Here is a 230,686-nt window from a genome sequence, read left to right as displayed (position 1 = left end):
AGATAACAGAAGCCGCCAGGAATTTGGCCGCCAACTCAACGGTGCCGCTCAGCGCCAGGCCTATCGGGGCGACAATGCCCAGCGCACCCAGGCCCGTGAAAATGCCCGTAGCGCCATGGACAGGAGCGGTTTCGAGAGACCGGCCACCAGCAACCGACAAGCCCGTGATCAGGCACGCCAGGCGCAGTCGGGAGCCTCGGCAGGTAACCGAATGCAGCCAGGTGCAGACCGACCGAGAGTGGCTGACAGAAGCCAGGGCGATGGCAAAAACATTCGCGAGAACCAGCAGCCCGGAAGACAGGATGCTCAGGTGAGTCAGCGCAGGCAGGACCTCTCCCAGACGCGTCAGGGTACGCAAAATCGGCCGGCCGCCAGCCCCGGCAGTGCCCGCAACAATGCATTCGCCGGCGTGCGTTCACCCTCCCAGGCCAATGCGCAAGCCCTGCGTGGCCGGGCCAGCCAGGCTTCCGCTCAGCGTCCGAGCGCCATGCGTTCTGCCGGCCATCAGATCAGCCGGCCGTCCGCCCCAATGCGTTCGGGAGGGGGCCGTCGGTGAACAGCCAACGTCGAGTAACAACGCTCATCACCGCTCTGGCGATTACCACGGGCTTGGCGTGGTCGTGCATGGCGATGGCGCAGCAGGCATTCTCAACGCCGGAAAAGGCCGCTGAGGAGTTCGTCAAGGCGCTCGGCACGGAACACGCCGATCAGGCACGCCTCACAGAGTTGCTGGGAGAAGACTGGCGCAGCGTCATTCCCCGCGAAGGTGTGCAGCGCAGCGATGTGGATGCGTTTTTGCAGCAGTATCACGAGCAACATCAGATCGAAAAACTCAGTGATCGCAAGACCCTCCTGGCGGTCGGCAGTGACCACTGGACACTGCCTATCCCCATGGTTAAAGGAGCAAACGGTTGGCGGTTCGACATGAAGGCCGGCAGTGTTGAAATCCGCGCACGGCGAATCGGCCGCAACGAACTCTCCACGGTGCAATCCGTACTGACTTATCACGACGCCCAGATGGACTATGCGTCGGTGGACCGTGAAGGTGACGGCGCGCTCGAATACGCGCAGAACATCTTCAGTACACCCGGCACACACGACGGACTCTATTGGGCGGATGACGACAGCGGTCAAATAAGCCCGCTAGGTCCATTGTTCGGCAACACCACGGTCGGCGAGGACTGGCACGGTTACCACTTTCGCATTCTCAAGGGACAAGGTCCCTCGGCACCCGGCGGAGCTTACAGCTACTTGATCGGAGACAAGATGAGCCGCGGCTTCGCACTGATCGCCTGGCCGGCAAAATACGACGACACCGGGGTGATGAGCTTCATGATCAGCCATGAAGGACAAGTGTTCGAGAAAGACCTGGGCCCCCAAAGTGGCAAGCTCGCTCAGTCGATGAAGCTGTTTGATCCAGACAACAGCTGGAAGGAAGTGACGGTCGATCCAAAACCGGAATGATGCCGGTCCCAACTCTGCGCTACGGGTAGCATTCGCGAATTAGCGATATGCAGGGATAGTGACTACGCTTCTGATCGGGCGGCCTCTATGGAGCATGGCGTGACTATGAACGCTGTCAGACGGCTCTTCGTCTTACCGATCGTCACTCTGGCAGGGGGACTGGTCCTGCTTGCCGGCTGCGGTAAAGAGCCCGCCTCTCCCGCCCGCCAGCCTCCCGATGTGACGGTCATGACCGTCACTGCACGCAACACCCCAGTCACCTTTGAATTCGTCGCGCAAACCCAGAGCTCCCGCGAGGTCGAGATCCGCGCCCGGGTGGCCGGTTTCCTCGAGAAGCGGCTGTACACCGAAGGCGATTTGGTAAAGGCCGGGCAAACGCTGTTTCAGATGGACCGTAAACCCTTCGAAGCCGCGTTGCTGTCAGCCCAGGGACAACTGGCCCAGCAACAGGCGCGATGGGAAGTGGCCAAAGCCACCCTGGCGCGCGTGCGTCCCTTGGCGGCACAGAATGCGGTCAGCAAGATGGACCTGGACAACGCCGTCGGTGACGAGCGCCAAACCCGCGCCGCTGTACTGGCCGCCGAGGGCTCGGTTCGCACCGAGCAATTGAACCTGAGCTACACCACGATCAGCTCTCCCCTCACGGGCCTTTCAAGCTTTGCCAAAAAGCAGGAAGGGAGTTACGTCACTCCCGGTGAATCAGGCCTGCTGACCACCGTGTCGCAGATGGACCCGATCTACGTCAATTTCAGCCTTTCGGAAAACGAGACGCTCAAGTACCGCGACGAGATCGCGGCCGGACATCTCATCTTTCCGCCACGAAGCGAGTTTGTCGTGGAAGTGGTACTGGCCGACGGCACCGTGGTGCCCGAGCGCGGTCGCCTGAATTTTGCGGCGCCCTCCTACAGCCAGGACACCGGAACCTTTCTGGTCCGGGCCGTGGTGGCGAACCCGGCCAGCCTGTTGCGCCCCGGCCAGTTCGTGCGGGCGCGAGCCATCGGCGCTACCCGGCCGAACGCCATTGTGGTTCCACAAAAGGCGGTGCTGGAAGGCGCCAAAAGCCATTTCGTCTGGGTCGTCAACGCCGAGGGCAAACCCGAGCAGCGCGTTGTCGAGGTGGGTGACTGGCATGGTGACGACTGGTTCATTACCAAAGGCTTGCAGGCGGGTGAGCGCATCGTGGTCGACGGGGCAATCCGGGTCACCCCTGGCGGAGCGCTGAATATCATCTCCCCTACGCCACCGGCCCCGGACGTGGTGCCAGCGACGAAAGCGGCCGTGGCCGCGCAAAACAGTGGGCACAGCCCATGAGCATTTCCCACTATTGCATTGATCGCCCGATTTTCGCCTCGGTGATCTCGATCATCATCACCCTGGCTGGCGCGGTGGCAATGGTCCAACTGCCTGTCGCCCAATACCCTGACATCACACCCCCACAAATTACGGTGGCGGCGACCTACCCGGGCGCCGATGCACTGGTGGTGGCTAACAATGTGGCGGCGCCGATCGAGCAGCAGGTCAACGGCGCCGACAACATGATCTACATGAACTCGTCGAGCTCGGCGACGGGCAACATGACCCTCAACGTGTTCTTCGAAATCGGCACCGACCCTTCGCTGGCCCAGGTCGACGTGCAAAACCGGGTCAACCTGGCCCTGCCGCAACTGCCCTCCGCCGTGCAGAGCCAGGGCATCCAGGTACAGAAGAAATCATCGGCCTTCATGATGGTCCTGGCGGTTTACTCCGCCGGCGATCGCTACGACAGCACCTACGTCGCCAACTACGCCAACCTGTACATTCTGGACGCCATCAAGCGCATTCCCGGGGCCAACCAGGCGAGCATTTTCGGTACGCCGGACTACGCGATGCGGATCTGGCTCAAGCCCGACCGCATGGCGCAACTGGGCATCACCGCGGCGGATGTGCAGAAAGCCGTGGCCAATCAGAACCAGCAATTCGCAGTGGGCCGGGTCGGACAGTCCCCCACCGGACAGGCTGTGGAGCAGTCCTTTGCGGTAACCACCAAAGGGCGGCTGACTGAACCGGCCGAATTCGAGAACATTATTCTGCGTGCCAGCAACGACGGGGCCGCCATTGTTCGTCTCAAGGACATTGGCCGGGCCGAACTCGGGCAAAAAGACTACTCGTTGCGCAGCACTTACCAAGGAAAGCCGGCGACGCTGATTGCCGTGTATCAACAACCCGGCGCCAACGCCCTCGATGTGTCCGCCGCCGTCACCTCGACGCTGGCGCAGATGAAGACGACCTTTCCCGAGGGCATCGAATACAAGATCGTCATGGACACCACCGCGTTTACCCGGGCGTCGATTACCGAGGTGATCCACACCTTTTTCGAAGCGCTGGTGCTGGTGGTCGTGGTGGTGTTCATTTTCCTGCAGAGCCTGCGAGCCACGCTGATTCCGGTGCTGGCGGTGCCGGTGTCGATTGTCGGCACCTTTATCGGCATGTCGGCTCTGGGTTTTTCGGTGAACATGTTGACGCTGTTCGGCATGGTGCTGGCGATTGGCATCGTGGTGGACGACGCCATCGTGGTGATCGAAAACGTCGAACGCAACATGCAAGTCCACAAGATGTCGCCCAAGGACGCCGCCAAACGGGCCATGGATGAAGTGGCCGGTCCGGTGGTGGCCATTGTCCTGGTGCTGTGTGCGGTGTTCATCCCGGTGGCTTTCATGGGTGGCATCACCGGCCAACTGTACAAACAGTTCGCGATCACCATCGCCATTTCCGTGGTGATTTCCGGCCTGGTCGCCCTGACTCTTTCACCGGCCCTGGCCGCGCTGCTGCTCAAGCCGCAGCACGGTGATAAAAACGCATTCTTCCGCTGGTTCGAGCGCAGCTTCGAACGCATGACCGAAAGCTATTCGCGCTCGGTGGCGTTCATGATCAAACGCTTCGTACTGGCCTTGCTGCTCTTTGCCGGCATGATCGTATTGATCTTGTTGATGGCGCAGCGAATACCGAGTGCCTTCCTGCCGCCGGAAGACCAGGGCTACTTGCTGGGGGCCGTAATCATGCCCGACGCCGCCAGCCTCGATCGCACCGGCGAAGTCGGGAAAGTGGCCAGTGACTTCTTCATGAACGATGCCTCCGTCGAGGGCGTTGCCATCGTTAACGGCTACAGCCTGCTGGACGGCCAGAACAAGAACAATGCGGCAGCCTTTTTCGTCGGATTCAAGGATTTCGAGGGCCGTTACAAGGACTCGGACACGATCAAGGAGCAAAGCGCACCAGCGGTTATCCAGAAGGCTGCCCATGCTTTTTCTACGGTTCAGGGCGGGATCATCCTGCCGGTCAATCCGCCGTCCATTCCTGGCCTGGGCACCACCGGGGGCATGGAGGTGTGGGTGCAAAGCAAGGGCGACGCCAGTATCGGCCAACTGGCTGAGATGGTCGGCACGCTGGTTGCCAAGGCCAAACAGCGTCCCGAACTCGGCGCCATTACCTCCACGTTCAACGTGTTCTCGCGACAACTGCTGGTGGACGTCGACCGGGAAAAGGCCGAAACGCTGGGGGTGCCGGTAGAAGATGTCTACAGCACGATGCAAACCATGTTCGGCTCGCTCTACGTGTCTCAATTCAACAAATTCAGTCGCCTGTGGCAGGTTATTTTGCAAGCTGAGCCGATCTATCGCCTCAAGGCCGAGGACCTGCAGCAGATTTACGTGCGCAGCAAAAACCTTGAAATGGTGCCGCTCAAGGCCTTGCTGACCACCCGTTACGTCACCGGCCCCGACCTGCTGACGCGCTTCAACAACTTCCCGGCGGTCAAACTCACCGCCAACGCGGCCCCTGGCTACAGTTCCGGCCAGGCACTCAAGGCCCTGGAAGAAATCAGCGCCGAAATCATGACCAACGACTATGCGCTGGCCCTGAGCGGCGAAGCGTTCGAGGAGAAAAAAAGCGGCGGCGCTTCGTCCAAGGTGTTCATCTTTGGCCTGATCATGGTGTTCCTGATCCTGGCGGCACAGTACGAGAAATGGTCACTGCCGGTGGGTGTGTTGCTGGCGGTGCCTTTTGCCTTGTTCGGTGCGCTGCTCGCGGTGTTGATTCGAGGGTTGAGCAACGACGTCTACTTCCAGATCGGCCTGACCATGCTGGTCGCGCTGGCGGCCAAGAACGCCATTCTGATTTTCGAGTTTGCGGTGCTGAACCGCGAAAACGGCATGTCGGCCTACGATGCCGCCATGACCGCGGCGAAAGAGCGTCTGCGGCCCATCGTGATGACGTCACTGGCCTTTATCCTCGGGTGTGTGCCGCTGGCCATTGCTGTCGGCGCCTCGGAAAACAGTCGCCATTCCATCGGTACGGGGGTGATCGGCGGGATGCTCGCCGCCACCGTCATCGCCATCTTCTTCATCCCGCTGTTCTACTACCTGGTTGAACGCTTGACCGAGAAAAAAGGCGTGATCAAGCCACCCGCCCAGCTCACCTCGCCACTGTCCTCCGGGGAGCTTCCCAAGGGTGCTCCCCAACATCGACATGAGGGAGATTGAGATGCGCACCGCTCATCTCCCTTTCCTGCTGTGCCTGGGCCTGACCGGCTGCATGGTCGGCCCGGATTATCAGCGCCCCGCCACTGACGCCCCGGCCGCCTATCGCTATGCCGACAAGGAGGCTCACGAACTGTCGAACACCCTGTGGTGGGAGCAGTTCAAGGACCCGGTGCTCAATGAGCTGATTCGCAGTGCCTTGGCCGAGAACAAGGACATCAAGATCGCCGCCGCGCGGGTCGAGGAATTCCAGGGCCGATACGGTGTGGTGCGCTCGCAACTGTTTCCGCAGGTCGGACTGGGTGTGCAAGGCACTCGTAACCGCGCGCCCCGCGACAACGGCCCGGTACCGCTGGATTCCAGCATCGACCCGATATTCAACAACTACCAGGCTAATCTCAGTGCCAGTTGGGAACTGGATGTCTGGGGTCGCCTGCGGCGCCTCAACGAGTCCGCGCGTGCCGACTTGCTGGCCTCGGAGGAAGGCCGGCGTGCGGTTATTTTGAGCCTGGTGTCATCGGTGGCGTCCAGCTACATCACCCTGCGTGATCTTGATCAGGAACTGCAAATTGCCCGCACCACCGCCAAGGCCCGTGGCGACTCCTACGAAATCTTCAAACTGCGCTTTGGCGCCGGGACCATTTCCGAAATGGAACTGGCGCAGAACCTCTCCGAGTTTCAGCGCACCCAGGCCTCTGTCGCGCAATTCGAATCCCAGGTTGCCGTACAGGAAAACAATCTGGCCGTGCTGCTCGGACGCAACCCCGGGCCCATCATTCGGGGGCGTGACCTGGAGCAATTAACCCTGCCGTCAGTGCCGGCCGGTCTGCCCTCGGATTTGCTCGAGCGGCGTCCCGACCTGCGCCAGGCCGAGCTTGACTTGATTTCCGCCAACGCCCGCATCGGTGCTGCCAAGGCGTTGTATTTTCCGACGATCTCCCTGACCGGTCTGCTCGGTTCGGCCAGTAACCAACTCTCCAACCTGTTCACCGGTCCGGCCGCAACCTGGTCCTATGGGGTCGGGGCGAGCATGCCGATCTTCACCGCCGGCGGCATCGCCGGGCAGGTTCAACAGGCCGAGGCGTTTCAACAACAAGCGCTGTTGAGCTACCAGCAATCGATTCAATCGGCGTTCAGGGATGTCGAAAACGCGCTGGTCACCGCGAGCAAATCCCGCGAGCAGATGGCCTCCCAGGCTAACCAGGTCGAAGCGTTGCGCACCTACACAAAATTTGCGCGGCTTCGCTACGACAATGGCTACACCAGCTACATCGAAGTACTGGATGCGGAGCGGAGCCTGTTCGACGCCGAGTTGAGTTACACCCAGACCCGGGGCCTGGTGTTGAACGCCATGGTCGATGTTTACAAGGCAACCGGTGGCGGCTGGGTGACCGAAGCGGACACGTTCACAGTGGCTTCGCCGCGCTGAAGCGCTGTGCCGAATCGGCCAGCGCCTTTGCACTTCAGCCCGCTGCGCTTTCCCGAATCAGCTTTTTGTTGATCTTGCCGACGCTGGTTTTAGGAATCTCGGCGACAAACTTGAACTGTTTGGGGATCGCCCATTTGTTGATGCGGCCACTCTCGACGAACTGTTGCAGGTGCGTCTCGAGAACCCGTCGGTCGAGGAAGGTTCCCGGTTCGCAAATCACCAGCGCCATCGGCCGTTCGCCCCATTGCTCATCGGCAATGCCCACCACGGCGACGGACATCACGGCAGGATGTTGACTGAGCAGGTTTTCCAGCTCAAGGGAGCTGATCCACTCCCCGCCCGTCTTGATCACGTCCTTGATCCGGTCCTTGATTTCCACCCCGCCCATGGCATCGATAGAGGCCATGTCGCCGGTGTGCAGCCAGCCGCCCTGCCAAAGCTCCGCGCCCTTCTCGGGTTCCTTCAAATAACCTTGCGTCAACCACGGCGCGCGGACCACGATCTCGCCCAATGACTCGCCGTCATGGGCAACGGCTTTACCGCTGGCATCGACGATTTTCAGATCGACCATCGGCACCGGCGTGCCCGTCTTGATGCGCTTGGGCAACTGGGCTTGCCGGGATTTTTCGAGGTCTTCATCACGCAGGTAAGTGGTGCAGAGGATCGGGCAGGTTTCCGACATGCCGTAACCACTGTGCACTTGAATGCCTTTGGCGCTCGCTTCGCTGGCGATACCCAGGGTCAGTGCGCTGCCGCCCAGGAGCATTTTCCAGCCATCAAAACGGCTGTCTGCCGCCGCCTCGCAGCCGAGGATCATTTGCAGGATGGTCGGCACGCAATGGGAGAATGTCACGCGCTCTTCCCGGTACAACCTGACCAGGCTGTTGGGCTCGTAGCGTCCGGGGTAGACCTGTTTGAGCCCCATCAGGGTCGCGACATAGGGCACGCCCCACGCATGCACGTGAAACATCGGCGTGATGGGCATGTACACGTCATCGGAACGCAGCAGTGCTGCTCATACTCACCTACCACCGGCAGAGACGTTTCGCTTGCCATGTCGTCGGTCAACCGCACGTAGCCTTTGACGGTGCTGAGCTGACCCTGAATCGGCTCGATCAGGGGCAGGAAATCATCATGCACCAGCACCAGATCGTCTTCGGCGTGATTCATGGTGTAGAGCACCTGATCCGGCGACAGGCGAATGTTTACGGTGTGCAGCACCGCACCGATCATCGGTACGGCGAAAAAACATTCCAGGTAGCGATGACTGTCCCAATCGAGCAGCGCCACCGTGTCACCGGCCTTGACGCCGGCTGCCGTCAAGGCGTTGGCCAGCCGACGAACCCGCTGATTGAGGGTCTGGTAGCTGTAGCGCAGTTTGTCGGCATAGACGATTTCCCGGCCCGGCTCGTAGCGCACGCCGGACAGCAACAGCTGCTTGATCAGCAAGGGATAGGCATAGGCGCCGTCGGCGGGCGGAATTATTTTTGTCGCCATCATGGTTGTGGTTCCTGGTCCTTGTTTTGCGTGGGCTCGGCGATCAGAACTGCTCCGCATCCAGTTGGTAGAGGCAGTCGCTACCGGCCTTGGCTGAAGCGCTCAACGAGTGGATTCGCGGCAGCAGGCGGGCGAAGTAGAAGCGTGCGGTGGCCAGTTTGCTGACGTAGAAATCGTCCTTGGAAGGCGTGCTCATGGCGGCTTTGGCCATGCGCGCCCACATGTAGGCGTACGCGGTGTAGCCAAAGACGTGCAGGTACTCGACCGAGGCGGCGCCGATTTCATTCGGGTTGCTTTGGGCTCGATCCAGCAGCCACGCCGTCAGTTCATCGAGGGTGTCCACGGCGGCGTTCAACGGTCGGGTGAACTCGGCCAGGGTGTTGAGAAAACCGGTGTAGGTCACACGGTCGCCAACGGCCACATGAGTGACGCCCTCGCCCACAGCCTGCACCACCCCGGAGGCTTCGACGCCCATGCCGTTCGGCATCGGGATCGGATAGGTGCCATTGCGAAAGTAGGTGTCGGCATAGTTCAGGCCGACCGCCACGTGGCGCAGGCGAACCTGGCCCGGGCCGGGATCCCCGACCTCGACCTCTTCATAGCGAAGGACTTCGGGACCACCGGTTTCGTAGAAGCGGACGGCTTTGGCCATGTTTTCTTATTCTCCAATCTGCACTGTTGGCTATTTGCGTCGATATGCGCTGATTGGACTGTAGGACGGCGCCTGGTGAGCCGCTTCTCATCAGACGACAATGGCTTTTCATTTCATGACACGGCTTATCCGCCGAGTGCGATGATCGCGGTAATCAGCGCCGCACCGGTGATCGCCAGTGCCACCGCGCCTTGCCACGGTTTGGCACCGGCGTAGCGGGCGAGTATCCAGCCGGCAATGAACAGCACCCCGAGACCGATCAGGTTAGAGAGACGGACGGCGAGCGCGGTCTGGTCCAGCAACAGAAAAGGCACTACGAGCGGAAATGTCGAGGCCACGACCAACAGGAATACCCCGAGTGCGCCCTTGAAATCATCCAGGCCCAGGCGTGGCGCTGCCGGTAGGGCGGTGACCTCAAGCAGGCGTCGCCGCAGCGACTCCAGTTCATCCGGGCCGGCCGCTGCCGAGAGACGCGGCGGTAAGGCCTGCGCAATCAGCGCCTGCCCCGTCGCCGCGTCCGCCCCGCTGCGCAACGTGGCGAGTAGCGTGCGCTTGCGGGTGCGCTCGATCACCGTTCGCAACAGGTACATCACCGCATCTGCAAGCCCCCAGGCCAGGTTGCAACCCAACGCGGCGATCATCATCGTGCGTTCCGCCTCCTGGCCTGAGGTCGCCACGCTGATCGTTCCGGTGAAGGTCATCGCCATGAGCAGACCGAAGATCACTTCCGTGACACGGTCGACCGGGTCGAGCACCCGTGCGCGCTTTGGTACTCCAGTGTTTTGCATGCAGCCTGCCTTGCGGATACCTACCCGCTGATGCGAGGTTCATCGGTCAGTGCAGCTATTTTCAGGACCGGCTTTCAGCCCCCCTTCAGTGTAGTTTCAAAAAACCTTGTCACTTCCGTGATGGGCGAATATGCAAAATGCTCAACTCGCCCATTCGGGCGTCTATGCTCCCTGTGATCTTCCTGCACTGGAAAATGCGTAATGCATTCATCTACATCCGGCCGATTCCTGATGCTTGGCGCGCTTGCCCTCAGTGGCTGCGTGCGGCTGGGTCCGGATTTCCAACCGCCGGGTGAAGCCTGGGTCAAACATTGGGACACCCCTGCCCTCGAGCTATCCAGCCAACGTGGAATGAACCCGGACCTGCGCCAGTGGTGGCAGGTGTTCACCGATCCAGTGCTCGACCGTTTGATTGCCGAGTCGGATGCGCACAACGCCAGCCTCAAGATCGCCGGCCTGCGCGTCATGGAAGCACGCGCCCAGCTGGGCATTGCCCAAAGCGGGCTTTACCCGCAACTGCAACAGGCCAGCGCCGACAGTTTGTACTTCAATCGCAAGCAATCCGGCGGGATCAATCCACAGGACAGCCATTTCTGGCAATACAGCGCCGGGTTTGATGTCGGCTGGGAGCTGGATTTCTGGGGACGCTTCAGTCGTGCCATCGAGTCGTCCGACGCCAGCTACTTCGCCGCCCAGGCCAACTACGAAGACGTGCTTGTGCTGCTGCGGGCACAGGTGGCCGACACTTATTATTCATTGCGCACCACCGAGGCACGTTTGCGCGTCGCCCAGGAAAACGCCAAGCAACAACAGCGTAACTTCGAGATCACCGAGAAGCTGTTCAACAGTGGCCAGCAAGCCGAACTCGACCTGCAACAAGCCAAGACCCAATACCTGGGCACGTTGAGCACCATTCCCAACCTGGAAGATCAGCTACAGCGCACGCGCAACGCCTTGGCCGTGTTGATCGGCCAGCCGCCCGGCGGACTGCCGCAGTTGCTTGAGAATGAAGGATTGATCCCGCTGGTCGACCGCGCCGTGCTGCAAGATGTGCCGGCCAATCTGCTGCTGCGCCGCCCCGACGTGCGCGCCGCCGAGCTGAATGTCGCCGCTCAATCGGCGTTGATCGGTGTGGCCGAAAGCGATTTCTATCCGTCGCTGACCTTGCTCGGCAGCATCGTCTGGTCCGCTGACACGCTCAACGGTACGTCCCGGACGCTGGACTTGATCGGCGGCCCCAGCTTGCGCTGGAACCTGTTCGACCATGGCCAGATCAGCAACAACGTGCGAGTGCAGGATGCGCGTTTGCAGCAACTGATCGAGGCGTACCGCGACAAGGTTCGCCAGGCCGCACGCGAGGCGGACGACGCGGCGAACGGTCTGATCAAATCGCTGGAACGCGAACGCATCCTGCGCGAGGCCGAAGTCGCGGCCAAGCGCTCGCTGGTGCTGGCCAACACTCAGTACCGGGAAGGTTATTCGGATTTCCAGCGGGTGCTGGATGCACAGCGCGCGCTGCTCGAACAACAGGACAACTACCTGGTCGCCCGCAGTAATGCGGTGAGCAATGTGATTGCCTTGTACAAAGCCATGGGCGGTGGCTGGTACAGCGCCTTGCCGCGCGTCGATCCCGCCACCCGCCGGCAAATGGAAAAACGCACCGACTGGGGCAATCTGCTGAATGAACCCGCCGCTGCGCAGCCAGCCTTTCCTCTTCCAGACAAGGTAGACAACCATGAGTGAAGCCGCGCAGCCCTCCCCCGACGCGCCCTCCTCCAAGCCTCCGGCTCCGGCCGCCGACCCGGCGAAAAAAGGCATCAAGTGGGTGTTGCTGCTGATCGTGTTAAGTCTGGCCTGGTACCTGTTGGCTGACCGCTACACGCCGTATACGCAACAGGCGCGGGTGGGCGCCTTTGTCATTCCGGTGGCGTCAGAGGTGGCGGGCCGCGTCGTGCGCGTCAACGTGCGCAACAACCAGGACGTCAAGGCCGGCGATGTGCTGTTCGAGGTGGACCCGCAGCCGTATCAGATCGCCGTCGACCGTGCCCGCGCAGACCTTGAATCGACGCGCCGACAGATCGGTGCCAGCACCGCCGGGATCGCGTCGGCGCAAGCCAATTTACGCGCCGCCCAGGCCAACGAACTCAAGGCGAAGCAGGACAATCAACGTCTGGAAGGTTTGTATCGCGAAGACCCCGGCACCATTTCGGTGCGCCTGCTGGAAGTGTCACGCGCCAACCGCGAACAGGCGGTCAGTCAGGTTGCCCAGGCCCGCGCCGAGGTACAGCGGGCACGTGAGCAGGAAGGTGGCAGTCAGGAAGACAACGCCTTGCTGCGCAGCGCCGCCACGGCGTTGTCAAAAGCCGAGCTGGACCTGTCCAACACGCAGATACGCGCACGCTCGGCGGGGCTGATCACCGATCTGCGGACCGACGCCGGGCAGTTCGCCGCTGCCGGCAGCCCGGTCATGACGTTGATTGCCATCCACGATGTGTGGATCAGCGCGGATCTGACCGAGAACAACTTGGGTCTGGTCAAGCTTGAGACACCGGTTTCGATTGTTCTGGATTCACTGCCGGGCGAGGTGTTCGAAGGCCGCGTGCGCAGCATGGGCTATGGCGTCAGCGTCGGTCAGCCGCCCGCGCCGGGCACGTTGCCCAGTGTGCAGAACAGCCGCGACTGGCTGCGCCCGGCCCAGCGTTTTCCAGTGATTATCGAGTTTTCCGCGGAGTCCATGAAGGTGCTGCGCGACAGTGGCGCCATCCGTGCCGGTGGGCAGGCCGAAGTCATGGCGTTCCCGAGCCAGGGCAATCCGCTGAACCTGCTGGGCCGGGTGTTTCTCGGACTGATGAGCTGGCTCTCGTATGTTTATTAAAGGCACCGCCCGGGATCAGCGCGCGCTGCGGCTGGCCACTGGCACCGCACTGTGCCTCGCGGCCAGCTTCGGCCTGGCTTTGCCGCTGCCGTTTCTTGGGCCGGTGCTGTGCCTGATGCTGCTGGCCATGCTTAATCGGGCGCTGCCGTTCAAAACCAGTCTGGTGCTCGCACTGGTTGCGGCGCTGACCACGGGCGTCGGCCTGTTGCTGATCCCGATCCTGCGTTACTACCCCATCAGCGGCGTGCTGTTGATCGGCGTCTGTCTGTTCCTGGCCTTCCGTTTTGGCTTGAGTGGCGGCAATAACCTGGTCGTGACGTTTCTGGTGATTGGCCTGACCATGATTTCCTCGGCCGGTGTCGCCGAATTTGACCTGGCGGCGATGGTCATTGCTGCCCTGGTCAAGGGGTTGCTACTCGCCGTGACGGTGGTGGCCATCAGTCATTGGCTTTTCCCGGAACCGGCCAACGCCCCAACTCCTCCGCGCGCCGCGCCCCTGTCCGCCGACGCCACTGGCCGAGTGGCGCTACGTGCAACCTTGATCGTGTTGCCCACCTTCCTGTTGGCGCTGATCGATCCGGCCAGCTATCTGCCGATCATCCTCAAAGCGGTCAGCCTCGGGCAGCAAAGTGAAACGACCAGCGCGCGCAACGCCGGTCGCGAGCTGGTAGGCTCAACCCTGCTCGGCGGGGTGTTGGCGATCCTGTTCTGGTGCGCGCTCAGCCTGTTTGTGCACCTGTGGATGTTCTTTCTGTGGACGCTGCTGTTCGGCCTGATACTGGCGCGCAAGCTGTACGCCCTGAGCCCTACCCGGTTGAGCCCGGGATTCTGGCTCAATACGCTGATCACCATGATCATCCTGTTGGGCCAGTCGGTTCAGGACAGCGCAGCGGGCAAAGACGTCTACACCGCTTTCGCGGTGCGCATGGGGTTGTTCATCTTCGTCACGCTGTATGCCGTGCTGATGGTTCATCTGCTCGATCAGCGTACGGCTCAGAACCGCTTTTCGTAGGCGCGAGGCTTGCCTGCGAAGGCGATCTCTCGGACGCCTTCGCGGGCGAGCCTCGCTCCTACAGGTCCGGTGTGTCCGGGAGGGTTCAGGGGTTGACCTGATACCCCTTTCCTTGCAGGCAACTGGTATAGGCCGTTGACGTGGTTGCGGCGCTGGTTTTCTGCTGTGCGCGGCGCTCCTGACGCTGGCGTGAGCCGCCCACCACGGCGCCCGCCGCGGCGGTCTCTTTGGCGCGATTCTGGCGATAATCCTGCTTTACGTCATCATCGACGCGATCATAAAACTCGTCGTGCTGACGCCCGCGCACCTGAGCCCCCGCTGCACCGGCGGCAGCACCCACGGCGGCGCCCTTCAGTCTTCCACCAGAAGGCGACGCAGCCGTCGAAGCGCTCTGACTGGCCGCGATGTTGTGACAATCGGTAATGTCGGTTTGGGTTTGTTGCGAACTCTGCCCTTTCATCGGCACCACCGTTTCGGCCCAGCCCTGGACACTGAAAACCGACAATGCGACGCACAGACTGATGGGCGACAACCTTTTCATGATGACCTCCGGATGAGCCTGGTTCTCACCATCAAAGAGTGTAGATCACACCTCCATCACCAACTGGTCTTCGACCCAACGCACCGGCACCGGCTCCAGTTGCGCCCCCTTGCACGGCCCGTCGATGCAATGCCCGTCTTCGAACCGAAACATCGCGCTGTGATGAGCGCACATCAGGATCTTGCCGCGATAGGTGCAGAATTCTTGCGGGCGATAGTCCAGCGGCACCGAGAAATGCGGGCAGCGGTTGATGTACACCCAGACGTGCTCGCCTTGACGAACGGCAATCAGCCCGGCGGGATGCAGCTGCTGGTGCTCAGGCAGACCCAGGGCGCCGCCGTCGATAATGTCATCCCGTTGGCACAAGGTGATGGTGGTCATGGTCAGCCACGCAATTCCGGGTTGCCAAGGCTCCAGTGCCAAGGGCGGATCTGGATGCTGGCAAACAGCCCGGCCTGAACATACGGGTCGTCTTGGATAAATGCTTCCACCTCCGGCAGGCTACCCGCCTCAATCACCAGCAACGTGCCATTCATCGCCGCGCCCTCATGATCAAGGGTCGGACCGCCGAGGCGGACGATCACCCGATGCGTTTCGGTCCCGCGCAAGTGGGCTTGATGACTAGGTCGCAGACGCTGACGCAAGGCCAGCGAGTCCGGGTGGTCTGTAGCGAATACCGCAAAAAACTGTCCCATGATTCATTCGGTTTCCATGACGAATTCGTAACACGCACGCTTGAACGGCAGGTCGATACCCAGGTCGGCGGACAGATCATCGTGGGTGATCCGGTCTTCATAGATCACCTGCAACGACTGTTTGACGCCGAACACCGCATCGGACGCCAGGTACGGATCATCGTGATTGAACAGGTGCGTGACCAATTTGCGATAACCCGGCACGTCGATCATGAAATGCAGGTGCGCCGGCCGCCACGGGTGACGGTTGGCGGCATTGAGCATGCGCCCGACCGGGCCATCAGTGGGGATCGGGTAGCACACCGGGACGATCGTGCGAATCGCAAAATAGCCGTTGGCATCGGTGCGATAGCGGCCGCGCAGATTGCCGAACGGTTGTTCGGTGTCCTGGCCGGAATACATGCCGTTTTCGGCGGTTTGCCAGACGTCCAGCACCGCGCCGGCCAGCGGTTCGCCGTGGGTATCGACCACCCGTCCGCGCACCAGCGCCGTTTCGCCCGCCGTGAAGGCCATGTTTTCGCCGAACGCACGCTCCGGCATGCCTTCCTTCGCGAGCAAGCCCGCTCCCACAGTTGATTGCCGGTGAAGCGGGCATTTGTGGTGTGCGTGTCGGAAGTATTTTTCGCGCCTGCACACGCCATGGCCTAACCTGAATGGCTAAAGCCGCCGGGGCATACTTATGCGTCCTGCACTGAAATTACTCATGTTCATCGTGTTTGCGCTGTTGGCGGCGAACATCGGCGTGCTGTCGGCAGATGAACCGGCGAATACTTCAGAAGCCAGCACCATCACCACTGTGTCAAAGGGCGATCTGGAAACCCTGCAACTCAGGCTGGACAACCTTAAACAACAGGTGTCGTTGAGCAGTAACTACACGCAGTTGGTGGGTTTTCAGGACAGTGTTCAATTACTCCTCAGTGATACGAGCAAACTGGAGGCCGTGTTACTGCCCGAACAGGCGCAATTGCAAGCGCAGCTCAATGTGCTCGGGACGACCTCCGCGACCAGCCTGGCCATGGAAAAGGCCGATCTGGTGAAACAGCGCACCTACCTGACCGAACAAAAAGACAAGGTGGACGACGATCTCCAGATACTGCAGGCCATCAAACTCGGCGCAGCCAACCTCATCACGCAGATCGCCAGCATTCGCCGCACTCAACTGGAGACCGAGCTGGTCCAGCGCACCACCAGCCTGCTCAATCCTCGATTCTGGTTACCGCTGTTTTCTCCCATAGAAGAGGATAAAAACCGCCTGCGTTTTTTTAGCGACCAGTTCGACAGTGTCGTCGAGCCTGCCTGGCAACCCGGCGAGCGCGGTATCACGGTCATGTTGCTATTGCTGGCCCTGGCCTTCTGGTCGTTGGGGCGCAGGCTGGCTGAGCGCGGGCTGACCTGGATCTGCATCCACCACGTACCGGAAGGTCGTTTGCGCAGAAGCTCGTTGGCGATAGCGACGGTACTCGCCACCCTGTTGAGCGCTGGCTGTGCCATCCAACTGATCTTAATGGCTGCCACTCGGCTGAATCCACTGACGCAGCCGCTGCAAGGCTATTTCGAGGACATCGAGAAGCTCGCCTACACCTGCGCCATGATTACCGGCCTGAGTCGGGCCCTGCTGTCCAGGCGCAATCCCTCCTGGCGCCTGCCGGGGATCGCCGATGAAGTGGCGCTTGCGATGAGCCCCTATCCGGCCATGCTGGCCGGGTCGCTGCTGGTGCTGGTGTCGCTCGCGCAGATCCCCAATGCAATGGGCATGAGTTCGCAGGCGGTGATCTTCTGCCGGGGCATCGTCGCTCTGGTCGTTGCCCTGATTTTGGGGGCACTGTTGCTGCGCACCAATAAGACCCGCCGAGCGATGGTGATTGCCGGGGAAGCGCCGGAGGCCGGTACGACGCTGGCAGGCCTGATTTATTCCGGCATCAGCATTGGCGTATTGATTTCGCTGTTTGGCCTGTTGGTCGGTTACGTCTCCCTCGCCAGATTCATCACCTATGAAATCGTCTGGCTGTATATCGTGATTTCCAGTTTCTATTTGCTGACGCAGCTGTTCAGGGACTTGTGCGACTACCTGTTTTCGCCCAAAAATCCCAGTGGTAAGGCCATCAAACAATTGCTCGGTATCGGTGATGTAAGGCTTGAACAAATCGAAGTGGTCTTGTCGGGTCTCGGCCGAGCGACCTTGATCCTGATTGCGGTGATTACAACGTTTGTGGGGGGTGTTGGATCGACGTTCGGGCAGTTGACGGATCGGGTTACAGCGATACTCGGCGGCGATGGCCTGCGCAAGCTGAACATCATCCCGGAGAACCTGCTGAATGCGGTGCTGGCGCTGTTGATCGGCATCTACTTGATTCGATCCCTGCGCCGCTGGCTGGACAATGAGTTCCTGCCCAAAACCGATATGGACCCTGGCATGGGTGCGTCGCTGAGCACTTTGTTCAGCAACATCGGCTATGCGCTGGTGATTCTGCTGACGCTGTCTTCATTGGGCGTCAAGTGGACCAACCTGGCCTGGATTGTCAGCGCGTTGTCGGTGGGGATCGGCTTCGGTTTGCAGGAGATCGTCAAGAATTTCGTCTCCGGGTTGATCCTGCTCACCGAGCGCCCGGTGAAGGTCGGCGATCTGATCAGCATTAGCGGAGTCGAGGGTGATATCCGGAGGATTAACGTGCGGGCGACCGAGATTCAGCTCAGTGACCGCTCGATTGTGATCGTGCCTAACTCGCAGCTGATTTCACAAAATTTGCGCAACGTGACGATGGGCGGCAGTGCTCAAGGGGTGGCGATTCTTGAACTGGTGTTCCCGCTGGACATCGATCCCGAGCAGGTCAAGAACCTGTTGTATGAGACGTATTTTGAGCATGAAACCATTCTTGACCACCCTGCTCCCTCTGTGCGTTTCAGCAAGCTGACGCCGGAAGGGATTACGCTGACGATTACCGGGTACGTTAGCAGCCCGAGGATTGTGGCCAGTACCAAGAGTGACTTGTTGTTTGAGATTCTCAAGCGATTGGGGGCGGCGGGTATTGAGTTGGCGAAACCGGTGCCGGCGGTTTGAATGGGATGTGAGTACATATCCGTTTCTGCGGTAACGGCGGCTTATGGTTTCGCTCTTACAGCGAGTCCCTTTTTCAAACGCCAAAAAGGAACCAAAAGGCTTTGCCCCTCCATTCGGTGCCTCGCCTAGGCTCGGCATGCCCTCACTCCGGCATTGCTCCGGGGGCCCGCCGCCATCGGCCATCCATGGCCGGGGGCGGCTACCGCGGCATCCTTGCCGCGGTGCCCCCTACGCAACGCCTGCGTTCGGCCTCTGGGAAAGGGGCAACAGATCAAGATCAAAAGCCGAAGCAACGGCAACGGCAACGGCAAGATCAATAGCAGCGCGAGCAAACCAGTCCGCACATGATCGTTCCCACGCTCCGCGTGGGAATGCCGCCGGGGACGCTCCGCGTCCCGCTGTCGACGCATGACCTGAGCCCTGCGCACGGGTGACGCGGAGCGTCACGGGATGCAGACCAGAGCGTGGGAACGATCAGGTCACGGGTCACGGGGAGTGTGTGCGCAGAAATCAGGCCGGCCTGCAGGCCGCCGTGCTTTTGATTTTGACGCACCGCCCCTCGTAAGGCCGAGTGGAGGTTCTGCGCAGTGGGCAACCCGGCATGGATGCCGGGTTAGCCGCCCCCGGCCATGGATGGCCGATGGCGGCGGGCCCACGGAGCAGGACCGGAGCGAGGGCATGCCGAGCCTTAGCGAGGCACCGAACGAAAGGGCAGAAGCGCTTTGGTTACTTTCGCGCTTTTCGAAAGTGACTCGCTGTAAGAGCGAAACCAATATCAGCCGTCACCGAAGAAACGGATATACACCCAGCAGCTCCAGCCCAATCAGCCCCGCCCCACACGCTTCAACGTCTCACTCGGCAACTCCTTGAACAACGCCCGATAGCTGCTGGAAAACCGTCCCAGATGCCAGAACGACCAACGCATCGCCACCTCCGCCACCGTGGTTTCCATTGCCGAACGACTGAGCAACTCACGGTGCGCGCTGTTGAGCCGACGCAAGCGCAGCCAATGGGTTGGCGTCATGCCGGTATAGGCCTTGAACGCATGCTGCAACTGCCGCAATGAAACCCCGGCAATTTGTGAAAGCTCCAACAAGTTCAGGGTTTCTTCCGGCGCATCCGCCGCCCACTCACCGATGCGTTTCATCACCGCGCGTTCTTCGGCCCGGCGCTGCAAACCGCCGCGATCAAGACACACACAGGCGTTATCGAGGATGTACAAACAGTCCTCCAGCAACTGCTGGGTCAACGCCTCTTTGCTCGGCGGATCAAGCGTCTGCGTCAGCCGGGTCAGCGTCCCGCTCAACCAGCGACTGAACAGCGCGTTCTGCCCCGAATTCAGCGGCGCCATGAACAACCCTTCAAGCCGCGCGACATTCAACCCATGGCGCTGAACAAACTCCGGACCAAACACCACGGCGATTTCCTGGTAGTTCTCCGGGGTGATCCAGATGTTGCGGCTTTCTTCATTCAACACGTACAGCGCGTTGTCGCTGCGATCGAAACAGAACGCCAGCGAACCCTCGGGCGCGCTGAAATTCTGCTCGACCCGCGTGTTCATCTGCTCCTCGTAAATCTCCACGCCTTGCAGGTCCAGATAGCGCACCCGCCCGGCGAAATGCCCCGGTGACATCTGCTGATAATGCTGCACCCACCCCGGTGTGGCGCGGATTTGTTCGGCCACATCGGCGGTGTTGAACGCTTGGACTTGCAACGAGTTACAGGTTGTCATGGGAGACCTTGCGCACTCTTTTGGTGCGCTTTGTGCTGCTTAAAGTGGATAGATGGAACCGCAAGGCTCGCCCAAGATAGTCGTCAACGCGCTACAGGGGAAGTGTCCGAAAGATGAAATCGGCTTCTCCTGGCGTTAATAAAACCAATAACGAGGTCTTTATGAATGCCCCTTTCGATCAGCTGCTGACGTGGCTGAAAGATCACAAGATTACCGAAGTCGAGTGCGTCGTCAGTGACCTGACCGGCATTGCGCGCGGCAAAATTGCACCCACCAACAAGTTCCTGCATGAGCGAGGCATGCGCCTGCCGGAAAGTGTGCTTTTGCAAACGGTAACCGGGGACTTTGTCGACGACGACATCTACTACGACCTGCTCGACCCGGCCGATATCGACATGGTCTGCAAACCGGTGTCCGACGCGGTCTACGTGATTCCATGGGCCATCGAGCCGACGGCCATCGTGATTCACGACACCTTCGACAAGTTCGGCAACCCCATCGAACTGTCGCCGCGCAACGTGCTGAAAAAAGTCCTGCAGCTGTACACCGACAAAGGCTGGAGGCCGATTGTCGCGCCGGAAATGGAGTTTTACCTGACCCAGCGCTGCGAAGACCCGGACTTGCCGTTGAAGGCGCCGATGGGCCGTTCGGGCCGCGCGGAAAGTGGTCGTCAGTCGTTTTCCATCGACGCCGCCAACGAGTTCGATCCGCTGTTCGAAGACGTCTACGACTGGTGCGAATTGCAGGGCCTGGACCTCGACACGCTGATCCACGAAGACGGCCCGGCGCAGATGGAAATCAACTTCCGTCACGGCGACGCGCTGGACCTGGCGGACCAGATCACCGTGTTCAAACGCACGATGCGTGAGGCGGCGCTCAAGCACAACGTCGCGGCGACGTTCATGGCCAAGCCGATTGGCGATGAGCCCGGCAGCGCCATGCACATTCACCAGAGCGTGGTGGACATCGCCACCGGCCAGCCGATCTTCGCCAATGCCGACGGCACTATGAGTGAGCTGTTCCTGCACCATATCGGCGGCTTGCAAAAGTACATCCCGAAAGTGCTGCCGATGTTTGCACCCAACGTCAATTCGTTCCGCCGCTTCCTGCCGGACACCTCGGCGCCGGTGAACGTCGAATGGGGCGAAGAAAACCGTACCGTCGGCTTGCGTGTGCCGACCTCAAGCCCGGACGCGATGCGCGTGGAAAACCGTTTGCCGGGAGCGGATGCCAACCCGTATCTGGCCATCGCTGCGAGCTTGTTGTGCGGATATCTGGGGATGGTCGAGGGCGTCGAACCGAGCGCGGCGGTGCAAGGTCGGGCCTATGAGCGCCGTAACCTGCGCCTGCCGATCACCATCGAGGACGCGCTGACGCAGATGGAAGAGTGCGACACCGTTTCGCGTTATCTGGGCAGCAAATTCGTTCGCGGTTATGTCGCGGTCAAGCGCGCCGAGCACGAGAACTTCAAGCGTGTGATCAGCTCCTGGGAGCGTGAGTTCCTGCTGCTGAGTGTCTAAAAGCCTCGCTCCCCATGGCATCACACATCCCCTGTGGGAGCGGGCTTGCCCGCGAAGAGGCCGGCACATTCAACACCTCGGTGACTGACCGGCCGCCATCGCGGGCAAGCCCGCTCCCACAGGGATAGAGAACACCAAAGAAACGCCTGGAAAAACCCAATAATTCCAAGAGGTATCGATATGCGTCTATTGAAATCCATGGTCCCGGTCGCGCTGGCCGTTTTGTTCAGCGCCGTGGCACAGGCTCAGCCACAGGTCAGTGTCTACAACTGGACCGATTACATCGGCGAGACCACCCTCGTCGACTTCCAGGCAAAAACCGGGATCAAAGTGATCTACGACGTGTTCGACTCCAACGAAACCCTGGAGGGCAAATTGCTCGCCGGCCGTACCGGGTATGACGTGGTGGTGCCGTCCAACCACTTCCTCGCCCGCCAGGTGAAAGCCGGTGCGTTCCTCAAACTGGATCGTTCGCAACTGCCGAACTTCTCCAACCTCGACCCGAAACTGCTGGCGCTGCTGGAGAAAAACGATCCGCAAAACGCGCACTCGGTGCCTTACCTGTGGGGCACCAACGGTATTGGCTACAACGTCGACAAGGTCAAGCAAGTGCTCGGCATCGATCACATCGACTCCTGGGCGGTGCTGTTCGAACCGGAGAACATCAAGAAGCTCAGCCAGTGCGGCGTGTCGATGATGGACTCGGCCGACGAAGTGTTCCCGGCGATCCTCAATTACATGGGCATGGACCCACGCAGCGAAAACCCGGAAGACTTCAAGAAAGCCGAAGCCAAGCTGTTGAGCATTCGGCCGTACATCACGTATTTCCACTCCTCCAAGTACGTCTCGGACCTGGCCAACGGCGACATCTGCGTGGCCTTCGGTTATTCGGGCGACGTGTTCCAGGCGGCGAACCGGGCCAAGGAAGCGAAGAACGGCGTGAACATCGCGTACGCCATTCCCAAGGAAGGCAGTAATTTGTGGTTCGACTTGCTGGCTATTCCCGCCGACGCCGGCAATCCGAAAGAAGCCCACGCCTTCATCAATTACCTGCTCGACCCGCAAGTGATTGCCAAGGTCAGTGCCTCGGTCGGTTACGCCAACCCGAACCCGGCCGCCAAGCAATACATGGACGCCGAACTGGTGAACAACCCTGAGGTTTACCCGCCTCAGGCAGTCCTCGACAAGCTCTACATTTCGACCACCCCGCCCCAGCCGATCATGCGTCTGATGACCCGTTCCTGGAGCAAAGTGAAGTCCAACAAATGAATCAGTCCAGCAATGAACACACCCAGTCCTATTACGCCGCGTCGGCCAATGGAATGGCGCCCTACCCCGCACTGACGTCGGACCTTGAGGCCGATGTCTGCGTGATCGGCGGTGGTTTCACCGGCGTTAACACGGCGATCGAACTGGCTCAGCGCGGGCTCAAGGTGATCTTGCTGGAGGCCCGGCGGATTGGCTGGGGCGCCAGCGGACGCAACGGTGGCCAGCTGATTCGCGGTATCGGGCATGACGTTAGCGGTTTCGCCCGGCATGTCGGTGAAGAAGGCGTGCGCTATCTCGAGCGTGCCGGGATCGAGTCGGTGGCGCTGGTGGGTGACCGCATCCGTGAGCACGGCATCGATTGCGACCTGCGCTGGGGCTTCTGCGAACTGGCCAATACCAAGGCGCAGTTCGCGGCACTCAAGACCGAACAGGAAGGCCTTTCCGAGTCAGGTTATTCCCACGAAACCCGGCTGGTCGGCCCAGAGCAGATCCGTGAGCAGGTTGTGAACTCCGGCGTGTATGCCGGTGGTTTGATCGATAGGGGGTCGGGTCACTTGCACCCGCTCAATCTGGTCCTCGGCGAAGCGCGGCTGGCGCAATCACTTGGGGTGCAGATCTTCGAGCAGAGCCCGGTGCTGGAATTGATCCATGGCAGCACCGCGCAGGTTCGTTGTGCCGGTGGCACGGTGCGCGCCGGCAGTCTGGTGCTGGCCTGCAATGCGCACCTGGAAGAACTTGAACCGCACTTGAGCGGCAAGGTGCTGCCAGCGGGCAGTTACATCATTGCCACCGAACCCCTGGCGCCGGACGTAGCTGCGCAACTGATCCCGCACAACCTGGCGCTGTGCGACCAGAAAGTCGGCCTGGATTACTACCGGCTCTCGGCGGACCGGCGCTTGCTGTTCGGCGGTGCCTGCCACTATTCGGGACGTGATCCGGCGGACATTACGGCGTATATGCGCCCGCAAATGCTCAAGGTGTTCCCGCAGTTGGCGAATGTGCGCATCGACTATCAATGGGGCGGCAAGATCGGCATCTCGGCCAATCGCTTCCCGCAGGTCGGGCGCTTGAACCAGCATCCGAACGTGTTCTATGCGCAGGGCTATTCCGGCCATGGCCTGAACGTCACCCACTGGTGCGCAAAGTTGTTGGGCGAGGCGATCCATGCCGGGCACAGCCGGGGGTTTGATGTGTTCAGCGCGGTGCCGCACATGACCTTCCCCGGCGGCCCGCTGCTGCGTTCGCCACTGCTGGCACTTGGGATGTTCTGGTATCGCTTGCGCGAGATTCTGGGTTGATCAGGAAGCCTTTGGTTGCCTGATCGGTCGCCTTCGCGAGCAAGCCCGCTCCCACACTGGCTCTTCAGCGAACACAATGTTTGTGAACGACTGAGATCCAGTGTGGGAGCGGGCTTGCTCGCGAAGAACGATAACGTGGTCGATCAGTCGTTTGCGCCTTTCGATTTGCTCAATCGCGAGGCACTTCTATATTGAGGGAGTGCTCATCACTTTCTGCCTCCCGTCGAGCTTGGCCTATGGCAACGACTGACCAGCTGATCATCTGCGAGCACTGCGACTGCGTGTATGAAAAAGTCACGCTCGCCAAACATCAGAAAACCCTGTGTACGCGCTGCGGCGGCGTGCTTCAGCGCTATAACGGTCTGACGGTGCAACAGCGCCTGGCGTTGAGCTTTACCGCGTTGGTGCTGTGGATTTTCACCAATTTCTACCCGGTCATGAGCATCAGCCTCAAAGGCCTGAAAAACAGCGCCACGCTCTGGGATTCGGTATTGGCCCTCAGCCACGGCCCCATCACATTCATTGCAATGGTGGCGGCGATCGCAATGATCATCGCGCCGATTTTCCAGCTGGTGCTGCTGATCTGGGTCTTGAGCTTCGCCCTCGCGGATCAACGCTCCCCCGGTTTCAAGTTCTGCATGCGCTGGCTGGAAACCCTCCGGCCCTGGAGCATGCTGGAGGTGTGCCTGCTGGGCGCCATGGTCGCGGTGATCAAACTCGCCGGGTTGCTGGATGTGTTGCCCGGCATCGGTCTGTTTGCCCTGGCGATTCTCAGCCTGATGATGATCCGTATCGCCGGGCGCGACGTCCGTGACCTGTGGGACATCCTATGAACAGGCCTCCGGTGGCGAGCGAACTCAACCTGTGCCTGTGTCACAGCTGCGGGCTGGCCTGCGACATGACCCATGAGCCCCATGAGTGCGAACGCTGCGGTGCGCCGCTGCATCGGTACAAAACCAACTCGCTCGCCCGGACCTGGGCCTACATGTTCACCGCCCTGGCGTTTTACGTCCCGGCCAATCTGCTACCGGTAATGAACACCCAGATGGTCGGCAACGGTGCAGACAGCACGATCATGAGCGGTGTGCTGGAGTTCTGGCAGCACGGCGCCTGGGACATCGCCCTGATCATTTTTATCGCCAGCATCGCGGTACCGGGCATCAAGTTCGTCGCCCTGACGCTGTTGCTGATTACTGTTCAGCGCGGCAGTCATTGGGCGCGCAAGGAGCGGTCAAAAATGTACCGTTTCGTCGAGCTCATCGGTTACTGGTCAATGCTCGATGTGATCGTGGTGGCCCTGGTCGCCGCCCTGGTGAAGTTTCAAGCCCTGGCCGATATCGAACCGCGCCCGGGCATTCTGTTCTTTGGCCTGGTGGTGGTGTTCACCATGTTGTCGGCGATGAGTTTCGACCCGCGCCTGATCTGGCAAAAAGAGCAGGACAACCCACAAAACGAGGAGGTCATGGATGAAGTCGAAAGCCACTGACGGGCCGCAAGCGCCCGGCCAGGCACCTGTAAAGACCCGTCGTTTCAGCGTTTCGCTGGTATGGATCGTGCCAATCGTCGCGGTGCTGGTAGGGATCTCGCTGGTGGTGCACAGCATCCTGCAGGAAGGCCCGACCATCACCATCACCTTCAAGACCGGTAGCGGCTTGACCGCCAACAAAACCGAAGTCAAATACCGCAACGTGGTGATCGGGCAAGTCACCGATGTCGAGCTGAGCAACGACCAGAAAAGTGTCAACGCCACTGTCAAACTGGCCAAGCAGGCCGAAAGCTTTACCCGCGAAGACTCGCAGTTCTGGGTGGTGCGCCCGCGCATTGGCGCGGGCGGGGTATCGGGCATCGATACCCTGCTGTCCGGGGACTACATTGGCGCCGATATCGGCCAGTCCAATGCCCGATCGAAAAACTTCACCGGCCTGGAAAACCCGCCACCGATTACCTATGGCGAGCCGGGCAAGCGCTTCATGCTGCACACCGAAGACCTCGGCTCACTGGACATCGGCTCGCCCGTTTACTACCGCAAGATTCCTGTTGGCCAAGTGGTGGCCTATGCCCTGGATGCCGAAGGCAAAGGGGTGAACATCGAAGTCTTCATTCACGCGCCCAACGATGCCTACGTCACTAAAAACACCCGGTTCTGGAACGCCAGCGGCATTGACGTGAATGTTGGCGCCAACGGGTTTTCGGTAAAAACCGAGTCACTGTCCTCTATCCTGGTCGGCGGCATTGCCTTCCGGGCGCCAGAATACAGCCCCAACGATCAGCTGGCGGGGGAGGAAAAAACCTTCGAACTGTTCGAAGACCAGCAAACCGCCCTCGCCCCACCCAACGGCAAGGGGCAATACCTGGCGTTGCGTTTCGATCAAGCCTTGCGCGGACTCAAGGTCGGTGCACCGGTGGAATTCCTCGGCGTCGAGTTCGGCAAAGTCGTGGCAGTCAATCTGGATTTCGACGCGAAAAAACGCAGCTTCCCGATCAATGTCGGCATCGTGATCTACCCGCAGCGGCTCGGCCAGGCCCATATCAAAATGCTCGAGGCCTTGAAGCATGACCCCAATGACGAAGCCGCAGGCGTTCGGCTGATGGGCACCTTCATCGAGAACGGTCTGCGGGCCCAGGCCCGTAGCGGCAATCTGCTGACCGGCCAGCTCTACATTGCCCTCGATTTCTACCCCAAGGCAGACAAAGTCGTGTTCGATCCGAGCGCCCGCCCGGTGATGATTCCGACCGTTCCTGGCAGCCTCGAACAATTGCAGGAAAAACTCGAGGCCATGATCAACAAGATCAACAACCTGCCCGTGGAACGCATCGCCAGCAACCTCGACGGCAACCTCGTCGAACTGCGCAAAGGCCTGACCCAATTCAACGCCAAGACCCTGCCCGGCGTGCAATCCACCCTGGCGGACGTCAGCAAAACCCTGAATTCGGCCAGTTCGACGCTCGCCGAGGATTCACCGCAACGTGAGCAGTTGACCCAGACCCTGGACGAACTCGGACGCATGTCGCGCTCGTTGCGTGAGCTGTCGGATTACCTGGGACGGCATCCGGAATCGCTGATCCGTGGTCGCCCCAACAACGCCGCGCCAATGGATCTGCAAGCGCCACCGCGCAACTGACCACAGGAGCAACACACATGGCTTTTTCGTACAAGATCACCTTGGTCGCTGCGCTGTTGCTGCTCACCGCTTGCCGCAGTGATCCGATTCAGTTTCACACGTTGATCCCGACCCAACTGGCCGGCCACTCAAGGGCCGGCGTGGAGGATATCCAGATCGAAAGCCTCAGCGTGCCACCGCAGGTCGACCGTCCGCAGATTGTCGTTCGCCAAGGCAGCAGTGGCCTGGCGATCCTGGAAACCCAATGGTGGGCCGCGAGTCTGGTGGATGAGCTGCGCAGCGCCCTGGTGGAGCAACTGGTCAACAGCAACCCCCGGCGCAAAGTGTCGGTACGCCTGGATGTACAACGTTTCGACTCGATTCCGGGCCAATACGGCTTGATCGACGTCAAATGGCGCCTGCGCGACCTCGGGCAAACCGATGTTTCTCTGGTGACGTGCCGCAGCACGTTGCAGACGCCTTCCGGCCCGTCGATCGATGAGTTGGTGGCGGCTCAACAAACCAACGTCAAGCGCCTCGCGGCACTGATCAGTAAAGCCGCCAGCGGATCCCAACAAGGCTGCCCATCAACCTGAACCCGAATCCTTGTGCCGAACGCACACCGGATGCATTTCTGATGAAATTTTGACGTTTTTTTCTCAACTCAAGCTCTAAATTCGCCGCGCCTTAAACATGCAAATGATTCGTATTGATCTACACTGATCGACGACCCTTTCCGTCGATTCCGTCGAGTCTGTGCGCACGATTCTAAAAAAAACAGGAGCTGCCAACGCATGAATCCCCGTCCCCCTTCTTTCCTGAAAAAAGCACTGCTGGTCACCGCTCTGCTGAGCGCCGGCCACGTGTACGCAGCCGAGGCTGTTGGCATCGTGGTTTACAACGCGCAGCACGAAAGCCTGACCAAATCCTGGGCCGAGGGTTTCACCCAGGAAACCGGTATTCCGGTCACGCTGCGCAACGGTGATGACACCGAAATGGGCAACCAGATCGTGCAAGAAGGCGCTGCCTCCCCGGCTGACGTGTTCCTTACCGAAAACTCCCCGGCCATGGTGTTGGTCGACAACGCCGGGCTGTTTGCCCCGGTGGCCCCGACCACCCTGGAACAGGTGGGTGAAGCGTATCGTCCGGCCCATGGCAAATGGGTGGGGATCGCCGCGCGCTCCACGGTGTTTGTCTACAACCCGAGCAAACTGCCTGAAGCCCAATTGCCGAAGTCGCTGATGGACCTCGCCGGCCCGAACTGGAAAGGCCGCTGGGGCGCTTCGCCGGCCGGTGCCGACTTCCAGGCCATCGTCGCCGCGGTGCTGGCACTCAAGGGTGAAGCCGCCACGCTCGAATGGTTGAAAGGAATGAAAACCAACTTTACCGCCTATCGCGGCAACAGCGCCGTGCTCAAGGCGGTCAATGCCGGGCAGATCGACAGCGGTGTGATTTATCACTATTACAGTTTTGGCGATCAGGCCAAGACCGGTGAAAACAGCAAGAACACCGCCCTGCACTACTTCAAGCACAAGGATCCGGGTGCGTTTGTCAGTGTCTCGGGGGGCGGCGTCCTGGCGTCCAGCAAACACAAGGAACAAGCCCAGGCGTTCCTGAAATGGATCACCGGCAAAGACGGCCAGGCCATTCTCAAGACCGGTAAATCGTTTGAATACGCCGTGGGCAAGAACGCTGAATCCAACCCCAAACTGGTGCCTTTGCAGCAACTCGACGCGCCAACCGTCGACGCCTCAAAACTCGACAGTAAAAAAGCCGTGGATCTGATGACTCAGGCCGGACTGCTCTAATTGATGCCTGAAACCCTGCCGGCGGGTGTCGCTGAGGCGATACCCGCGAATTTGCGCCGACGCTCACGCGGTCTCCTTGCGGGCCGCGGTGGCGCGTGGGTGATTGGTTTGTCGGTGCTGGTGTCAATGTTGGCGCTGCTGCCGATTGCCTTCGTCATTGGCGTGTCTTTTGAGACGGGTTGGGCAACCCTGGTGCCGCTGGTATTTCGGCCTCGGGTCGGTGAGTTGTTGATCAACACCGTGTTGCTGGTGGTGATCACGATTCCCTTGTGCGTCACCCTCGGCGTGGCGCTGGCATGGCTGACTGAGCGCACCGATTTGCCCGGGCGACGCTGGTGGTCGTTGCTGGCGACCGCGCCATTGGCGGTGCCGGCCTTCGTCCACAGCTATGCCTGGGTCAGTCTGGTGCCACCGATTCATGGATTGTTTGCCGGGGTGCTGGTCTCAGTCATTGCCTACTTCCCGTTCCTTTACCTGCCGGTGGCGGCAACCCTGCGTCGGCTCGATCCGGCGATCGAAGACGTCGCCGAATCCCTGGGACTCAAGCCCTGGGCGGTATTTTTTCGCGTGGTACTGCCGCAATTGCGCCTGGCGATCTGCGGCGGCGCCTTGCTGGTGGGTCTGCATTTGCTGGCGGAATACGGCCTGTACGCGATGATCCGCTTCGACACCTTCACCACGGCGATCTTCGATCAGTTCAAATCCACCTTCAACGGGCCTGCGGCCAACATGCTGGCCGGTGTGCTCGCATTGTGCTGCCTGGTAATGCTGACGATTGAGTCGGCGGCTCGCGGCAACGCGCGTTACGCCCGGATCGGCTCCGGCAGTGCCCGGGACCAGCGGGTCGTGCACCTGAAGTCCGGGGCAACCGCCCTGGCGCTGGCCCTGCAAATCATCACCTGTGCACTGGCGCTCGGTGTGCCGTTGATGACCCTGGGCAAGTGGCTGATCGCCGGTGGCACCCAAGTCTGGCAAATGAGCGACCTGCTGCCGGCCCTGCAACAGACCCTGCAGTTCGGTGCCGCAGGTGCCGTGCTCACCACCTGCGCGGCCATCCCGATTGCCTGGCTGTCGATTCGCTCGCCGGGTCGTCTGCAACGGCTGCTGGAAAGCTGCAACTACATCACCAGCTCGTTGCCGGGAATTGTCGTGGCCCTGGCCTTGGTGACGATCACCATCCATTTTGCCCGGCCGATTTACCAGACCACGGTCACGGTGCTGCTGGCGTACCTGCTGATGTTCTTGCCCCGCGCCCTGGTGAGTTTGCGGGCCGGTATCGCCCAGGCACCGGTGGAGCTGGAAAACATCGCCCGCAGCCTCGGCCGCTCCCCTGTTCGGGCGTTGTGGCTGATCACCCTGCGCCTGGCTGCGCCCGGTGCCGCCGCCGGCGCCGCATTGGTATTTCTGGCGATCACCAATGAATTGACCGCCACGTTGCTCCTCGCGCCAAACGGCACCCGGACCCTGGCCACCGGGTTCTGGGCCCTGACCAGCGAAATCGATTACGCCGCCGCCGCGCCTTACGCCCTGCTGATGATTTTGCTGTCGCTTCCGTTGACCGGAATTCTCTACCACCAATCCAAACGAACGGCTGGCCGATGAACACTCTCGAACTGCACTCGATCTACAAGGCCTACGGTTCTCAGCGGGCCTTGGATAACATCAGCCTGTCGGTGCCCACCGGCAGCCGCACGGTGATCGTCGGCCCTTCGGGCTCCGGCAAGACCACCTTGCTGCGGATGATCGCCGGCTTCGAATTTCCCGATTCAGGCCGCCTGACGCTCAACGGTCAGACACTGGTCGACAGCACCCACGAGGTGCCGGCGCATCAGCGCTTGATTGGCTACGTGCCCCAGGACGGCGCCCTCTTCCCGCACATGACCGTGGCCGCCAATATTGGCTTCGGACTGTCGACCAAGGGCCTGGAAAAACAGGAGCGGATCGCTGAGCTGATGGACAGCGTGGCGCTGGATTCGAACATGGCCGAGCGCTGGCCCCACGAACTGTCTGGCGGCCAACAACAGCGCGTGGCGCTGGCGCGAGCCTTGGCGCAACAACCGCGATTGATGCTGCTGGACGAACCGTTTTCGGCACTCGATACCGGCCTGCGCGCCGCCATGCGCAAATTGGTCGCGCGGCTGCTGGCCGACGCGGGCGTCACCACCATTCTGGTCACCCATGACCAGAGCGAGGCGTTGTCGTTCGCTGATCAGCTGGCAGTGATGCGTCAAGGCCGGCTGGTGCAATCCGGCCATCCGTTGGACCTGTACCGCTATCCCGACGATGAGCAAACCGCACTGTTTCTCGGTGAAGCCGTGGTCATGCCCGCCAGAATCGAAGCGGGCTGGGCGCATTGCGACCTGGGGCGCATACCGGTCAACAACCACCGGAACAACCGCTCAGCGCAAATCATGCTGCGCCCCGAGCAACTTCAGGTGTGCAGCCCGATCACCGGCGAGGCCCATTCACAAGGGTGCAGAGGCGTGGTGACGGACCGCGATTTCGGCGGCAATACCTGCACCTTGACCGTGGAACTGCAGTCGTTGGCGAATGAAGACCAACCGGGCCGCTCGCTGCTGGTGCGCAGCTCCGGCATGCACGCGCCACCGGCGGGTAGCGCGGTGCATGTCTCGACCATTGGCCATGCCCATGTCCTCAGCGAATCCTGACACCATGCGTCACAAATCGAAGCGGTCAACCGCCCGCCGCCGCTCGTTGTCATCGCGCACGTCGTAGTTGGCGGTCGTCTGGATATTGCTGTGGTGCGCGAGTTTCTGCGCGATCGACAAGTCGTGCTCTTCGATCACCCGAGTGATGAACGAGCGGCGGAAATCATGCGGCATGATTTTCACCCCGACCTGCGCGCCTCGCTGCCGGGCGATGTAGTAGATCGCATGCTTGGTAATGCGCTCGCGGGTGATGTGGCTGCCCCGGCGAATACGGTTGAACAGGAACGGATCGTCCGTTTCACCTTCCTTCAGTTGCGAACGCCGCAGTTCCAGCCAGTCGTTGAGCTTGTCGAAGGCCCAGGCTGGCGCGTACTTGATCAGTTGCTTGTTGCCCTTGGCGGTGACCCGTAGGCTGCGCTCGGTGAAATCGAGCTGGTTGAGGTCGAGGTTTACCGACTCCGATTTGCGCATCCCCGAGCCGTACAGAATCCCGATGATCGCCGCGTCCCGCAGGCCTTGTGGCCTTGGATCGGCGGCGCAGACGGCCATCAATTCCTGGATCAGCGTGCGCCGCAGGTTGCGCCCCTGGGATAACCGCGTGCCGGCAATGCCCTTGACCGAGCGCATTTTCAACAAGTGTTCCTGACTGATCAGGCTCATGCGCCACGCTTCGTTCATCACCCCGCGCACCGCGTTGACGTACAACGAAGACGTATTTGGCGCGTAACCGTCGGTGCGCAAGGTCGCCACTAACGCAATCACGTTGTCAGGCTGAAGTTCATGCCACGGGATGTCCTCGATGTTCATGTCTTCAAAGCCCAGACGGTCGGCGGCGTCCTGCAAAACATAGCGCATGGTGAGTTGACTGGATGGCGCAAGGCGCGCCAGGTACACGGTCAACGGATTGGTCTTTGAAGTCATTGAATCGGTAATGGGTAAGTCAATCAAACGAAACGGCCTTGAGTAGAAACAGTTCATTAACACAACTAAGGATTGAAACATTCTTCCTATAAAGCGGGACACTTCTGTAGGACTTTTCTTTTAAAAATTTCGATGAACGGCAGAAGTCTGAACAATGGCTTAATAACTTCCAGATAAACGATTTGCCCACCGGTTTTTCATGTTCCTTTTACAAAATCGGGCCTAACCTCTGATCAACCTGGTGAGCGCCGATCCGCTCCCAACCTGCCGGCCACGGCCGCAAAAGTCAATTGCGCTGTGTGCCGGCAAGTCACTAGACCTATCAATTCAAGCTTCTTTCGGCCTTTTGCTGAAGGACGGCTTACGCCCCGAGGTTCTCTATGAGTGAGGCTTTTCTACCGTTCTCCCGCCCCAGTATCGGCGATGAAGAAATTGCCGCCGTAGAGCAAGTTTTACGCTCTGGCTGGATCACTACCGGGCCGAAAAACCAGGAATTGGAAGAGCAATTCGCCCACTACGTCGGGTGCCGGCATGCCGTGGCTTTGTCCTCGGCCACGGGTGCCCTGCATATCGCGTTACTGGCGTTGGGAATCGGTCCGGGGGACGAAGTGATTACACCGTCCCAGACGTGGGTGTCCACCGCCAACATGATCTGCCTGTTGGGCGCCACACCGGTGTTCGTCGATGTCGACCGCGACACGCTGATGAGTGACCTGGCCAGCATCGAAGCCGCGATCACGCCGCGTACCCGCGCCATTATTCCGGTGCATTACGCCGGCGCCGCGTTCGATCTCGATCCGCTGTATGCGCTGGCCGACCGACACGGCATCCCCATCATCGAAGATGCCGCCCACGCAGCAGGCACCTTCTACAAAGGTCGTCATGTCGGCGCGAAAGGCACGGCGATCTTCTCGTTCCACGCGATCAAGAACATGACCTGCGCCGAAGGCGCGATGTTCGTCAGCGATGACGAAGCCCTGGCCTCGCGGGTGCGCATGCTCAAGTTTCATGGCCTCGGCGTCGATGCCTACGACCGCCTGACCCACGGCCGCAAACCCCAGGCCCAGGTCATGGAACCCGGCTTCAAGTACAACCTGGCCGACATCAATGCCGCCATCGCCCTGGTGCAGCTCAAGCGACTGGACGAGATCAACGCCACGCGCACCGAGCTGGCCCACGCCTACCTGCAACGCTTCGAAGGCTCGAAGGTGCAACCGCTGGCCATTCCGGCGTACCCGCAGCAGCACGCCTGGCATTTGTTCATCCTGCGCATCGATCCCGAGCGCTGCGGACTGGATCGTGAAGCGTTCATGAAAGCCCTGCTGGAGCAGAACATCGGCACCGGCATTCACTTCATCGCCACGCACCTGCACACCTACTACCGCCAACGTTTCCCCCACGTTCACCTGCCCAACACCGAATGGAATTCGGCGCGGCTGTGTTCGATCCCGTTGTTCCCCGACATGACCGGCGATGACGTCGACCGCGTCGTCGGCGCCATTGAAAACATTATGGACAGAAGCCTGTGAAACCTTATCCGATCCGTTGCGTGTCGATCGTCATCCCGGTCTACAACGAGCAAGACAGCCTGCCCGAGTTGCTCAGGCGCACCGAAGCAGCGTGCCAGCAGCTGCACCATGACTACGAAATCGTGCTGGTCGATGACGGCAGCCGCGACCAGTCGGCGCAGATCCTCGAAGACGCCGCCAGTCGTGAGTGCAGCCCGGTGGTGGCGGTCATTCTCAACCGCAACTACGGCCAGCACGCGGCAATCATGGCCGGTTTTGAGCAGTGCAAAGGCGACGTCATCATCACCCTCGACGCCGACCTGCAAAACCCACCGGAAGAAATTCCCCGGCTGGTGGCCCAGGCCGAACTTGGCTATGACGTGGTCGCCACCGTGCGCAACAACCGTCAGGACTCGGCCTTGCGCCGTTGGCCGTCGAAGCTGATCAACCTCGCGGTGCAGCGTTCCACTGGCGTCGCGATGAGCGACTACGGCTGCATGCTGCGCGCCTACCGCCGCAGCATTGTCGACGCCATGCTCGCCTGCCGCGAACGCAGCACCTTCATCCCGATCCTGGCCAACAGCTTCGCCCGGCACACCACGGAAATCCCGGTGACCCACGCCGAGCGCGAACACGGCGAATCGAAGTACAGCCCGATGCGCCTGGTCAACCTGATGTTTGACCTGATCACCTGCATGACCACCACGCCCTTGCGCTTGCTGAGCATCGTCGGCTTCGGCATGGCGGCGCTGGGCCTGCTGTTCGCCACGGCGCTGATCGTCTTGCGCCTGGCCTTCGGCGCGAGTTGGGCCGGGGACGGTACGTTTGTGCTGTTCGCGGTGTTGTTCGTTTTCACCGGCGGGCAATTCATCGGCATGGGTCTGCTGGGCGAATACCTGGGCCGCATGTACAGCGACGTGCGCGCCCGTCCCCGGTTCTTTGTCGAAAAGGTCCTGCGCAGCCAGCCCGCCACGCCTGTTCCCGTTGTCACCGTTGACGGCCTCACTTCCACTTCTTCAGATCAGGTTCTCTCATGAGCGCAACAGCTGTTGTTTTCGCCTACCACGATATCGGCTGTGCCGGCATCGAAACCCTGCTCAGTTCCGGTTATGACATCGCCGCGGTGTTCACCCACGCCGATGATCCGAAGGAGAACGCGTTCTATCGCTCCGTTGCGCAACTGTGTGCCAGCAAGGGCATCGCGGTGCATGCCCCGGAAGATGCCAACCACCCGCTGTGGATCGAGCGCATCAGCAAGCTCAACCCGGATTACCTGTTCTCGTTCTACTACCGCAACCTGTTGAGCGAGCCGCTGCTGGCCACCGCCCGTCGAGGCGCATTCAACCTGCACGGCTCGTTGTTGCCGCGCTACCGTGGTCGCGCGCCGGCCAACTGGGTGCTGGTCAACGGCGAAACCGAAACCGGCGTCACCCTGCACCGCATGGTCAAGCGTGCCGATACCGGCGCCATCCTCGCCCAGCAAAAAGTTGCCATCGACCGCAGCGACACGGCGTTGTCCCTGCACGGTAAATTGCGCATGGCGGCCACCGACTTGCTGCGCGACACCTTGCCAGCGTTGCTTGCCGGTAGAGTCAGTGCAACGCCTCAAGACGAGTCCAACGCCACGGTATTTGGTCGCCGCACCCCGGCCGACGGCAAACTGGCCTGGCAACGCCCCGCCGAAGCACTGTTCAACCTGGTACGCGCGGTGACCCAACCGTACCCGGGCGCATTCTGCGCGGTGGGCGAGCACAAGCTGATTGTCTGGAGCGCCGAAGTCGCCCAGGGCAACGAAGGCCAGGCGCCGGGACGGGTGATCAGTGTCGACCCGTTGCGTATTGCCTGCGGCGAGGATTCTTTGATCATCAACGCTGGCCAGCGTAACGACAACGGCTTGTACCTCAGCGGCCCGCAACTGGCCAAAGAGCTGGGACTGGTCGACGGTTCCGTGTTGCGGGGCGCCGAGTCCGGTGGCGCGCCGCGTCGTACCCGCGTGCTGATCCTCGGCGTCAACGGCTTCATCGGTAATCACTTGTCCGAGCGCTTGCTGCGTGACGACAAATACGAAGTCTATGGCCTCGACATCGGCTCGGACGCCATCGACCGCTTGCGCAGCCACCCGAATTTCCACTTCGTTGAAGGCGACATCAGCATTCACTCCGAGTGGATCGAATACCACGTCAAGAAGTGCGACGTGATTCTGCCGCTGGTGGCGATTGCCACGCCGATCGAGTACACCCGCAACCCGCTGCGCGTCTTCGAACTGGACTTCGAAGAGAACCTGAAACTGGTGCGCTACTGCGTCAAATACAACAAGCGCGTGATTTTCCCGTCGACCTCGGAAGTCTACGGCATGTGCCAGGACCACACCTTCGACGAAGACACCTCCAACCTTGTCGTCGGTCCGATCAACAAGCAACGCTGGATCTACTCGATCTCCAAGCAATTGCTCGACCGCGTGATCTGGGCCTACGGCCAGAAAGGCCTGAACTTCACCTTGTTTCGTCCCTTCAACTGGATGGGCCCACGCCTCGACCGCCTGGATTCGGCGCGAATCGGCAGCTCCCGGGCGATTACCCAACTGATCCTCAACCTGGTCGAAGGCACGCCGATTCGCCTGTTTGATGGCGGTGAGCAAAAACGCTGCTTCACTGACATTGCCGACGGCGTCGAAGCGCTGGCACGGATCATCGACAACGAGAACAACGCCTGCAATGGCCAGATCATCAACATCGGCAACCCGGACAACGAAGCCAGTATTCGCCAGTTGGGCGAAGCGTTGCTGCGTCAGTTCGAAGCGCACCCGTTGCGCAACAACTTCCCGCCGTTTGCCGGGTTCCGCGATGTCGAAAGCAAAGCGTTTTACGGCAGCGGCTACCAGGACGTGTCCCACCGCAAGCCAAGCATCGCCAACGCCAAGCGCCTGCTGGACTGGACGCCGACCGTGGACATGAGTGAAACCATCGGCAATACGCTGGACTTCTTCTTGCGTGAAGCCATGCTCGAAATGGCGGACAAGCGTTAATGCTGGCGGGTCTTCGAATCGATGTCGACACCTACCGAGGCACCCGTGAGGGGGTGCCGCGGTTGCTGGAAATCCTCGATGAAGCGCAGGTCAAGGCGACGTTTTTCTTCAGTGTCGGGCCGGACAACATGGGCCGTCATTTGTGGCGCCTGATCCGCCCGCAGTTCCTTTGGAAAATGCTCCGCTCCAACGCTGCTGGCCTGTACGGCTGGGACATCTTGCTGGCCGGCACCGCGTGGCCAGGCAAACCGATTGGCCGCGACCTCGGGCACTTGATGCGCCAAGCCCGGGCTGCCGGGCATGAAGTCGGCTTGCATGCCTGGGATCACCACGGCTGGCAAGCCAATGCCGGGCGCTGGAGCGATGCGCAGCTGATCGAACAGATCCGCCAGGGCGTCGACACGCTCAGCGACATTCTCGGGCAAACCGTCGAGTGTTCCGCCGCAGCCGGTTGGCGCGCCGACGAGCGCGTGATCGAGGCCAAGCAGGCGTTCGGCTTTCGCTACAACAGCGATTGTCGCGGCCGAAACCTGTTCCAGCCCGCATTGGCCAAGGGTGGATTGGGTACGCCGCAGATTCCGGTGGACCTGCCGACCTTCGATGAAGTAGTTGGCCCCAGCGTGGCGGCCAAGGACTTCAACGCTTTCATTCTCGAGCGCTTCAGCGCCGAAAAACTCAACGTCTACACGATCCATGCCGAAGTAGAAGGGATTCTGATGGCCAACGATTTTCGCCAACTGCTGGCCGATGCGCGCCGGCGAGGCATCTGCTTTCAACCCTTGGGCAATCTGCTGCCTGAGGCGCCCAACACCTTGCCGATCGGTCGTGTCGTGCGCGGCACGCTCGAAGGCCGTGAAGGCTGGCTGGGGGTGCAAGGCCTATGAGCAAACCCTGGGCATTGCCGTTATTGCTGGTCATGTGTGCGCTGGCGTACCTGTTGCCGTTGGCCAGTCATGGCTTGTGGATTCCCGACGAAACCCGCTACGCCCAGATCAGCCAGGACATGCTCCTGAGCGGCAACTGGGTGTCGCCGCATTTCATGAGCTTGCGCTATTTCGAAAAACCGGCGGCCGGCTACTGGATGATCGCCGCCAGCCAGGCACTCTTTGGCCAGAACCTGTTCGGCGTGCGGTTTGCCTCCGCCTTGAGTACCGGGCTGAGTGTGTTGCTGTGCTTCCTGATCGCTCGGCGGATGTGGAACGATCCGCGCAAGAGTTTTGCCTGCGCGCTGCTGTACATGAGTCTTACGGTCATCGCCGGCGCGGCGGGCTACGCCAACCTCGATCCGCCATTCACCTTCTGGGTCAACCTGAGCCTGGTGGCCTTGTGGTTTGCGCTGGACAGCGTCAGCCGTGGCCAGCGGCTGATCGGTTGGGCGGGATTGGGCGTCGCCTGTGGCATGGGATTCCTGACCAAGGGCTTTCTGGCCTGGCTGCTGCCGGTACTGATCGCCCTGCCCTGGATGCTTTGGCAAAAACGCTGGCGTGAGCTGCTGGTCTACGGGCCGCTGGCGATTGTCGTGGCCCTCTTCGTCAGCTTGCCGTGGGCCTTGGCGGTGCATGCGCAGGAGCCCGATTACTGGCGGTTCTTCTTCTGGCATGAACACATTCGGCGCTTCGCCGGGGACGATGCCCAGCATGACGCGCCGTGGTGGTTCTATCTGCCGTTGCTGGTCGCGTTCAGTCTGCCGTGGGTGGCGTTGTTGCCGCCGGCGTTGCGCCAGGCGTGGCAAACGCGTCGTCAGGCGAATATCGCTTTCCTGTTGTCGTGGCTGTTGATGCCGCTGCTGTTTTTCAGCCTCAGCAAAGGCAAATTGCCGAGCTACATCCTGCCGTGTCTGTTGCCCCTGGCGTTGCTGCTGGGCCATGCGCTGGCGGACCGTTTGCAGCGGGAGCAAGGTCGGGTATTGGGCCTCAATGGCCTGCTGAACCTGGTGCTGGGCTTGCTCACCCTCTTCGCACTGGTTTACCTGCAACTGAAAAAGCCGCTGTACAACCATGAACTGCACAACCTGGTGCTGGTGTTCATCGGCCTGATCGGCTGGATCATGGCCAACCTGCTGCAAGCCTTCAGGCCTCTGCAATGCTGGGCCGCACCGGCCTTTGGCAGCCTGTTGCTGATCGGCTTGCTGCCGGCCGGGCTGCCCGATTCGGTGGTCGCCAACAAAACGCCCGACGCCTTCATCCTCAAACACGCACATGAACTCGGCCAGACCGGCCAGTTGCTGAGCAACGACCTGGGCGCCGCTGCGGCCCTGGCCTGGCGCCTGCATCGTCCGAACGTGGCGTTGTACAACACGATAGGCGAACTGAAATATGGCCTGGCCTATCCTGACGGCGTGCAGCAGCGAGTCGACCCAAAACAGGTGCAACAGTGGATGCGCGAAGCCCGTCGCAACGGCTCCGTCGGCGTGCTGATGCGGATCAAGGGGAACGACGAGCTGCGCGAAGTCGAATGGCTGCCAAAGGATGGCAAGCGATATGAACAAGGCAATCTCGTGATTTTGATATTTCCGCAGGCTGAATCATGAGCCTGCTGCTGTTATTGACCGCCTGCGTGCTGACTTGCCTGGGTCAGATCGCCCAGAAGTACGCCGTGGAAAGCTGGCGTGGCCAGTTGTCGGGCTGGGGCGAGAAACTGCGTTCGCCGTGGTTGTGGCTGGCGCTCGCCTCCCTGGGGTTGGGTTTGCTGGTCTGGCTGCTGGTGTTGCAGCGCCTCCAAGTCGGCATCGCCTACCCGATGCTGAGCCTGAATTTCGTACTGATCACCCTCGTCGCCCGTTTCGTGTTCCACGAGACCATCGACCGCCGTCACTGGCTGGGCGTGGCGCTGGTGATCGGCGGCGTAGTGCTGTTGGGGCAACAAGCGTGAACCTGCGGCGCGGAATCACCTTCGCCCTGGTCAGCGTATTGCTGGTCAGCGCTGCGCAGTTGGCCATGCGCTGGAGCATGAGTCGCTTGCCGACGCCGGAACACTGGCTCAGCGCGCCGATTGATCTGTCTGCCGTGGCCGTGGTGCTGGCCGCCATCCTCGCCTATGCGCTGTCGATGCTTTGCTGGCTGCTCGCCCTGCGGGATGTGCCGCTGGGCCGGGCGTATTCGCTACTGAGCATCAGCTATGCGCTGGTGTACCTGCTGGCGGCCAGCCTGCCGCTGTTCAACGAAGCGTTCAGCCTTTCCAAAAGCCTTGGCGTGGCCCTGGTCATCCTCGGCGTCATCACCATTAACTCTCGACCTGCCCGCGCGCCCGAACTCAGGAGTGCCTCATGAAAATCAGTGTATTTGGTAGCGGTTACGTTGGCCTGGTGCAGGCCGCCGTCCTGGCTGAAGTCGGCCACGACGTGGTCTGCATGGACATTGACGAGAAAAAAGTCGAGTTGCTGCAACAAGGCCACGTGAGCATTTTCGAACCGGGGCTGGCCAGCCTGGTGCGCGAAAGCCTGGAAGCCAAGCGGCTGCAATTCACCACCGACGAGAAGTTTGCGGTGCAACACGGGCAAGTGCTGTTCATCGCCGTGGGAACCCCGTCCCGGGACGATGGCTCGGCCGACTTGCGCTACGTGCTGTCGGTGGGCGAAGCCGTCGCCCGTCATCGTGAACAACCGGTGATTCTGGTGGAAAAATCCACCGTGCCCGTGGGCACTGGCGACACTTTGCGCGCGCACATCGACAAGTGCCTGATCAAGGTCGGCCGGCTGTTGCAGTTCGATATCGTCTCCAACCCGGAGTTTTTGAAAGAAGGCTCGGCCGTGGCTGATTGCCGGCGTCCGGACCGGATCGTCATCGGCTGTGAAAGCGATGAAGTGCGTGAGGTAATGCGCGACCTCTACGCGCCCTTCAACCGCAACCATGACCGGATCATGTTCATGGACCTGCGCAGCGCCGAGCTGACCAAGTACGCCGCCAATTGCATGCTGGCGACCAAGATCAGCTTCATCAACCAGATCGCCGAACTGGCCGAACACCTCGGCGCCGACATCGAATCGGTGCGCCTGGGCATCGGCGCCGACTCGCGCATCGGTTACCACTTCATCTATCCGGGCTGCGGGTATGGCGGCTCGTGTTTCCCCAAGGACATGCGTGCGCTGATCCACAGTGCCGAAGAGGCCCACTGTTCCAGCGATCTGCTGCAAGCGGTGGAAGCCATCAACCAGCGGCAAAAACACAAACTGTTCGAACGCATCAACGCGTTCTACAAGGGCGATTTGCGCGGCAGGACCTTTGCTGTGTGGGGCCTGGCGTTCAAACCGAACACCGACGACATGCGCGATGCGCCGAGCCGGGTGTTGCTGGAATCATTGTGGGCGGCCGGGGCCAATGTGCGGGCATTCGATCCGGAGGCCATGCAGGAAACCCAGCAGTTGTACCCGGACGAATCGAAACTGATGCTCATGGGCACCCCGGAGTCAGTCCTGGCGGGCGCCGATGCGTTGATCATCTGCACCGAGTGGCAGCAGTTCAAGGCACCTGATTTCGACCTGATCCAGCAGCGGCTCAACGCGCCGGTGATCTTCGACGGACGTAACCTGTATGACGCCGAGCGTCTGGCCCGCAGTGGTTTCCTGTACTTCCCGATGGGTCGCGGTGAATCGTGCAAGCTGCCGATTCCTCATCAGCAATGGCCGGTGGCTCAGGTCGTCGCTTGAGCATCCAGTCATCCTGTGTCCGCCGGCACTCCGTAGGCGTTGGGCTGCTGGCGCTGTTGCTGTTCAGCGCCGGGGTATATCAGCAGGCGGTGATCGGTTTCGATTCGCGGTTTGTGCTGTTCGCCCAGGAGATGCTGCGCCACGGACCGTCGGTGTTCCCGACCACATATGGCCAGCCTTACGCCGATTATTCGGCGCTTTCGACGCTGTTCATCTGGTGCCTGTCCCAGCCGTTCGGGCAGGTCAACAGCCTGAGTGCCTGGTTGCCGAGTGCAGTCGCCGGGGCCGTGATCGTGACGTTGATGTACCGGTTGCTGGCGCCCTACTCCCGGCGCTGGGCCTTGCTGAGCATCGCCCTGATGCTGATGACCAACACCTTTGTCACCGAAACCCGTGCCGTGTCCCAGGACCTGATGCTCGCCGCGGTGGCCTTTTCGGTGTTTTACCTCGGCTATGCCGCCGATCATTTCGAGGCGAAGCACCGCTGGTTGTTGATCTTTGCCCTGTTGCTGCTGGGCTTCGGCGTTCGCGGCCCGATTGGCCTGGTGATTCCCACCGGCATGCTGTGCAGCTACTTCGTGCTTAATCGGCAGTGGCAGCGCTTGTTCGGCTTCGGCCTGACAGCCGCGGTGTTGCTGGCCGTGTGCGTGGGCGCATTGTTGTGGCTGGCCGAAACCATTGGCGGCCCGGCCTTCATGCAGGACGTGGTGCGCATGCAGTTCATGGGACGCCTGGACGGCAGCGAAGGCGTCAGTGGCTCGCTGTATTACTTCACCAGCTCGGTGGGCAACTATGCGCTGGCTTATCCGCTGGCACTGCTGGTGCTGGCAGCGGTGTGGCTGACGAATCCAAGGCCGAGCGGACCGGCGCTGCGCCTGTTGCAATACTGCACGGCGGCGGCGTTGATCGTGATGGTCGGCTTATCGATTCCCCAGGCGAAAAAGGCTCGTTACCTGCTGCCGATGCTGCCCATGGTGTCGATCATTGCCGCGTACCCGTTTCAGGGGGTGCAGGGACGGGTGTTTGGCTGGTTGCGCGCATTGATGCAAGGGCTTTGGGTGTTGATGCCGGGGCTGTTGATGGTTGGATTGCTGGTCGCCCAACGGCGTTTGCCCGAGCAATGGGTCAACCTTGCGGTGACGTTGATACTTCTTGGCGTGCTGCAAGTGATCGGGTTGCTGGTTCTTTTCAGATCGCGTTGGCGGGAAGAGACGCTGGCTGTTTGCGCGGTGCTCGCGTTGTGGTCGGTCTACATTCTGGTGTTTGAGCCGGTCGAACGTCGGCTCTACGACACGCAAACCTTCAGCCGTGCGGCCTTTGCGAGGGTTCAAAAAGATCCGGCGCCGCTGGTCATGCACGCCATGGGCAAGGATGCCAAGGCCATCAAGTTCATGGTCAATATCGAGCAGGACTTGCAGCCGGTTTTCACTGAGTCCAGCCAAGAACTGGAAAACCTTCAGGGGCCGGCGTGGTTGATGATGGACCAGAGCGATTACCGGGCTTTGAAAGACACGCCTCTGGGCAACTTGCAACCCGTGTTGAGTGGGCGTTTTGATAAAAACGATTTTGTGTTGCTGCACCTCAATCCCTTTTAGGAGTTGGCTCGCCAGCGAAGGTTGCTAACGATGACGCGTTTTAACAGGATAAACGTGGTGTATTCGAATGCTTCGCTGGCAAGCCAGCGCCTACACGCAACAAGTTAATCTTCGTCGCACATGAACAGATCGATACGGACCACATGCTGAGTGCTACAAAAATCACAGCGGCGCCTTCAAATCGACCCCCAACGCCTGGGCAAACGCCTTGACCAGCGGACTGCGCACAGTGTTATGCCGCAAGATCAGATTGAACGGCGTAACGATGCTGATCAGGTCCGGACGCACCGCCCGAAACTGCCCCTGAGCAACCATCGCCGCCGCATAATGCTGAGGCAGGAAACCCACGAAACGGCCGGTCTTGATCAACAGCGCCACAGCCTCCACCTGAGTGGCCGAGGCAGAAAAACTGTCGTAGTGGGCAAAGTTCAACTTGTCGCGGTGGATCGCATAACGGTGGTTGATACATTCATAATTCTTGAGCACATCGCTGCCCATTTCCGCGTCCGCCATCGAGAACAACGGATGACCGACCGCGCAATAAACCTCCGAGCACTCCTCGTACAACGCGTAGTAATCAAACTCTTCTCTTTTTTGATAAGCCGGCACGATCCCCGCCACTAACCGCCCCTCTACCACGCCTCTTTCCACCTCATCCAGTTGCGACGCCTGAAGTTGGAACCTTACTTTCGGTGATTCTTCATTGATTCTTCTAAGCGCAGCAACTAACGGTGAATTAACGTCGGAAATCGTATTGTCAATCACGCCCACGCCAAGGTCGCCGATAAGTTCATTCTGTGCCGAACTAAGACGATCACGAAAGTTGTCGACCGAAGCAAACAAGTCGATGGACGCCTGATACACCAGGCTACCTTCTTCGGTCAGATGAAAACCCTCCCGCCCTCGAGTACACAAGCGCATGCCGATGCGAATCTCAAGGTCGGAAATCTGTTTGCTGATGGCTGCCAGCCCCACATTCAGCTCGTTTTGGGCCGCACTGAAGCCGCCGGCCTCGACCACCGCCTTGAACACTTTGAGCAGTTTGAAGTCCAGGCCGCTGAGGGCCAGCGGTGCTCGATGTGACGTTTTCGGTGGTGGGTTTCCGGAATTGGAAAGTGGGGTTTCCATAATGCTTATTTACCTCTGACGCCCTATTCAACACTCTGTGCTCAACAACAAAAACAGTGCTGGCCAATAATAATGAACACAGAAAACCAGGCTTGGCAACCGCTAATAAATTCCGCACATCAGTGCCAACTCACTGATTTCGAACTACTAAAAGCTGACACTTCGATCAGCTCTCGCCCTTTCGCAACTGCCCTCTTGAAAACTGCTCTGACCTGACCACGCCCCCACGATTTGCGGCGCGTGTTTCAGGCCCGGCACACCGACTTCTGTTCGCTCTACCGACGAGGAAAACAACAATGTCTCAAACCACCGACCGTCTCTGGGGTGCTCGCTTCAAAAGCGGCCCGTCCGAAGCCCTGGCGGCCCTGTCCCGTTGCCCTGAGCGCTACTTCCGCCTCACCCCGTACGACCTCGCCGGTTCCAAGGCCCATGCCCGTGAACTGCAGCGCGCCGGGCTGCTGGACGAGCAAGAAACCCAGACCATGCTCGACGCCCTTGAGCGTATCGGTGACGACTTCCGCGCCGGCAGCATCGCACCGACCCTTGACGACGAAGACGTCCACACCTTCATCGAACGCCTGCTGACCGAACGCCTCGGCGCCCTCGGCGGCAAGCTGCGCGCCGGCCGTTCCCGTAACGACCAGACCGCCAACGACTTGCGTCTGTTCCTGCGTGATCACGTGCGCACCCTGGCCGTTGAAGTGCTGGCCTTGCAGCAAGCGCTGGTGGATCAAGCCGAGCAACACATCGAGAGCATCTGCCCGGGCTTCACTCACCTGCAGCAGGCCCAACCCATCGTCTTCGCTCACCATTTGCTGGCCCACGCCCAATCGATGCTGCGTGACGTGCAGCGCCTGGTGGACTGGGACGTGCGCACTTCACTGTCGCCACTCGGCGCGGCAGCCATGGCCGGTTCCGCCATCGCGCGCCTGCCGCAGCAGTCGGCCAAGGAAATGGGCTACAGCGGCGTGTGTGAAAACTCCATCGACGCTGTCGCCAGCCGCGATCACGTCGCCGAATTCCTGTTTATCGCCAGCATGCTCGGGATCAACATTTCCCGCCTCGCCGAAGAGTTTTGCCTGTGGTCGTCGCGGCAATTTCGCTGGGTGGTACTGGACGATGCCTACGCCACCGGCAGCTCGATCATGCCGCAGAAGAAGAACCCGGACATCGCCGAGTTGGCTCGTGGCAAGGCAGGTCGCCTGATCGGCAACCTGACCGGTCTGCTGTCGATCCTCAAATCCCTGCCACTGTCGTACAACCGCGACTTGAGCGAAGACAAGAACGGCGTGCTCGACAGCGTCGACACCCTGCTGCTGGTGCTGCCGGCCATGGCCGGGATGGTCGCGACCATGAAGGTCAACGTCGAAGAACTGCGTCGCCAGGCTCCGATGGGGTTCACCCTTGCCACCGAAGTCGCCGACTGGCTGGCCATGCGCGGCGTGCCGTTCAAGGAAGCGCACGAAATCACCGGCGCATTGGTCCAGGCCTGTGAGAAACACGACATCGAACTGTGGGAAGCCTCGCCGGCGCTGCTGGCCGAGATCGATCCGCGCCTGACACCCGAAGTGCGTGAGGCCCTGACCCTCGAAGCCGCTATTGCCGCCCGCAGTGGCTGGGGCGGCACCGCGCCGCAACAGGTACGCGAGCAGATCGGGCGCTTGAAAACCGCCCTCGCCGCCCAGCAGCAATGGACCGAGAACTATCAGGGCTTTCGCCTCTGAGCAAAGACACAAAACCTGTGGGAGCGGGCTTGCCCGCGATGGCGGTTTCATATTCAACATCCATGTTGACTGACCCGCCGCAATCGCGGGCAAGCCCGCTCCCACAGGGGTTGCGCTTAACCCGAAAACCATACGCGCCGCCTGTAACGAGGGCGGTGTACGGAGAAACAACATGAGCCAGACTCAGGCAGAACGACTCCAGGCGGAGCGCAAACTGGCGGACAACCAGTTCGATATCACCCAGTACCACCACGTGCCTCGGCGTTACTACGGACGGATTTTCTTCGCCACCGTGATCGTCATCGCGATTCTCGGCCTGGTGCGGGCGTTCGCCGAAGGCAAGATCGAATGGTCGTACATCGGTCAGTTCCTTACGTCCCAGGCGATTATGTGGGGCTTGCTCAACACCATCATAATGGCGGTGCTGGCGATGGCCCTGGGGATCGTCTTCGGGGTGATCACGGCGGTCATGCGCATGTCGGCCAACCCGATCCTGCGCTACGTCGCGGTGACTTACACCTGGCTGTTTCGCGGTACGCCGCTGATCCTGCAACTGCTGTTGTGGTTCAACCTGGCACTGATCTTTCCCACCATCGGCATTCCCGGCCTGTTCGAAATGGACACCGTGACCCTGATGACGCCGTTCGTGGCTGCCCTCCTCGGTTTGAGCATCAACCAGGGCGCCTACACCGCCGAAGTGGTGCGCGCCGGCCTGCTGTCGGTGGACACCGGCCAGTACGAAGCCGCCAAGTCGATCGGCATGCCACGCCTGCAAGCGCTGCGCCGAATCATTCTGCCGCAGGCCATGCGGGTGATCATTCCGCCCGTGGGCAACGAGTTCATCGGCATGGTCAAAATGACCTCGCTGGCCAGCGTCATCCAATACTCGGAACTGCTCTACAACGCCCAGAACATCTACTACGCCAACGCCCGGGTGATGGAGCTACTGATTGTCGCCGGTATCTGGTACCTGGCCACGGTTACCGTCCTGTCCTTTGGTCAAAGCCGTCTGGAGCGTCGTTTCGCTCGCGGCGCCGGCAAGCGCTCTTGAGGAACCGCACATGAGAAGCATCGTCAAGGCCGTGAGCCTGAACAAATACTACGACCAGTTCCACGCCCTCAAGGACGTCAACATCGAAGTCGAGCAAGGCGAAGTGCTGTGCATCATCGGCCCGTCCGGCTCCGGCAAAAGTACCTTGCTGCGTTGCATCAACCAGTTGGAAAAGATCGACAAGGGCGGTCTCTGGGTCGACGGCGAGCTGGTCGGTTACCGCGTCGTCGGCAACAAACTGCACGAGCTCAACGAGTCGCAGATCGCCCGTCAACGCCTGTCCACCGGCATGGTGTTCCAGCGTTTCAACCTGTTCCCGCACATGACCGTGCTGCAAAACATCATCGAAGGGCCGTGCCAGGTGCTCAAGCGTTCGCCCAAAGAGGCGCACGAAGAAGCCGTGGAATTGCTCGCCCGCGTCGGCCTGGCCGACAAGCGCAACAGCTACCCGATCGAGCTGTCGGGTGGTCAGCAACAACGCGTCGCCATTGCTCGCGCTTTGGCCATGCGGCCCAAGCTGATGCTGTTCGATGAACCCACTTCGGCACTCGACCCGGAACTGGTCGGTGAGGTGCTGTCGGTGATGCGCGATCTGGCGCAGACCGGCATGACCATGATCGTCGTCACCCATGAACTGGGCTTCGCTCGCGAGGTTTCCAACCGCATGGTGTTCATGGACGGCGGGCAGATCGTGGAGGCAGGAAGCCCCGAAGAAATACTAATAAGTCCGCAAAACCCGCGCACCCAAAGCTTCATTTCTGCCGTTCGAACCTAAGCGTCCTTTGGCGCTCACAACACTCATAAGAGAACGACCATGAAGAACTTCGTTATTCCAGCAGTACTCGCAGGCGTTATGGCATCCGGCTTCACTTTCGCCGCCGAATTGCCGGCCAGCATCAAGGCCAAGGGCGAGGTCGTCGTAGCGATCATGCCGAACTACCCGCCGATGGATTTCAAGGACCCGGCCACCAACACGCTGACGGGGCTCGACTATGACCTGGGCAACGCCCTGGCCGAACGTCTGGGCGTAAAGATCAAATGGCAGGAAACCGGCTTCGAACAAATGATCAACGCATTGACCACCGACCGTGTGGACATGGTCATGTCGGGCATGACCGACACCGCCGAGCGTCAGGCCAGCGTGACCTTCGTCGACTACTTCACCAGCGGTCCGCAGTTCTACACCTTGCAGAAAAACAAGGACTTCAACGAGATCATTGATCTGTGCGGCAAGAAAGTCGGCACCAGCCGCCGCACCACCTTCCCGGCGGAAATCGCCGAGTGGAGCAAGGCCAATTGCGAAGCCGCCGGTAAGCCAGCGATCAACGTGATCGGCACTGAAGGCTCGGCCGATGCCCGTGCGCAACTGCGCCAGAGCCGTATCGATGCCGCCATGCAGGGCAGCGAAACCTTGTCGTACCTCAAAACCCAGGAAAAGGACATGTACAAGACCGTGGGCTTGCCGATTTCCGAGCAGTTCACCGGACTGGGCGTGAGCAAGAAAAAGCCTGAGTTGAGCGAAGCGTTGAAGGTTGCGTTGCAGAGCATGATCGACGATGGCACCTATCAGACCATCCTGAAGAAGTGGGACCTGGAGTTGGGGGCGATCAAGACCGTAACCATCAACGCCGGCAAGTAATCGCGCAGGCGACCCGAATCCAATGTGGGAGCGAGCCTGCTCGCTCCCACAGGGGTCGGGTGTTTACTTGAAGATAACTGGAGCACCACCGATGTCCTCCTCACCCCAACCCACCTGGCCCGGCCAGCACAAAGCCTGTCTGGCCCTGGCCTTCGACCTTGATGGGCCGACCGGCGATGCCATGCTCAACGGCTCGATCTGGCGCAAGCCCGAGTACTTCGGTTTCGGCGGTTATGGCCCTTACCGGGCGTTGCCGCGAATCCTCGATCTGCTCGACGAGTTCCGCATCCCGACCACGTTTTTCGTCCCGGCCTGGGTCGTGGAGAACTGGCCGAAACAGTGCCAGTCGATTGTCGAGCGCGGGCATGAAGTGGCGTACCACGGCTACAAACACGAATCCTTTTACGCCCTGACGCTGGAACAGCAAAAGGACGTAATGAATAAATCTCGCGAGGTGTTCTGGAACCACCTGAACATCCGCGCCGAAGGCTTTCGCACCCCGTCCGGCGACTGGCGCGCCGAAACCCCGGCGATGCTGGTGGAAGCCGGCGTCACCTATTCCAGCAGCATGCGCGGCGATGACCGGCCTTATCTGGTCAATGTCCCCGGCTTCGACACGCCGCTGGTGGAAATCCCCGGCCGCTGGGAAATGGACGACTACGCCTCCCTCGCCTACACCCGCGCACCGAACTTTCCTTCGGGGCTCGACCGCACCGCCAGCTACGAACTGACCCTCGACAACTGGTGCCGCGAATACGACGGCGCGATGAACGAAGGGCTGTGCCTGACCACCCTGTTCCACCCCAAGATCACCGGCAAACCGGGACGCATCCTGTTGCTGGAAAAACTCTTCGAACACATGCGCCAGCGTGATGACGTGTGGTTCGCCACTTGCCGCGATGTCGCCCAGTGGTGGCTCAAGGAGCATCACCATGGCTGATTCCACTGTCTGGCCCAAAGGCTACCGTTGCGCCGTGGTGCTGACCGTCGATTACAACGACATCCACGGCATTCTCACCCAGGCCCCGGAAGTGGCGGGACGCGACAAGACCCTGTCGGTCTGGCGCTATGGCAGCCAACGCGGCGTCGAGCGTTTGCTCGGTTTGTTCGCAGAACTGGGGGTTTGCAGCAGTTGGTGCATTCCCGGCATCGTCGCCGAAGAAAACCCGGAACACATCCGCGCAATCCAGGCCGGCGGGCACGAAATTGCCTGCGCAGGCTATCGCCATCAGAACTACGACACCCTCGACCTGGCCGCGCAGAGCGCCGACATCGCCAAGGGCTGCGAAGCCTTGACGGCGCTGACCGGCCAGCGTCCGACCGGGTTTCGCATCCCGGCCGGCAACGGTGCACCCGGTTTTATCGAGGCATTGAAGGATCACGGCATTCGCTGGTCGTCGTCCTGGCGCGGCGATGATTTGCCGTTCGCTCACCCGACCGCGCCCGAAGTGATCGAACTGCCGTTGCACTACGAACTGGAAGACGAACCCTACTTCGCCTTCAACCTCAGTCCCGCCGTGCCACCCGCGCAATCGCGGATCGCCTCTTACAGCCATACCTTGGGCAACCTGCAAATGGACTTCGCCGGGTTTCACCGGTTCGGGCTGTGTTATGTGCTGCGCCTGCACCCGGAAATCATTGCCACGCCGGGGCGCATTGGGGTGTTGCGCGAGTTGCTTGAGGGCATTCAACAGCACGATGACGTGTGGATCGCCACCGGGGCCGAAGTCGCGCAATGGTGGGCGGATTCGGCGGCAACCGTCACCGAGGATCATCCGGCGGCGGTGTATGAGCGGCATTATCGGGATTACAGCGTATGACTGAGCGGATGCAGCGACTGGCGCAGTTTTGCGTCGACTTGCGATTTGAAGACTTGCCACCGGCATTGGTGGCGCAAACCAAACGGCACATTCTCGACACCTTCGGCGCGACCTTGGCCGGGGCTGATAGCGAGGTGGCGAAACAGGCACGCCAAGTGTTCGACGGCGAAACCGGCAGCACGTTGGTCTGGGGCACTGATCTGCGCGTTGGTGCCGCCCAGGCTGCAATGCTCAACGGCGTCGCGGCGCATGCCCTGGAACTCGACGACACCGGTGGCTGCGATCATTCCGGCGCTGTGGTGCTGCCAGCGGTCATGGCCGCCGTATCGATGTCGACGAAACCGGTGGGCGGTCGTGAGTTCATCACGGCCGTGGTGATCGGCTACGAAGTCGGTCGCCGGGTGCTCGAAGCCTGCGGCGGTTACTCGGCGCACAACGGTGCCGGATGGCATTCCACGGCGACCTGCGGTGTGTTCGGTGCAGCGGCGGCGAGTGCGCGGATTCTCGGCTTGAATGCCGAACAAACGATGTCGGCGTTGGGCATCGCCGGCAGTTTTAGCGGCGGCTTGTGGGCCTTTATCCACGATGGCTCACAAAGCAAAAAACTGCACAGCGGTCGTGCGGCCGAAGGCGGATTGCTGGCGACGCGGTTTGCCCAGCGAGGCATCACCGGGCCGACGAAGTTGTTTGATGACGTCTGGGGCGGCTTTTTGAGAACCCTGGCCGGTGTGACGTCGCAACCGCAAGCGCTGGATGTCGACCTGGGCGTGGTGTGGAAACTTGCCCGCTGCTCGATCAAACCGTACGCCGCGTGCCGGGGGACTCATTCGGCGATCGACGCCTTGGGGCTGTTGCTTGATCAACTGAGCATCGACACGGACCAGGTCGAGGATGTTCAGGTGTCGTTGTGCGGGTTTCTGCAGGACATGTGCGGTGGCCGCGACGTGAGTACGCTGGCGGCGGCGCAGATGAGCCTGCCGTATGCCCTCGCGGCGCGGCTGGTCCATGGCCATTGCCGGTTGGAGGCTTATGACGAGGCGCAGCGCAGCGATCCGCGGATTGGCCAGTGGATGTCGCGCATTCGTCTTGATGTGGACTCGCAACTGTCAGAGGATGGCGAGCCGCTGGTGAGCGTGCGGACCGTGGACGGTCGGCAGGCGGGCCTGTGCGTCGATCCACCCTTGGGGGCTCCGGGGAATCCGCTGAGTGATGAGGCGCTCGAAGAGAAGTTTTTCAGTCTGGCGGTGCGGGTGATGCCGCGGTTGCAGGCGGAGGAATTGCTTGAACAGTTGTGGAAGCTGGAAGCGCTTGAATCGGTTGGCTCTCTCGATCGGTGGTTGACTTGAGTCTTGCATTGCCTGGACTGGCCTCTTCGCGAGCAACCCGGTACACCGTCGAACACCCAAAATAAGGACATTTGCCCCACCGTGGCCACTTACTCACTCGTTATCCGCCGCTTGATGATCGTTTCGCTGACCATCGTCGTCAGCCGTGCCATCACCAGCCCGTTGCTCACGCTGTTCCTGAGCAACAAACTCGGCCTCAACCAACAGGACGTTGGCTTGCTGTTGGGCATCGCGGTGTTCATCGCCACCCTGCTCGCCCTCTACGGCGGCTACATCATCGACCGCCTGGAAAAACGTCGGCTGCTGATCCTGGCCATGCTCTCCAGCGCCATCGGTTTCGTGTTGCTGACCTTCGCCTCGAACCTTTACCTGACCACCGCCACCCTGGTGATCACCGAAACCGCTTCGGCCTTGTTCCTGATCGGGTCAAAAGCGATCCTCAGCGAAAACCTGCCCATGGGCCAGCGCGCCAAGGCGTTTTCCCTGCGCTACACCCTGACCAACATCGGTTACGCCACCGGGCCGATGCTCGGCGTGGTGATTGCCGGCGTGTACCCGATTGCGCCGTTCCTGATTGCCGGCGGCATCGCGTTTTTCAGCATCTTCCTGATGATCGGGATTCCCAAAGACTCGGCCCAGACGCCCGTGGTCGGCCAGCCGCCAAGTTTCCTCAAGACCCTGGTGACCCTGAAAAACGACCGCACCCTGATCATGTTCACTTGCGGCTGTTTGCTCAGCACCGTGGTCCACGGGCGATTCACCCTGTACCTGTCGCAATACCTGCTGGTGACCCACGACTCCAAGCGCGCCCTGGAAACCATGGCCGCGCTGCTCGCCTGCAACGCCATCAGCGTGATCCTGCTGCAATACCAGATCGGCCGTTTCCTCAAGCGTGAGCAACTGCGCTACTGGATTGCCGGCGGCACCAGCCTGTTCATCGTCGGGCTGATCGGTTTCAGTCTGGCCGACAGCCTGGTGAGCTGGTGCGTGGCGATGTTCATCTTCACCCTCGGTGAAATGATCATTTACCCCGCCGAATTCCTCTTCGTCGATACCCTCGCCCCGGAAGAACTGCGCGGCAGCTATTACGGCGCGCAAAACCTCGCCGCACTCGGCGGCGCCCTGAGCCCGGTGATTTGCGGTTTCCTGTTGATGCACACCCCCGCGCCGACCATGTTTTATGCCTTGAGCGCGCTCACCGCCATGGGCGGTTTCCTGTGTTTCATGAGTGGCCGGCGGGTGGCGATGCAGCAAAAATAATGCATTGAAACTGCATTAATATGAATTTGTCAGCATCGAAATAGGACGGCACACTGTGGTTGTTCCTCCCCCAATAGTTGGAACACCTTCAAGGGCTTTCTGGGTATCCCCGGCAAGCCCTTTTTTTGCCTAGGTTTTTTTTATTAACGGATCGGTTTTTATCATGCTCGCTCGCTGGTTACCCGCCGCCATCAACACCCGCCCCTCGGAATGGAGCCGCGCGGCCATTGGCATGTCCCTGGGCACGCTGTTCAGCGTCTGGCTTTGCGCTCAGGTGTTTGGCATGGAAGTGGCCCAGCACCTGGTCGGCCCATTGGGGGCGTCGGCGGTGCTGTTGTTCGCCGTGTCGTCCGGCGCCCTCGCCCAGCCGTGGTCGATTCTGGGTGGCTACCTCTGCGCCGGGGTGGTTTCGCTGCTGGTGGCTCACGTGCTTGGGCGGACTTTGGGCAGCGCCTGCCTGGCGGCCGGCATGGCGCTGATTCTGATGTGCTGGCTGCGTTGCCTGCACCCGCCGGCCGGAGCATTGGCGTTGCTGCTGGTGTTGGCCGACCCGGCGACCATTGCCATGGACTGGAAAGCCCTCGGCCCGGTGATGCTCAGTGCATCGACCATGCTGCTCAGCGCCCTGGTCTTCAATAACCTGACGCGCATTCGTTACCCCAAGCGCGCCAGCGAAACGGTTGCCGTGATACCGGCCGATCATCCTCCCATCGACAGCCAGGCCATTACCGCCCAGGACTTGAAACTGGCGCTGGCGGACATGGAAGCGTTCTTCGATGTCACCCCCGAAGACCTGGAGCAACTGATCCACGCCAGTGAAATGCACGCCAAGCGGCGTAGCATCAGCGAAGTGCTCAGCAGCAGAACCTGAACGCGCCCACGCACCTGCTACGGGCTTGCTTTTGCGCCTTTCTTCGCCACGCGCACGCCCGGCATCGGCCATGCAAAAATGCATAGCCAAGCTGCACTTATCCGGGTTGTACATCACAAATTTGCACTGGTACGATCCCTCATCGCTCGCGCGCGAGCTTCTCTATAAAGAACAATAAAAGCAGGGAGTTAGTGATGGCTGCTCAGGTTTTATCGAAGGGGACTTCGTCCATGGATGCCACGCAAAACGAAGTGCTGGCCGAGGTTCGCAACCACATCGGTCACCTGACCCTCAATCGCCCCGCCGGCCTCAATGCCATTACCCTGGACATGGTGCGCAGCCTGCAACGTCAGCTCGATGCCTGGTCGCAGGATTCGCACGTGCATGCGGTGGTGTTACGCGGTGCCGGCGAGAAAGCCTTCTGTGCCGGTGGCGATATCCGCTCGCTGTATGACAGCTATAAAAGCGGCGACACGTTGCACCAGGATTTCTTCGTCGAGGAATACGCCCTCGACCTCGCGATCCACCATTACCGCAAACCGGTGCTGGCCTTGATGGACGGTTTTGTCCTCGGCGGCGGCATGGGCCTGGTGCAAGGCGCCGACCTGCGAGTGGTCACCGAGAAAAGCCGCCTGGCGATGCCGGAAGTCGGCATCGGTTATTTCCCGGACGTCGGTGGCAGCCACTTCCTGTCGCGCGTGCCTGGCGAACTGGGGATTTACCTCGGCGTCAGCGGCGTGCAGATTCGCGCCGCCGACGCGCTCTATTGCGGCCTGGCCGACTGGTACCTGGACAGCGCCAAACTGGGCATGCTGGACGAGCAACTCGACCAGTTGCAATGGCACGATTCGCCGCTCAAGGACCTTCAAGGCCTGCTGGCACAACTCGCCGTGCAACAGTTACCCGACGCTCCATTGATTGCGCTACGCCCGGCCATCGATCACTTCTTCGCCCTGCCCGACGTGCCGAGTATTGTTGAGCAACTGCGAGCCGTCACCGTCGCCGACAGCCATGAATGGGCGATCGCCACCGCCGACCTGCTGGAAAGCCGTTCGCCGCTGGCAATGGCCGTGACCCTGGAAATGCTGCGGCGCGGTCGGCACCTGGACCTGGAAAACTGCTTCGCCCTTGAGCTGCACCTGGACCGCCAGTGGTTCGAGCGCGGCGACCTGATCGAAGGCGTGCGTGCCTTGCTGATCGACAAAGACAAGAACCCGCGCTGGAACCCGCCGACCTTGCAGGCGCTGGATGCCGAGCACGTCGCGAGTTTCTTCACCGGGTTCAACCACAGCGGGAGCTGAGCCATGCACGATATCGAATTGAGCGAAGAGCAAGTGATGATCCGCGACATGGCCCGGGACTTTGCCCGTGGCGAAATCGCGCCCCACGCCCAGGCTTGGGAAAAGGCTGGCTGGATCGACGACGGCCTGGTGGCGAAGATGGGCGAACTGGGCCTGCTGGGCATGGTGGTGCCTGAAGAGTGGGGCGGCACCTATGTCGACTACGTCGCCTACGCTCTGGCGGTGGAAGAGATTTCGGCCGGTGACGGCGCCACCGGCGCACTGATGAGCATCCACAACTCGGTGGGTTGCGGGCCGGTGCTCAACTACGGCACTGACGAACAGAAACAGACCTGGTTGCCCGACCTGGCCAGCGGCCAGGCCATCGGCTGCTTCTGCCTGACCGAACCCCAGGCCGGTTCCGAAGCGCATAACCTGCGCACCCGCGCCGAACTGCGCGACGGTCAGTGGGTGATCAACGGCGCCAAGCAATTCGTCAGCAACGGCAAACGGGCGAAACTGGCGATCGTATTTGCCGTGACCGACCCGGACCTGGGCAAGCGTGGCATCTCGGCGTTTCTGGTGCCGACCGATACCGCAGGCTTCATCGTTGATCGCACCGAACACAAGATGGGCATCCGCGCATCTGACACCTGTGCAGTGACCCTGAGTAATTGCACGATTCCTGAAGCCAACCTGCTGGGTGAGCGCGGCAAGGGGCTGGCGATTGCCTTGTCGAACCTCGAAGGCGGCCGCATCGGCATCGCGGCACAGGCGCTCGGTATTGCCCGCGCGGCGTTCGAAGCAGCGCTGGCCTACTCGCGGGATCGGGTGCAGTTCGACAAGCCGATCATCGAGCACCAGAGCATTGCGAATATGCTGGCGGACATGCACACCCGGTTGAACGCGGCACGGCTACTGATCTTGCACGCGGCGCGGTTGCGCAGTGCCGGCAAGCCGTGTCTGTCCGAGGCTTCGCAGGCCAAGCTGTTTGCATCGGAAATGGCCGAGAAGGTCTGCTCGTCAGCGATGCAGATTCATGGCGGGTATGGGTATCTGGAGGATTACCCGGTCGAGCGTTACTACCGGGATGCGCGGATTACGCAGATTTATGAAGGGTCGAGCGAGATTCAGCGGATGGTGATCGCCCGTGAGTTGAAAAATTATCTGGTGTGATGCCTAAAAGCTTCGCGGGCAAGCCTCGCTCCTACAGGGGAATGCGTATCCTTGTAGGAGCGAGGCTTGCCCGCGAAGGCGTCAATCAAAACGCCGTATTACTTCCCGACGAACTCCGCCTCACGCTTGGCAATAAACGCCGCCATCCCTTCCTTCTGATCCTGTGTCGCAAACGCCGCATGGAACACCCGACGTTCAAAGCGCACGCCTTCCGACAGGCTCACTTCAAACGCACGGTTTACGCTTTCCTTGATCATCATCGCGATTGGCAACGACTTCTTGGCAATCAACGCCGCGACTTTCAGCGCCTCGTCCAGCAACTCATCCGCCGGCACGATCCGCGCGACAATCCCGCAGCGCTCCGCTTCCACCGCATCGATCAGTCGACCGCTCAGGCACATTTCCATGGCCTTGGCCTTGCCCACTGCGCGGGTCAGGCGCTGGGTGCCGCCCATGCCTGGCAGTACGCCGAGGTTGATTTCCGGCTGACCGAATTTGGCGTTGTCGCCGGCCAGAATGAAGTCGCACATCAGCGCCAGTTCACAACCACCGCCCAAGGCAAAACCGTTGACGGCCGCGATGATCGGCTTGCGCCGGTTGGCCACGCGATCGCTGTCGCTGAACAGGTCGTCGAGGTAGATCTGCGGATAGGTCAGCTCGGCCATTTCCTTGATGTCGGCGCCGGCGGCGAAGGCTTTTTTCGAGCCGGTCAGCACGATGCAGCCAATGTTCGAATCGGCTTCCAGGCCATCAAGGGCGTGGTTCAATTCGCTGACGATTTGCGCGTTCAACGCGTTCAAGGCTTGCGGACGGTTGAGGGTAATCAGGCCCACTCGACCGTGGGTTTCCAACAAAATCGTTTCGTAACTCACAGATGGACTCCTTCTCAAAGATTGCGCGAAATAACCATACGCTGAATATCGCTGGTGCCTTCGTAGATCTGGCAGACCCGGACGTCGCGGTAGATCCGCTCCAGTGGAAAATCGTTCAAGTAACCGTAACCGCCGAGGGTTTGCAACGCCGAGGAGCAGACTTTCTCAGCCATTTCCGAGGCGAACAGCTTGGCCATCGACGCTTCGACCAGCGCCGGTTTGCCGCTGTCTCTCAGCGCCGCCGCGTAATGCACCATCTGCCGGGCCACAGCGATCTGGGTCGCCATGTCCGCCAGACGGAATGCGACGGCCTGGTGTTCGATGATCGGCTTGCCGAAGCTTTCACGTTCGCGAGCGTAGTCGCGGGCAGCTTCGAACGCGGCGCGGGCCATGCCCACTGATTGCGAAGCGATGCCGACACGGCCGCCTTCGAGGTTGGCCAGGGCAATTCGATAACCTTCGCCCTCCTCGCCCAACCGGTTGGCCACCGGCACTTTCACGTCCTCGAACAGGATCTGGCAGGTGTCGGAGGCATGCTGGCCGAGTTTGTCTTCGACCCGCGCGACTTTGTAGCCGGGCGAATCGGTGGGCACGATCAGTGCGGTGATCCCGCGTTTACCGGCACTTGGGTCGGTCACGGCGAACACGATCACCACACCGGCATTCTGCCCGGAGGTGATGAACTGTTTGCAGCCGTTGAGCACGTAGTGATCGCCGTTCAACCTGGCGCGGGTCTTCAGGCCGCTGGCATCGGAGCCGGCCTGGGGTTCGGTCAACGCAAAGGCGCCGAGCATCGAACCGCTGGCCAATGGCTTGAGGAAGCGTTCTTTCTGTTCGTCGGTGCCGTACTTGAGGATCGGCACGCAACCCACCGAGTTGTGCACGCTCATGATGGTCGAGCAGGCGCCGTCACCGGCGGCGATTTCTTCCAGGGCCATGGCGTAGGCCAGGTAACCGGTGTTGCAACCGCCCCACTCTTCCGGCACCAACATGCCGAAGAAACCCAGTTCGGCCATCTCGCCGATGGCTTCCTTGGGGAAACGGTGTTCGCGGTCCCATTCAGCGGCGAACGGTTTCAGCCGTTCCTGAGCGAACTGCCGAGCCGCGTCGCTGATTTGCAGTTGTTCGTCATTGGGAATCATGGTGAATCCTTAAATCCAGTTACGACGCAAACCCTGTGGGAGCCAGCCTGCTGGCGATAGCGTCGTGTCAGTCAATGCCTGTTTTTATGACACACAGTCATCGCCAGCAGGCTGGCTCCCACAGGGGTGAGGTTGGCCTAGTACAGGCATTCCACGGCCATGGCCGTGGCTTCGCCGCCGCCGATACAGATCGCTGCAACGCCGCGTTTCAGGCCTTTCTGGCGCAGGGCCGAGAGCAAGGTCACGAGGATTCGCGCGCCGGACGCACCGATCGGGTGGCCCAGGGCGCAAGCGCCGCCGTGCACGTTGATCTTCTCGTGGGGGATTTCCAGTTTGGTCATGGTGACCAGGCTGACCACCGCGAACGCTTCGTTGACTTCGACCAGATCGACTTCGTCCAAAGACCAGCCGGTTTTCTTCAGCAGCTTCTTGATCGCGCCCACCGGGGCCACCGGAAACAGGCCCGGCGTGTCGGCAAACGCCGCATGGCCGTGAATCACTGCCAGTGGTTTCAGACCGCGTTTTTCCGCTTCGGAACGACGCATCAGCACCAGTGCCGCCGCGCCATCGGAGATCGAACTGGAGTTCGCCGCCGTGACAGTGCCGCCTTCGCGGAACGCCGGTTTCAGCGACGCGATCTTGTCCAGTTTGGCTTTCGGTGGCTGCTCGTCGTTGCTGATCAGCACCTGCTCTTTGCCGACGGTGACGGTGAGCGGGACGATTTCATCTTTGAAGCTGCCATCCTTGATCGCCTGCTGCGCGCGGGTGGTCGAAGCAATAGCAAATGCGTCCTGGGCCTCGCGAGTAAAGCCGTTGGTTTCGGCGCAATCTTCGGCGAAGGTGCCCATCAGGCGGCCCTTGTCGTAGGCGTCTTCCAGACCGTCGAGGAACATCGAATCAAGTACCCGGCCGTGGCCCATGCGGTAGCCGCTGCGGGCGCGGTCGAGCAAGTATGGCGCGTTGGACATGCTTTCCATGCCACCGGCGACCACCACGTCGGCACTGCCGGCAACCAGCATGTCGTGGGCGAGAATCGCCGCTTCCATGCCCGAACCGCACATCTTGTTCAGGGTGGTGCAGCGAGTCGATTTGTCCAGCCCGGCGCCCAACGCAGCCTGACGTGCAGGCGCCTGGCCGAGGCCGGCGGGCAGTACACAACCAAACAGCACCTCTTCAACCGCATCCGGCGCAATCCCGGCGCGTTCAACTGCAGCTTTGATCGCTGCCGCACCGAGTTGCGGTGCGGTCAGGCTTTTCAGTTCGCCCTGGAATCCACCCATCGGGGTACGGACGGCGCTGACGATAACGATTGGATCGTTGGCAATAGTCATGACAAATCCTCCTTATTTGGCGGCCATGCGCAAGGCGCCGTCGAGACGGATCACCTCGCCGTTGAGCATGCTGTTTTCAATGATATGCCTGACCAGCGCGGCATACTCGTCCGGTTTGCCCAGGCGCGGCGGAAATGGCACGCCAGCGGCCAGCGATGCGCGGACTTCCGGGGTCATGCCGGCCATCATCGGGGTTTCGAAAATGCCGGGAGCGATGGTCATCACACGGATGCCAAAGCGTGCCAGTTCGCGGGCGGCGGGCAACGTCAGGCTGACGATCGCGCCTTTGGAGGCCGCGTAGGCAGCCTGGCCGATCTGGCCGTCGTACGCCGCTGCCGAGGCGGTGTTGATGATCACACCGCGCTCTCCATCGGCATCGGCTTCGGTTTCGGCAATTGCTGCCGACGCCAGACGCAGCATGTTGAAGCTGCCGATCAGGTTGACGTTGATCACCTGGCTGAAGCTGGACAAGGCGTGCGGACCGTTTTTGCCGAGGATCTTCTCGCCACGCACGATGCCGGCGCAGTTGACGAGGCCGTTAAGGCCGCCAAAGGCTTTGACCGTGGCCTGCACCGCCGCTTCGGCCTCTGCTTCGTTGCTGATATCCGCCACCACGCTGTGCGCGCCGAGACGTTCAGCCTGGGCGGCAACCGCTTCGGCGTTCATGTCCACCAGCATCACTTTGGCGCCCGCCGCCACCAACATTTCAGCGGTGGCCGCGCCCAGGCCGGACGCGCCGCCGGTGACGAGAAAAACCTTGTTTTCGATCTGCATCATTGTTTCCTTGGATTCAAGCTGAAACGTTCTTCGCGGCGGCCTCTTGAGCCTTGGCGATTTCCTGGTTGCGCAAGATAAAGCGCTGCAATTTGCCGCTTGGGGTTTTCGGCAACTCGCTGACAAATTCGATTTCACGGGGGTACGAATGCGCCGCCAGACGTTTGCGCACGTGTTGGCGCAGTTCTTCGGCCAGTTCCGGTGTTGCGCGGTACTGCTCGCAAATCACCACGAACGCTTTGACCAGTTCGGTGCGCTCCGGATCTGGCTTGCCGACCACGGCGGCTTCGATCACGGCCGGGTGTTCGATCAACGCGCTTTCCACGTCGAACGGGCCGACGCGATAGCCAGAGGTGGTGATCACATCGTCACTGCGGCCGACGAAGCTGATGCTGCCGTCCGGGTTCCACTCAACGGTGTCGCCGCTCAGGTAATAGTTGCCGACGAAGGCCTTGGTGGGTGCGCCTTCGTAACCGGCGAACCAGCACATCGGCGACTGGGTGCGGTCGATGGCCAGAATGCCGGGCTCGCCGACGCCCAGTTCCTTGTACTCGTCGTCCAGCACCACAATACGGTGGCCCGGCGAGGCAAAACCGGCGGCGCCCATGTGGATCGGATGTTCGAGCGCGTGGTGATTGCACAGGACCATGCCCAGTTCGGTCTGGCCGTAGTGGTCGTGAATGACCACGCCGAGGTTGTCGGCGAACCAGCGGATCACTTCCGGGTTCAGCGGCTCGCCGGCGCTGCTGACGATGCGCAGCTTGCCCTTGATCGACTTGGCGAATTCATCGCCGCCCGCGATCAGCAAACGATAGGCCGTGGGTGAACCGGTGAGGTTGGTGATCCCGTACTTGTTGATCACCCGGCAGGTGCTTTCGAGGGTGAACGGGCCATCGTAGAAGGTGATCGGATGCCCCATCGACATCGGTCCGGTGACGCCGAAATAGATGCCGTAGGCCCAGCCTGGATCGGCGACGTTCCAGAACGCGTCTTCGGGGCGCAGGTCCACGGCGTCGCGGGTGTAACTCTGGAACGCGACGATGGCTTTCAGTGGTACGGACAAGGCTTTCGACGGTCCGGTGGTGCCCGAGGTGAACATCAGCAGGAACGGGTCTTCGCCGGTCAGCAGCACCGGTTCGCACGCGGGGGAATAATTGGCCAGTTCGGCCCAGAAACTGTAATCGCCGCGAACGATGCCCTGGCCTTTGGGGCCGGCGACGGTGACGATGGTTGGGCAGTCGGCGACTTCCGCGAGTTTGCTGCGATTGACGGCGTCGGTCACCACCACTTTGGCGCCGGAGCAGCCGAGGCGATGTTCGATGGCTTTCGGGCCGAAGGCGGTGAACAGCGGCTGATAGACCGCGCCGATGCGCCAGGTGGCGAACACGGTAATCAGTAGTTCGATGTTGCGTGGCAGCAGGCCGGCGACCTTGTCGCCTTTCTTCACGCCCTGGGCCAGGAGGAAATTGGCAAAACGTGCGGCTTTGTCCTGCAAGTCGCTGAAGGTGTACGTCGCACCGGTGCCGTCGCGGCCTTCCCAGAACAACGCAATGCGCCCCGGCAAGGCATGCCGGTCACAACACTCGACGCAGGCGTTGAGTGCGGTCAAATCGCCGGCCAGTGCAGCCTCGACGGTGTGCTGATAATTGAACTGTGATGTAGCAGACAAGTAATCGCGCATTGCCAGAATCCCTCTGTGTTTTTTATTAGGTGGGGGGAACCTTGATTTACAGGGAAATACTCGCTCTGCGCGGGGGGTGGGGCAATGGTCAAAGCTATCAAGTTGTTTGACTGGTTTGGCCAAGGTTGGAGAGGTGTGGTGCCTGGACGGCCGCCTTCGCGGGCAAGCCCGCTCCCACAGGTCATGTGTCAATTTTGAAAACGTACAAATCCTGTGGGAGCGGGCTTGCCCGCGATGTCGGCTCAGGCACTATAAAACCCGGATCAGTCAGCCTCGTTCAAAATCAAACTGCGGTAATGCCCCGGATTGGACCCCGACCATTTGCGAAACGCCTTGTAGAACGAACTCGTATCAGCAAACCCCAACCGCGTAGCAATGTCGGCAAAACTAATGGCAGGCTCGGCCAGCCACACGATGGCCAATTCCTTGCGCACACTGTCCTTGAGCCCTTGATACGTCTGCCCTTCCTCGGCCAGCCGCCGGCGCAGAGTTGACGCCGACATGCACAGCTTTTGCGCCAGGGCTTCGGTTTCCGGCCAGAGCTCGGCGCTCAGATGCCGCAAATCGTGCTTGATCCGGCTGGCCAGGCTCTCCGGGTCGCGGTATTTGACCAGAATGTTTGCCGGCGCATGGGCCAGGAAGCGCTTGAGTTCTTCCGGGCTGCGCTTGATCGGCAAGTCCAGGCATTCGGCGGAGAAAATCATCCGCGTGCGTGGCCGGTCGAAACGCAGGTTCTCGGAGAACATCACCTGATAGTCGTCGCAGAAATCCGGCTGCGCACAGCGCAATTCGATGGCCAGGATCGGTATCCGCCGCCCTGCCAGCCAGCAAGCGACGCCGTGAACGATCATCCAATAGGTGAAATAAGTGAAGGCCCGACGCGGGGCCTGGTCGTCCTCCAGCAAGACGATTTCCGCCAGGCTTTGCTGGCGAACCAGTTGTGCCGGCAGGTGTTCCAGCATCAATGACAGGAAGTTCAGGCCCGAAGTCAGACCGGCCGCCAGGCTCGGCTGGACCATGGAACAGCGGCAAAGGAATTCCAGGCTGCCGGATTTGAGCTTGCGCGAATCCATGCCGAAAAACTCATCGTCCCCACGCCGTGCCAGCAATCGCCACAGACGCGCATAAGCCGTGGCCGGGACGCGTGCATTGCTGCGTTCGAGCAGTGCCGGGTCGATGCCGACCTTGCTCAACACCTCTTCGGTGGCGGCTCCCGGGGCGCAGCTTTGCAACAGCGCTTCACGCACCAGTTGAATGGAGATGGTGTCTTTTTCCGACATTGCGCGAGGCAAACCCTGTTCTTGTTTGAGTGGGGGGCATATTAGCGCAGCCACCAGCCCGACGCAGAACCCTGTGGGCAGCGTTAATCCTTGTGGGATCGACGCACGATCATCTTCAGGTTTGTTCAGGCTAGGTTCAGGTAAATGTCAATGCCTGGCGTTTGAGAATGAGTGTCATTATGTTACAAATTAGCACCCTATCTAATGACCCTACGGTGCTGAATGCTGGTTCCTTTTCTGATCATGCTGCGCGAAGGCATTGAAGCCGCGCTGATCGTTGGCATCATCGCCAGCTACCTCCAGCAGACCGGCCGTGGCCAGTGGATGCCGGCCGTGTGGATCGGCGTGTTCCTTGCCGTCGCCCTGGCCCTGCTGGTGGGCGGTGGTCTGGAGCTGGTCAGCGCTGAATTCCCGCAGAAACAACAGGAACTCTTCGAAGGCGTGGTCGGCCTGGTGGCCGTCGGCATCCTCAGCTCCATGGTGTTCTGGATGCGCAAGGTCGCGCGTTCGATCAAGCATTCGCTGCACGTTTCCCTCGACCACGCGCTGACCGGTTCCAAACATCAAGTGACGGCGCTGATTGCCATGGTGTTTTTCGCCGTGGCCCGGGAAGGCCTGGAAACGGTGTTCTTTCTGCTCGCGGTGTTCCAGCAGAGCGAAGGCCCGGCGGCACCGATCGGCGCCCTGCTCGGCCTGATCCTGGCGATCATCGTCGGCTTCCTGATCTACACCGGCAGCATGCGCCTGAACCTCGGTGCGTTCTTCCGCTGGACCGGTTTGTTCATCCTGGTCGTCGCGGCCGGGATCCTCGCCAGTTCCGTGCAAGCACTGCATGAAGCCGGGGTCTGGAATCACCTGCAAACCGTGCTCTTCGACTTCAGCGCCGCGCTGCCAATGGACGGCCCGCTCGGCTCGGTGCTGGCCGGGATGTTCGGCTACCAGGACGCGCCAACCGTCAGCACCCTCGGGGCGTATCTGATTTATCTGCTGGTGGCGTTGGTGATGTTCTTTCTCCCCACTGCTGCACCTGCAAAGCAATCTACTTCAGCTTCCAGCCAGTAAGGGCATTCATGTCAACGCCTACCTCCCCAACGGCTCCCCCTCCCCGCGCCTTGCGCTGGGCGGTGGCCGGCTCGGTGATCGTGATGATCGCCGCCGGTGGCCTGTTCTGCTACGCCTCGAAAATGGCCGCGGCCAAGCGCCAGGCCCACCATGACGAAGTGACGGTGACCATTCACCCGCACAGCTGCGAACCGAATGCCCTGACGGTGCCCGCCGGCCGCGCCAGTTTCCGCATCGTCAACCGCTCGGACCGCGCCGTTGAATGGGAAATTCTCGACGGCGTGCTGGTGCTCGAAGAACGGGAAAACATTGCGCCCGGCTTGAGTCAGGTGATCAACGCCAACCTGTTGCCCGGCGACTACGCCATCACCTGCGGCCTGCTGAGCAACCCGCGCGGCACCTTGCAGGTGACGCCAACGGCGGCGTCTGATGCGGCGGCCAAGGCAAGGCCTTCGATGGTGGCGTTTATCGGCCCGCTGTCGGAGTTCCGCGTTTACCTCAGCACGCAGAGCACCGCGCTGATTAAAGCGGTAACCGCGCTGGAACAAGCCATCGAGGCCGGTGATCTGAACCAGGCCCAGGCGCTTTATGTGCCGGCCCGCGCCGCTTACCAACGCCTCGCGCCGGCCGCCCAGCGCCTGGCCGAACTGGACAACAGCATCAATGCCCGTGCCGATTACTTCGAGAAACGCGAGCAGGATCCGGACTTCGTCGGCTTCCACCGGATCGAATATGCGCTGTTCCAGCAGCGCAATCTCGACGGCCTGGCGCCAGTTGCCCAGCGCCTTGTCGCCGACGTCACCACGCTGAAGCAGCAGCTAATGGCCCAGTCCCTGCCGCCGGAGCAACTGGTGAGCATTCTGGTGCGCAACCTCAACACCCTCGCCGATGTCCGCGCCAGCAGCGGTGAAGAAGAACGCTACAGCCACACCGACCTGAATGGCTTCGCCGCCAACCTTTTCGCCGCCCGCAAAGTGGTTGATTTGTTGCGACCATTGCTGACCCAGTCCGCCGCCGATGTGCTCCCGACCATCGACAGCGCGATCGCCGCCCTTGACGCGCAACTCAACGGTTTCACCGTCAAGGATGGCTACGCCAGCTACGACACGCTCAGTGCCGATCAGCGCAAACAGATCGCCGACAAGGCCAGGGAGCTGGCCGACGCACTCGATGGAATCGATCCCGCCCTTGGCCTTTCCGGCCTGTAAGCAGAAGACCACTTTTACATGAACGACTCAGATCAGTTTTCAGCGCAACGCCGTCGCGTATTGATGGGCATGGGGGCCGCAGGCGTGGCTTTGGCCGGTTCGGCACTGAGCTGCCCGGCCATGGCCGCCAGCCCTGCGCAAGTGACCGAAGCACCTAGCAGCGAAAAAACCGGTGACCGTCACGCGTTCCACGGCAAACACCAGACCGGCATCGTCACGCCGCGACCGGCCTCGGGCATGCTGGTGTCCTTCGATGTCCTGGCCACTGATCGTGAGGACCTGGAGCGCTTGTTCCGCACGCTCAACGAGCGAATCGCGTTCCTGATGAAGGGCGGCCCGGTCGCTCAGGTCGACCCGAAACTGCCGCCGGTGGATTCGGGGATTCTTGGCCCGGTGGTGACGCCGGACAACCTGACCATCACCGTGTCGGTCGGCGAATCCTTGTTCGACGAGCGCTTCGGCCTGGCCGACGCCAAGCCCAAGCGCCTGATCCGCATGGTTGGCTTTCCCAACGACGCACTGGAAGCCGATTGCTGCCACGGCGACCTCAGTGTGCAGTTCTGCTCAAACACTACCGACACCAACATCCACGCTCTGCGCGACATCGTGAAAAACCTGCCGGACTTGCTGCTGGTGCGCTGGAAACAGGAAGGCAGCGTGCCGCCGCAGGCACCGGCGAAACCTGGGGTTCCGGCGCAGAGTGCGCGCAACTTCCTGGGCTTTCGCGACGGCTCGGCCAACCCCGATTCCAACGATGCCAAGAGCATGGACAGCCTCGTCTGGGTGCAGCCCGGCAGCGACGAACCGGCCTGGGCGGCCTATGGCAGCTATCAGGCGGTGCGGATCATCCGCAACTTCGTCGAGCGCTGGGACCGTACGCCGCTGCAAGAGCAGGAAAGCATTCTCGGCCGGGTCAAAAGCACCGGCGCGCCCATGGGCGGCGCGCATGAAACTCAGGTGCCGGATTACGCCAACGACCCGCAAGGCAAGGTGACCAAACTCGACGCGCACATCCGCCTGGCCAACCCGCGCACTGCCGCCACCCAGGCCAACCTCATCCTGCGTCGGCCGTTCAACTACTCCAACGGCGTGAACAAGAACGGTCAGTTGGACATGGGTTTGCTGTTCATCTGCTACCAGGCGGATCTGGAAAAAGGCTTCATCACCGTGCAAACCCGACTCAACGGCGAACCGCTTGAGGAATACCTCAAACCGGTCGGCGGCGGGTACTTCTTCACCCTGCCCGGGGTCACGGGCGACAAGGATTTCATCGGTCGCTCGCTGCTTGACGCGACACAACCGGCTGCTCAACCAAAAACAACTGCATAACCCCCCACACGGAACCGTCCCATGAAAAAGTCGCCACTCGCTTTACTGCTGACCCTTGGCTTGCTCAGCACCCCGTTTTCGGCGTTCGCGGCGACGGCGCCGCTTGATCTGGTGGGGCCGGTCTCGGACTACAAGATCTACGTCACCGAGCAGCTGGATGAACTGGCCAGCCACACCCAACAGTTCACCGACGCGGTGAAAAAAGGTGACCTGGCCACTGCGCAAAAGCTCTATGCACCGACCCGCGTCTACTATGAGTCGATCGAGCCGATTGCCGAGCTGTTCAGTGACCTCGACGCGTCCATTGACTCCCGTGTCGACGACCACGAAAAAGGTGTGAAAGCCGAAGACTTCACCGGTTTCCACCGCATCGAGTATTCATTGTTCTCGGAAAAAAGCACCCAGGGCCTGGGCGAACTGGCCGACGGCCTGGATAAAGACGTCAAAGACTTGCAAAGCCGCGTGGCCGGCCTGACCTTCCCACCGGAAAAAGTCGTCGGCGGTGCCGCTGCGCTGCTGGAAGAAGTCGCCGCGACCAAGATCTCCGGTGAAGAAGATCGCTACAGCCACACCGACCTGTATGACTTCCAGGGCAACATCGACGGCGCGAAGAAAATCGTCGACCTGTTCCGTCCGCAGATCCAGAAACAAGACGCGGCCTTCATCGCCAAAGTCGACAAGAACTTCGCTTCCGTGAACAAGATCCTGGCCAAGTACAAAACCAAGGATGGCGGTTTCGAGACCTACGACAAAGTGAAGGATAACGACCGCAAGGCGCTGGTCGGGCCGGTGAATACACTGGCTGAGGATTTGTCGACGTTGCGTGGGAAATTGGGTTTGAACTGAGGTTTGCAGCACCACCGGCCTGCGACTGGATTCAACATTCAGTCGCAGGCCTTCCAGGCTTCACGGATTGCGATAGCGTTGCGGATGGGCCCTTGTCAGTATTTTTCGATCGGTCCTAGGCCGTCAGCACTATGAAATTGTCGAGCGCCCGGCCAATCGGGTTACCGTTTTTATCCAGCGCGTACCATTTTCCATTATCTCGAATGGCCGTTATGTCGGTGCCGTCGACAGTGCCGGTGACGCGATGAGCAAACGTGTTCATCCGATTGGGTAGAGCGGTCCCAGCGGCTCCACTGGCAAACCCTCCAAAGTATCCCCGCAGACGATCCACGCTTGTCTGCAGATGTCCAATACCCGTTTTGGTGAAAGCGAATGCGCCACTCTTGAATAGCCTGGCGAAACCACCAAGGGTTCTTGCGCCCCCTGCGGCAACGCCTGACACCCCGTCCAGCGGGTTAACCAATGAAACCGTGGTCTGCCCGGCAAGTTTGAGGACTTCAAAGGCCTTGGCTCTGATAGGGGCGACGGACTTCAACGCATTAGAAAGCTTGCCCACACCACCCGCTACCGTGTTCAGGATGGATACCAGGTCTGTAAAACAACCGAAGGCGCCGTTAATGAAGCGCATTCGATCCCCTGATCTCAAATCTTGCGTACAACCAACGAAGGGAATCAGTTGCAACAGGAAATTCGTGACTTTTTCACGGTACGCACGATTGTCTTCTTCGCTGGTGGTGCCTTTGGCTTTTTCAAACAAAAAGTCCCGCTCTCCTTGAAGAAGATTGTCGTTAACGATTCTGTCGACAATATCCGAGGTCCTTTCTGAGAAGTAACTGTTCGGCACGGACGCACGGCCCTCTTGCTCTGCCCTGGCGGGAAGGCTTCCACCCAGTTTTTCGATAATAAGCTTTTGCGATTTAGCGCCAGCTATCGGCTCGGAACCTTTTGCATAGGCAGCAAAATCAAACGGTAATTCGGTTCCACGCTGTACATCAACGTTGACCGTCCCTTTGAGCCTGACCTGTTCGATTTTTTTTACGCCATCCAGTGGCAACTCATGAGGCAAATCCGTGCGTTTGATAATGGACATCCGCCCCGGAAATACTTCGAAATAGCTAACTTTGTTCTCCTCCCCGTCCTGGACCTCACAGCGCAACAGCGTCCCTTGGCGACCTTGGAATTTCGCCCGGTTCGATGGTGTTTCATCTTCTTTAGGCATCCCCGTCTCTTCGCGCAAAGTAAAAAATCTCACTTCCCCAAACTCAAGGCTCTGACGATCTTCCAGCGGCAACGTCGCAATCAGGGATTTGGTCGCGGTAACAAAACTTTGCTTTCGCGCATCAAAAAAACTGTCCACAGACGCAGAGAAGATCTTGTCCAGGTCGGGCAACTTGCTCCAGCCGTCGTCAAACTGCTGATCCGGCATCTGTACATCACACATTTCCCAACTTCGCGGAGAACCCTCTTTGTCCATATAAGCCTCGACGATCAATTTCGTCTTGCCCTTATATCGTGTGTCGAATTCTTCAATTTGCCGAGGCCCGATTATTATTTCCTCCATGGGTAACTGCTTTCTCTCCGTTGGGGGCTGCATTCGCGCCTCTGACTCCGTTAGTCGCTTGAGTGTTATTGGAAAGGCGATCCGAAGCTCTTTGGCTGCAAGTTCCCTTCGCGTATGCAGTTCGCGCTTGAATCCTTCCAGCGCGTTAGAAAGATCGTCTCTTTGGGTCGCGAACATTTGCGCGGCTGTCTTGTAGTCTTCGGAAGAGTAAGAGGAGTCTTCATGACGTTGTATAACGCCATTCATGACGGCCCATAAAATCGAAATATCGGCGGCAAGGTTCTTGAACAACAGTTCCTGCTCAGGTGTCGTGGGTTCAAGCAGAGCAAGCGTCATCAACTGGTCAGTGGTCATGATTCGCGAACACCCGGGGTCCAGAACCTCAGCAATTGCGCCACCCAGGCTCAGGGCCATCCAGGCCCCAGTGCCCACCTGAATGCCCTCACTGAGATCCTGCGCGAGAAATTCGGGCGCTACATCTGCCAAAAACAAATGCGCAATCAGTGGCGCCGCCTGCGCACTCACGCCCTTGTGTTCGATAAGGTGCTGTTCAATCTCTGTGCGCACGACCGTAAGATCGCGTCCCAGGTTCTTTGGTTGGTAGACGTCATAGCCCGCGATGATTCCGGACTTGGCGGAAAAGTCAGGATCGACTTCCAGTTTGATCGCTGCCAGCAACAGCGTCTCATAGTTCTCTGGCGACGCTGTTTGACACGCACCATACCAGTCCAGTGCCTGGAGCAATTGGTGGCCCAAGGCAACGAATTGGTCTTTTTCGAACATGTCGTTCAGCAACTCGTCGGCGTTGCTTCGCCTGTATTCATCGGATGTGTTGAGCAGCAAGTCAGCGCCTAACTCATCAATAATCGAACTGGCGCCGTTTGAAACCTCGTTCGCCAGCTTAATAACTGTCGCTCTTTCCGCTGCGGTCAACCGTACCGGTGACTGGCTGTCCCACAGCAGTTCAGCGCCGTAATCGCCCAGTGGGGTAGCCTTAGGTAGTGAAGTTTGTAGCCATCGAATGATGTTGCACACTTCACCCGTGTTTTTGGGATTGCCAAATCCGCTGAAAGACAGCTTCTGTTGCAAGTCAAAGGACAATGGAAAGTTCTGTGCGTTTTCCGAATCTTTCACGACATTTTCAAGCGTGTTGATCAACTGGGTGCGTACCTTCGCCTCTCTGATCAACGCCTTGACGGTATGACACTCGTTATCCAGTTCGACCTTTTCCCCTGGGGTAATCTCCGGCCATCCCTCGCGTTTCAGGCGATTGGCAAGTGCGTCAACCTCCTCGTCAGAAGTCGGCGGCACCACCCCATAAAAATCAATAATCACATTACACGGAATAAGTTTTCGATCATCGACATACGGTAAACCGAAATCACCAGGATCAAGTACTTGCCTCGCGGCGAGAACTTGCGCTGATACCTGCCACCATCCCGAGGCATCTGACACGGTAAACGTTTCGGTGCTGCTCACATCACTACCGGTGACATTTCCAGATATCGAGTGCTCTCGAATGATCAATGAATCCAGCGCCAAGCCCTTGGATTCTAACCAGGCAAGCACTTTGGGATCGTTCAAGGTTTGTTTATAAAGATCTACAGGCTCATCGATCAAACTGCCTCGCGGGACAGGCAGCGGAATATTTCGCCTGGATTGCAATTGCCCCAGCATGCTCGCTTGTAGATCTCGATCAGCTTGTACAGCTCTATCTGAATCACCTGCCTCGCCGAGCACCCTATCCTCGCCCCCTTCTGCATGTTCTCTGTGTTCGGGGCGTCGGGAATTTGCGGGAAAATCTTTGACCAGTTCCGCTGAGCTACTGCCGGTGTGTAATACCCGCTCGGCCAAGTGGGTCGGCGCGCGAGTCTCTAGAACGGGATGAGATAGGCCGGAACGGTCAGTGCTTGTTACGGCAGAGGTCGCGAGCATTTTTTCATATTCCTTTCACATGGGTGCATGGCCTCAGCCTAAAACGCACACGTGAAAGGAACTATAAAATTACGCTCTGCCGCTGATTACCCCTTTGCCTGGTTCTCTCGGGCCCCAACCCCGTATACGTTTACAAAATCCGATAGAGCAACCGTTCAATCCGCACCCGACTGACGCGCCGGAGAAACTTGGCCACCGCCGCCGGATAATCCAGGAGCGTTTCCAGGTCCTGATAGCGCTCGATACGGCTGGTGTGCTGGAAAATCTGAGCCAGTTCGGTCCGGCGCGGTTCCAGCAGTTCGCCTTTGGGGTCATCGAGCAGCAAGGCGTTTTCCAGGTCGAGACGAAAGGCCCGCGGATTGAGGTTGTTGCCGGTCAGCAAGGTGTAGCGCTGATCGATCCACATGCCCTTGAGGTGATAGGTGTTGTCGCCGTCTTTCCACAGGTGCAGGTTCAACTGCCCGCTTTCGATGCTGCGATGATGACGCTTGGCGAAGCGCCGCAAGCTGATCTCATAGAGATACGGCAGCGCCGCGATGACCTTGAACGGCTCGCTGGGTGGAATGTAGAAGTCGTTGGCGGTCTTGTCGCCGACGATGATGTCGATCTTCACGCCTCGCGCCAGCGCCCGGTTGATTTCCCGGGTTACCGCCAGCGGCAGGTTGAAGTACGGGGTGCAGATCGTCAGTTGATGCTGGGCACTGGCGATCAGTTCGCCTATCACCCGGCTCAACGGGTTGTTCTTGCACACGCCGATTAACGGGCTGACCGACAGACCACTCTTGTCCGTGGTGCCCGTCGTGGTGTCGTAGGCCGCGTACTTGAGGCGGCTACGCAGGTCGCCAATGTCGTTGCGCAGGCTGCGGGTGGTTGGCGGGTTCGGCAGGTCGAGGCGATGCACCGCCTTGGAGGTAATCAGGCCGTGCTTGACCAGGTGATGCATCGAATCGGCCAGCGCCTGGTTCTGCAGCACGTGATAACGGTCATAGCGGTACTTGTCGAACTTGTGCAGATAGACGTTGTTGAGGCTTGCGCCGCTGTAGATCACGCAGTCATCGATCACAAAGCCTTTGAGATGCAGCACGCCGAACAGCTCGCGGGTCTGCACCGGGACGCCGTACACCGGCACTTCGCTGGCATGCGTACGGGTCATTTCCTGATACCAGGCCGAGTTGCCCGGCTGCTTGCCGGCGCCGATCAAGCCGCGCTGGGCACGCAACCAGTCAACGATCACCACCACGTCCAGTTCAGGACGTGCCAGTTTGGCCGCGTGCAAGGCATCGAGAATTTCCTGGCCGGCCTCATCCTGTTGCAGATAGAGCGCAACGATGTAGATGCGCTGGGTTGCGCTGGCGATTTTTTCCAGCAGGCAACGGCGAAACTCGGCGGCACCGGACAGGATGGTGACGGCATCGGCGGTCAGCGGAAAACTGCGCAGTTTAGGCAGCAGAGGGCGTTTGAAAAGCGACGGCATAGGGCTCGCAATGGGTCGAATCCGAAGAACCCGAGAGCTTACACCATGGATCGGCTTGGGTCTTGTGGCTGTCCGTTCTGGCCTCTTCGCGGGCAAGCCTCGCTCCTACAGGGGAACGCATTCTTCTGTAGGAGCGAGGCTTGCCCGCGAAGGCAACTTCACAGGCGATAAAAATATCTACTTGACCAAGAAGAACGACCGTTCTACTGTAATCCGCATGAACGAAATCACAAGCAACGACACACGCGACATCATTCTGGATGTCACCGAAAAGTTGATCTACAAAAGTGGCATCGCGGCCACTGGCATGGATCTTCTGGTGAAGACCGCCGGCGTCTCCAGAAAGAGTATCTACCGCTACTTCACCAACAAGGAGGCGCTCACCGTCGCGGCCCTGCAACGCCGCGATGTGCGCTGGATGCACTGGTACAGAAGCGCCGTCGACCAGGCCGAAACCCCGGCCGAGCGGCTGCTCAACCTGTTTACCGTGCTCAAGGCCTGGTTCGCCTCCGAAGGCTTCCGTGGCTGCGCATTCATTAACACCAGCGGCGAAACCGGTGACCCGCAAGACCCGGTTCGCCTGGTGGCCAAAGAACATAAACAGAAGCTGCTCGACTACCTGCGCGAGCTCTGTACCGAATATGGCGCTGAAGACCCGGAGACGCTGGCCAAACAGCTGCTGATCCTGATCGACGGGGCCATCACCGTGGCGCTTGTCATGGGTGATCACAGTGCTGCCGATAATGCGCAATGCATGGCGCGAAAGTTATTGGACCTGTAATAACTTGACCAAGCCCGACAACTTGCTTGAACTATTACTTTAATAGGGAGACTGTACATGTCTAACGCTGAAGTTCGTCCGCCATTGCCGCCCTTTACCCGTGAGTCGGCCATCGAGAAAGTTCGCCTGGCTGAAGACGGCTGGAATTCGCGCGACCCGGAACGGGTGTCGCTGGCCTACACCCTGGACACCCAATGGCGTAACCGCGCGGAATTCGCCTACAACCGCGAAGAAGCCAAAGGCTTCCTCACCCGTAAATGGGCGAAAGAGCTGGACTACCGGTTGATCAAAGAACTCTGGGCGTTCACCGGTAACCGCATCGCCGTGCGTTATGCCTATGAATGGCACGACGATTCGGGTAACTGGTTCCGTTCCTACGGTAATGAGAACTGGGAATTTGACGAGAACGGTTTGATGGCCAACCGGTTTGCCTGCATCAACGATATGCCGATCAAGGAAAGCGAGCGCAAGTTCCACTGGCCGCTGGGTCGTCGCCCGGATGATCATCCGGGCCTGTCCGACCTGGGCCTGTAAACACTGATCCATTGTGGGAGCGAGCCTGCTCGCGATAGCGGTATATCAGTCAACGATGATGTTGCCTGTCACGCCGCCAACGCGGGCAAGCCTGCTCCCACAGGGATTTGTAGCGGTCAGGCGACCGCTGCAGTCTGTTTGAGTTGTGCTTTAGCTTCCAGCTCACGCACCAACGGCAACACCCGCTTGCCGAAGTACTCCACCTCTTCCTGAAAGTGCAGAAACCCCGCCAGCACCAGATCCACGCCCACCGCTTTGAGCGCCACAATCCTTTCGGCGATTTGCTGCGGCGTGCCAATCAGGTTGGTCTTGAAGCCGTCGTTGTACTGCACCAGATCCTCGAACGTCGACTTCGCCCAATTGCCCTCGCCTTCAGGCGACGCCCTGCCCGCCTGCTTCGCCGCATCGCCAAAGGCATTGACCGCTTCCGGATCGGCCTGATCGATGATCTGCGCCAGCACCGCGCGGGCTTCTTCTTCGGTGTCGCGAGCAATGACAAACGCATTCACGCCGACCTTCACCGAATGATTGTTCAACGCCGCCTTGGCGCGGATGTCATCGACCTGGGCCTTGATGCCTTCCGGGGTGTTGCCATTGGTGAAGTACCAGTCCGAGACCCGTGAGGCCATGTCCCGGGCCGCGCGGGAACTGCCGCCCTGGAAGATTTCCGGCTGGCCCAGCGGTTTCGGTTTGAGGCTGTAGTTGTCGAAGCGGTAGAAGTCACCGCGAAAGGTGAAGTTGTCCAGGGACCAGATGCCCTTCAATGAACGAATGAATTCTTCGGAGCGGCGATAGCGCTCGTCGTGCTCAAGCCAGTGTTCGCCGATGGCCTGGAACTCACCCTTGAACCAGCCGCTGACGATATTCACGGCCACCCGGCCGTTAGTCAGTTGATCGATGGTCGCCAATTGCTTGGCCGCCAACGCCGGTTGCCACGGGCCCGGCAGAATCGCGGCGATCACTTTCAATGTGGTGGTCGCGGCCAGTAGCGCATGGCTGAAGGCGACCGATTCATGCTGGTATTCGGCACCGTAACCGGCGGTGAAGCGGATCTGCGTCAGGGCGTATTCAAAGCCCGCCGCTTCGGCCAGTTGCGCCAGTTTGCGGTTGTAGTCGATGCCCCAGTGGGTGCGTTGCTCGATCTTGCTGACCACCAGCCCGCCGCTGACGTTCGGTACCCAGTAGGCAAATTTGACGGCTTGCTGACTCATAGGCGTGTCCTCTGGACGTATGGGAAGTCTTGGGACAAGAGCAGCAACCGTGCCACCGCTGAAACGGACGTGTGACACGAGAGTCGTAAACTGGGCAAGAACCCTGTGGGAGCGAGCCTGCTCGCGAAAGCGGAGTATCAGCCAGCAAAAATGTTGAATGTCCAACCGCATTCGCGAGCAGGCTCGCTCCCACACTGATCTGGGTGTGTCCGGGGCAATTTGCTGCTGCGCTGTTGTCGCAGCAACACTTGAAACCCTTCGAGGATCGCCATCCCCGCGTAAACCCTGAGCCCCCACTCCCGGCATGGACTGTGCAATCGCCCTTGGCACTCACTGCTGATCCAAGGAACTGTCCCATGACCGAACACCAGGTAATCAACCCGCTGTCCATTGGTACTGACTACGAGGCATTGGCCGGCAGGTTCCGGCCGATTTTCCAGCGCATCGCCGCCGGTGCGGTTGAACGCGAGCAAACCCGCAGCTTGCCGTTCGAGCCGATCCGGTGGCTCAAGGAGGCGGGGTTTGGCGCCGTGCGGGTGCCGCTTGAATACGGTGGCGGCGGTGCCTCGCTGCCTCAATTGTTTGAATTGCTGATCGAGCTGGCCGAAGCCGATTCCAACGTGCCTCAAGCCTTGCGCGGGCACTTCGCCTTCGCCGAGGATCGCTTGAACTCGCCACCGGGGCCGGCTCGGGATCTGTGGTTCAAACGCTTCGTCGACGGTGACCTCGTCGGCAACGCCTGGACCGAGATTGGCAGCGTGGCGATTGGCGATGTCATCACCAAGGTCTCGCCGCACGGTAATCAGTGGCGGCTCAACGGTGAGAAGTTCTACAGCACCGGCAGCCTGTTTTCCGACTGGATCGACGTCTATGCCCAACGCAGCGATACCGGTGGCGATGTGATTGCCGCCGTCCGCACTCGCCAGCCCGGGATCGTGCAAAGCGACGACTGGGACGGTTTCGGCCAGCGCACCACCGGCAGCGGCACTTCGCGGTTTACCGATGCCGAGGTGGAGGCCGAGAACGTCATCGACTTCGCGACCCGCTTCAAGTACCAGACGGCGTTTTATCAATTGGTGTTGCTGGCGACCCTGGCCGGGATCGGCCGTGCGGCATTGAGCGATGTGGCGCATCAGGTGCGTGAACGCAAACGCATCTACAGCCATGGCAATGCACAGCATGTCCGCCAGGACGCGCAAGTGCAGCAAGTGGTCGGCGACATTGCCGCGTTGGTGTATGCGGCCGAGGCCAGCGCATTGAAAGCCGCACAACCGGCGCAACGGGCGTATCTGGCACGGTTTTCGGGGGATGAAGAACTGGAGCGCGCGGCCAACGTCGCGGCGGAAATTGAATCGGCGAAGGCTCAGGTGGTGGTGTCGGAATTGATCCAGCGGGCGACGACCGAGTTGTTCAATGCGCTGGGGGCGTCGGACATTCGCGAAGGCAAGTCGCTGGATCGGCATTGGCGTAATGCGCGAACGGTGTCTTCGCATAATCCGCTGATCTACAAAGCGCGGATTGTCGGTGACTGGGTGATCAACGGGACTGAGCCGCCGTTTGTATGGCAGATCGGCAATGGGCCTGACCGAAAGTGATTTAGCGCCTGCAAGTCAGTCTTCGCGGGCAAGCCTCGCTCCTACAGAAGCAGCGCATAACCTGTAGGAGCGAGGCTTGCCCGCGAAGGCGTCAGACCAGTCGCCGCAGATGTTGGATATAGGTAAGATATCGGCCCTTCCCCGCAGCCCTTTCCTGCACCCCGCCGAAATAAGCCGATTCCATGCCTTTCGAACTCAGCGTTGACCTCACCACCCTGGCCATTCTGGCCTTTGTCGCTTTCATTGCCGGTTTCATCGACGCCATCGCCGGCGGTGGCGGTCTGTTGACCACACCGGCGCTGTTGACCGCCGGCCTGCCACCGCACCTGGTGTTGGGCACCAACAAACTCAGTTCGACCTTCGGTTCGGCCACAGCCAGTTTTACCTTCTACCGGCGCAAGTTGTTCCACCCCAGACAATGGGTACACGCCATCGTCGGCACGCTGGTCGGTGCACTCACCGGTGCCGTGGTTGCGCATTACCTGCCGGCGGAATGGTTGAACAAGATGCTCCCGGTGATCGTTTTCGCCTGCGGCGTCTACCTGTTGTTTGGTGGCACGCCGAAAGCGCCGCTGGACAGCGACGCACCGATCAAGAAAAAGTGGCAATCGACCCAAGGCTTCAGCCTCGGTTTTTATGACGGCGTGGCCGGCCCCGGCACGGGCGCGTTCTGGACCGTCAGCAGCCTGCTGATGTACCCCATCGACCTGGTCAAGGCCAGCGGCGTGGCGCGCAGCATGAACTTCGTCAGCAACATTGCGGCGCTGTCGGTGTTCGTGTTTTCCGGGCAAGTGGACTGGATCATCGGCCTGAGCATGGGCCTGTCGGTGATGGTCGGCGCCTTCTTCGGCGCGCGCACCGCCATCAGTGGCGGTGCGAAATTCATTCGTCCGGTGTTCATCACCGTGGTGCTGGGCTTGACCGTGCGGTTAGCCTGGCAGCACTGGTTCAGCGTGGCCTAAGCGCCGCGCCACGTAGACGTCGATCAGGTAACGGGCAATCGATTTTGACGCTGGCAACGGCGGCAGATCGTGCACGTTGAACCACTGGGCGTCTTCGATCTCGTCTTCCTGACAGACGATCTCGCCACCGGCGTATTCGGCATGAAAACCGAGCATCATCGAGTGCGGGAACGGCCAGCACTGGCTGCCCAGGTACTGGATGTTCTTGACCTCGATCTGCACTTCTTCGCGGACCTCGCGAATCAGGCATTGCTCAGCCGACTCGCCCGGCTCGGCGAACCCCGCCAGCGTGCTGTAGACCCCAGTGACAAAACGCGGTGAACGCGCCAGCAAAACTTCGTCGCCTCGGGTGATCAGCACGATCATGCTCGGCGAGATGCGCGGGTAATAACGCAACTCGCACGGCTCGCAGTACATCGCCCGCTCACGCGGTACCTGGTGGGTCGCTTGCCCGCAATTGCCGCAAAAGCGGTGCTCGCGCGCCCAGGTGCCGATCTGCGCGGCATACCCCAGCACTTTGTAAACCGTGTGATCGGCTTCAAGCATGAATGCGCGCAAGCCTTTCCAGTTGCAGCCCGGCACGTCGCTGTGGTTGCGCAGTTCCAGCAGGTACACCGGTTCGCCATCCAGATGACCGATGCCATGTTCGGAAATGACCGACAGGTCCTGGCGCTTGAGCCATTCGCGCGGAAACAGCGCGCCATTGTCATCGAACAGAAAACCCTCGGGGCTGCGCGCCACGGCCCAGCCGCCGGGTTGGTCGGTATCCAGTACTGCAGTGGTCCAGCGTGAAGTCATGTTTAATTCAATCCAGAAATTCGGGTTTCTGTTTGCTCATATGGGCGGCCATGGCCACGCGCAAATCGGTGGATTGCAGCATGGCGGCGTTCCAGGTGGCGACGTATTCGAGGCCGTCGTCGATGCGATGGTCGCGCATATAGCTGATCATCTCTTTGGTGCCGGTGACGGCAATCGGCGACTTGCTGGCGATTTCGCGGGCAATACCCATGACGCCGTCGAGCAGGCTGGTGGTGTCGCTGTAGACGCGATTGACCAGGCCCATGCCACGCGCTTCTTCGGCGCCGAAGGTGCGACCAGTGTAAGCCAGTTCACGCAGCATGCCGTCACCGATGATCCGCGGCAAGCGTTGCAAGGTGCCGACGTCGGCCGCCATGCCGATATCGATTTCCTTGATCGAAAATTGCGCGTCTTCGGCGGCATAGCGCATGTCGCACGCCGAGATCAAATCAATGGCGCCACCCAGGCAATAACCCTGAATCGCCGCCAGCACCGGCTTGCGGCAGTTGTCGACTGCATTGAAAGACGCCTGCAGGGCGAGGATCTTGCGACGCAGCAGGCGCGCGTTGCGCCCCACGTCCTTGCCCAGTTCATTGGCCACGCCGGCCAGCATCATCAGGTCGATGCCGGAAGAAAAATGTTTGCCCGCACCACTGAGGACCACCACCCGGACTTCGTCGGTGTCATCCACCCACTGGAAAATCTCGATGATTTCGTTCCAGAACGCGGCGTTCATGGCGTTGATCTTTTCTGGGCGATTGATCTGCACATGGGCGATTTTGTCGACGAGTTCGACGGTGAACGCGGTGTACTGAGGCATGGTAGTGATCCTTTACCGGGCAAAAATGAGGCCCGAACTATAACAAGGCAGCATGGCCAGCCGTAAGGCAGCGGTTCGGCCAAAAGCGGGACTTACCAATCGCGCACCACAACAGTGCGCGAGTGTTACGGTGCTTCGCACATTTATATGACGGCCTCACTACTTTTTGAGGCAAAAAGCCCAAAAAACCTGCACTTCGTCGGTGCGTTTCGCCCTCCAATCGGTACGTCCGTACCGCTATAAACCGATTGTCGAACAATTTTGCCATTTGGCCTTCCCCGCTCTAACTTCTGGCCTAGACTGATTTTCGCGAGTTGAAACCAGTCGGTCACAAAGTGGAAAAATAGTCTGAACGTTTGCCAGTCGTGAAGGGTCACCTAAAAGGAAGGTACGTTGCGACTGGTGCAATCCTTGCAATGGCTACTCCACCCCTACTGCTTCAGCGCATTGGGCAGCGCTTGCTCACCGATGCGTAGCGCGTTTGCGCCCGGCCACAGGAATTGGCCACGGAACACCGTTTGCCAGACCTAAGAATTAGATCAACAACACGGGAGATTCATATGATCAGTACGGCTTTAGATATTCAGGGAGAACGTGCTCATCAGCAGGTCGGCGAATCGAGCGCCGTGAGTGCTCCAAGTGCCCAATCGATTAGCGTCCCCAGCACCAAGACGCTGGCACCGGTCAAGAGTCAGAATCCTAACCGCAAGAAAGTATTGTTCGTGACCTCGGAAATCGCCGATCTGGTGAAGACCGGTGGTTTGGGCGACGTCTCGGCAGCGTTGCCACGGGCGATGGCGCATCTGCACGATGTGCGCGTGTTGATTCCCGGTTACCCGCAGGTGCTGCACAGCGAAAACCCGATTCATATCATTGGTGAACTCGGCGGTCATGCAGCGTTGCCGCCCTGCAAGATCGGGCGCATGGACATGCCCGACGGTCTGGTCATTTACGTGTTGATCTGCCCCGAACTCTACGAACGCGAAGGTTCGCCCTACGGCGCCAACAACGGTCGCGACTGGCCGGACAACCACATTCGTTTCGCCCGCCTGGGCCTGGCGGCTGCCGATATTGCCGCCAACCTCGCGCAAATCCACTGGTGCCCGGATCTGGTGCACGCCCACGACTGGCCTGCCGGTCTGGCACCCGCCTATATGCACTGGCGTGGTCAGCGCACCGCGACGCTGTTCACCATCCATAACCTGGCCTACCAAGGCGTCACCAGCCTGGGCTCTTGCCCGGAGCTGGGTATCCCGATGCACGCCCTGCAACAGGAAGGCATGGAGTTCTACGGCAAGATGTCGTTCCTCAAGGCCGGCATGGCCTATTCGAGCCACATCACCACGGTCAGCGCGACCTACGCCCAGGAAATCACCACCCCGGCCTTCGGCTGCGGCCTCGACGGTTTTCTCGCCGCCAAGACCCAGCAAGGCCTGCTCAGTGGTATTCCCAATGGCATCGATGAAAGCTGGGACGCGGCCACCGATCCGCACCTGTTCTGCCCGTTCAGCATCGGCGACTGGGAAGGCAAAGCGGTCAACGCTGCCCACGTGCGCGCCCTGTTCGGCCTGGACGATTCCGAAGGGCCGCTGTTCGCTGTCGTTTCACGCCTGGTCTATCAGAAGGGCCTGGACCTGACCGAAGCCGTTTCCGAATACATCGTCAAGTCGGGCGGTCAGATTGCGATCATCGGTCGTGGCGAGCCGGAAGAAGAACAAGCCATGCGTGAGCTGGCCCTGCGCTTCCCTGGCCAGATCGGCGTGCGCATCGGCTTCAACGAAACCGACGCCCGGCGCATGTTTGCCGGCAGCGATTTCCTGCTGATGCCTTCGCGTTACGAACCTTGCGGCCTGAGCCAGATGTATGCCCAGCGTTTCGGTTCATTGCCGGTGGCGCGCAATACTGGCGGCCTGGCCGACACCATTGAAAACGGCGTGACCGGTTTCCTGTTCGACGAATCCACGGCAGAAAGTTATCAAGAAGCCCTGAGCCGCGCGTTCAAGGTATTCGCCTACCCCGACCTGCTCAATGCCATGCGCTGCCGCGCCATGGCGGCACCGTTCAACTGGTGCAAGGCGGTCGAACCCTACGCCGAACTCTACGAGCAACTAGTGACTAAAGCCCTGGGTAAATCGGGCCATAAATAACAAGAGGTTTTCATCGATGCCGTTACGGACCCTTGAGACCTGGCCCCACGGCGCAATCATGCTGGACGCAGAGCACACGCGTTTTGCTTTGTGGGCGCCAGATGCGTTTTTCGTCAGTGTCGAACTGGACAATGGACAATCCTTGCCACTGCTGCCTCAGGCTGATGGCTGGTTCGTGATCAACACCCGCTGCCCCGCAGGCACGCGTTACCGCTACAACATCGACGGCGAGCTGGAGGTGCCCGACCCGGCCTCCCGCGCGCAGGCCGGTGATCTCGATCAGCACAGCGTAGTGGTCGATCCCCTCGCCTACCCGTGGCAACACAACACCTGGCTGGGTCGGCCATGGAACGAGGCGGTGATCTACGAATTGCATGTCGGTGTGCTCGGTGGCTTCAGTGCCGTCGAACAGCACTTGGCACGCCTCGTCGAGCTGGGCATCACCGCGATCGAACTGATGCCGCTGGCGCAGTTTCCCGGCGATCGCAATTGGGGTTACGACGGGGTGCTGCCTTACGCGCCCCAAGCCTCCTACGGGACGCCCGAGCAACTCAAGCACCTGATCGACACCGCCCACGGCCATGGCCTGGCGGTGATTCTCGACGTGGTCTACAACCATTTCGGCCCGGACGGCAATTACCTGCATCGCTACGCCAAGGGTTTCTTCCGCGAAGACAAGCACACCCCGTGGGGTGCGGCCATCGACTTCCGCCGGCGCGAGGTGCGCGACTTCTTTATCGAAAACGCGCTGATGTGGTTGCTGGAGTACCGCTTCGACGGCTTGCGCCTGGACGCGGTGCACGCGATCGAATCCCCGGACTTTCTTCAGGAACTGGCACAACGGGTGCGCCAGCAGACCGACCCGGCGCGGCATGTGTGGCTCAACGTCGAGAACGAGCACAACCAGGCCAGCCTGCTGGAAGAAGGTTTCGACGCGCAGTGGAACGACGACGGCCATAACGCCTTGCACGTGTTGTTGACCGGCGAGACCGACGCCTATTACGCCGACTATGCCGACAACCCCACCGAACAACTGGCTCGCTGCCTGAGCCAGGGTTTCGTGTTTCAAGGCCACATCAACCGCCATGGCGAAGCCCGTGGCGAGCCCAGCGGCCACCTGCCGCCCAGCGCCTTCGTGCTGTTTCTGCAAAACCATGATCAGATCGGCAATCGTGCGTTTGGCGAGCGCTTGCATCAACTGGCCAACCCCGCCGCGTTAAACGCCGCGACCGCGCTGTTGCTGCTGTCGCCGATGATTCCGCTGATGTTCATGGGCGACGAGTTTTCCGCCGAAGAACCCTTCCTGTTCTTCACCAGTCACCACGGTGAATTGGCGGAACTGGTGCGCGAAGGACGGCGAAACGAGTTTGCAGCGTTCAGCGCGTTTGCTGATCCGCACAAGCGTGAACAGATTCCCGATCCGAATGCGCCACAAACCTTTGAAGCGTCGCGGCCCAAGCTGACCGCCACCCGGCAATCGGCGATGCAAGGCCTGTATCACCAACTGCTGAAAATCCGTCATCGGCAGATTATTCCGCGCTTGCCCGGTGCGCAGGCCTTGGGCGCCGACGTGCTGGCCGAGGGCGCAGTGTCGGCGCGCTGGTTGCTGGGCGATGGCAGTCAACTGCGCATTGACCTGAACCTCAGCGACACGCCTGTGGTCCACTCCCCACAGGCCGACGCGTTGCTGTTGTTCGAAACTCCGTCACAGTCAGCTGGCCTGTTGGAACAGGGCACGCTTGCCCCGTATTGCGCGCTAGTCAGCCTCAAGGCCGCAGCCCCTTTGCTACCCCCGGATGGAGAGCGCCAATGAGCGATGCGCAACTGGAAACACTGGCTACCCGAGCAGGCCTGGCCGTCGACTGGATCGACGCCAATGGCCGCCCACAGAAAGTCGCTCCATCGGTATTACGCGCCGTGCTGACCGGCCTCGGCCACCCGGCCGGCAGCGCCCAGGAAATCGATGCCAGCCTGCAAGAGCTGCAACAGGTGCAAGAGACCCGGCACCTGCCGCCGCTGCTGACCGCGGACTTCGGTGTCGGTCTCAAACTGGCGCATTTTTTTGAGCCCGAAACGCCCTGCGAAATCCACCTCGAAGATGGCTCGCGGCTCAACCTGAAACTGGACGCCCAAGCGACGCTTCCCGGGTTGATCCCGGTCGGTTATCAGCACGTCAGCATCGACGGCCAGGAATTCACGCTGGCCGTCGCCCCTACTCGCTGCTACAGCGTTGGCGACGCCGTCGACAGCCCGATCCCGCGGACCTGGGGCCTGAGCGTGCAGTTGTACTCGCTGCGCCGTTCCGGCGATGGCGGTTTCGGCGATACCCAGGCGCTTGAAGACCTGGCCCGGGTGGCCGGTGAACGCGGCGCTGAAGCATTGGCGATCAGTCCGCTGCATGCCATGTTTGCCAGCGACACCCACCGGTACAGCCCTTATTCACCGTCCAGCCGTTTGTTCCTCAACAGCCTTTACGCCGCGCCGGGCGCCATTCTTGGCGAACGCGCGATGCGCACGGCGATTGATGCGACCGGCCTGGCCGTGGAGCTGAAACGCCTCGAAGAGCTGCCATTGATTGACTGGCCGGTCGCCGCCGAGGCCAAACACCGTCTGTTGCAGGCGTTGTACGAAGGCTTCGTTCAGGGTGAGCATCCGTTGCATGCCGACTTCAGCAGCTACCGCCACACCGCTGGCGAGGCCCTGGAAAATCATTGCCGCTTCGAAGCCATTCAGGAAGTCCGCGCCGCCAAAGGTGAAAGCCTCGACTGGCGCGAATGGCCCGAGCAATGGCGCGACCCGCGCAGCGCCGCGTTGGCCGAGTTCGCCGAAGAAAACGCCGGACGCATTGGCTTTTTCGCCTTCTGCCAATGGCTGATCACCCGCTGCCTGGAACGCGCGCAAACCGCCGCCCGCAGCAGCGGCATGCGCATTGGGCTGATCGCCGACCTGGCGGTGGGCGCCGACGGCGGCGGCAGCCAGGCCTGGAGTCGCCAGGACGAATTGCTCGCCTCGCTGACCGTGGGCGCCCCGCCGGACATCCTCAACCGCACCGGTCAGGGCTGGGGCATTTCCGCGTTCTCTCCGGAAGGCCTGGTGCGCCACGGTTTCCGCGCCTTCATTGAAATGCTCCGGGCCAATTTCGCCCACGCCGGTGGCCTGCGCATCGACCATGTCATGGGCCTGCAACGGCTGTGGGTGATCCCCAACGGCGCATCACCGGCCGACGGCGCCTACCTTTATTACCCGGTGGACGACCTGCTGCGCTTGCTGACCCTCGAATCCCATCGCCATCAGGCCATCGTCCTCGGCGAAGACCTGGGCACCGTGGCCGACGGCCTGCGGGAAAAACTCATCGCCCGCTCGATCCTCGGCATGCGCGTCTTGCTGTTCGAACAGGACAACGCACACTTCAAGCCGATTCTCGACTGGCCGGACAACGCCCTGGCGACCACCAGCACCCACGACTTGCCCACCCTCAATGGCTGGTGGCATGGCCACGATATCGACTGGAATTCGCGACTCGGCCTGGTCGACGCCACCGGCGAAATCGAATGGCGGCATCATCGTGAGCGGGAACGCGAAGGCCTGCGCCGGGTATTAACCGAAGACCCGCAAAACTTCCGCGAAGAGTCCCATGAAACCGATCAGGTGCTCGACGCCGCAATCCGTTTCCTCGGTCATACCCGCGCGCCACTGGTGTTGCTGCCGCTGGAAGATGCCTTGGGCATCGAACAGCAGGCCAACCTGCCCGGCACCACCGACACGCATCCCAACTGGTCGCGACGCTTGAACGGCAACAGCGCAGCCTTGCTCGATGACCCGGACGCCGCCCGGCGCCTGGAGCTGCTGGCCTGTGCGCGACTCCAGGCGGCCGAGCGTGACCAATGAATCAGGCGCTCATCCAACCGCTGCGGGCGACCCTGCGGCTGCAGTTTCATAAAGACTTCACGCTGGACGACGCGGTGCCGCTGGTGCCGTATTTCGCCAGCCTCGGCATCAGCCATGTCTACGCCTCGCCACTGCTGAGCGCCCGCGCCGGTTCGATGCACGGCTACGACGTAGTGGACCCGACCACGGTTAACCCGGAACTGGGCGGCGAAGCGGCGTTGCGCCGTTTGGTCAGTACCTTGCGCGAGCAAAAAATGGGGCTGATCCTCGACATCGTTTCCAACCACATGGCGGTGGGCGGTGGCGATAATCCATGGTGGCTGGACCTGCTGGAGTGGGGCCGCCTGAGTCCATACGGCGAGTTCTTCGACATCCAATGGCATTCGCCCGATCCATTGATGGAAGGTCAGTTGCTGTTGCCCTTTCTCGGCAGCGACTACGGCGTCGCCCTGCAAGACGGCACCCTGCCCTTGCGTTTCGATGCCGGGCGTGGCGCCTTTTATGTCGAGCACTATGACCATCATTTCCCGATCTGCCCGAGCAGCTACGGCGAACTGCTCAAGCCTGACGAGGAACTGAATGAGCAACAGGCCGAGCAGCTCAAGTTCCTGGCCGACCGTTTCAGTGCGTTGAGCTATCAGACCGACGCTCACAGCCTGGCCAAGCCGCTGCAAGCGGAGCTGCGTGAACGGGCGGCTGATCCGGCGACGCTTCAAGCCATCCAGCGCAACCTGCAAGCGTACGACTCGCTCACTGCGGAAGGCTTTCAGCGCCTGCACAACTTGCTGGAGCGCCAGAGCTATCGCCTGGCGAGCTGGCGCACCGCAGCGGACGACATCAATTGGCGGCGTTTTTTCGACGTTAACGAACTCGGCGGCCTGCGGGTCGAACGCCCGGCGGTGTTCGAAGCCACCCACGCAAAAATCTTCGAGCTGGTGGCAGAAGGTTTGGTCGACGGTCTGCGTATCGACCACATCGACGGTCTCGCCGACCCTCGGGGTTATTGCCGCAAACTGCGGCGTCGGGTCGATAGCCTGTCACCGGATCGGCACTTGCCAATCTACGTCGAGAAAATCCTCGGCGAAGGCGAAACCCTGCACCGCGACTGGTCGGTGGACGGCACCACCGGTTACGAATTCATGAATCAATTGTCGCTGCTGCAACACGCTCCCGAAGGTGCGCAGGTCTTGGGCGAACTCTGGAGTCGCTACAGCGAACGGCCTGCCGATTTCCGTCAGGAAGCCCAACTGGCGCGCCAGCAGATTCTCAACGGCTCGCTCGCCGGGGATTTCGAAAGCGTCGCCCAGGCCCTTTTGCAAGTGGCTCGTGACGACCTGATGACCCGCGACCTGACCCTCGGCGCGATTCGTCGGGCGTTGCAGGAACTGATCGTGCATTTCCCGGTGTACCGCACCTACATCAGCCCCCGTGGCCGCTCTGCCGAAGACGATGTGTTTTTCCAGCAAGCCATGGACGGCGCGCGGCAGACGCTCAGCGAGGCCGATTGGCCGGTGCTCGATTGCCTGGCCGGCTGGCTCGGTGGTGAACCGTGGCGCAAACGCCCGGTGGGTCGCCCGCGCAAGATGCTCAAGCATGCCTGCGTGCGCTTTCAGCAACTGACCTCGCCGGCAGCGGCCAAAGCCGTGGAAGACACCGCGTTCTATCGCTCGGCGGTGTTGCTGTCACGCAATGATGTCGGCTTTAGCACCGAGCAGTTCAGCGCGCCCGTGGCCGACTTCCATGCCGCGTGCCGCAATCGCCTCGAACAGTTCCCGGACAACTTGCTGGCCACCGCCACCCACGATCACAAACGCGGCGAAGACACCCGCGCGCGCCTGGCGGTATTGAGCGAGCGCGCCGCCTGGTTCGCCGAGCAGGTGCCGCTCTGGCGGACCCTCGCCCGGCCGCTGCGCAGCGACGACCAGATGCCCACGGCGGGCGATGAGTTGATTCTGTATCAAGCGCTGCTCGGCAGCTGGCCGCTCGACTTGCGCGGTGACGATCCAGCGGCGCTCGAGGACTACACTCAACGGGTGTGGCAGTGGCAACAAAAAGCCTTGCGCGAAGCCAAGTTGCAAAGCAGCTGGAGCGCGCCCAACGACGCTTACGAACAAGCGGCCCAGCGCTTCCTGCAACAGCTGTTGCTGAGCCCGGAAGGTGAACTGTTGCGCAGCGCCCTCGGCAAGGTCGCCAGGACCATCGCCATCCCCGGCGCGCTCAACGGTTTGGCGCAAACTTTGCTGCGAATGACGGTGCCGGGCGTGCCGGATCTTTATCAGGGCAACGACTACTGGGACTTTACGCTGGTCGATCCGGACAACCGCCGGCCAGTGGATTACGCCAATCGCCAGCAGGCCATGCAGCGGCCTTTGGACCTGCCTGATCTGTTGGCGAACTGGCGTGACGGGCGTATCAAGCAAACCCTGATTGCGCACACGTTGAACCTGCGTGCCGAGCATGCCGAACTGTTTCGGCGCGGCACGTACCAGGCGCTTGAAGTGGTCGGCAGCCAGGCACATTGCGTGCTCGGGTTTGTTCGCGAACATGAGGGAAAACGGGCCATCGTGATCGTACCGATACGTTGCGCACAGCTGCTGGAAAACAGTGCCGAGCCCAAGATCGGCGCGCTGCAGTGGGGCGATACACGCATCAAAATACCGTTCGCCGCCCCTGACGAAAATCTGAAGGGACTTTTTTCCAGCGTCGCAGTCACACATCACAAGGAACTGATGATCAGTGCCGCGCTGGGGGATTTCCCGGTCAATCTCTTTATCCAAACGACTAACACTTGAGTTCAGTTCAGGAGCATTGCGATGAGTACCGACGATAAACGCGTCCGCGAATTTGCCTATCAGATCTGGGAGTCGGAAGGAAAGCCCGAGGGCCAGGACGCTCGCCATTGGGAGATGGCGCGCAAGCTGGCAGAAGCCGAGGCCCTGGCACCGAGCAAGTCGCCAAAAGCGGCTGGCAGCAAAACCGCCGCCGCCAAGGCGCCTGTCAGCAAAACCGCGAATGGCAAGGCTGGCGAGCCCAAAACCAAAGCCAAGGCTAAACCTGCGGCGGCTTCAAAAGTGATCCCGCCGGGCGAAAAAGCCGCCGAGAAAAAGCCTCGAGCCGCGCGTAAACCGCCTGCTGTCTGACGCTACACCTGTTTGCCCTGATTCACTGCGTGGCGAGCCCTCTCGCCACCGAGGACTCGCTCGCCCTGAATTATTGATTGTGTAGGAGCCAGGCTTGCCGGCGAAAGCGCCCGCCAAAACGCCTTCGCTGGCCAGCTGGCTTCTACAGAAAGAAAGAACGACGCCACACCCGTACCCCTTTTTGCAGGAGCATCTATGACCAATCCAAAGAAAGCCGCGCCAGAACCTCAAGCCGAGGCCTCGCGAATCCGTGAAGGCTTGCCCTTCCCGCTGGGCGCGACCTGGGATGGCCTGGGGGTCAACTTCGCCTTGTTTTCCGCCAACGCCACCAAGGTCGAACTGTGCATCTTCGATGATGCCGGCGAAGTCGAACTTGAACGCATCGAGCTGCCGGAATACACCGACGAGATTTACCACGGCTACTTGCCCGACGCTCATCCCGGTTTGATTTACGGCTACCGAGTGTACGGCGCGTACGACCCGGCCAACGGTCATCGCTTCAACCACAACAAACTGCTGATCGACCCCTACGCCAAACAACTGGTCGGCAAGTTGAAATGGTCCGAGGCGCTGTTCGGCTACACCATCGGCCACCCCGACGCCGACCTCAGTTTCGATGAGCGAGACAGCGCGCCGTTCGTGCCCAAATGCAAAGTGATCGACCCGGCACACACCTGGGGCCACGACCATCGGGTCAGCGTGCCGTGGGACAAGACCATCATTTATGAAACCCACGTGCGCGGCATCAGCATGCGTCACCCTTCCGTCCCCGAAAACGTGCGTGGCACCTTCGCCGGGTTGATGGTCGATGACGTGCTCGAACACATCCGCAAGCTTGGCGTCTCGACCGTGGAATTGCTGCCGATCCACGCGTTCGTCAACGACCAGCATCTGCTGCACAAAGGCATGACCAATTACTGGGGCTATAACAGCATCGCGTTCTTCGCCCCGGACCCGCGCTACCTGGCCAGCGGCAAGATCGCCGAGTTCAAGGAAATGGTCGCGCACCTGCACGAAGCCAATCTGGAAGTGATCCTCGACGTGGTCTACAACCACACCGCCGAGGGCAACGAACAAGGCCCGACGCTGTCGATGCGCGGTATCGACAACGCCTCGTACTACCGCTTGATGCCTGACGACAAGCGTTTCTACATCAACGATTCCGGGACCGGCAACACCCTGGACTTGAGTCACCCATGCGTGTTGCAGATGGTCACCGACTCCTTGCGCTACTGGGCCACGGAAATGCACGTCGACGGTTTCCGTTTCGACCTGGCAACCATTCTCGGGCGTTATCACGACGGGTTCGATGAGCGTCACAGTTTCCTCGTGGCCTGCCGCCAGGATCCGGTGCTGCGCCAAGTGAAGATGATTGCCGAGCCATGGGATTGCGGTCCCGGCGGTTATCAGGTCGGTGGTTTCCCGCCCGGCTGGGTCGAGTGGAACGACAAGTACCGCGACACCGTGCGCGCGTTCTGGAAAGGCGATGATGGTCAGCTTGCAGACTTCGCGAGTCGCATGACCGCCTCGGGCGAGATGTTCAACCAGCGGGGTCGCAGACCCTACGCCTCGGTGAACTTCATCACCGCCCACGACGGTTTCACCCTCAATGACCTGGTGTCGTACAACGACAAGCACAACGAAGCCAACGACGAAAACAACCAGGACGGCAGCAACAACAACCTGTCCTGGAACCATGGCGTCGAAGGCCCGACCGATGATCCCGAGATCAACGAGCTGCGCCAGCGCCAGATGCGTAACTTCTTCGCCACGCTGCTGCTGTCCCAGGGCACGCCGATGCTGGTGGCCGGCGACGAGTTCGCCCGCACCCAGGAAGGCAACAACAACGCCTATTGCCAGGACAGCGACATCGGTTGGGTCAATTGGGACCTGAGCGACGACGGCAAGGCCCTGCTCAAGTTCGTCAAACGCCTGATCAAGCTGCGCCTGGCCTACCCGATCCTGCGTCGCGGACGCTTCCTGGTGGGCAATTACAACGAGGACATCGGCGTCAAGGATGTCACCTGGCTCGCGCCGGATGGCAGCGAAATGACCACCGAACAATGGCAGGAGGCCCATGGCCGCTGCCTCGGCATGCTGCTCGATGGCCGTGCTCAGGAAACCGGGATTCGTCGAAAAGGCGCCGATGCCACCGTGCTGTTGGTGGTCAACGCGCACCACGACATCGTCAATTTCCTGCTGCCGGAAGTCCCGGATGGCGGGTTCTGGACCTGCATGATCGACACCAATCAACCGTCGATTCGCGGCCAGGAACGCTTCGAGTTCGGCCATGAATATTCAGTCACCGGCCGTTCGCTGCTGCTGTTCGAATTGCAGCGTGAGGAAGAAGAGTGAAATGGACCTCCAGGGCTTTCTCCAGCATCAGTCAGCGGATGACGCCGACACTCAGGCGTTAGGCCGGTGCTTGCGGGCGATGGTGGAGGCCGGTCTCGATCGGCTTCCGCTGCCCGGCAGTGGCCAGACGCTGGAGCGGTTCCAGCGGCTGGCCGAGGTCGGTGGACATGACCTGGGGTTGTGCAAGTTGTACGAGGGGCACACCGATGCGCTGGCGATTATCCAGCAACTCGGTGGCGCGTCGATGCCCGCCAGCACGTGGGGCATGTGGGCCGCCGAACCGCCACAGGCGCGCGTGCGCGTCAGTGCGCAAGGCCAGCGGGTTGCGCTGAACGGGCGCAAGGCCTGGTGTTCGGGGGCGGCGGTGTTGAGCCATGCCTTGCTCACGGCATGGGATGACCAGGACCGTCAGCAACTGGTCGCGGTGGCACTGGATCAGCCCGGCGTGGTGATCACTGATCAAGGCTGGCACGCCGTGGGCATGGGTGCGACCGGCAGCGTCGAGGTGCTGTTCGACGGTGCCGAAGCGCAAGCGATTGGCAACCCCGGCGATTACTTGCAACGCCCAGGCTTTTGGCAAGGCGGGATTGGCATTGCCGCCTGCTGGTACGGTGCTGCGCACAGCATCGCCGAACGCCTGCGCCGGCACTGCGCACAACGTGAAGAACCCCACGCCCTCGCCCACCTCGGCGCCGTCGACAGCGCGCTGCATGGCGCCGCCGAGGTGTTGCGGGCCAGCGCGCTGACCATTGACGCCGCGCCTCTGGACGATGCCGAACTCCTTGCCCGTCGCGCTCGGGCGGTGGTTGAACACGCGGCCGAACAGGTCATCCAACACGTCGGCCACGCACTGGGTGCCGGTCCCTATTGTAGGGATCGGCAGTTCGCGCGGCTGATCGCCGACCTGCCGGTATTCCTGCGCCAAAGTCACGCCGAACGGGACCTTGCAGCCCTCGGCCAACAGGTCATCAACGGAACATGGACGTTATGAAAGCCAATCCTATTGTCGGTCAGGGCACGCCGCTGCAGGTGTGGCAAAGCTCCAGCCATCTGGCGCAGTTGCCGGTAATCGACATCCTCACGTTAGTCCCGGAAGGCGCACGCGCCGTGATCATCGCTCCGCATCCCGACGACGAAGTGCTGGGCTGCGGCGGCTTTCTGCAATTGCTGGCCGCGGCGGGCCGACCGTTGCAACTGATCTCGGTCACCGACGGCAGCGCCAGCCATCCCGGATCCGAACGTTGGCCGGTGGAACGCCTGAGCACGGTGCGCCCGCAGGAGTCGGCCGAAGCCCTGCGTCGTCTCGGCTTGCCGCTGCACAGCCTGAAATGGAAGCGCGGTGGTTTTGCCGACAGTCAGGTGGCGGCACGGGAAAGCGAACTGAGCGCGTTCATCGAGCGGCATTTGCGCCCCGGCGACGTGGTCTTCACCACGTGGCGCGAAGACGGCCATTGCGATCACGAAGCCGTGGGGCGTGCCAGTGCCGAGGCGGCGAAGCGCGTCGGTGCCACCCTGCATGAATTGCCCGTGTGGACCTGGCACTGGGCAACACCGGAAGACGGCCGGGTGCCTTGGCATCGCGCGCGCAAAATCCTCCTGACTCCGACACGGGTCGCGCGCAAGCGGCATGCGCTGCAGGCCTTTGCCAGTCAGTTGGAAGGCGACCCGCAGATCGGCTTGCCGCCCGTGTTGGCGCCTTATGTGCTGGAGCGTTTGCTGCAACCTTTTGAAGTGGTGTTTGTATGAGTGTCGAAGATCGCTATTTCGACGGATTGTTCGCCGGCAACGACGATCCCTGGGCGTTTCGTCAACGCTGGTACGAACGACGCAAACGCGCCATCACCCTGGCCGCGCTGCCCCGGCCGCACTACCGCGCGATCTTCGAACCGGGTTGCGCCAACGGTGAGCTCAGCGCTGAGCTCGCTACTCGCTGCGATCGCCTGTTGTGTTGCGACACCGCAGCCGCCGCCGTGGCGTTGGCGCGCACACGCCTGAGCCTGTTCGACCACGCCGAAGTTCGCCAAAGCCGCTTGCCGGGGGATTGGCCCAACGAGCAGTTCGACCTGATCGTGCTCAGCGAAGTCGGCTATTACCTGGATGCCGACGACCTCAAGCAACTGATCGAACACGCCGCACAGTCGCTGACCGCCGACGGCCAATTGCTGGCCTGCCATTGGCGCCCGGCCATCGACGGTTGTCCGCTGAACGCCCGACAGGTCCATGACCTGCTACACGAGCATTTACCCTTGCCGCGCCTGGTCCTGCATCAGGAAGCCGATTTCCTCTTGGAGCTCTGGAGCCGCGAACCGCGCTCCGTGGCGGCGCTGGAGGGTTTGCGATGATCGGCATCTTGATCCCGGCGCACAACGAAGAAGACTTGCTCGAAGAATGCATCCGCGCCGCCTTGCGCGCCGCGTGCCACGAACGGCTGGAGGGCGAAACGGTGCTGGTGCTGGTGGTGCTCGACAGCTGCACCGACCGATCTTCAGAGATCGTTGACCGTTACCCGGTGCACAGCCTGGCGATCGAGGCGCGTAACGTCGGCCAGGCACGCGCGGCGGGGGCACGGTTTCTGCTGGATCGCGGGGTGCGCTGGATTTCCTGCTCCGACGCCGACAGCCGGGTCGCCAAGGACTGGCTGGTGGCGCAACTGGCCCTCGGTGCCGACGCCGTGTGTGGCACGGTGACGGTCGATCAGTGGAACATTGCCTTCGACGAGTCGGCACAGATCCGCTATCACCAGCATTACCAGGCTCGCGATGGCCACCGGCATATCCACGGTGCCAACCTCGGTATCAGCGCCGAGGCGTATCAGCGGGCCGGCGGTTTCGAACCGCTGGCCTGTGATGAAGACGTGCAACTGGTGCGGCAACTCGAACGGTGCGGCGCTAACATCGCCTGGAGTCAACGCCCGCAGGTGCTCACCAGTGCCCGACTGGACAGCCGGGCCCGGGGTGGCTTTGGTGATTTTTTGCGGGACATGGCGCAGATCGGATAAAAAAACGGACCAGATGGAACATCAACGCGACGAATAACAGTACATGAGCAATACTCTGCACGCGGCAATCCAGGGTTTGGAGCGCTGCACACGCTATCAATGAGAACAAGGACGTAGCCATGACCCCGTTCAGCATCAGCGAAAGCAGCCTCCCAGCACAAATCTGGAACAGCGCCCCGCAACTCGACAACATCCCTGTCATCAGCACCCAGACCCTCGTCCCGACTGGCGCACGCGCCGTGGTGATTGCCCCGCACCCGGGCGATGAAGTGGTGACCTGCGGCGGCCTGCTGCAGTTGCTCAGCAGCCTCGGGCATCCGCTGCAATTGATCTCGATTACCGACGGCAGTGCCAGCCATCCCGGCTCGCACCAGTGGTCGGAGAAACGCCTGAGCGTGTTTCGCCCGCAGGAAAGCGTCGAAGCCCTGCGCCGGCTCGGGTTGCCGATGCACAGCCTGAAGTGGATTCGCGGCGGCTTCACCGACAACGCCCTGGCCGAACGCGAACTGCAACTGACCCAATTCATCGTGCGCTATTTGCGCCCCGGCGATGTGGTGTTCAGCACCTGGTGCCAGGACGGCAATATCGACCACGACGTCGTCGGGCGAGCCAGCGCCAGGGCGGCCGCCCTGGTGGGCGCGGCGTTCAACGAAGTACCGGTCTGGGCCTGGCACTGGCCGACTCGCGACCGAGGGTTGATCCCTTGGAACCGTGCGCGCAAGGTGCGCCTCGACACCTGGACCGTCGCCCGTAAAAGCCACGCCACCCACGCCTACGCCACCCAGCTCGACGGCGAACCCGCCATCGGCCTCGCCCCGCTCCTGCCGCCGGTGCTGCTGGAGCGAATGCGGTTGCCCTATGAAATCGTGTTCATCTGAAAGGGTGGGAGCGAGCCTGCTCGCGAAGGGGCCAGCACATTCAACAATGATGTTGTCAGCCAGTCCGCTATCGCGAGCAGGCTCGCTCCCATACTGGGTGGTGTTGTCTCTACACTTAGTCAAACTGAACTGCCCGTCCCCACATCAGTCGCATACATAGGCATCCCTGATTCAGAGGAGTGAACGTGACCAGCGATTCCAAGCAACAAGCCGTCGAATCGGTCCCCTTGAACACGCCCCCGGCGATTCATCGACTGAGAGTGTTGACGGTCAATACGCACAAGGGTTTTACCGCACTCAATCGACGCTTCATCCTTCCGGAACTGCGTGAGGCGGTCCGCAGTACCTCGGCGGACCTGGTGTTTTTGCAAGAAGTGATTGGCGTACACGAGCGCCACTCGTCCCGTTACAACGACTGGCCACAAACCTCGCAATACGAGTTCCTCGCCGACAGCATGTGGAGCGACTTCGCCTACGGCCGCAACGCGGTTTACCCGGACGGTCACCACGGCAACGCGCTGCTGTCGAAATACCCGATCCGCGAGTACCGCAACCTCGACGTTTCGATCACCGGCCCCGAACGCCGCGGGCTGTTGCATTGCGTGCTGGACGTGCCGGGCCACGCCGAAGTCCACGCGATCTGCGTTCACCTGAGCCTGCTCGAAAGCCACCGTCAATTGCAGTTGCAGCTACTCTGCCAACTGCTCGAATCCCTGCCCGATGCCGCCCCGGTGATCATCGCCGGCGACTTCAACGACTGGCAGCTCCAGGGCAACGCCGCCCTCGCCCGTCGCGACTACCTGCACGAAGCCTTCGAACGTCACCACGGCCGCCCGGCCAAAACCTACCCAGCACGGTTTCCGCTGCTGCGTCTGGACCGGATTTACCTGCGTAATGCCAGCAGCCATGAGCCGCGAATACTGGGGAGCAAGCCCTGGACGCACCTGTCGGATCATTTGCCGCTGGCGGTTGAGGTGCATCTCTGAGCGCCCGGAATGCGTTGTTTTACTGCCGTATTAAAGGCCAATCTACCCATCCGACCTGTTACTTCTGACAGTAGATACACCCCGAAACTATTGCTACGGTACGGACACGACCCACTGTAGCCGTGTTCCGTTACGGGTGATGGCTTTCCCGATGCTGTCTCGAAACTCGCGCTGCCGAGAGCGTCCGCTGCCTTGCCACTCATGAAAAGTGGCGGCCCGGGCGTCGATCCTTACGCGGGAGGCGCGTGTGAAACTTTCGACAATCTTGCCCCGGTACCGCTACGGCGCCTGCGCCATTTCCATCGGCTTATGCATTGGCTGGCCGCACACCAGCCAGGCGGCCTGCACCCTCATCCCCACCGCCGGTAACCACAACTTCGTCTGTGACAGTGGCAGCAACGGACCGCTGACCGACCTGTCGGGCAACAACACCCTGACCTTCCCCACCAATGGCACCGGCACGATTAACGGCAACGTGACCTTCGGTGCCGGGGCCGACACCGTCGACATGAACTCCGGCACCCTCGTTGGCACACTCACTCAGGGTGACGGTGCCGACACCTTCAACATCAGCGCCGGCCTGATCACCGGCGCCGTCAATCAGGGCAACGGCGTCGATACGTTCACCATGACTGGCGGGACTATCCAGTCTTTGGCCCAAGGCGACAGTCGCGATTTCTTCCTGATGACCGGCGGCAGGATCATGGGTGCTTTCGAGGACGGCGACACCGCCAGGATGACCGATGGCAGAATCGGTCGGGTCGACATGAAACTGGATAACAATCTCTTCGACATGTCGGGCGGACTGATCGATGGCAACCTGGTCACCGGGTTCGGCACCGACACCATCATCGTCTCCGGCGGCAGGATTGGCGGCAACATCAGTGTCAGCGGTGGCAACGACAGCATCACCGTGACCGGTGGCGAGATCCTCGGGGAGATCCGCGCCAGCACCGGCAACGACACGCTACTGTGGGACGGCGGCGGCATTGTCCGCTCGGCGATTCTGATGGAGGACGGCAACGACAGTGCGACCTTGCGCAATCTCGACGAAAGCACCCTCGCCCTGACCCCGAGCCTCAATGGCGGCAGTGGCACCGATCTGCTGACCTTCGATCACACCACATCAGCCGGCGCCGGTCGTTACCTCAACTGGGAAACGGTCACTCTGCGCAACGACTCGCAATTCGACCTCAGCGGTATTTTCGTCCTCGGCGACAACGGCACCGGCACCGGCGTGTTCAATATCGATGGCAGCAGCACAGTGACCTCGATCCAGGGTAGCTTCACGCCCTCCGCCACAGGTCAGCGCGTCACCTTGAACAACGCCGGTGTGATCGACCTGAGCAGTGGCAATACACGCACCAACGACACGTTGACCGTACAGGGAAATTACGCCGGCAGCGGCGGCCAGTTGTTGTTGCAAAGTGTCGTGGGTGACGACAATGCTCCCAGCGACAAACTGGTGGTCAACGATGGAAGCTTGACCGGCACTACCCTGATAACCGTTAACAACCTCGGCGGTCTCGGCGCACTGACCGCGCAAAACGGCATCCAGCTGGTGCAAGCCCAAGGCACTGCCGTGAGCGACAACGGGGCTTTTGCGCTCAATGGCGGCACGCTGTCGGCCGGCGCCTTCGATTACCGACTGTTCAAGGGCGGTGTCACCGCAGGCACAGAAAACAGCTGGTACCTGCGCTCGGCGGTTGTCGCGCCAGCCGTCACGACCCTTGCCAACCCCGACCCCACCTTGCCGCCGATCACGGTTCCCGTGGTTGCAATACCCGTCGCCGCGCTCGCGCCGTCCGGTAGCCCGGCACTGCCGGAACTCCCCGCCGCCGTGCCAGGGGCCGCACCGATTGCCCTTTATCGTCCGGAGGTCCCGACCTGGTCAGTGCTGCCACCAGCGGCGGCACAGCTGACGCTGACAGCCCTCGGTACTTTCCACGATCGCCAGGGCGATCAGCGCCTGCTCAGCGAAACCGGTGCCTTCGGCGCTGGCTGGGGCCGCGTCTATGGCAAAAACCTCGACCAGACCTGGGCCGGCACTGTGACGCCCCGCCTCGACGGCTCACTCAACGGCTTTCAGGTGGGGAACGACCTTTTCGGTTCTCAACTGGCGGGCGGACACATTCAGCGCGTGGGGTTTTTCGTCGGTCACAGCCGCTTGCAGGGCGACGTCGACGGTTTCAACCAGGGCTTCGAAGGCAAACGCGCCGGCAACGTCGAACTTGAGGGTGACAGCGTCGGACTCTACTGGACGCTGACCGGCCCTGAAGGCGGGTATGTCGACACGGTGGTGATGGGCACTCGGCTGGAGGGCGATAGCCACTCCGAACGCGGCCTCAAGCTCGACAACCGCGGCCATGCCCTGACCCTGTCGGCAGAGTCCGGGTATCCAATGGCCGTGGCGGGCAACTGGGTAATCGAACCCCAGGCGCAAGTGATCCATCAGAAAATCTCGCTGGACAGCCAGGACGACGGCGTTTCCCGCGTGTCTTTCGATTCCGACGGCAGCTGGACCGGACGCCTCGGCGCGCGCCTCAAGGGGCGTTATGAAGTCAGCGGTCGCCCCTTGGAGCCTTATCTTCGAGCCAATCTGTGGCACACGTTTTCAGGCACCGATACGGTCACATTTGACGGAGTCGATCAAATCGAAACCCAACAAAAGTCCTCTTCAGCCGATCTCGGCATCGGGATGGTGTTGAGCCTTGCGTCTTCCGTCAGCGTGTACGCAAGCGCCGACTACAGCAGCAATATCGACAGCAATCAGCTGCGAGGATTGTTTGGAAACGTCGGATTGCGAGTGAGCTGGTAAGCCGTTAGCCAGCTACCAAACCCCTCTAGCTCGCGGGTTTTTTGACGATTTTTCGAACAAACAAGAACTTAGATGTGCGGCGTAAATCAGTCACTTGAAGTCTCTAAAATACCTCTACCACTTATCGGCCATTTTCTTGACGCAGTGCCGGGGGTCTTCTTAGCTACACGTTACTACCCCCGGAATTACCATCAGGGGCAAACCCCGGATACCCGCGAAAACGGGCGGCCAGAGGCTTGCCTCAATACATTCGGTCGCCCCTCATTCGGGGTAGGAGAGACGCCAGAGCGAGATACCGCATGCGATTGCAAGGTAGACCTCCATGAAAAACTCACTCAACTCACAAGAGATCAAAGTCACTTTTTGCACTGTCTCGAGCTCCCTCCTGCTGTGCTCCACAATGGAAGTGCAAGCGTCACCTGTCGAGGAAGACACTACGCCCTGGTATAAACAGGACGTCCCGGTACTCACTTTGCCCGCACTCGCTACCACCTATCCTGGCCGTTTCAGTGCCAGCCCCGATTTGCGAAGTTCGCACCTGACGATTGAAGAAGTCGCGCCTTCGGCCTGGGATCAGCTCTATGGCCAGGCTTCGCGACAAGCACAAACCGATGTCATGGCGCAGGGTTATTCCGGCCCTGGCGCAACCGAATTCAAGGGCCCGGCGATCCTGACCCTGAAAAGCAACAGCGGCCATACGCAACAGGTGGGGCTGATCGGCGGCATCAATCAGATCCAGGGCAACAGTAACGGCCTGCTGACCAGTCGCGCCCTGTCTGCCCCCGGCACCGACACCCTCAACCTTGAAGGCCAAAGCCTTGGCGCCTACTGGAGCTTGACCGGGCCTAATGGCTGGCACGTGGATTTGACCGCCAGTGGCGGGCGAGTCAATGGCTACAGCCGCAATGACCAGGGCGCCCGACAAGCCACCGAGGGCAGCGCGGTCACGCTGTCGGTAGAAGGTGGTTTCCCCATCGGCATCAGCGAAAACTGGGTCGTTGAACCACAAGCGCAGTTGGTGAATCAACGCATTACCCTGGACACGCCGTATGCCGGCTCCGGCAATGCGTCGTCCACAGACGTGACGTCCTGGAGCGGTCGGGTCGGTGCACGGTTGAAAGGTAGTTACGACTTCAACGGCCTGGGGGTCGAACCTTATGTGCGGACCAACTTGTGGCACACGGTCTACACCGGCAACACCGTGACCCTCGATCAGGTCGACAAGATCAGCAGTAGCCGCAACTCATCGACGGTTGAGTTGGGTTTGGGACTGGTGGCCAGGGTGACGCCCGCCGTGAGTCTGTACGTCAGCGCCGATTACAGCAGCGACGTCGACGACAATGATTTGAACGGGGTGATTGGCAGTTTGGGTGTGCGGATGCGCTGGTGAGGGTCAGGCAGTAGAAGTGTTTTGTCTGGGCTGACGCCATCGCGAGCAGGCTCGCTCCCACAGTGGATTTGTCGTACACAAAACCAAATGTGGGAGCGAGCCTGCTCGCGATTGGACGCGACGCGGTGTTAGATCAACCCTCCGGCCGCAAGATCAACACCGCCAGCGGCGGCAAATTCAACACCAGTGACAGCGCCTGCCCATGGCTCGGCTCTTCCTCGGTGAACGCCCCGCCGCTGTTGCCGTAATTGGAACCGGCATACATCGCCGCATCGCTGTTGATCAACTCAGACCAACGCCCCGCGAACGGCACGCCCACGCGATAAGCCTCGCGCGGCACCGGCGTAAAGTTGGCCACCACCAACACCGGCCGACCTTCCTTGCTCCAGCGCATCCACGCGTAAACGCTGTTGGTCGCATCGTCGCCGATCAGCCACTGGAACCCTTGAGGTGCGTCATCCTGGTCATGCAACGCCGGCTCTTCGCGGTACAAGCGATTGAGGTCGCCCACCAGTTTCTGCACACCTTTGTGTTCCGAGTACTGCAGCAAGTACCAGTCCAGCTGCTGATCGTGGTTCCACTCCCGCCACTGGCCGAATTCGCAGCCCATGAACAGCAGCTTCTTGCCTGGATGCGCCCACATGAAGCTCAGGTAGGCCCGCAGGTTGGCAAACTTCTGCCAGCGATCGCCGGGCATTTTGTCGATCAGCGAATGCTTGCCGTGTACCACTTCATCGTGGGAGATCGGCAAGATGAAACGCTCGGACCAGGCGTACACCAGGCCGAAACTCAGTTCGTTGTGATGATGCGCGCGGTACACCGGATCCTGCTGGATGTAGTGCAGCGAATCGTGCATCCAGCCCATGTTCCACTTGTAGTCGAAGCCGAGCCCGCCCTGTTGCGTGCCCTGGCTGACACCGGGCCACGCCGTGGACTCTTCGGCAATCACCAGCGCGCCGGGCGCTTCGAGGTCGACCACATCATTGAGGTGGCGCAGGAAGTCGATGGCTTCGAGGTTCTCGCGACCGCCGTGACGGTTCGGCACCCATTCGCCCGCCTTGCGCGAATAGTCGCGATAGAGCATCGACGCCACGGCATCGACCCGCAGGCCGTCGACGTGGAAATGCTTGAGCCAGTGCAGCGCCGAAGCCAGCATGTAGCCATGCACTTCAGTGCGGCCGAGGTTGTAGATCAGCGTGTCCCAGTCCTGGTGGAAACCTTCCTGCGGGTTGCCGTATTCGTACAGCGCGGTGCCGTCGAACTGCGCGAGCCCGTGGGTATCGGTGGGAAAATGCGCCGGCACCCAATCGAGGATCACGCCGATGTCGGCCACGTGGCAGGCATTGACGAAAGCGGCGAAGTCATCGGGCGAGCCGTAACGGGCACTCGGGGCGAACTGCGAAAGCAACTGGTAACCCCAGGAACCGCCGAACGGGTGTTCCATGATCGGCATCAGTTCGATGTGGGTGAAGCCCAGTTCCTTCACATACGGAATCAGCCGTTCACCCAGCTCGTGCCAGGTGTACTGGCGAGCGACTTCGCCCAGATCGTCCAGCTCGCACTGCCAGGAGCCGGCGTGCAACTCGTAGATCGACAGCGGCGCACTCGGCCGATGCCGATCGCCACGCGATTGCATCCACGCCTGGTCCTGCCAGTCGATCTTCAGCGGCGAGGCGACCCTGGACGCGGTGTCTGGCGGCAGTGTGGTGGCCAACGCCATCGGATCCGCCTTGAGCGGCAGAATGCCGTGGGCACCGAGGATCTCGTACTTGTAGGCTTCCCCGGCCTGCATGCGCGGGATGAACAACTCCCAGACGCCAGTCGGATGGCGCAGGCGCATGGGATGGCGGCGACCGTCCCAGTTGTTGAAGTCACCGACCACCGAGACCCTTTTGGCATTCGGCGCCCACACGGCGAATCGCACGCCGTCGACACCCTCGACCGTCTTCAGCTGCGCGCCGAGGCAAGCGCTGAGGTCGCGGTGATTGCCCTCGGCGAACAGGTACAAGTCCATCTCGCCCAGCAACGGGCCAAAGCTGTAAGGGTCTTCGGACAGTTGCTCGCCGCCGGCCCAACGGGTCCGCAGCAAATACGCCTGGCCCTTGTCGAAGTGGCCAACGAACAGCCCCGGCGTCTGGGTGGCTTCAAGGTGGCCGAGTTCTTCCCCGGAGTCCTTCGCCACCACCTGCACGCTCAGGGCGTCCGGCAGATAAGCCCGAATGAATTGCCCGCCGGCACCATCGCCGTGAGGGCCGAGAATTGCAAAAGGGTCGTGATGTTCGGCACGTACCAGCGCATCGATATCCCGCGCCTTGGGCAGCAGCGCCTCTTTATGATGACCCTGTTCCTTGTTCGAGAAACTCATAACTACTCTCCACCAAGATCGGAAAAGGGTTTAAGCCCACTCAATAGTCCATACAAACCGTGCAATGGCACAGGCAACCAAGTGGGGCGATTTTCAGCCTCATACGCCACCTCATAGGCCGCCTTCTCCAGACCGAACAACGCCAACGCGGCGTCCTCGCCTTCCGGATCTTGCCACGCATGAGCAAGACTAGCTGCCGCCAGCCGATAAGCGTCGACAAATGCTTGTTTTGCATCATTTAGATAGCGATCGGCGACACGCTGACGAGCGGCCTGTGCATCGGCTGTGTTATCGACGTTGTGTACGTTGATCGCCATCGCCGCAGCGTAGTCGAAAGAACGCAATACGCCGCTGACGTCCTTGTACGGGCTGTGCTTGCCGCGGCGTTCGTACAGCGGCCGTGCCGGCTCGCCTTCGAAGTCGATCAGGTAAGCATCGCCCTTGATCACCAGCACCTGGCCCAGGTGCAAGTCGCCGTGAACGCGAATGCGCAGACCACCGACGGCTTTTTTGCCCAGCGCCTGAACATGGCTGAGGATGGCTTTTTTGTTGTCCAGTAAACGACTGACCAGGGCTTTGTCCGCCGGGTTCAATTCGCTTTGATGCTGCTTGAGCAATTTCAGCGCATGTTCCAGTTGCGCGGCGACATCCTTGGCCGACGCCAACGCATCCTTTTGCGTCGTGACTTGCGGCGCGAAGTCCGGATTGTCGGTCGGCGCAGCCAGCACCTGATGCATTTCGCCCAGGCGTTGACCGAGCATGCCGGCAAAGTCTCTCAGCTCGCCGAGGGCGTTGTAGTGCTGTTCCTGCTCGGACATGGCGTCGGCGAGTTCATCACGCAGCGCACGCTCGAGGTTGTTCTGCGTCCACTCCCAGGCGTCACCCTGATTGCTCAAGTAGCCTTGGGCGATCATCAACAGATTGTCCTCGCCCGCCGCATCGCGGCGAATCACCGAACCGAGCAGTGGCGAGATATTGGCGAAACCGGCGCGGGTCAGGTACGCGCTCATTTCCAGTTCCGGGTGTACGCCCGAGGCGACTTTGCGGATCAGTTTCAGCACCAGGCTTTTACCAATCACCACCGAACTGTTGGATTGCTCGGCCGACAGGTAACGCACTTCCGATTCAGCCGTCAGGCCCAGCTTGGCCAGCTCGGCGGTCGGTTCGAAACGGATCTCGCCGCCATCGGAAGGCAGCACGAGGTTGTTCTGCATGCCCTGTAACACCGTGCGGATAAAGTTCTCAAGGCTGAACGCATCGGTAATCAAACCGACCTGAGGCCCGCGCCTGACACGAGACAGCGCCAGTTGCTGGGGTAACGCAGGACCGACCTGATCATCGGCAATAAAACCGAACGGCAGTTGGTAACGGCTGGTCTGGCCGCCGCTGGTGACTTCAATTTCGCTCAACAGCACCGGATGCTGCGCATCGCCGAAGCGCACACCGTAGGCCAGGTTGACCTTTTCGATGGCCGCGTCCTTGCCGGCGAACCAGCGCCGATTCTGCAACCAGCTCGGCAAGATGCCCTGTTCCAGCGTGCCGCGCGAGGGCGCTTCGAGCAGTTCTTCCATGCGTTTTTTCAACACCAGCGTGGTGAAGTCCGGCAGGCTTTGCGCAGGTTCCACGTGCCAGCTCGGCATCTGATTCTCTGCCGCGAGGCCGAACCAGTAGAAGCCGTAAGGCGCCAGGGTCAGCAAAAAATTCAACTGGCCAATCGGCGGAAAGGCGTTACCGCCGAGCATTTCCACCGGCACCATGCCGGCATACGCCGATAAATCCAGCTCCGCCGCCTGCGCACTGCGCGAGACGTTGGCCACACACAGGATGATTTCGTACTTGCCATCCGGGCCGTAAAATTCACGGGTGTAGGCGAGAATCCGCCGGTTGCTTGGCGAGAGCATTTTCAGCGTGCCACGCCCGAAAGCCTTGGATTGCTTGCGCACGGCGAGCATGCGGCGGGTCCAGTTCAACAATGAATGCGGGTCACCGGCCTGGGTTTCGACGTTGACCGACAGGTAACCGTATTGCGGGTCCATGATCGGCGGCAGCACGAGGCTGGCCGGGTCGGCGCGGGAGAAGCCGCCGTTACGGTCGATCGACCATTGCATCGGCGTGCGCACGCCGTCGCGGTCGCCGAGGTAGATGTTGTCGCCCATGCCGATTTCATCGCCGTAATACAGAGTCGGCGTGCCGGGCATCGACAGCAACAGGCTGTTGAGCAATTCCACGCGACGACGATCACGCTCCATCAGTGGCGCAAGACGGCGGCGAATCCCCAGGTTGATCCGCGCCCGACGGTCGGCGGCGTAGTAATTCCACAGGTAATCGCGTTCCTTGTCGGTGACCATTTCCAGGGTCAGCTCATCGTGGTTGCGCAGGAAAATCGCCCACTGGCAGTTGGCCGGGATTTCCGGGGTCTGGCGCAGAATGTCGGTGATCGGGAAGCGGTCTTCCTGGGCCAGCGCCATGTACATGCGCGGCATCAACGGGAAGTGAAAAGCCATGTGGCATTCGTCGCCGTTCAGGCCTTTTTTATCGGTGTCGCCGAAGTACAGCTGAGTGTCTTCCGGCCATTGATTGGCCTCGGCCAGCAGCATGCGGTCCGGGTAGTTGGCGTCGATTTCGGCACGGATCTGCTTGAGGACGTCGTGGGTCTCGGGCAGGTTTTCGTTGTTGGTGCCGTCGCGCTCGATCAGGTACGGAATCGCGTCGAGTCGCAGGCCGTCGATGCCCATGTCCAGCCAGTAGCGCATCACCGACAACACGGCTTTCATGACTTGCGGGTTATCGAAATTCAGGTCTGGCTGGTGGGAATAGAAACGGTGCCAGAAGTATTGGCCGGCCACCGGGTCCCAGGTCCAGTTGGACTTTTCGGTGTCGAGGAAAATGACGCGGGTGCCGTCGTACTTTTGATCGTCATCCGACCAGACGTAGAAGTCCCGTGCCGCCGAGCCTTTCTTGGCCTTGCGCGCGCGCTGGAACCAGGCGTGCTGGTCCGAAGTGTGGTTGATGACCAGCTCGGTAATCACCCGCAACCCGCGCTTGTGCGCTTCGGAGATGAAACGCTTGGCATCGGCCAAAGTGCCGTAGTCGGGGTGCACTCCGCGGTATTCGGCGATGTCGTAGCCATCGTCACGGCGTGGCGAGGGGTAGAACGGCAACAGCCAGATGGTGTTGACGCCCAGATCGGCAATGTAATCGAGTTTGGCGATAAGACCGGGAAAGTCGCCGATCCCGTCATTGTTGGAGTCGAAAAAAGACTTAACGTGAACCTGGTAGATCACCGCATCCTTGTACCAGAGCGGGTCCTTGATGAAGGTGGCTGCCTTGGGTTTCTTCGCCATTTGTAACTCCTGTTGATGATCGTTCCCACGCTCTGCGTGGGAATGCAGCCATGGACGCGCTGGGGACGCGGAGCGTCCCGGGATGCATTCCCACGCAGAGCGTGGGAACGATCGTGTTAAACGGTGATCCGCCAAATGCCGAACGGCTGATGCGCCGGGTCAATGCGCATGAACTGGTACTTGCCGTGCCAGGTCCAGCGGTGCCCGCTCATCAGGTCTTCGCCCTGGGTGCTGGCGTCGTCGGGCAAACCCATCTCCCACAGCGGCAATTCGAAATTCGCCTCCTGCACGTTGTGCGGATCAAGGCTCACGGCCACCAGAATGAAATTGCTGCCATCCGCGCTGCGTTTGCCGAAGTACAGGATGTTGTCGTTCCAGGCGTTGTAGACCTTCAGGCCCAGATGGGTGTGCAGCGCCGGGTTCTGCCGGCGGATGCGGTTGAGCTGGGCGATCTCGGCAATGATGTTGCCCGGCGCGTTGAAATCCCTTGGGCGGATTTCGTACTTCTCGGAGTTGAGGTATTCCTCTTTCCCCGGCACCGGCGCCGATTCGCAGAGTTCGAAGCCCGAATACATGCCCCACAGACCGGAGCCCATGGTCGCCAGCGCCGCACGGATCAGGAAACCGGCACGCCCGGACTCATGGAGAAACGCCGGGTTGATGTCCGGGGTATTGACGAAGAAGTTCGGGCGATAGCATTCGCGCCACGGCGATTCGTTGAGCTCGGTGAAGTAAGTCGAGAGCTCGTATTTGGTGTTGCGCCACGTGAAGTAGGTGTAGCTCTGGGAGTAACCGACCTTGCCCAGCCGCGCCATCATCGCCGGGGTGGTAAAGGCTTCGGCGAGGAAGATCACTTCCGGGTACAACGCCCGCACATCGGCGATCAGCCACTGCCAGAACGGCAGCGGTTTGGTGTGAGGGTTGTCGACGCGAAAGATCTTCACGCCCTCCTCGACCCAGCCCACCACGATGTCGCGCAACTCGACCCACAGGCTTGGTATCGCGTCCGAGGCATAGAAGTCGACGTTGACGATGTCCTGGTATTTCTTCGGCGGGTTCTCGGCGTATTTGATCGTGCCGTCCGGCCGCCAGTTGAACCAGCCGGGATGCTGTTCCAGCCATGGGTGATCCTGGGAACACTGAATGGCGAAGTCGAGGGCGATTTCCAGGCCATGATCAGCGGCGGCCGCGACCAGCCGGCGGAAGTCTTCGCGGGTGCCCAGTTCCGAGTGAATCGCCTCATGCCCGCCTTCGGGGCTGCCGATCGCATACGGGCTGCCCGGATCATCCGGCCCGGCGGTCAGCGAGTTGTTCGGGCCTTTGCGGTAGCTGCGGCCAATCGGGTGGATCGGCGGGAAGTACAGCACGTCGAAGCCCATGTCCTGGATCATCGGCAGCCGCGAATGCACGTCGTTGAATGTGCCGTGACGGGCCGGATCGTCGGTGATCGAGCGCGGGAACAACTCATACCAACTGGCGAACTGCGCCAGTTCCCGTTCGACGTCCAGCGGGTATTCCGGGCTCAGGCTCAGGTAGGGGCGATGATCGGCCTCGGCCATCAAATCGGCGCTGCGCTGGTGCATAAACAGCGCGACTTGCTCGGTTTCGAGCAGGCCCGACAATTCATGGTGCAGCTGCGCCAGTTGCTCGCTCAGTTGTCCATCGGCGCGTTCGGCGGCTTGCTGAACCATCGTGCGCCCTTCCTGTAACTCCAGGCTGATCGGCACTCGGGCGGCGTGTTTTTTCTCCAGCTCATAACAGAAGCTGGCGAACTGATCGATCCAGGCTTCGATGCAAAACGCATAACGGCCCTGGCGCGCGACACGAAACTGGCCCTGCCAGCCGTTATTGCCCAGGTCGCTCATGGCATCGCTCTGCCAGGTCTCGTCGCCATCGGCGCGCCAGCGGATGCGCACGGCCAGTTTGTCATGACCGTCGGCAAACACTTTGCTGCTCACGACCACGTCCTGACCCACCACGGCTTTCACGGCAAACTGCCCGCCATCGAGGGTCGGCATGGTGTTTTCGATTGCGATGCGCGGCAGCAGTAACGCCTGCGACAGCGGCATATGAGGGTTGTAGTTAAGCTCTGTCGGTTTTTCGGCAGTCATCGAGCATCTCTCCTTTACGCCCCATGGACGCTCTTGTGTCTGATGTTCCCTGAATTAACTCACTTAGGTTCCGAGCGACGGGTGGCGGTAAAAGTTCACGGGGATTTGCCGCAGCCTTCGGGGAATCAATTCCACTGCGCGGTGGTCAATCAACTTAAGCACGACTTACGCCAAGTGCCACTGGAGGCTTCAACGATGAGTATTCCGATTCCTGCCGAAACGCCTGATCCGAACATCGACAGTCCAACCATCCCGCCGACCGAGCCGGAACCGGTGCCGGAGCAGGAGCCCCCGGGCACTACCCCGCCCCCACGGCAGGAACCCCCGGACACCATGCCGCCGGTGATCGTAAATCCTGAATGAAGACAATTGGTCGGGAACGATCTCAATCGTCGTTCTTGTCGAACATCTTCACGATCTTCGGCATCACGCTGAAAATCGCCAGCGCCAAAAACGTACTGAACACCGCTGTCGCTTCTCTCCCCAAGCCCGCTGAAACCCCAATGGCGGCGGTCATCCATAAACCGGCGGCGGTGGTCAGGCCTTTGACGTGGCCTTCGTCGCCTTCCTGATTTTTCAGGATGGTCCCGGCCCCGAGAAAGCCGATCCCGGCGATCACACCCTGCACCACCCGACTCATGGCATCGGCCTGGGAGCCGGACATCTGCGGCACCAGCACGAACAACGCCGCACCGAGCGCCACCAGCATGTGGGTGCGCACCCCGGCGGCCTTACCCTTTTGCTCGCGTTCGAAACCGAGAATCCCGCCCAGCACGGCGGCCATCAACAGGCGCACGGTAATGCGCGTCAGTTGCGAGGCGTCGCCAATGTCTGCGAACTCCGCTTGCAGGGTCACCCAAACCTCATGCCACCAAGCGTTCATGCTGTAATCCTTGAGAAGTGCCGAATAGAGGATGGACCGCGCCGACCATTAATCGGTTGCACCGAACGATGACCGCCGAGCGCGCCCTAACACTGTAGAACCCCGCAGAAAAAAGGACGCCTCCATGACCGTGCGCATCGAAAACCAAACCTGCTTTTTCACCACCGAAAACGGCGAAGAGATTCGTCTGTGTCCCGATGTCACCATCATCACCGACTCGGAAAAAGCCATGTCGGCGGTCGAACTCAACGGCCAGCGCATCTACATCACCGAAGCAGAAGCCGACGCATTGACCGTAGCAGGCGCCGTCGACGGTCGTAAGCATTTGAAGGCCACGGACAGTGATTCGGTGATTTGACTGACCCGGATCAATAACCCGCCCGGGCGCCTGATATAGGCGTCCGCGCCCCGTTATGGCGGGTGCATCAAGTTGTCGCAGGCAGCGGATCAGCGCCCATCTGATCCGCTTTTTATTGCGATAGCTGAGTCTGTTATGCAAACAGATCGCCGCTCATAGTGCTCAGGCCTGATGGAGGCTGATGAGCGAAAGACCATGAGCGATAGAATCCCCGTCCGAATAGTTGAGACCTTCGAGCCTTCGCGTCCCAAGATGAAGGCCAAGTCCAGTGACACCCTGATCCACACCCGCAGTTTCACCGGGCTGTTCCGTACCCTGCGCATGAGCGGCGCGGGGTTTCTGTTTCTGCTGTTCTTCGGCACGGTGTGGTTGAACTGGGGCGGCCGGCAAGCGGTGCTCTGGGACCTGTCCGAAAGCAAATTCCACATCTTCGGCGCGACCTTCTGGCCGCAGGATTTCATCCTGCTGTCGGCGTTGTTGATCATTGCTGCGTTCGGTCTGTTTGCGATCACCGTGTTTGCCGGTCGCGTCTGGTGCGGCTATACCTGCCCGCAGAGTTCCTGGACCTGGATCTTCATGTGGTGCGAGAAGATCACCGAGGGCGAGCGCAACCAGCGGATCAAGCTGCAAGCCGCGCCCTGGGGCGTGAACAAACTGATGCGTCGCTCGGCCAAGCACACCTTGTGGCTGGCGATCAGCCTGTTGACCGGCCTGACGTTCGTTGGTTACTTCACGCCGATCCGGCCACTGGCCGAAGAGTTGCTGACCTTGCAGATGGGCGGAGTCAGTCTGTTCTGGGTGTTGTTCTTTACCGGCGCCACGTACATCAACGCCGGCTGGCTGCGTGAAGCGGTGTGCATGCACATGTGCCCGTATGCACGGTTCCAGAGCGTGATGTTCGACAAGGACACCCTGACCATTTCCTACGACGTGGCCCGTGGTGAAAACCGTGGTCCGCGCAAGCGTGACGTGGCGCCGGCCGAGGTCGGACTCGGGGATTGCATCGACTGTCAGCTCTGCGTGCAGGTCTGCCCCACCGGCATCGACATCCGCGACGGCTTGCAGATGGAATGCATCGGCTGCGCGGCCTGCATCGACGCCTGTGATTCGATCATGGACAAAATGGGCTACGCCCGCGGCCTGATCAGCTATACCTCGGAGCACCAGTTGCAGGGTGGCAAGACTCACTTGCTGCGGCCTCGGTTGATCGGCTACACGGCGGTGCTGTTGCTGATGATCGGCGCCCTCGCCCTGGCCTTGGTCGAGCGGCCGATGGTCTCGCTGGACGTGAGCAAGGACCGTGGTTTGTTCCGTGAGAACAGTCAGGGGCAGATCGAAAACATCTACAGCCTCAAGGTCATCAACAAAACCCAGCAACGTCAGGACTATCGTCTGACGCTGGTCGATGGCGACGGCTTCCAGTTGCAAGGCAAGACTGAGCTGAGCCTGGCGGCCGGTGAGATTGTCGATGTGCCGGTGTCGGTGGCGATGACCACGGAGCGGCCGAGCAGCAGTTCGCAGAGCATCAGCTTCAAGGTGGTCGACAGTGATGAACCGGATATTTATAGCGTGGCGAAGAGTCGGTTTGTTGCGCCGATGAATCGTTGAGCCTTTAGACTGCGGGGCGCCCTTCGCGGGCAAGCCTCGCTCCTACGGTACGCTGGTGTCTGTAGGAGCGAGGCTTGCCCGCGAAGAAGTCACCTCGATTTTTTTGAATGAAAACAAACCGGGCACTCGATGAAACGCTACGAAAAATTCGCCGACGACATCGCTGAACTGATCCGCTCTGGCGTCCTCGGCCCCGGCCAGCGCGTGCCATCGGTGCGCTACGCCAGCCAGACTTACGGCGTCAGTCCGTCCACGGTGTTCCAGGCCTATTACCTGCTCGAACGTCGCGGTCTGATCCGCGCCCGCCCGCGTTCCGGTTACTTCGTCAACGCCCACGCGCCCAGCCCGTTTTCCGAGCCGGTAATCAGCAGCCAGGTCAACGAGTCCACGGAAGTCGACGTCAGCGAGTTGGTGTTCTCGGTCCTCGATTCAATCAAGGACCCCAACACCGTGCCCTTTGGCTCGGCGTTCCCCAGCCCGACCCTGTTTCCGTTGCAGCGGTTGTCCCGCTCGCTGGCCAGCGCTGCCCGCGAGATGGACCCGCGCATGGTCGTCACCGACATGTCGCCGGGCAACCCGCAGTTGCGCCGGCAAATCGCCCTGCGTTACATGGTCGGCGGGCTGATGCTGCCCATGGAAGAGCTGCTGATCACCAACGGCGCCCTCGAAGCGTTGAACCTGTGCCTGCAAGCCGTCACCGAGCCCGGTGACCTGGTGGCCATCGAAGCCCCGGCGTTCTACGCCTGCCTGCAAATACTCGAACGGTTGAAACTCAAGGCCGTGGAAATTCCGGTGCACCCGCGCGACGGCATCGACCTCGGCGTACTCGCGCAAACCCTGGAACGGCACCCGATCAAGGCCTGCTGGTGCATGACCAGCTTCCAGAACCCCATGGGCGCGACCATGCCCGAGGCGAAAAAGCAGGAACTGGTGGCGTTATTGCGCAGCCATCAAGTGCCGCTGATCGAAGACGATGTCTACGCCGAACTCTATTACGGCCAACAGGCGCCGAAACCGGCCAAGGCCTTCGACACTGAAGGATTGGTGATGCATTGCGGTTCCTTCGCCAAGAGCCTGGCCCCCGGCTACCGCATCGGCTGGGTCGCCGCCGGGCGCTATGCGCAGAAAATCGAACGCCTGAAACTCATGACCTCGCTCTGCGCCTCGATGCCGGCCCAGGCCGCCATTGCCGATTACTTGCAGCATGGCGGTTATGATCGGCACCTGCGCAAATTGCGCTATGCCCTGGAAGAGCAGCAAAGCGCGATGCTGGCGGCCATTGCACGGTACTTCCCGGCGCAGACTCGCGTCAGCCAACCGGCCGGCGGCTACTTTTTGTGGCTGGAACTGCCGGCGCAGATGGATTCGTTGAAGTTGTTTCAGATGGCACTGGCGCAAGGCATCAGCATCGCGCCGGGGCCGATTTTCTCGCCGACGCAGCGGTTCAGGAATTGTATTCGGCTGAATTACGGCAGCCCGTGGGATGAGGCTTGCGAGAAGGCGATGGAGACGTTGGGGCGAATTGTGCGGTCGTTAGTGTTGTGAATTGAGTAAGCCTCAGTACAAAAAAGCCCTGCTGGCAGAGGCCAGCAGGACTTGTTCGGCAAGAGCGATTACATCTCAATTAACCCTGAAAATATAATCGACGCTCATTCGCCAGTCATTGTTTAACGACTTTTAATCTTCATCCGATGTCGCTCAATTCCAGGACACCCGTCCCCCTGACGCTCACGGCAAACTGTACAGCCTGCGGATCCCATATTACCTGTGCACTCGGCAGAAACGTGTCAGAAAAATATAACTGCGCTTCGTTTTCAAGGCTTACTTTATTGGAATAGAGATACGTTGGGCCGTCTATCTTGTTTTGCACTGCCTGCAATACAGCAAAATGAACCGTCGCCTCCAACCCTTCTAGATCAACAACTGATTTTCTACCGACATTCAGCAAACGTCCTACACCCGGCGATACGTTCTCCAAGTAAAACCGGGTGGGGCTACCCTCTTTCAGCACTACAAGATTACGAATTGATTGCTTCTCGCCGTCAGTATTCTGTATATCCTCCATGCTCAGAAAATACCCATAGAACTTACCGGGCGTTGCAACCCGCAACGTATAACGGTCATCTTCCGAACGAAAGTGAATCAATAAAGGTTCATCCTTTTCGTTATCGGCAACTGTCAGGAACCCACCTTCACTCAGAAGCTGACGGTTGTATTCAAACCGTTGAGAGGGCGTCAGACGCGGTCGCTTCAGCCTGCTCTCCATGAGTTGATAGTTCAACACCAAGGGCTTTCCTTTAAGGAAAAGGTTGGCGATCATCGACTTGTTATCATCTTCAGCATTCATTTAAATATATCCCTATATAAAGCTGGCATCCTGCCGGCAGACCGCTTAGTTTGCAGCGGTATCAGGCACTTCAAGTACGTCACGCTTGCGCCGTTCCAAAATCATTTTATCAGCAAGATCGGCTACATTTGCGTATTCCTGAGCAGGCGTCATCGCGGAAAAATTACTATAAATATAATTCAGCACCACGCCGTCCCAAAAAGCAACTTCATCCTTATAAAGATCCATATCACATGCTCCATTATTTAATTTAAATTATTCGCTTCTTGCGAACAAACAAAAGAATAACCGCATCTTTTTTCAAGCTCAACACTTGCATCCTGACAACCCGATACAGAGCGTGTCAGAAACTAAAGACATTTCACAGCACACAAACAATAATGCGCCCTGAGATGCAAGGCGCGTCAACTTTTAAAACAGCAACTAATGACGGGATTACTTTATTGCTAACGTAGTGATTTATTTTCGAGTTTGATCGGCTCGATGATACTAAGCGAATGCCAAGTTCAGCGTCCGCCACCCAAATCAACAAAGGTCCCGGTCGCATACGACGCCTTGTCCGACAGCAACCAGACAATCGCCTCAGCCACTTCATCCGGCCGGCCACCGCGAGCCATCGGAATCGCCGACTCAAGCTTGCTGACCCGTTCCGGATCGCCGCTCAGCGCATGGAAATCGGTGTAGATAAAGCCCGGCCGCACAGCGTTGACACGAATCCCCTCGCCCGCCACTTCCTTGGACAACCCGATAGTAAAGCTGTCCAGCGCACCTTTCGATGCCGCGTAATCCACGTACTCGTTGGGCGAACCCAAACGCGAGGCCACCGAGGACACGTTGACGATGCTGCCGCCCTGCCCGCCATGCTTGGGTGACATGCGCAGGATCGCGTGCTTGGCACAGAGGATCGGTGCGAGCACGTTGGTCTTGAGGATTTTGAGAATGCGGAATTCGGACATTTCGTCGACCCGGGACTTTTGCCCCACGGTACCGGCGTTGTTCACCAGTGCCGTGACCCTGCCCAGCTCGGCGTCCACGCGATTGAACAGACCGATCACTTCGTCTTCGATGCTGACGTCGGCGCGTACCGCGATGGCTTGCGCACCCAGGGCGCGGACTTGCTCCAGCACTCGCTGCGCAGCCTCTTCGTCAGCCTGGTAGTTGATACAGATCCGATAGCCTTGTTCGGCGGCCAACAGGGCGGTGGCGGCACCGATGCCGCGGCTGCCTCCGGTGATGACGATGACTTTATCCATGTGAGTTTCCCCCAATCCAAGCGTAAGCGGTCGGGGCCAAGAATAACCGCCATTGGTGGTTTTTGCATGGGCTCTGGTTCTGTGGTGTCCAGGCCGACGCCATCGCGGGCAAGCCCAGCTCCCACAGGATATGCAAAACCTGTGGGAGCGTGGCTTGCCCGCGAATAACGATAACGCGGTGTGTCAGGCTGTTGCGAGTTGTTCTGCGCGATGAATGTCGATCATGAAGCGTTCGGCCGGCAGTGGGTGGCCGAGCAGGTAGCCCTGCAACGAATCGCACCCAAGTTGAGTCAGGAAGTCCTGCTGCGAGTCGGTTTCCACGCCTTCGGCGACGATTCGCAGCCCCAGGGCCTGACCGAGGGCGACGATGGCGGAAACGATCGCGGCGTCATCGCTGTCACGCTCCAGATCGCGAACGAAACCCCGGTCGATCTTCAGTTCGTTGGCCGGCAGGCGCTTGAGGTACATCAAGCTCGAATAGCCGGTGCCAAAGTCATCGATGGACAGGTCGACGCCCATTTCCGACAGCTCCTGAAGCACCGTCATGCTCGCGTCGGCATCGCTCATGGCGGTGGTTTCGGTGATTTCCAGGGTCAGGCTGTTGGCCGGTAAATGGTGCGTGGCCAGGGCCTTGGCGACGCTCTGCACCAGGCCGACGTGACAGAACTGCAAGGCCGAGAGATTCACTGCGATGCGCCAGTGGGTGTAACCGAGCACGTACCACTCGCGCATCTGGCGGCAGGCTTCGTTGAGCACCCAGTCGCCAATCGGAATGATCAGCCCGGTCTTCTCCGCCAGTTCGATGAATTTGTCCGGAAGCAGCATGCCCTGAGTCGGGTGCTCCCAGCGCAGCAGCGCCTCGGCACCGACCGGCCGACCATTGGCGGCGTCGAACTTGGGCTGGTAATAGAGGCTGAACTGTTGCTGTTCAACTGCGTTGCGCAGGTCTTGCAGCAGTTGCAGCTGTTTGCGCGCGTTGCTGTTCATTGAGACGTCGAAGAAGCTGTAACCGTTTTTCCCCGCGCCCTTGGCGTGATACATCGCCGCGTCGGCGTTCATCAACAATTCGTGGGCGGTTTGGCCATTGCCCGGATAGAGCGCGATACCGACGCTGGCGGATATCTGCAAGTCATGTTCGCCAACCCGGAATGAGCGCGCGATCAGCCCGACCTGGCGAGCCGCCAGGTTCAAGGCGTCATTCTGTTCTTCGAGTTGCACCAGCAACACGAACTCATCACCGCCGATCCGCGCCAGGGTATCCTGACTGCGCAGATCTTCACGCAGACGCAGGGCGACCTCGCGCAACAACTGATCACCCATGTGGTGGCCGAAGGCATCGTTGACCGGCTTGAAGCCGTCCAGATCGATGAACATCAGCGCAAAACAACCACCCTGCTCTTGCACTCGCGACATCGCTTGATCAATGCGATCAGCCAGCAATACCCGATTCGGCAGGCCGGTCAGGGTGTCGTGCAGGGCCAGTTGGGTGAGTTCGCGGTTGGCCTCGGTCAGCGAATGGGCCAGGCTGGCGGTGCGGGCTTCCAGGCGCGCATCGAGAATCGAGGTCAGCAAGGCAATGCTCAACACCGCCAGGGTGGTGATCAGCACCAGATTGTCCAGGCCTTTGCCGTTGAGGCCTGTGACGGCCGCGCCGCAGAAACTGCCGTCGGCGAAGCGCGCCGCCGCCATGGCGGTGTAGTGCATGCCGACAATGGCGATGCCCATGATCACCGCCGCGCCGCCACGAATAAGGCCGACATACGGGGTGTGCTGGCGCAGGCGAAAGGCAATCCACAACGCAGCGCCCGAGGCGCCGACGGCGATGAGCAGCGATGTGCCGAACAGTGTCGGGTCGTAATCGATCCCCGGTTGCATGCGCATCGCGGCCATGCCGGTGTAATGCATGGCACTGATGCCGGCCCCCATGACCAACGCGCCGAACGCCAGTTGCCAGGCTGGCAAACGTGGCTGGCTGACCAGCCACAGGGCGAAGCCGCAGGACAGGATCCCGATCAGCAGCGACAGAAAAGTAATGCCGACGTCGTAACCGAGGTCGATGGGCAGTGTGAACGCGAGCATGCCGATGAAATGCATCGACCACACGCCAATCCCCATGGCCAACGCGCCGCCGGCTGTCCATAGGTGCACCGCCCGGCCTTTGGCGGTGGCGATGCGTTCGGTCAGGTCAAGCGCGGTATAGGAAGCGAGAATCGCCACACAGAGCGAGATGATAACCAGCGTGGGGGAATAGCTACCGATGAGCATGGGTCTTCTCGCGCGACGCCCCTCCGTACTGCTTCCATTCTCGGAGGGGTAAATCGGGCGATTGTACTGATTGCGCAAAAGAACGCACTGACAAAATTAGCAAAAAGCCATCAAGCCGATGAAACGCTTGTTTGACACCTCTGAGCGACCGGCTCGGCAGCTGCTACAGGGTCCCTTTTTCGCTGACTTGCAACGCGCCATCCCAGCCACCGCCCAGCGCCGCGATCAGCTGCACGCTGGCAATCAGGCGGCTCTGCAACAAGTTCAGCACGTTGCGTTCATTGTTGAGCGCCGTGGCTTGTACCACGACCACATCGAGGTAAGCGATCAACCCGGCCTTGTACTGGTTCTGGATCAGGCGCAAGGACTCGCGCGCAGCGTCCAGCGCTTCCTGGCGCACGCCGGCTTCGTTTTCCAGGACCTTGAGCTGGACCATGTAGTTTTCCACCTCACGGAAGCCATCGAGCACGGTCTGGCGGTATTTGGCCACGGTTTCGTCGTAGGCGGCTTCGCTGCGGTCGACTTCCGCCGAACGCTGGCCGCCGTCGAACAAGGTCATGGCCAGTTGCGGCCCGACCGACCAGAAACGGTTGGGCAAGCTGATCCAGTTGGCGTAGGTGCTGCTGCTATAGCCACCGTTCAGGCTCAACGTCAGGTCCGGGTAGTAGGCAGCCTTGGCCACGCCGATGTTGGCGTTGGCGGCGATTACCGAACGCTCGGCAGAGGCAATGTCCGGGCGGCGCTCCAGCAACTGCGAAGGCAAGCCCAGCGGCACCTCGGGCAATACCGGGATGTCCTTGGTTTCCGCCAGGCTGAACTCGGCTGGCGCCAACCCGATGAGCACGGCAATGGCGTTTTCGAACTGGGCACGCTGCCAGATCAGATCGACCAGGTCCGCCTCGGTGCTCTTGAGTTGGGTCTGTGCCTGAGCCACCGCGTCCTTGCCGGAGACACCGGCGCGGTATTGGTTTTGGGTCATTGTCAGCGAACGCCGGTAGGCCTCGACCGTCGCTTCCAGCAAGCGCTTCTGCTCATCGATCACGCGCAATTGCAGGTAGTTCTGCACCAGCTCCGACTGCTGGCTCAGGCGCATAGCCGCCAGATCGGCAAAGCTTGCCTCGGCGTTCGCGGTGTCGGCTTGCAACCCACGGCGCAGCTTGCCCCAGATATCGGCTTCCCAGCTGACCCCGGCCTGGGCGGTATAGGTGTCGCGAATCCCGCTGGAAGAACTGGTCAGGCTCGAACTGCTACTACCGGTGCCCTGGCTGGAGCGGTTCTTCCCGACCGTCAGGTCCACCGTCGGAAAAAACGCCCCCCGGGCACTTTTTACCAAGGCCTGCGCCTGACGGTATTGGGCTTCGGACTGGGCGACCGTCTGGTTGGAACTGTTGAGTTTTTCGATCAGGCCATTGAGCTGTTGATCGCCATACAACTCCCACCAGGCACCGCGCGCCAGTGAATCGCTCGGCCTGGCCTGACGCCAACCGGCCGCTTCCTTGTATTGCACCGGCTCGGCGGTTGGCGGGCGCTGGTAATCCGGGCCGATGGCGCAGGCGCTGAGCAGTGCGACACACAGCGACAGGCTCAACAACCGCGAGCCTCGGGCCGTGATCAGCGGTGCAGTCAGGTTGATAAGCGAACGGTCAGTCATAGCGGAGTTTCCAGAGCAGCATCGGTACGCACCCCACGCCAGTGGTTGAAGCGATGGCGCAGTTTGTCGAGATAGAGGTAAACCACCGGGGTGGTGTAAAGGGTCAGCACCTGGCTGAAGATCAGCCCGCCGATGATGGTCAGGCCCAGTGGCTGACGCATTTCCGCACCTTCGGCACGGCTCAGCAGCAACGGCAAGGCACCGAGAATCGCCGCCAGCGTGGTCATCAGAATCGGCCGCAGACGTTGCAGGCAGGCGCTGCGAATCGACTCCAGCGGCGCCAGGCCTTGATGGCGTTCAAGCTGCAAGGCCAGGTCGATCATCAGAATCGCGTTTTTCTTCACCACGCCGATCAGCAGGAACAAGCCGAGCAACGAGATCAGGCTGAACTCACCGCCCAGTGCATAGATCGACAGCAGCGCACCGACCCCGGCCGACGGCAAGGTCGAGAGAATGGTCAGCGGATGGATGTAGCTTTCATACAGCACACCCAGCACCAGATACACCGCCACCAGCGCGCCGAGAATCATCCACGGCTGGCTCTTCTGCGTCGCGGCAAAGGCGTCGGCAGTGCCGGCCATTTTCGCGATGACGTCTTCCGGCAAGCCGACCTTGGCAATCGCCCGCTCGATGGCCGCGCTGCCCTGCTCCACCGTCACGCCTTCAGCCATGTCGAACGAAATGCTTTCCGAGGCGAACTGGCCTTCGTGGCTGACGCGATCGTCTTCCAGGCTGTTTTCGTAATGGGCGATGGTCGACAGCGGGATCCGCGCGCCGTCAGCCGTGATCACCTGAACCTGTTTCAGGGTGATCGGGTCCTGGGCGTATTTCGGATTGACCTCCATCACCACCTGATACTGGTTGAGGCTGTCGTAAATCGTCGAAATCTGCCGCTGGCTGTAGGCGTTGTTCAGCACCGAGGTGACCATGTCCATGTCGACCCCCAGGCGTTTGGCCTGATCGCGATCGACAATCAGCGTCACTTGCTGCGCACCACGGCCTTCACGGGCGTCAATGGCCGTCAGTTCCGGCAAGGCTTTCAACGCCGTGACGACTTTTGGATACCACTCGCGCAACGCCCCCAGATCACCGCTTTGCAGGATGTAGGAATACTGCGCAGTGGTTTGTTCACGACCACCACCAAATTGCAGGTCCTGATCCGCCATCAGCATCAGCTGCGCGCCAGCGACCTTGGGCATTTCCTTGCGCAGGCGCTCGATGACTTTCTGCGCGGAAATGTTGCGTTCCTTGATCGGCTTCAGACGTACCAGCATGAAGGCGTTGTTGGTGCCGTTAGTGCCGCCGATGAAGCCGGCGACGCTTTGCACCGCGTCGTCCTTGAGCACGGCACGGCGGAAGGTTTCCATTTTCGGCTGCATCACGCTGAAAGACAGGCCATCGTCGCCGCGCACGAAACCGATCAGCTGACCGGTGTCCTGCTGAGGTAAAAATGTTTTAGGAACAACTACATACAGCGCAATGTTAACGCCAATAGTCAGAAACAAACTAAGCAGAGTCAGCCGGCGATGGCGCAGTACCCAGTCGAGGCTGGTTGCGTATTTGCCGACCATCCACTCGTTGGCCCGCTGACTCCAGCGTTGCAAGCGGTTTTCCTGGCCCGGCGTGTGCGGCTTGAGCCACCGCGCGCAGAGCATCGGCGTCAGCGTCAGCGAAACCACCAGCGACACCACGATGGACGCCGCCAGGGTGATGGAAAACTCGCGGAACAGGCTTTCGATGATCCCGCCCATGAACAGGATCGACAGGAACACCGCCACCAGCGAGACGTTCATCGAGAGCAAGGTGAAACCGACTTCCTGCGCCCCCAGGTAGGCGGCCTTCATTGGCGGCACCCCTTTGTCGATGTGCCGGGAAATGTTCTCCAGCACCACGATGGCATCGTCCACCACCAACCCGGTGGCCAGAATCAGCGCCATCAGCGACAGGTTGTTCAGCGAGAACCCATAGAGGTACATCACCGCGAACGTGCCCACCAACGACACCGGCACCGCCAACGTCGGAATCAACGAAGCGCGGAAGTTACCGAGGAACAGGAACACCACCAGAATCACCAGCGCCACGGCAATCAGCAGGGTCATTTCCGCTTCGTGCAAGGTCGCCTTGATCACCGGCGAGCGGTCCATGGCCAGATTCAGTTTGACGCTGGCCGGCAGAACGGCCTGCAACGCCGGCAGCTGGGCCTTGATCTCGTTGACCGTCTCGATGATGTTGGCGCCGGCCTGCCGGTTGATCACCAGCAACACCGCCGCGTCATCGTTGAAGAAGCCGCTGTTGTAGCGGTCCTCGACGCCGTCGCTGACCTTGGCCACATCCTTCAGGCGCAGAGCCGCGCCGCCGTTGTAGTGGATGATCAGCGACTCGTAATCCTTGGCTTTCTCCAACTGATCGTTGGCCTGGACTTGCCACAAACGCTGGCCGTCTTCGACCGAACCCTTGGGCCGGCGCACGTTGGCGTTGGCGATGGTGTTGCGCACATCGTCCAGGGCCACACCGTACTGGTTCAGCGCCTGGGGTTCGAGTTCGATACGCACCGCCGGCAGTGAACTGCCGCCGATCTGCACTTCCCCGACGCCCTGCACCTGGGACAGGCTCTGGGACAGGATCGTCGAGGCCAAATCGTAGAGCTGACCCTTTTCCAGCACATCGGAGGTCAGCGACAGCACCATGATCGGTGCCTGGGACGGGTTGACCTTTTTATAGGTCGGCATGCTGCGCATTCCGCTAGGCAGCAGGTTGCGCGAGGCGTTGATCGCCGCTTGCACTTCCCGCGCCGCACCGTTGATGTCGCGGTCGAGGTCAAATTGCAGGATGACCCGGGTCGAGCCTTGGCTGGAACGGCTGCTCATGGTGTTGACCCCGGCGATGGCGCCGAAGGAGCGTTCCAGCGGCGTGGCCACCGTCGACGCCATCACCTCCGGACTCGCACCGGGAAGACTGGCCTGGACCACGATCACCGGGAAGTCCATTTGCGGCAGCGGCGACACTGGCAACAACCCGAAGCTCACCCCGCCCAGCAGTATGATCGCCAGGCTCAGCAGCATGGTCGCTACCGGGCGCTTGATGAAAGGTCCGGAGAGGTTCATGGCTGCTCAACCGCTTCCACGGATTGAGAACTGCGGCCCCAGCGCCGACCGAGACGATCGAAGTACAGGTAGATCACCGGCGTGGTGAACAACGTCAGCACCTGACTCACCAGCAAACCACCGACCATCACCAGACCCAACGGCTGCCGCAACTCAGCGCCGGAGCCGGTGGCCAGCATCAACGGCACCGCGCCGAACAAGGCCGCCAGGGTGGTCATCAGGATCGGCCGGAAGCGCAGCAGCGCAGCCTGATAGATCGCTGTTTCCGGGTCCAGGCCCTGATTGCGTTCAGCGTCGAGGGCGAAGTCGATCATCATGATCGCGTTCTTTTTCACGATACCGATCAGCAGGATGATGCCGATGATCGCGATCATCCCCAGGTCATTGCCGCTCAACAGCAGCGCCAACAAGGCGCCGACCGCCGCCGAGGGCAAGGTCGAGAGAATGGTGATCGGGTGGATGTAGCTCTCGTACAGCACGCCCAGCACGATGTACATGGTTACCACCGCCGCGAGGATCAGCAGCAAGGTGCTCGACAGCGAGGCCTGGAACGCTTCGGCCGCGCCCTGGAACTGGGTTTGCACGCCAATCGGCATGCCGATGTCTTTCTGCACCTGGTCGATGATGTCCACCGCATGCCCCAACGCCACGCCCGGCGCGAGGTTGAACGACATCATCACCGCCGGGAACTGGCCGATGTGGGTGATCGCCAGTTGCGCCTGACGCTCCTCCATGTGGGCCAGGCTGGACAGGCGAACCTGGCCGCCATCGGTGGTTTTCACGTGAATCTGATTCAGCGCGTCCGGGCCGATCTTCTCGCCGGACTGCGACTGCAGCACCACGCGGTACTGGCTGGCCTGGGTGTAGATGGTGGAAATCTGCCGCTGACCGAAGGCGTCGTACAGCGCATCGGTGATGTTCGACACCGAGACACCGACTCGCGATGCCGCATCGCGGTCGATCACCAGATAAACCTGCAAACCCTTGTCCTGCAAATCGCTGGCAACGTCAGTCAGTTCGGGCCGCTGGGCCAGGGCTTCGACCAGGCGGCCACTCCACAGGCTCAGCAACTCGGAATCCGGCGATGACATGCTGAATTGGTATTGCGTGCGGCTGACCCGATCTTCGATGGTCAAGTCCTGCACCGGCTGCATGAACAGGCGAATGCCGATCAGCTTGTCCACTTCCGGTTGCAGGCGGGCAATGATTTTGGTGGCGCTGAGGTCCCGCGCACTGTGAGGCTTGAGGTTGATCAGCATGCGACCGCTGTTGAGCGTCGAGTTGTCACCGTCCACACCAATGTAGGACGAAAGACTCTCTACGGCCGGATCGGCCAGGATCACTTTAGCCAATTCCTGCTGCCGTTCGCTCATCGCCGCGAAGGAAATCGACTGCGGCGCCTCGGAAATCCCCTGAATCACCCCGGTGTCCTGCACCGGGAAGAAGCCCTTGGGCACGACCATGTAAAGGAACACCGTCAGCGCCAAGGTGCCGATGGCCACCAGCAACGTCAGCGGTTGGTGCTTGAGAACCCACTTTAACTTACGTCCGTAAGCCGCGATCATCCAATCAATTGTTGCGCCGCTGGCCCGATAGAAACGGCCCTGCTCTTCTTCCTTGGGTTCGCGCTTGAGCAACCGCGCGCACATCATTGGCGTCAGGGTCAGCGACACCACCAGCGAGATAAGGATCGCCACGGCCAGCGTGATCGCAAATTCGCGGAACAACCGGCCCACCACGTCCGCCATGAACAGCAGCGGAATCAGCACCGCGATCAGCGACAGGGTCAGGGAAATCAGGGTAAAGCCGATTTGCTTGGCGCCCTTGAGCGCTGCATTCAAGGGACTGTCGCCCTCTTCGATAAATCGGGAAATATTCTCCAGCATGACGATCGCATCGTCCACCACAAAACCGGTGGCGATGGTCAGGGCCATCAGGGTCAGGTTATTGACCGAGAAACCTGCGAGGTACATCACGCCGAAGGTGCCGATCAGCGACAAAGGCACGGCGACCGACGGAATGATCGTGGCGCTGGCGCGACGCAGGAACAGGAACGTCACCATGACGACCAGCGCGATGGCGATCAGCAGCTCGTGTTGCACGTCTGTGACGGAAGCGCGGATGGTTTGTGTGCGGTCGGTCAGGACCGTGACTTCGAGGCCGGCCGGCAGGTTGTCGGTGATGCTCGGCAGCAAGGCCTTGATCCGGTCGACCACTTCGATGACGTTGGCGCCGGGCTGACGCTGGATATTCAGCAACACCGCCTGGTTTTCGTTGGCCCACGCTGCCAGACGCTCGTTCTCGGCACCGTCGACGATTTCTGCCACGTCCTTGAGCCGCAACGGCGCGCCGTTGGCATAGGCCAGGATCAGGTTGGCGTAATCCTTGGGCGAGGTCAGCTGGTCGTTGGCATCGAGCATCGACACCCGTGTCGGACCGTCGAAGTTACCCTTGGGCTGGTTGACGTTGGACGCGCCGATCAGCGTGCGCACGTCCGACAGGTTCAAGCCGTTGGCCGCCAAGGCTTCGGGGTTGACCTTGATCCGCACCGCCTGACGCTGGCCGCCGGCAATGCTGACCATGCCGACGCCGCTGATCTGGGCGATTTTCTGCGCCATGCGGGTGTCGACCAAGTCATTGAGCTTGGGCAGCAGCATGGTCTTGGAAGTAATGGCCAGGGTCAGGACCGGGGTGTCCGCCGGGTTGACCTTGTTGTACACCGGCGGTGCCGGCAGGTCCTTGGGCAGCAAATTGGTCGCGGCGTTGATTGCCGCCTGCACCTGCTGCTCGGCGACGTCCATGTTGATGTCGAGGCTGAAACGCAAGGTCAGCACCGAGGCGCCGCCCGAACTGGTCGAGGCCATTTGGGTCAGGCCCGGCATCTGCCCGAACTGACGTTCAAGGGGAGCCGTCACCGCGCTGGTCATGACATCCGGGCTGGCGCCGGGGTACAGCGTCATGACGCGAATGGTCGGATAATCGACCTGAGGCAACGCCGACACCGGCAGCAGACGATAGGCGATCACGCCGGCCAGGATAATCGCCAGCATGCTCAGTGTGGTGGCTACCGGGCGAAGGATGAACAGCCGCGAGATGTTCATGCGCCGCCCTTTTTCGCCTTGTCGACGGGTGCCGGCTCAGTCGCGTTGGCCGCCGATTTGCCTTGCAGGTGCCCGGTCGGGGTGGTCGGTACATCCTTGGTGTCGTTGACGACCTCGACATCGCTGCCGTCCTTCAGGCGATCGGTGCCCTCCAGGACGACGCGGTCACCGGCGGCGAGGCCTTCGGTGATGACGGTGTTGTCACCGTCACTGGCGCCGACTTTCAACTGACGGATCTTGACCTTCTTGTCGCCGTCCATCGCGTAGACGAACGTGCCGTTGGTGCCGAACTGGATCGCCGCCGAGGGCGCGAGCACCACGTCTTTAAGTGTGTCGGCCAGCAAGTGGACATTGACGAACTGGTTGGGGAACAGCGATTGATCGCGGTTCTCGTAGCGCGCCTTGAATTTCAGAGTGCCGGTAGTGACGTCGATCTGGTTATCCAGGCTCTGCAATACGCCGGTGGCCTGCAATTTGGTGTCGCCGCGGTCCCAGGCTTCGGCGGGCAGTTTGGCGCCGGTGCGGTAGCGGGCCAGCACCACGTCAAGGCTGTTTTCCGGCAAGGTGAAAGCTACGCTGATCGGTTGAGTCTGGGTGATGATCGCCAGCGCCGTGGTGTCGTTGGCCGCGACGAGGTTGCCGACGTCCAGCTGGCGCAGGCCGACGCGGCCGGTAATCGGGGCGCGGATCCTGGTGAATTCGAGATTGAGCTTGGCGTCGTTGACTGCCGCCTGATTGGTCTTGACCGTGCCCTGGTACTGGCCGACCAATGCTTCGGCGGTGTCCAGGGTTTGCTTGGCGATGCTGTCTTCGCGGTACAGGCCGCGGTAGCGCTCGACGTCGACCTGGGCGTTTTTCAGTTGTGCCTGATTCTGCAGCAACGTGCCTTCGGCCTGCAGCAAGGCGTTCTGGTACGGACGCGGGTCGATTTCAGCCAGCAGATCGCCCGCCTTGACCATTTGCCCTTCTTCGAACGAAATCTTGATCAATTCGCCGCCGACTCGGCTGCGCACATTGATCGTATTCAACGCGGTCACTGTACCGAGGGCCTTGTAGTACAACGGGAAGTCGCCCTTCACCGCTGGCGCCACACGTACCGGAACCGGACCGGACGCCCCACCGAAACCCGGGCGCATTCCCCCTGAACGGCCGGTGTGCCCGGCCACGGCTTTTTGCCCCGCGCCTTCTTTTGGCGTAGCGCTGCCGGGCCAGAATTTCCAGCACAGGCCAGCGATGACCAACAGGACAAGCAGGCCAAACAGCCAGCGGCGAGGACTACGGGAAGCGGAGGATTGCATTGAATGATCAACCATTGGGCGCGTGGGCTTTTTCTACTGGAGGCTGAACGATAAGCACTGGCGGGTATTAAGCAAAGCGCCTTTACCGGCAATTTACCTTCGGCTTACGTAACAGGATGTTTGGCTAAGACACTGAAGCACAAATGAAAACGGCCTGGACAGGGCCAGGCCGTTAACAATTTGTGAAGCCGCGCTTATTTCAATACAGCAAGTGCCGCTTCGTAGTTCGGTTCTTGACCGATTTCGCTGACCAGTTCGCTGTGCAGCACGTTGTCGTTCTCGTCCAGCACCACGACGGCACGGGCGGTCAGGCCTTTGAGTGGGCCGTCAGCGATGGCAACGCCGTAGTTCTCGATGAACTCGGTGCCGCGCAGGGTCGACAGGTTCTGTACGTTTTCCAGACCTTCGGCGCCGCAGAAACGGGCTTGGGCGAACGGCAGATCGGCGGAGATGCACAGCACCACGGTGTTGGCGACGTCGTTGGCCTGGGCGTTGAACTTGCGAACCGAGGTGGCGCAGGTCGGGGTGTCGACGCTTGGGAAGATGTTCAGCACTTTGCGCTTGCCGGCGAAGTTCGCCAGGGTCACGTCGGACAGATTGCCGGCAACCAGGGAAAAGGCTGGCGCCTTGGAACCGGCTTGTGGCAGTTGGCCGTTGACTTGAACCGGGTTGCCTTTAAGAGTGACTTGAGCCATGAACGGAGTCCTTCTGTCGTTGTTGTGGAGAATTTTGAAGAGGCGGAAGTTAACCACGAAATTGCCCGACGACCTATGGGCGGATACAAATTGTGATATGTCGTCGCACAAACTGGATACAACCCAAAACCCTGTAGGAGCGAGGCTTGCCCGCGAAGAACGATAACGCAGTCTGCCTGTGGCACCGCGGCGCCCCATTCGCGGGCAAGCCTCGCTCCTACAGGGTCAATCGATACAAAGCGTACCGCTGTTGCCCATCGCCACTCGGTGTTCGTGACGAAAGGCAGGCCTGTCCGCGATTTTTATTGAAGCCCTGTCGATTTGGCACTCCGCCGCACGACTATGAAGTGACTCATTCAAATCCAGTGGAGAGACCACCATGCGATTCATGATCATTATCAAGGCCAGCCAGGATTCCGAAGCCGGCGTGATGCCCAGCGAAGAACTGCTCACCGCGATGGGCAATTACAACGAAGAACTGGCCAAGGCCGGCATCCTCCTCGCGGGCGAAGGCCTGCACCCCAGCAGCAAAGGCGCCCGCGTGCGTTTCTCGGGCGACAAACGCACGGTGATCGACGGCCCCTTCGCCGAAACCAAGGAACTGATCGCCGGCTTCTGGTTGTGGCAGGTGAAATCAAAAGAAGAAGCGATCGACTGGGTCAAGCGCTGCCCCAACCCGATGCCGGGCACCGACGCCGAGATTGAAATTCGTCAGGTGTTTGAGATGGAGGATTTTGGGGAGGAGTTCACGCCGGAGTTGCGCGAGCAGGAAGAGCGGGCGTTTGGGAAAGGGAATAAACGCTGAATATTTCAGTAGCCAATCAGCACCACCGCGTCATCGTTCTTCGCGAGCAAGCCCGCTCCCACATTTGATCATGAGCGAACACAAAACCCGTGTACGCCAGCAACCACATGGGAGCAAGCCTGCTCACGAAGGCGGCACATCAGACAACCTCTCTATCGAATTAACAGCAACTATCACCCCCAACCCAATGATTTGTATCAACTTCTTAGTACGCGAATTTGTGCAAAATCCGAAAAAATCACCTCCCCTGACTGGCCAACCGACGGTTAGCTGCTAACTTGAATGGACGTGTCCTACGGCTTGATAGGAAAAAGCTTACGCAGTAACGGCCGAGAAGTGCCGAGTCGTCCAATGAGCCACCAAGGAACCGGGGAATCATGTCGATTAGATTGGGAACAGACGCCTCGCTGTTGGCGGCATCATTTGCGCCTGTCTTTTATGCCTTCGCGGACAACGCTGACACCGCCAACAAAAGTCACAACCCGCTGAACCTGGCGCCCGGCGCCAACCTTCATAACCTGGCCAAAGGCTGGTACCTGCGCTCGACCGGCACTTGGACCTTCGACCTGAAGAACGACACCCAATACATCCCACTCGGTTTGGGTGGCGGCAAAGTGTGGAAATCCGGTTCCAATATCCTCAACGCCTTCATCGAACCGCAATGGACCGTAGAGCGCAAAGGCGATGGCCTGCAGCAGCTCACGCTGTTCGCCGGGATCAACGTCACGTTCGGTCAATAAGGAATTCACTATGCACGTTGCCATCCGCGCAGCCGGTTTCAGCCTGATGACCATGTTCGTCAGCTGTGGCGTGGGCGCTCTGGATCTCGACACCCCGATAGGTAAAATCGCGATGGACGGCGAACTGCCGGCCCATGAGTCCATTGCCAAACTGTACGCCGAACTGGATTTCCAGCAGGCGACCCAGAGTTATCTGTGGGCGTTGCCGCTGGTTTCCTATGCGCAATGGCAGGAAGAATTCCGCGACAAACTGGGCGCCCACAGCGGTGACCTGATGGTGCTCAACAGTTACGAAGACAAACTCGGCGTGATCACCGCCAACGCCACCACGCCCTACATCCTCGGCTTCGTCGACCTCAATGAAACCGGCCCGATGGTGATCGAACTGCCACCCGGCCCGACGGCGGGCGGCGTCGGTGATTTCTGGCAGCGGGCGATCATCGACATGGGCCAGACCGGCCCGGACAAAGGCAAGGGCGGCAAGTACCTGGTGCTGCCACCGGGCGCCGAACCACCGGCCGATGCCGGCAAGTATTACCTGGCTAAATCGGAAACCATGAACGTACTGGTCGGTTTTCGTGTGCTCGATCCGGACCCGGCCAAGGGCAAGGCGCTGGTCGAGCAATTCAAGATGTACCCGTACGCCAAGCGCGCCGAACCCGGCAAGACCCAACTGCTTTCCCCCGGCGGCAAAGCCTGGTCGGGCACCCAGCCACGAGGCCTGGCGTACTGGGAACGGTTGCATCAGATCATTCAGAAAGAACCGGTCAACGAGCGTGACCGCTTTTACATGGCGATGCTTGCCAGTCTGGGTATCGAGAAGGACAAACCCTTCAACCCCAACGACAACCAACGCAAGGCACTGGAACAAGGCGCACAGGTCGGCGAGCTGATCGCCAAGGCCAACACCTTCGCCAAGCGTTTCTCTGATTCGCAGTACTGGCCGGACCGCCAGTGGGACACCGTGCTGAACATCGCCGAACCGTCGCAGCGCGTGGCCTATTACGACCAGTTATGGGAACGCAGCGCCTGGTTCTACGAAGCGGTGACCAACACCAAAGGCATGGTTTCCAAGACTCCGGGCCTGGGCCAGACCTACCTCGGCGCCTACACCGATGCCAAGGGCAACTGGCTCGACGGTGGCAAGAATTATCGCCTGCACGTCGGCGCCAATCCGCCGGCCAAGCAGTTCTGGTCGATGACCGTGTACGACATCGACAGCCGTTGCCTGATCGACAATCCGCAGCGCAAGGCTGACTTGTCTTCCCGTCAGGACCTGAAAAAGAACGCGGATGGTTCGGTGGACTTGTACTTCGGCCCGACCGCGCCGGCAGGTTTCGAAAACAACTGGGTACAAACCGTACCGGGCAAACACTGGTTCAGCTATTTCCGCCTGTACGCCCCGACCGAAGCCTACTTCGACAAAAGCTGGAAACTCGACGACATCACCGCTGTGGAATGACGCCCAAGGGTTCAATAAGGAATGTTATGAATAACCGCTTGTTGCTCACCGCACTTTCTCTCACCCTGAGCACCAGCGCCTGGGCCGACTTCACTGCCACGCCGGAAGAGGCCCGAGGCATCGCCAAGGAAGCCTATTTGTATGGCTTCCCGGTGGTGGAAATGTACAAGACCCTCTACACCCAGGCCGTGGACAAGAGCAGCCCGAACTTCAAGGCGCCGTTCAACCAGATCGGCAACACCGCCAAGGCGTTTACCGCCAAGGACACCGCGTTCGTCACGCCGAATGCCGACACGCCCTACTCCTTTGTCTGGATGGACCTGCGCGCCGAACCCTTGGTGCTGACCCTGCCGCCCATCGAAGAGCACCGTTACTATTCCGTGCAACTGATCGATGCCTACACGCAGAACTTCGCGTACCTGGGCACCCGCAGCACCGGCAACAAGGGCGGCAATTTCATGATCGCCGGGCCGGACTGGCAAGGTCAGCAACCGGTGAAAATCGACCGGTTGCTGCGCAGCGAAAGCAACATCGCCTATGCGCTGTACCGCACCCAGTTGTTCGATGACAAAGACCTGGGCAAGGTCAAGGACATCCAGAAGGGCTACAAGGTCGAGCCGCTGAGCCGCTATGTCGGGCACAAGGCCCCGGCTGCCGCACCGACGATCGACTGGCCAAAACCCTTGCCGGGCATGAGCGACACGCCCGACCTGTTCCGCTACCTGAACTTCATGCTGGCGTTCGCTCCGGCGCAGGACGTGGAAAAAGACCTGCTTGGGCGCTTCAAGACAATCGGCATCGAAGCCGGCAAACCTTTCAATCTGACCACGCTCACGGGCGATCAACGTAAGGCGCTGGAGGACGGCATCGCCGACGCCAAGGCCGCGTTCGAACAGTTCAAAAAAGATCATGTCGATACCCACCAAGTCAGCAGTGGCGACTTGTTCGGCACCCGCGATCACCTCAAGGGCAACTACCTGTACCGCTACGCCGGCGCCAACATGGGGATCTTCGGCAACTCCGCCGAAGAGGCGAATTACATCGGCTATTTCGTCGACAAGAATGGCCAGCCGGTCGATGCCTCGAAGCACGATTACACCCTGCATTTTGACAAGGGTGCCCTGCCCCCGGCCGACGCGTTCTGGTCCCTGACGATGTACAACGGCAGAAACAAATTGCTCGTGGCCAACCCGCTGAATCGCTACCTGATCAACTCGCGCATGCTGCCGGACCTCAAGCTCGACAGCGACGGCGGGCTGACCCTTTACCTGCAAAACAAGCCACCGGCCCAAGCGCTGCAAAGCAACTGGCTGCCAGCGCCGGACGGGCCGTTCTACGGCGTATTGCGCCTGTACCTGCCGAAACCGGAAGTCGCCAGTGGCCAATGGAAAATGCCGATACTGATTCCGAGTGCCCCCTAAGCCATGAACCTCTACCCCGTATCCCGCAGGAGCACCGTGATGGGCCCCGAAGACGATTAAAAAAGCCGCATTGTCGGCCCTCACCCTGAGCATGGCACCGCTGCTGAGCCAGGCAGACAACGCTCGCGACTGACAAAACCTGCCGACCGACCTGAACATGGTGTTCGGCTATTACAACCGTATCGATACCAACACTTCGATCGACACCGCGTTGCCCATCGATGGTTTATCACTCAACGCCGACCTGTACATCGCGCGTTTCGCCCGCTCGTTTGCGATTGACGGACGCAATAGCGCGATCCAGATCCTGCAACCCTACGCCGACATCACCGCGTCATTCGACAACGCGCAGTTTTTTGACGGCACCCAGCACAATGGCGGCATGGCCGACACCCAGTTCGTGCTGGTGCACAACCTGTTTGGCGGCCCGGCGCTGACCAAGGAAGCGTTCGCCAACTGGACCCCGGAGACTTTCCTTACCGGCGCCCTCTGGATCACCGCCCCAACCGGCGACTATGACAAGGACCGGGTAATCAACATCGGTTCCAACCGGTGGGCGACTGCTGCGCAACCCACAGCGTTATGACTTGATCACCCTGGAACCACCACCGCCCTCCGCCGCTGGCGTGGTGAATCTGTATTCCCGCGACTTCTACCAATTGGCCGCCAGTCGCCTGGAGAACAAAGGCCTGGTCGCTCAGTGGCTGCCGTTGCCGACCCAAAACATCGACGACTCGCGCGCACTGGTGCGCAGGCATCGGTTCAGCGGCGGCGTTGTTGGCAACCTGGGTGACCGATCGCGCAGGGCTGGAACGTTTCGCCGCTGACGCGCAACCGGTCACCGATGATCAGCCGCGTATCGAATATGCGCCGTGGGTGCGGGCCAAGGAGATCAGCCGCGTGTTGCCGGCCCTGCTGGACCTGCATATCGCGCCTCCATTGGTGAACGCCGAGGCGGGTTTCAACGAGCGGATGAATGCGCACCAGCAACGCCTGATGCAGTTCTATCGGGCGAGCCTGCATGCGTATGACGGCGACCGTGATGCCTGGGCCAGGGATATTCGCGAGGTGATGCGCGGGGATGGCGGGAATCCGTATTACCGGTGGTTTGTCGGGGAGTGATGTGGTGCCTGATAGACCGCCTTCGCGAGCAAGTCGAATCGTCGCACCGCTCGCTCCTACAGGTTTACGCGGTCCCCTGTAGGAGCGAGCGGTGCGACGATTCGACTTGCCCGCGAAGAGGCCATCAGCCCCGGTACATTAATTGGATTTGAGCTTCAAATACGACTGATGCAAATCCGCCGCCCAACCATCGATCACGCCTTTGACGTCATCGGCCTTCATCACCTGAGCGTCGTTTTCCAACGGTTTGCCGGTGCCCTTGCGCACGACCTGGGCCAGCACATGATTATTGCCGCCGTCGAGAAACACCGCTTCCGTCGACAGGTCGGTTTCCTGATCGCGAATACCGCTGGCCGTGCTGACCGCCGCTGCCACTAGGGCGATCGGGATCACTTCATAAGGCTTGAGCCCTTCGGTCTTGCTGCTGACCGCGGTGATCGCCGCACGCACCACGATCACACCGGGGCCAGGACCTGCGGCCAGTGGCAGGGATTTACCGATTTCACGCTTGAGCGCCTGATCGTAGTAACCGGTGATGCCATTGAGGGTGGCCTGAGGAATTTTCACCGTCGGTTGAGGCTTGGGATAGAGCTGGGTCGGTTCGACGTAGACGCTGGTGAATTTGCTGATATCGACCTTGGGATCGACCCAGCGCATCACCGTGGCACCCGAGGGCGACTTGGCTTCCTTGAGCTGGCTGTAGTCCTTGAGAAAACCGGAATACTGATCCGGCTCAACGACTTTGCTGGCACAGCCGACCAATCCGATCGAGGCCATGCACACAGTGCTCATCATTAACGCTAGCTTCATGCTGTAACTCCTGTAAGTAGATCGGTAACGGTATAAGCAAGGGTGGTACAGGTATAGCCAATGCAGCGCTTTTTGTTTTGGAAAATCACACTATTCAGCTAACGCTACACACAGAGCACGACCGTTATTTGACAGACGCCGGCCATCCGGCAAAGCTGCATCTCGCTTGAACGCGCGCCTGACGGCAAACGCACCTGGACTACGGAAGTCGCAATGCCGAAACATAACAATAAAGCTGTAAACCCCAACCCTGGTTCGCCACCGACCTTGATTAATCGTTACCTTTTTCCCGTCATCATTGGCGTTTTGCTGGTGGCCGTCGTGGGCATTGGCTGGTTTCTGCTCAGCAGCAATCCGGCCCCCGTGGCCTATGCACCGGTGAGCGCGCCCGTGGCTCAGCCAGCCAAACCGCAACCGGTTGCCGCGCAGCCTGCGAAGATGGTCGATGAGCAGCAATGCCAGGGCTGCCACAGCGAACAGGTCAAGGATTGGCAAGGTTCGCATCATCAATTGGCGATGCAGCAAGCCAGCGCCGAAACCATGCTCGGCGACTTCAACAACGTCACCTTCAAAGCGGAAAACGAGACCACACGATTCTCGCGCAAGGACGACGGGTTCTGGGTCAACACCCCCGGCATTGACGGCAAGAACGCAGATTTCAAAGTGGCCTACACCTTCGGCATCGCGCCGTTGCAGCAATACCTGATCGAGGTCGGCGAAGGTCGGCTGCAAGCCCTGGGCGTGGCCTGGGATACCGAGAAGCAGCGCTGGTTTCACCTCTATCCGGGCCAGGGCGTGAACTTCAAGGACCCGCTGCACTGGAGCAAGCCGAGCCAGAACGCCAACTTCATGTGCGTCGAGTGCCACACCACCGGTTTCAAACGCAATTTCGATGCGGCCAAAAACACCTTCGACAGTCAGTGGAACAGTCTCGGCGTCGGCTGTCAGGCCTGTCACGGCCCAGCGTCCAATCACCTGGAATGGACGGCGAAAAAGACTGACTTGATCCACGCCGGTTTTGTCGTCGACCTCAAGGACAAGAACGCCACCGTCGAAATCGAAACCTGCGCCCGCTGCCACTCCCGCCGCGCGCCACTGGGCGATGGTTTTACCGCTGGCAAACGCCTGATGGATGACTACCTGCCGAGCGCCCTGACCCGCGAGTTGTATGCACTGAACGGCAAGATCAAGGATGAAGTGTTCGAACACGGCTCCTTCGCCCAGAGCAAAATGTTCGACAAGGGCGTGCGCTGCAGCAACTGCCACAACCCGCACAGCACCGAGCTCAAGGCGCCGGGAAATGGCGTCTGCCTGCAATGCCACAACACCGCCGGCAAAACCGCCGTCGAAGGCGTCGATGGCAAGGGCCTGCAAGCGAAAAATTACGATTCCATCGAACACACCCGCCACGCCATGGGCCAGCCAGGCTCGCAGTGCGTGGATTGCCACATGCCCGGCAAGTTCTACATGGGCAATGACTTCCGTCATGACCACAGTTTCAGCATTCCCAACCCCGAACGGGCGACAAAACTCGGTACGCCGGACGCCTGCCTGACCTGTCACCAGGGCAAGGCCGGTGACAAGGTCACCGAGCAATTCAAACGGTGGAATACCGCCAATACCAATGCCGCACAGGCGCCGCGCTATGACGAAAGCCTGTGGCTGATTCGCAACGGTCAGCCCGGCGCCGCACAAGCCCTGTACGAGCAGCTGCAACGCAGCAACCTGCCGGCGATTCAACGGGCAACGCTGCTGGTGGAACTGGCGATGTACCCAAGCGAACAGGCGCTGAAACTGGCCACCAAGGACTTGAGCCACCCGGCACCGCAAGTGCGTGAAAGCGCCGTTCGGGCAATCAGCGCGTTCCTGCCACCCCCGGAGCGTGCGTCGTTGTTGACGCCGTTGCTGAGCGATCCGGTGAAGGCCGTGCGCATCGCCGCCGCCCGGGATTTGTTGAGCGTGGCGCGCACCGGCTTGGGCGCCGCACAGGACAACTGGAATGCGGCCATTGCCGAATACGAAGCCGTGCAGAAGAGCCTGGCCGAACGCGCCGAAGCCAATCTCAACTTGGCCATGCTTTACCAGGCCAGCGGTCGCAGCAGTGAAGTCGAAGCACTGCTGCGCACCGCCCTTAAGCGCGACCCGGATTTCTACCCGGCGCTGGTGACCCTGGTGCAATGGCTGGAAGCCAGCGGACGCGGCCAGGAAGCTCAAACGCTGCTGGCGCAGAGCCTCAAGGAACACCCGAACGCCGCGCTGCTGCAACATACCCAAGGCTTGTCGCTGGTGCGTGCGGGCAAATCGGACCAAGCCATGTCGGCCCTGCGCAAAGCCGCGCAACTGGAACCGCAGAACGCCCAATACGGCTACGTCCTGGCCGTGGCGCTGCACGACAGCGGCAAAATCGACCAAGCCTGCGAAGAGCTCGAACGGTTGTTGAAGATACAACCGGCCAATCGCAATGCGCGGCTGTCGCTGATCCAGTACTACCTGGACAACGGGCAGGAACCCAAAGCCCAGGTGCTGCTGCAAGGCTGGAAGAAAATGAACATGGGCGATCCGGCGTTGAAATAATCCTTAAGCGCCTCTATCCGTAGCAGCCGCCGAACGCAGCCTCGCGCTGCTCGACAGCTGCGACGGTTTTTTTTGATTGTTCAGTTGGACGCGTATTTGTTCTGCAGCGCCAGCAGGCGCTCGCTCTGCTGCGGGGTCAGGCCGCTGGCATCGAATAGCACGGCGCCGTCGGCACCAGTGAGTTTGATGATTTCCAGGCTGAACAGCGCCTCAGGCGGCGCATCCAGCTTGCCCCAATCGCTGAACATGTTCGGCGTGATCTCCCAGGTCGGCGACTCGCCCGGCTCGATGCCGCCGGGAATCGGCAACTCGACAGTGCCGACGAACCATGGCGTGGCGCGCCCCGGGCTGGCCACGGTGCCTTTGAAAGCAACACGAGCCACCGAATACACCGTGCCGTTCTTGACCTTGGCAACCACCACCGGTTGACCGTGAGGTGCCGCGACGTTTTTATTCTTCTCGGTGAAGTAGAACTCTGATTTGAGAATCTGGAACTTGGCCATCTCGACCTTGGCTTTTTCCGCAGCCTGCTGAATGTCTTGCAGTTGCTTGATCTCGGCCAGGGCTTGCTGTTTTTCCTTGAGCTCACGCTCGGCACGAAGGGCGGCAGCGATCACTGCAACCTCTTGCGCGGTTTTGCCATTGAGCGTTGTGCGCACGTTCGATTTCGCTTGCTCGGCTGAAATCTGGCCACTCAACGCCTGGCCTATATTGCTGAAGGTGATGAGTTTCAAGTCTTCCAGTAGCTGGGCTTTCTTGTCCTGAGGCATGTCCGCCGTGACTTTTTCCAGTGAGGTAGTCAGGCTCTCATCGGTCGTGCCGTCCAACTTTGGAGCACCACACCCCGCCAACATCAAGGCCACCAAGCCAACAGCAAAAATCCTGCGCATAACCCACTCCTTTTTGAGAATGCGCGGACTTTATCAAAATGCCATCACTGCCCCAAGCGGAAATTCCTTGCCTTGCATGCCCGCCGCCCGTGCAAGTGATTGAGATGAATTCATTCTAATTTTTGCATGATATCACCGAGCCACTAGTGATAAAGTCGCCGCCGCGTAAATAACCCCTGAATAACATTTCGAGGCTACATGAAGCACGCCTCGGCCAATGACGGCAAAGCCCTGTCTCAAGGAAAAACAATGGAAGCTCTCCGCAAGCTGTTTACCGTTACCGCCCTGACCACCACACTCCTGACTTCGGGCTGCGCGAGCATCGTCGGGAACAGCAAGTACCCGGTAAACGTATCGAGCACCCCAAGCGGTGCCAACTTCACTATCACGAACAAGGCCGGTGTGGTCGTGCATAACGGCTCCACACCCAATACCGTGACGTTGCCTTCCGGTCGTGGCTACTTCAAGGGCGAGGCCTACACCATTACCTTCAAGAAAGAGGGGTATGGCGATGCAAGCACCACACTGGAAACCAGCATGAGTGGCTGGTACTGGGGCAACATTCTGATCGGTGGCCTGATTGGCTTGCTGGTTGTCGATCCGTTGACTGGCGCGATGTACAAACTGCCCGAGGGTGCCGCGGGCAACCTTGGCAATCCATTGCCCGGTGAAGCACCAAAAGAGCTGACGCTGCTGGAAATCGATCAGCTGTCACCAGACGCAAAAGCAGCCCTGGTTCGCATCAACTGACCAGCGCCTGGCGCATCCTGCCGTAACAGATGCGCCCTCTTCGCCGATGGTTTACCCCCGTCGGCGAAACAATGGCCTCGACTCAATCACCGAACGTCCGTACAACACACTCATCCCCGCCAATCCTTTAAGCGCGTCCTCCGCAGATTTGTCTTCGCGCACCGCGAAGCTATCAAAACCGCACTGACGCATATGGCTGAGCTGATCACGCAACACATCGCCCACCGCACGCAACTCGCCGGTCCAGCCCAATCGCGTGCGCAGCAAGTACGCCTGGCTGTAGGCACGGCCGTCACGGAAACTCGGAAAATCCAGGGCAATCAGCGGCAAGTGTGCAAACCACGGTTTGAGGCTTTCCACCTCGTCGTCCGGCCCCAGCCACACGCCCTTTTGCGGCGGGCCTTCAAGCCAACGGGCCAACGGCAGAATCACTGCACCGGCCGGCCATTCCTCGTTGACCTCCCGCACCAGCGTCCATGGATCGTCGGCGTCAATCCGTGCCACGCCTTCCTCCAATCGCAGCAGATTGTTCATGCCGACACCTCCAGCAGTTTCGGATAAACCTCCTCTTTGAACGGCTCCAGCCCGATGCGCTGCAAGGTGTCGACGAACAACTCCTCGCTCTCGCGGTAACGCACGAACGTGGCGATGATCCGCTCGATCACGTCGGGCACTTCAGCCGCGCTGAACGAGGGGCCGATGACTTTGCCCAGTGCACTGTTCTTGCCCTGGGAGCCGCCGAGGGTGATCTGGTACCACTCACTGCCGTTCTTATCGACCCCCAGAATGCCGATATTGCCGATGTGGTGGTGGCCGCAAGCGTTCATGCAACCGGAGATGTTGAGGCTGATGTCGCCCAGGTCATGCAGGTAATCAAGGTCTTCGAAACGCCCCTGGATCCCTTGGGCGATCGGGATCGACTTGGCATTGGCCAGCGCACAGAAGTCACCGCCGGGGCAGGCGATGATGTCGGTCAGCAAACCGACATTGGCGCAGCCCAGGCCTTGCTCGCAAGCCAGGCTCCAGAGCGCGAACGAATCCGCCTTTGGCACATCCGGCAAGACAATGTTCTGCTCATGAGCGATACGGATCTCACCGAAACCGAATTGCTCGGACCAGGCGGCCACGGCGTCCATTTGTTCGCCAGTGACATCACCCGGCGGCGAAGCGATGCCCGGTTTGGTCGACAGCACCACGCTGACGTAACCCGGCACTTTGTGCGGCTGGACATTGCGCGTGACCCAACGGGCGAAGACCGGGTTTTCAGCCAGGCGTGTGCCGAACTCCAGGTCGGTGTCGGACAGCGCGCGGTAATCAGGCGCGACGAAGGCACTGGCGACGCGCTCATATTCGATGTCGGTCAACTGTGCCGGACCGTCCTTGAGGTACTGCCACTCCTCCTCCACTTCTTTGGCGAAGGCCTCGATGCCCAGCGCCTTGACCAGAATCTTGATGCGCGCCTTGTACTTGTTGTCCCGCCGGCCATGACGGTTGTAGACCCGCAGCACCGCCTCGACGTAGGACAGCAGGTGCTGCCACGGCAAGCCTTCGCGGATCTGCAGACCGAGGATCGGCGTACGCCCCAGCCCTCCACCGACGATCACCCGCAGGAGCATTTGCCCGTCCGCGCCCGGATAAAGGTAGAGGCCGATGTCGTGCATCATGATCGCGGCGCGGTCCTGCTCCGCCGAGCAGATGGCGATCTTGAACTTGCGTGGCAGGAACAGGAATTCCGGGTTGATGGTCGACCATTGCCGAAGGATTTCCGCCAGCGGTCGCGGGTCGATCATCTCGTCCGCCGCAACCCCGGCGAAGGCTTCGGTGGTGATGTTGCGCACGCAGTTGCCAGAGGTCTGGATCGCGTGCATTTCGACCTGGGCCAGGCGTTCGAGGATGTCCGGCACCTGGGCCAGTTCGATCCAGTTGAACTGCATGTTCTGCCGGGTGGTGAAGTGGCCGTAGCCGCGATCGTAATCACGGGCGATGCTCGCCAGCGTGCGCATCTGGTTGGCGCTCAGGGTTCCGTAAGGAATCGCCACGCGCAGCATGTAGGCGTGCTTTTGCATGTACAGGCCGTTCTGCAAGCGCAACGGCAGGAACTCTTCCTCGCTCAACTCACCCGCCATGAAGCGTTCGACCTGATCGCGAAACTGCGCAACCCGCTCGAACACCAGCGCCCGGTCATAGTCATCGTACTGATACATGTGGCTACCTCATCAGGATTGATCGGGCTCTGCGGCTAATGCCAGTCAGTCAAGACGCAAAAACCTGTGGGAGCGGGCTTGCCCGCGATAGCGGTAGGTAAGTCGACATCTTTATCGAATTTGACTCAGCCATCGCGGGCGAGCCCGCTCCCACAAGGGTTGCGGCGTTCAACTCTTCAACTGTTCGGCACCAGACTTGCGGCTCGTTTTTGAGGTGATGACTATGCACCTGCGGCGCAGGACGTTACAGATTCACCTGATTGCAAAAAAACCATATCAGCCAGCGGCAAATGGCCGCAGGCATGGGCAACATCTGATCCGCATAAATGAAGTTTTCCTGAGTCTGTTTTGTTTCCGGCAGGGTTTCTACAGTGCATCACAGGCCAGGCCGGGTGGTCTGGCAAGCCTTTGCAACCGTGGAAGCATTGACCATGAGCACAGCAACAATCGGACAGGCCTATAACTACAAGGTCGTCCGCCAATTCGTCGTGGCGACCATCGTCTGGGGCGTCGTGGGGATGGCGATGGGGGTGTGGATCGCCTCGCAACTGGTGTGGCCCGAGATGAACCTAGACCTGCCGTGGACCACCTTCGGCCGCTTGCGACCGCTGCACACCAGCCTGGTGATTTTCGGTTTCGCCGGCAGTGCGCAATTCGCTGCCAGTTATTACGCGGTACAACGTACCTGCCAGGTGCGGCTGTTTTCCGACAAGCTCGCCGCGTTCACCTTTTGGGGCTGGCAGTCGGTCATCGTGGTGATGCTGGTCACCTTGCCGCTGGGCTACACCACCACCAAGGAATACGCCGAGATCGAGTTCTCCGGCGCGGTGTGGATGACTGTCGTGTGGGTCGCTTACGCCATCGTATTCTTCACCACCGTGGTGCAGCGCAAGACCAAGCATATCTACGTCGGCAACTGGTTCTTTGGCGCGTTCATCGTGGTGATTGCGATGCTGCACGTGGTCAACCACCTGGCGATTCCGGTGGACTGGTTCAAGTCCTATCCGGTGTATTCCGGGGCCACCGACGCCATGGTCCAGTGGTGGTACGGGCACAACGCCGTGGGGTTTTTCCTGACCACCGGTTTCCTCGGGATGATGTATTACTTCGTGCCAAAACAGGTCGGACGGCCGGTGTATTCCTATCGGTTGTCGATCGTGCACTTCTGGGCGCTGATCACCCTGTACATCTGGGCCGGCCCGCACCATTTGCACTACACGGCTTTGCCGGACTGGGCACAGTCGCTCGGCATGGCGATGTCGTTGATCCTGCTGGCGCCGAGTTGGGGCGGGATGATCAACGGCATGATGACGCTGTCCGGCGCCTGGCATAAATTGCGCACCGACCCGATCCTGCGCTTCCTGGTGTTGTCCCTGGCCTTCTACGGCATGTCGACCTTCGAAGGGCCGATGATGGCGATCAAAACCGTGAACGCCCTCTCCCACTACACCGACTGGACCATCGGCCACGTGCATGCCGGCGCACTCGGTTGGGTGGCGATGATTACCTTCGGTTCGCTGTACCACATGATCCCGAAAGTCTTTGGCCGAGAGCAGATGCACAGCACACCGCTGATCAACCTGCACTTTTGGCTCGCGACCATCGGCACGGTGTTGTACATCGCCTCGATGTGGGTCAATGGCATCACCCAAGGCTTGATGTGGCGTGCGATCAACGACGACGGCACGCTCACCTATTCCTTCGTCGAAGCCTTGCAGGCCAGCCATCCGGGCTTCGTGGTGCGCTTTGTCGGCGGGGTGTTTTTCCTCAGCGGGATGCTGCTGATGGCCTACAACGTTTGGCGCACGGTGCGGGTAGCCGACGTGTCGATGGCCGAGCGTGAAGCGCAGATTGCCTGAGGCAAGGAGCTTGAGATGATTGAAGTCGTGCTGAATGTGTTGGGCGTGGTCGGGCTTTGGCTGGCGGTCGAATACTGCTTGAAGCACGAGACGGCAGACAGCCTGGAGGATGCGAGTTTGATTCCGTTTGCCGATGACCCGGAGGTAGCGCGGCGGGTGGAATTGGCGACGGGGAAGACGGTGAAGGCGGTGGCGCCTGAATCGCTGAAGCCGGGTTGGGGCAACCTCGAAATTTGAGACAACGCCGATCATTGTGGGAGCGAGCCTGCTCGCGAAAGCGGTGTGTCAGGCAACATCAGGGTTGACTGTGCCGCTTTCGCGAGCAAGCTCGCTCCTACAGGGGTCTGTGTTAGCTGCGTTCTCGGGGGATCAGGCTCTGCAGCTGCTGCGCCAGGAAGTTCGCGTCAAACGCGAAGGTGTCCGGGTCTTTCAGGCCATTGGTCTTGCGCCACTGCCAGTTGCTGGACGGCGGCAGGCACACCAGCGAAATGCTGCCATAACGCGCGGCGGTCAGGCCCATCACGGCCAGTGAGATCTGCCCGCCCGCGCCCATCACATCCGGCACGAACTCCACCGGTTTGCCGGCGATCACAATGGACAGCTTCTCGGTCTTGAAGGTCGACGTCTCGACCGGCACGCTCGGCCCCGAGGCGACATACGCTTCGCGGCTCACTTCCAGCAGGTTCGGCGCCTGGACCGGTTCCAGCCATTGCTGGATCTGATCGAACAGCTCACCAATGCGCGTCGCCCACACGGCCGATTGCGACTCAAACAGTTGTTTCTTGTGCGCTTCGCTTTCTGCGTAGTGGCGAAGCATCTCACCCAGTTGCTGTACGTCGTCCATTGCAGTGTTCCTTTGGTTGAAGCGGTGCTGCGGACTTTGAGCATGGCAGATGCGCGCAACGGGCGTACGACTAAAAGTGTGAGCGGTAGTGGCTGGGGGTCATGGCCAGGTATTTGCGGAAGGCGCTGCCCATGTGCGACTGATGGGCGAAACCGCTGTCGAGGGCGATGCTGGCCAGTGACAGGTCAGTGGTTTCGATCATCCGACGGGCCGCTTGAAGCCGTACTTCCACAATGTAAGCGTGGGGCGTCAGGCCGATCGCCCGGGTGAAGTCGCGCAGAAAGCGCAGTTCGTTTTGCCCGTAGGTGGCGGCCAGTTGTTCCAGCGTCAGTGGCTGATGGAACTGCTCGGCGATCTGATCCAGTACACGGGTGAAGGCCTTGGGCATGGCGCGGTGGGTGGTTTCGCTGTGCCGTTGAGCAAGCCTGATGAAACCCAATGCACATTGCTCCAGTGCCAGGGTGTCGGGTTGAGGTGCAAGCAATAGCCGCCTCACTTCCCTGGCCAGACTCAGCGCCTGTCGATTGCCTGCGGACTGCACACGGTGGCCAACGACGGGCAAATACTCGTTTGCCAATTGATCGCCCAGGCGCATCAGCAGGTATTCGCCACCGCTGGCCGACTCGGAAAACACTTCCACGCCAACCGGGGTGTAGGCCAGCACGCCAGGCAGTGTGTCGAAATCGACCCGCTGATCCGAATCGATCGCATGCACGCCTTGCTGACGCTCCAGCGTCACGCCCAGGGTTTGCCACTGCGCGGGATCCCGCGCGCTATACGCCGCGCGAGGCAACAGTTGCAGGCAGAGTCTGCCGCCCAGCAAGTCCTGGCTCAGCACTGAAGGCATGTGAAATTTCCTGATAGATCGAAACCCGGATTCACGGGAGACTCTCAAGCAAAGGGTTGCCAACAACAGGAGCACAGCATGCGCACCATCGGCCTTATCGGCGGCATGAGCTGGGAGTCCAGCGCCGAGTATTACCGCCTCATCAACCAACAGGTGCGCGACCGGCTCGGGCCGTTGCGTTCGGCCAAATTGCTAATGTACAGCGTCGACTTCGGGCCTGTCGAACAGGCGCAACATGCCGGGCGCTGGGACGATGCGGCGCTGATCCTGGTGGATGCGGCGCGACGGCTGGAGGCTGGTGGCGCCGATTGCGTGGTGCTGTGCACCAACACCATGCACAAAGTGGCCGCACAGATTCAGGCGGCGATCAGCATTCCGTTCCTGCACATTGCCGACCCGGCCGGTCAGGCAGCGGTCGAGGCCGGTGCGTTGAAGGTCGGTTTGCTGGGCACGGCGTTCACCATGGAGCAGGACTTCCTGAAGGAGCGCCTCGCCGCGCAAGGCTTGACCGTGCTGGTGCCGGAGGCCGATGAACGTCAGGCCGTGCACCGGATCATTTATGACGAATTGTGCGTCGGGGTGATCAGCGAAACGTCGCGCCAGGTCTATCAGCGGGTCATCGAATCGCTGACCCGGCGCGGCGCCCAGGCCATCATCCTCGGCTGCACCGAAATCGGCCTGCTGATCAAACCCGAACACAGCGCCCTGCCCCTGCTCGACACCACCGAACTGCATGCGCAGGCGGCGGTGGCGTTTGCACTGGAAGACTGACCTAAGAGGATTTGGGCATGGAACGCAGGCGCGCCATGCTCAAGGTATCGACGAATACACCGTCACGCACCGCGTAGTCGCGAAACACGCCTTCGTTTTCGAAGCCGAACTTGCGGTACAAGGCGATGGCGGCTTCGTTGTCGGTGTAGACCGAAAGCTCGACCCGGCGCAGGTTCATCCAGTTGTCGGCGATGTCCAGCGCCGCCGCGAGCAGTTTCGAACCGACGCCCTTGCCCTGCCAGGCCTGCGCGACGCCCATGCCAAAGCTGCCGGCATGACTGCGACGGATGCGCGGAAACTGTTCCAGGGTAATGCTGCCGATCACCGCCCCTTGATGCAGTGCCACCAGTTGCACCACCCGTTCATTGTCCGACACCAGGCGTTTGCGCCAGGTCTCGGTGGACGGAAACGGAATTTGTAGGGTTTGGCGAGCGATTGAGGGTTCGTGGTAAAGCGCAGCGATGCCCTCGATGTGGGATTCGTTGAGGCGTTCGAGGGTAATGACAGACTCGGTGGCGGTCATGGGTGATTCATCCTTGAGGCAGACATGGCCGTTCACTCTACAACGCCCTCTTCCTGAATGGCGAGAACCGATGCGGGCGCGGTGTCAGATGCGTAGATGTCGACTGACACGCCTTCTTCGCGAGCAAGCCCGCTCCCACATTTTTGAACCGGGATCAGCCTTCGAACCATTCCCTGCGTTCGTTGAAGGTGTTGTGGATCAGCTCGACAATCATCTGCACCCCATCCTCATCCTGAGAATCGGTATTGACCGCCATCCACACCTGACGCTGCATCGGCTGGCTAAACAGCCCCGGCAAGGCAATCAGCCCCCGGTCGAACTGGCTCATGTAATGCGGCAGCAGGCCAATGCACGCGCTGCACCGGATCATCTCGAGCATCAATTCGTACGAATGCAACTGCACCACCCCGGCCAGACGCTGATCCACCACACTGTTCCACGGCAAGAAATCCTCGACCTGATGGTCATGCTGCCATTGCACCAGCATGAAATCGGCCAGGTCATCCACGCAGTCCGGGCGCGACGCCACCCGCGAATATCGCTTGGCGATGTGCGGCGAGTAATCCAGCCGCGCCAGACGCTGCGGCTCACTGACGGTAAAACTCGGGCCTGGCAACGGCGAGTCTGTACCGGCCAGCCACACCACCACATCGGCACTGACCGCTTGCAAGGAAAGCTCACTGTCCAGGGTGATGATGTCCAGGCGCACGCTGGCGTTGCGACGCAGCAAGGCCACCAGATCGCGACCGAGAATGTCATGCAGGATGGTTTCGGCGACCGCCAGACGAATCAGCGGCTGTTCGATCACCGGCAACTTGCGCTCATGCACCAACGCAATCAACTGCGCCTGCAACTGCTGCCCGTCGCGGCTCAACGTCAGTTCACTGCCCTGGAATCGGAACAGCGTGCGCTGCAGCTGATCTTCGAGCAGCGCCAGGTGCTTGCGCAGCAGGCTTGGCTTGATATTGAGGCTGCGTGCGGCCTGCATGAAACATCCACAACGGGCGCTGACCATAAAACATTGCGCCACCTCAGCATCGATCCCGGTCGCCAGCTCCAGCCAGGATGACGACTTTATTTCGAAGGACCGGTAACCGGTAACACCCTGACGCCATGTGGGTTCTATCAAAGACATCGATGACTCCCTGTCGATCTTTGTTGTTGGTTTGCTTGCGGTGCTACAGAAGCTCACGGCCCCTCTGTAGGAGCGAGCTTGCTCGCGATGGTGGTGAATCAGTCACTGTAAATCCTGGATATAAAACCATCATCGCGAGCAAACACGCTCCTACAGTGAGTTAAAGCGTCTCCTCCAACACCTTGTTCAACACCGCGCCGTCGATACTCAACGTCGCGGTATTGAGCATGCCGTCCAGATAAGCCTTGGCGATCTGCTCCTGACGCTGGGCGCGCAACGCCTGGGTCAAGCGCTCGCGCAGTTCGTCCAGGGTTGCCAGCCGTGCCGGTTGCGACTCGGTGAGTTTGATCACATGAAACCCCGCCGTGCTTTGCACCGGCTCCGACACGCCACCCACTTTGAGTCGCGCCACCACGCCGCGTACTTCGGGTACCAGTTGCTGTAGCGGTTGCATCCCGGTATCGCCGCCGCGTTCAGCGCTGGCGCGATCTTGCGAGTACTGACTTGCCAGCGCGGCAAACTCCGCTGGCGTCGCCTGGGCTTTCTTGCTCAGTTCAGCCGCTTGCTTGCGCACGGTTTCGAGCGTTTGCGGATCGGCAGCGCCGAGGAAAATCTGGCTGACGCGGTACATCGGCGGCGTCATCCAGCCAGACTTGCCCGCTTCATAAGCCTGCTGCAATTCGGCGGCATCGGGGTAGTCGGGTGGCACCTGGCTGACCGACTGCAAGTAATCGCGAAAGACGATCTGCTCGGTGGCCGCACGGGTTTGCTGCTCGACTTCCGGACGCTGACGCCAGCCTTGGGCATCGGCCTGTTCGAGCACTGTTTTCTCGGCCAACCGTGAGCGAATCCAGCTTTCCAGTGCCCCGCGATTAGCCCGCAATTGTTCGCGTGACTCGGGCGGCAACGTTGCCAACAACGCTTTGAGTTCATCAGGGCCCACCTGCTGATTGCCCAGCCGCGCAATCGCCGGCTCACTGGTTTTCAATACCGCGGGCGCAGATTGCTGAGCCGCGACCGGGTCATTACCCGGACGCAATCCCAACCCGACGGCGACCACCACGGCCAACGCGCCTGCGCTGGCGACTACTGTGCGCTTCTTCACAGGGCTGGCACCTCTTGCACCGGGGCCTCGACGGTTCCGGCCTGGGCCTGCAACTGCGCAGCGTTCTGGCTGTATTCACGTAGGTAAACGATGAATTCCTGAAGCAAGCGATCCCACAGTTCAAGGTTGCCTCGCAGGTGTTCGTCGCTCACACCGGCGGCGACGACCACGTCCATTTCCATCACCAGAAACTCGCCCTGCACCGACAACCGGGCAAACCGTCGCGAAGCGTTCCACAGTTCCGCCAGCCCGGCCGGCAACTCGCCCTGGACCCGCAAAGCGCAGCTGAACGTGAAGTCGACATAGCGGCCCTGCTCGGCAGCCGGATTGCCAAAACGCACCGCATAACCAATGCCCTGGCTGGCACTCAGCAGCTGGACGATGCCGTTCTGTTCGGTCTGGTTGACCCGGTAACCGGCGGCTTGCAGGACATCGGTGAGGGACTGAGGCGAAACGTGGCTGATCAATTGAGTCATGTGCTGTTCTTCCCTGTTTTTCAGTGAGCGATCGCGGCTTGCGGCGCGTCGAATTGCGTCTTGTAGAGTGCGTCGCCAAAGCCTTGGGCCAGTTCTTCGAACTTGACCCGGGCAGCCCCGGCGAACGGTTGGCGAATCTTCATCACCTCGGCGACGTCGATTTTTTCGTAAGCCGTGAGAATGTCCTTGGCCACGCCATACATCTGTTGATTCTTGACCGAACATTGCTGCATTTGTGTGTCACGTTCGGCCAATTGCGCCGCCAACCTGGAACGTTCGGCTTCTTTGCCCCGCGCCATTACCAACAGTTCCTCGTAGGCGTTCTTGAACTTGCCGATCTGCTCGCTGCTGGCCTGAGCTTGCGCTTGAGCCTGGCTGCGCAGGCTGTCGTGCTGCCCGGCCAGTTGTTCGGCAACGCCGTTGGCCTTGGCCAGCGCCGCGGTCAATTGCTTGATTTGCGCCTGAGCAGCCTTGGCCTGGTTTTCGGCGGCCACTTGCGCGGCGCTGGCCTGGGCCTGTTGGCTTTGCAGCGCCTGCAATTGCTGGGTGGTGCTGCGCAGTTGCGTGCGCAGGCGTTCCTCCATGCCTTCGGCGCTGGCCCCTTGAGTCACCAGTACACCCAAGGCCAACAGCAGGATTTTTGTGTTCATGAAGCTCTCCCGGCGCCTTAGAAGCGCGTGTTGATTTCAAGCTGCAAGACGTCGATGTCGAACGGCGCGCCGTACACCGCCTCGGAATTCAACCAGCGACCGGTGGCGACGACGTTCTTCGCCAGACCGTAGTTGCCGCCCAGGAAATAGCCTTTGGCGTTGGTGCCGCCGAGGTGAAACGACGAATCGTTGAAGCCGTCAGGCAAGGCGTCCGGCTGGATGTATTTGTAGCCCGCGAAGACGTTCCAGGCGCCCTGCTTCTTCAACTCCAGTTCGCTGCCGAGGGTGAACTGAACCATCCACGCATTCGCCCCGCTTTCGATGTTGCCGTCGCTGTCGAGGTTGTTGACGATCTGTCCGGCCGAACGCTTGCGCATGTCGCCTTCGTCGTAACCGAGGTTGTGCACGTAGTTGGCTTGGCTGCGCAGTTTGAAGTTTTCCGGCAGATCGGCGTCCCACACGAAGTTCAAGTCCAGCAGATTGAATTCCGAGGCCAGGCCGACGAATTGCGGTTGCGGTGTGGCGGCCGGGTTGAGCGGGTTCGGCGTGATGTCGCGCAACAGGAACACGGTGTTGCCCTTCTGCATGAACGCCGAGCGACTGCCATCGGTGTCGCAACCCGGCTCGCCGGACCACGGTTCGCAGGGGCTGGAGCGCTGGCCTTCGATGTCGTCGAAACGGTAATAGGCCAGCGCACCCTTGACGCGGTTGCTGGAGTTGATCGCCCAATTGGCGCCGATCTGTGCGCCGTAGAGCCACTTGTTGTCGCTGTCTTCCTTGTCGAAGCCGTTGCTGCTGGTGGTGTCGTTGGTGTACTCGACCGGGAACGCACCGACGGTGCCGAACAGGCCCCAATCGCGGTTGAGCTTGTGGTCGAAAATTGCTGCCACGCCATCGAAATTCAGGTCATTGGAATAGAGCATGTCGGTGGACATGAACGGGTTGGCGATACGCCCGCCGGTCAGGGTCAACTGATCGGACGGTCTCCAGGTCAGGTAGCCCTGATCGAGCCAGATGTCTTTCTTGCCGAAACCACCGCCGAGGGTTTGCGTGGTCGACACCGGGTTGTTGTCCGAACCGGTGCCAATACGGATGCCGGCGGTCCATTCCGGGCTGATCACTGCTTTCATGCCCAGGCGTGCCCGCAGGCGGAACAGGTTTTCGCGGTCTTCGCGGGTGTTGAGCAACGGCGGCAGGCTGGTGCTGCTGTTGGGGTTCACGTCGAACGGGCCGTTGTTGTTGAGCTTGGCGAAGTCGACGATTTCGTTGCTGTTGGTGCCCGAGTAATAGCGCGACTCGTCACGCAGGCGAATGTCGCCGTCGAAGCTGATGCGCGACACCCAGTCCGGAAAGGTATTGGGTTGAGCCCAGTTTTCCTGCTTGGCGGTGGCCATGACTTCAGCCTTGACCTGGTCGCGGATCTGATCGCGAACCGCCGCCGGCACATACTGCACCCGCACATCGCCGGGGACGGCGGCCGGACCTGCGGCGACTGCGGTTGGAGCACTCGCGGCCTGACGGGCCTGCGTCGCTTCGTTCTGGGCCTGGGCAATCAGCGCTTCGGCCTTGTCCTGTTTCAACACGCCTTGCTCGACCAGCAAGCGGATCAGATTGATCGTGGCGTTTTCCGAGGGCGCAGGCGCTGCCGCCGCGTGCCCGACCAGGGTCGCAATGACCATGCCGACCGCCAGGGACAATCGATTCACGTTGGAAATCATCTGCACACAACTCCTTTTGGCAAAACTCTGAATATTCGGTTAACCCGGACGCCGCCCTTGCAGGGACAGGCGCACGGGTAAAGTCAGGGAGGCCGGTGGCCGTTCCGTTAAGTGCGGCGCATTGCGCAACGCGGCGAGTACCTGGGTGTCGACTTGCGGGTTGCCGCTGGACTTCACCAATTCCACCCGGGTGATCTCGCCGACGCTGCTCAGCCAGACGTCGGCCTGCAGCGCAAAGGCGAGGTTGCGCAGCTCCGGGTTTTCGCGCAGCAAGCGCTGGAAAGTGAACGCCAGGAACTGGCTGTAAGTGCCATTGCCCACGCGCCCGCCTCCACCGGCCATACCACCACCCTTGCCGGCGCCGATGTTGAACGCGTCGTTGCCGGACTGGGCGTCGCCGTCCATTTGCATCGGGTTGGCCAGATCGTCCGCCGGGCTCGGCGGCGCCTCTTCCTCAGGCTTGACCTCTTCGGGTTCGGGCGTCGGCTCGGGCTCGACCATTTTTTCTTCCACGGGTGTCTGCGGTTCCGGAGGCTTTTCCGGCGGCGGAGGTGGCGGCGGCGGCAACGGAATAATCGTCGGCACCTTCGGCGCTTCCCGGCGCACGCCGCTCATGTCGTTGGCCCATTGCCAGAGAAACCACGCGGCCACGCCAGCGATCAGCACCCCGGCGCCCCACTTCACAAAGCGCACGGGCGACGGTTTCAGCGGCAGCGGCTTGAAGGGTTGTTGTGCGGTCATGGTCAGCCCTGGCTCGGTTTGCCGGTGACGAGACCGACCTGGGACAACTCAAGACGGCGCAACAGGTCCAGCACCTCGATGACTTTCTGGTACTGGACCAGGGCGTCGCCGCGCACGATCACCGGGAAGTCGGGGTTCTGGGCCTTCTCGATGCGCAGGCGATCTTCAAGTTCTGCCAGCGTCACCGGGTACGCATCGAGGAACACCTGACCGCCGTCGTTGACCGAAATCGCCTTGGTCTTGGCTTCGGACAGCGACACCGAGGCACTGGCCTTGGGCAGGTTGATCTGGATGCCGGAGACCTGTGCGGTGGCGGTGAGGATGAACATCACCAGCACCACCATCAGCACGTCCACCAAGGGCGTGATGTTGATGCTGTCCACCGGGGCATCATCGTCATCGTCGTGGGAGGCATTTACGGAAGCCATGTCGGTGCTCCTCAGGCCGGTACGGACGGATGGGTGTGGTTGCCACGGCGATGGGCCGCTTCACTGAACTGGCTCTCACCGTGCATCTCGGCCAGACGGGTGATGAACTCATCGACGAACACGCGCATGTCGGCGCTGACTTCCTTGTTGCGGGTGATCAGTCGGTTGTAGCCAAACAGCGCCGGAATCGCGACGAAAAGGCCCATGGCCGTGGCCAGCAACGCAGCAGCCATACCGGGCGCAATGGCGTTGATGTTGACGTCACCGGCCATCGCCGTGCCGAGGAACACCACCATGATCCCCAGCACCGTGCCAAGCAGGCCGATGTACGGGCCGCCGGCAATGGCGTTGGAAAGGGTCGAGAGTTTTGAACTGAGCGCTTGGTTTTCGCGGGTGCGCACACCGTCCATGGAGCAGCGAATGGCTTCGATGGTCGCGGCCGAGACCGACGAGGTGTCGGCGCCCTGATCGCGGCGGGTGCGGATTTCCTTGACCGCGACCTGATACAAACGCCAGAGCGAGGAATACTGCAGACGCTGAGCCAGGTCCTGATCGTCGGCGAACATTTCCAGACGCGTGCCAACGTTGGCGAACTGCTCGCGGAAGGCTTCGTTGGAGGCGCTGACCCGGCTGACCATGCGGTTCTTGCGAATCATGATGACCCACGACTGGAACATCATCAGCACCAGCACCGCGATGATCACCCAGGCGTCCATCGGCACCGCGTTCAGCAGGAAACCGAGGCTGCCGAAGCCGTAGCCCGACTGCTCTTCGTCGACACCGTAAGCCACCAGTTTCGACTCGGCGCCCTGGGCATTCGCATCGGCCAGCAGTTGCGCGGCAGGTCGGGCGATCTTGGACAGGCGCAGCTCATCCATCGCACCGCTGAAGGGCAGATAAACGCTGGCGGTTTCGCTCGGCAGATCGGCGCCGATGGCCATGATTGAGTTGAAGGCCGGCATGGCCACGGCGAGGCTCGCGGTTTCACGACCGTTGACGTACAGCGAGACCTTGCTGCCTTCGGCGGTCAGCGCCAGGTGCTGCCATTGGCCGGGGTTCAGCGGTTGGGTCGACACGGCGCGCTGACCGTCAATTTCCACGAACGGCAGGCCCTGGTTCAAGCCCAGCAACAGGCTGTTGGTGCCTTCGCGGCGGCTCAGCAGCAACTGCTCGCCATTGGCCTGATCCAGACGCAGCCAGGCACTGAAGGTGAACGCACTGCCAGCGGTGTGTTGCAGCGATGGGCTGGCCGGTAACAACAACGGTTGACCGGTCCATTGCAACGCCCGCCCGATCACGCCATCGATGCTGGTGCCGGTCGCGCTTTGCGCGGTGTTGCCGTAAGCCGTTGTGTCTTTGGCTGGCGTGCCGTTGGCACCGTCGAAATGGTAAAGCGCGGTGTAGTTTGGATCGAACGTGAGCTGACCGTTGCCGGTAGCCGGGGCTTTCTGGTTGCCGTAATACATCCAGATGTCCTGACGCTGGCCACCCTCGACTTTCGGTACATCGACCCAGATCAGCGCCATGCCCATGAGTGGGTCGAAGCTTTCGATCTGGTGGTTGAGCACCGTCTTGTCATCGGCAGCGACAAAGCGCAGGTCCGAACCGTCTTCCTTGACGCCGTCGAAGGTGAAGTTGCCGGTGTGCAGGCGCACTAGCAACGCCGTGCGGCCCAAGGCCTCGTTGATGCCCGCGCCCTGCGGCGTGGTGTCGACCGAAATCTGTTTGCGGTAATGCCAGTCGTCCTGCCACCAGGCCTGGGCGGTGGCCGGGAGCACGAAGCCCAGGCAGATCAGGAAAGCGATGAATAAGCGCTGCATGAAAAATTACTCCGTAGGTTCAGAATGTCGCTTGCAGGTTGAAATGCAGGCGCGATTCCTGTTTCGAGGTGTTCGGCCCTTCGAGCAACGGGTAGCCCCAATCGAGGCTGCCGGAAAGCCACTTGCTCAAGCTCGCGCGGGTGCCCAGGCCAACACTGGCGAGGGCGTAATCCGCGTCCTGATCGGGGAGCTCGTCACGCAGGTACAACTGGGCGCCTTCGGCGAAGGCATAGAAGCGCCATTCCTGGACGTAACTGCCCAGGTACTTGGCGAGGGACGGCGTGCGCAATTCCTGGGAGAGCAAGTAACCGTCGTCACCGGTGCGCTCGGCGGCCAGGTAGCCGCGCACCGAAGTGGCACCGCCGGCCGAGAATTGTTCGTTGGAAACCAACGGCCCGGAGGCCAGCTGGAACGCGGCTTTGCTCGCGGCCTGCCAGTCACTGTCGAAGGTGTAGGTGAAATGGGTGTCGCCCTTGAGCACGGCAAAACTGGGGCTGGCGCGATAGCGTTTGTAGTCGAAGTCTTCGTCGGAGCTGCCGTACCCCAAGAAGCTGCGCGTGCCGGCCACCAGGCTCAGGCCCAAGCCCAGCTGCGAGCTTTCGGTGTAGCGAAAGCCGTTGTAGGCGAAGGTGAACGGCGCGTATTTGAGCGGCACCTTGTCGCTGTCACCGCCGAGTTCGAGTTGCTCGTCGAAGTCCTTGAAGTCGATCCCGGCCGACAGTGAGTTGGACCAGTTGCCACTGGACGGCAGCGTGTAGATCGCCGACACGCCGTAGGAATGGCCCTTGCCCAAGACGTTGCTGCCGCCGATGGTCGCCACGTTGCTGTCCGACTGATAACCGGAGAACTGCACACTCCAGCGCTCGCTCAGCGGCGCGGTGTAGGAACCGGACCAGACCTTGGCGTTGGACGTGTCTTGCGGTGCGGTAAAGAAAGTCAGCGAAACGCTGTGCCCCAACTGCCACAGGTTGTCGTAGCCGAGGCTGGCGACGCTGCGCAGCTTCTCGGTATCGGCGCTGTAATCGTTGTTCAGGCCCAGGCTGGCGTGCCACGGATTCTGGTCTTCGACCTGCAAGTCGACGTCCATGGTGCCGGGCCGCTGTCCCTCGTGTACCAGTGGCATGACCTGGCGGCCCGGGGTCTTGTTGAGCTGCGCCAGTTCGGTCTGGACCTTGGCGAAGTCCGGCACTTCGCCTTCCTTCAGCGCCGGTACGTCATCGCGGATTTCCACTGGCGAATAGTGCTTGGCGCCAACCACCCGCACCCGGCCGACCTTGGTTTCGCTGACGTGCAGATAGACGATGCCGTCGTCGACTTTCTGTTCCGGCAACTCGACGTACACCGACTGATAGCCGCGTGCCTGATAAACCTTCTGCAAGGCATCACGGGCGCCTTCGATATCGGTGAGCGCCTTCTGTGGGCCGAGAAACGGATACACCGCTTCTTCGATCGCCCGGGCATCGAGCACCGTGTTGCCGCGCACGAAGTACTCGTTGACATCAACCAGTTTCGCCGGCGCTGGCACTTCTTCGGCGAAAGCCGGTTGCGTGCCAGCCGCCACCAGCAGCCAGCCCCACAGCGCCAGCCGTGACTTGAAAAAATGCTCCACACCACCCCCTGAATTCGAAATAACCTTCGCTGTTTGCCGCCTGACTCCCGGCGCTCGCCGCAGCAGCAAAAGCGGCCATGCGGCCCCCTAAAGCGCGTTACATAGGCATGACCGGACTGGCGGTGGGTTACCGAACTTTTGTCATAAAAGCTTCATTCCAGGGGGGCAATGACTGGGCTGTACGCTCCTACAGTTGGTCGGGTTGTATGCAGGCGGTGCTCGGCAAAAAAAAGGCGACCCGAAGGTCGCCCGAAAATTACAACGAGAGTTCTATAGCGTGAGATTGCCGCGCTCCTCCTCGGTCAAGCGCTGGCGTGCCGACTCATCCAGTGCTCCGGCACCCAGCACCTGCACCGGGCTGTCCGGGTTGTAGGTCGGCGTCTGTGCCCGGCTCGCACCGTCGCGGGTCGGTGCCAGTTGCTCGGAACCGAAACTCAGTACTTGCACGGTGAACACCGAGGCCTGGTTTTTGCGCGCTGCGGCTTGTTGTTGGCGTGACATGTCCTCTGCCGCCTGCGTGGCAGACGTCGCAGCGGAACTGGCCGATGTGATCGCGCCCGTATTCACCGATGCCGTCACCGGGATTCCCGACGATTTGCCCTGCACCTGGATGTTCGCCGCGTTGACCACTCGCAAGGCGATGATGTTGATGTTGCCCGATACCCGGATCCCCGCCTCACCCGCATCAATGGTCCCCAACGGCGCGATCAGGTCGATGTCCCCTGGCGGCACCTCGGCAATCGGGTTGAGCGTGGCGATACCGGCACCGGTGCTCGGTACCGTTGGCGACAAGGTCACGTTGCCCCAGGTGTCGTAGACACGCTTGGGCGGTGTGAACACCACGGTGGTTTTCGACCCTCGGCCGGCGTTGATGTCGCCTTCGGCCGACCAGCCAAGAATATTGCCGCCGAAGGTGGTCATGATCCGGCTCTGCCCCAGCAGGATACTGCCCTGGGAATACAGCTGAATGTTGCCCTGGCCCTGGGTGACGATGCCTGCCGTGGAGGGCGGCGCCGCGCCTTCGACACCGAACACCTGTCCGCCACCGGGCGTGAGCATCTGGATATCGCCACCGAACAGCGTCTTGATGCCCGCGCCGCCGTACAAAGTGATGTCGCCGTCGTAACGAATCGGATTGCCGGCCACGTCCGTGGTCGGGAACAGCGCCGCAATCGCATTACGTCCGCGCAGGTAGCTGCCCTGACGCGGACCGTCCTGATCGCTGTATTCCAGGCCACCGGCACGCAGTTCAGCGAAGTACACCTGCCGAGCGAATATCGCTTGCTGGATGCCCGGCAGTGCAGCGTAGAACGCCCGCGCCTGTTCTTCGTTACCGCTGAATCCGTAGCCCAGGGTCAGCCAGGCTTGCAGTTCTTCACCGTAGGTCCTGACCACCTTGCCCGGTTGAGCACTCAGAGGCACACCGTTGACAGCCAGGTTATTCGGGTCCAGATAGCGGGCGATGAAGTGGCCGTAATCCGGGCCTTGCGCGCCCGCGCCGGCCTGCAACACCACGCTCGCGCCTGGGCGATCATCCCCTGCCCTGACCGCCCCGATGCTGGAAATCGAGGCCTGGTTCTCCATCAGGATGCTGCGCCCGGCATTGATGTCCAGGGTCCCGGGGCCACCGACATCAAAGCTGCTGTAGAGGATGTCGCGGCCGGCGGACACCCGCGATACCTCGTTTGAGTCGTTGTTGATGAACAGGTTACCGGCCGAGAAAATAGAGTCGCTGCTCCTGCCCATTTCAGAGGTCGGTACAAAAGTCGGCTGACCCAGGGTCGTACCGGATGCGACGATATCGCGACCGGCAAGCATCCAGACCGGTCCCGCGGCTTCGTACCAGGTACGCAGTGTTTGGGTGAACGTCAGCGTTTCACCGCTGCGAACACCGACCAGATCACCGGTCAACGCATAGATCCGTGCTGGTCCCTGCACGCCACTGAGTCCCGAGTAGCTATTGGCCCCGAACGCGAACAACGGGTAGCGACGGTTGGTGTCCGGTAAAACACCATCACTGCCGCTGTTCGACATGATGATCCTGTCCGAGTTGTAACGGCCATAGCCGTTGAAGGCCGGTGCAAAAGGTGTGGTGATCGCCAGCGGGCTCGCGCCGGATTGATTGATCGCGTAGCCACCGGCGTAGATCGAGTCACCCGCCAGTAGCTCAAGTTGCCCCGCTGTCGAAGGCGCCAGCAGCAAGGAGTAGCCCACCATGGGCGCCTCTTTCCCGGGGCCGAAGCTTGCCGATGGTCCGGCAAAAATAGAGCCTTGCGCAGCCACTGCGCGCAGGATCGACGGATAGACGAATCGGCCATCCGTGGGTGAGGTGTTTTTCCCCGAAGCGGGTGAAGCGGAATCCACATCCGCCAATTGCGTACTCGGCGTGAGGTTACCGCCGGCGGAAAACAGATCAATGGCCGTGTGGTCGGTCCACAACGAGAAACCGGTCAAACCACCGCCGGCATGCACCACACCGTCAGGCGTGGTGAACGGCGTGGAGTTCTGCAGTCGCACGCGTCCCGGGTCCGCCGCGCCACCGAGCACCAGATCGCCGCGGGTGCTGATACGCATGCCCGAATCGCCGGGAATCAGCACCAGGCCGCCGGTTGCGCTACTGGTTGTGGCGTTGAATGGATCATAGGCGCGGGTTTCACGCAGGTCCTGCTGAAAGTTGAAGGTGCCGTATTGCAGGTTGATTCCACCCACGGCGCCGCCCGTCAGCTGCGAAGAACCCCGCAAGTTGATCAGCGCGCCTTGCAAGTCGTGGTCGGGATTGTCTGTGCCGGTCTGCCCGGCACGAGCCCGCAGCGAAGGGTTGAGCGTACCGCCAATGCGGATATCCAGGTCCCCGCCACCCGTCAACGTGAGACTGCCGTCACTGCCGACACGGCCGGTACTGGCGACGGCCACAATGAGGCCCTGGCCACGAGGGTATCGATTGGTCTTTTCATCCCCCATGACTTTGAGCATGCCGGCGTCCGTCCCGGCGCGCAGGCTGACATTGCCACCGCCCAACGTACCAAACCCTGTGAAACCGACCAGATACGGCCCGTTATCACGCTGTTGGTCCGGTAAAGGCTGTGTTGCATAGCTGCCAAAGTTGACCCACCAGGCCGTCGGTACGTCGTCGTTGCCGGTACCTTGTCGCCAGAGCCAGTTGCCCACGGCGACGCTCGGGACTTGTTCGCGTGTTGTCGGCCCGTTGATCGATCGACGTCCGACCGTATCGCCTGAAACAGCGCCCCCGGCGTTAATCGTCAGGTTGCCACCCAGCTGCGGGAACCAGGCCTGGTAGAGGCTATCGCTGCCGCCATCGACCCATTGCTCGTAGTCCTTGCCGGCACTGCCCAGCACTGAACCATCGTCCGACAGTCGACCACGGGGCAGGTTGTAACGCTGATCGACGTCGCTGGACTGGGTGCCGGCCGTGTACACTCCGAAGGGTGAATCCATGCTCAGGTTACCCGAGGCCATCACCTCCAGGTCGCCCGTACCGGTGCGCAGCACGCTGAACATCTGGCTGTGCGTCTTGGCCATTTGACCCGCTTTGCTCTCGACACAAAGCTCGGGAATGATGACGCAGTACTCCACCATATCGTCGGTGACAGGGTTGTAGTCAGGCATACCCAACCAGTTGCCGGGCGCCCAGGTCCAGTGGGCCATGGGGGCGCACGCGGCAGGATCCTCAGCGCATTTGGCCAGCTGGTCTTCGGAGACCGGTTCAAAGGCTGGCATGCCAAATTTGTTGCCTTCGGTCCATACCAGTGGTGCGCCGCTCGATACCTTCATGCCGAAGTGGGTATCGGCAAGCCGCAAGTGACCTTCCGTGCCCAGTGGCTTTATCGCCCGGCTGTCAGCGGCTTGGGTATCAGCGCCCGCCACGATTCGCATCGACCATGACACACTGCCGGAAGGCAACATGCTCGCCAACGCCCAGTTACGACCTTGTTGAGTGCCATTCAACGGACGCAATTCGATCATGTCGGTCCCTTCGGCCAGTACCACGTCGGTCATGGACGGGATCAGCGAACCACGGAGCAAATCCAGCGAACCCGCCAGTTTTACACCGGTAGTCGTTTGCATGTCCGGGTCGAAACTGCCCGGCAGCGGCACGCCTTTGGGCCAGAGCATGCCTTGCATCGCGGTGAGTTTGTTCAACCGGATGCCTGCCCCCAGGCGACTGCCGGCCGGTAGCGTCAGGCCGTCTTTGAGTAAGGTACCCGCGGCGTACAGCAGATACCCCTCGCTGTCATGCACCGCAGCCGCCAGCACGGTGCCGGCGCCGAATGTGTAGGGTTCTGCCAGAATTCCCTGGGTGGCCAATAGTGTGCCGCTGGAAAGGTTCAGCCCCTGGATAGGCAGGTCATAGTTGAGCACGGCGCCTACCGGGAATTGCGTCCCTTCAGCCAGCGTTGCCCCAGCGACCGGCACAACGAGGTCACCACCAAACGGCTGCACGCCCGGCAGCAGTTTCCAGCCGTTGTCGTCCACGGTTTGCGGTGGCGGAGCAAAGCCATCGTTGATGCTGCCAAAAATATCGAGGTTGCCCCCGGCGCGAATCACCAGGCTACCGGCCTCTCCGGAGCCGTAAACCGATGCCTTGGGTGTGTGCGGGTTGAGGCTAACGTAGCGGTAACCGGACAAGTCCAGATCACCCTGTACCACCAAGTCGCCATCGGTGGTTTTGCTGGCGATTTCCACCCCGGGGCGCAGGTGGAAGGCATCGGTAAATGCGGCATTGTTCAAGCCGGCCAATTTGCGCTGCAGCAAGTCGGGGTTGGCCAGGGCCGCGTTGATGAAGGCGGTGCTGTCCATGTGAATGTTGTCCAGGTACGCCTGGTCGATGATCTGATACGGACGGCCGCTGGTCGTCGGGTCGACACCGTCCACGGCATCGATGTAGCGACGTGTGGCATTCAGGCCGATGGATCGCGCGCCCTGAATGTTCAGGGCACCGCTGGCGTCAATGGCGATGTCGCCCGCCCCCAGGCGCGGCGCATTGAGCTCCAGGGTGCCGCGCAGTTGACCATCATGTTGGCCGGGTAGATTGCCGGGGACGGCGTCGGTGCCGTGGCGCAGATCGATGCGCGCACCGGAGGTCAGGGTCATCTGACCGTCACCGGAATTGAGTTCGACCATGGCGCGGTTCGGTGCGTCGATGATCTTGCCGTAGCTGTCGACCCGCAGCTGTCTGCCATGGGCATCGAGTACCGCACTCCCGGCCAGGATCAGGCCGTTCTTGCCCGACAAGCGAATACTGCCGACGCGCTCACCACTGGCATCGATCAAACCGACAACCGTGAGGCTGCCGTTATCCACCGAGACGTTGACCTCGCTGGCCTTGAGCCCGTCACCGATCACCAGGTTGCCTTGCTTGAGCTGGAAGCTGCGGCTGCCGAACACCTGTCCGGCGTTCAGGCGCTGGTTGAGTGCGGCGAATTCCTGATTCAACTCGCCGCTGCTGCCCAACTGCCGGGCACGAATATCCACGCCGCCCGCCTTGTACGGAACCCAGGTGCCGCCTGCGTCGAAGTAGCCGCTGCTGGCGCCAAGGATTTCCCCCTGCAAATCGACCAAACCCGCACCGGACGCCAATGCCACGGCACTGAGGTTGCCACCCTGATTGTTGCTCGCCGACAGGTCAATGCGCGAGCCGGCAGCCTGGCGAATGTTGCCGTTGCTGCTGTAGAGCGCCACGTCACCGCCCCAACTGTATTTCTTCACATCGTTGAAGGGCAATGTGCGCCCGGCCATATCCAGATAAGCGCCACTGTTCAAGGTCAGGTCGTCTTCGGCCTTGACCGTAAGCTTGCCGCTAGCCAGGGCGATGCGACCGTCGAGCAGGACGTTGCGCGCTTGCAGGTTCAATTCCGCGCCCAAGGCATCCGCCACGGCGGTATCGACGCCATGTGGCGAGATCAGGCTCAGGCCATTACCGGCCTTGAGCAGGTTGACCGATCCCGCTTCCCCGGTGAGTAACGGCGTGCGCAGGTTCAGGTTGCCGCCGCTGTAGGCATATCCCGTGACCGGATTGTAAGCGCCCTGCTGTTCATAAATGGCGAGGCTGCCCTTATGGTTGGCGGTGATGCGCTCACTGGCGTTCAAGTTGACGTTGGCAAAGCCCAGCGCCAGGCGATCATTGTGATCCAGACCATTGGGCTGCGGGTTCGGGCCATAGCCGAACTCGATGCGGTTGGCCTGGATATCCAGCGTGCCGTGACCTGATCCCGCGCCGCCGCTGACCATGGCACCTGGTTGCTGAGGCGAGCCGTTCCAGATCAAATTGGCGGTACGGACGTTGGCCACATCGTTGCTGTCGCCCAAGCCATAAATGGCTGGGGTGACCAGTACCAGATTGTCCAGCCGGCTCTTGCCGGTCTGCGGGTCCAGGGTGTCGAGGGTGACGCTGCCGAAGAAGTTGAACGACTCTCGGGTCGTCAGGCCAAGGGTTTCCAGGGCCGGTGCGCCAAATTGGGTGTCGCCACGCAACAGGCGATCGAGGACGCTCTGGTTCAACGTCATGCCGACCGGCAACCGATCCCCCACCGCCGCCAGCGCCTGGGCGCTACCGGCATTGACAGCGCCCACCGCCAGACCGAGATGGCGGGTACCGAAGCGAACGGCCTCGTCCATTTCAAATTGATTGTCCGTGGAGGCGATGATGCTGCCATTGGAATAGAGCAACGCCGGGTTGCTGCACGCCTGGGAAGCACAGGTGCCGATACGAATGCTGCCGGCGCCATCCAGCCCCGTAGCCGCCTCAGGCGCCAGGACGCTGGTCCAGCCGTTGGACACTACCAGCAAGCCTGCCTTGCCGGTTTGATAGACGTAGCCTTGCATTGAATCAAAGAGTACGTCGCCCGCCCCCAGCGTGTTGATACCCGCACCCGCCTCGATGGTGATCCCGCCAGCGGTGGATTGCGTCCTGAGCACCACCTCCGGCGCCGACAGCATCGCACCCTCGCGCAAGATGATGTTTTTTGTGTTGCCTCTGAAATCTACGATGTTGCCTGCCGTGCCGTAGAACACGACGGGTGAGGAGCCGATAACCAGGCGCCCGGCTGTCAGGCCGTTGAGGGCATCGGCGTACACCGAAACACCCTCAAAACCCGGGGTTCGGGAATGGCCCGTGCCGAGCACTTCAATGGATGCTCCGGAATTTGCCCGCACCACGGTCGTGCCGGTCATACCACCCTGGGCTGGAGTGGCCAACACCTGGCCATTGAACGCGAGGGCAATGTCTTGATCCCCCCCGACACTCATCATCAGTTGCAGGGTCTTGGCGTCCATCGGCGCCCTGGCGCGCGGGATGCCCCGACGTGCGGCGTCACTCTGTATAAACTGCGTGAAACTGGTTTCGTTGTATTGGGAATAACGGCGCAACACGTCGGCCGAAGTCAGGATCACCTGGCTGGGGACGCTGTCGCGCAGCCCGGTATTGGCGATCGACATTTGCCCGTTGCTGGTCCACGAACCGTTGCGCATTTTCAACGCGCCGCTGCTGGCGCCCGGTGTTGCCTGGCCGTTGACCTCGACCCGGAAGGCACCGGGCAACAGGGCAAAGGTCGACGGCAACAAGGTATAGGTGCCGGCAGCCAGGCCCGGTACACCGGCGCCAATAGTGATTTGTTGGCCAATACGCGGGTCGACGGCGCCCGCCTCCGCCAGCATCGGCGCATAGACGCTCTGATTGCCCGGAACGATGGCATACACCGGGTTGCTGCCCAGGCCTGGCAAACTGAAGGTGCCATCGCTCGCATTACGCACCAATGGATTGAAACGCGCATCAGTGGAGCCGCCACGCCCGGAGACGAACCCGGCCCCGCGCAAATCGCCGCCGCCGGAGAGGTCAATCAGCGCACCGTTCTGCACATCCAGGGTTTGGGCGTTAAGGTTCACCCCGTCCAACTCGGTGACAATGCCGTTCAGTACCACGGAATTGCCGTTGTACTGGTAATCGATGCCATCGGTGGTGCCACCGTACGGCATGACCAATCCGGAACCGCTGACCGACGTCACACTGCCAGGCAACAAGTGGACTTGCTGGCTCGGGACAAAGGCATCAGCGCCCAGGGTGATCGACCCCAAAGGTGCGCGGATGACGCCACCTTGTTCAATGAACCCGGCCCCCAGAATCAGTTTGCCAAAAACCGAGTACGGCAACTGCATCGGTGCCGCCCCATGGCTGCTGATACGCAAGGTACGCGCGTTCTCCGGCACCGGCACGGGGGCCTGATAACCGACCAGCACCTCGGCCGTTGCACCGCTGGCCGGGTAGATTTGCCCGGCACGCAGGTTCATGTCCCCGCCCGTCCACAGACGGGACCTGCCGTTTTCATCGGTTGCGTTCAGGAAACGCATGTCGCCGCTGCTGTCGAGCGTCACCAGGTCAAAGCCACGGCGACTGACTGCCAGCACCGGGCCGGTGAATTGCCTGATTGTGCCTTCGTTGCCGAACGACAGCGTGTTGCCGAGGTCCAGCAGGTTCGCATTGGCGCTGAATTGCGCGGCCGACAATTTTGCAGTCGGATTGCTCAGCAACCTGGGACGCAAACCCGATTGGACGTAGTACTTGCCCACGCCGGACAGACGCATATAAGGCGCGGACAGGTTGATACGCGCGGTATCTTTCGACGTTTCGGCCAACGACAGTGAGTCTGCAAACAGGCTCAAGCTCTGGTTCATGTGCAAGTCGACATCGCCGTCAAACGTCATCAAGCCGTTGCTGAACAGGCTCAGGTTGTCGAAGCCACCGGCCATCAGCGTGTCGGCACTCAGTCGCGCAGGGCCATAACGCAACGTTTCTGTCGCCTCGCCAGGGCGCAGATCGCCCGGCAGTAGTTTGTCTACCGGCCGTTGGGAAATGATCATTTCTCGGGGCACGCGAACCGCGTTGACGGCCTGGAAGTCGTTGTAGACCGGCGTATCGATGGCAATCTCCAGACGCCCGCCCGCAGCGCCCGCGCCACCGGCAGCCGCGTGCAGATTGCCTTCGATGAACAGACCGTTGTAGGAGCTCAAGGCAATACGCCCGCCATCCGTCGCGACACGGGTCGGTCCTTGAACGGCGATATCCAGCAGGGCTTCGGCACCGGAGGCTTCCAGTCGCGCACCCTTGCGCACGATCACATAAGCGTCAGCTGACAGGGCGGTCGCCTTTTTCGAATCGATTTCACCGCCGACGATGATGCTGCCACCCTTGCCGACCTGACCGTAGACCCGGCCCAAGGCATCAACCGCGGTGGTCGCGCGTCCGGCAACATCCAGCACGGCGTGCTCGCCTATCCAGATTGAGCGGTTGTGCGGATTTCCATCCGCCGCCAGATAGGACGTGGCCACATCGATATCCGTATAGCGTTGCTGGCGGATATCAAGGGTGCCGCCCCAGGCATTGAGTTCACCTTCGAGGGTGATTTGCCCGTTACTGCGCAGCTCGATGCGTTGCCCTGGGTCGACGCTGATCCGCGAGCCCAGGCCGAGCGTCAATGTGCTGTTGTCCGGGTCATACAGCCTGTCCTGGCTGGCGCCGGCCCGCAGTGAAAGGCTCGCCCCACCGCGCTGGGCCAGCACGCCCTTGGTCGGATTTTCCTGGAACAGGGCCGGCGTCCAGAGTTCCAGCGCCGCAAGTGGGTCGACACCGCCGGGCTGGTTCGGCACCGAATCGGTGAAGCGCAAAACCGGCATCGACACGTCGACAATGGCATCGTCGGCCACCGCCATATCCGTCAGGCCAATGAGTTTGTAGGCCGAGAATCCTTTACTGAACAGGTCCGGCGCCAGTTGCAGCGTGTTATCGGCAACAGGACTGTCGGACTGGCCGATCAGAATCTTGTTGGCCTGGATCGTCAGCGTTCCGCCACCTGTCACGCCATAACCCCGCACGTCGCCGTCGATCAGCATTTGCGACTGGCCTGGCGCGGTGTCTGCGCTGGACTCAAGTATAACGTCGCCGCCCTTGCCGCCACGGGTCTTGCCATTGGCCAACACCGCGCCGCCGGACGACACGTCGACCACGCTGCCCTTGGCCAGATTAATGTCGCCCGTGCTTCGGATCGACACCCGCCCGCCATTGATGTAGGCCAGGTTGTTGATGTCGGTCGCGTCGTTGCGCACGTTGCTCCACAGACCGCGGGTGTCCAGATGCACACCCTCGGCAACGGTCGTGAGAGTCGGTTTTGCTGTTTCTGTCAGGGCGCTACCCAGGCGCAGGCTACCGGAACGTGCGGTCAGGTCAGCGTTGACCTGTACCTGCTGCCCGTACAGCGTGATGTCGCCACCGCTCTCCACGGCCACGGCATCATTGACCTCAACCTTATCCTTGACGGCGATCTTCAGGGCCCCAAGTCGCAAACCATTGAGCAAGTCGGTATCGAGAAAGAGCTTGCCTTTGCGCGCATCGGACACCACGCCAGTCAGGCCCGGATCGGCACCGTCAGCCGGCCGCTCGCCGCCAATCCGCACCGCATCCAGCACACCCGAGTGCAAATAAACCAGGCCGCCAGTGGTGGCCGACCAGCTCGGTTCGTATTCGCCGATGATCAACTGCGCCCGGCGCGCCACGGCGGTTTGCGCCTGGGTGTAGCCGTCAAGTCCGGCGCGCGGGGCCTGGTTCTGGCGCTCCCCCTGGAACACCTCGCCCGACAACTGGCCATCGAGCACCGCGTTCTTGCTTGAAACCACCAGTTGCCCGGCATCGCGACCGATCGAGTAACCCGTCTCAAAACGTCGGGTCGGTGCAATCAGCGGGCTGTAGTAGTAGTCGGTCTGGCCCCAGCGTTCGCTGTGTTCTTCATAACCTTTGTAGAGACCGGTGTAGAGAATGTCCCCCGGCGCCCGCGACACGTCATACAAACGCCCGTCCGCGCCACGTAACCAACTCTGGCGGATGAAACCGCTCTGCACATCCAGGGTGCCGCCAGACAGGTTGATCCGCGAACCCTTCTCGGTTACCACATCGTTGCCGCTGAAACTCACTGTGCCGCCCTGGGCCATCCATTCGCCAATGCTGTGGCCCTGTGTGCCGAGGTAACCACCAACTTCCAGCAAACCACCGGCGGTGTACCACCGATCAGAGGCATATCCGTTGGTGCCGGCGGGTACGTACACCAGTTCGCGCACGTCGACCCACACATCGTTACTGTTAAGCGCTCCGCTCTCGCGGTTGGCCGACGCATCGCGCTGCTCGTTGCCCTGGACGTTGACCTTGATGTTGTTGGCGTCCATCGCCACTTTGACGCCAATTGCACCGGAGACGTCGATCACTGCACCGTCACGCACCACGCTGCGGTGCCCGGCCGCAACAGCGACCTGGCCGCCCGTGGCCAACGTGATCGAACCGTTCTGGAACTCGATGCTGCCGCCACTGCCGATCTCGACACGCGACTGGTCGCTGCGAATGCGGTTATTGGCATTGACCGCCATCAACGCCGCATCGCGCTGACTGTTCAGGGCCGTGAGGTCGCTACTGTCGAGCATGATCGCGCTGACGCTGCCCTGGCCCAAAGTCACGCTGCCGCTGGTGTCAGTAGTCGGGTTGAGCAAGTGCAGAGTGCCGCGGGTAGACACCGAGGTACTCGCCAATAACACGCCGTTTTGCACGACCTCATGGCCGGTCATCGTAATGTCGCCAGTCGAAGCCTGGATCAGCCCGCTGTTGCTGGCCTTACCCGAGCCACTGACCTTGAAACCGGGGACGACTTCGCTGCCGGATGTGGTGGAAAGGCCGTTGCCTTCGGTGCCCGATCCTTTGCGGATGTAAAAGCGATCACCGGCACCGAGCACGCTCTGGCCCTTGGCGGTGCTGATGGTACCTGCGTTCTCCACTTCATTGCCCAGCAGCAGGGCATAACCACCGGAGTCAGTGGAAAGCATCGGCTTGTGGGTTTCAATCCGCGCGCCCTGTTCCACCAGCACTTTGCCAGCGGCATCGGTAAAGGTGGGCTGGGTGCCGCTGGTGTCCACGTACAGGCCATTCTTGCTGAACTGGTCATCGCTGATGGTCGCGGCGGCGGCCACCAGGTTGCGCACGTTGACCTGGCTGCTGCCGCTGAACACGATGCCGTTGCGGTTGACCAGCATCACCGTACCCGGTGCGTTGATCTGACCGGCAATCACACTGGCGCGGGCATTCGGGTCGTTGACCCGGTTGAGCACCGCCCAGTTCGCCTGCTGGCCGAACTCGACGGTGGTATCGCGCCCGACGTTGAAGGTTTCCCAGTTGAGAATCGCCTTGTCGGCGGTCTGCTCGATGCGCACGGTGGTCTTGCCGTCGGCCTGAGTCTGACGTGGCCCGGTGGCGTTGCTCCAGCCACGGGTCAGCGGATTTTCATCGACCTTCAGCCCGCCCTCGCCCAAGCCATTGGGCACACTCTGCGGCTGACCCAGGGCAAATTGACGCCCGGCCGCTTGGGCCGCCTGTTGCGCGGCAATCGCGGCCACGGTGTTGTTCAAGTTGTTGATCGAGCGCTGTAACTGCTGATTGATCCGTTGCTGTTGCGCCAGCGGTGGCGGCCCGCCAGGCACCTGGCCACCGGGCCGTGCGGCACCACTGGCCTGGGCGGCGCCCTTGGCGGCGAACCAACTCGAACTAAACGCCGTGGCCGCGTCGGCACTGCCGGTGATCATCAGCAACGCGATGGCCTGGGCCAAGGGTTTCAAGCGCAACAGCGGGAGCTCCATCGAGCGCACAGGGACATCCAGATCAGGCGTGGTTTTACCGCGAGGCATCACTCTCTTCCTTTTACAGTTGCGGAAACAGGCTGCGGCAACGGCTGGCGTTGCTGATATGGGATAAGGCAGTTGGCGCTGCCTGGGACCGAACGCTTGTCATGCAAAGTTCATATAGGTCCGGTAAGGCCGATACGCGCAGGCAAAAAAAATCGGCAGCGCCCTGTGGGGCGCTGCCGATTGTTATGGCGACCGCGTTATCGTACTTCGCGGGCTTGCTCGCGAAGGCGCCAGTCCAGACAACCCATCGTTCAGGTCTGCGCCTAGCTGAGCACCACCACCCCACCCGGCAACTCAGTGCATTTGGCCCCATACGCATCGCGGATCAACAACGCCACTCCCGCCAGTTGATCCAGGCTGAACCGCGCCTGCACCTTGCGCTTGCCCAACTCGCTGTTGAGCAGCAGCAACAGACCCGGCCGGTAGCGATTGATCTCGTCAATCACCGTCTCCAGCGTGGCATCGTTGAACACCAGCACCTGTTGACGCCAGGCGATCACCGCCGAGGTGTCGACCGCTTGCGGTGTGCCCACTTGCCCAACGTCATAGGTCAATTGCTGGCCTGACTCCAGACGTAAGCTGCGACCTTGAACGTCTACCTGAAACGCACCCTCCAGACAGGTAACACACACGCTCTGGTCGGTGTTGCGCAGATTGAACCGGGCCTGACGGGCACTCAACCACCCCGCTCCGGCCTGAACCTTGAGCGGTTCCTGAGCGCGCGTCAGCACTTCGACTTCGCCGCTGAGTAGCTCCAGCGTCTGGGTGCCATCGACACTGTCACGGCGATTGATACGCGTCTGAGTATTGAGCTCCAGACTCAGTCCGTCCCCCAGATCCACCCGCCGCTGCTCGCCGACTTCCGTAATGTAATCGGCGCCTAGCCCCGAAAAGCCTCCCGGGACGGTGCCGCGAATCAGCAAAAACGCTGCCGACGCCGCAATGGCGCCGCCGAGGAACGCCCGACGACCCATATGACGTGGCGCCTGCAAACGTTCGGCGGCAGGCTGCAACTGTTGCCATAGCCGCTTGTTTTGTTCAAATGCACGCGCATGCTCGGGGCTTTGCTCGCACCACTGGCGCAACGCCCTGGCGTCGGCGACCGTCGCCCGGCCTGAGGTCAAAAGGATCAACCAGTCCTGGGCTTCGCTCTGTAGCCGGTCCTGAGGTTTCGCCTCAGGCGATGAAATACGGAAGATGTTCAAGCGCGGCGATACTCACGGATTAATCTGGACTCTTCTATCAAGACGGTTTTCCCGCGCCGGGACCGAACCGCTGAATGACTTTTCTTTCAAGGCGCGCGGCACAATGGGCCAGAGCGGCTTTGATTTCCTTCTCGACCATCCGTGTCGAAATGCCAAAACGCCGGGAAATTTCCAAATGCGGAGCCTCTTCCAGGCGGGCGGCGACAAAGATCTTGCGCCGACGCTCCGGGAGTTCGTACAGCGCTTTGAGCAGCCTCTGTATTTCCTTCTGCCCGCCCACCACCCGCGCCGGGTCGAGCGCCTCGTCGGAGACTTGCAACAGCTCTTCCACTTCGCTGCCGGTCAGCAGACGGGCATCCGATTGACGCCGATCCGCCGCGATGTTCAGGGCCATGCGATAGAGGTACGCAGTGGGCTGGGCAATGTTCGGTGGCGCTTCCATGCGGTCGACCCGCAGGTAAGTCTCGTGCAGGACGTCGTTTGCCAAATCCTCCGAACCGAGACGACGGCGCAAGCGCGCCTTGAAATCGTCGTAGGACGTCAAGAACAGACTGACCATCGAACTTTGTCCGGTGTCTTTCATCCCCCGGAAACTCCTTCCCATTGTGTGCATTCCATGCGCTTTCCTGACGATTCCGGTAGCAAAAGCAGCGTAACCGGCTGGCCTAGCGAACTGGGCGCCGGACGTTCGATATTGAGGTTGCGTAAACTGTCCACCAGCGCCGAGTCGCGCTGCGCATCACCTGTCGAACTGACCAGACGACTGTGCTGCACCACCCCGTCGCGGCCGATCCACAGTTGCAGTAATGCCCGAAAAGTGCCTGGACGGATCGACGGCGAGCGGCACAGACGGCGCTCGATTGCCGATTGAATCGCCGTCGCGTAACTGCTGCCCGACAGCGGCGTAGCGTTTGCGACCAAACCTTGCGTCGATGGCACCTCGGCGACCTGCGCCACTTGCAACGTGAAAGCATCCGCCCGGGCATACCGCGCCATAAGTCCACTGCCGTCGAGCATCTGACTCAAGGCATCGGCAGCACTCAGACGCCCTTTCACAGCGATCGAGCGACGACCGCGGGTCAACTGGCGATCCACCAACACGGCCATGCCAGTGCCACGACTGAACCGTTCAAGTGCACTAGCCAACTCCTGGGCCGGGATGTCCAGGTCCAACGGTGCACGTAAATCGACCGGGTCGGCCACCGCCGCCGATGACACCAACCAAAACAGCAACGCCAGGCAAGCCTGGTGAACAAAAGTCGATGAAATCTGGCGCGCGTCCCTGGCTCTGCCTCGCTGCACGGCTGACGTATCCCTGAAAACCGTCATCCTGAGGACTGTTTATGACTCTGGTGTGACGGGTGGTGCAAAAAAACCATCACGAGACGTTAAACCGCTTTGCTCTAGACTCACGCCATAGCGCGGCCCGTTCGGGCCGGCCAGGAGGCCTTCAATGAACAATCGGTGGAGTGTTGCAACCGGCGTGCTGCTGTTGAGCGGTCTGACCGCGGTCCAGGCCGCAGAACCGCAGGGTTGCGTCGACGTCACGGTCGGGGGTTACATGGCGCCGGATTACCACTGCTTGAGCCAGCAGATGGGCAGTAGCCCCAAAGGCGCGGCCGCTGCGCAGAAAAATCAACAAGCGATGAACGTGCCGGTGAACAAACGGCCACCCAATCAAGTCGGCCTGGCAACCCCGGCCGCAACCAGCACGCGCATGGGCAATACCTTCGGTACGTCGGTGAAACCCCAGCGACCCGCACCGGCGACCGGGACAACGCCACTGCTCATCCCGAAATGACCCCCTTGTAGGAGCTGGCTTGCCAGCGAAGTACCCCAGCGCACAGCGGCTTTTATGTTGGAACACGTCATCGTTAACGACCTTCGCTGGCAAATCAGCTCCTACAGGGGCCGCGTAGGCAATGTGGCGGGATCACGCACTCGGGGTTTGGCGGAAACTGACCGCCAGGCGGTTCCAGCTGTTGATGGTGGTGACGGCGATGGTCAGGTCGACCATCTCGCCTTCGTTGAACTGTTCCCGGGCCAGCGCGTAGACGTCGTCCGGTACATGGTTTTCAGAGAGCAAGGTGACCGCTTCGGTCCACGCCAGCGCCGCGCGTTCCCGAGGGTTGAAGAAGCCGCTGTCGCGCCAGACCACAATCGAATACAACCGACGGTCCGTCTCGCCGAGTCGCCTCGCATCCACCGAGTGCATGTCGGTGCAAAAAGCGCAGCCATTGAGCTGCGAGGCACGGATCTTGATCAGGTGCAGCAACGCTGGCTCGATGCTGAGATTGCTGGTCAAGGCCTCCATGGCAATCATGGCTTTCATCGCCTTGGGCGATGCGCTGTAGTAATCCAGACGGGGGTTCATGGGGCAACCTGATTGATCGGACGTGTACGTCCAAGGTAGACGCTGATGCACGGGCGTTACAGATCCAATTCAGCGAAAAACCGCTGCACCATTCAGGCAGCAGACCAATCCTCGGTTTTTCGCCCACGCAACTATTGCGCAGCAACTCATGCGGGTAATCTGGCGCGACGCACACGCGCCCAATTGCCCCAGGAGCCACGCCGGTATGGAACTTCATGTTGTCATCAACGGCCGCAAGGACCTGGCAGGCCAGTTGTACAACCAACTGCGCAGTGCCATCGAATCCGGCCGACTGGCAGCCGGGACGCAATTGCCGCCCAGTCGTCTGCTGGCGGAACAACTAGGCATTTCGCGCAAGACCATTTCCGACACCTATGCCCAACTGACCTACGAGAACTTCCTCACCGGGGTGATCGGCAAAGGCACCTTCGTTAACGCCCGGGCGGCGAAAATCACCTGCAAACAGAGCCATTCCGAGCTGGCGAGTTTTGACGTCATCGAGTCATGGCGCACCCTGCCGGTGTTCCTTCGTCATCCGACCCTGGAAGGCTCGTTGCGGTATGACTTCATTGGCGGCGCCACCAGCAAGGGCCAGTTTCCCCAGGATGACTGGCGGCGCTGCACCTCGCACGCGTTGCGCCAGATCGCCGGTTCCAAGGGCTTCTACAGCTTGCCGGAGGGCCTGCCGGCATTGCGCAATGCGATCGCCCGGCATATCGCGTTTTCACGCGGGGTCAATTGCCAGGACGAAGACGTGGTGGTGTGCAACGGCGCCCAGCAGGCGCTGGACCTGATCTCCCGGGTGCTGACCCGACCGGGCAGCCTCGTCGCCATGGAAGACCCCGGTTACCCGCCGGCACGCTTGTTGTTCGGCAGCCACGGCGCCACAGTGATCGGGGTGCCGGTGGATGCCGAGGGCATTCAGGTGGACAAGATCCCCAATGGCACGCGGCTGATTTACGTCACCCCGTCCCACCAGTTTCCGCTGGGCATGCCGATGAGCCAGGAACGTCGGGTTGCGCTGCTCGCCAGGGCCCATGAACTGGGCGCGATCATCATCGAGGATGATTACGACAGCGAATTCCGCTACGAAGGCCGGCCCACCGATTCGCTGCAAAGCATGGACGAACGCGGGATCGTCGCCTACGTCGGGACCTTCTCGAAAACCCTGCTGCCGGAACTGCGACTCGGCTATGCGATCCTGCCGCCGGCGATTCTCGAAGCGGTGATCCGCGCCAAGCAGCTCACCGACCTGCACACCTCTACCCTGCCCCAATGGGCGCTGGCCAAGTTCATCGCCGAAGGCTGCCTGCTCAAGCACATCCGGCGCTGCCACACGATCTATGCCGGGCGCCGGGAGCGAATTCTGGCACGTATGGCGGGCGATCTTTCACCGTGGCTTGAAGCCGTGCCCACCACGGCCGGATTCCACATGGTGGTTATGTGCAAAATGCCTATCGATATTCCATTGGTGATCGAACTGGCGAAAAAGGTCGAAGTCGGGGTCTATTCCATCGACAGTTTTTTCTACCAGCAAGCGCCAAGGGACGGGCTTTTCCTCGGTTTTGGCGCCATCGAAACCCTCGACATCGACATTGCCCTGGATCGCCTGCGGGACATTTTGCAGCAGGTGGCGTGAGGATTGGTCTGCTTTTTTATCCTCTGATTGGCTATTGGCGGTCCACAGGTGCAGGCCTATCCTGCATAGGCGTAATCCCTCAATGAGCAGGATTCGTCCAGCCTGATTCAGGAGTGTGAGCAATGTCCAACGAAGTGATCAATACCGTAAAGGTGCAGGCCGCCGCCGGCCGCTCGGATGAGCTGGGTAAGCAACTGCAAAAGATTGTCGAAACCCTGCGCGAACTACCGGGCTGCGATTCCTATATGGTCGACCGCTGCCCCGAGGACGGCAACCGCTGGACAGTCAGCGCCCGCTGGCAATCGGAAGCGGCCATGCAGATGCATTTCAATTGCCCTGAAGTCCAAGGCTTCATTGGCCTGATCGACAGTCGGCTGGCCAACAGCGTCGACTTCAACAGCTTTCCTATCGTTTAAGATTAGGTCGCAGTCTTCGGCTACTCCTACAGGGCAATGGGTACCCCTGTAGAAGGCGTCGGAGGCTGCGATCTTCTGCATTCAAAGCACCTGATTGGTCACCTCGGCTTCTCGAAAATTGGAGGTTTGCCCAGCCACCGGCGCGAACTATCGTGGTCCCTGACGACTAATCCACGCAGGTGATGAACCATGAACCCAGTCCGTTTGTTTGCAGCCCCGCTCGCCGCCCTGGCCTTGACCGTTTCCGCCTCGGCATTTGCCCATGAAACCGGTGCCCCTTCGGAAAAAGTCACGGTGTTGCAGGACCAGATGCTGAAAAACGCGCCCGGTAAAAAAGCGCTGATGATCGAAGTCGATTACAAACCCGGCCAGTCGTCCATCGCGCACAAGCACGAAGGCACGGCCATGGCCTACGTCCTTTCGGGATCGATCATTTCTCAAGTGAAGGGTGAAAAGGCGATCACCTACAAGACGGGTGAATACTGGTACGAGCCTGCGGGATCGGAGCATCTGGTGTCGAAAAACGCCAGCGCTACCCAACCGGCCAAGTTGCTGGTGTTCATGGTGTTGTCGCCGGATGAAAAAGTGTTGATCCCCTTGGAAAACTGATGGCTGTTACGCCAGCTATAAATAATCAGGCTCGAATCATCGATTCGGGCCTTTTTATGTCTCAGGGCAATTAGCCAAAGTTGTTTAAACCAAACAAAACTATTGGTCACCTGATAAGGGCGGACATTGGCTGTTTCATTAAGCCGTTCCCGGTTTAGTCTGGAGTAACTGCCGTCACACTGGCGGCCACCCAAACTTCAAACTTAATGTTGTTTCACGGGAGAAACACCATGAAACTTGCGCTTGTCAGTACGTTAACGTTGGCTGCTCTTTTAACCGGCTGTTCGGTTCCTACGGCACCTTCAGCGGTCTCTTCGCTGGACGGTATCTTTACCCAACCGGTGGGACGCAGCAGTGCCACGAGCGTCTCCAACGGCAGCACTGTTTCACTGGGCATCGTCTACAGCCGCAACACCCAGACCAACCGCGCCTACCTTCAGGATTACCAGGCCAACGCCGGCACCGGTTTCGGCCAGAGCCTGCTGGTGCAATCGATCCACGATGCCTACGTAGCCACCTCCAAACCCGATTTGGCAGTGGACTGGGTCAAGGCTTCGTTGCAACGCCAATTTGGCTCGGTGACGGTGTATCCGGACATGCAAAGCCTTCGGGCGGCAAAACCGGACGTGGTGGCAATCGTCGACAGCCGCAGTCAATTGATGACATCACGCAGTTCGGACATTAAGGCTGATGTCAGTGCGGGCTTTTATGATTCGAACTTGAACTACATCGGCACCGCACAAGGGCGTGATACGAAGGCGCTGAGTCCTGTATGGGCCGACTATAAGCGCACTGAAGAGATCGTCGCGGATATTAACGAACAACAGAATGTGCAAGTCAGGGCGCTGCAGAAGTTTGACCAGTCGCTCAGTAATTTATTGACTAGGCCGACAGATAAAGTGTCGATGATAGATAGTAATACTGGGCGGGAGTTGTATTGATTGTAATGACCCCTTCGCGGGCAAGCCTCGCTCCTACAGAGGTTGTGTTGGTCATAAAACATGCACACGACACAAAACCTGCAGGAGCGAGGCTTGTCCGCGAAGACATCCGACCAAACACCACAAAACCGCCAGGCAAAAAAAACCCCGCATCTCTCAATGCGGGGCTTTTTCATTCAACAGTTGATCAGGCAGCCGGTTCCAGCTCGGCGCTGACTGTCGGCGTGACAGGCACTATCGCTTGCCCGCTCAACGCCAGGTCCAGCAGTTCACGGTTGGCCACTGCATACATGGCGTAGTCCGTACCGCTGGCGGCACGGATTTCCACCAGCATCGCGCGCCAGCGTTCGATCATGCCGTCGTGCTGCGCCATCCACAGCGCCAGGCGTGTTTCCACGTCCTGAGTGCCGTCGCCCTGTTGCAGGACGGAGATGGTGATCGCACGTTGCTGCCAGTCGACGTCATCACGGAACGCTTCACGAGCCAAGGCTTGCCAGTTGTTTTCAACCGGCAGAGCGCTGATCTGTTGCAGGTACCAGGTGATGTCCAGCGCGCTGCCCACGGCGAAGTAGGCCTTGGCCACATCCGCAGGGTCCTGGCCGGTCACGTCGGCAGCCTCGATGATCGGCAGCAGGGTGTACAGGTGCGTCGTGCCAGCCACCATGCGCGCGAGCAACTCTGGCACACCGGCGGCGACGTACGCCTGATAGCGCGACTGCCAGTTCTCGCGGATCTCGCCACTGAGCAGTTCGTCGAGCTTGAGGCCCAACTCCTTCAGGTGCGGACCGAAGTGTGCGACGTCACGGGCAGCGTTCTGCTCGTTGCGGCGGGCACGCAGGAACCAGCGTGTCGCGCGACGACCCAAGCGCATCAGCTCGTCCATCAGCTCCAGTTGCACGTCAGCGGACACCTGGTAATCCAAGGTTTCAATCTGACGGAACCAATGCGGGAGATGGAAGATGTCACGCACGATCACGTAGGCGCCTGCCACGTTCGCCGGGCTCATGCCGGTCGACTCTTTGAGTCGTTGAACGAAGGTGATGCCCATGTGGTTGACCAGGTCGTTGGCGATCTGGGTGCTGACGATCTCGCGCTTCAGACGGTGACGGCGCATGGCGTCGGAGAACTTGCTCACCAGGCTCGGTGGGAAAGCGGTTTCCATGTCGCGGGTCAGGTAGTCGTCGTCCGGCACCAGGGAGTTGAGCAGCGCTTCCTTGAGGTCGATCTTGCTGTAGGAGATCAGCACCGACAGCTCGGCACGGGTCAGGCCATGGCCTTCCGCGATTCGCTCGTTGATCGCTTCTTCCGACGGCAGGAACTCGATGGCGCGATCCAGCTTGCCGCGGCCTTCCAGATCGTTCATCAGACGCTTGTATTCGGCAATCCGCGGCAAGGCACGACGAGCGGCCAGGGACAATGCCTGAGTCTGCTTGTAGTTGTTGCCCAGCACCAGACCACCGACTTCGTCGGTCATGCTCGCCAGCAACTGATTGCGTTGCTTGTCGGTCATGTCACCGGCCTGAACCACTTCGTTCAGCAGGATCTTGATGTTCACTTCGTGGTCGGAGCAGTCCACGCCACCGGCGTTGTCGATGAAGTCGGTGTTGGAACCGCCGCCATTGAGACCGAATTCGACACGACCCAATTGGGTCATGCCGAGGTTACCGCCCTCGCCCACGACTTTGCAGCGCAGTTCGTTACCGTTGACGCGCAGTGCATCGTTGGCCTTGTCGCCGACATCGGCGTGGCTTTCGGTGCTGGCCTTGACGTACGTACCGATACCGCCGTTCCACAACAGGTCTACCGGGGCCTTGAGCAAGGCATTGAGCAGTTCGGTCGGGGTCAGCTTGTCGGCCGTGATGTCGAAGCGCGCTTGCATCTGCGGGGAAATCGCGATGCTTTTCGCGCTACGGGAGAAGATCCCGCCACCTTCGGACATGATGCTGGTGTCGTAATCCGACCAGGCCGAACGCGGCAGGTCGAACAGTCGCTGACGCTCGGCGAAGCTGTTGGCCGGCTCCGGGTTCGGGTCGATGAAGATGTGCAGGTGGTTGAACGCGGCGACCAGTTGCAGTTTGTCGGACATCAACAAACCGTTACCGAACACGTCACCGGCCATGTCGCCGACGCCCACTACAGTGATGCTGTCTTCCTGGACATTGATGCCGCGTTCGCGGAAGTGACGTTGTACGCCGACCCACGCGCCCTTGGCGGTAATGCCCATTTTCTTGTGGTCGTAACCGGCCGAGCCACCGGAGGCGAATGCGTCGCCGAGCCAGAAGCCGTAGTCGATGGCGATACCGTTGGCGATGTCGGAGAAGGTCGCAGTGCCTTTATCCGCTGCAACGACCAGGTACGGGTCATCGTCGTCATGACGCACGACGTTGGTCGGTGGAACCAGCGCACCGTCTTTCAGGTTGTCGGTGATGTCCAACAGGCCGGAGATGAAGATGCGGTAGCAGGCGATGCCCTCAGCCGCGATCTCGTCACGGCTGCCGCCCAGTGGCAAGCGACGTGGCAGGAAACCGCCCTTGGCGCCGACCGGTACGATGACCGAGTTCTTCACTTGCTGGGCTTTAACCAGGCCCAGGACTTCGGTGCGGTAGTCTTCTTCACGGTCGGACCAGCGCAGACCGCCACGAGCGACGTTGCCGAAGCGCAGGTGCACGCCTTCGACGCGCGGCGAGTAAACGAAGATTTCGAACTTCGGTACGGGCTTCGGCAGCTCTGGAATCTGGTGCGGGTTGAACTTGAAGCTGAAGTAGGACTTGTTCTGACCGTTGGCGTCGGTCTGGTAGAAGTTGGTCCGCAGGGTCGCTTTGATCAGGTCGAGGTAGCGACGCAAGATACGGTCTTCGTTGAGCACCTGGACGTCGTCCAGAGCGTTCAGAATCGCGTGTTCCAGACGCTGCTCAAGGTCGTCGCTGCTTAGCTTGCGCGCCAGGTAGAAACGGGTTTTGAACAACCGGGTCAACTCGCGAGCGATGTCGGTGTGGTTGTTCAGGGTGCTGGCGATGTAACCGAGGTCGAAGCCCAGGCGGATCTGCTTCATGTAGCGAGCGTAAGCACGCAGCAGCGCTACGTCGCGCCATGGCAGGCCGGCGGTCAGCACCAGACGGTTGAACGCATCGTTCTCGGCATCGCCGCGCACGATGTGGACGAACGCGTCCTGCAAGGTGTCGTTGAGCTGCTGGATGTCGAGTTCCAGGCCTTCGGCAGCGGTGAACGCAAAGTCGTGAATCCAGAACTCGCGGCCTTTGTTGTGACGCAGGCGATACGGGAACTCACCCAGCACGCGCAGGCCGAGGTTTTCCAGGATCGGCAGCACGTCGGACAACGCCAGCGGCGTATCGGCGTGGTACAGCTTGCAGTGCAGTTCGCGCTGGCCGGAAACCTGACCCAATGGCTGATAGAAGCTCATCACCAGTGGATTTTTTTCGTTCAGGCTCAGCAGGTGCTGCATGTCGACCACAGCCGAATGGGCTGCGAAACGCTCGCGGTACCCGGCCGGGAAGCCTTTCGGGAAGTCGGCCAGCACGTTGGTGCCGTGGGCTTCGCCGAAGCTTTCAACCACCAGGCTCGCGTAATCGTCCTGCCAACTGCGGCAGGCTTGCACCACTTCTTTTTCCAGCAGAACCGGGTCGATATCGAGTCGGTTCTTCGGATCGACGCGCAGAATCAGTTGCACGCGGGCCAGCACGGACTCGGAGAAGAAGGTCCAGAACTCGCAGTCCGAGGCTTTCAGGCGATCCATCAGCACTTGCTGGATCTTCTGGCGCACTTCGGTGGAGTAGATGTCGCGCGGCACGTAGGCCAGGCAATAGCAGAAACGGCCGTACGGGTCTTTGCGCAGGAACACGCGAATCTTGTTGCGTTCCTGGATCTGCACGATCGACATCACGGTGCTGAACAGTTCGTCGACCGGGGTCTGGAACAGGTCATCGCGCGGCAGCACTTCGACCACCTGCGCCAATTCCTTGCCCAGGTGAGCCTTGGCCTGGAAGCCGGAACGGCGTTCGATTTCCTCGACCTTGCGACGGATGTACGGGATGACCCGCACGCTCTCGCCATACACCGAGGAGGTGTACAGGCCCATGAAACGGCATTCCTTGATGACGTTGCCGTCGGCATCGATTTCACGGATCGACACGTAGTCCGGGTAAGCCGGACGGTGTACACGGCTTGGGTGCGCCGCCTTGGCGAACGACAACAGGGTCGGTTCGCGCAGGTAGTTCACGGCGTAGTCTTCGATGCGCAGGTCATCGTAAGTCAGGCCGGTACGCAGCAATTTGGTCAGGCCGAGGAACGAGTTCTGGTCATAGACGATGTGACCGCCGTCAGCTTCATCGCGGACCACGAATTCTTCATAGCCGAGGAAGGTGAAGTGGTTGCCCACCAGCCATTCCAGGAAGCTTTTGATTTCGGCTTTTTCTTCTGGATCAACCTTGAACTGGCTGTTGTCCAGGCCGGTCAGGAGTTCCTGGACCTTGGCTTTCATCGGCTCGAAATCGGCAACCGCGACGCGGACTTCACCGAGAACCTGCTCCAGCTCTTTGCTCAGCACGTTCAATTCGGCCGAATTGGCGCAACGGTCGATTTCCAGGTACATCAACGATTCTTGCAGAACGTCGTCGCCCTGGGTGCCTTTCGGCAGGATTTCCAGCAGCTCGCCCTTGCTGCCGCGACGCACGCTCAGCACAGTGGTTTGCAGGGTATGAATGCTGTAGCCGCGACGGTTCAGCTCGGTACGCACCGAGTCCACCAGGAACGGCAGGTCGTGGTGCAATACTTCGACCGCGGTGTGGGTCGACTGCCAGCCGTGACGTTCGTAATCGGGGTTGTAGACGCGCACTTGCGGTTGCGCGTGATCGAAGCGCTCAAGCAGGCGCCACGCAGAAAGGGTGCAGCCGGCGAGGTCGGACAACCGACGCTGGGTCAGCTCGTCCAGGGAAATGATGCCGAAAAATTGTTCAGCGAACAGCGCCACTTGTGGCAGTGCCTGTTCACTGATGTGCTGCGCCAGTGCCGCTTGCAGTTGGTGCTGGAAGTCGGCTTTGCTGGCTGCGGTGAAGAACGCCATCTGTGGTACTCCGCTTGGGCTTGTTATTGATGGAAGCGTCGCGTGCAAAACCCCTTTCGGGGCGTTCCGTCACCCAGTTCCTGATTCTCGGGCAGAGGAAACAGGGTGACAGGTGGGTGAAGCTGGACGAGACACTCAGGTCACATTCACCTTCCATGAATGGGCATCTGCAAAAACGACTCTGCGATCAATTGCACAATGTCTTTACAGGTATCCATTCGATGCGCAGCTTAACCAGTGCGGCAAGGCCCGTGCTTGCGGTGCTGCGACATATTCGGTCATCGGTACGCAGCTCTCGGCCAATGCCTCGAACAACACTAGCAGCCGTACAGGAAATCGGGCGTTTTATGCCCGGATTTACGGCACATTCGTACCAGAAGTGACCAGTAACACTCCCAGTGTTCACGACACATCCTCTGACACTCAGCCAAGCAGAAATTCCCGAGGACTGGCAGAATTGGCCTTTGTTCGTCTTCACAACGCTCGCCGAGCCAGGAATTCCCCATGCAAATGACCACCTCCCTCTTGATCGTCAACCCGTGCGACGACGAAGAAGACAACATGGCAATGCTCGCCTGCCACAGCGACCAGGGCGATATGTTCCTGATGACTCGCTATCCCGACGAAGACGAACTGGAAATCACCCTAGACGGCGAGCCTTCGACGCTGGACGGAGTGAAAGTCACCCTCAGCCCTACCCGCTTGCTGATCGAAATCGCGGCTGCCGATGCTGATGCACTGAATGGGGATGATTCGCTGGAAATCATTCACAGCACCGATGAAAGCGATCTGGCCGAGGTGGAAGAGACGTTGCAGAACATTCTCAAGGGGACCGGGACCTATATCAGCGAGCTTTGATGGTGTCTGGGCCGGCCTCTTCGCGGGCAAGCCCGCTCCCACAGGGTTCTGCTGCGTTGCTCAGATTGCAAGCCCGGCTCCGATACTGTGGGAGCGGGCTTGCCCGCGATGGCGCCCGCAAGAACACCACCCACCTGCCTCCCTGCAAATTTAAGGCTGTTTCGCCAATCGATTCCCGCACTTTGCACAAAATGCCGTTAGTCGCCGCCCCCCGCGATAGATTAAAGTAACGCCCCCAGCCCTGGCGTTATTCGAACGTCTTCGGTCACCCTTTCCAGGAACAGTCATCGATGGAACATCGTGAAGCGCTGCTAGCGCTGCGAACCTTTCTTTCAACGCAGATTCTCGGCCAGGAAAAACTCATCGAGCGCTTGCTCATCGCCCTGCTTGCCGACGGCCACATGTTGGTCGAGGGCGCTCCCGGCCTGGCCAAGACCAAGGCCATCAAAGAACTCGCCGAAGGCATCGAAGCCCAGTTCCACCGTATCCAGTTCACCCCTGACCTGCTGCCGGCCGACATCACCGGCACCGAGATCTATCGCCCGGAAACCGGCAGTTTCGTGTTCCAGCAAGGTCCGATCTTCCACAACCTGGTGCTGGCGGACGAAATCAACCGCGCCCCGGCCAAGGTGCAGTCGGCGCTGCTTGAAGCCATGGGCGAGCGTCAGGTCAGTGTCGGACGCAGCACCTATGAGCTGTCGCCGTTGTTCCTGGTGATGGCCACGCAAAACCCGATCGAGCAGGAAGGCACTTACCCGCTGCCCGAAGCGCAGCTCGACCGCTTCCTGATGCACGTAAAAATCGGGTTCCCGGACGCCGCTGTCGAGCGCCGCATCCTGCAACAGGCCCGTGGCGAAGCCTTGAACGGCGAAACCAAGCCCGAGCGCCGCGTCAGCCAGCAGGCTATTTTCGCTGCGCGCAAGGAAATCCTCGGTCTGTATATGGCCGACGCCGTGGAGGAATACCTCGTGCAACTGGTCATGGCCACGCGCACTCCGGCCAAGTTCGACCCGGAGATGGCCGAGTGGATCGCCTACGGCGCCAGCCCGCGTGGTTCGATTGCCCTCGACCGCTGCGCCCGCGCCCACGCCTGGCTCGCCGGTCGCGACTTCGTCAGCCCGGAAGATATTCAAGCCGTGCTGTTCGACGTCCTGCGTCACCGCATCATTCTTTCCTTTGAAGCCGAAGCCGCCGGGATTGACCAGGACCGGGTGGTCCAGCGGATTCTCGACGTCGTAGCCGTCGCTTGACCCCGATGAACGCCATACTGCCACCGGAACCGGGCATCCGTGTCAGCCTCGCCGAGCTGATCGAGATGCGCCATCGCGTGCGTGAAGTGCAGCTGTTCTCCACGCCGAGCCAGCGCAGCCCGCTGATCGGCCTGCACCACTCCAAGCTGCGTGGCCGTGGCGTCGACTTCGATCAGGTGCGGGTCTATCAGGCTGGCGATGACGTGCGAAGTATCGACTGGCGCGTCACCGCCCGCACCCAGGAGCCTCACACCAAGCTGTTCCACGAAGAACGCGAGCGACCGATTTTTATCATGGTCGAGCAAAGCCGTCGGCTGTTTTTCGGCTCGGGGCTGATGTTCAAATCGGTGCTCGCCGCCCAGGCCGCGAGCCTGATCGGCTGGGCCGCCCTGGGCCATAACGACCGGGTTGGCGGGCTGGTGTTCGGCGATAATGAGCACTACGAAATCAAACCCCGACGCAGCAAACAGAGCCTGTTGCAACTGCTCAACCGACTGGTGCGGGTCAATCAGTCGCTGCACACCGAAAGCGAAACGGATCGCGATGCCTTCAACATTGCCCTGCGCCGCGCCCGTGAAGTGCTGCGTCCCGGCAGTCTGGTGATCATCATCTGCGACGAACGCGCGCTGACCGAAGGCGCCGAACAACAGCTGAGCCTGTTGTCGCGACATTGCGATCTGTTGCTGTTGCCGGTCTCCGATCCGCTCGATCACGCCCTGCCCGCCGCTGGCCTGCTGCGATTTGCCGAACGCGGTGCGCAACTGGAACTCGACACGCTGAATTACGACCTGCGCCAGACCTACCGCGCCCAGGCCGAAGCCCGGATCGCCCACTGGGAATTGCTCGCGCAAAAGCTGCGCGTTTTGCTGATGCCCTTGAGCACCCAGAGTGAAATGGTCGAGCAACTGCGCGAGTACCTGAACCCACAGAAACCGGGGAAAGCTCGATGAGCAGCCTCGATCAACTGCAGCCGTTGATTTCCCCGCCGCCCATCGAGTTTTGGCCGCCGGCACCGGGCTGGTGGCTGTTGCTGTTATTGCTGCCGCTGATCGGTTTCGGCCTGTGGCATTTACGCCGTTTCCTGCCGAGCAAACGCCCCATCGTACGCGCCGAACAACCCTTGGACCCGGTGCGCGTCGCCGCGCTGGCCGAACTGGCGTTGATGCCCAAACCCTACGACGGCGCGCCGGCCGGTGCCTGGTTGCAGCAACTCAACGGTTTGCTCAAGCGCCTGTGCCGCAACCATTATCCCTACAGCCAGAGCCACACCCTCAACGGGCGCAAATGGCTGGCGTTCCTCGATAACCGCTGCCCGGCCGCCGGCCTGACGCGCTGGATGGTGCTGGTCGAAGGCGCCTACAAACCCGAATGCAAACTCGACGACAAGGCCATCGCCGGCCTGACCCAAGCCGTCGACACCTGGATTCGCAAACATGTTTGAGCTCGCCTGGCCGTGGATCTTCGCCCTGCTGCCGCTGCCGTGGCTGCTGCGTATCGTGCTGCCGGTCGCCGACAGTGGCGAGCCGGCGCTTAAAGTCAGCTTCCTCAGCGACCTCGAAGGCCTGGCCCGCCGCCGTGCCCGCGCCAACCTGCCGGCCTGGCGCCAACAAGCGCCGTTCATTCTGCTGTGGTTGTTGTTGCTGATGGCTGCGGCACGCCCGCAATGGCTCGGCGAACCGCTGCCGATTGCTGCCAGTGGCCGCGATCTGCTAGTGGCGGTCGACGTCTCCGGCTCCATGGATTTCCCCGACATGCAGTGGCAGGACGAAGACGTCAGCCGGCTTTCGCTGGTCCAGCATTTGCTCGGCGATTTTCTCGAAAGCCGCGAAGGCGATCGGGTCGGCCTGATCCTGTTCGGCAGCCAGGCCTATCTGCAAGCGCCGTTGACGTTTGATCGGCGCACCGTGCGCGTGTGGCTCGACGAAGCGCGGATCGGCATCGCCGGCAAGAACACCGCCATCGGCGATGCCATTGGCCTGGCGCTAAAGCGCCTGCGCATGCGTCCGGCACAGAGCCGCGTACTGATTCTGGTCACCGACGGCGCCAACAACGGTGGCGAAATCGACCCGCTCACGGCGGCGCGACTGGCAGCCACTGAAGGGGTGAAAATCTACCCGATCGGTATCGGCGCCGATCCGGAGCAAAGCGGCACCCTGGGATTCCTCGGTGTCAATCCGAGCCTGGACCTCGATGAGGACTCTTTGAAGGCCATCGCCCAAGCCACCGGCGGCCAGTACTTCCGCGCCCACGACGGCAAAGAACTACAGACGATCAAGGCCACCCTCGACCAACTGGAACCGGTAACCCAGCAACCGACGCAGGCTCGCCCGGCGCAAGCGTTGTATCACTGGCCTTTGGCGATGGCGTTGCTGTTGAGCATGCTGTTGGTGGTCCGTGAACGCTGGCCGGACAACCCGTTGCAACGCCTGTTCACCAAGGAGCTGTATCTGCAATCGCCACTGCCTGACTGGCGCCAACGGCTCAAACGCCTGCGTCTGCGGAGGCGCCGATGAGTGCGCTCTGGCCTTACTGGTTCCGCCCCTGGTGGCTGCTGCTGTTGCCGGTGCTCGGCTGGTTGCTCTGGCAACTCTGGCATCGGCAAAAACGCGCCGGGCGCTGGCAGATGATTCTGCCGCCGGCCTTCCACGCCGCATTGCTCAGTGGCGGCAGCGGTCGCGACAGCAAATTGCCGTGGGTCGCCCTGGGCGTCGCCTGGGTACTGACCCTTCTGGCGTTGCTGGGGCCGAGTTGGGAGCGTGTCGAGCAAACCAGCCAGAAACCTGCCGATCCGCTGGTGGTGATCCTGGAGCTGACCCCGGAAATGCTCGCCACCGACGTGGCGCCGAACCGCCTGGAACAGGCCCGACGCAAGCTGTTCGACCTGCTGCAAAATCGCAGCGACGCCCAGACTGCCATCGTGGTCTACGCCGGCAGCGCGCACACGCTGGTGCCGCTGTCCGATGACCTGTCCACCAGCGGCAACCTGCTGGATGCGCTGAAGCCGTCGCTGATGCCGCAGGCCGGTCATCGCGCCGATCTGGCCGTGACCAAGGCCCTCGCGCTATTGGAGCAAGGCGCCCTCGGCGATGGTCGGATTCTGCTGATTGGCTCGACCCTGACCGAAGAGGAACGCCAAGGCATTCGCCGGGCGCTGGACGGCAAGGCGACGCAGTTTTTGATGCTCGGTATCGGCACCGCCGAAGGTGCGCCCATTACGCGCGAGGACGGCAGTTTCCTCAAGGACGAACAAGGCGCGATTCTGGTGCCGCACCTGGACGAGCCCAGCCTGAAAGCCTTCGTCAATGGCCTGGACGGACGCTATCGCCATGCGCGCCTGGGCGATGCCGACTTGCGTGCCCTCGGCCTGCTCGATGGCCCGCGCAACGTGCGCCACGACGGCCAGATCCTGCGCCTCGACACCTGGGCCGACCAGGGTTACTGGCTGTTGCTGCCGCTATTACTGCTGGCGGCCTGCGCTGGCCGGCGCGGCTGGTTGTTCTGCCTGCCGCTGCTGTTCCTGCTGCCACAACCAAGCTACGCCTTCGACTTCGAAGACCTGTGGTTGCGGCCCGATCAGCAGGGCCTGCACTTGCTCAAGCAAAAACGCCCGGCCGAGGCCGCCGAGCATTTCGACGATCACCAATGGCAAGGCGTGGCGCTCTATGAAGCCGGCGACTACAGTGGCGCCGCCCAGCGGTTCGCCGAAAGCAATGACGCCCACGCCCACTACAATCGTGGCAACGCCTTGGCCAAAAGCGGTGAACTGGACGCCGCGCTGGATGCTTACGATCAGGCCCTGGAACTTCAGCCGGATTTGCGCCCGGCCTTGACCAACAAAGCGCTGGTGGAAAACCTGATCAAGCAGAAAAACACGCCGCCGCCCGTTGAACCGGACAAAAACACCGGTGAGGAAAACCAGGCCACCGCGCAGGAACCACTACCCGGTGCAGCCTCCCAACCGGGCGAACCGAAAACCGACGCCGAGCAAACCACACCGGACGCCGAGCAACAGTCCACTGCACCGCCGAAACCGGGTGCCAACGAAGTCCCCGGCAGCGAACTGGGGGACGAGCAGCACACCACGCCACCCTTGCGCCCGGCCAGCAGCAGCATCGACGGCGAACAGCGTCAGGCGCTGGAGCAATGGTTGCGCAAGATCCCGGATGATCCGGGTGAATTGCTCAGACGCAAATTCTGGTACGAACAGCAACAACATCAGGATCAGGGAAAAACTCGATGAACCGCTTCACCGCCTTCTTGCTCGCGCTGCTGCTCTGGACTGTTCAGGCCCAGGCTACGGGGCTGCTCGCCAGTGTCGATCGCAGTCGCCTGAACTCCGGCGAAACGGTCGAACTGACGCTGGAATCCAACGACGTGACGCAGTTTGGCAAACCTGACCTGACGCCACTGGAGCCGCTGTTCGAAGTACGCGGCACGCGCCAGGTCAACCAGTTGACCACCCTCAACGGCGACAGCCGTGCCACCACTCGCTGGATCATCACCCTGCTGCCGAAGCAGAATGGCAGCGTGGAGATTCCGTCGCTGCAATTGGGCGATGTGCAGAGCCAGCCCATCACCGTGCAAGTGATCGAGAGCGAAACCCAGGACACCGCGAGCAAACTCGCGCCGGTGTTCATCGATGCCAGCCTCGACCAAAACAGCGTGTATGTGCAGGCCCAGGCTGTCCTGACCTTGCGCATCTACCATTCGGTCTCGCTGTACGACGACAGCAGCCTGCCGCCCTTGCAGATCCCCGATGCACGCATCGAACAGTTGGGCGAGTCGCGTACCTACGAGAAAGCCATCAATGGCTTGCGCCATGGCGTGATCGAAATGCGTTATGCGATTTATCCGCAACACAGCGGCGTGTTGACCATTCCGGCGCAGATATTCAATGCCGCGCTGGTCGAGGCGCAGCCCGCTCAGGACAACGCCACCCAAGCGCCGAAATCGGGCAAATTGATGCGCGTCAGCTCCTCAGAACTCCTGCTGACGGTCAAGGCTAAACCCGCCAGCTATCCCGCCGACCTCCCATGGCTGCCAGCCCGCAGCCTGAGCCTGAGCGAAAGCTGGAACCCGGAACCGGATCACGTCCAGGTCGGTGATTCACTGACCCGCAGCCTGACCTTGAGAGCCGAAGGCCTGGCCAGTTCGCAATTGCCGCCGTTGCCGGCCACCGACGTCAATGGCCTGCGGCGCTACCCGGATCAACCGGTGCTGGGCAACCAGAACACCGAGCGCGGTTTAATTGGCAGTCGCGAGGACAGGGAAGCGCTGGTGCCGACGCGTAGCGGCGACATCGAATTGCCGGCGGTGGACGTGGTGTGGTGGAACACCTTCGAGGATCATCTGGAACACAGCAGCCTGCCGGCCCGAACCCTGCCCGTGGCAACCAATCCAAGCCTGATGATCGACACCCCGGCCAGCGCGCCCCAAGCCACCGCCGCCGCGATCAACGAAGCCCTCTGGTGGTGGAAGCTCAGCACGCTGATCCTGGCATGCACCACCCTGCTGGGCTTCGGCCTCTGGTGGCGCGCTCGCTGGCAACCGGCGATCTTGCGGGCGACGCAGACCGGCCCGAGCCCGCGCACCGTGCTCGACGACCTCAAGCGTGCCTGCCAGGCCAATGATTCCCACGCCACCCGCCAGGCCCTCGACGCCTGGGCAAGGCAGCAACCGGAAACCCTGGCCGACATGGCCGCCCGCTTCGTCCCACTGTCCGACGCCCTCGACGGCCTGAACGGCGCGCTCTACAGCGAAACCGGCCAGCATTGGCAAGGCGAGGAACTGTGGCGAGCGATCAAGGCGATCCCGATTGCCGAACGGGTTCAGGACCCGGTGGGCGACAGCGGCCTTCCGCCGCTTTACCCCAAATAGACCCAATCCCTGTAGCAGCTTGGCGAAGCCTGCGTCCGGCTGCGCAGCAGTCGTAAAATCAGCACACGCGGTGTATCACATAAACCGTGCAGGCTGGATTTACGACTGCTGCGCAGCCGAACGCAGGCTTCGCCAGCTACTACGCGGGTTGTGGTGTTGCTGACCACATGTAGCCCGTTTGCCAGTAAACTCTCTCCCCTTTCGCCGCCATCATTTCCCACGCGGCCATCACCTTATTTCCTACGGAGTTTGCCTTGCGTCTGTTTCACACCTCCGACTGGCACCTTGGGCAGAATCTGCATGGCCAGGAACGCGATTTCGAGCACGGCTGTTTTCTCGACTGGCTGCTGCGTCAGCTGAAGCTGGACCAGCCCGACGTGTTGCTGATTGCCGGCGATATCTTTGACACGGTCAATCCACCGGTCAAAGCCCAGGAACGCCTTTACGACTTCATCGTCAGCGCTCACGAGCAGCAACCGTTGCTGACGATCGTGATGATCGCCGGCAACCATGATTCCGGCTCGCGCATCGAACTGCCCGCACCGTTGATGCGCCGTTTGCGTACTCACGCATTGGGCCGTGTGCTGTGGCTGGATGACGGACAACTGGACGCCGAGCGCCTGTTGCTGCCACTGCCGGACGCCAGCGGCGAAATCGCCGGTTGGTGCCTGGCGCTGCCGTTCCTGAGGCCGGCCGAAGTGACCGGCGCGCACCTGGGCGACAACTACCTGCGCGGTATCGGTCAGGTTCACGAATGGCTGATCGAAGCGGCGAACGCCAAACGCAAACCAGGCCAGGCGCTGATTGCCATCAGTCACGCGCACATGGCCGGCGGTTCGGTGTCCGAAGACTCCGAGCGCAGCCTGATCATCGGCAACGCCGAAGCCTTGCCCGCCAGCCTGTTCGGGCCGAGCATCAGCTACGTGGCCCTCGGGCATTTGCACAAGCCACAGAAGGTCAACGGTGAGGAGCGTATCCGATACAGCGGCTCGCCGATTCCGTTGTCGTTCTCCGAGATCGGCTATCAGCATCAGATTCTCGACATCACACTCGAAGGCGAAACCCTGGTCAGCGTCGAACCGAAACTGATCCCGCGCGCGGTGAACCTGCAGCGGATCGGCCCCGCGCCGCTGGCGGAAATCCTCTTGCAACTGGCGGACCTGCCGAACATCGATTTGCTCGCCGACCTGCAGCGTCAACCCTGGCTGGAAGTCCGTGTGCGTCTCGATGAGCCGCAACCGGACCTGCGTCACCAAGTGGAAACCGCGCTGCAAGGCAAAGCCGTACGGCTGGTGCGAATTGCCGCCGAGTACGCAGGCAATGGCAGCCGCGACGGCGTCGATGAGGGCGCGACCTTGATTGAACTGGATCAGCTATCGCCCCAGGAACTGTTCAGCCGGGCCTGGCAGGACAACTACGGCAGCGAGGTCGACGAGCAAACCCTCAAGGACTTTGCCGAGCTGTTGCAGGACGTGCAGATGGAGAGCGAACAACCATGAAGATCCTCGCGATCCGCCTGAAAAACCTTGCCTCGCTGGCCGGGCCTTTTGATATCGACTTCACCGCTGAACCCCTGGCGAGTGCCGGCCTGTTTGCGATCACCGGGCCCACCGGCGCCGGTAAAAGCACCTTGCTCGACGCCTTGTGCCTGGCGCTGTTCGGTGCCGTGCCGCGACTGAGCAACGCTCAAGTGTCGGCCAAAGCACCGGATGCCGATGGCGAAATCAGCACGGGTGACCCTCGTACTCTGCTGCGTCGCGGCACAGGCGAAGGCTATGCCGAAGTGGATTTCGTGGGCATCGATGGCCGTCGCTATCGCGCTCGTTGGGAAGCCAATCGTGCCCGCGAGAAGGCTGGCGGCAAGCTGCAAGCCAGCCGTCAAAGTTTACGTGACATCGATCTGGATCAATTGCTGGCCAGTCAGAAAGTCGAATTCAAAACCCAGCTCGAATCCGTCCTGGGCCTGAACTTCGAACAGTTCACCCGCGCCGTACTGCTCGCCCAGAGCGAGTTCAGCGCCTTTCTCAAGGCCAACGATAACGAGCGCAGCGAGCTGCTGGAAAAGCTCACCGACACGGCGCTCTACACCCGTCTCGGTCGGCGTGCCTTCGACAAGACCAAAGAGGCGCGCGAAACCCACAAGCTGTTGCAGGATCAGGCCACCGGCGTCACGCCGCTGTCGCCAGAAGCCCGCACAGAACTGGATGAGCGCTTCAACGACGCCCAGCAGCAACTCAAGACCCAACAGGTGCAGCTCAAGCAGCTTGAGCTGCAACACACCTGGCTCAAGGAGTTGCGGCAGTTGCAGGACGCGCAACTCAGCGCCACTGAACAACTGACCAGCGCTCAGTTGCATTGGGAAAGCCTCACCGGCGAACGCTTGAAGCTGACCCGGCTGGAGCAACTGGCGCCGCAACGGCACCAGTTCGCCCGCAAGACTGAACTCGTCGCCCAGCTCACGCCTTTGGCGGCGCAGATTCAGTTGCACAGCCAACAGCAAAGCGAACTGCAAGCGCGTCAGGCGCAGCTTGAACACAGCCTGAGCGCGGCGCAGACCGCTCTCGTCGAAGCGCAAAGCCAACACAGTACAAGCGCGCCGCTGCTGCGTCAGGCTTTCGAAGAGCAAAGCACCCTCGCCCGCCTGGTCAAAGACGCGGCGCTCAGTACCGAGCGCAAACAGCAGGCAGAACTGGCCTGCACCCAGGGCCAAACCACGATTCAAGGCTTGCTCGAGCAACAAAAACGGGTCGCCGAACGCTTGCAACGGATTGCCGGGGAGCTTGAACAAAGTAGCCATCTGGCGCCATTGAGCGACGCCTGGAACGCCTACCGTCACCGCCTGCAACAACTGATGCTGGTGGGCAATCGACTGAACAAGGGCCAGGCCGAACTGGCCACTTTGGAGCAAAGCGCCAGCCACGCCGCCGAGGCGCTGGCCACCCAGCGCCAGAGCCTTGAAGTGCTGTACAAAGAGGCCGGTGCCGAACCGGAAGCAGTGGCCGAGCAGGTGCAGATTCTTGGCAGTCTGTTGCAGGACAACCGCAAACAATTGCGCGCCTTTGAAGAACTGACGCGGCTGTGGGCCAGTCATCAAGAGCTGGACAGACGCGCCACCGAACTCCAGCAGCGTCAGTTCGTTGCGCAGCAAGAACGGGATCGCCTGACCCAGGACGGGGTGAAAACCAAAAGCGAACTGACCGTCGCCGAGCAGACCCTGACCGTCACCCGCGAATTGCTGGAACGCCAGCGCCTGGCGCGCAGTGCCAGCGTCGAAGAACTGCGCGCGCAGTTGCAGGACGATCAACCGTGCCCGGTCTGCGGCAGCCCGGACCATCCTTATCATCAACCCGAAGCGCTGCTGCAAAGCCTCGGTCGGCATGATGAAAGCGAACAGGCCAACGCCCAGAAAGCCGTCGACCTGCTGAAAGAAAAACTCACCGACCTGCGTGCCGAAGTCGGTGGCTTGATTGCGCAGCAAAAGGAGTTGCTGCAACAACAGGAACAACTCGCGGCTCAGCAGCACAGTCTGGCACCGAGCCTCGAAGCACATCCGCTGTCGACGCAACTGCTGGCCCAGGACGCGAGCAAACGCGACAGCTGGCTCGCGCAACAAAACAGCCAACTGAACCAAAGCATCACCCAGGACGAACAACGCCAAACCGCCCTGCTCACCCTGCAACAGGATGCCGCGCGGCTTCAACAGCAACTGCGCAGCGCCGAAGCGGCCAGCCAGCAAGCGGCTCAGCACCTGGCCAACCAGCAACGGGAGTTGAGCAGTGATCGCCAGCGCCTGGACGAAGAGCTGACAGCGTTCAGCAGCCTGCTCCCGGCCGACACCCTGCAAGCTTTGCGCAACGAACCTGCGGCGACTTTCACCCAGCTCGACGGGCAGATCGCCCAGCGGCTGGAGCAGCTCGACCAGCAACGCGATGAGCTCAGCGAACAGCTAAAACGCCAGCAGACACTGGAAAAAGAACAGGATCGCCAGCAGACCCGCGCCCAGCAACTCGAAGCCGCTCAGCAGCAGTTCACCGCCCTTGCCGAGCAGCAACACGCTTGTCAGCAGAAGCTCACGCAATTGCTCGGCGTACACAGCAGCGCCGAGCAGTGGCAACAGCAACTGGACCAAGCCGTCGAACAGGCGCGCGCTGCCGAAGCAGCGGCCAATCAGGAACTGCAAACCGTGCGCACGCGGCTGGTGCAACTGGCGGCGGAACTGAAAGCGCAGCAAGAACGCCTGATTGCGCTGGAAGCTGAAGATCGCGAGTTGAGCGGCAAGATCGCCGACTGGCGCGCCTTGCATCCAGAACTGGATGACGGCGGCCTGGAAGACCTGCTGAGCGTCGACGACCAACAGGTCAGTGAACTCAGGCAACGCTTGCAGCACAGCGAAAAAGCCATCGAGCAGGCCAAGGTCCTGTTGCAGGAGCGCGATAAGGTCCTGCTCAATCATCAGGCCCAGCACAACGGCCATCTCGACGCCGAGCAATTGGCGACGGCGCTGGCAGACCTGCAAACCCAGGCCGCCGCCAGCGAACACCGCTGCGCCGAATTGCGTGCCGAGCAGGCCGAGGATCAGCGCCGGCAAAATGCCAATCAGGCCTTGGCGCAACAGATCGCCAGCGCCTACACCGAGTACCAGCGCTGGGCGCGTTTGAATGCGCTGATCGGTTCGGCCACCGGCGACACGTTCCGCAAGATCGCCCAGGCCTACAACCTCGACCTGCTGGTGCATCACGCCAACGTACAGTTGCGGCAACTGGTGCGGCGCTATCGCCTGAAACGCGGCGGCAGCATGCTCGGGTTGCTGGTGATGGACACCGAGATGGGCGACGAGCTGCGGTCGGTGCATTCGTTGTCCGGTGGCGAGACGTTCCTGGTGTCTCTGGCGCTGGCCTTGGGCCTGGCGTCAATGGCGTCGAGCACACTGAAAATCGAATCGCTGTTCATCGACGAAGGCTTCGGCAGTCTCGATCCGGAATCCCTGCAACTGGCCATGGACGCCCTCGACGGCTTGCAAGCCCAGGGCCGTAAGGTCGCAGTGATTTCCCACGTACAGGAAATGCACGAACGGATTCCGGTGCAGATTCAGGTCCGCCGTCAGGGCAACGGCCTGAGTACCCTGGAGGTGAAATGATCACGCTGTATTCCTTCCGCCGCTGCCCGTACGCCATGCGGGCGCGCATGGCCCTGCGTTACGCCGGGGTTGCGCTGGACATTGTCGAAGTCAGCCTGAAGGCCAAACCCGCCGAGATGCTCGCACTGTCGAGCAAAGGCACGGTGCCGGTGTTGAGTGTCGATGGTCAGGTGATCGATGAGAGTCTGGAGATCATGCGCTGGGCTTTGGCGCAGAATGATCCGCAGGACTGGTTGCTCACAGGTGATCCGCAGGGACAGGCATCCATCGCCGCGCTGATCGAAGAGAACGATCAAGCGTTCAAGGTGCATCTGAATCACTACAAGTACGCCGAGCGTTATCCCGAGCAGCCGATGGCGTTCTATCGCGCCGAGGGCGAGGTGTTTTTGCGCAAACTCGATGAGTTGCTGGAGGGCCGCGACTACTTGCTGGCGGCGCATCCGAGCCTGGCGGATGTGGCGTTGATGCCGTTCATACGGCAATTCGCCCATGTCGATCGCGAGTGGTTCGCCCAGACGCGTTACGTGCGGTTGCAGGCGTGGCTACAGCGATTCCTCGACTCAGACCTCTTCACCGGCATCATGCAAAAATAACCACTTCCTGTAGGAGCGAGGCTTGCCCGCGAAGGCGTCATCAAGGCCGCTAAAAGCTTCGCGGGCAAGCCTCGCTCCTACAGGGGTGTTCGATCGGTCAGGCCAGTACGTTGCACATTTCCAGCGCCGAGCAATCGACCTGGAACGGGCCGAAGTAATCGTCCTGGCGTTTGACCGGCGGATTGCCTGCCAACAGACCCAAGGCCTTGGCGGTTTCAATATTACGTGCAAGGTTGTGATTGGCTTCGATGGACCGGGCCACGGAACCTGCCGAGCCCTGCCCTATCCCCAACAGTGAAGCGCCATTGGTCATGAACGCCAGGAAGGCGATGACCCAGAGTTTGCCTCCTTTCATGCCCCTGCCACTCCTGCCACGTCTGCCTGATCGATCACTGCGTTTTGGACGCGGTGATCGAACTGGATGCCAGGATGAGCGACTTGAATCGGCGCTTCGAAAGACTGTTGCGATTGCGGCGAAAGGCTGACAACCAACACCAGGGCCACGTAAAGAGCGATAGCCAGGTAGGCGCCATGTTTGGCATAAGTGATGATTGCGCTGGCCATGGTGTTCTCCGTAGGCATGTTTCGATGCCCACAGAATCGATCAAAAAAGCCGTAACAACCACTCAGGGTTATCCATAGTAACCATCAGCTTCGTTGATCATTAATCCAGTCTATTTCAGTCTTCAATAAAACTCATCAAGCGCTCGCGGGCCGCATCCGGCTCGTCTGGAACGGGCTGGGCAGCCGAAAGAATGGGGGTGGAATAGAGAAACAGAAGAACCACGGCCAGTCGCATCGCCATGCGGTCGATCCTTGTGATAAGAGAAGGAGTCAGAAAATCAGCGTCAAATTTAAACTCATGGCCATGTGATATCAAGCAGTACCTTGATATCAATATGATGCTGTCGGAAACGCGTTATGCAGGAGCGACATCACTCAGGTTTCTCGAGGCTTTTCAGCCCGATCGACACAAGTGACTTCGCTCCTGCATAAAAGGTGCAGGGCTTGAATTTCAGGCTTGGGTTTTGTGATCCAGCGCCGCGTAGAAGTTGGCACTTTGTTGCAGGTATTTCTGGGTGTAGCTCTGGGCGTGGGATTTTTTGTCGCTGATTTCAACGTTGGCGCTGGCTGGCAGAGCAACGGTTGCAGAGATAGCGGAGGCGGCGATTACGGAGAAGAGATTGAAGTTCATGGCGGTGTTCCTCGAAGTCAGTTGGCTTGCTTGCCCGGTGGGGCCGTGAAGCCAACTTAACCGCGGGGATTCACGCGCTGAAATGCTTTGTAGCATTACTAAACATCAGCGTCATTGATAGAAGGACGCAGGCCCCACCAACCGGGGCCTGCGGCCTATTGACGCACCAGGAACTTGAGATCGCTCGGGGCATCCATCGGCAGTTTTTGCACGGTTTTACCCAGCAAACCGGTCTTGGTATCGCGCTCGACCACCACAATCTGGTTGCTTTTCTGGTTGGCAATCAACAAGAACTTGCCGCTTGGATCGAGGCTGAACTCGCGCGGATGATCACCCTCCACCGCTCTGCGCTGCAGCTCTTTGAGGTGGCCGCTCGCCGGGTCGATGGCGAACACCAGCAGTTGATTGGCGGTGCCACGGTTGCTGACATAGAGGAACTTGCCATCGGCCGACGCATGCAGGGCCGCAGCGGCTTTGTCCGAAGCGGGCTGCCCCGCCGCCAGATCAATCATCTGCGTTTGCTCGAGTTTGCCGTCCTGGTAGTCGAACACCGCCACCTGCGCACTCATTTCCATGGTCAGCCACGCGTGCTTGCCATCGGCGCTGAACAGCAAATGCCGAGGCCCGCTGCCGGGCGGCAATTGGACTGACGCCGGTGTCGCGGCGGCCAGCGGCAAGTCTGGATTGGCCTTGGGATCGAAGCGGTAGACAAAAATCTTGTCGGCCCCCAGATCATTCGAAAAGACAAATTTGCCATCCGGCGACGAGACCGTCGAATGCACATGGGCCGACATCTGCCGCTCGGGGTTGACCCGGCTCGACGGATGGCTGCTCATTTGCACCACGTGTTTGAGCTTGCCGTGGCCACCTACCGGTATCACCGCCAAGGTACCGCCCGGATCTTCAGCCACCGAGTAGTTGCTGACAAACAGGTGACTGGCGTCAACACTGAGGCTCGAATGCGTCGGCTCGTTGCCCAGGCTCTGAACCTGATTGATCAGGCTCAGCGCATGGGTTTTGGAATCGATCGCGTAACTGCTGACGCGCCCTACCGGATCAGCCTGCCCCGGACCGTTTTCGTTGACCACGTACAGGTGGCGCTGATCCTTGGACACGGTCAGCCAGGACGGGTTTTCACTCTCGACCACTTGCAGCGGCTTGGCGTCGATCTGCCCGGTGGCGGCGTCGAAGTTCAGGCGATAAATCCCCTGGCTCTGGCCGGCCGTGTAGGAGCCGACCAGCAACTGATAGTCGTCGGCCGACGCTACCTGAAAACCCATCGCGCCGACGCTGCCAGCCATCAGTAACGGCCAGAGTTTACGCATCCTCATTCACTTCGTCCTCGTCGTCATCACCGCGAATCGCGGTCATGCACACCAACCGGTGTTCGCCGGAAGCACCGGTGATCAGCCAGCTTTGCAAGGTCGGATCGAAGGTCGCGGCCCCGACCTCGTCCGGGGTGAATTCCCAGTGCTTGGACACGCGGCCGTCTATGCATTCGATGTGCAGGTTGTCGTCTTCATCGAGGGAGAATTCGAAGGCGTGCAGCCCGTCGATCTCCACCATGTCGCAGTGTTCGAGGGTGTGGAGCAAGGTGTCGGTTGCGGCAGTCATGGCAGTCAATCTTTGAATGGGAAAAACGCAATGATAGCTCATCACACCCGATTGATCGTTTCACACTAACGTGTGGGAGCGGGCTTGCCCGCGATGACGGTCATTCAGACAACGATGAAGGTGCCTGACACTGCGCTATCGCGGGCAAGCCCGCTCCCACAGGGATTGCGTTCGACCGTTAGCGGGCGTTGCGGGAACGCTGGCCGCCGATGAAGTTGTGCCCCAGGATGCGGGTCAGGGGCATCCCCTTAAAGTGTGCCGACAGTGCCAGGTTCAAACGCCGCGCCCACAGGCTCGATGCCGTTGATCAATGGCGCGCCGAACTCGGCCTGGCTGATCTCGAACACGTCACCCGGTCGGGTGCGGATGCCGTCGGCAAAGGACAGGGTCGCGGTGCCGAAGAAGTGAATGTGCACGTCGCCCGGACGCAGGAACTGGCTGTACTTGAAATGGTGGTATTCGAGGTTCGCCAGGCTGTGGCACATGTTGGCTTCGCCACTGAGAAATTCGTTCTGCCACAGCACTTCGCCATCGCGCAGAATGCGGCTGGTGCCGGCCAGGTGCTGCGGCAATTCGCCGACCCGAAGTTCCGGGCCATAGCTGCAACTACGCAATTTCGAATGCGCCAGGTACAGGTAGTTTTTGCGCTCCATCACATGATCGGAGAACTCGTTGCCCACGGCGAACCCGAGGCGATACGGCTTGCCGTCGTGGCCGATGACGTAGAGGCCGCTGAGCTCGGGTTCTTCACCGGCGTCTTCGGCAAACGGTGGCAGCGGGAACGGTTGGCCCGGGCGCACGACAATGCTGCCGTCGCCCTTGTAGAACCATTCCGGTTGCACGCCGGCCTGCCCCGCTGCCGGTTTTCCGCCCTCCACGCCCCATTTGAAAATACGCATGGTGTCAGTCATCGCGGCTTCATCGCCGGCCTGCTGATGCATTTTGTCCCGCGCCGAGGCGCTGCCCAAATGGGTCAGGCCGGTGCCGCTGACCAGCATGTGCGCCGGGTCCGGGTGATCCAGCGGCGGCAGGATTCGCAGCTTGGACAGCAACTCGGCGTAGTCGTGACTGATGCCCAGGCCCAGAGTTTGCACCTGCTGCTCAAGATTGCTCCCCGCCTCGATCGCCGCCAGCGCCAGGTCGCGCACCGTGCGCGCCTCCAGCACTTCACGCACCAGACCGCCCTCGACCACGCCGACACGGCGCTCACCGTTACTCAATTCGAACTGAACCAAACGCATGATTTTCTCCTTCGAACACACGACTTCAAAACAACGCAGCCCCCTGTGGGAGCGAGCCTGCTCGCGATAGCGGTGCATCAGTCGACATCCATGTCGGATGTGATGACCTCATCGCGAGCAGGCTCGCTCCCACAGTTGATCGGGGCTGATTTCAGAATTCAGGTACGGGTTGCACCACGGGCGCTGGCCGCAAACTGATCAGCCGGCAGCACATGCTTGCGCTCCAGCAAGCGATAAACCACGCCCGTCAGCAGCAGCCCGAACAGCATCACGCCAGCGAGGAAATACAACCCCGACGCGAGGTTGCCGGTGTACTCCTTCAGCGCACCGATCACGAACGGACCGATGTAGCCGCCGAGATTGCCCACCGAGTTGATCAAGGCGATCCCGGCCGCCGCACTGGCGCCGGCAAAGAACCGGCCCGGCAAGGTCCAGAACACCGCCGTGCAGGAAAACAGCGAGAAGGCCACCAGGCACAGCGCCGCCAGTTGCAACACCGGCACCGTCAGCCAGGCACTGAGGAACAGGCCGATAGCCCCCAACACGTAAAGCACCGCCAAGTGGCCGTAGCGATCATTCAAACGATCGGAACTGCGCGGGATGATCAGCAAACCGATGATCCCGAAGATGTACGGCACCGACGACACGAAGCCGGTCACCAGATCAGTGCCACCAAACTGTTTGATCAGCGTCGGCAGCCACAGGCCCAGGCCATAAATGCTCAGGGTCACCGGCAGGTAAAACAGCGCCAGCAGCAACACGCGTTTGTCTTTGAGCGCATGCAGCGGATTGCCGTGACGGGTCTGGCCGTATGCGTCCAGGTCCTTTTTCAGCTCACCGGTCAGCCAATCCTTCTCGGCCTGGTCCATCCATTTCACCTGCTGCGGGCCATCCGGCAGGTAACGCAGCACCGGCCAGGTCAGCAGGATCGCCGGGGTGCCGATGACGATGAACAGCCACTGCCAGCCGTGCAGCCCGAGGGTGCCGTCCATGCCGAGCAAGCCGCCGGACACCGGGCCGGTGATCATCATCGCAATGGGTTGGGAAAGGATGAACAGCCCGAGGATCTTGCCGCGATGGCGCACCGGGAACCATTGGGTGATGTAGTAGAGAACGCCCGGAAAGAACCCGGCTTCCGCCGCACCGAGCAGAAAACGCATCAGGTAAAAGCTGTTCGGCCCCTGGACGAAAGCCATGCCGATGGTGATGGCGCCCCAGGAGAGCATGATCCGCGCAAACCAGCGCCGCGCGCCGAAGCGATCGAGCATCAGGTTGCTGGGGATTTCCAACAGGAAGTAGCCAATGAAAAACAGCCCGGCGCCCAGGCCATAGGCCGCATCCCCGAGGCCGATGTCGGCGCCCATGTGCAGTTTGGCGAAGCCCACGGCGGAGCGATCCACATAGGCGATCAGGTACAGCAGGATCAGGAAGGGAATCAGTTTCAGCGTGATGCGACGAATAAGCCGCAGTTCCTGGCTCATGAGATCGGTCTCCGATTGTTGTTGTTATGGAACCTCGGGGGACGCCTCTCGCACAAAATGGCCAGGGCCATCCCTCCGTTGAAAACGACTATATAGTAATACTAATTACCCAACAACACTTCCAAACAGGCCAATTTGCGCTTATGTTACGCCGTAGCTAGAACAATATAGTCATACAATAAGAGAGCCGATCATGTCTGATAAGAAACCCACCCTGCGCTCCGCCCAATGGTTTGGCACCGCCGACAAAAACGGTTTCATGTACCGCAGCTGGATGAAGAATCAGGGCATCGCCGATCACCAGTTTCACGGCAAGCCAATCATCGGCATCTGCAATACCTGGTCCGAACTGACCCCGTGCAACGCGCATTTCCGCCAGATTGCCGAGCACGTCAAACGTGGGGTGATCGAGGCTGGTGGCTGGCCGGTGGAATTTCCGGTGTTCTCCAACGGCGAATCCAACCTGCGTCCGACCGCGATGTTCACCCGCAACCTGACGAGCATGGACGTTGAAGAAGCGATTCGCGGCAACCCGATTGACGGCGTCGTCCTGCTGACCGGTTGTGACAAAACCACCCCGGCATTGCTGATGGGCGCGGCCAGTTGTGACGTGCCGGCGATCGTCGTCACCGGTGGGCCGATGCTCAACGGTAAGCACAAGGGCCAGGACATTGGCTCGGGCACTGTGGTCTGGCAGCTCAGCGAGCAGGTCAAGGCCGGTACCATCACCCTCGACGATTTCCTCGCGGCCGAGGGCGGCATGTCCCGTTCGGCGGGCACCTGCAACACCATGGGCACCGCGTCGACCATGGCCTGCATGGCCGAAGCACTCGGTACGTCCCTACCCCATAACGCAGCGATTCCGGCGGTGGATGCGCGGCGTTATGTACTGGCGCATATGTCCGGCATGCGCGCAGTGGAGATGGTTCGCGAAGACTTGAAGCTGTCGAAGATCCTGACCAAGGAAGCCTTCGAAAACGCCATCCGGGTGAACGCGGCCATCGGCGGTTCGACCAACGCGGTGATTCACTTGAAAGCCATCGCCGGACGCATTGGCGTGGACCTGGAACTGGATGACTGGACCCGCATCGGGCGCGGCATGCCGACCATCGTCGACCTGCAACCGTCCGGACGCTTCCTGATGGAAGAGTTCTACTACGCCGGTGGTTTGCCCGCGGTATTGCGTCGCCTCGGTGAGGCCAACCTGATTCCGCACCCGAACGCCTTGACCGTCAACGGCAAGACCCTCGGCGAGAACACCAAGGACGCACCGATCTACGGCCAGGACGAAGTGATCCGCACCCTCGACAACCCGATCCGCGCCGATGGCGGCATCTGCGTGTTGCGCGGCAACCTGGCGCCACTGGGTGCAGTGCTCAAACCCTCTGCCGCCACCGCCGAGTTGATGCAGCATCGTGGCCGCGCCGTGGTGTTCGAGAGCTTTGACATGTACAAGGCGCGAATCAATGATCCGGAGCTGGACGTCGATGCCCACTCGATTCTGGTGATGAAGAACTGCGGGCCGAAGGGTTATCCGGGCATGGCCGAAGTCGGCAACATGGGCTTGCCGGCCAAACTGCTGGCCCAGGGCGTGACTGACATGGTGCGGATTTCCGATGCGCGCATGAGCGGTACGGCGTACGGCACCGTGGTGTTGCATGTGGCCCCGGAAGCAGCGGCCGGCGGACCTTTGGCGACGGTGAAGGAAGGTGACTGGATCGAGCTCGATTGCGCCAACGGGCGTCTACACCTGGACATTCCGGACGCCGAACTGGCCGCGCGCATGGCGGATCTGCAACCGCCGCAAAACCTGATCGTGGGCGGTTATCGTCAGCTCTACATCGACCACGTGCTGCAGGCAGACCAGGGTTGCGACTTCGACTTCCTGGTCGGTTGCCGCGGGGCCGAAGTGCCACGCCACTCCCACTGACAAAAACAATCCTGTGTGGGAGCTAGCCTGCTAGCGATTACGGTCTGTCAGTTGACATCATGTTAACTGGCACACCGCAATCGCTAGCAGGCTAGCTCCCACATTTGATTGTGCCGCCTCAAGATTGCGCCGTGCCTGTTATCATGCGCGACACCCCACCGCACAGGATCGCGCCGTTCCCCATGGATTACCGCAAACCCTCCGACCGCAAAAGCATGCACTCGCGCATCGTCCAGGAACTGGGCATGCAGATCGTTTCCGGGCGGTTCAAACCGGATGACAAACTGCCCGCCGAAGCCCTGCTGTGCGAAGAGTACGCGGTCAGCCGGCCGGTGCTGCGTGAAGCCACCCGGGTATTGGTCGCCAAGGGCCTGGTGTATTCCCGTCCTCGGGTGGGCACTGTGGTCAAACCGCGTCGGGAATGGCACATGCTCGACCCGGACGTGCTGCACTGGCTGATGCAAAGCAGCCCGCAGAACGAGTTTTTCAGTCTGCTGACCAGCGTGCGCAGCATCATCGAACCGGCGGCGGCCGCCCTCGCTGCGCAGTTCGCCACCGACGAGGACATCGCTTCCATCGGTGAAGCCTATCAACGCATGGAAGCCGCTCCGACCCCGGAAGCGTTGCTGCAACCGGACCTGGACTTTCACAGCCGGATCGCCGATGCGACCCACAACGATTTGCTGGCGAATCTTTGCAACATGCTGTCGGTGGCGATTGCCGAAGCGTTGAAGCATTCCAACCAGCGGCCGAACCTGCATGAACTGGCGCTGCCACGGCACAAGGCGATCCTCACTGCGATCGAAAACCGTGATGCGCTGGGTGCGCGGCATGCGACCCTCGTACAGCTTGATGATGCGCGCAGCGCGCTGAACGTCGTGCTGGGCACCGATCCCTCCTAACACCACAACTCCAATGTGGGAGCGAGCCTGCTCGCGATGGCAATTTCACATTCAACATTGATGTTGGCTGGTAGACCGCCATCGCGAGCAGGCTCGCTCCCACAGGGACCGGCGTGAATCTTCAGATGAAAAAAAGCCGCAACCAGGGTTGCGGCTTTTTTGTTTCAGCCAGGGATCAGTGAGCGAACAACGAGTTGCCCTTCTGCCCCGCCAGTTTTTCCGGTTTGATCAGGAACCGCGCCAGCGCTGGCAGCAGCCACAGTGCGCCGAACATGTTCCAGAGCAGCATGAAGGTCAGCATCAGGCCCATGTCGGCCTGGAACTTGATGGCCGAGAAGATCCAGGTGCACACGCCGATCGCCAGGCACAGGCCGGTGAACAGCACGGCCTTACCGGTGGATTTCAGTGTCTGGTAATAGGCTTCTTGCAGCGGCAGGCCGGCACGCAGGAAGCTTTCCAGGCGGCTATAGATGTAGATCCCGTAGTCCACGCCAATCCCCACCCCGAGCGCCACTACCGGCAAGGTCGCGACTTTCACGCCGATGCCCATGAAGGCCATCAGGGCGTTACCGAGTACCGAGGTCAGTACCAGCGGCAGCACGATGCACAAAGTCGCCGCCCAGGAACGGAAGGTGATCATGCACATGGTCGCGACGCAGATGTACACCAGCACCAGGATGGTCAGCTCGGATTCCTTGATCACCTCGTTGGTGGCCGCTTCGATGCCGGCGTTACCGGCGGCGAGGATGAACTCCAGACCGTCCTTGTTGTTCTCCTTGGCGAACTCCTGCACCGCATGCACCGCGCGGTCCAGCGTTGCGGCCTTGTGGTCATTGAGAAACACCAGCACCGGCGCCAGGGAGCAGCTGTTGTTGTACAAGCCATCGGCACGGGCGATGGAGTTGTTCAGGACGTCAGGGTTGCGCGACAGGGTTTCCCATTTCAGGTTGCCCTCGTTCATGCCCTTGATCATCTGCTTGGACACGGTGACCAGGGAAATCGCCGACTGCACGCCCTCGGTGTTCTGCATCTTCCACATCAGTTCGTCGATCGGCGCCATGGCTTCGTAGCGAGAGCAGCCTTCGGACTTGGTCTTGACCATCACCACCAACACGTCGGAACTGGTGGAGTAGTTACTGATGATGAAGTTGTTGTCCTTGTTGTAGCGCGAGTCCGGACGCAGTTCCGGGGCACCCTGATCGAGGTCACCGATTTTCAGGTTCTGGCTGTACCAGAGGCCGCCACCGAAGGCCAGCAAGGCCAGGACGATCGACACCGGCGCGACTTTCGGGCTGGCGAAGTTCGACAGCAGGCGCCAGAACGGGTGTTCGCGGTGCGCGTCTTTCTTGCTGCGTTCGACGGCGCGTTTGCTGATGCCGACGTAGGAAATCGCTACCGGCAGCAGAATCAGGTTGGTGAACACGATCACCGCCACGCCGATGGACGCGCCGATAGCCAGTTCACGAATCACACCGATGTCGATGATCAGCAGCGTAATGAAACCCACCGCATCGGCGAGGATCGCAATCATCCCCGGCAGGAACAGCTGACGGAACGTCCGGCGAGCTGCGGTCAATGCGTTGTCCGCTTCACTGGACTGCAACGCGATGCCGTTGATCTTCTGTACGCCGTGGGAAATACCGATGGCGAAGATCAGAAACGGTACCAGCATCGAATACGGATCAAGCCCGAAGCCGAAGAAGTGCATCAAGCCGAGCTGCCAGACCACCGCCACCAGCGTCGTACTCAACACCGCCACGGTGCTGCGCATGCAGTTGGTGAACCAGTAGAGCAGGATCAGGGTGATGATGAAGGCAACGCCAAAGAACATCACCACCATCACCAGGCCATCGATCAGATCGCCGACCTTCTTGGCGAAACCGACGATGTGGATCTGCACGTTCGGGTTCTGTGCTTCAAACTTGTCGCGAATCTTTTCTTCGAGTTCGTGGGAGAACTTCCGATAATCCAGCGCCAGCAGCTTGCCCTGATCCTGCGGGTCCGGATAGGACTCCAGCAGTGGGATATCGACGATGCTCGATTTGAAATCGTTGGACACCAGTCGCCCGACCTGACCGGACTTGAGCACGTTGTTGCGCAGCAGGTCGAGGCTTTGCTGGGAGCCGTTATAGCTCTGGGGAATCACTTCACCACCGGCGAAGCCCTCCTCCGTCACCTCGGTCCAGCGCACGCTCGGGCTCCACAACGACTTGAGGCCGGAACGGTCGACACCGGAAATGTAGAACACCTCGTCGTTGATCTGACGCAGGGTCTCCATGTATTCCTTGGAGAAGATGTCGCCGTCGGTGGCTTCAACGGAAATCCGCACCGTGTTGCCCAGGTTCGCCAGATCGTTGCGGTGCTCCATCATCTTTTGAATGAACGGATGCTCGAGCGGGATCATTTTTTCGAAGCTGGTGGACGGCCGGATCAGCGTTGCCTGCCAGAACAGGAAAATACTGACCAGCAGGCAGATGACGATCACTGCCGGGCGGTTGTTGAAAATCAGGCGCTCGAGAAACGTCGCCTTGTCTTGGTGATGACTGCTTAGGGATGTCATAGACCCGCCTTCTTATTATTTGCCCGGCTCATTTGGCCAGCTCAGCGCCGGTTGGCGAAGTAGCGCGAACGCCGCCCTGTCCTGCCAGAATCAGATTGCCATTGCCCGCCGCGGTGACTGCCGAAACGGAGATGCGATCGGGGCGATTGAACACGCTGAAGGATTCGCCGTTGTCGTTGCTGCGGATCACTGAGCCACCGTTGCCGACGATCACGATGGAACCGTCGTCAAGCAGCGTGGCGCCGGACAGGCCGAATTCCAGTGCACCGCGAGCCGCCTTCAACTCGACCGGTTCCCAGGTGGTGCCGAAGTCGGTCGAGCGAAACAGATTGCCCCGCAGTCCGTAGGCCAGCAGCGTATTGGCCTGAGCGGTGCCGATCACGCCGAACAGCGAGCCTTGGTACGGGCCTTCAAGTTTCTCCCAGGTCTGGCCGCCGTCGGCGGAGCGGTACATGCTGCCCTGCTCGCCGACGATGAACAGCCCGGCGTCCTTGACGGCGGCGATACCGTTGAGGTGGTACTGGTCTTCGTTATCGAGGCGGTCGCTGACGTTTTCCCAGTTTTTGCCACCGTCGGTGGTTGCCATCAGCGAGCCGTAGGCGCCCACGGCAAAGCCGTTGCTGGCGTCCTGGAACCAGACGTCGAGCAGCGGCGATTCGCGTGTCAGGTCTTCAAATTGCTTGGTCCAGGTGACGCCGCCGTCCTCGCTGGCGAGGATCTGTGCGTCATGGCCGACGGCCCAGCCGTGTTTGTCATCGACAAAAAATACCGACGTGAGCATTTGCCGGGTCGGTACTTTGGCCTGGGTCCAGGTCGCGCCCTGGTCATCGGAATACAGAATGTGCCCGCGGTCCCCGACCGCCACCAGGCGCTTGCCGGCATGCACGACGTCGAGCATCAGGCTTTTGCTGGCCTTGGCGGATTCAACGGAATAAACAACATCGGATGCCGGCGCGGCAGCGGCCAGCACAGGCGCCGACAACGCGGCACAGCCCAACAGCGAGAGCGCTGTAGCCAGCAACGCGAATTTGCGTAGTGCCGGCGGGCGGCAGATACCCACACCCATGACAGGCTCACTCATAGACCTTCCCCCATTATTATTGTTAGGTCGTTCAACCTTTCAGGGCGCCGTAAGGGGTGTTCATTGCGATTGACCTTTCTGGAGCATAGTCCTGAAACGCGCAATCTAGAGCCCCTTCGGAAGCTGGCTTATCCTATCGGGGTTTTCAAAGGTCTGACAATCGACGCCACGTTATGTTTTGTTAACCCGGCGGGGTTGGGGGGTGGGTGAATGATTGGGTATCAGGTGGGGTGATTGGGGTTTGGGGTTTGGGGTTTGGGTGCATATCCGTTTTTGGGTTATGGCCGCTATTGGTTTCGCCCTTACGGCGAGTCACTTGGAAGAGCCCCAAGTAACCAAGGGCTCTTGCCCCTTTCGTTCGGTGCCTCGCTAAGGCTCGGCATGCCCTCGCTCCGGTCCTGCTCAGTGGGCCCGCCGCCATCGGCCATCCCTGGCCGGGGGCGGCTAACCCGGCATCCCTGCCGGGTTGCCCACTGCGCAGAACCTCCACTCGGCCTCTCGATGGGGCGCTCAGATCAAGATCAAAAGCCAAGGCGAGCTAACGCTCGGCCTGATGAGTGGTGAGAAGCCAAAGCTGTACGCCGATTCATTGTGGGAGCTGGCTTGAACTGGTCAAGTAATCTTGGACACCGATTAAGGTTTCACGCCGCCAACTTCTCCCTGGCGACTGGTGACCGATAGTCGTTGTAGCTATGCGGCCTGGTGATGTTGTAGCGCGATACATAGCGCTGCACATCCGCTCGGGCCTCATGTTCCGATCCGTAGCCTGCTTCTGGCACCCACTCTGATTTCAAACTTCCAAAGAAACGCTCCATCGGAGCGTTGTCCCAGCATTCGCCTTTACGGCTCATGCTCTGCCGGAGTCCATGTTCCAGCAGTTCATTTCTAAATTTATGGCTGGTGTACTGGCAACCCTGGTCGGAGTGAAACAGTACGTCTTTTGGGCGACCGCGTAGTTCAATCGCCATCCGCAGGGCTTCGCAGGTCAGCGTGGCATCGGAGATCATCGAAAATGACCAGCCCACGATCCGGCGAGCGAACAAGTCCAGAACTGCCGCGAAATACAGCCAGCGCTTGCCGACTTTGATGTACGTCACGTCCCCACACCACACCTGATTGACCGCCGTAACATCAAACTTGCGTTTGAGCATATGCGGTGCCACCAAAGCTTCCACGCCGGGTGACTTGTACTTATGGCGCCGGCGTTGACGGCTGACAATGCCTGCTTCTCGCATCAGGCTGCGAGCCATGAATCGCCCGACATCATACCCGCCGGCTTGCAGCTGTTTAGCCAAGGTACGAGCACCCGCAGACTCTCTCGACGCCCTGTGGTGTTTGAGCAGCATGGCCTTGAGCCTCTCTCGCTTAGGACTCACTTTGCCTTGGCGCTGACGCCATGCGTAAAAGCTACTGCGGTTTATTCCGAAGACACGACAGCAATCGTTAACGCCGTACTGCTCGCCCAGCTCACAGATCAACGAGAGTGATCTTTGGCGTCCAAAAGCAGGAGAGCACTGGCCTTTTTTAGGATTTCGATATCCCGGTCTCTTTGCCTGAGCAAGGCTTTAAGTTCCTGGATCTCTCGCTGATCCGCGGTAATCGCCTTGGCTCCCACCGGAGTCGAACCCAAGCGTTCCTTACGAACCTGATCGACCCAGCGGCGCAAGGCCGTAGGGCCAATATCCAAACTGGTGCAGACCTCGGGAACGGACTGCCCCTCGTCCAGCACCATGCTGGCAGCCTTGAGTTTGAACTCATTGGAATAAGATTTACGCATATCCAAACACCTCAGATTTGGGCGCCATCATAGCGCCCGATTGAGGTGTCCAAAATCATTAGGCCAGTTCAGCTTGCCTGCGATGGCGGCCTGGTAGCCGACCAATTTCTTGCAGGTGTCCCCCATCCAAATGTGGGAGCGAGCCTGCTCGCGAAGCTGTTGATCTTGCCATTGCCGTTGCCGTTGCCGTGGCTGTGGCTGTGGCTGTGGCTTTTGAACTTGATCTTGATCTGTTGCCCCTTTCCCAGAGGCCGAACGCAGGCGTTGCGCAGGGGGCACCGCGGCAAGGATGCCGCGGTAGCCGCCCCCGGCCAGGGATGGCCGATGGCGGCGGGCCCCCGGAGCAATGCCGGAGTGAGGGCATGCCGAGCCTTAGCGAGGCACCGAATGGAGGGGCAAAGCCTTTTGGTTACTTTTCGGCGTTTGGAAAAGTGACTCGCTGTAAGAGCGAAACCATAAAGCCGTTACAGCAGGAATGGATATGTACACCCAAAAGAAAATGGTCGGCTACTAGGCCGCCATTAGGCCGCCATCGCTGGCAGGCCAGCTCCCACATTTCGACTAGGTACATCTGCAAGAGACGATCTGCTATCAGGCCGTCTTCGCTGGCAAGCCAGCTCCTACAGGGTTCGGGTGAATCCTGCAGGAGCGAGCCAAACTCAGGCCAGGCTTTTGCTAACCACTTCAAACACATCGCTGGACAATTGACCCGAAGCGCGAATCCGTTCCAGCTCGCCTTTCATCAACGCCTGACGAGCATCGTCGTATTTGCGCCAGCGAGTCAGCGGCGCCAGTTGGCGAGAAGCGATCTGCGGGTTAAACCCGTTCAGCTCGATCACCAGGTCCGCCAGGAAGCGATACCCGGAACCATCCGCCGCGTGGAAGTTGATCAGGTTCTGCCCGGCAAACGCGCCGATCAGTGCCCGCACCTTGTTCGGGTTCTTGATGTTGAACGCCGGATGCGCCATTAACGCCTTCACGCGATCCAGGCCACCCGGCAAGACACTGCCCGCCTGGACACTGAACCACTGATCCATGACCAACGGGTTGTCGCTGAAGTGCTCGGCAAAGCTGGCCAGGGCCTTGGCTTTTTCGTCTTCAAACGACGAATTGACCAACACCGCCAACGCCGTCAGGCGTTCAGTCATGTTGTCGCTGGTTTCAAATTGCTCAAGGGTCGCGGCCAACACTTCCGGCTTGCCACTCAGCATCAGGTAAGAAAGCGCAATGTTCTGCAACGCACGGCGGGCGAAGTACTCCGCCTCGGCGACATAGGGCGTTTTCTTCGACAGGTCGCGGTTAGCCTGGTAACGCAGCCACAGCGCCTCGAACAAACCATCGGCCAACTGCTTGCGAGCGAACTCGCGAGCAATGTGGATGGCATCGACATCAGCCACTTCGCTGATTTCGGTCAGATACGCCTCGCCCGGCAGCGAAAGCATTTCCGCGACCATAGCCTGATCGAGCGTCTCGTCGGCCAGTACCGTGCGCAACGCCGACACCAGACGCTGATCCAGCACCAGCGTCTCGCCCTTCTGCTGCTGGGCAATCAGTTCTTGCAGCACCTGCACCGACAGTTGCTGACCTGCATCCCAGCGGTTGAAGCCGTCGCTGTCGTGCTGCATCAGGAACATCAACTGGTCGCGGTCGTACGGGAAGCTCAGTTTGACCGGTGCCGAGAAGCCACGCAGCAACGACGGCAGCGGCTTTTCAGCGATGTCGAGGAAGGTGAAGGTCTGCTCGGCTTCGGTCACCGATATAACGCGGGAAGCAGCGCCAGCGGCGGCTTCGCCATCAAGACGCAGGGCAATTTCACCGCCCTTGCTGTCCAGCAGGCCCAGTTCGACCGGAATCACGAACGGCCGTTTTTCAACCTTGTCCGGGGTGGCCGGGCAGCTCTGGCGGAAGGTCAGGCTATAGGTTTTCGCTGCGGCGTCGTAAGACTCGCTCACTGCCAATCGCGGTGTACCGGCCTGGCTGTACCAGCGTTTGAACTGGGTCAGGTCGACGCCGTTGGCATCTTCCATCGCCTTGATGAAGTCGTCGCAGGTCACAGCCTGGCCGTCATGGCGTTCGAAGTACAGGTCGCTGCCTTTGCGGAAACCTTCGGCCCCGAGCAAGGTGTGGATCATGCCGACCACTTCCGAACCCTTTTCGTACACGGTCAGGGTGTAGAAGTTGGAGATCTCGATGAAGCTGTCCGGGCGCACGGCGTGAGCCATCGGGCCGGCGTCTTCGGCGAACTGGTGGGTCCGCAGGTAAGCCACGTCCTGGATGCGCTTGACCGTGGCCGAGTTCATGTCGGCGGAGAAGCCCGAATCACGGAACACGGTGAAGCCTTCCTTCAGCGACAGCTGGAACCAGTCGCGGCAGGTCACGCGGTTGCCCGACCAGTTGTGGAAGTATTCGTGGGCCACGATCGCTTCGACGCGCTGGTGAGCGGCGTCGGTCGCGGTTTCGGCGCGGGCCAGCACGGCGCTGGAGTTGAAGATGTTGAGGCCCTTGTTCTCCATGGCGCCCATGTTGAAATCGTTGACCGCGACGATCATGAAGATGTCCAGATCGTACTCGCGACCGTAGACCTCTTCGTCCCAGCGCATGGACTTCTTCAGGCTGTTCATGGCGTGCTGGCACTTGTCGATGTTTTCCGGCTCGACGTAGATGCGCAGCGCCACGGAGCGCTCGGTCATGGTGGTGAAGGTGTCTTCGACACACCACAAGTCACCGGCCACCAGCGCAAACAGGTACGCCGGTTTCTTGAACGGGTCTTCCCAGGTCGCCCAGTGCCGGCCGTCTTCGCCCGGACCCGAGGCAATCGGGTTGCCGTTGGACAGCAGCACCGGGTAGCTGTGCTGCTCGGCGACCACGGTGGTGGTGAACGTGCTCATCACGTCCGGGCGGTCGAGGTAATAAGTGATCTTGCGGAAGCCTTCGGCTTCGCACTGGGTGCAGAACATCGTGCCGGACTTGTACAGGCCTTCCAGCGCGGTGTTGGTTTCCGGGTGAATCCGGACGCTGGTGTCGACCGTGAAGCTGGCGCTGGTCGGGTGCAGGGTCAGGTGATTCTCGGTCAGCTGATAGTCAGCGTCGCTCAGTTCGCGGTCGGCCAGCGTCACCGACAGCAGGTCGAGTTGCTGGCCGTCCAGCACCAGCGGCGGCAGGCCCGGGCCACGCTCAGGATTGCGGCGCATCACCAGTTGCGCATGGACCAGGCTGTGGTCCTCGAACAACTCGAAGGTCAGGTGCGTCTCATCGATCAGGTATTCAGGCGCCTGATAGTCTTTCAAATAGATCATCTTCGGTTGTTCGGTGCGCATGCTGGAATCCTTCTACTGATGCACGGCGAGCTGATAGGCCGTGTATTTACGAATATTGATCACGCCAGTGTCAAAAATCAGGTATTGGCCCTTGATCCCCAACAGCGTGCCTTCGGCAATCGGGTTCTTGTCCAGGTTGAAGCTGACAATCTTGGCCGGGTACTGCTCGACCGGATAGCGGATTTCAAGCGGTTCGACATCGGCAATGGTCTGGATCGCCTGTAGGCCGAATCGTTCCTGCAAACCTTGCAAACCTTCTGCGCAACTTTCAAACAACTGATCGCGAACCTGTGCCAGATCCACCGAAATCGCCTCGCCCTTGAGCAACGCACGCCAGTTGGTCTTGTCGGCCACCTGGCTACGGAACAGGTCTTCGACGAAACCCGATTGCTGACGGGTCGAGACGCGCATGATCGGCAAGGCCTGACGGGCGCCTTGATCGATCCAGCGGGTCGGCAGCTGGGTAGCGCGGGTAATCCCGACCTTCACCCCTGACGAGTTGGACAGGTACACAATGTGATCGGTCATGCAGAACTTCTCGCCCCACTCCGGTTCACGGCAGGTGCCGGCGTCGTAGTGACAACGCTCCGGGCTCATGATGCAGAGGTCGCACTGGGCCAGTTTGGTCATGCACGGGTAGCAATAACCCTGGCTGAAACTGGTTTTGGTCTTGCGCCCGCAATGGGAGCAAAAGATCGCCCCCAGGTATTCCAGACGCACCGTGCTGCCGATCAACGGATTGACCGGTACCTCGGTGTCGCCCAGGCGAAACGCGTACTGCACATTCGGCCCGTCAAGGCGCGCCGACATTTTGCTGATTGCACCGCGGCCAATCTCAATCAATGGACGGCATCCGACTTGAACAGAATATTCGGTACGCTGATCGACTTCGAACTGCATTCCTGCGGGCCCATGTAACCGGTGCGCTCTTCTTCGGGCAGGTTCTGGATTTCCCAGGCGATCATCGCTTGCAGCGACAGTTCGCGTTGTTCGGCGGTGAGTTTGCCACCGTCGGACCATTTACCGATTTCCACCGCCAATTTCAGGCTCTGGTAGATATCGGGGGTGATGTTTTGGATCATTTCGTTAAAAGAGGACATCAAGGGCTCCGCGCTCTTTGATTGACGTAACTGTTTAGACGGCCAGTTTACGGCGGTTGTACAAACCGCCCAACAAGCCGGTCAAGCATCCGACGAGCAACCCGCCGACGTGGGCGGCGTTGGCAATTTCACCGAAGCCGATCATCGAGACCAGCCCGGACAGGCACAGCAGCAGCCACACCAGCATCATCACCAGCACGCCGCGCGGCAAGCGATAAGCCGGGTTCGGCGACAATACCTGGAAGATCCAGCAATGCCCGAGCAAGCCATACAGCACGCCGGATAACCCGCCGAACAAGGTCGGGCCGCTGAAATAATACTGGGCGTAATTGGACACCAGGGCGAACAGCAAGGTCAGGCCCACCAGGTTGATGCTGCCCTGACGCGACTCGATGCGCCGTCCCAGTTCCCAGTACCACATGCCGTTCATGGCCAGGTGCAGGATGCCGAAGTGAATCAGCATCGGCGTTACCAGGCGCCACCACTGCCCCGCCGCCAGGCTGTCGGCCAACGGCACGAAGTGGATGTACTCGCCGACAACGCGGAAATCGAGGAAGGTCAGCCAGCGCATCGTGTCGAGGTTATCGCCCAGCAGCGTCACCGCGCCGACAATCACGCTGAGCAACAGCACCAGTGCGGTCGCCTTGGCGTAGCGCAACTGCTCGACAAATCCTGGGCGGCGCTGGGTTTGCGCCACCGGAATGTCCAGTTGCTGATCGGGATCGCCAGCCGGAAAGCGCTCGTACAACGAACGGACGTCTTCGCTGATATCGGCCGGCACCCAGAGCACTTGTTCGCCCGACTCTTCGCTGACCCGATGCGGCACCTGCATGCGTTGCAGCAGTTTGACGAACCCGCTCAAGTCCACCGCCAATGGCAGGCGCAATACCGCTACGGTACTCATTGCAGCACCTCCGGCCGCTCGACATCGACCCAGACGAATTTATGCGGATCGAGACGGGTTTCCTGATCCAGACGATAGGCGACCAGTTTGCCGTAGAGCACCGCGCTGTAATCCAGGCAGGCCAGGTTCGGACGGATCGGGGCCGGTTTGCCGCTGCGCCAGTAGTGGCCAACGAACAACAACGGCTCATCGACGCCATAGCGCAGCAGCGTATTTTTTTCGGTGGACGACAGCGGCGTACGGGCCACTGGATCAGGCAACGCGTCAGGTTGGAACACAATGTCTCCGTAGGTTTGCGGGTCGTCTTCCCAGAACTTGGTGCGGAAGAACGACCGCGTCAGGCCATCGCCGCTGGTCATGGTCAAGCCATGGGGCAAGCGCATGTCGGTACCGCGCAGCAGGCGATCGAACACGGTGCAGGCGAAACTGCCCGGCACCGCCGAGGCCTGGAGGAAGTGTTCATCGGCGCAGCCATCGGGGAACAACGCGCGCAGCGGTTCGATCAGGCCGGAATCCCAACAGGCGTGCACCACCCGGAAGCGTCCGGCATCCACAAACAAGGGCAATTCATAGAACCATTGCTGAAAGTCATGCCAGTCGCCCGGATGATCTTCAAATTGGGTCAGGGTTTCCCCCAGCAGGCGAGCGTGGCGCGGCGTATGTTCACGCACGAACTGCTTGCCGCTGCCCGGCGGCGCCGGGGTGCTCCAGCCCAGGGCGTTGAATTCATGGTTGCCCATGATGCACAGCGCCTGGCCGGCCTCGACCATGTCGTGGACGATGTGCAGCGCTTCGCGAATCCGCGGACCGCGGTCGATGATATCGCCGACAAACACCGCCATGCGCGACGGATGCCGCCAGACGCCACGTTGTTTGTGATAACCGAGCCGGTCGAGCAGGTGTTCAAGGGTCAGAGCGCAACCGTGCACGTCACCGATCAGGTCATAGCTACGCGCGGGATCGAGCATCAGTCGCCTCCACCACCCAACCGACTGCCCCAGCCGAGCTTGGTCCGGCAGACCTCATAATAGTTGTGGTCGAGGGGGTGAATCAGCCGCAGTTTTTGCGCCTTCTTGCTGATGGTGATGGTGTCACCGGGCGCGCAGGTGAAGTGGTTCTGCCCGTCACAGGAGACTTGCGGGTAAATCTGCATATCTTTGGACACGACGATTTTCAGCTCACTGTTGCCATCGACCACAATCGGCCTACCCGACAAGGTATGGGGGTACATCGGCACAATCACAATAGCGTCGAGCTTGGGATGCATGATCGGTCCGCCCGCCGACAGCGCGTACGCCGTCGAACCGGTGGGCGTGGCGACGATCAGGCCGTCGGCCTTCTGGCTGCAGACGAACTGGCCGTCGATGTACAGCTCGAATTCGATCATCCGGGTCGATTTGCCGGGGTGCAGCACCACGTCGTTCAACGCATCGCCCTGGCCAATGGCCTCGGCATGGCGGCGGACTTCGGCTTGCAGCAGGAAGCGGTTTTCAACCAGATAGTGGCCGTCGAGCACTTCGGCGACTTTGACTTCCAGTTCATCCGGGCGGATATCGGTCAGGAAGCCCAGGCTGCCACGGTTGATGCCGAGCACCGGAATGTTATGGCGAGCCAGCGCGCGAGCGGCGCCCAACAGGCTGCCGTCACCACCGACCACAATCACCATGTCACACACTTCACCGAGCATCTTGCGCGACGAGGTTTGCAGGCCATGGCCCGGCAGCACTTCGGCGATGGTGTCTTCGAGGATCACATGCAGGTGACGATCGAGCAGAAACCGTTTCAGTCGGCGGACGGTATCCAGCACCTGGGAACTGCCCAGGCGACCGATGATGCCGATATTACGAAATTGCTCCATGGGGTTCCTGCGCGGCGGCGAAAAACACGATTATGGGCGAAAGCGCGGGATAGACAAAATCCTTTCAGCCACAACGGTGTACTCACGATTGAGGCTATGCTCGCAAGATGATCCTATTTCCAGATTTGCTGCAGTTGCCCCACCAGTTACGCCATCCCGAAGTGCGTGACCTGGCGTGGGTGATCCTCGCACCGCCGATGCTTGGCGAAACCCCGTGGCCGCAGCGTCATCCGTTGGCCGGCAGTGACTGGGTGCAGGCACCGGAGCGGCTGGAACAATGGCTTCGGCTGCTCGACCGCGACAGTTATGACTTGCTGCACTGGCTGGCTCAGGCCAGGACGCGGCGCCTGGGTTTGTACTATGAACGGCTATGGCAATATGCCGTGCGCCACGCGCCTGGCATCGACCTGATTGCCGCCAACATGCCGATTCGCCGTGAAGGTCACACGCTGGGCGAACTGGACATGCTGCTGCGTGACCGCGACGGCGTGCATCACCTGGAACTGGCGATCAAGCTTTACCTCGGGCCACAAAACGGCGATGGCCACGACACCGCGCAATGGCTCGGCCCCGGCTGCCATGACCGGCTGGATCGCAAACTGGCGCACCTCGCGCAACATCAACTGCCGATTTCCGCGCGCCCGGAGAGTCGCGAAGTGCTGGCGTCGCTGGATATCCAGCAGTTCAGCGCCCATCTGTGGCTGGGCGGCTATTTACTCTATCCGTGGCCGGGACCGGCCGGGCCACCGAACGGCGCGCATCCGCAGCACTTGCGCGGCAGTTGGCTGCATCAGAAAGACTGGGCGGCGTTTGTGGTGCAGCGACCTTTCGGGCGCTGGCAGCCCCTGCCCCGCCACGCCTGGCTGGCGCCGGCGCACTATTCGGCCGAACAGACCTGGAGCGTAGAGCAATTGAGTGCCTGGCTGCGCGATCTGGAACCGCTGGCGCCGGCGCAATTGCTGGTGCGACTGACCGAAAATGCCGATGGCGATTGGGAGGAAGCGGAGCGGTTGTTTCTGGTGGCGGATCTTTGGCCGAATGTGCCGGGTAACGGTTGAGGTTTTGTGGTGCCTGGACTGGCCCCATCGCGAGCAGGCTCGCTCCCACATTTGAAATACATTCCCCTGTGGGAGCGAGCCTGCTCGCGATGGGGCCGACGCGATCTAAATGGACAACCGCACCGCCAGCGCCGCCAAAGTCACCAACAGCACCGGCACCGTCAACACAATCCCGACCTTGAAGTAATACCCCCAGCCAATCCGAATGCTTTTGCGCTCCAGCACATGCAACCACAGCAACGTCGCCAAGCTACCAATCGGGGTGATTTTCGGCCCCAAATCGCTGCCGATGACGTTGGCGTAGATCATCGCTTCCTTCACCACACCCGTGGCCTGGCTGGCATCGATCGACAGCAAACCGATCAACACCGTTGGCAAATTATTCATGATCGACGACAGCAACGCCGTCAGCACGCCCGTGCCCATGGCCGCGCCCCAGATGCCGTAACCGGCAAAACCGTCCAGCCAACCGGCCACATACCCAGTGAGTCCGGCGTTGCGCAGGCCGTAGACCACCAGGTACATGCCCAGCGAGAAAATCACGATGTGCCACGGTGCTTCTTTGATCACCTTGCGCGTGGAAATCTTGTGCCCGCGTGCGGCGATAGCCAACAGTAACGCGGCGCACACCGCCGAGATCGCGCTGATCGGAATGCCCAATGGTTCCAGGGCAAAGCAGCCGAGCAACAGAATCACCAGCACCGCCCAACCGGCATAGAACGTGGCTTTGTCGTGGATCGCGGTTTCCGGGTGCTCGAGTTGTTCGGGGTCGTAAGCCTTGGGGATGTCACGCCGGAAGAACCACATCAGCACGGCCAGGGTGGCCGCGACGCTGACCAGGTTGACCGGGACCATCACCGCCGCGTAACGGTTGAAACCGATGTTGAAGAAGTCTGCGGAAACGATGTTCACCAGGTTCGACACCACCAGCGGCAGGCTCGCCGTGTCGGCAATGAAACCGGCACCCATCACGAATGCCAGGGTCGCGGCCGGGGAAAAGCGCAACGCCAGCAGCATGGAAATCACGATAGGCGTGAGAATCAGCGCCGCCCCATCGTTAGCGAACAACGCCGAGACCAGCGCACCGAGCAGCACCATATAAGCAAACAGCTTGCGTCCGCTGCCCCGCCCCCAGCGCGCCACATGCAGCGCCGCCCAGGCAAAAAAACCCGCCTCGTCCAGCAACAGACTGATGATGATCAGCGCGACAAAGGTACCGGTCGCATTCCAGATGATCTGCCACACCAGCGGAATGTCCGTCAGGTGCACGACACCGAAGATCAGCGCCAACACCGCGCCGAGCACCGCGCTCCAGCCCACGCCGAGGCCTTTGGGTTGCCAGATCACCAAGGTGATGGTCAGGAGGAAAATCAACGACGCTACAAGCATCCGGGGCAGCCTTTAAAGAGTGGAGAAAAATCAGCAGCAGCGAACCGGCCGGTCAGCCATCGCTTGCAAACGCGCGACATCGGCGGCGAGCCATTCAACGTTGGCCGCCAGCGCGCCCTGCAACAGGGTGATGACCCAAGGTGATAGTTGTGGGTGCAGGCGATAAAAAACCCACTGACCCTGACGACGATCCGCCAGCAACCCGTTGCTGCGTAATTGCGCCAGATGACGCGAGATCTTCGGTTGGCTGAGGTCCAGCCCGGCGGTCAGCTCACACACGCACAACTCGCCTTCACGGGCGATCAGCAGCGCGATACGACTGCGCGTGTCATCGGCCAGGGCCTTGAAAATATCGACGGGGCTACGGGGATCGGACATGAGGGAATACGCCTCTGGACAAACGAGGCGTAAATATATGGAATTTCGAATATACAGTAAAGGAAAGTCTCGCAGACACCGCGCCTGATGTAGCAGCTGGCGAAGCCTGCGTTCGGCGGCGAAGCCGTCGTGAATCCTGCACGCTTGGTTTACTGACACACCGAGGTGCCTGAACTCGCGACGGCTGCGCCGCCGAACGCAGCCTCGCAGGCTCGGCAGCTGCTACAGAGGTCTTCGGTGGGTTTATAAACGGATTACATGGCCTTCCACCGGGGCGACCTTGCCATGAAACAACCGGGAAATGACGCTCTGCGCCGCTTCATAACCCTTGCTCTCAACCACTTCCAGCAACGGGTTTTCTACCGAAGTCACCTGTCGATAAAACTGCTGCAAACCTTCGCCAATATGCTGACTGACCCCTTCCGGCCCCCAGTCGGTATTGCGCTTGCGGATCTGTATCGGCGCGAAAAAGAACACCGGTTGAGGCCCCTCGATCGCTGTCAGCCGAGCTTCACCGGTACTTTGCGCCGATCCGGCAAAGCAGCTGTAAACCAGTTGCCCGGCAAAGTGCTGGTGCACCCGGTCACGTAGATCCAGGTCGCCGGAAAAATCCACATAAAGTGTTGGACGGTCATTTTCCAGGCTCGCCAACTCCGCATACGACACCGTTCGCTCATAACAACCGAGCTTTTCGACAAACGCCTTGTTACCCGCAGACGTCAGCGCCACGCGCTCCAGGCCGGGATGGTTGTCCAGGCACACCGCCGTGCCGTAGGCGGTTTTGCTTGAAGCGCTGGAGAACAGCAGTCGAGTAGCGCCAAAGAACTGCTTGTCCTGCAGGAAGTCCGCCAGCATCGACGAGGTCAGAAACAGCGGTTTGAGTAATATCTGCAGGTTCTCGGTTGCGGGGCTGTAGTACGAATCCCAACTGCAACGGGTGTATTGGTTGTAAGCCGAGGTCAAGCCTTGCCGATGCTCGGCCGCATCGTAGAACCCACGATCAGTCACCCGCTCCGGGCGCATCCATAAATGGCTGGCAATCGTGAAATACCCATAGAAGCGCTCCCCTACCTTGACGCCTTCAACATCGGATGCCACGACATCGGCAAAGCCCCACGCAGGGACGTGACCCCAGTCCGCCAAGCCTGTAGGAAAGAACCCCCAGTAGTTCATCGAGTCGCCATATGCGGCGTAGGTAATGTTGTTGGTGGTCAATGCGCAGCGGTCAATCTTGACGATCACCTCTCCGGGATTCGGAATCAGGCTACGTTCCTCCTGCTCGATTCGGCTTTCGTCGAGGGCGTTTTTGCGCGTGATCAGTCGTGTTACCGTGCCTTGGCTTTGCATCTTTCAGACTCCTGCTATGACGATGTGGCGGGTAGCACCAGAGTAGTGGCAGCCGATGAAGAGCGGGTTCGGAAACTCCAGGGGCCGCGCGCCCACCCTTAATCCCCGCGCAAAGCCGCTGAAACGGCCGAGTCAGGCGCGGGCGATTTTCACCGTCGAGGCCATTTACGAGGCCTTTGTTCGGATTTGGCAGCGCGACGGCTGGTCGGGATTGACTACTCGCGAGGTCGCGCTGGAAGCCGGCGTCGCCATTGGCACGCTGTACGATTATTTCCCGAGCAAGGAAGCCTTGCTGTCGGGTTACATCCGTTATTGTCTGGATGCGTTGCTAGCGCGCCTGGATGAACACGTCATACAAGCGAACGACCTGGACTGGCTAACCCGAATCAAACGTCTGGTACGCCTGACCTGCGACTCCAGCGATGTCGGGCAGCCACTGTTTAACCATGAAGTGCTGGCTCTTGAACACCAGATCGCCGAATCCAAACATCATCGACGGGTGTTCCAGGAGCTGTCGCAAAAATGGCATGAAGCCTTTGCAGCCTGTAGCGACTTGCCCACACAACCGTCAGCAGCAACCATCGACGCCTGGGTGATCATGGCCTGGGGCGGGCGTCGTTATTGCGTCATCACACAAGCGACGGCGGAGCAAGGCGCCGCCTGGTTGTCGGAAATGCAAACGATGATCTGTAGCCGATTGCTTACCACAGGCCCCTTGTAGGAGCCGAGCTTGCTCGCGAAAGCGGTGTATCAGTCAACATTGATGTTGGATGTGATGGCCTCTTCGCGAGCAAGCTTGGCTCCTACAGGGACCGGGTTGTTCACTCTTTCTTGTGCTGCTCGACCCATTGCCCATAGGCATCGATGAATTTTTGCAGGAACGGCTTCAGCGATTCGGACAATTTGCCTGTTTCGTCGAACGCTGTTCCGGCGCCGCTGATGTACGCCTCCGGCTGCTGCATGCACGGCACATCGAGGAACACCATGGACTGGCGCAAATGGTGGTTGGCGCCAAAACCACCCACCGCCCCCGGTGAAACACTGATCACCGCGCCGGGCTTGCCGCTCCAGGCGCTCTTGCCGTAGGGACGCGACCCTACGTCAATCGCATTCTTCAAGGGCGCCGGCACCGAACGGTTGTATTCCGGCGTCACGAACAGCACCGCGTCGGATGAGCTCACCTGTTGCCGAAAAGTGCTGTAGGCTGCCGGCGGTGAAGCACCATCAATGTCTTCGTTGTAGAGCGGCAGATCGCCAATTTCGACGATACTGAGCTTAAGATTGGCAGGCGCGAGATCGGCCAGGGCCAGCGCCACCTTGCGATTGATCGATTCCTTTCTCAAGCTGCCGACCAAGACTGCGATCGTATAGACGTTGCTCATGGAAGTTTCTCGACTGTCCGAATAGAAAGAACTTGTAGTTATAGATGACGATTCACCCAGCGGACGGCTTAAAATCACCGCCCCTGACTATTTTTTTCCTGTAGGAAAACTTACCTCGCCCAACCACGGTCTACAGAGCCGCAAATTGAGTGATTTATCTCCAGAGGTTCTAAACAGATGGCAGCAGTACTCGTCGGTCAGTTCCATGCAAGAGACGCGGAAGGCCGCGTTTATTCCGTGCATGAGTTCCAGGAATCCATCCCGTCGGCAGACGGTCTCACCGGCTCGGTGCCTGTCACCACTTATAAGCTGGCCATTGGCGATCGCGTCAAGAAGCTCGATGACAACCAGTTCCTGCTGGTTCAATCGGACGTCACGATCGTGCGTGAACCCGATACCTACGTCACGGGTGTGCCGGAAACCAACGTCGCTTCATAACCCAGTGTTATGAGCAGAAGTCATATGCGCGGACTTGGGGTAGGATTCAGCCACTGACTCCCTCACCTGCTGAACATGGACTTCACGCATGCGTTTACGTCATATCGAAGTGATCCAGGCGCTCTTGCAGACCGGTCACCTGGGCACCGCTGCCGAATGGTTGCAGTTGCCGGTGGCCGAGGTCGAACGCATTCTGCGCGACGCCGAGGATCAGTTGGGTTTCATGCTGTTTTCCAGCGTGCGTGGACGCCTGCAGGCCACGCGCGAGGCGCGGGAGTTGCAGGTTGAAATCGCCCACGTCTATGACGCGCTCGAACCGCTGCAGCGCCTGGCCAATAGCCTCAAGCAATATCAGGCTCCGCCGCTACGTATCATCTGCACGCCGCCGCTGGCACAACAGCTGTTGCCACAGAGCATTGCGGCGCTACGTCGTCGCTTGCCCGACGTACCTTGCAGCCTCCTGAGCCAACCCACCCGCGAAATCGTCAGAAGCCTGCTGCTGCGCGAAAGCGATCTGGGCCTGAGCCTGCACGATCCCGATCATGCCGACATTCATTGCCAGGTGATTGCCCAGGGCAAACTGCAGCTGCTGGCGCCCCACGGCTGGTTGCAACCGAAACAGAAGTACATCTCGCTGCAAGACCTCGCTGGCCAGTCAATGGTCGGGCTGGAAGGTCATGATCCGCTGAGCCCGGCGCTCGACCACAAATTGCACACCCTGCGGCCTGCCCCGGTTATTCAGACCCGGGTTCAGACTCACCAGATGATGCGCAGCATGGTCGAGGCCGGCGAAGGCCTGGCCATCGTCGACCCCTTCACCGCGCTCGGCGCCAAATCCGCCGGACTGGATGCCTGCCCACTCGCGCCGGCAGTGCCGATCAGCCTCTATGCGTTGACCTTGAAGAACGGCGAGCCATCACCGGCCGTTCAGGGTTTGCTGGACATCGTCACGGAACAAGCCGCGGCGATGTTGGCGAGCTGAGCGGGTTTTCCAGGGGGTTATCGAACAATCGGTACCAGAACAGCGCCACTTCAGCGGTGTTTGGGTCGATGCCGCGATAACGCAAATGATCGACCCCGCCCACGACGTAACCGCAGCGCTCATACAGTCGGCAGGCGCCCAGGTTGTTGTTCTGGGTTTCGAGCATGATCCCCGGCAACTTCTTCTTGCGGCTCCAGAACTGCGCCACGTCCAGCAGCGCCTTGGCCACGCCATGCCGGCGAGCCGGTGCATGCACCGCCAACTCGTCGATGTGGGCAAAGCCGTTCCAGTTGGTGCTGACCACCAGATGACCCACCGGCTCATCATCGAGATAAGCCATGAAGATCTCGCTGTCGGCCGCATCGCGGAAACTGCTGAACTCCTCAGGATCAATGCCGTAGCACTTTCGATAAGGGGTGATGGGCGTGACCGGCCACTGCTCCACCGGCTTGCCGATTTCGGCGGCGCCATAGGCGGCGACTTCAAAACTGAAGTCACTGCCCCAGATGTAGGCCGCGAAGCCATCGTCGGCAACGCGCACCGACAGCCCTGGGTATTTCGGATTCATAACCGGTTGCATACTGGGAAAGGTCCTCATTCCTTGATGCAATCGACGGTGTAATGCCGTCCATTGCCCTCATCTTCGTGTTGCAAGCCGTGCACATCGGCGACAAACCCTGGAAAGCTGCTGTCGAACGTACGGGCAAACGCCAGGTAATCGTTGATCGAGCGGGTCGATTCGGTAAAACGCTCGCCGGGCATGATCAACGGGATTCCCGGCGGGTACGGCACCAGCATCACCGCGGCGATTCGCCCCTCCAGGGCATCGATCGACACGGCTTCAACTTCACCACGCACCAACTGATCATAGGCGTCCGCTGGCTTCATGGCGATTTCCGGCAGCACGGTGTACATGCGCTTGAGGTGTTTGGCCGTGGCATTGCTGCGATAACAGGCGTGCAATTGATCGCACAGATCGCGCAGGCCCATGCCTTGATAACGCGCAACGTGCTCCTGCGCCACGCACGGCAGGCAACTCGCCAGGCTGACGTTGGCGTCGTAGCTGCGCTTGAACTCCAGCAATTCAGTCAGCAGCGTGCTCCATTTGCCTTTGGTGATGCCCATGGAAAACAGCACCAGGAACGAATACAAACCGGTCTTCTCGACCACCAGCCCACGCTCCCAGAGGAATTTGCTGACAACGGCGGCCGGAATCCCGCGCTCGCTCAAGGCACCGCCGGCGGTCAGGCCCGGCATCACCAGGGTGACCTTGATCGGATCGAGCAGCACATAGTCGTCCGTCACGCCGCCAAAGCCGTGCCAGTCGGCATCGGGTTGCAGCAGCCAGTCTTCGGTATTCACACGATCAATGCCTTCCACCGACGGCGGCTGCCAAATGGAAAACCACCAGTCGTCCGCGGCGATGTGCTGACGCAGATTGGCCAGGGCCCGGCGAAAACTCAGGGCCTCGTCGAACATTTCCTGCAACAGCGAACGCCCCGCCGGGCCTTCCATCATTGCCGACGCCACATCCAGAGAGGCGATGATGCTGTACTGCGGCGAAGTGGAGATGTGCATCATGAACGCTTCGTTGAAACGATCCCGGTCCAGCTGCCGTGCGCCGCCGTCCTGGACATGAATCATCGAGGCCTGACTGAACGCCGCCAGCAGTTTGTGCGTGGAATGGGTGCTGAACACCAGTGGGCCATAGTCGCTGCGGGACGTGCCCATGCCATAACGCCCGGCGAAGAACTCGTGGAACGCCGCGTAGGCATACCAGGCTTCGTCGAAATGCAGCACCTCGACGCTGTTGCCCAGTTGCTGCTTGATCAGCTCAGCGTTGTAGCACAGGCCGTCATACGTCGAATTAGTCACCACCGCGAGCTTGACCTTGGGCGCCCGGCCCTTGGTCAGCGGGCTGGCGTCGATCTTCGCCTGGATCGATTCGCGGCTGAATTCACTCAGCGGGATCGGGCCGATAATCCCCAGTTCATTGCGCTCAGGGCACAGGTACAGCGGGATGGCGCCGGTCATGATGATCGAGTGCAACACCGACTTGTGGCAGTTGCGATCCACCAGCACCAAGTCATCGCGAGCAACCATGGAATGCCAGACGATTTTGTTCGCGGTCGAGGTGCCATTGATCACGAAAAAGGTGTGATCGGCGCCGAAATTGCGCGCCGCACGGGCTTCCGCTTCTGCCAGCGGCCCGGTGTGATCGAGCAGCGAACCGAGCTCAGGCACCGACACCGACAAATCCGAACGCAGGGTGTTTTCGCCGAAGAACTGATGAAACGCCTGTCCCACGGGGCTCTTGTGGTACGCCACGCCGCCACCATGACCGGGCGTGTGCCACGAATAATTGGAGTCGGCCGTGTGCTGCACCAGCGCCTTGAAAAACGGTGGCAGCAGGCCGTCCAGGTATTTGCGCGCGGCGCGGGCTACCTGACGGGCGAGGAATGGCACGGTGTCTTCGAACAGATAAAGGATGCCGCGCAGCTGATTGAGCTCAGCCATGGCGTCTGCGGGCGCGTTTTCCAGGGTGACTTGCTCGCCCAGGGCAAAGATCGGTAAATCCGGCGCTCGGACCCGCGCGAGCCCGATCAATTCGGCCATATTCTGTAACAAATGCGAGTGGGCGCTGGCGTCTTCGGAGGCAATCAACATGCAGGAGAGGCCGTGATGGGTCGACGCGACCAGCCGCCCTTCGGTGTAATTCACTGCCGAGACGATGCTGAAGCCTTCTTGCTCCAGTTCACGGGCGATGCCACGCACGCGATCACCGGCAACGGTGTCGGCCTTGATGTCGCGATGGACGATCAGGACCGGGAATTTCAAATCTTTATACATGAGGCTCAGTGTCCTGAGGCGGCAGGCCGTGGCCTGCCAATCACCTCAGGGTAGAGGGTTCGGGCGAATGTGGCGAGCGGGATGCCCCGAAGCGGGTCAGTCCTCGCACCCTAATGTGGCAGGTTTCCCCACCTGTAGCAGCTGCCGAAGGCTGCTTTCGAGCGCGAAGCGGTCGCTGACACGCGACCTATGTTCTTCCTGACACTCCGCAGGCGAGGACTTCGTCCTCGAACGCAGCCTTCGGCAGCTGCTACAGGGGGATGTGTCAGGCTTGGGCCTTGGCCTCGGCCAGTTGTTGCCACAGCGACGGGGCGCCGGCGGATTTGGCGATGGCTTCCAGACGGGCCACGTGTTGCGCCAGGTCATCTTCGCTGGCGGGGATGATCCGCGTCGGCTGACGGTCGGCCGGCAAGCGGCGGATTTCGGTCGCCGAGTTGTCCGCGCCTTCACCGGAACCGTTGCCATCGGACGCATTACCCGCCAGGGACAGGCTGGTCTGGCCGCCGGTCATGGTCAGGTAAACGTCGGCGAGAATCTCGGAGTCGAGCAAGGCGCCGTGGAGTTCACGGCCGGAGTTGTCGACGCCATAGCGTTTGCACAAGGCATCGAGGCTGTTGCGCTGCCCGGGGTGACGCTCCCGGGCCATCATCAGGGTGTCGAGGATCGAGCAGTGCCGGGTGATGTCCGCGCGATCGTGCTGGCCCATCAGGGCGAATTCGTTGTTGATGAAACCAACGTCGAACGCCGCGTTATGGATGATCAGCTGTGCACCCTTGATGAATTCGAAAAACTCATCGGCCACTTCGGTGAAACGCGGTTTGCCCACCAGGAATTCGTTGGTGATGCCGTGGACGCCGATGGCGCCTTCGTCACTTTCGCGATCCGGTTGCAGGTAAACGTGGAAATGCCGGCCCGTCAGGCGCCGACCGATCAACTCGACACAACCGATTTCGATAATCCGGTGGCCGTCGGTCACCGGCATGCCGGTGGTTTCGGTATCGAGTACAACGGATCTGGTGGCCATCAGTGCTCAGCTCTCAACGGGTCAATCGTGCAAAAGCGGCGATGTTAACACGCTCGTCGGGGCTTTCAGAAACACCGTGTTCAAGGTGGGAGCCGGGCTTGCCCGCGATGCAGACGCTGCGGACTTTCAGCAAAACCGCGTCATCGTTCATCGCGGGCAAGCCCGGCTCCCACAGGTAATTGGTGAGTCTTCAGGCTTGTTTGTAACCGCGCACTTCATCCACGCCACGGTTGGCCAATTGGTCCGCCCGTTCGTTGCCGTGGTGACCGATGTGCCCGCGCACCCATTTCCAGGTGACGTTGTGGCGGTTGACCTGCTCGTCGAGCAGCTTCCACAGATCAGCGTTTTTAACCGGCTCTTTCGCCGCGGTTTTCCAGCCGCGTTTCTTCCAGTTGTCCATCCACTCGTTGATGCCTTTCATCACGTACTGGGAGTCGGTGACCAGCAGCACGTCGCAGGAGCGCTTGAGTTCTTCCAGGCCGCGGATCGCGCCCATCAGCTCCATGCGGTTGTTGGTGGTGTTGGCTTCGCCGCCCCAGAGTTCTTTTTCAACACCCTTGCACACCAGCAATGCGCCCCAGCCGCCTGGGCCAGGATTGCCTTTACAGGCGCCGTCGGTGAACAGTTCTACGCTATCGCTCATGCCAATCTATCCAGAAAATGCGGTGGCTCGCCGATCCGCGATCGACGATGCCCGAGGCCGGGGCAAACCCGGCCGGGAAAATAAAAAGTGTATTACGGCTCGATGTTGCGACGGTTGACCTTGGCCATCGGCAGCGGAATCAGCTTGCCCATCGGCTCGCGTCGTTCCTGACGGACCGGACGCAGGCCCACCACGATCTTGCGTGCCACCAATAAATAGAAGCCGCCGCCAGACAATTGCCAGTCACCGGCCTTGCGCTCCCAACCGGCCAGACGCGCTTGCCAGGCGGGTGACGCAAGCGGCGGACGATAGCACCCGAAGCGGCGTTTCTCCAGCGCGAAGCCCAGCAGGTTCAGCCAATCGCTGACCCGAGACGGGGAAATGCAACGGGCCTTGCGCAAGGCATCATGGGCGAACACGTGGCGCAAACCCCAGGTGCTCCAGGGGTTGATGCCGATGATCACCAGGTGCCCGCCGGGCCGCACGCTGCTCGCCGCCTCACGGAGCAAACCGTGGGGCGACAGGCAGAAATCCAGCCCGTGCTGCAACACCACCACATCGGCGGCATGCTCGCTCAACGGCCAGGCCTGCTCTTCACAAACAATCTCGACCCCCGGCAACGGCGCACCGAGTCGCACGTTGCGCTGCACTTGCGGTGCCGACGGCGGGGTCTGGGCCGACGGCCCGTAATGCACCAGGTAGCCGCCAAAGAACCGGCCCAGCTCGTCTTCGAGCATGCGGCGTTCTTCATCCAGCAAAAATTGCCCGATCGGGCCGGACAGCCATTCACGGGCTGCGCTGATCAACGCCAGCCAGTCAGGATCAGCCTGAGCGAACGCTTTATCGGTCATTGCATTCTCCAACGCGTCAGGAAGTTCTAAGATGCGCCATTGTTTTCCGCTTGGCGAATCCGACGATGATACAGATCAGTGCCCTGCCCGCCTTTACCGACAACTACATCTGGTTGTTACAAGACCCCGACACCCGACGCTGCGCCGTCGTCGATCCGGGCGATGCCGCGCCAGTGCAGGCGTGGCTCGCGGCCAATCCGGAATGGGTATTGAGCGATATTCTGATCACTCATCACCATCATGACCATGTCGGCGGCGTCGAGCAGCTGAAAAAAGCGACAGACGCAAAGGTCTACGGCCCCGCCAGCGAAACCATCCCGAGCCGGGACGTCGCACTCAAGGACAACGACCGCATCACTGTGCTGGGTTGCGACTTTGACGTCATCGAAATTCCTGGTCATACCTTGGGGCACATCGCCTTTTATCATCAGGGCCTGTTGTTTTGCGGTGACACCCTGTTCGCCGCCGGTTGCGGGCGCTTGTTCGAAGGCACCCCAGAGCAGATGCACACCTCGCTGACACGCCTGGCGGCCCTGCCCGAAGATACGCAAGTCTTCTGCGCGCATGAATACACCCTGAGCAATTTGCGCTTTGCCATCGCCGTCGAACCGGGCAATCAAGACACCGTCGAACGGCTGGCCAAAGTCACTCAACAACGGGAGGCCGGGATGATCACGCTGCCCTCTACGCTGGCCCTTGAAAAACGTACAAACCCGTTTTTGCGTACCGGCGAAACATCCGTTAAAGAAAAAGTGGACGAACGGAACGGATCCCATAACCGGGCTCCGAGTGCGGTTTTTGCTGCTCTTCGTGCTTGGAAAGATAAGTTCTAAGCAGGCTGGCCGTTGGTACAAAAATTCTGAATGGTTGACCGCAGGGGGTGCGCTTTCTAGAATCGCCCGACATTTTTGCCCGGAACTTACTTCCAGCCAATGTCGTCATCTATTCGTAAAGCCATCAATTCAGACGCATTGACCCGCTTGGCTCAAGCCATCGCGGTGGCTGTGTCCGCCACGTTGGCGGGCTGTTCCAGCCATGTGCCGCAAACCGAAGCGACACACACCCCTAACATCGCTGCACGCGCCAAGCAGAAACCCATCTGGCTCACCGAAAAACCAACGCCACAAATTCCACAGGATGTCTGGGAGCGCATGCGCCAGGGCTTCCAGTTGCAGGACGGCCTGGGCGTCAACCCGCGCATCGAGCAACAGCGCCTGTGGTTCGCCAGCAATCCTTCCTTCCTCGAAAACGCCGGCGAACGCGGCAGCCTGTACATTCACTACATCATCGAACGCCTTGAAGAACGCAACATGCCGCTGGAACTGGCGCTGTTGCCCGTGATTGAAAGCGCCTACAACCCGATGGCCTATTCCCGGGCCAACGCGGTGGGTCTTTGGCAATTCATCCCGTCCACCGGGCGTTACTACAACCTGCGTCAAACCCGTTTCTATGATGGCCGTCGCGATATCACCGCCTCGACCACCGCGGCCATGGATTACCTGAGCCGCCTGCACGACATGTTCAACGGCGACTGGCTGCTGGCCCTGGCGGCTTACAACGCCGGTGAAGGCACGGTCAGCCGGGCCATCGAGCGTAACGAAAAGCTTGGCCTGCCGACCGATTACTGGAACCTGCCGCTGCCGGCCGAAACCCAGGCCTATGTGCCGAAGCTGCTGGCCTTGTCGCAAGTGGTATTGGCCCCGGAAGCCTACGGCGTGAACCTGAACCCGATCGCCAACGAACCGTATTTCCAGGTCGTCGAGATCAACCAGCGCATGGACCTGTCCAAGGTGGCTGCGGTGGCCAACATCGACGAAGACGAGTTGTTCCAGCTCAACCCGGCCTTCAAGCAGCGCACCACCATCGACGGCCCCCAGCATTTGCTGGTGCCAACGTCCAAGGCGCAGCTGCTGACCACCAGCCTGCAAACCATGCGTCCCGAGGAGCTGATCAGCAAGAAGTCGCTCAAGCCCGTGTTCGAAGGCGTGGACAAGACCGAAGTTGCCAGTCTCAAGCGTGCCTACCGGGTTAAACGCGGCGATAACCTTGCCAGTATCGCCAAGGCCAACAAAGTCGACGTCAAAGACCTGCAGCGTTGGAACAGAATGACCGGCAAGAATCTCAAAGCCGGCCAGGTGCTGGTGATGCAGGACACCACCAAGCGCAGTTCCGGGCGCGTCAACACCGTGGTGGCGGCGAACAGCAAAACCAATGACAAGAAGACGCAGACCCGATACAAGGTCCAGCAAGGCGACTCGCTGTACATGGTGGCCAAGCGTTTCAACGTTGAAATGCAACACCTCAAGCGCTGGAACCCTCGGCTCGGCCAGGCGCTGAAGCCGGGACAGATGCTGACGGTTGCCAATCCGCACTAAAAAGAGCCCCTGATATCAGGGGCTTTTTTTCGCCCGAGAAGCTTACCCAAATTCCTGTAGCAGCTGTCGAGCTTGCAAGGCTGCGTTCGGCTGCGCAGCAGTCGTAAACCCTGAACACGCGGTATTCCTGATACACCGCATTGTCTGACTTCACGACTGCTTCGCAGCCGAACGCAGGCTTCGCCAGCTGCTACAAAAGCGAGGCGAAAGTTTGGGGCTCCCGACCCATCACACCAGCAATTAACAGCGCATTACCCCCCCGTCTTTTTCCTGTCGATACAAGCTGTTACTGTACGGCCCACAAAGCCCAAGCCGCCTGGATCGGATCTCTGACTTGAAGCGTCCCCTCCTCCTGCTCCTGATCAGCCTGGCCTTGAGCTCCTCCGCTAGCGCGACGATCAGCGAAAGCCACGGTTATGCGCAGTTCGGCACGCTCAAGTACCCGGCCAGATTTACCCACTTCGACTGGGTCAACCCGCAAGCGCCCAAGGGCGGTACGTTGCGGGTGATGGCGTTTGGCACCTTCGATACGCTCAACCCTTACACGTTCAAGGGCTCAAGCCCGGTTTCCACCCCCAACTTCCTGCAATACGGCATCAACGAGCTCAATGAACCGTTGATGGTCGGCACTGGCCAATACGCGCCGTCCGGCGACGAACCGACCTCCAGTTATGGCCTGATTGCCCAATCGGTGGAATACAGCGAAGACCGCAGCTGGGTGGTGTTCAACCTGCGCCCCGAAGCGCGTTTCCACGATGGCACGCCGATCACCGCGTACGACGTGGCCTTCTCCTACCGCCTGCTGCTCAAGGACGGTCATCCGCAGTACCGCACCAGCCTTCAGGAAGTGTTGCGGGTCGACGTGCTCAACTCGCATCGCATCCGCTTCGTCTTCAAGCGTGCCGGCAATCCTTTGCTGATCCTGCGCCTGGGTGAGTTGCCGGTGCTGCCGCAGCACTACTGGAAAGGTCGTGACTTCAAGGCGACCACCTTCGAACCGCCACTGGGCAGCGGGCCGTATCGCATCACGTCGGTATCGCCTGGACGGCAGATTGTGTTTGAACGGGTCAAGGATTACTGGGGCAAGGACCTGCCGGTCAATCGCGGCAAGTACAACGTCGACCGTATGGAAGTCGAGTTCTACCGCGACAGCGACGTCGCCTTCGAAGCCTTCAAGGCCGGCGAGTTCGACATCTACATCGAACATCAGGCGAAGAACTGGGAAAACGGCTACGACTTCCCGGCCGTCAGGCGCGGCGATGTGATCAAGGCGCAGATCCCGCATCAGATCCCGACCCAAAGCCAAGGGCTGTTCATGAACAGCCGCCGCGCGACTTTTTCAGATGCCAGGGTCCGTGAAGCGCTGGGGTTGATGTTCGACTTCGAGTGGACTAACCGAACGCTGTTCAGCGGCGCCTACAGGCGCGCCATGAGTTATTACCCCAACAGCGAGTTCTCGGCCACCGGCCTGCCGGTCGGCCATGAATGGCTGATGCTCAAGCCCTATCGCGAGCAGTTGCCCGCCAAGCTCTTCACTGAGCCCTTCAGCCTGCCGCAGACCCAAGGGCGCGGCATTCCACGGGAAACGATGCGCAAGGCCCTGAGCCTGCTTGCCGAGGCCGGCTGGAAGCTCAATGGCCAACGGGTGCAGAACGCGACCGGGCAACCGTTGCGTCTGGAGATCCTGCTGGTCAATCCAAACCTGGAGCGCATTCTCCAGCCTTACGTCGAGAACCTCACCAGCATCGGCATCGACGCGCGCCTGCGTACGGTCGACCGCGCCCAGTACAAGCAACGCCTTGATCAGTTCGATTTCGACATGATCCTGATGACCCTCAACCAGACCCTCAGCCCGGGCCTGGAGCAATGGCAGTACTTTCATTCCAGCCAGGTCGGGGTCAAGGGCA

Annotated in this window: 176 protein-coding genes and 8 pseudogenes (2 of these 184 running past the window's edge); 99 read left to right on the top strand and 85 right to left on the bottom strand. The window is 60.6% G+C overall.

The window, feature by feature from the left end:
* The 5 genes from ACA057_RS15860 to ACA057_RS15840 form a co-directional block, all read left to right on the top strand.
* Positions 1-556: the end of a DUF3300 domain-containing protein gene (locus ACA057_RS15860; RefSeq protein WP_497340248.1), read on the top strand. It extends 902 nt beyond the left edge of the window; 556 of the gene's 1,458 nt are visible here — the last part of the coding sequence; the start codon falls outside the window, past its left edge; it ends in the stop codon at positions 554-556.
* 68 nt (positions 557-624) lie between these two features.
* Positions 625-1,464 carry a DUF2950 domain-containing protein gene (locus tag ACA057_RS15855; protein WP_497349916.1) on the top strand — a complete coding sequence of 280 codons (840 nt, stop codon included), beginning with the start codon at positions 625-627 and terminating at the stop codon, positions 1,462-1,464.
* A gap of 228 nt (positions 1,465-1,692) precedes the next feature.
* A complete protein-coding gene (locus ACA057_RS15850; protein WP_497340246.1) occupies positions 1,693-2,775 on the top strand; it encodes an efflux RND transporter periplasmic adaptor subunit in 1,083 nt (360 codons plus the stop codon).
* Positions 2,772-5,981 carry an efflux RND transporter permease subunit gene (locus ACA057_RS15845; protein WP_497340244.1) on the top strand — a complete coding sequence of 1,070 codons (3,210 nt, stop codon included), beginning with the start codon at positions 2,772-2,774 and terminating at the stop codon, positions 5,979-5,981. Before ACA057_RS15850 ends, ACA057_RS15845 begins: the two co-directional genes overlap by 4 nt.
* A 1-nt stretch (position 5,982) precedes the next feature.
* A complete protein-coding gene (locus tag ACA057_RS15840; protein WP_497340242.1) occupies positions 5,983-7,407 on the top strand; it encodes an efflux transporter outer membrane subunit in 1,425 nt (474 codons plus the stop codon).
* A 34-nt stretch (positions 7,408-7,441) separates the two neighbouring features.
* Here the strand turns inward: ACA057_RS15840 and ACA057_RS15835 are convergent.
* From ACA057_RS15835 to ACA057_RS15820, 4 genes and pseudogenes are all read right to left on the bottom strand, one after another.
* Positions 7,442-8,907: pseudogene (locus ACA057_RS15835) on the bottom strand (fatty acid--CoA ligase).
* 40 nt (positions 8,908-8,947) lie between these two features.
* Positions 8,948-9,280: pseudogene (locus ACA057_RS15830) on the bottom strand (acyl-CoA dehydrogenase C-terminal domain-containing protein); the annotation flags it as partial.
* 30 nt (positions 9,281-9,310) lie between these two features.
* Positions 9,311-9,556 (bottom strand): annotated as a pseudogene (locus tag ACA057_RS15825) (alcohol dehydrogenase catalytic domain-containing protein); the annotation flags it as partial.
* A 125-nt stretch (positions 9,557-9,681) separates the two neighbouring features.
* On the bottom strand, positions 9,682-10,344 hold the full coding sequence (locus tag ACA057_RS15820; protein ID WP_497340240.1) for a hypothetical protein: 663 nt from the start codon (positions 10,342-10,344) through the stop codon (positions 9,682-9,684).
* A gap of 201 nt (positions 10,345-10,545) precedes the next feature.
* Between ACA057_RS15820 and ACA057_RS15815 the strand changes: the two genes are divergently transcribed.
* The 3 genes from ACA057_RS15815 to ACA057_RS15805 are packed head-to-tail and all read left to right on the top strand — an operon-like array spanning position 10,546 to position 14,231.
* A complete protein-coding gene (locus ACA057_RS15815; protein ID WP_497340238.1) occupies positions 10,546-12,087 on the top strand; it encodes an efflux transporter outer membrane subunit in 1,542 nt (513 codons plus the stop codon).
* Positions 12,080-13,219 carry an HlyD family secretion protein gene (locus tag ACA057_RS15810; protein WP_497340236.1) on the top strand — a complete coding sequence of 380 codons (1,140 nt, stop codon included), beginning with the start codon at positions 12,080-12,082 and terminating at the stop codon, positions 13,217-13,219. The genes ACA057_RS15815 and ACA057_RS15810 overlap by 8 nt, the downstream gene beginning before the upstream one ends.
* Positions 13,209-14,231, top strand: coding sequence for a DUF2955 domain-containing protein (locus ACA057_RS15805; RefSeq protein WP_497340234.1), 1,023 nt, complete (start codon positions 13,209-13,211; stop codon positions 14,229-14,231). The genes ACA057_RS15810 and ACA057_RS15805 overlap by 11 nt, the downstream gene beginning before the upstream one ends.
* An 85-nt stretch (positions 14,232-14,316) precedes the next feature.
* Here ACA057_RS15805 and ACA057_RS15800 read toward each other — a convergent pair whose 3' ends face one another.
* From ACA057_RS15800 to ACA057_RS15785, 4 genes and pseudogenes are all read right to left on the bottom strand, one after another.
* Complete coding sequence (locus tag ACA057_RS15800; protein ID WP_497340232.1) at positions 14,317-14,772, bottom strand: hypothetical protein; 456 nt, start codon at positions 14,770-14,772, stop codon at positions 14,317-14,319.
* A gap of 45 nt (positions 14,773-14,817) precedes the next feature.
* Positions 14,818-15,153 carry a Rieske (2Fe-2S) protein gene (locus tag ACA057_RS15795; RefSeq protein ID WP_497340230.1) on the bottom strand — a complete coding sequence of 112 codons (336 nt, stop codon included), beginning with the start codon at positions 15,151-15,153 and terminating at the stop codon, positions 14,818-14,820.
* A 2-nt stretch (positions 15,154-15,155) separates the two neighbouring features.
* Positions 15,156-15,467: a YciI family protein gene (locus tag ACA057_RS15790; RefSeq protein ID WP_497340228.1), complete on the bottom strand. Its 312-nt coding sequence runs from the start codon at positions 15,465-15,467 to the stop codon at positions 15,156-15,158.
* Positions 15,468-15,470: 3 nt separating this feature from the next.
* A pseudogene (locus ACA057_RS15785) lies at positions 15,471-16,013 on the bottom strand (dioxygenase family protein); the annotation flags it as partial.
* Positions 16,014-16,146: 133 nt separating this feature from the next.
* On the opposite strand from ACA057_RS15785, the gene ACA057_RS15780 reads away from it, so the two are divergent.
* Positions 16,147-18,525, top strand: coding sequence for a DUF3772 domain-containing protein (locus tag ACA057_RS15780; RefSeq protein ID WP_497340226.1), 2,379 nt, complete (start codon positions 16,147-16,149; stop codon positions 18,523-18,525).
* A gap of 823 nt (positions 18,526-19,348) precedes the next feature.
* Here the strand turns inward: ACA057_RS15780 and ACA057_RS15775 are convergent.
* On the bottom strand, positions 19,349-20,257 hold the full coding sequence (locus ACA057_RS15775; protein ID WP_497340224.1) for a helix-turn-helix domain-containing protein: 909 nt from the start codon (positions 20,255-20,257) through the stop codon (positions 19,349-19,351).
* Positions 20,258-20,418: 161 nt separating this feature from the next.
* On the opposite strand from ACA057_RS15775, the gene ACA057_RS15770 reads away from it, so the two are divergent.
* The 10 genes from ACA057_RS15770 to ACA057_RS15725 all read left to right on the top strand — a co-directional run bounded on the left by ACA057_RS15770 (position 20,419) and on the right by ACA057_RS15725 (position 31,922).
* Positions 20,419-21,777 (top strand): glutamine synthetase family protein, encoded by a 1,359-nt coding sequence (locus ACA057_RS15770; protein WP_497340222.1) that lies wholly within the window; start codon positions 20,419-20,421, stop codon positions 21,775-21,777.
* Between the two features lie 180 nt (positions 21,778-21,957).
* Positions 21,958-23,046 (top strand): polyamine ABC transporter substrate-binding protein, encoded by a 1,089-nt coding sequence (locus ACA057_RS15765; RefSeq protein ID WP_497340220.1) that lies wholly within the window; start codon positions 21,958-21,960, stop codon positions 23,044-23,046.
* Positions 23,043-24,344, top strand: a complete 1,302-nt coding sequence (locus tag ACA057_RS15760) for an NAD(P)/FAD-dependent oxidoreductase (protein WP_497340218.1) — start codon at positions 23,043-23,045, stop codon at positions 24,342-24,344. Before ACA057_RS15765 ends, ACA057_RS15760 begins: the two co-directional genes overlap by 4 nt.
* Before the next feature lie 236 nt (positions 24,345-24,580).
* Positions 24,581-25,177, top strand: a complete 597-nt coding sequence (locus tag ACA057_RS15755) for a paraquat-inducible protein A (RefSeq protein WP_401352289.1) — start codon at positions 24,581-24,583, stop codon at positions 25,175-25,177.
* Positions 25,174-25,830 (top strand): paraquat-inducible protein A, encoded by a 657-nt coding sequence (locus ACA057_RS15750; RefSeq protein ID WP_497340216.1) that lies wholly within the window; start codon positions 25,174-25,176, stop codon positions 25,828-25,830. The genes ACA057_RS15755 and ACA057_RS15750 overlap by 4 nt, the downstream gene beginning before the upstream one ends.
* Complete coding sequence (locus ACA057_RS15745; protein WP_497340214.1) at positions 25,811-27,466, top strand: PqiB family protein; 1,656 nt, start codon at positions 25,811-25,813, stop codon at positions 27,464-27,466. The genes ACA057_RS15750 and ACA057_RS15745 overlap by 20 nt, the downstream gene beginning before the upstream one ends.
* Positions 27,467-27,483: 17 nt before the next feature.
* The gene (locus ACA057_RS15740) at positions 27,484-28,041 is read left to right on the top strand and encodes a PqiC family protein (RefSeq protein WP_497340212.1); all 558 of its coding nucleotides are present in this window, start codon (positions 27,484-27,486) and stop codon (positions 28,039-28,041) included.
* Between the two features lie 198 nt (positions 28,042-28,239).
* Positions 28,240-29,253: an iron ABC transporter substrate-binding protein gene (locus ACA057_RS15735; RefSeq protein ID WP_497340210.1), complete on the top strand. Its 1,014-nt coding sequence runs from the start codon at positions 28,240-28,242 to the stop codon at positions 29,251-29,253.
* Between the two features lie 3 nt (positions 29,254-29,256).
* On the top strand, positions 29,257-30,855 hold the full coding sequence (locus tag ACA057_RS15730; RefSeq protein ID WP_497340208.1) for an ABC transporter permease: 1,599 nt from the start codon (positions 29,257-29,259) through the stop codon (positions 30,853-30,855).
* Positions 30,852-31,922: an ABC transporter ATP-binding protein gene (locus tag ACA057_RS15725; RefSeq protein ID WP_497340206.1), complete on the top strand. Its 1,071-nt coding sequence runs from the start codon at positions 30,852-30,854 to the stop codon at positions 31,920-31,922. The genes ACA057_RS15730 and ACA057_RS15725 overlap by 4 nt, the downstream gene beginning before the upstream one ends.
* 9 nt (positions 31,923-31,931) lie before the next feature.
* Here the strand turns inward: ACA057_RS15725 and ACA057_RS15720 are convergent, their stop codons facing one another.
* Positions 31,932-32,870 carry a site-specific integrase gene (locus ACA057_RS15720; protein ID WP_497340204.1) on the bottom strand — a complete coding sequence of 313 codons (939 nt, stop codon included), beginning with the start codon at positions 32,868-32,870 and terminating at the stop codon, positions 31,932-31,934.
* 353 nt (positions 32,871-33,223) lie between these two features.
* On the opposite strand from ACA057_RS15720, the gene arnB reads away from it, so the two are divergent.
* From arnB to ACA057_RS15675, 9 genes and pseudogenes are all read left to right on the top strand, one after another.
* Entirely contained in the window at positions 33,224-34,372 is a 1,149-nt protein-coding gene (gene arnB, locus ACA057_RS15715; RefSeq protein ID WP_497340202.1) for a UDP-4-amino-4-deoxy-L-arabinose aminotransferase, read from the top strand.
* Positions 34,369-35,388 carry an undecaprenyl-phosphate 4-deoxy-4-formamido-L-arabinose transferase gene (gene arnC, locus ACA057_RS15710; protein WP_497340200.1) on the top strand — a complete coding sequence of 340 codons (1,020 nt, stop codon included), beginning with the start codon at positions 34,369-34,371 and terminating at the stop codon, positions 35,386-35,388. The genes arnB and arnC overlap by 4 nt, the downstream gene beginning before the upstream one ends.
* Entirely contained in the window at positions 35,385-37,376 is a 1,992-nt protein-coding gene (gene arnA, locus ACA057_RS15705) for a bifunctional UDP-4-amino-4-deoxy-L-arabinose formyltransferase/UDP-glucuronic acid oxidase ArnA (protein WP_497340198.1), read from the top strand. The genes arnC and arnA overlap by 4 nt, the downstream gene beginning before the upstream one ends.
* Complete coding sequence (gene arnD / locus ACA057_RS15700; RefSeq protein WP_497340196.1) at positions 37,376-38,260, top strand: 4-deoxy-4-formamido-L-arabinose-phosphoundecaprenol deformylase; 885 nt, start codon at positions 37,376-37,378, stop codon at positions 38,258-38,260. The genes arnA and arnD overlap by 1 nt, the downstream gene beginning before the upstream one ends.
* Entirely contained in the window at positions 38,257-39,906 is a 1,650-nt protein-coding gene (gene arnT / locus ACA057_RS15695) for a lipid IV(A) 4-amino-4-deoxy-L-arabinosyltransferase (RefSeq protein ID WP_497340194.1), read from the top strand. The genes arnD and arnT overlap by 4 nt, the downstream gene beginning before the upstream one ends.
* Positions 39,903-40,247 carry a 4-amino-4-deoxy-L-arabinose-phosphoundecaprenol flippase subunit ArnE gene (arnE, locus tag ACA057_RS15690; RefSeq protein WP_497340192.1) on the top strand — a complete coding sequence of 115 codons (345 nt, stop codon included), beginning with the start codon at positions 39,903-39,905 and terminating at the stop codon, positions 40,245-40,247. Before arnT ends, arnE begins: the two co-directional genes overlap by 4 nt.
* Positions 40,244-40,645, top strand: a complete 402-nt coding sequence (gene arnF, locus ACA057_RS15685; RefSeq protein WP_497340190.1) for a 4-amino-4-deoxy-L-arabinose-phosphoundecaprenol flippase subunit ArnF — start codon at positions 40,244-40,246, stop codon at positions 40,643-40,645. Before arnE ends, arnF begins: the two co-directional genes overlap by 4 nt.
* Positions 40,642-42,032 (top strand): annotated as a pseudogene (locus ACA057_RS15680) (UDP-glucose dehydrogenase family protein); the annotation flags it as partial. The gene arnF and the pseudogene ACA057_RS15680, both read left to right, overlap by 4 nt.
* A 45-nt stretch (positions 42,033-42,077) precedes the next feature.
* Complete coding sequence (locus tag ACA057_RS15675; protein WP_497349914.1) at positions 42,078-43,616, top strand: ArnT family glycosyltransferase; 1,539 nt, start codon at positions 42,078-42,080, stop codon at positions 43,614-43,616.
* Positions 43,617-43,778: 162 nt separating this feature from the next.
* Here ACA057_RS15675 and ACA057_RS15670 read toward each other — a convergent pair whose 3' ends face one another.
* Positions 43,779-44,744, bottom strand: coding sequence for a LysR family transcriptional regulator (locus ACA057_RS15670; protein WP_497340188.1), 966 nt, complete (start codon positions 44,742-44,744; stop codon positions 43,779-43,781).
* Positions 44,745-45,040: 296 nt separating this feature from the next.
* Between ACA057_RS15670 and argH the strand changes: the two genes are divergently transcribed.
* The 11 genes from argH to ACA057_RS15615 all read left to right on the top strand — a co-directional run bounded on the left by argH (position 45,041) and on the right by ACA057_RS15615 (position 56,911).
* Positions 45,041-46,468 carry an argininosuccinate lyase gene (argH, locus tag ACA057_RS15665; RefSeq protein WP_497340186.1) on the top strand — a complete coding sequence of 476 codons (1,428 nt, stop codon included), beginning with the start codon at positions 45,041-45,043 and terminating at the stop codon, positions 46,466-46,468.
* Positions 46,469-46,640: 172 nt separating this feature from the next.
* Positions 46,641-47,519: an amino acid ABC transporter permease gene (locus ACA057_RS15660; RefSeq protein ID WP_497340184.1), complete on the top strand. Its 879-nt coding sequence runs from the start codon at positions 46,641-46,643 to the stop codon at positions 47,517-47,519.
* A gap of 10 nt (positions 47,520-47,529) precedes the next feature.
* On the top strand, positions 47,530-48,294 hold the full coding sequence (locus ACA057_RS15655; protein ID WP_497340182.1) for an amino acid ABC transporter ATP-binding protein: 765 nt from the start codon (positions 47,530-47,532) through the stop codon (positions 48,292-48,294).
* Positions 48,295-48,333: 39 nt separating this feature from the next.
* The gene (locus ACA057_RS15650; RefSeq protein ID WP_401352232.1) at positions 48,334-49,158 is read left to right on the top strand and encodes an ABC transporter substrate-binding protein; all 825 of its coding nucleotides are present in this window, start codon (positions 48,334-48,336) and stop codon (positions 49,156-49,158) included.
* A gap of 91 nt (positions 49,159-49,249) precedes the next feature.
* Positions 49,250-50,098 carry a polysaccharide deacetylase family protein gene (locus tag ACA057_RS15645; RefSeq protein ID WP_497340180.1) on the top strand — a complete coding sequence of 283 codons (849 nt, stop codon included), beginning with the start codon at positions 49,250-49,252 and terminating at the stop codon, positions 50,096-50,098.
* Positions 50,091-50,978 carry a polysaccharide deacetylase family protein gene (locus ACA057_RS15640; protein WP_497340178.1) on the top strand — a complete coding sequence of 296 codons (888 nt, stop codon included), beginning with the start codon at positions 50,091-50,093 and terminating at the stop codon, positions 50,976-50,978. Before ACA057_RS15645 ends, ACA057_RS15640 begins: the two co-directional genes overlap by 8 nt.
* Entirely contained in the window at positions 50,975-52,324 is a 1,350-nt protein-coding gene (locus ACA057_RS15635) for an MmgE/PrpD family protein (protein ID WP_497340176.1), read from the top strand. The genes ACA057_RS15640 and ACA057_RS15635 overlap by 4 nt, the downstream gene beginning before the upstream one ends.
* An 81-nt stretch (positions 52,325-52,405) precedes the next feature.
* On the top strand, positions 52,406-53,584 hold the full coding sequence (locus ACA057_RS15630; protein WP_497340174.1) for an MFS transporter: 1,179 nt from the start codon (positions 52,406-52,408) through the stop codon (positions 53,582-53,584).
* Positions 53,585-53,747: 163 nt separating this feature from the next.
* On the top strand, positions 53,748-54,455 hold the full coding sequence (locus ACA057_RS15625) for an HPP family protein (RefSeq protein WP_497340172.1): 708 nt from the start codon (positions 53,748-53,750) through the stop codon (positions 54,453-54,455).
* Positions 54,456-54,649: 194 nt separating this feature from the next.
* Positions 54,650-55,756 carry an enoyl-CoA hydratase/isomerase family protein gene (locus ACA057_RS15620; RefSeq protein WP_497340170.1) on the top strand — a complete coding sequence of 369 codons (1,107 nt, stop codon included), beginning with the start codon at positions 54,650-54,652 and terminating at the stop codon, positions 55,754-55,756.
* A 3-nt stretch (positions 55,757-55,759) separates the two neighbouring features.
* Positions 55,760-56,911 carry an acyl-CoA dehydrogenase family protein gene (locus ACA057_RS15615; protein ID WP_401352207.1) on the top strand — a complete coding sequence of 384 codons (1,152 nt, stop codon included), beginning with the start codon at positions 55,760-55,762 and terminating at the stop codon, positions 56,909-56,911.
* Positions 56,912-57,009: 98 nt separating this feature from the next.
* On the opposite strand, the gene ACA057_RS15610 is transcribed toward ACA057_RS15615, so the two are convergent.
* The 6 genes from ACA057_RS15610 to ACA057_RS15585 all read right to left on the bottom strand — a co-directional run bounded on the left by ACA057_RS15610 (position 57,010) and on the right by ACA057_RS15585 (position 63,991).
* On the bottom strand, positions 57,010-57,783 hold the full coding sequence (locus ACA057_RS15610) for an enoyl-CoA hydratase (RefSeq protein ID WP_497340167.1): 774 nt from the start codon (positions 57,781-57,783) through the stop codon (positions 57,010-57,012).
* A 14-nt stretch (positions 57,784-57,797) separates the two neighbouring features.
* A complete protein-coding gene (locus tag ACA057_RS15605) occupies positions 57,798-58,925 on the bottom strand; it encodes an acyl-CoA dehydrogenase (RefSeq protein ID WP_497340165.1) in 1,128 nt (375 codons plus the stop codon).
* 137 nt (positions 58,926-59,062) lie between these two features.
* Positions 59,063-60,256, bottom strand: coding sequence for an acetyl-CoA C-acyltransferase (locus ACA057_RS15600; RefSeq protein ID WP_401352201.1), 1,194 nt, complete (start codon positions 60,254-60,256; stop codon positions 59,063-59,065).
* Between the two features lie 12 nt (positions 60,257-60,268).
* The gene (locus ACA057_RS15595; protein WP_497340163.1) at positions 60,269-61,030 is read right to left on the bottom strand and encodes an SDR family NAD(P)-dependent oxidoreductase; all 762 of its coding nucleotides are present in this window, start codon (positions 61,028-61,030) and stop codon (positions 60,269-60,271) included.
* Between the two features lie 16 nt (positions 61,031-61,046).
* Complete coding sequence (locus ACA057_RS15590) at positions 61,047-62,711, bottom strand: AMP-binding protein (protein WP_497340161.1); 1,665 nt, start codon at positions 62,709-62,711, stop codon at positions 61,047-61,049.
* A 263-nt stretch (positions 62,712-62,974) separates the two neighbouring features.
* Positions 62,975-63,991 (bottom strand): AraC family transcriptional regulator, encoded by a 1,017-nt coding sequence (locus ACA057_RS15585; RefSeq protein ID WP_497349912.1) that lies wholly within the window; start codon positions 63,989-63,991, stop codon positions 62,975-62,977.
* Between the two features lie 222 nt (positions 63,992-64,213).
* On the opposite strand from ACA057_RS15585, the gene efeU reads away from it, so the two are divergent.
* From efeU to efeO (ACA057_RS15565), 4 genes are read left to right on the top strand one after another with little or no spacing between them, the layout of a single operon-like run.
* Positions 64,214-65,053: an iron uptake transporter permease EfeU gene (efeU, locus tag ACA057_RS15580; RefSeq protein WP_497340159.1), complete on the top strand. Its 840-nt coding sequence runs from the start codon at positions 64,214-64,216 to the stop codon at positions 65,051-65,053.
* A gap of 8 nt (positions 65,054-65,061) precedes the next feature.
* Positions 65,062-66,261, top strand: coding sequence for an iron uptake system protein EfeO (gene efeO, locus ACA057_RS15575; protein WP_497340157.1), 1,200 nt, complete (start codon positions 65,062-65,064; stop codon positions 66,259-66,261).
* An 18-nt stretch (positions 66,262-66,279) separates the two neighbouring features.
* Complete coding sequence (efeB, locus tag ACA057_RS15570; RefSeq protein ID WP_497340155.1) at positions 66,280-67,590, top strand: iron uptake transporter deferrochelatase/peroxidase subunit; 1,311 nt, start codon at positions 66,280-66,282, stop codon at positions 67,588-67,590.
* A 21-nt stretch (positions 67,591-67,611) separates the two neighbouring features.
* Entirely contained in the window at positions 67,612-68,436 is an 825-nt protein-coding gene (gene efeO, locus ACA057_RS15565; protein WP_497340153.1) for an iron uptake system protein EfeO, read from the top strand.
* A 115-nt stretch (positions 68,437-68,551) separates the two neighbouring features.
* Here efeO (ACA057_RS15565) and ACA057_RS15560 read toward each other — a convergent pair whose 3' ends face one another.
* Both ACA057_RS15560 and pssA read right to left on the bottom strand, forming a co-directional pair.
* Positions 68,552-71,932, bottom strand: coding sequence for a hypothetical protein (locus tag ACA057_RS15560; protein ID WP_497340151.1), 3,381 nt, complete (start codon positions 71,930-71,932; stop codon positions 68,552-68,554).
* Positions 71,933-72,062: 130 nt separating this feature from the next.
* A complete protein-coding gene (gene pssA, locus ACA057_RS15555; RefSeq protein WP_497340149.1) occupies positions 72,063-73,406 on the bottom strand; it encodes a CDP-diacylglycerol--serine O-phosphatidyltransferase in 1,344 nt (447 codons plus the stop codon).
* Positions 73,407-73,623: 217 nt separating this feature from the next.
* Here pssA and ACA057_RS15550 point away from each other — a divergent pair, with 217 nt between their 5' ends.
* Positions 73,624-74,187, top strand: a complete 564-nt coding sequence (locus ACA057_RS15550; RefSeq protein ID WP_497340147.1) for a TetR/AcrR family transcriptional regulator — start codon at positions 73,624-73,626, stop codon at positions 74,185-74,187.
* Between the two features lie 57 nt (positions 74,188-74,244).
* The gene (locus ACA057_RS15545) at positions 74,245-74,721 is read left to right on the top strand and encodes a nuclear transport factor 2 family protein (RefSeq protein ID WP_497340145.1); all 477 of its coding nucleotides are present in this window, start codon (positions 74,245-74,247) and stop codon (positions 74,719-74,721) included.
* Between the two features lie 116 nt (positions 74,722-74,837).
* On the opposite strand, the gene sfnG is transcribed toward ACA057_RS15545, so the two are convergent.
* Positions 74,838-75,932 carry a dimethylsulfone monooxygenase SfnG gene (gene sfnG / locus ACA057_RS15540; RefSeq protein WP_497340143.1) on the bottom strand — a complete coding sequence of 365 codons (1,095 nt, stop codon included), beginning with the start codon at positions 75,930-75,932 and terminating at the stop codon, positions 74,838-74,840.
* Between the two features lie 356 nt (positions 75,933-76,288).
* Between sfnG and ACA057_RS15535 the strand changes: the two genes are divergently transcribed.
* Together ACA057_RS15535 and ACA057_RS15530 are read left to right on the top strand one after the other, a co-directional pair.
* Positions 76,289-77,527 (top strand): acyl-CoA dehydrogenase family protein, encoded by a 1,239-nt coding sequence (locus ACA057_RS15535; RefSeq protein ID WP_497349764.1) that lies wholly within the window; start codon positions 76,289-76,291, stop codon positions 77,525-77,527.
* Positions 77,528-77,709: 182 nt separating this feature from the next.
* Positions 77,710-78,489, top strand: coding sequence for a TSUP family transporter (locus ACA057_RS15530; protein WP_497349762.1), 780 nt, complete (start codon positions 77,710-77,712; stop codon positions 78,487-78,489).
* On the opposite strand, the gene nudC is transcribed toward ACA057_RS15530, so the two are convergent.
* Both nudC and ACA057_RS15520 read right to left on the bottom strand, forming a co-directional pair.
* Positions 78,457-79,287, bottom strand: a complete 831-nt coding sequence (gene nudC, locus ACA057_RS15525) for an NAD(+) diphosphatase (protein WP_497349760.1) — start codon at positions 79,285-79,287, stop codon at positions 78,457-78,459. The genes ACA057_RS15530 and nudC overlap by 33 nt on opposite strands.
* A gap of 7 nt (positions 79,288-79,294) precedes the next feature.
* A complete protein-coding gene (locus ACA057_RS15520; protein WP_497349758.1) occupies positions 79,295-80,107 on the bottom strand; it encodes a crotonase/enoyl-CoA hydratase family protein in 813 nt (270 codons plus the stop codon).
* Between the two features lie 560 nt (positions 80,108-80,667).
* Between ACA057_RS15520 and glgA the strand changes: the two genes are divergently transcribed.
* The 14 genes from glgA (at position 80,668) to ACA057_RS15450 (ending at position 100,707) form a co-directional block, all read left to right on the top strand.
* Entirely contained in the window at positions 80,668-82,254 is a 1,587-nt protein-coding gene (glgA, locus tag ACA057_RS15515; RefSeq protein WP_497349756.1) for a glycogen synthase GlgA, read from the top strand.
* 16 nt (positions 82,255-82,270) lie between these two features.
* Positions 82,271-84,067 carry a malto-oligosyltrehalose trehalohydrolase gene (gene treZ / locus ACA057_RS15510; protein WP_497349754.1) on the top strand — a complete coding sequence of 599 codons (1,797 nt, stop codon included), beginning with the start codon at positions 82,271-82,273 and terminating at the stop codon, positions 84,065-84,067.
* Positions 84,064-86,142, top strand: coding sequence for a 4-alpha-glucanotransferase (gene malQ / locus ACA057_RS15505; RefSeq protein ID WP_497349752.1), 2,079 nt, complete (start codon positions 84,064-84,066; stop codon positions 86,140-86,142). Before treZ ends, malQ begins: the two co-directional genes overlap by 4 nt.
* The gene (locus ACA057_RS15500) at positions 86,139-88,934 is read left to right on the top strand and encodes a malto-oligosyltrehalose synthase (RefSeq protein ID WP_497349750.1); all 2,796 of its coding nucleotides are present in this window, start codon (positions 86,139-86,141) and stop codon (positions 88,932-88,934) included. Before malQ ends, ACA057_RS15500 begins: the two co-directional genes overlap by 4 nt.
* 21 nt (positions 88,935-88,955) lie before the next feature.
* Positions 88,956-89,282: a DUF2934 domain-containing protein gene (locus tag ACA057_RS15495; RefSeq protein WP_497349748.1), complete on the top strand. Its 327-nt coding sequence runs from the start codon at positions 88,956-88,958 to the stop codon at positions 89,280-89,282.
* Between the two features lie 195 nt (positions 89,283-89,477).
* Positions 89,478-91,637, top strand: coding sequence for a glycogen debranching protein GlgX (gene glgX, locus ACA057_RS15490; RefSeq protein ID WP_497349746.1), 2,160 nt, complete (start codon positions 89,478-89,480; stop codon positions 91,635-91,637).
* Position 91,638: 1 nt separating this feature from the next.
* On the top strand, positions 91,639-92,628 hold the full coding sequence (locus tag ACA057_RS15485; protein ID WP_497349744.1) for an acyl-CoA dehydrogenase family protein: 990 nt from the start codon (positions 91,639-91,641) through the stop codon (positions 92,626-92,628).
* The gene (locus ACA057_RS15480; RefSeq protein ID WP_497349742.1) at positions 92,625-93,383 is read left to right on the top strand and encodes a PIG-L deacetylase family protein; all 759 of its coding nucleotides are present in this window, start codon (positions 92,625-92,627) and stop codon (positions 93,381-93,383) included. The genes ACA057_RS15485 and ACA057_RS15480 overlap by 4 nt, the downstream gene beginning before the upstream one ends.
* Positions 93,380-93,979 (top strand): SAM-dependent methyltransferase, encoded by a 600-nt coding sequence (locus ACA057_RS15475; protein WP_497349740.1) that lies wholly within the window; start codon positions 93,380-93,382, stop codon positions 93,977-93,979. Before ACA057_RS15480 ends, ACA057_RS15475 begins: the two co-directional genes overlap by 4 nt.
* On the top strand, positions 93,976-94,635 hold the full coding sequence (locus ACA057_RS15470) for a glycosyltransferase family 2 protein (protein WP_497349739.1): 660 nt from the start codon (positions 93,976-93,978) through the stop codon (positions 94,633-94,635). Before ACA057_RS15475 ends, ACA057_RS15470 begins: the two co-directional genes overlap by 4 nt.
* Positions 94,636-94,754: 119 nt before the next feature.
* Positions 94,755-95,513, top strand: coding sequence for a PIG-L deacetylase family protein (locus ACA057_RS15465; protein WP_497349737.1), 759 nt, complete (start codon positions 94,755-94,757; stop codon positions 95,511-95,513).
* Between the two features lie 185 nt (positions 95,514-95,698).
* Positions 95,699-96,499, top strand: coding sequence for an endonuclease/exonuclease/phosphatase family protein (locus ACA057_RS15460; RefSeq protein WP_497349735.1), 801 nt, complete (start codon positions 95,699-95,701; stop codon positions 96,497-96,499).
* 247 nt (positions 96,500-96,746) lie between these two features.
* Complete coding sequence (locus ACA057_RS15455; protein WP_497349733.1) at positions 96,747-99,317, top strand: autotransporter family protein; 2,571 nt, start codon at positions 96,747-96,749, stop codon at positions 99,315-99,317.
* 322 nt (positions 99,318-99,639) lie between these two features.
* Positions 99,640-100,707, top strand: coding sequence for an autotransporter domain-containing protein (locus ACA057_RS15450; protein WP_497349731.1), 1,068 nt, complete (start codon positions 99,640-99,642; stop codon positions 100,705-100,707).
* A 133-nt stretch (positions 100,708-100,840) separates the two neighbouring features.
* Here the strand turns inward: ACA057_RS15450 and glgB are convergent, their stop codons facing one another.
* From glgB to ACA057_RS15430, 4 genes are all read right to left on the bottom strand, one after another.
* A complete protein-coding gene (glgB, locus tag ACA057_RS15445; RefSeq protein ID WP_497349729.1) occupies positions 100,841-103,072 on the bottom strand; it encodes a 1,4-alpha-glucan branching protein GlgB in 2,232 nt (743 codons plus the stop codon).
* A 2-nt stretch (positions 103,073-103,074) separates the two neighbouring features.
* On the bottom strand, positions 103,075-106,416 hold the full coding sequence (treS, locus tag ACA057_RS15440; protein WP_497349727.1) for a maltose alpha-D-glucosyltransferase: 3,342 nt from the start codon (positions 106,414-106,416) through the stop codon (positions 103,075-103,077).
* Positions 106,417-106,532: 116 nt separating this feature from the next.
* Complete coding sequence (locus tag ACA057_RS15435; RefSeq protein WP_497349725.1) at positions 106,533-108,527, bottom strand: alpha-1,4-glucan--maltose-1-phosphate maltosyltransferase; 1,995 nt, start codon at positions 108,525-108,527, stop codon at positions 106,533-106,535.
* Between the two features lie 385 nt (positions 108,528-108,912).
* Positions 108,913-109,410, bottom strand: a complete 498-nt coding sequence (locus ACA057_RS15430; RefSeq protein WP_497349723.1) for an MgtC/SapB family protein — start codon at positions 109,408-109,410, stop codon at positions 108,913-108,915.
* A gap of 124 nt (positions 109,411-109,534) precedes the next feature.
* On the opposite strand from ACA057_RS15430, the gene ACA057_RS15425 reads away from it, so the two are divergent.
* The 3 genes from ACA057_RS15425 to mapR all read left to right on the top strand — a co-directional run bounded on the left by ACA057_RS15425 (position 109,535) and on the right by mapR (position 112,921).
* Entirely contained in the window at positions 109,535-109,768 is a 234-nt protein-coding gene (locus ACA057_RS15425) for a DUF3203 family protein (RefSeq protein WP_497349721.1), read from the top strand.
* Between the two features lie 195 nt (positions 109,769-109,963).
* Positions 109,964-111,376 (top strand): cytochrome c oxidase accessory protein CcoG, encoded by a 1,413-nt coding sequence (gene ccoG, locus ACA057_RS15420; RefSeq protein ID WP_497349719.1) that lies wholly within the window; start codon positions 109,964-109,966, stop codon positions 111,374-111,376.
* A gap of 129 nt (positions 111,377-111,505) precedes the next feature.
* Positions 111,506-112,921, top strand: a complete 1,416-nt coding sequence (gene mapR, locus ACA057_RS15415; RefSeq protein ID WP_497349717.1) for a GntR family transcriptional regulator MpaR — start codon at positions 111,506-111,508, stop codon at positions 112,919-112,921.
* A 139-nt stretch (positions 112,922-113,060) separates the two neighbouring features.
* Here mapR and ACA057_RS15410 read toward each other — a convergent pair whose 3' ends face one another.
* The 9 genes from ACA057_RS15410 to tpx form a co-directional block, all read right to left on the bottom strand.
* Entirely contained in the window at positions 113,061-113,723 is a 663-nt protein-coding gene (locus ACA057_RS15410; RefSeq protein WP_497349715.1) for a hypothetical protein, read from the bottom strand.
* A 45-nt stretch (positions 113,724-113,768) separates the two neighbouring features.
* Positions 113,769-113,951, bottom strand: coding sequence for a hypothetical protein (locus tag ACA057_RS15405; protein WP_497349713.1), 183 nt, complete (start codon positions 113,949-113,951; stop codon positions 113,769-113,771).
* A 278-nt stretch (positions 113,952-114,229) separates the two neighbouring features.
* A complete protein-coding gene (locus tag ACA057_RS15400; protein WP_497349711.1) occupies positions 114,230-114,976 on the bottom strand; it encodes an SDR family oxidoreductase in 747 nt (248 codons plus the stop codon).
* Between the two features lie 183 nt (positions 114,977-115,159).
* Positions 115,160-117,241, bottom strand: a complete 2,082-nt coding sequence (locus ACA057_RS15395) for a putative bifunctional diguanylate cyclase/phosphodiesterase (RefSeq protein ID WP_497349709.1) — start codon at positions 117,239-117,241, stop codon at positions 115,160-115,162.
* 163 nt (positions 117,242-117,404) lie between these two features.
* Positions 117,405-118,892: an efflux transporter outer membrane subunit gene (locus tag ACA057_RS15390; RefSeq protein WP_497349707.1), complete on the bottom strand. Its 1,488-nt coding sequence runs from the start codon at positions 118,890-118,892 to the stop codon at positions 117,405-117,407.
* Positions 118,889-121,996: an efflux RND transporter permease subunit gene (locus ACA057_RS15385; protein ID WP_497349705.1), complete on the bottom strand. Its 3,108-nt coding sequence runs from the start codon at positions 121,994-121,996 to the stop codon at positions 118,889-118,891. The genes ACA057_RS15390 and ACA057_RS15385 overlap by 4 nt, the downstream gene beginning before the upstream one ends.
* Positions 121,993-125,097 carry an MdtB/MuxB family multidrug efflux RND transporter permease subunit gene (locus ACA057_RS15380; protein ID WP_497349703.1) on the bottom strand — a complete coding sequence of 1,035 codons (3,105 nt, stop codon included), beginning with the start codon at positions 125,095-125,097 and terminating at the stop codon, positions 121,993-121,995. The genes ACA057_RS15385 and ACA057_RS15380 overlap by 4 nt, the downstream gene beginning before the upstream one ends.
* Positions 125,094-126,410: an MdtA/MuxA family multidrug efflux RND transporter periplasmic adaptor subunit gene (locus ACA057_RS15375; RefSeq protein WP_497349701.1), complete on the bottom strand. Its 1,317-nt coding sequence runs from the start codon at positions 126,408-126,410 to the stop codon at positions 125,094-125,096. Before ACA057_RS15375 ends, ACA057_RS15380 begins: the two co-directional genes overlap by 4 nt.
* 179 nt (positions 126,411-126,589) lie before the next feature.
* Positions 126,590-127,090 carry a thiol peroxidase gene (gene tpx, locus ACA057_RS15370; RefSeq protein WP_403019055.1) on the bottom strand — a complete coding sequence of 167 codons (501 nt, stop codon included), beginning with the start codon at positions 127,088-127,090 and terminating at the stop codon, positions 126,590-126,592.
* Between the two features lie 379 nt (positions 127,091-127,469).
* Between tpx and ACA057_RS15365 the strand changes: the two genes are divergently transcribed.
* The 6 genes and pseudogenes from ACA057_RS15365 to ACA057_RS15340 form a co-directional block, all read left to right on the top strand.
* Entirely contained in the window at positions 127,470-127,895 is a 426-nt protein-coding gene (locus tag ACA057_RS15365; protein ID WP_497349698.1) for a YciI family protein, read from the top strand.
* A gap of 509 nt (positions 127,896-128,404) precedes the next feature.
* Positions 128,405-128,635, top strand: a pseudogene (locus ACA057_RS15360) (hypothetical protein); the annotation flags it as partial.
* Positions 128,636-128,645: 10 nt separating this feature from the next.
* Positions 128,646-130,097 (top strand): DUF1254 domain-containing protein, encoded by a 1,452-nt coding sequence (locus tag ACA057_RS15355; protein WP_497349696.1) that lies wholly within the window; start codon positions 128,646-128,648, stop codon positions 130,095-130,097.
* A gap of 26 nt (positions 130,098-130,123) precedes the next feature.
* Positions 130,124-131,518, top strand: a complete 1,395-nt coding sequence (locus tag ACA057_RS15350) for a DUF1254 domain-containing protein (RefSeq protein ID WP_497349694.1) — start codon at positions 130,124-130,126, stop codon at positions 131,516-131,518.
* Between the two features lie 157 nt (positions 131,519-131,675).
* Positions 131,676-132,077, top strand: a pseudogene (locus ACA057_RS15345) (transporter); the annotation flags it as partial.
* Between the two features lies 1 nt (position 132,078).
* A pseudogene (locus ACA057_RS15340) lies at positions 132,079-132,640 on the top strand (spermidine synthase); the annotation flags it as partial.
* A gap of 138 nt (positions 132,641-132,778) precedes the next feature.
* Here the strand turns inward: ACA057_RS15340 and ACA057_RS15335 are convergent.
* Positions 132,779-133,450, bottom strand: coding sequence for a DUF3313 domain-containing protein (locus ACA057_RS15335; protein ID WP_497349692.1), 672 nt, complete (start codon positions 133,448-133,450; stop codon positions 132,779-132,781).
* A 213-nt stretch (positions 133,451-133,663) separates the two neighbouring features.
* Between ACA057_RS15335 and ACA057_RS15330 the strand changes: the two genes are divergently transcribed.
* Positions 133,664-136,024 carry a tetratricopeptide repeat protein gene (locus ACA057_RS15330; RefSeq protein WP_497349690.1) on the top strand — a complete coding sequence of 787 codons (2,361 nt, stop codon included), beginning with the start codon at positions 133,664-133,666 and terminating at the stop codon, positions 136,022-136,024.
* Positions 136,025-136,104: 80 nt separating this feature from the next.
* On the opposite strand, the gene ACA057_RS15325 is transcribed toward ACA057_RS15330, so the two are convergent.
* Complete coding sequence (locus ACA057_RS15325; protein WP_497349688.1) at positions 136,105-136,914, bottom strand: DUF6694 family lipoprotein; 810 nt, start codon at positions 136,912-136,914, stop codon at positions 136,105-136,107.
* Between the two features lie 249 nt (positions 136,915-137,163).
* Between ACA057_RS15325 and ACA057_RS15320 the strand changes: the two genes are divergently transcribed.
* The gene (locus ACA057_RS15320) at positions 137,164-137,664 is read left to right on the top strand and encodes a peptidase associated/transthyretin-like domain-containing protein (protein ID WP_497349686.1); all 501 of its coding nucleotides are present in this window, start codon (positions 137,164-137,166) and stop codon (positions 137,662-137,664) included.
* 51 nt (positions 137,665-137,715) lie between these two features.
* Here the strand turns inward: ACA057_RS15320 and ACA057_RS15315 are convergent, their stop codons facing one another.
* On the bottom strand, positions 137,716-138,198 hold the full coding sequence (locus tag ACA057_RS15315; RefSeq protein ID WP_497349684.1) for a DUF934 domain-containing protein: 483 nt from the start codon (positions 138,196-138,198) through the stop codon (positions 137,716-137,718).
* Entirely contained in the window at positions 138,195-139,868 is a 1,674-nt protein-coding gene (gene nirA, locus ACA057_RS15310; protein ID WP_497349682.1) for a nitrite reductase NirA, read from the bottom strand. Before nirA ends, ACA057_RS15315 begins: the two co-directional genes overlap by 4 nt.
* Before the next feature lie 431 nt (positions 139,869-140,299).
* Here nirA and ccoN point away from each other — a divergent pair, with 431 nt between their 5' ends.
* Both ccoN and ACA057_RS15300 read left to right on the top strand, forming a co-directional pair.
* Positions 140,300-141,727 (top strand): cytochrome-c oxidase, cbb3-type subunit I, encoded by a 1,428-nt coding sequence (gene ccoN / locus ACA057_RS15305; RefSeq protein WP_497349680.1) that lies wholly within the window; start codon positions 140,300-140,302, stop codon positions 141,725-141,727.
* Between the two features lie 15 nt (positions 141,728-141,742).
* The gene (locus ACA057_RS15300; RefSeq protein ID WP_497349678.1) at positions 141,743-141,964 is read left to right on the top strand and encodes a cbb3-type cytochrome c oxidase subunit 3; all 222 of its coding nucleotides are present in this window, start codon (positions 141,743-141,745) and stop codon (positions 141,962-141,964) included.
* A 112-nt stretch (positions 141,965-142,076) separates the two neighbouring features.
* Here the strand turns inward: ACA057_RS15300 and ACA057_RS15295 are convergent, their stop codons facing one another.
* Both ACA057_RS15295 and ACA057_RS15290 read right to left on the bottom strand, forming a co-directional pair.
* Positions 142,077-142,571, bottom strand: coding sequence for a hypothetical protein (locus ACA057_RS15295; protein ID WP_059403489.1), 495 nt, complete (start codon positions 142,569-142,571; stop codon positions 142,077-142,079).
* A gap of 70 nt (positions 142,572-142,641) precedes the next feature.
* Positions 142,642-143,418, bottom strand: a complete 777-nt coding sequence (locus ACA057_RS15290) for a helix-turn-helix domain-containing protein (protein WP_497349676.1) — start codon at positions 143,416-143,418, stop codon at positions 142,642-142,644.
* A gap of 78 nt (positions 143,419-143,496) precedes the next feature.
* On the opposite strand from ACA057_RS15290, the gene ACA057_RS15285 reads away from it, so the two are divergent.
* A complete protein-coding gene (locus tag ACA057_RS15285) occupies positions 143,497-144,189 on the top strand; it encodes an aspartate/glutamate racemase family protein (protein ID WP_497349674.1) in 693 nt (230 codons plus the stop codon).
* Between the two features lies 1 nt (position 144,190).
* On the opposite strand, the gene ACA057_RS15280 is transcribed toward ACA057_RS15285, so the two are convergent.
* From ACA057_RS15280 to ACA057_RS15215, 14 genes are all read right to left on the bottom strand, one after another.
* On the bottom strand, positions 144,191-144,712 hold the full coding sequence (locus ACA057_RS15280; protein ID WP_497349672.1) for a GNAT family N-acetyltransferase: 522 nt from the start codon (positions 144,710-144,712) through the stop codon (positions 144,191-144,193).
* A 154-nt stretch (positions 144,713-144,866) separates the two neighbouring features.
* Positions 144,867-145,847, bottom strand: coding sequence for a LysR substrate-binding domain-containing protein (locus ACA057_RS15275; protein WP_497349670.1), 981 nt, complete (start codon positions 145,845-145,847; stop codon positions 144,867-144,869).
* A 160-nt stretch (positions 145,848-146,007) separates the two neighbouring features.
* Complete coding sequence (locus tag ACA057_RS15270) at positions 146,008-146,952, bottom strand: peptidylprolyl isomerase (protein WP_497349668.1); 945 nt, start codon at positions 146,950-146,952, stop codon at positions 146,008-146,010.
* Positions 146,949-147,428 carry a YbjN domain-containing protein gene (locus ACA057_RS15265; protein ID WP_497349666.1) on the bottom strand — a complete coding sequence of 160 codons (480 nt, stop codon included), beginning with the start codon at positions 147,426-147,428 and terminating at the stop codon, positions 146,949-146,951. The genes ACA057_RS15270 and ACA057_RS15265 overlap by 4 nt, the downstream gene beginning before the upstream one ends.
* Before the next feature lie 20 nt (positions 147,429-147,448).
* Positions 147,449-148,078 (bottom strand): DNA repair protein, encoded by a 630-nt coding sequence (locus ACA057_RS15260; protein WP_497349664.1) that lies wholly within the window; start codon positions 148,076-148,078, stop codon positions 147,449-147,451.
* A gap of 17 nt (positions 148,079-148,095) precedes the next feature.
* Positions 148,096-149,796 (bottom strand): putative porin, encoded by a 1,701-nt coding sequence (locus ACA057_RS15255; protein ID WP_497349662.1) that lies wholly within the window; start codon positions 149,794-149,796, stop codon positions 148,096-148,098.
* A 39-nt stretch (positions 149,797-149,835) separates the two neighbouring features.
* Positions 149,836-150,537, bottom strand: a complete 702-nt coding sequence (locus ACA057_RS15250; RefSeq protein WP_497349660.1) for an energy transducer TonB family protein — start codon at positions 150,535-150,537, stop codon at positions 149,836-149,838.
* A 2-nt stretch (positions 150,538-150,539) separates the two neighbouring features.
* Positions 150,540-150,965, bottom strand: a complete 426-nt coding sequence (locus ACA057_RS15245; protein WP_497349658.1) for an ExbD/TolR family protein — start codon at positions 150,963-150,965, stop codon at positions 150,540-150,542.
* 11 nt (positions 150,966-150,976) lie between these two features.
* Positions 150,977-152,785, bottom strand: a complete 1,809-nt coding sequence (locus tag ACA057_RS15240) for a DUF2341 domain-containing protein (RefSeq protein ID WP_497349656.1) — start codon at positions 152,783-152,785, stop codon at positions 150,977-150,979.
* A gap of 19 nt (positions 152,786-152,804) precedes the next feature.
* On the bottom strand, positions 152,805-154,394 hold the full coding sequence (locus tag ACA057_RS15235) for a ShlB/FhaC/HecB family hemolysin secretion/activation protein (RefSeq protein WP_497349654.1): 1,590 nt from the start codon (positions 154,392-154,394) through the stop codon (positions 152,805-152,807).
* A 270-nt stretch (positions 154,395-154,664) separates the two neighbouring features.
* Entirely contained in the window at positions 154,665-167,075 is a 12,411-nt protein-coding gene (locus tag ACA057_RS15230; protein ID WP_497349910.1) for a filamentous hemagglutinin family protein, read from the bottom strand.
* A 311-nt stretch (positions 167,076-167,386) separates the two neighbouring features.
* The gene (locus ACA057_RS15225; RefSeq protein WP_497349652.1) at positions 167,387-168,328 is read right to left on the bottom strand and encodes a FecR family protein; all 942 of its coding nucleotides are present in this window, start codon (positions 168,326-168,328) and stop codon (positions 167,387-167,389) included.
* Between the two features lie 37 nt (positions 168,329-168,365).
* Positions 168,366-168,911, bottom strand: a complete 546-nt coding sequence (locus tag ACA057_RS15220; RefSeq protein ID WP_497349650.1) for an RNA polymerase sigma factor — start codon at positions 168,909-168,911, stop codon at positions 168,366-168,368.
* Positions 168,908-169,630 (bottom strand): secretin and TonB N-terminal domain-containing protein, encoded by a 723-nt coding sequence (locus ACA057_RS15215; protein WP_497349648.1) that lies wholly within the window; start codon positions 169,628-169,630, stop codon positions 168,908-168,910. The genes ACA057_RS15220 and ACA057_RS15215 overlap by 4 nt, the downstream gene beginning before the upstream one ends.
* 151 nt (positions 169,631-169,781) lie before the next feature.
* On the opposite strand from ACA057_RS15215, the gene ACA057_RS15210 reads away from it, so the two are divergent.
* Positions 169,782-170,129 carry a hypothetical protein gene (locus ACA057_RS15210; RefSeq protein WP_497349646.1) on the top strand — a complete coding sequence of 116 codons (348 nt, stop codon included), beginning with the start codon at positions 169,782-169,784 and terminating at the stop codon, positions 170,127-170,129.
* Positions 170,130-170,261: 132 nt separating this feature from the next.
* Here ACA057_RS15210 and ACA057_RS15205 read toward each other — a convergent pair whose 3' ends face one another.
* Complete coding sequence (locus tag ACA057_RS15205) at positions 170,262-170,702, bottom strand: carboxymuconolactone decarboxylase family protein (protein WP_059403494.1); 441 nt, start codon at positions 170,700-170,702, stop codon at positions 170,262-170,264.
* A 205-nt stretch (positions 170,703-170,907) separates the two neighbouring features.
* On the opposite strand from ACA057_RS15205, the gene pdxR reads away from it, so the two are divergent.
* From pdxR to ACA057_RS15185, 4 genes are all read left to right on the top strand, one after another.
* On the top strand, positions 170,908-172,341 hold the full coding sequence (gene pdxR / locus ACA057_RS15200) for a MocR-like pyridoxine biosynthesis transcription factor PdxR (protein ID WP_497349644.1): 1,434 nt from the start codon (positions 170,908-170,910) through the stop codon (positions 172,339-172,341).
* Between the two features lie 122 nt (positions 172,342-172,463).
* Positions 172,464-172,757, top strand: a complete 294-nt coding sequence (locus ACA057_RS15195) for a putative quinol monooxygenase (protein WP_497349642.1) — start codon at positions 172,464-172,466, stop codon at positions 172,755-172,757.
* A 189-nt stretch (positions 172,758-172,946) separates the two neighbouring features.
* Entirely contained in the window at positions 172,947-173,366 is a 420-nt protein-coding gene (locus tag ACA057_RS15190) for a cupin domain-containing protein (protein ID WP_497349640.1), read from the top strand.
* A 230-nt stretch (positions 173,367-173,596) separates the two neighbouring features.
* The gene (locus ACA057_RS15185; RefSeq protein ID WP_497349638.1) at positions 173,597-174,307 is read left to right on the top strand and encodes an ATPase; all 711 of its coding nucleotides are present in this window, start codon (positions 173,597-173,599) and stop codon (positions 174,305-174,307) included.
* A 187-nt stretch (positions 174,308-174,494) separates the two neighbouring features.
* Here ACA057_RS15185 and ACA057_RS15180 read toward each other — a convergent pair whose 3' ends face one another.
* Positions 174,495-179,387, bottom strand: coding sequence for an NAD-glutamate dehydrogenase (locus ACA057_RS15180; RefSeq protein ID WP_497349636.1), 4,893 nt, complete (start codon positions 179,385-179,387; stop codon positions 174,495-174,497).
* Positions 179,388-179,891: 504 nt separating this feature from the next.
* Here ACA057_RS15180 and ACA057_RS15175 point away from each other — a divergent pair.
* The 10 genes from ACA057_RS15175 to ACA057_RS15130 all read left to right on the top strand — a co-directional run bounded on the left by ACA057_RS15175 (position 179,892) and on the right by ACA057_RS15130 (position 193,102).
* Positions 179,892-180,245 carry a hypothetical protein gene (locus ACA057_RS15175; protein WP_497349635.1) on the top strand — a complete coding sequence of 118 codons (354 nt, stop codon included), beginning with the start codon at positions 179,892-179,894 and terminating at the stop codon, positions 180,243-180,245.
* A gap of 290 nt (positions 180,246-180,535) precedes the next feature.
* The gene (locus tag ACA057_RS15170; protein ID WP_008150800.1) at positions 180,536-181,495 is read left to right on the top strand and encodes an AAA family ATPase; all 960 of its coding nucleotides are present in this window, start codon (positions 180,536-180,538) and stop codon (positions 181,493-181,495) included.
* Between the two features lie 5 nt (positions 181,496-181,500).
* Positions 181,501-182,445, top strand: a complete 945-nt coding sequence (locus ACA057_RS15165; protein ID WP_059403501.1) for a DUF58 domain-containing protein — start codon at positions 181,501-181,503, stop codon at positions 182,443-182,445.
* Positions 182,442-182,936, top strand: coding sequence for a DUF4381 domain-containing protein (locus ACA057_RS15160; protein WP_497349633.1), 495 nt, complete (start codon positions 182,442-182,444; stop codon positions 182,934-182,936). Before ACA057_RS15165 ends, ACA057_RS15160 begins: the two co-directional genes overlap by 4 nt.
* On the top strand, positions 182,929-184,008 hold the full coding sequence (locus ACA057_RS15155) for a vWA domain-containing protein (RefSeq protein ID WP_497349631.1): 1,080 nt from the start codon (positions 182,929-182,931) through the stop codon (positions 184,006-184,008). The genes ACA057_RS15160 and ACA057_RS15155 overlap by 8 nt, the downstream gene beginning before the upstream one ends.
* Positions 184,005-185,735 (top strand): tetratricopeptide repeat protein, encoded by a 1,731-nt coding sequence (locus ACA057_RS15150; RefSeq protein WP_497349629.1) that lies wholly within the window; start codon positions 184,005-184,007, stop codon positions 185,733-185,735. The genes ACA057_RS15155 and ACA057_RS15150 overlap by 4 nt, the downstream gene beginning before the upstream one ends.
* The gene (locus ACA057_RS15145) at positions 185,732-187,372 is read left to right on the top strand and encodes a BatD family protein (protein WP_497349627.1); all 1,641 of its coding nucleotides are present in this window, start codon (positions 185,732-185,734) and stop codon (positions 187,370-187,372) included. The genes ACA057_RS15150 and ACA057_RS15145 overlap by 4 nt, the downstream gene beginning before the upstream one ends.
* Before the next feature lie 254 nt (positions 187,373-187,626).
* Complete coding sequence (locus ACA057_RS15140; RefSeq protein ID WP_497349625.1) at positions 187,627-188,871, top strand: exonuclease SbcCD subunit D C-terminal domain-containing protein; 1,245 nt, start codon at positions 187,627-187,629, stop codon at positions 188,869-188,871.
* Positions 188,868-192,509, top strand: a complete 3,642-nt coding sequence (locus ACA057_RS15135) for an AAA family ATPase (protein ID WP_497349623.1) — start codon at positions 188,868-188,870, stop codon at positions 192,507-192,509. Before ACA057_RS15140 ends, ACA057_RS15135 begins: the two co-directional genes overlap by 4 nt.
* Positions 192,506-193,102 carry a glutathione S-transferase gene (locus tag ACA057_RS15130; protein ID WP_497349621.1) on the top strand — a complete coding sequence of 199 codons (597 nt, stop codon included), beginning with the start codon at positions 192,506-192,508 and terminating at the stop codon, positions 193,100-193,102. The genes ACA057_RS15135 and ACA057_RS15130 overlap by 4 nt, the downstream gene beginning before the upstream one ends.
* A 97-nt stretch (positions 193,103-193,199) precedes the next feature.
* On the opposite strand, the gene ACA057_RS15125 is transcribed toward ACA057_RS15130, so the two are convergent.
* The 8 genes from ACA057_RS15125 to ACA057_RS15090 form a co-directional block, all read right to left on the bottom strand.
* Complete coding sequence (locus ACA057_RS15125; protein WP_497349619.1) at positions 193,200-193,457, bottom strand: hypothetical protein; 258 nt, start codon at positions 193,455-193,457, stop codon at positions 193,200-193,202.
* A complete protein-coding gene (locus ACA057_RS15120) occupies positions 193,454-193,666 on the bottom strand; it encodes a hypothetical protein (protein ID WP_497349617.1) in 213 nt (70 codons plus the stop codon). Before ACA057_RS15120 ends, ACA057_RS15125 begins: the two co-directional genes overlap by 4 nt.
* A 115-nt stretch (positions 193,667-193,781) precedes the next feature.
* Positions 193,782-193,907, bottom strand: a complete 126-nt coding sequence (locus tag ACA057_RS15115) for a hypothetical protein (protein ID WP_255141673.1) — start codon at positions 193,905-193,907, stop codon at positions 193,782-193,784.
* A 210-nt stretch (positions 193,908-194,117) separates the two neighbouring features.
* Positions 194,118-194,297 (bottom strand): hypothetical protein, encoded by a 180-nt coding sequence (locus ACA057_RS15110; RefSeq protein WP_008030101.1) that lies wholly within the window; start codon positions 194,295-194,297, stop codon positions 194,118-194,120.
* 155 nt (positions 194,298-194,452) lie between these two features.
* On the bottom strand, positions 194,453-195,622 hold the full coding sequence (locus ACA057_RS15105) for a lactonase family protein (RefSeq protein ID WP_497349908.1): 1,170 nt from the start codon (positions 195,620-195,622) through the stop codon (positions 194,453-194,455).
* Positions 195,615-195,911 (bottom strand): DUF5629 family protein, encoded by a 297-nt coding sequence (locus ACA057_RS15100; protein ID WP_497349615.1) that lies wholly within the window; start codon positions 195,909-195,911, stop codon positions 195,615-195,617. The genes ACA057_RS15105 and ACA057_RS15100 overlap by 8 nt, the downstream gene beginning before the upstream one ends.
* A gap of 248 nt (positions 195,912-196,159) precedes the next feature.
* Positions 196,160-197,152: an AraD1 family protein gene (araD1, locus tag ACA057_RS15095; RefSeq protein WP_497349613.1), complete on the bottom strand. Its 993-nt coding sequence runs from the start codon at positions 197,150-197,152 to the stop codon at positions 196,160-196,162.
* A 158-nt stretch (positions 197,153-197,310) separates the two neighbouring features.
* The gene (locus tag ACA057_RS15090) at positions 197,311-198,633 is read right to left on the bottom strand and encodes an MFS transporter (protein ID WP_497349612.1); all 1,323 of its coding nucleotides are present in this window, start codon (positions 198,631-198,633) and stop codon (positions 197,311-197,313) included.
* Between the two features lie 193 nt (positions 198,634-198,826).
* Here ACA057_RS15090 and ACA057_RS15085 point away from each other — a divergent pair, with 193 nt between their 5' ends.
* Both ACA057_RS15085 and ACA057_RS15080 read left to right on the top strand, forming a co-directional pair.
* A complete protein-coding gene (locus ACA057_RS15085) occupies positions 198,827-200,563 on the top strand; it encodes an IlvD/Edd family dehydratase (protein ID WP_497349610.1) in 1,737 nt (578 codons plus the stop codon).
* 182 nt (positions 200,564-200,745) lie between these two features.
* Positions 200,746-201,465 carry a FadR/GntR family transcriptional regulator gene (locus ACA057_RS15080; RefSeq protein WP_059403515.1) on the top strand — a complete coding sequence of 240 codons (720 nt, stop codon included), beginning with the start codon at positions 200,746-200,748 and terminating at the stop codon, positions 201,463-201,465.
* A 175-nt stretch (positions 201,466-201,640) separates the two neighbouring features.
* On the opposite strand, the gene ACA057_RS15075 is transcribed toward ACA057_RS15080, so the two are convergent.
* From ACA057_RS15075 to ACA057_RS15030, 10 genes are all read right to left on the bottom strand, one after another.
* Entirely contained in the window at positions 201,641-204,025 is a 2,385-nt protein-coding gene (locus tag ACA057_RS15075; RefSeq protein ID WP_497349608.1) for an efflux RND transporter permease subunit, read from the bottom strand.
* Positions 204,026-204,053: 28 nt separating this feature from the next.
* Positions 204,054-205,106 carry a WD40/YVTN/BNR-like repeat-containing protein gene (locus ACA057_RS15070; protein WP_497349606.1) on the bottom strand — a complete coding sequence of 351 codons (1,053 nt, stop codon included), beginning with the start codon at positions 205,104-205,106 and terminating at the stop codon, positions 204,054-204,056.
* A gap of 641 nt (positions 205,107-205,747) precedes the next feature.
* Entirely contained in the window at positions 205,748-206,584 is an 837-nt protein-coding gene (locus ACA057_RS15065; RefSeq protein WP_497342245.1) for an IS3 family transposase, read from the bottom strand.
* Positions 206,581-206,883 carry a transposase gene (locus ACA057_RS15060; protein WP_497342247.1) on the bottom strand — a complete coding sequence of 101 codons (303 nt, stop codon included), beginning with the start codon at positions 206,881-206,883 and terminating at the stop codon, positions 206,581-206,583. The genes ACA057_RS15065 and ACA057_RS15060 overlap by 4 nt, the downstream gene beginning before the upstream one ends.
* Before the next feature lie 659 nt (positions 206,884-207,542).
* A complete protein-coding gene (gene pepN, locus ACA057_RS15055) occupies positions 207,543-210,200 on the bottom strand; it encodes an aminopeptidase N (RefSeq protein WP_497349604.1) in 2,658 nt (885 codons plus the stop codon).
* A gap of 12 nt (positions 210,201-210,212) precedes the next feature.
* On the bottom strand, positions 210,213-211,043 hold the full coding sequence (locus ACA057_RS15050; protein ID WP_401351940.1) for a DUF2797 domain-containing protein: 831 nt from the start codon (positions 211,041-211,043) through the stop codon (positions 210,213-210,215).
* Entirely contained in the window at positions 211,040-211,300 is a 261-nt protein-coding gene (locus tag ACA057_RS15045) for a YeaC family protein (RefSeq protein WP_090183249.1), read from the bottom strand. Before ACA057_RS15045 ends, ACA057_RS15050 begins: the two co-directional genes overlap by 4 nt.
* A 34-nt stretch (positions 211,301-211,334) precedes the next feature.
* A complete protein-coding gene (locus ACA057_RS15040) occupies positions 211,335-212,204 on the bottom strand; it encodes a rhomboid family intramembrane serine protease (protein ID WP_497349602.1) in 870 nt (289 codons plus the stop codon).
* Positions 212,201-213,175 carry a metallophosphoesterase gene (locus ACA057_RS15035; protein ID WP_497349906.1) on the bottom strand — a complete coding sequence of 325 codons (975 nt, stop codon included), beginning with the start codon at positions 213,173-213,175 and terminating at the stop codon, positions 212,201-212,203. Before ACA057_RS15035 ends, ACA057_RS15040 begins: the two co-directional genes overlap by 4 nt.
* A complete protein-coding gene (locus tag ACA057_RS15030) occupies positions 213,172-214,062 on the bottom strand; it encodes an NAD(+) kinase (protein WP_010459816.1) in 891 nt (296 codons plus the stop codon). Before ACA057_RS15030 ends, ACA057_RS15035 begins: the two co-directional genes overlap by 4 nt.
* A gap of 107 nt (positions 214,063-214,169) precedes the next feature.
* Here ACA057_RS15030 and ACA057_RS15025 point away from each other — a divergent pair, with 107 nt between their 5' ends.
* The gene (locus ACA057_RS15025) at positions 214,170-215,120 is read left to right on the top strand and encodes a DUF1853 family protein (RefSeq protein WP_497349600.1); all 951 of its coding nucleotides are present in this window, start codon (positions 214,170-214,172) and stop codon (positions 215,118-215,120) included.
* A 105-nt stretch (positions 215,121-215,225) separates the two neighbouring features.
* Here the strand turns inward: ACA057_RS15025 and ACA057_RS15020 are convergent, their stop codons facing one another.
* From ACA057_RS15020 to ACA057_RS15010, 3 genes are all read right to left on the bottom strand, one after another.
* A complete protein-coding gene (locus ACA057_RS15020) occupies positions 215,226-216,509 on the bottom strand; it encodes an arsenic transporter (RefSeq protein ID WP_497349599.1) in 1,284 nt (427 codons plus the stop codon).
* 30 nt (positions 216,510-216,539) lie between these two features.
* Positions 216,540-216,887, bottom strand: coding sequence for a metalloregulator ArsR/SmtB family transcription factor (locus tag ACA057_RS15015; RefSeq protein ID WP_497349597.1), 348 nt, complete (start codon positions 216,885-216,887; stop codon positions 216,540-216,542).
* A 243-nt stretch (positions 216,888-217,130) separates the two neighbouring features.
* A complete protein-coding gene (locus ACA057_RS15010) occupies positions 217,131-218,234 on the bottom strand; it encodes a DUF2855 family protein (RefSeq protein WP_497349595.1) in 1,104 nt (367 codons plus the stop codon).
* A gap of 55 nt (positions 218,235-218,289) precedes the next feature.
* On the opposite strand from ACA057_RS15010, the gene ACA057_RS15005 reads away from it, so the two are divergent.
* Positions 218,290-218,955 (top strand): TetR/AcrR family transcriptional regulator, encoded by a 666-nt coding sequence (locus tag ACA057_RS15005; RefSeq protein WP_497349593.1) that lies wholly within the window; start codon positions 218,290-218,292, stop codon positions 218,953-218,955.
* A gap of 100 nt (positions 218,956-219,055) precedes the next feature.
* Here ACA057_RS15005 and ACA057_RS15000 read toward each other — a convergent pair whose 3' ends face one another.
* The gene (locus ACA057_RS15000) at positions 219,056-219,616 is read right to left on the bottom strand and encodes an NADPH-dependent FMN reductase (protein WP_497349591.1); all 561 of its coding nucleotides are present in this window, start codon (positions 219,614-219,616) and stop codon (positions 219,056-219,058) included.
* Between the two features lie 177 nt (positions 219,617-219,793).
* Between ACA057_RS15000 and ACA057_RS14995 the strand changes: the two genes are divergently transcribed.
* On the top strand, positions 219,794-220,054 hold the full coding sequence (locus ACA057_RS14995) for a hypothetical protein (RefSeq protein WP_497349589.1): 261 nt from the start codon (positions 219,794-219,796) through the stop codon (positions 220,052-220,054).
* An 88-nt stretch (positions 220,055-220,142) separates the two neighbouring features.
* The gene (locus tag ACA057_RS14990) at positions 220,143-221,036 is read left to right on the top strand and encodes a LysR substrate-binding domain-containing protein (protein ID WP_497349587.1); all 894 of its coding nucleotides are present in this window, start codon (positions 220,143-220,145) and stop codon (positions 221,034-221,036) included.
* Here the strand turns inward: ACA057_RS14990 and ACA057_RS14985 are convergent.
* The 6 genes from ACA057_RS14985 to ACA057_RS14960 all read right to left on the bottom strand — a co-directional run bounded on the left by ACA057_RS14985 (position 221,002) and on the right by ACA057_RS14960 (position 226,404).
* Complete coding sequence (locus tag ACA057_RS14985) at positions 221,002-221,616, bottom strand: GNAT family N-acetyltransferase (protein ID WP_497349585.1); 615 nt, start codon at positions 221,614-221,616, stop codon at positions 221,002-221,004. The genes ACA057_RS14990 and ACA057_RS14985 overlap by 35 nt on opposite strands.
* Positions 221,617-221,630: 14 nt before the next feature.
* Positions 221,631-223,886: an Orn/Lys/Arg family decarboxylase gene (locus ACA057_RS14980; protein WP_497349583.1), complete on the bottom strand. Its 2,256-nt coding sequence runs from the start codon at positions 223,884-223,886 to the stop codon at positions 221,631-221,633.
* 265 nt (positions 223,887-224,151) lie between these two features.
* A complete protein-coding gene (gene dnaQ, locus ACA057_RS14975) occupies positions 224,152-224,910 on the bottom strand; it encodes a DNA polymerase III subunit epsilon (RefSeq protein ID WP_497349581.1) in 759 nt (252 codons plus the stop codon).
* 13 nt (positions 224,911-224,923) lie between these two features.
* The gene (locus ACA057_RS14970) at positions 224,924-225,070 is read right to left on the bottom strand and encodes a hypothetical protein (protein ID WP_497349579.1); all 147 of its coding nucleotides are present in this window, start codon (positions 225,068-225,070) and stop codon (positions 224,924-224,926) included.
* Between the two features lie 30 nt (positions 225,071-225,100).
* A complete protein-coding gene (rnhA, locus tag ACA057_RS14965; protein ID WP_008028618.1) occupies positions 225,101-225,553 on the bottom strand; it encodes a ribonuclease HI in 453 nt (150 codons plus the stop codon).
* A gap of 92 nt (positions 225,554-225,645) precedes the next feature.
* The gene (locus ACA057_RS14960; RefSeq protein WP_401351698.1) at positions 225,646-226,404 is read right to left on the bottom strand and encodes a class I SAM-dependent methyltransferase; all 759 of its coding nucleotides are present in this window, start codon (positions 226,402-226,404) and stop codon (positions 225,646-225,648) included.
* 65 nt (positions 226,405-226,469) lie between these two features.
* On the opposite strand from ACA057_RS14960, the gene gloB reads away from it, so the two are divergent.
* The 3 genes from gloB to ACA057_RS14945 all read left to right on the top strand — a co-directional run.
* Positions 226,470-227,237 carry a hydroxyacylglutathione hydrolase gene (gene gloB / locus ACA057_RS14955; protein ID WP_497349577.1) on the top strand — a complete coding sequence of 256 codons (768 nt, stop codon included), beginning with the start codon at positions 226,470-226,472 and terminating at the stop codon, positions 227,235-227,237.
* A 99-nt stretch (positions 227,238-227,336) separates the two neighbouring features.
* Positions 227,337-228,779, top strand: coding sequence for a transglycosylase SLT domain-containing protein (locus ACA057_RS14950; protein ID WP_497349575.1), 1,443 nt, complete (start codon positions 227,337-227,339; stop codon positions 228,777-228,779).
* A gap of 352 nt (positions 228,780-229,131) precedes the next feature.
* A protein-coding gene (locus ACA057_RS14945; protein ID WP_497349904.1) for an extracellular solute-binding protein crosses the window boundary here: on the top strand, positions 229,132-230,686 show its 5' portion. It continues 260 nt past the right edge of the window; the window shows 1,555 of its 1,815 coding nt (coding positions 1-1,555); the start codon lies at positions 229,132-229,134; its stop codon lies off the right edge, out of view.

This window comes from Pseudomonas sp. LBUM1661 (genome assembly GCF_059695925.1).
The sequence above is the reverse complement of the archived record's forward strand: the minus strand, read 5'-3'. Positions and strand labels throughout refer to the sequence as shown.

What these genes read in the sequence shown, in the direction of transcription:
- ACA057_RS15855 (WP_497349916.1), top strand. Translation starts at nt 625, where the DNA reads ATGGCGATGGCGCAGCAGGCATTCTCAACGCCGGAAAAGGCCGCTGAG.
- ACA057_RS15850 (WP_497340246.1), top strand. Translation starts at nt 1,693, where the DNA reads ATGACCGTCACTGCACGCAACACCCCAGTCACCTTTGAATTCGTCGCG.
- ACA057_RS15845 (WP_497340244.1), top strand. Translation starts at nt 2,772, where the DNA reads ATGAGCATTTCCCACTATTGCATTGATCGCCCGATTTTCGCCTCGGTG.
- ACA057_RS15840 (WP_497340242.1), top strand. Translation starts at nt 5,983, where the DNA reads ATGCGCACCGCTCATCTCCCTTTCCTGCTGTGCCTGGGCCTGACCGGC.
- ACA057_RS15820 (WP_497340240.1), bottom strand. Translation starts at nt 10,344, where the DNA reads ATGCAAAACACTGGAGTACCAAAGCGCGCACGGGTGCTCGACCCGGTC.
- ACA057_RS15815 (WP_497340238.1), top strand. Translation starts at nt 10,546, where the DNA reads ATGCATTCATCTACATCCGGCCGATTCCTGATGCTTGGCGCGCTTGCC.
- ACA057_RS15810 (WP_497340236.1), top strand. Translation starts at nt 12,080, where the DNA reads ATGAGTGAAGCCGCGCAGCCCTCCCCCGACGCGCCCTCCTCCAAGCCT.
- ACA057_RS15805 (WP_497340234.1), top strand. Translation starts at nt 13,209, where the DNA reads ATGTTTATTAAAGGCACCGCCCGGGATCAGCGCGCGCTGCGGCTGGCC.
- ACA057_RS15800 (WP_497340232.1), bottom strand. Translation starts at nt 14,772, where the DNA reads ATGAAAAGGTTGTCGCCCATCAGTCTGTGCGTCGCATTGTCGGTTTTC.
- ACA057_RS15795 (WP_497340230.1), bottom strand. Translation starts at nt 15,153, where the DNA reads ATGACCACCATCACCTTGTGCCAACGGGATGACATTATCGACGGCGGC.
- ACA057_RS15790 (WP_497340228.1), bottom strand. Translation starts at nt 15,467, where the DNA reads ATGGGACAGTTTTTTGCGGTATTCGCTACAGACCACCCGGACTCGCTG.
- ACA057_RS15780 (WP_497340226.1), top strand. Translation starts at nt 16,147, where the DNA reads ATGCGTCCTGCACTGAAATTACTCATGTTCATCGTGTTTGCGCTGTTG.
- ACA057_RS15775 (WP_497340224.1), bottom strand. Translation starts at nt 20,257, where the DNA reads ATGACAACCTGTAACTCGTTGCAAGTCCAAGCGTTCAACACCGCCGAT.
- ACA057_RS15770 (WP_497340222.1), top strand. Translation starts at nt 20,419, where the DNA reads ATGAATGCCCCTTTCGATCAGCTGCTGACGTGGCTGAAAGATCACAAG.
- ACA057_RS15765 (WP_497340220.1), top strand. Translation starts at nt 21,958, where the DNA reads ATGCGTCTATTGAAATCCATGGTCCCGGTCGCGCTGGCCGTTTTGTTC.
- ACA057_RS15760 (WP_497340218.1), top strand. Translation starts at nt 23,043, where the DNA reads ATGAATCAGTCCAGCAATGAACACACCCAGTCCTATTACGCCGCGTCG.
- ACA057_RS15755 (WP_401352289.1), top strand. Translation starts at nt 24,581, where the DNA reads ATGGCAACGACTGACCAGCTGATCATCTGCGAGCACTGCGACTGCGTG.
- ACA057_RS15750 (WP_497340216.1), top strand. Translation starts at nt 25,174, where the DNA reads ATGAACAGGCCTCCGGTGGCGAGCGAACTCAACCTGTGCCTGTGTCAC.
- ACA057_RS15745 (WP_497340214.1), top strand. Translation starts at nt 25,811, where the DNA reads ATGAAGTCGAAAGCCACTGACGGGCCGCAAGCGCCCGGCCAGGCACCT.
- ACA057_RS15740 (WP_497340212.1), top strand. Translation starts at nt 27,484, where the DNA reads ATGGCTTTTTCGTACAAGATCACCTTGGTCGCTGCGCTGTTGCTGCTC.
- ACA057_RS15735 (WP_497340210.1), top strand. Translation starts at nt 28,240, where the DNA reads ATGAATCCCCGTCCCCCTTCTTTCCTGAAAAAAGCACTGCTGGTCACC.
- ACA057_RS15730 (WP_497340208.1), top strand. Translation starts at nt 29,257, where the DNA reads ATGCCTGAAACCCTGCCGGCGGGTGTCGCTGAGGCGATACCCGCGAAT.
- ACA057_RS15725 (WP_497340206.1), top strand. Translation starts at nt 30,852, where the DNA reads ATGAACACTCTCGAACTGCACTCGATCTACAAGGCCTACGGTTCTCAG.
- arnB (WP_497340202.1), top strand. Translation starts at nt 33,224, where the DNA reads ATGAGTGAGGCTTTTCTACCGTTCTCCCGCCCCAGTATCGGCGATGAA.
- arnA (WP_497340198.1), top strand. Translation starts at nt 35,385, where the DNA reads ATGAGCGCAACAGCTGTTGTTTTCGCCTACCACGATATCGGCTGTGCC.
- arnD (WP_497340196.1), top strand. Translation starts at nt 37,376, where the DNA reads ATGCTGGCGGGTCTTCGAATCGATGTCGACACCTACCGAGGCACCCGT.
- arnT (WP_497340194.1), top strand. Translation starts at nt 38,257, where the DNA reads ATGAGCAAACCCTGGGCATTGCCGTTATTGCTGGTCATGTGTGCGCTG.
- arnE (WP_497340192.1), top strand. Translation starts at nt 39,903, where the DNA reads ATGAGCCTGCTGCTGTTATTGACCGCCTGCGTGCTGACTTGCCTGGGT.
- ACA057_RS15670 (WP_497340188.1), bottom strand. Translation starts at nt 44,744, where the DNA reads ATGGAAACCCCACTTTCCAATTCCGGAAACCCACCACCGAAAACGTCA.
- argH (WP_497340186.1), top strand. Translation starts at nt 45,041, where the DNA reads ATGTCTCAAACCACCGACCGTCTCTGGGGTGCTCGCTTCAAAAGCGGC.
- ACA057_RS15660 (WP_497340184.1), top strand. Translation starts at nt 46,641, where the DNA reads ATGAGCCAGACTCAGGCAGAACGACTCCAGGCGGAGCGCAAACTGGCG.
- ACA057_RS15655 (WP_497340182.1), top strand. Translation starts at nt 47,530, where the DNA reads ATGAGAAGCATCGTCAAGGCCGTGAGCCTGAACAAATACTACGACCAG.
- ACA057_RS15650 (WP_401352232.1), top strand. Translation starts at nt 48,334, where the DNA reads ATGAAGAACTTCGTTATTCCAGCAGTACTCGCAGGCGTTATGGCATCC.
- ACA057_RS15645 (WP_497340180.1), top strand. Translation starts at nt 49,250, where the DNA reads ATGTCCTCCTCACCCCAACCCACCTGGCCCGGCCAGCACAAAGCCTGT.
- ACA057_RS15640 (WP_497340178.1), top strand. Translation starts at nt 50,091, where the DNA reads ATGGCTGATTCCACTGTCTGGCCCAAAGGCTACCGTTGCGCCGTGGTG.
- ACA057_RS15635 (WP_497340176.1), top strand. Translation starts at nt 50,975, where the DNA reads ATGACTGAGCGGATGCAGCGACTGGCGCAGTTTTGCGTCGACTTGCGA.
- ACA057_RS15625 (WP_497340172.1), top strand. Translation starts at nt 53,748, where the DNA reads ATGCTCGCTCGCTGGTTACCCGCCGCCATCAACACCCGCCCCTCGGAA.
- ACA057_RS15620 (WP_497340170.1), top strand. Translation starts at nt 54,650, where the DNA reads ATGGCTGCTCAGGTTTTATCGAAGGGGACTTCGTCCATGGATGCCACG.
- ACA057_RS15615 (WP_401352207.1), top strand. Translation starts at nt 55,760, where the DNA reads ATGCACGATATCGAATTGAGCGAAGAGCAAGTGATGATCCGCGACATG.
- ACA057_RS15605 (WP_497340165.1), bottom strand. Translation starts at nt 58,925, where the DNA reads ATGATTCCCAATGACGAACAACTGCAAATCAGCGACGCGGCTCGGCAG.
- ACA057_RS15600 (WP_401352201.1), bottom strand. Translation starts at nt 60,256, where the DNA reads ATGACTATTGCCAACGATCCAATCGTTATCGTCAGCGCCGTCCGTACC.
- ACA057_RS15595 (WP_497340163.1), bottom strand. Translation starts at nt 61,030, where the DNA reads ATGCAGATCGAAAACAAGGTTTTTCTCGTCACCGGCGGCGCGTCCGGC.
- ACA057_RS15590 (WP_497340161.1), bottom strand. Translation starts at nt 62,711, where the DNA reads ATGCGCGATTACTTGTCTGCTACATCACAGTTCAATTATCAGCACACC.
- ACA057_RS15585 (WP_497349912.1), bottom strand. Translation starts at nt 63,991, where the DNA reads ATGTCGGAAAAAGACACCATCTCCATTCAACTGGTGCGTGAAGCGCTG.
- efeU (WP_497340159.1), top strand. Translation starts at nt 64,214, where the DNA reads ATGCTGGTTCCTTTTCTGATCATGCTGCGCGAAGGCATTGAAGCCGCG.
- efeO (WP_497340157.1), top strand. Translation starts at nt 65,062, where the DNA reads ATGTCAACGCCTACCTCCCCAACGGCTCCCCCTCCCCGCGCCTTGCGC.
- efeB (WP_497340155.1), top strand. Translation starts at nt 66,280, where the DNA reads ATGAACGACTCAGATCAGTTTTCAGCGCAACGCCGTCGCGTATTGATG.
- efeO (WP_497340153.1), top strand. Translation starts at nt 67,612, where the DNA reads ATGAAAAAGTCGCCACTCGCTTTACTGCTGACCCTTGGCTTGCTCAGC.
- ACA057_RS15560 (WP_497340151.1), bottom strand. Translation starts at nt 71,932, where the DNA reads ATGCTCGCGACCTCTGCCGTAACAAGCACTGACCGTTCCGGCCTATCT.
- pssA (WP_497340149.1), bottom strand. Translation starts at nt 73,406, where the DNA reads ATGCCGTCGCTTTTCAAACGCCCTCTGCTGCCTAAACTGCGCAGTTTT.
- ACA057_RS15550 (WP_497340147.1), top strand. Translation starts at nt 73,624, where the DNA reads ATGAACGAAATCACAAGCAACGACACACGCGACATCATTCTGGATGTC.
- ACA057_RS15545 (WP_497340145.1), top strand. Translation starts at nt 74,245, where the DNA reads ATGTCTAACGCTGAAGTTCGTCCGCCATTGCCGCCCTTTACCCGTGAG.
- sfnG (WP_497340143.1), bottom strand. Translation starts at nt 75,932, where the DNA reads ATGAGTCAGCAAGCCGTCAAATTTGCCTACTGGGTACCGAACGTCAGC.
- ACA057_RS15535 (WP_497349764.1), top strand. Translation starts at nt 76,289, where the DNA reads ATGACCGAACACCAGGTAATCAACCCGCTGTCCATTGGTACTGACTAC.
- ACA057_RS15530 (WP_497349762.1), top strand. Translation starts at nt 77,710, where the DNA reads ATGCCTTTCGAACTCAGCGTTGACCTCACCACCCTGGCCATTCTGGCC.
- nudC (WP_497349760.1), bottom strand. Translation starts at nt 79,287, where the DNA reads ATGACTTCACGCTGGACCACTGCAGTACTGGATACCGACCAACCCGGC.
- ACA057_RS15520 (WP_497349758.1), bottom strand. Translation starts at nt 80,107, where the DNA reads ATGCCTCAGTACACCGCGTTCACCGTCGAACTCGTCGACAAAATCGCC.
- glgA (WP_497349756.1), top strand. Translation starts at nt 80,668, where the DNA reads ATGATCAGTACGGCTTTAGATATTCAGGGAGAACGTGCTCATCAGCAG.
- treZ (WP_497349754.1), top strand. Translation starts at nt 82,271, where the DNA reads ATGCCGTTACGGACCCTTGAGACCTGGCCCCACGGCGCAATCATGCTG.
- malQ (WP_497349752.1), top strand. Translation starts at nt 84,064, where the DNA reads ATGAGCGATGCGCAACTGGAAACACTGGCTACCCGAGCAGGCCTGGCC.
- ACA057_RS15500 (WP_497349750.1), top strand. Translation starts at nt 86,139, where the DNA reads ATGAATCAGGCGCTCATCCAACCGCTGCGGGCGACCCTGCGGCTGCAG.
- ACA057_RS15495 (WP_497349748.1), top strand. Translation starts at nt 88,956, where the DNA reads ATGAGTACCGACGATAAACGCGTCCGCGAATTTGCCTATCAGATCTGG.
- glgX (WP_497349746.1), top strand. Translation starts at nt 89,478, where the DNA reads ATGACCAATCCAAAGAAAGCCGCGCCAGAACCTCAAGCCGAGGCCTCG.
- ACA057_RS15485 (WP_497349744.1), top strand. Translation starts at nt 91,639, where the DNA reads ATGGACCTCCAGGGCTTTCTCCAGCATCAGTCAGCGGATGACGCCGAC.
- ACA057_RS15480 (WP_497349742.1), top strand. Translation starts at nt 92,625, where the DNA reads ATGAAAGCCAATCCTATTGTCGGTCAGGGCACGCCGCTGCAGGTGTGG.
- ACA057_RS15475 (WP_497349740.1), top strand. Translation starts at nt 93,380, where the DNA reads ATGAGTGTCGAAGATCGCTATTTCGACGGATTGTTCGCCGGCAACGAC.
- ACA057_RS15470 (WP_497349739.1), top strand. Translation starts at nt 93,976, where the DNA reads ATGATCGGCATCTTGATCCCGGCGCACAACGAAGAAGACTTGCTCGAA.
- ACA057_RS15465 (WP_497349737.1), top strand. Translation starts at nt 94,755, where the DNA reads ATGACCCCGTTCAGCATCAGCGAAAGCAGCCTCCCAGCACAAATCTGG.
- ACA057_RS15450 (WP_497349731.1), top strand. Translation starts at nt 99,640, where the DNA reads ATGAAAAACTCACTCAACTCACAAGAGATCAAAGTCACTTTTTGCACT.
- glgB (WP_497349729.1), bottom strand. Translation starts at nt 103,072, where the DNA reads ATGAGTTTCTCGAACAAGGAACAGGGTCATCATAAAGAGGCGCTGCTG.
- treS (WP_497349727.1), bottom strand. Translation starts at nt 106,416, where the DNA reads ATGGCGAAGAAACCCAAGGCAGCCACCTTCATCAAGGACCCGCTCTGG.
- ACA057_RS15435 (WP_497349725.1), bottom strand. Translation starts at nt 108,527, where the DNA reads ATGACTGCCGAAAAACCGACAGAGCTTAACTACAACCCTCATATGCCG.
- ACA057_RS15430 (WP_497349723.1), bottom strand. Translation starts at nt 109,410, where the DNA reads ATGAACGCTTGGTGGCATGAGGTTTGGGTGACCCTGCAAGCGGAGTTC.
- ACA057_RS15425 (WP_497349721.1), top strand. Translation starts at nt 109,535, where the DNA reads ATGACCGTGCGCATCGAAAACCAAACCTGCTTTTTCACCACCGAAAAC.
- ccoG (WP_497349719.1), top strand. Translation starts at nt 109,964, where the DNA reads ATGAGCGATAGAATCCCCGTCCGAATAGTTGAGACCTTCGAGCCTTCG.
- mapR (WP_497349717.1), top strand. Translation starts at nt 111,506, where the DNA reads ATGAAACGCTACGAAAAATTCGCCGACGACATCGCTGAACTGATCCGC.
- ACA057_RS15410 (WP_497349715.1), bottom strand. Translation starts at nt 113,723, where the DNA reads ATGAATGCTGAAGATGATAACAAGTCGATGATCGCCAACCTTTTCCTT.
- ACA057_RS15405 (WP_497349713.1), bottom strand. Translation starts at nt 113,951, where the DNA reads ATGGATCTTTATAAGGATGAAGTTGCTTTTTGGGACGGCGTGGTGCTG.
- ACA057_RS15400 (WP_497349711.1), bottom strand. Translation starts at nt 114,976, where the DNA reads ATGGATAAAGTCATCGTCATCACCGGAGGCAGCCGCGGCATCGGTGCC.
- ACA057_RS15395 (WP_497349709.1), bottom strand. Translation starts at nt 117,241, where the DNA reads ATGCTCATCGGTAGCTATTCCCCCACGCTGGTTATCATCTCGCTCTGT.
- ACA057_RS15390 (WP_497349707.1), bottom strand. Translation starts at nt 118,892, where the DNA reads ATGACTGACCGTTCGCTTATCAACCTGACTGCACCGCTGATCACGGCC.
- ACA057_RS15385 (WP_497349705.1), bottom strand. Translation starts at nt 121,996, where the DNA reads ATGAACCTCTCCGGACCTTTCATCAAGCGCCCGGTAGCGACCATGCTG.
- ACA057_RS15380 (WP_497349703.1), bottom strand. Translation starts at nt 125,097, where the DNA reads ATGAACATCTCGCGGCTGTTCATCCTTCGCCCGGTAGCCACCACACTG.
- ACA057_RS15375 (WP_497349701.1), bottom strand. Translation starts at nt 126,410, where the DNA reads ATGGTTGATCATTCAATGCAATCCTCCGCTTCCCGTAGTCCTCGCCGC.
- tpx (WP_403019055.1), bottom strand. Translation starts at nt 127,090, where the DNA reads ATGGCTCAAGTCACTCTTAAAGGCAACCCGGTTCAAGTCAACGGCCAA.
- ACA057_RS15365 (WP_497349698.1), top strand. Translation starts at nt 127,470, where the DNA reads ATGCGATTCATGATCATTATCAAGGCCAGCCAGGATTCCGAAGCCGGC.
- ACA057_RS15355 (WP_497349696.1), top strand. Translation starts at nt 128,646, where the DNA reads ATGCACGTTGCCATCCGCGCAGCCGGTTTCAGCCTGATGACCATGTTC.
- ACA057_RS15350 (WP_497349694.1), top strand. Translation starts at nt 130,124, where the DNA reads ATGAATAACCGCTTGTTGCTCACCGCACTTTCTCTCACCCTGAGCACC.
- ACA057_RS15335 (WP_497349692.1), bottom strand. Translation starts at nt 133,450, where the DNA reads ATGAAGCTAGCGTTAATGATGAGCACTGTGTGCATGGCCTCGATCGGA.
- ACA057_RS15330 (WP_497349690.1), top strand. Translation starts at nt 133,664, where the DNA reads ATGCCGAAACATAACAATAAAGCTGTAAACCCCAACCCTGGTTCGCCA.
- ACA057_RS15325 (WP_497349688.1), bottom strand. Translation starts at nt 136,914, where the DNA reads ATGCGCAGGATTTTTGCTGTTGGCTTGGTGGCCTTGATGTTGGCGGGG.
- ACA057_RS15320 (WP_497349686.1), top strand. Translation starts at nt 137,164, where the DNA reads ATGGAAGCTCTCCGCAAGCTGTTTACCGTTACCGCCCTGACCACCACA.
- ACA057_RS15315 (WP_497349684.1), bottom strand. Translation starts at nt 138,198, where the DNA reads ATGAACAATCTGCTGCGATTGGAGGAAGGCGTGGCACGGATTGACGCC.
- nirA (WP_497349682.1), bottom strand. Translation starts at nt 139,868, where the DNA reads ATGTATCAGTACGATGACTATGACCGGGCGCTGGTGTTCGAGCGGGTT.
- ccoN (WP_497349680.1), top strand. Translation starts at nt 140,300, where the DNA reads ATGAGCACAGCAACAATCGGACAGGCCTATAACTACAAGGTCGTCCGC.
- ACA057_RS15300 (WP_497349678.1), top strand. Translation starts at nt 141,743, where the DNA reads ATGATTGAAGTCGTGCTGAATGTGTTGGGCGTGGTCGGGCTTTGGCTG.
- ACA057_RS15295 (WP_059403489.1), bottom strand. Translation starts at nt 142,571, where the DNA reads ATGGACGACGTACAGCAACTGGGTGAGATGCTTCGCCACTACGCAGAA.
- ACA057_RS15290 (WP_497349676.1), bottom strand. Translation starts at nt 143,418, where the DNA reads ATGCCTTCAGTGCTGAGCCAGGACTTGCTGGGCGGCAGACTCTGCCTG.
- ACA057_RS15285 (WP_497349674.1), top strand. Translation starts at nt 143,497, where the DNA reads ATGCGCACCATCGGCCTTATCGGCGGCATGAGCTGGGAGTCCAGCGCC.
- ACA057_RS15280 (WP_497349672.1), bottom strand. Translation starts at nt 144,712, where the DNA reads ATGACCGCCACCGAGTCTGTCATTACCCTCGAACGCCTCAACGAATCC.
- ACA057_RS15275 (WP_497349670.1), bottom strand. Translation starts at nt 145,847, where the DNA reads ATGTCTTTGATAGAACCCACATGGCGTCAGGGTGTTACCGGTTACCGG.
- ACA057_RS15265 (WP_497349666.1), bottom strand. Translation starts at nt 147,428, where the DNA reads ATGACTCAATTGATCAGCCACGTTTCGCCTCAGTCCCTCACCGATGTC.
- ACA057_RS15260 (WP_497349664.1), bottom strand. Translation starts at nt 148,078, where the DNA reads ATGAACACAAAAATCCTGCTGTTGGCCTTGGGTGTACTGGTGACTCAA.
- ACA057_RS15255 (WP_497349662.1), bottom strand. Translation starts at nt 149,796, where the DNA reads ATGATTTCCAACGTGAATCGATTGTCCCTGGCGGTCGGCATGGTCATT.
- ACA057_RS15250 (WP_497349660.1), bottom strand. Translation starts at nt 150,537, where the DNA reads ATGACCGCACAACAACCCTTCAAGCCGCTGCCGCTGAAACCGTCGCCC.
- ACA057_RS15245 (WP_497349658.1), bottom strand. Translation starts at nt 150,965, where the DNA reads ATGGCTTCCGTAAATGCCTCCCACGACGATGACGATGATGCCCCGGTG.
- ACA057_RS15240 (WP_497349656.1), bottom strand. Translation starts at nt 152,785, where the DNA reads ATGCAGCGCTTATTCATCGCTTTCCTGATCTGCCTGGGCTTCGTGCTC.
- ACA057_RS15230 (WP_497349910.1), bottom strand. Translation starts at nt 167,075, where the DNA reads ATGGAGCTCCCGCTGTTGCGCTTGAAACCCTTGGCCCAGGCCATCGCG.
- ACA057_RS15220 (WP_497349650.1), bottom strand. Translation starts at nt 168,911, where the DNA reads ATGAAAGACACCGGACAAAGTTCGATGGTCAGTCTGTTCTTGACGTCC.
- ACA057_RS15210 (WP_497349646.1), top strand. Translation starts at nt 169,782, where the DNA reads ATGAACAATCGGTGGAGTGTTGCAACCGGCGTGCTGCTGTTGAGCGGT.
- ACA057_RS15205 (WP_059403494.1), bottom strand. Translation starts at nt 170,702, where the DNA reads ATGAACCCCCGTCTGGATTACTACAGCGCATCGCCCAAGGCGATGAAA.
- pdxR (WP_497349644.1), top strand. Translation starts at nt 170,908, where the DNA reads ATGGAACTTCATGTTGTCATCAACGGCCGCAAGGACCTGGCAGGCCAG.
- ACA057_RS15195 (WP_497349642.1), top strand. Translation starts at nt 172,464, where the DNA reads ATGTCCAACGAAGTGATCAATACCGTAAAGGTGCAGGCCGCCGCCGGC.
- ACA057_RS15190 (WP_497349640.1), top strand. Translation starts at nt 172,947, where the DNA reads ATGAACCCAGTCCGTTTGTTTGCAGCCCCGCTCGCCGCCCTGGCCTTG.
- ACA057_RS15185 (WP_497349638.1), top strand. Translation starts at nt 173,597, where the DNA reads ATGAAACTTGCGCTTGTCAGTACGTTAACGTTGGCTGCTCTTTTAACC.
- ACA057_RS15180 (WP_497349636.1), bottom strand. Translation starts at nt 179,387, where the DNA reads ATGGCGTTCTTCACCGCAGCCAGCAAAGCCGACTTCCAGCACCAACTG.
- ACA057_RS15175 (WP_497349635.1), top strand. Translation starts at nt 179,892, where the DNA reads ATGCAAATGACCACCTCCCTCTTGATCGTCAACCCGTGCGACGACGAA.
- ACA057_RS15170 (WP_008150800.1), top strand. Translation starts at nt 180,536, where the DNA reads ATGGAACATCGTGAAGCGCTGCTAGCGCTGCGAACCTTTCTTTCAACG.
- ACA057_RS15165 (WP_059403501.1), top strand. Translation starts at nt 181,501, where the DNA reads ATGAACGCCATACTGCCACCGGAACCGGGCATCCGTGTCAGCCTCGCC.
- ACA057_RS15160 (WP_497349633.1), top strand. Translation starts at nt 182,442, where the DNA reads ATGAGCAGCCTCGATCAACTGCAGCCGTTGATTTCCCCGCCGCCCATC.
- ACA057_RS15155 (WP_497349631.1), top strand. Translation starts at nt 182,929, where the DNA reads ATGTTTGAGCTCGCCTGGCCGTGGATCTTCGCCCTGCTGCCGCTGCCG.
- ACA057_RS15150 (WP_497349629.1), top strand. Translation starts at nt 184,005, where the DNA reads ATGAGTGCGCTCTGGCCTTACTGGTTCCGCCCCTGGTGGCTGCTGCTG.
- ACA057_RS15145 (WP_497349627.1), top strand. Translation starts at nt 185,732, where the DNA reads ATGAACCGCTTCACCGCCTTCTTGCTCGCGCTGCTGCTCTGGACTGTT.
- ACA057_RS15135 (WP_497349623.1), top strand. Translation starts at nt 188,868, where the DNA reads ATGAAGATCCTCGCGATCCGCCTGAAAAACCTTGCCTCGCTGGCCGGG.
- ACA057_RS15130 (WP_497349621.1), top strand. Translation starts at nt 192,506, where the DNA reads ATGATCACGCTGTATTCCTTCCGCCGCTGCCCGTACGCCATGCGGGCG.
- ACA057_RS15125 (WP_497349619.1), bottom strand. Translation starts at nt 193,457, where the DNA reads ATGAAAGGAGGCAAACTCTGGGTCATCGCCTTCCTGGCGTTCATGACC.
- ACA057_RS15120 (WP_497349617.1), bottom strand. Translation starts at nt 193,666, where the DNA reads ATGGCCAGCGCAATCATCACTTATGCCAAACATGGCGCCTACCTGGCT.
- ACA057_RS15115 (WP_255141673.1), bottom strand. Translation starts at nt 193,907, where the DNA reads ATGGCGATGCGACTGGCCGTGGTTCTTCTGTTTCTCTATTCCACCCCC.
- ACA057_RS15110 (WP_008030101.1), bottom strand. Translation starts at nt 194,297, where the DNA reads ATGAACTTCAATCTCTTCTCCGTAATCGCCGCCTCCGCTATCTCTGCA.
- ACA057_RS15105 (WP_497349908.1), bottom strand. Translation starts at nt 195,622, where the DNA reads ATGCGTAAACTCTGGCCGTTACTGATGGCTGGCAGCGTCGGCGCGATG.
- ACA057_RS15100 (WP_497349615.1), bottom strand. Translation starts at nt 195,911, where the DNA reads ATGACTGCCGCAACCGACACCTTGCTCCACACCCTCGAACACTGCGAC.
- araD1 (WP_497349613.1), bottom strand. Translation starts at nt 197,152, where the DNA reads ATGCGTTTGGTTCAGTTCGAATTGAGTAACGGTGAGCGCCGTGTCGGC.
- ACA057_RS15090 (WP_497349612.1), bottom strand. Translation starts at nt 198,633, where the DNA reads ATGAGCCAGGAACTGCGGCTTATTCGTCGCATCACGCTGAAACTGATT.
- ACA057_RS15085 (WP_497349610.1), top strand. Translation starts at nt 198,827, where the DNA reads ATGTCTGATAAGAAACCCACCCTGCGCTCCGCCCAATGGTTTGGCACC.
- ACA057_RS15080 (WP_059403515.1), top strand. Translation starts at nt 200,746, where the DNA reads ATGGATTACCGCAAACCCTCCGACCGCAAAAGCATGCACTCGCGCATC.
- ACA057_RS15075 (WP_497349608.1), bottom strand. Translation starts at nt 204,025, where the DNA reads ATGACATCCCTAAGCAGTCATCACCAAGACAAGGCGACGTTTCTCGAG.
- ACA057_RS15070 (WP_497349606.1), bottom strand. Translation starts at nt 205,106, where the DNA reads ATGAGTGAGCCTGTCATGGGTGTGGGTATCTGCCGCCCGCCGGCACTA.
- ACA057_RS15060 (WP_497342247.1), bottom strand. Translation starts at nt 206,883, where the DNA reads ATGCGTAAATCTTATTCCAATGAGTTCAAACTCAAGGCTGCCAGCATG.
- pepN (WP_497349604.1), bottom strand. Translation starts at nt 210,200, where the DNA reads ATGCGCACCGAACAACCGAAGATGATCTATTTGAAAGACTATCAGGCG.
- ACA057_RS15045 (WP_090183249.1), bottom strand. Translation starts at nt 211,300, where the DNA reads ATGTCCTCTTTTAACGAAATGATCCAAAACATCACCCCCGATATCTAC.
- ACA057_RS15040 (WP_497349602.1), bottom strand. Translation starts at nt 212,204, where the DNA reads ATGAGTACCGTAGCGGTATTGCGCCTGCCATTGGCGGTGGACTTGAGC.
- ACA057_RS15030 (WP_010459816.1), bottom strand. Translation starts at nt 214,062, where the DNA reads ATGGAGCAATTTCGTAATATCGGCATCATCGGTCGCCTGGGCAGTTCC.
- ACA057_RS15025 (WP_497349600.1), top strand. Translation starts at nt 214,170, where the DNA reads ATGATCCTATTTCCAGATTTGCTGCAGTTGCCCCACCAGTTACGCCAT.
- ACA057_RS15020 (WP_497349599.1), bottom strand. Translation starts at nt 216,509, where the DNA reads ATGCTTGTAGCGTCGTTGATTTTCCTCCTGACCATCACCTTGGTGATC.
- ACA057_RS15015 (WP_497349597.1), bottom strand. Translation starts at nt 216,887, where the DNA reads ATGTCCGATCCCCGTAGCCCCGTCGATATTTTCAAGGCCCTGGCCGAT.
- ACA057_RS15010 (WP_497349595.1), bottom strand. Translation starts at nt 218,234, where the DNA reads ATGCAAAGCCAAGGCACGGTAACACGACTGATCACGCGCAAAAACGCC.
- ACA057_RS15005 (WP_497349593.1), top strand. Translation starts at nt 218,290, where the DNA reads ATGAAGAGCGGGTTCGGAAACTCCAGGGGCCGCGCGCCCACCCTTAAT.
- ACA057_RS15000 (WP_497349591.1), bottom strand. Translation starts at nt 219,616, where the DNA reads ATGAGCAACGTCTATACGATCGCAGTCTTGGTCGGCAGCTTGAGAAAG.
- ACA057_RS14995 (WP_497349589.1), top strand. Translation starts at nt 219,794, where the DNA reads ATGGCAGCAGTACTCGTCGGTCAGTTCCATGCAAGAGACGCGGAAGGC.
- ACA057_RS14990 (WP_497349587.1), top strand. Translation starts at nt 220,143, where the DNA reads ATGCGTTTACGTCATATCGAAGTGATCCAGGCGCTCTTGCAGACCGGT.
- ACA057_RS14985 (WP_497349585.1), bottom strand. Translation starts at nt 221,616, where the DNA reads ATGCAACCGGTTATGAATCCGAAATACCCAGGGCTGTCGGTGCGCGTT.
- ACA057_RS14980 (WP_497349583.1), bottom strand. Translation starts at nt 223,886, where the DNA reads ATGTATAAAGATTTGAAATTCCCGGTCCTGATCGTCCATCGCGACATC.
- dnaQ (WP_497349581.1), bottom strand. Translation starts at nt 224,910, where the DNA reads ATGGCCACCAGATCCGTTGTACTCGATACCGAAACCACCGGCATGCCG.
- rnhA (WP_008028618.1), bottom strand. Translation starts at nt 225,553, where the DNA reads ATGAGCGATAGCGTAGAACTGTTCACCGACGGCGCCTGTAAAGGCAAT.
- ACA057_RS14960 (WP_401351698.1), bottom strand. Translation starts at nt 226,404, where the DNA reads ATGACCGATAAAGCGTTCGCTCAGGCTGATCCTGACTGGCTGGCGTTG.
- gloB (WP_497349577.1), top strand. Translation starts at nt 226,470, where the DNA reads ATGATACAGATCAGTGCCCTGCCCGCCTTTACCGACAACTACATCTGG.
- ACA057_RS14950 (WP_497349575.1), top strand. Translation starts at nt 227,337, where the DNA reads ATGTCGTCATCTATTCGTAAAGCCATCAATTCAGACGCATTGACCCGC.